The 202,383-nt window shown below is 69.8% G+C and carries 189 protein-coding genes, 1 tRNA gene, 26 pseudogenes and 3 CRISPR repeat arrays (1 of these 219 cut by a window edge); of the genes and pseudogenes, 109 read left to right on the forward strand and 107 right to left on the reverse strand.

From position 1 onward, the window contains the following. Both AC6I72_RS38230 and AC6I72_RS38235 read right to left on the reverse strand, forming a co-directional pair. Positions 1-15 carry the beginning of an ALF repeat-containing protein gene (locus tag AC6I72_RS38230; protein WP_498006567.1) on the reverse strand. 3,492 nt of this gene lie to the left of the window's left edge, so 15 of the gene's 3,507 nt are visible here — the first part of the coding sequence; its start codon is at positions 13-15; its stop codon lies beyond the left edge, outside the window. A gap of 688 nt (positions 16-703) precedes the next feature. Continuing rightward, a complete protein-coding gene (locus AC6I72_RS38235) occupies positions 704-2,059 on the reverse strand; it encodes an IS1380 family transposase (protein WP_498006870.1) in 1,356 nt (451 codons plus the stop codon). Between the two features lie 20 nt (positions 2,060-2,079). Here AC6I72_RS38235 and AC6I72_RS38240 point away from each other — a divergent pair, with 20 nt between their 5' ends. The 3 genes from AC6I72_RS38240 to AC6I72_RS38250 all read left to right on the forward strand — a co-directional run bounded on the left by AC6I72_RS38240 (position 2,080) and on the right by AC6I72_RS38250 (position 4,399). Then, a complete protein-coding gene (locus AC6I72_RS38240; protein ID WP_498006569.1) occupies positions 2,080-2,409 on the forward strand; it encodes a transposase in 330 nt (109 codons plus the stop codon). Continuing rightward, positions 2,397-3,317 carry an IS3 family transposase gene (locus AC6I72_RS38245; RefSeq protein WP_498006571.1) on the forward strand — a complete coding sequence of 307 codons (921 nt, stop codon included), beginning with the start codon at positions 2,397-2,399 and terminating at the stop codon, positions 3,315-3,317. The genes AC6I72_RS38240 and AC6I72_RS38245 overlap by 13 nt, the downstream gene beginning before the upstream one ends. Positions 3,318-3,508: 191 nt before the next feature. Next, positions 3,509-4,399, forward strand: a complete 891-nt coding sequence (locus tag AC6I72_RS38250; protein WP_498006572.1) for a hypothetical protein — start codon at positions 3,509-3,511, stop codon at positions 4,397-4,399. Between the two features lie 323 nt (positions 4,400-4,722). Here the strand turns inward: AC6I72_RS38250 and AC6I72_RS38255 are convergent, their stop codons facing one another. Together AC6I72_RS38255 and AC6I72_RS38260 are read right to left on the reverse strand one after the other, a co-directional pair. After that, positions 4,723-6,108: an AbiJ-related protein gene (locus AC6I72_RS38255; RefSeq protein ID WP_498006574.1), complete on the reverse strand. Its 1,386-nt coding sequence runs from the start codon at positions 6,106-6,108 to the stop codon at positions 4,723-4,725. 163 nt (positions 6,109-6,271) lie between these two features. Further along, positions 6,272-7,009 (reverse strand): hypothetical protein, encoded by a 738-nt coding sequence (locus AC6I72_RS38260; protein ID WP_498006576.1) that lies wholly within the window; start codon positions 7,007-7,009, stop codon positions 6,272-6,274. 22 nt (positions 7,010-7,031) lie between these two features. On the opposite strand from AC6I72_RS38260, the gene AC6I72_RS38265 reads away from it, so the two are divergent. Then, complete coding sequence (locus AC6I72_RS38265; protein WP_498006577.1) at positions 7,032-7,241, forward strand: hypothetical protein; 210 nt, start codon at positions 7,032-7,034, stop codon at positions 7,239-7,241. Positions 7,242-7,899: 658 nt separating this feature from the next. On the opposite strand, the gene AC6I72_RS38270 is transcribed toward AC6I72_RS38265, so the two are convergent. Beyond that, positions 7,900-8,136, reverse strand: a complete 237-nt coding sequence (locus AC6I72_RS38270; protein WP_275884174.1) for a DUF8825 domain-containing protein — start codon at positions 8,134-8,136, stop codon at positions 7,900-7,902. Between the two features lie 300 nt (positions 8,137-8,436). On the opposite strand from AC6I72_RS38270, the gene AC6I72_RS38275 reads away from it, so the two are divergent. Continuing rightward, positions 8,437-9,120 (forward strand): hypothetical protein, encoded by a 684-nt coding sequence (locus tag AC6I72_RS38275; RefSeq protein ID WP_498006579.1) that lies wholly within the window; start codon positions 8,437-8,439, stop codon positions 9,118-9,120. 68 nt (positions 9,121-9,188) lie between these two features. Here the strand turns inward: AC6I72_RS38275 and AC6I72_RS38280 are convergent, their stop codons facing one another. After that, on the reverse strand, positions 9,189-10,439 hold the full coding sequence (locus AC6I72_RS38280) for a replication-relaxation family protein (RefSeq protein WP_498006871.1): 1,251 nt from the start codon (positions 10,437-10,439) through the stop codon (positions 9,189-9,191). Between the two features lie 458 nt (positions 10,440-10,897). Here AC6I72_RS38280 and AC6I72_RS38285 point away from each other — a divergent pair, with 458 nt between their 5' ends. Beyond that, the gene (locus AC6I72_RS38285; protein WP_498006580.1) at positions 10,898-11,359 is read left to right on the forward strand and encodes a hypothetical protein; all 462 of its coding nucleotides are present in this window, start codon (positions 10,898-10,900) and stop codon (positions 11,357-11,359) included. A 464-nt stretch (positions 11,360-11,823) separates the two neighbouring features. On the opposite strand, the gene AC6I72_RS38290 is transcribed toward AC6I72_RS38285, so the two are convergent. Together AC6I72_RS38290 and mobF are read right to left on the reverse strand one after the other, a co-directional pair. Next, positions 11,824-12,171, reverse strand: coding sequence for a hypothetical protein (locus AC6I72_RS38290; protein ID WP_498006582.1), 348 nt, complete (start codon positions 12,169-12,171; stop codon positions 11,824-11,826). Further along, the gene (gene mobF, locus AC6I72_RS38295) at positions 12,059-13,978 is read right to left on the reverse strand and encodes a MobF family relaxase (protein ID WP_498006584.1); all 1,920 of its coding nucleotides are present in this window, start codon (positions 13,976-13,978) and stop codon (positions 12,059-12,061) included. Before mobF ends, AC6I72_RS38290 begins: the two co-directional genes overlap by 113 nt. Positions 13,979-14,135: 157 nt before the next feature. Between mobF and AC6I72_RS38300 the strand changes: the two genes are divergently transcribed. Then, positions 14,136-14,330, forward strand: coding sequence for a hypothetical protein (locus AC6I72_RS38300; RefSeq protein ID WP_498006585.1), 195 nt, complete (start codon positions 14,136-14,138; stop codon positions 14,328-14,330). A 36-nt stretch (positions 14,331-14,366) separates the two neighbouring features. On the opposite strand, the gene AC6I72_RS38305 is transcribed toward AC6I72_RS38300, so the two are convergent. Then, positions 14,367-15,260, reverse strand: a complete 894-nt coding sequence (locus tag AC6I72_RS38305; protein WP_498006587.1) for a PIN domain-containing protein — start codon at positions 15,258-15,260, stop codon at positions 14,367-14,369. Positions 15,261-15,493: 233 nt separating this feature from the next. Here AC6I72_RS38305 and AC6I72_RS38310 point away from each other — a divergent pair, with 233 nt between their 5' ends. Next, positions 15,494-16,543: a ParA family protein gene (locus AC6I72_RS38310; RefSeq protein WP_498006589.1), complete on the forward strand. Its 1,050-nt coding sequence runs from the start codon at positions 15,494-15,496 to the stop codon at positions 16,541-16,543. After that, a complete protein-coding gene (locus AC6I72_RS38315) occupies positions 16,540-17,511 on the forward strand; it encodes a ParB/RepB/Spo0J family partition protein (RefSeq protein WP_498006591.1) in 972 nt (323 codons plus the stop codon). The genes AC6I72_RS38310 and AC6I72_RS38315 overlap by 4 nt, the downstream gene beginning before the upstream one ends. Positions 17,512-17,599: 88 nt before the next feature. Here AC6I72_RS38315 and AC6I72_RS38320 read toward each other — a convergent pair whose 3' ends face one another. The 17 genes from AC6I72_RS38320 to AC6I72_RS38400 form a co-directional block, all read right to left on the reverse strand. Beyond that, complete coding sequence (locus AC6I72_RS38320; RefSeq protein WP_498006592.1) at positions 17,600-18,127, reverse strand: hypothetical protein; 528 nt, start codon at positions 18,125-18,127, stop codon at positions 17,600-17,602. Further along, the gene (locus tag AC6I72_RS38325; protein ID WP_498006594.1) at positions 18,124-18,807 is read right to left on the reverse strand and encodes a hypothetical protein; all 684 of its coding nucleotides are present in this window, start codon (positions 18,805-18,807) and stop codon (positions 18,124-18,126) included. The genes AC6I72_RS38320 and AC6I72_RS38325 overlap by 4 nt, the downstream gene beginning before the upstream one ends. Beyond that, positions 18,804-19,583: an HIT family protein gene (locus AC6I72_RS38330; RefSeq protein WP_498006595.1), complete on the reverse strand. Its 780-nt coding sequence runs from the start codon at positions 19,581-19,583 to the stop codon at positions 18,804-18,806. Before AC6I72_RS38330 ends, AC6I72_RS38325 begins: the two co-directional genes overlap by 4 nt. Before the next feature lie 84 nt (positions 19,584-19,667). Next, entirely contained in the window at positions 19,668-19,850 is a 183-nt protein-coding gene (locus AC6I72_RS38335) for a DUF8839 family protein (protein ID WP_498006596.1), read from the reverse strand. Then, entirely contained in the window at positions 19,847-20,329 is a 483-nt protein-coding gene (locus AC6I72_RS38340) for a hypothetical protein (protein ID WP_498006598.1), read from the reverse strand. The genes AC6I72_RS38335 and AC6I72_RS38340 overlap by 4 nt, the downstream gene beginning before the upstream one ends. Beyond that, positions 20,329-20,523 (reverse strand): hypothetical protein, encoded by a 195-nt coding sequence (locus AC6I72_RS38345; protein ID WP_498006600.1) that lies wholly within the window; start codon positions 20,521-20,523, stop codon positions 20,329-20,331. Before AC6I72_RS38345 ends, AC6I72_RS38340 begins: the two co-directional genes overlap by 1 nt. Before the next feature lie 28 nt (positions 20,524-20,551). After that, complete coding sequence (locus AC6I72_RS38350) at positions 20,552-20,818, reverse strand: hypothetical protein (protein WP_498006602.1); 267 nt, start codon at positions 20,816-20,818, stop codon at positions 20,552-20,554. Beyond that, positions 20,815-21,261 carry an ASCH domain-containing protein gene (locus tag AC6I72_RS38355; protein ID WP_498006604.1) on the reverse strand — a complete coding sequence of 149 codons (447 nt, stop codon included), beginning with the start codon at positions 21,259-21,261 and terminating at the stop codon, positions 20,815-20,817. The genes AC6I72_RS38350 and AC6I72_RS38355 overlap by 4 nt, the downstream gene beginning before the upstream one ends. Then, positions 21,258-21,935: a GGDEF domain-containing protein gene (locus AC6I72_RS38360; RefSeq protein WP_498006605.1), complete on the reverse strand. Its 678-nt coding sequence runs from the start codon at positions 21,933-21,935 to the stop codon at positions 21,258-21,260. The genes AC6I72_RS38355 and AC6I72_RS38360 overlap by 4 nt, the downstream gene beginning before the upstream one ends. Positions 21,936-22,025: 90 nt before the next feature. Continuing rightward, on the reverse strand, positions 22,026-22,268 hold the full coding sequence (locus AC6I72_RS38365) for a hypothetical protein (protein ID WP_498006606.1): 243 nt from the start codon (positions 22,266-22,268) through the stop codon (positions 22,026-22,028). Positions 22,269-22,332: 64 nt separating this feature from the next. Next, complete coding sequence (locus tag AC6I72_RS38370) at positions 22,333-22,638, reverse strand: hypothetical protein (RefSeq protein WP_498006608.1); 306 nt, start codon at positions 22,636-22,638, stop codon at positions 22,333-22,335. Positions 22,639-22,653: 15 nt separating this feature from the next. Beyond that, positions 22,654-22,863: a hypothetical protein gene (locus AC6I72_RS38375; RefSeq protein ID WP_498006610.1), complete on the reverse strand. Its 210-nt coding sequence runs from the start codon at positions 22,861-22,863 to the stop codon at positions 22,654-22,656. Beyond that, a complete protein-coding gene (locus tag AC6I72_RS38380; protein ID WP_498006612.1) occupies positions 22,860-23,819 on the reverse strand; it encodes an AAA family ATPase in 960 nt (319 codons plus the stop codon). The genes AC6I72_RS38375 and AC6I72_RS38380 overlap by 4 nt, the downstream gene beginning before the upstream one ends. Positions 23,820-23,977: 158 nt before the next feature. Further along, the gene (locus AC6I72_RS38385; protein WP_498006613.1) at positions 23,978-24,598 is read right to left on the reverse strand and encodes a hypothetical protein; all 621 of its coding nucleotides are present in this window, start codon (positions 24,596-24,598) and stop codon (positions 23,978-23,980) included. A 123-nt stretch (positions 24,599-24,721) separates the two neighbouring features. Beyond that, the gene (locus tag AC6I72_RS38390) at positions 24,722-25,015 is read right to left on the reverse strand and encodes a hypothetical protein (protein ID WP_498006615.1); all 294 of its coding nucleotides are present in this window, start codon (positions 25,013-25,015) and stop codon (positions 24,722-24,724) included. Next, positions 25,012-25,257 (reverse strand): hypothetical protein, encoded by a 246-nt coding sequence (locus tag AC6I72_RS38395; protein ID WP_498006617.1) that lies wholly within the window; start codon positions 25,255-25,257, stop codon positions 25,012-25,014. The genes AC6I72_RS38390 and AC6I72_RS38395 overlap by 4 nt, the downstream gene beginning before the upstream one ends. 19 nt (positions 25,258-25,276) lie before the next feature. Continuing rightward, positions 25,277-25,705 (reverse strand): RRQRL motif-containing zinc-binding protein, encoded by a 429-nt coding sequence (locus tag AC6I72_RS38400; protein WP_498006618.1) that lies wholly within the window; start codon positions 25,703-25,705, stop codon positions 25,277-25,279. Positions 25,706-26,463: 758 nt separating this feature from the next. Here AC6I72_RS38400 and AC6I72_RS38405 point away from each other — a divergent pair. Next, positions 26,464-27,705, forward strand: a complete 1,242-nt coding sequence (locus AC6I72_RS38405) for an IS110 family RNA-guided transposase (RefSeq protein ID WP_498006873.1) — start codon at positions 26,464-26,466, stop codon at positions 27,703-27,705. Positions 27,706-27,743: 38 nt separating this feature from the next. On the opposite strand, the gene AC6I72_RS38410 is transcribed toward AC6I72_RS38405, so the two are convergent. From AC6I72_RS38410 to AC6I72_RS38420, 3 genes are all read right to left on the reverse strand, one after another. After that, positions 27,744-28,298 (reverse strand): hypothetical protein, encoded by a 555-nt coding sequence (locus AC6I72_RS38410; RefSeq protein WP_498006620.1) that lies wholly within the window; start codon positions 28,296-28,298, stop codon positions 27,744-27,746. Between the two features lie 145 nt (positions 28,299-28,443). Beyond that, positions 28,444-28,686 (reverse strand): hypothetical protein, encoded by a 243-nt coding sequence (locus tag AC6I72_RS38415; protein ID WP_498006622.1) that lies wholly within the window; start codon positions 28,684-28,686, stop codon positions 28,444-28,446. Positions 28,687-28,770: 84 nt separating this feature from the next. Continuing rightward, positions 28,771-29,577, reverse strand: a complete 807-nt coding sequence (locus tag AC6I72_RS38420; protein WP_498006623.1) for a hypothetical protein — start codon at positions 29,575-29,577, stop codon at positions 28,771-28,773. Positions 29,578-29,764: 187 nt separating this feature from the next. Here AC6I72_RS38420 and AC6I72_RS38425 point away from each other — a divergent pair. After that, positions 29,765-30,849 (forward strand): IS630 family transposase gene (locus AC6I72_RS38425; RefSeq protein WP_498006538.1). Its coding sequence is split into 2 segments (ribosomal slippage): positions 29,765-30,290 and positions 30,290-30,849, totalling 1,086 coding nucleotides; the frame shifts between segments, so codons are not numbered across the junction. On the opposite strand, the gene AC6I72_RS38430 is transcribed toward AC6I72_RS38425, so the two are convergent. From AC6I72_RS38430 to AC6I72_RS38505, 16 genes are all read right to left on the reverse strand, one after another. Beyond that, positions 30,843-31,391, reverse strand: coding sequence for a DUF6197 family protein (locus AC6I72_RS38430; protein ID WP_498006624.1), 549 nt, complete (start codon positions 31,389-31,391; stop codon positions 30,843-30,845). The genes AC6I72_RS38425 and AC6I72_RS38430 overlap by 7 nt on opposite strands. Before the next feature lie 69 nt (positions 31,392-31,460). Further along, a complete protein-coding gene (locus tag AC6I72_RS38435; RefSeq protein ID WP_199579408.1) occupies positions 31,461-31,649 on the reverse strand; it encodes a hypothetical protein in 189 nt (62 codons plus the stop codon). 76 nt (positions 31,650-31,725) lie between these two features. Beyond that, positions 31,726-33,843: a chromosome segregation protein ParM gene (locus AC6I72_RS38440; RefSeq protein ID WP_498006626.1), complete on the reverse strand. Its 2,118-nt coding sequence runs from the start codon at positions 33,841-33,843 to the stop codon at positions 31,726-31,728. A gap of 84 nt (positions 33,844-33,927) precedes the next feature. Beyond that, complete coding sequence (locus AC6I72_RS38445; RefSeq protein WP_498006628.1) at positions 33,928-34,341, reverse strand: conjugal transfer protein TraB; 414 nt, start codon at positions 34,339-34,341, stop codon at positions 33,928-33,930. Positions 34,342-34,355: 14 nt separating this feature from the next. After that, on the reverse strand, positions 34,356-36,617 hold the full coding sequence (locus AC6I72_RS38450) for an ATP/GTP-binding protein (RefSeq protein WP_498006630.1): 2,262 nt from the start codon (positions 36,615-36,617) through the stop codon (positions 34,356-34,358). 152 nt (positions 36,618-36,769) lie between these two features. Then, positions 36,770-37,006, reverse strand: coding sequence for a hypothetical protein (locus tag AC6I72_RS38455; protein WP_498006632.1), 237 nt, complete (start codon positions 37,004-37,006; stop codon positions 36,770-36,772). Then, entirely contained in the window at positions 37,003-37,494 is a 492-nt protein-coding gene (locus tag AC6I72_RS38460; protein WP_498006633.1) for a hypothetical protein, read from the reverse strand. Before AC6I72_RS38460 ends, AC6I72_RS38455 begins: the two co-directional genes overlap by 4 nt. Positions 37,495-37,704: 210 nt before the next feature. Further along, positions 37,705-39,753 (reverse strand): coiled-coil domain-containing protein, encoded by a 2,049-nt coding sequence (locus tag AC6I72_RS38465; RefSeq protein ID WP_498006635.1) that lies wholly within the window; start codon positions 39,751-39,753, stop codon positions 37,705-37,707. Positions 39,754-39,832: 79 nt separating this feature from the next. After that, a complete protein-coding gene (locus AC6I72_RS38470) occupies positions 39,833-40,204 on the reverse strand; it encodes a hypothetical protein (protein ID WP_498006637.1) in 372 nt (123 codons plus the stop codon). Positions 40,205-40,311: 107 nt separating this feature from the next. After that, positions 40,312-40,503: a DUF5999 family protein gene (locus tag AC6I72_RS38475; protein WP_498006874.1), complete on the reverse strand. Its 192-nt coding sequence runs from the start codon at positions 40,501-40,503 to the stop codon at positions 40,312-40,314. 218 nt (positions 40,504-40,721) lie between these two features. Then, positions 40,722-41,024, reverse strand: coding sequence for a WhiB family transcriptional regulator (locus AC6I72_RS38480; protein WP_498006638.1), 303 nt, complete (start codon positions 41,022-41,024; stop codon positions 40,722-40,724). A gap of 93 nt (positions 41,025-41,117) precedes the next feature. Continuing rightward, positions 41,118-41,294: a hypothetical protein gene (locus tag AC6I72_RS38485; protein ID WP_498006640.1), complete on the reverse strand. Its 177-nt coding sequence runs from the start codon at positions 41,292-41,294 to the stop codon at positions 41,118-41,120. Next, positions 41,287-41,490, reverse strand: a complete 204-nt coding sequence (locus tag AC6I72_RS38490) for a hypothetical protein (RefSeq protein ID WP_498006642.1) — start codon at positions 41,488-41,490, stop codon at positions 41,287-41,289. The genes AC6I72_RS38485 and AC6I72_RS38490 overlap by 8 nt, the downstream gene beginning before the upstream one ends. Positions 41,491-41,497: 7 nt before the next feature. Then, on the reverse strand, positions 41,498-41,884 hold the full coding sequence (locus AC6I72_RS38495) for a hypothetical protein (RefSeq protein ID WP_498006643.1): 387 nt from the start codon (positions 41,882-41,884) through the stop codon (positions 41,498-41,500). Positions 41,885-42,023: 139 nt separating this feature from the next. Then, on the reverse strand, positions 42,024-42,305 hold the full coding sequence (locus AC6I72_RS38500; RefSeq protein ID WP_498006645.1) for a hypothetical protein: 282 nt from the start codon (positions 42,303-42,305) through the stop codon (positions 42,024-42,026). A 158-nt stretch (positions 42,306-42,463) separates the two neighbouring features. Beyond that, a complete protein-coding gene (locus AC6I72_RS38505; protein ID WP_498006647.1) occupies positions 42,464-43,309 on the reverse strand; it encodes a hypothetical protein in 846 nt (281 codons plus the stop codon). 345 nt (positions 43,310-43,654) lie between these two features. On the opposite strand from AC6I72_RS38505, the gene AC6I72_RS38510 reads away from it, so the two are divergent. From AC6I72_RS38510 to AC6I72_RS38535, 6 genes are all read left to right on the forward strand, one after another. Then, complete coding sequence (locus AC6I72_RS38510; protein WP_498006648.1) at positions 43,655-44,413, forward strand: GntR family transcriptional regulator; 759 nt, start codon at positions 43,655-43,657, stop codon at positions 44,411-44,413. After that, positions 44,410-45,120: a P-loop nucleotide/nucleoside kinase family protein gene (locus AC6I72_RS38515; RefSeq protein WP_498006650.1), complete on the forward strand. Its 711-nt coding sequence runs from the start codon at positions 44,410-44,412 to the stop codon at positions 45,118-45,120. The genes AC6I72_RS38510 and AC6I72_RS38515 overlap by 4 nt, the downstream gene beginning before the upstream one ends. A 236-nt stretch (positions 45,121-45,356) precedes the next feature. Continuing rightward, positions 45,357-46,589, forward strand: coding sequence for an NsdA family TPR-like regulatory protein (locus AC6I72_RS38520; protein WP_498006651.1), 1,233 nt, complete (start codon positions 45,357-45,359; stop codon positions 46,587-46,589). Then, entirely contained in the window at positions 46,586-47,029 is a 444-nt protein-coding gene (locus AC6I72_RS38525; protein WP_498006653.1) for a GIY-YIG nuclease family protein, read from the forward strand. Before AC6I72_RS38520 ends, AC6I72_RS38525 begins: the two co-directional genes overlap by 4 nt. Positions 47,030-48,146: 1,117 nt before the next feature. Next, a complete protein-coding gene (locus AC6I72_RS38530; protein WP_498006654.1) occupies positions 48,147-50,339 on the forward strand; it encodes a hypothetical protein in 2,193 nt (730 codons plus the stop codon). Between the two features lie 669 nt (positions 50,340-51,008). Then, positions 51,009-51,402: a CRISPR direct-repeat array (repeat unit 28 nt; unit sequence GTCGTCCCCGCGCCTGCGGGGGTAGCTC). A gap of 272 nt (positions 51,403-51,674) precedes the next feature. After that, a complete protein-coding gene (locus AC6I72_RS38535) occupies positions 51,675-52,310 on the forward strand; it encodes a hypothetical protein (protein WP_498006656.1) in 636 nt (211 codons plus the stop codon). Between the two features lie 46 nt (positions 52,311-52,356). Here AC6I72_RS38535 and AC6I72_RS38540 read toward each other — a convergent pair whose 3' ends face one another. Together AC6I72_RS38540 and AC6I72_RS38545 are read right to left on the reverse strand one after the other, a co-directional pair. Continuing rightward, positions 52,357-52,509 (reverse strand): hypothetical protein, encoded by a 153-nt coding sequence (locus AC6I72_RS38540; RefSeq protein WP_498006658.1) that lies wholly within the window; start codon positions 52,507-52,509, stop codon positions 52,357-52,359. A gap of 724 nt (positions 52,510-53,233) precedes the next feature. Then, positions 53,234-54,511 carry a helix-turn-helix domain-containing protein gene (locus tag AC6I72_RS38545; RefSeq protein WP_498006659.1) on the reverse strand — a complete coding sequence of 426 codons (1,278 nt, stop codon included), beginning with the start codon at positions 54,509-54,511 and terminating at the stop codon, positions 53,234-53,236. 253 nt (positions 54,512-54,764) lie between these two features. Between AC6I72_RS38545 and AC6I72_RS38550 the strand changes: the two genes are divergently transcribed. Genes AC6I72_RS38550 through AC6I72_RS38560 form a run of 3 tightly spaced genes read left to right on the forward strand, consistent with a single transcriptional unit; the run spans position 54,765 to position 58,187 of the window. Beyond that, entirely contained in the window at positions 54,765-55,787 is a 1,023-nt protein-coding gene (locus AC6I72_RS38550; RefSeq protein WP_498006661.1) for a dTDP-glucose 4,6-dehydratase, read from the forward strand. Further along, positions 55,780-57,009 carry an ATP-grasp domain-containing protein gene (locus AC6I72_RS38555; RefSeq protein ID WP_498006663.1) on the forward strand — a complete coding sequence of 410 codons (1,230 nt, stop codon included), beginning with the start codon at positions 55,780-55,782 and terminating at the stop codon, positions 57,007-57,009. The genes AC6I72_RS38550 and AC6I72_RS38555 overlap by 8 nt, the downstream gene beginning before the upstream one ends. Beyond that, complete coding sequence (locus tag AC6I72_RS38560) at positions 57,006-58,187, forward strand: DegT/DnrJ/EryC1/StrS family aminotransferase (RefSeq protein ID WP_498006664.1); 1,182 nt, start codon at positions 57,006-57,008, stop codon at positions 58,185-58,187. Before AC6I72_RS38555 ends, AC6I72_RS38560 begins: the two co-directional genes overlap by 4 nt. On the opposite strand, the gene AC6I72_RS38565 is transcribed toward AC6I72_RS38560, so the two are convergent. Further along, complete coding sequence (locus AC6I72_RS38565) at positions 58,141-59,352, reverse strand: UDP-N-acetylglucosamine--N-acetylmuramyl-(pentapeptide) pyrophosphoryl-undecaprenol N-acetylglucosamine transferase (RefSeq protein ID WP_498006666.1); 1,212 nt, start codon at positions 59,350-59,352, stop codon at positions 58,141-58,143. The genes AC6I72_RS38560 and AC6I72_RS38565 overlap by 47 nt on opposite strands. A gap of 640 nt (positions 59,353-59,992) precedes the next feature. Further along, positions 59,993-61,485: a CRISPR direct-repeat array (repeat unit 29 nt; unit sequence GTCGTCCCCGCACGCGCGGGGGTAGCTCC). 156 nt (positions 61,486-61,641) lie between these two features. On the opposite strand from AC6I72_RS38565, the gene cas3 reads away from it, so the two are divergent. The 10 genes from cas3 to AC6I72_RS38615 all read left to right on the forward strand — a co-directional run bounded on the left by cas3 (position 61,642) and on the right by AC6I72_RS38615 (position 73,910). Continuing rightward, positions 61,642-64,596 carry a CRISPR-associated helicase Cas3' gene (gene cas3 / locus AC6I72_RS38570; protein WP_498006668.1) on the forward strand — a complete coding sequence of 985 codons (2,955 nt, stop codon included), beginning with the start codon at positions 61,642-61,644 and terminating at the stop codon, positions 64,594-64,596. Between the two features lie 332 nt (positions 64,597-64,928). Beyond that, a complete protein-coding gene (gene casA / locus AC6I72_RS38575) occupies positions 64,929-66,620 on the forward strand; it encodes a type I-E CRISPR-associated protein Cse1/CasA (protein WP_498006670.1) in 1,692 nt (563 codons plus the stop codon). Then, on the forward strand, positions 66,617-67,795 hold the full coding sequence (gene casB, locus AC6I72_RS38580) for a type I-E CRISPR-associated protein Cse2/CasB (protein WP_498006672.1): 1,179 nt from the start codon (positions 66,617-66,619) through the stop codon (positions 67,793-67,795). Before casA ends, casB begins: the two co-directional genes overlap by 4 nt. Positions 67,796-67,917: 122 nt before the next feature. Next, the gene (gene cas7e, locus AC6I72_RS38585; protein WP_498006673.1) at positions 67,918-69,096 is read left to right on the forward strand and encodes a type I-E CRISPR-associated protein Cas7/Cse4/CasC; all 1,179 of its coding nucleotides are present in this window, start codon (positions 67,918-67,920) and stop codon (positions 69,094-69,096) included. Continuing rightward, a complete protein-coding gene (cas5e, locus tag AC6I72_RS38590) occupies positions 69,093-69,893 on the forward strand; it encodes a type I-E CRISPR-associated protein Cas5/CasD (protein ID WP_498006675.1) in 801 nt (266 codons plus the stop codon). Before cas7e ends, cas5e begins: the two co-directional genes overlap by 4 nt. 4 nt (positions 69,894-69,897) lie before the next feature. Next, positions 69,898-70,683, forward strand: a complete 786-nt coding sequence (gene cas6e / locus AC6I72_RS38595) for a type I-E CRISPR-associated protein Cas6/Cse3/CasE (protein WP_498006677.1) — start codon at positions 69,898-69,900, stop codon at positions 70,681-70,683. Then, complete coding sequence (cas1e, locus tag AC6I72_RS38600) at positions 70,676-71,659, forward strand: type I-E CRISPR-associated endonuclease Cas1e (protein WP_498006679.1); 984 nt, start codon at positions 70,676-70,678, stop codon at positions 71,657-71,659. The genes cas6e and cas1e overlap by 8 nt, the downstream gene beginning before the upstream one ends. Beyond that, a complete protein-coding gene (gene cas2e / locus AC6I72_RS38605) occupies positions 71,656-72,000 on the forward strand; it encodes a type I-E CRISPR-associated endoribonuclease Cas2e (RefSeq protein WP_498006681.1) in 345 nt (114 codons plus the stop codon). The genes cas1e and cas2e overlap by 4 nt, the downstream gene beginning before the upstream one ends. 21 nt (positions 72,001-72,021) lie before the next feature. Then, a CRISPR array of direct repeats spans positions 72,022-73,333; the repeat unit is 28 nt; unit sequence GTCGTCCCCGCGCCCGCGGGGGTAGCTC. 94 nt (positions 73,334-73,427) lie between these two features. Then, positions 73,428-73,649 carry a hypothetical protein gene (locus tag AC6I72_RS38610; protein WP_498006683.1) on the forward strand — a complete coding sequence of 74 codons (222 nt, stop codon included), beginning with the start codon at positions 73,428-73,430 and terminating at the stop codon, positions 73,647-73,649. 81 nt (positions 73,650-73,730) lie between these two features. Continuing rightward, positions 73,731-73,910 (forward strand): hypothetical protein, encoded by a 180-nt coding sequence (locus AC6I72_RS38615; RefSeq protein WP_498006685.1) that lies wholly within the window; start codon positions 73,731-73,733, stop codon positions 73,908-73,910. A 29-nt stretch (positions 73,911-73,939) separates the two neighbouring features. Here AC6I72_RS38615 and AC6I72_RS38620 read toward each other — a convergent pair whose 3' ends face one another. Then, the gene (locus AC6I72_RS38620) at positions 73,940-74,908 is read right to left on the reverse strand and encodes a hypothetical protein (RefSeq protein WP_498006687.1); all 969 of its coding nucleotides are present in this window, start codon (positions 74,906-74,908) and stop codon (positions 73,940-73,942) included. Continuing rightward, entirely contained in the window at positions 74,823-75,173 is a 351-nt protein-coding gene (locus AC6I72_RS38625) for a recombinase family protein (protein ID WP_498006875.1), read from the reverse strand. Before AC6I72_RS38625 ends, AC6I72_RS38620 begins: the two co-directional genes overlap by 86 nt. A gap of 572 nt (positions 75,174-75,745) precedes the next feature. Here AC6I72_RS38625 and AC6I72_RS38630 point away from each other — a divergent pair. The 3 genes and pseudogenes from AC6I72_RS38630 to AC6I72_RS38640 all read left to right on the forward strand — a co-directional run. Next, positions 75,746-76,183 (forward strand): annotated as a pseudogene (locus AC6I72_RS38630) (HAD-IC family P-type ATPase); the annotation flags it as partial. Then, positions 76,180-76,583 (forward strand): annotated as a pseudogene (locus AC6I72_RS38635) ((2Fe-2S) ferredoxin domain-containing protein); the annotation flags it as partial. The pseudogenes AC6I72_RS38630 and AC6I72_RS38635, both read left to right, overlap by 4 nt. A gap of 406 nt (positions 76,584-76,989) precedes the next feature. After that, a protein-coding gene (locus AC6I72_RS38640) for an IS630 family transposase (RefSeq protein WP_498006538.1) occupies positions 76,990-78,074 on the forward strand; the annotation gives its coding sequence in 2 pieces (ribosomal slippage) (positions 76,990-77,515 and positions 77,515-78,074; 1,086 coding nt in all). Here AC6I72_RS38640 and AC6I72_RS38645 read toward each other — a convergent pair. Both AC6I72_RS38645 and AC6I72_RS38650 read right to left on the reverse strand, forming a co-directional pair. Beyond that, positions 78,068-78,958 (reverse strand): hypothetical protein, encoded by an 891-nt coding sequence (locus tag AC6I72_RS38645; protein WP_498006689.1) that lies wholly within the window; start codon positions 78,956-78,958, stop codon positions 78,068-78,070. The two genes, AC6I72_RS38640 and AC6I72_RS38645, sit on opposite strands and share 7 nt — an antisense overlap. Further along, positions 78,958-79,524, reverse strand: coding sequence for an RNA polymerase sigma factor (locus AC6I72_RS38650; protein WP_498006691.1), 567 nt, complete (start codon positions 79,522-79,524; stop codon positions 78,958-78,960). Before AC6I72_RS38650 ends, AC6I72_RS38645 begins: the two co-directional genes overlap by 1 nt. Before the next feature lie 579 nt (positions 79,525-80,103). On the opposite strand from AC6I72_RS38650, the gene AC6I72_RS38655 reads away from it, so the two are divergent. The 3 genes from AC6I72_RS38655 (at position 80,104) to AC6I72_RS38665 (ending at position 81,870) form a co-directional block, all read left to right on the forward strand. Further along, on the forward strand, positions 80,104-80,292 hold the full coding sequence (locus AC6I72_RS38655) for a hypothetical protein (RefSeq protein WP_498006693.1): 189 nt from the start codon (positions 80,104-80,106) through the stop codon (positions 80,290-80,292). Between the two features lie 430 nt (positions 80,293-80,722). Beyond that, on the forward strand, positions 80,723-81,364 hold the full coding sequence (locus AC6I72_RS38660) for a Rossmann-fold NAD(P)-binding domain-containing protein (protein ID WP_498006877.1): 642 nt from the start codon (positions 80,723-80,725) through the stop codon (positions 81,362-81,364). After that, positions 81,361-81,870, forward strand: a complete 510-nt coding sequence (locus tag AC6I72_RS38665; RefSeq protein ID WP_498006695.1) for a hypothetical protein — start codon at positions 81,361-81,363, stop codon at positions 81,868-81,870. The genes AC6I72_RS38660 and AC6I72_RS38665 overlap by 4 nt, the downstream gene beginning before the upstream one ends. 6 nt (positions 81,871-81,876) lie before the next feature. On the opposite strand, the gene AC6I72_RS38670 is transcribed toward AC6I72_RS38665, so the two are convergent. Beyond that, the gene (locus AC6I72_RS38670; protein WP_498006697.1) at positions 81,877-82,791 is read right to left on the reverse strand and encodes an FkbM family methyltransferase; all 915 of its coding nucleotides are present in this window, start codon (positions 82,789-82,791) and stop codon (positions 81,877-81,879) included. 104 nt (positions 82,792-82,895) lie between these two features. Between AC6I72_RS38670 and AC6I72_RS38675 the strand changes: the two genes are divergently transcribed. Next, on the forward strand, positions 82,896-83,402 hold the full coding sequence (locus AC6I72_RS38675; RefSeq protein WP_498006699.1) for an ATP-binding protein: 507 nt from the start codon (positions 82,896-82,898) through the stop codon (positions 83,400-83,402). Here the strand turns inward: AC6I72_RS38675 and AC6I72_RS38680 are convergent. The 4 genes from AC6I72_RS38680 to AC6I72_RS38695 are packed head-to-tail and all read right to left on the reverse strand — an operon-like array spanning position 83,360 to position 87,331. Then, positions 83,360-84,259, reverse strand: coding sequence for a glycosyltransferase family protein (locus AC6I72_RS38680; protein WP_498006701.1), 900 nt, complete (start codon positions 84,257-84,259; stop codon positions 83,360-83,362). The two genes, AC6I72_RS38675 and AC6I72_RS38680, sit on opposite strands and share 43 nt — an antisense overlap. Beyond that, on the reverse strand, positions 84,238-85,473 hold the full coding sequence (locus AC6I72_RS38685; RefSeq protein ID WP_498006703.1) for a glycosyltransferase family protein: 1,236 nt from the start codon (positions 85,471-85,473) through the stop codon (positions 84,238-84,240). The genes AC6I72_RS38680 and AC6I72_RS38685 overlap by 22 nt, the downstream gene beginning before the upstream one ends. Next, entirely contained in the window at positions 85,470-86,177 is a 708-nt protein-coding gene (locus AC6I72_RS38690; RefSeq protein WP_498006704.1) for a hypothetical protein, read from the reverse strand. Before AC6I72_RS38690 ends, AC6I72_RS38685 begins: the two co-directional genes overlap by 4 nt. Then, positions 86,174-87,331, reverse strand: coding sequence for a glycosyltransferase family protein (locus tag AC6I72_RS38695; RefSeq protein ID WP_498006705.1), 1,158 nt, complete (start codon positions 87,329-87,331; stop codon positions 86,174-86,176). Before AC6I72_RS38695 ends, AC6I72_RS38690 begins: the two co-directional genes overlap by 4 nt. A 144-nt stretch (positions 87,332-87,475) precedes the next feature. On the opposite strand from AC6I72_RS38695, the pseudogene AC6I72_RS38700 reads away from it, so the two are divergent. Continuing rightward, a pseudogene (locus tag AC6I72_RS38700) lies at positions 87,476-89,013 on the forward strand (peptide deformylase). A 455-nt stretch (positions 89,014-89,468) separates the two neighbouring features. Here the strand turns inward: AC6I72_RS38700 and AC6I72_RS38705 are convergent. From AC6I72_RS38705 to AC6I72_RS38720, 4 genes are all read right to left on the reverse strand, one after another. Further along, a complete protein-coding gene (locus tag AC6I72_RS38705; RefSeq protein WP_498006707.1) occupies positions 89,469-90,026 on the reverse strand; it encodes a hypothetical protein in 558 nt (185 codons plus the stop codon). Continuing rightward, positions 90,023-91,273, reverse strand: a complete 1,251-nt coding sequence (locus AC6I72_RS38710) for a DUF7224 domain-containing protein (RefSeq protein WP_498006709.1) — start codon at positions 91,271-91,273, stop codon at positions 90,023-90,025. The genes AC6I72_RS38705 and AC6I72_RS38710 overlap by 4 nt, the downstream gene beginning before the upstream one ends. Further along, positions 91,270-92,016: an ABC transporter ATP-binding protein gene (locus tag AC6I72_RS38715; protein WP_498006711.1), complete on the reverse strand. Its 747-nt coding sequence runs from the start codon at positions 92,014-92,016 to the stop codon at positions 91,270-91,272. Before AC6I72_RS38715 ends, AC6I72_RS38710 begins: the two co-directional genes overlap by 4 nt. A 255-nt stretch (positions 92,017-92,271) precedes the next feature. Further along, positions 92,272-93,027: a hypothetical protein gene (locus tag AC6I72_RS38720; RefSeq protein WP_498006713.1), complete on the reverse strand. Its 756-nt coding sequence runs from the start codon at positions 93,025-93,027 to the stop codon at positions 92,272-92,274. Positions 93,028-93,677: 650 nt separating this feature from the next. Here AC6I72_RS38720 and AC6I72_RS38725 point away from each other — a divergent pair. The 6 genes from AC6I72_RS38725 (at position 93,678) to AC6I72_RS38750 (ending at position 97,054) form a co-directional block, all read left to right on the forward strand. Further along, positions 93,678-94,616, forward strand: a complete 939-nt coding sequence (locus AC6I72_RS38725) for a trypsin-like serine peptidase (protein ID WP_498006715.1) — start codon at positions 93,678-93,680, stop codon at positions 94,614-94,616. Continuing rightward, positions 94,613-95,344, forward strand: a complete 732-nt coding sequence (locus AC6I72_RS38730) for a hypothetical protein (RefSeq protein WP_498006716.1) — start codon at positions 94,613-94,615, stop codon at positions 95,342-95,344. Before AC6I72_RS38725 ends, AC6I72_RS38730 begins: the two co-directional genes overlap by 4 nt. A 75-nt stretch (positions 95,345-95,419) precedes the next feature. Next, positions 95,420-95,872, forward strand: coding sequence for a hypothetical protein (locus AC6I72_RS38735; RefSeq protein WP_498006718.1), 453 nt, complete (start codon positions 95,420-95,422; stop codon positions 95,870-95,872). 147 nt (positions 95,873-96,019) lie between these two features. Continuing rightward, a complete protein-coding gene (locus AC6I72_RS38740; RefSeq protein WP_498006720.1) occupies positions 96,020-96,277 on the forward strand; it encodes a hypothetical protein in 258 nt (85 codons plus the stop codon). Continuing rightward, entirely contained in the window at positions 96,274-96,654 is a 381-nt protein-coding gene (locus tag AC6I72_RS38745; RefSeq protein WP_498006722.1) for a PIN domain-containing protein, read from the forward strand. Before AC6I72_RS38740 ends, AC6I72_RS38745 begins: the two co-directional genes overlap by 4 nt. 124 nt (positions 96,655-96,778) lie before the next feature. Next, positions 96,779-97,054: a hypothetical protein gene (locus AC6I72_RS38750; protein WP_498006724.1), complete on the forward strand. Its 276-nt coding sequence runs from the start codon at positions 96,779-96,781 to the stop codon at positions 97,052-97,054. Positions 97,055-97,163: 109 nt separating this feature from the next. Here AC6I72_RS38750 and AC6I72_RS38755 read toward each other — a convergent pair whose 3' ends face one another. After that, positions 97,164-97,796: a zeta toxin family protein gene (locus AC6I72_RS38755; RefSeq protein WP_498006726.1), complete on the reverse strand. Its 633-nt coding sequence runs from the start codon at positions 97,794-97,796 to the stop codon at positions 97,164-97,166. 25 nt (positions 97,797-97,821) lie between these two features. On the opposite strand from AC6I72_RS38755, the pseudogene AC6I72_RS38760 reads away from it, so the two are divergent. Continuing rightward, positions 97,822-98,417 (forward strand): annotated as a pseudogene (locus AC6I72_RS38760) (transposase); the annotation flags it as partial. Here AC6I72_RS38760 and AC6I72_RS38765 read toward each other — a convergent pair. From AC6I72_RS38765 to AC6I72_RS38775, 3 genes and pseudogenes are all read right to left on the reverse strand, one after another. Then, positions 98,343-98,549 (reverse strand): annotated as a pseudogene (locus tag AC6I72_RS38765) (zeta toxin family protein); the annotation flags it as partial. The pseudogenes AC6I72_RS38760 and AC6I72_RS38765 sit on opposite strands and share 75 nt — an antisense overlap. Further along, positions 98,543-99,013 (reverse strand): TniQ family protein, encoded by a 471-nt coding sequence (locus AC6I72_RS38770; RefSeq protein ID WP_498006727.1) that lies wholly within the window; start codon positions 99,011-99,013, stop codon positions 98,543-98,545. The gene AC6I72_RS38770 and the pseudogene AC6I72_RS38765, both read right to left, overlap by 7 nt. Then, entirely contained in the window at positions 99,010-99,312 is a 303-nt protein-coding gene (locus AC6I72_RS38775) for a hypothetical protein (RefSeq protein WP_498006728.1), read from the reverse strand. The genes AC6I72_RS38770 and AC6I72_RS38775 overlap by 4 nt, the downstream gene beginning before the upstream one ends. Before the next feature lie 64 nt (positions 99,313-99,376). Here AC6I72_RS38775 and AC6I72_RS38780 point away from each other — a divergent pair. The 10 genes and pseudogenes from AC6I72_RS38780 to AC6I72_RS38825 form a co-directional block, all read left to right on the forward strand. After that, positions 99,377-99,538, forward strand: a pseudogene (locus AC6I72_RS38780) (DNA starvation/stationary phase protection protein); the annotation flags it as partial. A gap of 412 nt (positions 99,539-99,950) precedes the next feature. Further along, on the forward strand, positions 99,951-101,243 hold the full coding sequence (locus AC6I72_RS38785) for an NAD(P)/FAD-dependent oxidoreductase (RefSeq protein WP_498006730.1): 1,293 nt from the start codon (positions 99,951-99,953) through the stop codon (positions 101,241-101,243). After that, a complete protein-coding gene (locus AC6I72_RS38790) occupies positions 101,243-102,004 on the forward strand; it encodes a DUF1365 domain-containing protein (protein WP_498006732.1) in 762 nt (253 codons plus the stop codon). Before AC6I72_RS38785 ends, AC6I72_RS38790 begins: the two co-directional genes overlap by 1 nt. Next, positions 102,001-103,299, forward strand: a complete 1,299-nt coding sequence (locus AC6I72_RS38795; protein WP_498006734.1) for a class I SAM-dependent methyltransferase — start codon at positions 102,001-102,003, stop codon at positions 103,297-103,299. Before AC6I72_RS38790 ends, AC6I72_RS38795 begins: the two co-directional genes overlap by 4 nt. Then, a complete protein-coding gene (locus AC6I72_RS38800; protein ID WP_498006736.1) occupies positions 103,296-104,600 on the forward strand; it encodes a class I SAM-dependent methyltransferase in 1,305 nt (434 codons plus the stop codon). Before AC6I72_RS38795 ends, AC6I72_RS38800 begins: the two co-directional genes overlap by 4 nt. Continuing rightward, positions 104,597-105,403, forward strand: a complete 807-nt coding sequence (locus AC6I72_RS38805) for a DUF1295 domain-containing protein (RefSeq protein ID WP_498006738.1) — start codon at positions 104,597-104,599, stop codon at positions 105,401-105,403. Before AC6I72_RS38800 ends, AC6I72_RS38805 begins: the two co-directional genes overlap by 4 nt. Before the next feature lie 211 nt (positions 105,404-105,614). Beyond that, on the forward strand, positions 105,615-106,025 hold the full coding sequence (locus AC6I72_RS38810; RefSeq protein ID WP_498006740.1) for an ATP-binding protein: 411 nt from the start codon (positions 105,615-105,617) through the stop codon (positions 106,023-106,025). A 330-nt stretch (positions 106,026-106,355) separates the two neighbouring features. Then, on the forward strand, positions 106,356-108,026 hold the full coding sequence (locus AC6I72_RS38815) for a molybdopterin-dependent oxidoreductase (RefSeq protein WP_498006742.1): 1,671 nt from the start codon (positions 106,356-106,358) through the stop codon (positions 108,024-108,026). A 104-nt stretch (positions 108,027-108,130) separates the two neighbouring features. Beyond that, positions 108,131-108,793: a fasciclin domain-containing protein gene (locus tag AC6I72_RS38820; protein ID WP_058084257.1), complete on the forward strand. Its 663-nt coding sequence runs from the start codon at positions 108,131-108,133 to the stop codon at positions 108,791-108,793. 86 nt (positions 108,794-108,879) lie between these two features. Beyond that, on the forward strand, positions 108,880-109,188 hold the full coding sequence (locus AC6I72_RS38825; RefSeq protein ID WP_498006744.1) for a hypothetical protein: 309 nt from the start codon (positions 108,880-108,882) through the stop codon (positions 109,186-109,188). A gap of 19 nt (positions 109,189-109,207) precedes the next feature. On the opposite strand, the gene AC6I72_RS38830 is transcribed toward AC6I72_RS38825, so the two are convergent. Both AC6I72_RS38830 and AC6I72_RS38835 read right to left on the reverse strand, forming a co-directional pair. After that, on the reverse strand, positions 109,208-109,963 hold the full coding sequence (locus AC6I72_RS38830) for an anti-sigma factor (protein WP_498006746.1): 756 nt from the start codon (positions 109,961-109,963) through the stop codon (positions 109,208-109,210). Further along, a complete protein-coding gene (locus AC6I72_RS38835; RefSeq protein WP_498006748.1) occupies positions 109,960-110,544 on the reverse strand; it encodes a sigma-70 family RNA polymerase sigma factor in 585 nt (194 codons plus the stop codon). The genes AC6I72_RS38830 and AC6I72_RS38835 overlap by 4 nt, the downstream gene beginning before the upstream one ends. Before the next feature lie 337 nt (positions 110,545-110,881). Between AC6I72_RS38835 and AC6I72_RS38840 the strand changes: the two genes are divergently transcribed. After that, positions 110,882-111,406, forward strand: coding sequence for a MarR family winged helix-turn-helix transcriptional regulator (locus tag AC6I72_RS38840; RefSeq protein WP_498006749.1), 525 nt, complete (start codon positions 110,882-110,884; stop codon positions 111,404-111,406). Between the two features lie 168 nt (positions 111,407-111,574). Next, entirely contained in the window at positions 111,575-113,716 is a 2,142-nt protein-coding gene (locus AC6I72_RS38845; RefSeq protein ID WP_498006751.1) for an MMPL family transporter, read from the forward strand. 293 nt (positions 113,717-114,009) lie between these two features. Here the strand turns inward: AC6I72_RS38845 and AC6I72_RS38850 are convergent. The 4 genes and pseudogenes from AC6I72_RS38850 to AC6I72_RS38865 form a co-directional block, all read right to left on the reverse strand. Further along, positions 114,010-114,392: pseudogene (locus AC6I72_RS38850) on the reverse strand (recombinase family protein); the annotation flags it as partial. 167 nt (positions 114,393-114,559) lie between these two features. After that, positions 114,560-114,922, reverse strand: coding sequence for a hypothetical protein (locus AC6I72_RS38855; RefSeq protein WP_498006753.1), 363 nt, complete (start codon positions 114,920-114,922; stop codon positions 114,560-114,562). A gap of 64 nt (positions 114,923-114,986) precedes the next feature. Next, positions 114,987-115,364 (reverse strand): annotated as a pseudogene (locus AC6I72_RS38860) (transposase); the annotation flags it as partial. 29 nt (positions 115,365-115,393) lie between these two features. Beyond that, positions 115,394-115,810: pseudogene (locus tag AC6I72_RS38865) on the reverse strand (recombinase family protein); the annotation flags it as partial. A gap of 196 nt (positions 115,811-116,006) precedes the next feature. On the opposite strand from AC6I72_RS38865, the pseudogene AC6I72_RS38870 reads away from it, so the two are divergent. Then, positions 116,007-116,150, forward strand: a pseudogene (locus tag AC6I72_RS38870) (integrase/recombinase); the annotation flags it as partial. Between the two features lie 47 nt (positions 116,151-116,197). Here AC6I72_RS38870 and AC6I72_RS38875 read toward each other — a convergent pair. Beyond that, positions 116,198-116,887 carry a recombinase family protein gene (locus AC6I72_RS38875; RefSeq protein ID WP_498006755.1) on the reverse strand — a complete coding sequence of 230 codons (690 nt, stop codon included), beginning with the start codon at positions 116,885-116,887 and terminating at the stop codon, positions 116,198-116,200. A 228-nt stretch (positions 116,888-117,115) separates the two neighbouring features. On the opposite strand from AC6I72_RS38875, the gene AC6I72_RS38880 reads away from it, so the two are divergent. The 4 genes and pseudogenes from AC6I72_RS38880 to AC6I72_RS38895 form a co-directional block, all read left to right on the forward strand. Further along, on the forward strand, positions 117,116-117,781 hold the full coding sequence (locus tag AC6I72_RS38880; RefSeq protein WP_498006757.1) for an ArsR/SmtB family transcription factor: 666 nt from the start codon (positions 117,116-117,118) through the stop codon (positions 117,779-117,781). Beyond that, positions 117,778-118,386 (forward strand): annotated as a pseudogene (locus AC6I72_RS38885) (MFS transporter); the annotation flags it as partial. The gene AC6I72_RS38880 and the pseudogene AC6I72_RS38885, both read left to right, overlap by 4 nt. A 106-nt stretch (positions 118,387-118,492) precedes the next feature. Then, a complete protein-coding gene (locus AC6I72_RS38890; protein WP_498006759.1) occupies positions 118,493-119,446 on the forward strand; it encodes an IS481 family transposase in 954 nt (317 codons plus the stop codon). Then, positions 119,437-120,189: pseudogene (locus AC6I72_RS38895) on the forward strand (MFS transporter); the annotation flags it as partial. The gene AC6I72_RS38890 and the pseudogene AC6I72_RS38895, both read left to right, overlap by 10 nt. Positions 120,190-120,238: 49 nt before the next feature. Here AC6I72_RS38895 and AC6I72_RS38900 read toward each other — a convergent pair. Both AC6I72_RS38900 and AC6I72_RS38905 read right to left on the reverse strand, forming a co-directional pair. After that, positions 120,239-123,283, reverse strand: a complete 3,045-nt coding sequence (locus tag AC6I72_RS38900) for a Tn3 family transposase (protein ID WP_498006761.1) — start codon at positions 123,281-123,283, stop codon at positions 120,239-120,241. A 97-nt stretch (positions 123,284-123,380) separates the two neighbouring features. Continuing rightward, positions 123,381-124,096: pseudogene (locus AC6I72_RS38905) on the reverse strand (IS630 family transposase); the annotation flags it as partial. Positions 124,097-124,287: 191 nt separating this feature from the next. Between AC6I72_RS38905 and AC6I72_RS38910 the strand changes: the two are divergent. After that, a complete protein-coding gene (locus tag AC6I72_RS38910; protein ID WP_498006763.1) occupies positions 124,288-124,923 on the forward strand; it encodes a hypothetical protein in 636 nt (211 codons plus the stop codon). Between the two features lie 114 nt (positions 124,924-125,037). Here AC6I72_RS38910 and AC6I72_RS38915 read toward each other — a convergent pair whose 3' ends face one another. Further along, complete coding sequence (locus tag AC6I72_RS38915) at positions 125,038-125,256, reverse strand: XF1762 family protein (RefSeq protein WP_498006765.1); 219 nt, start codon at positions 125,254-125,256, stop codon at positions 125,038-125,040. Here AC6I72_RS38915 and AC6I72_RS38920 point away from each other — a divergent pair. Next, complete coding sequence (locus tag AC6I72_RS38920; protein WP_498006878.1) at positions 125,159-126,289, forward strand: IS30 family transposase; 1,131 nt, start codon at positions 125,159-125,161, stop codon at positions 126,287-126,289. The two genes, AC6I72_RS38915 and AC6I72_RS38920, sit on opposite strands and share 98 nt — an antisense overlap. Here the strand turns inward: AC6I72_RS38920 and AC6I72_RS38925 are convergent, their stop codons facing one another. The 3 genes and pseudogenes from AC6I72_RS38925 to AC6I72_RS38935 all read right to left on the reverse strand — a co-directional run bounded on the left by AC6I72_RS38925 (position 126,290) and on the right by AC6I72_RS38935 (position 128,889). Next, entirely contained in the window at positions 126,290-127,339 is a 1,050-nt protein-coding gene (locus AC6I72_RS38925) for an IS701 family transposase (RefSeq protein ID WP_498006880.1), read from the reverse strand. A 143-nt stretch (positions 127,340-127,482) separates the two neighbouring features. Then, positions 127,483-128,414, reverse strand: a pseudogene (locus tag AC6I72_RS38930) (aminoglycoside phosphotransferase family protein). A 106-nt stretch (positions 128,415-128,520) separates the two neighbouring features. Beyond that, a complete protein-coding gene (locus AC6I72_RS38935) occupies positions 128,521-128,889 on the reverse strand; it encodes an immunity protein CdiI family protein (protein ID WP_498006767.1) in 369 nt (122 codons plus the stop codon). A 354-nt stretch (positions 128,890-129,243) separates the two neighbouring features. Between AC6I72_RS38935 and AC6I72_RS38940 the strand changes: the two genes are divergently transcribed. The 6 genes and pseudogenes from AC6I72_RS38940 (at position 129,244) to AC6I72_RS38965 (ending at position 133,538) form a co-directional block, all read left to right on the forward strand. Then, on the forward strand, positions 129,244-129,867 hold the full coding sequence (locus AC6I72_RS38940; RefSeq protein ID WP_498006769.1) for a hypothetical protein: 624 nt from the start codon (positions 129,244-129,246) through the stop codon (positions 129,865-129,867). A 238-nt stretch (positions 129,868-130,105) separates the two neighbouring features. Continuing rightward, a complete protein-coding gene (locus AC6I72_RS38945) occupies positions 130,106-131,059 on the forward strand; it encodes an IS481 family transposase (RefSeq protein ID WP_498006759.1) in 954 nt (317 codons plus the stop codon). Positions 131,060-131,087: 28 nt separating this feature from the next. Then, on the forward strand, positions 131,088-131,666 hold the full coding sequence (locus AC6I72_RS38950; RefSeq protein WP_498006771.1) for a hypothetical protein: 579 nt from the start codon (positions 131,088-131,090) through the stop codon (positions 131,664-131,666). A 24-nt stretch (positions 131,667-131,690) separates the two neighbouring features. Continuing rightward, positions 131,691-132,461, forward strand: a pseudogene (locus AC6I72_RS38955) (AAA family ATPase); the annotation flags it as partial. 32 nt (positions 132,462-132,493) lie between these two features. Then, positions 132,494-133,117: a hypothetical protein gene (locus tag AC6I72_RS38960; RefSeq protein ID WP_498006773.1), complete on the forward strand. Its 624-nt coding sequence runs from the start codon at positions 132,494-132,496 to the stop codon at positions 133,115-133,117. Beyond that, positions 133,092-133,538: a hypothetical protein gene (locus AC6I72_RS38965; protein ID WP_498006775.1), complete on the forward strand. Its 447-nt coding sequence runs from the start codon at positions 133,092-133,094 to the stop codon at positions 133,536-133,538. The genes AC6I72_RS38960 and AC6I72_RS38965 overlap by 26 nt, the downstream gene beginning before the upstream one ends. Before the next feature lie 430 nt (positions 133,539-133,968). Here AC6I72_RS38965 and AC6I72_RS38970 read toward each other — a convergent pair whose 3' ends face one another. The 3 genes from AC6I72_RS38970 to AC6I72_RS38980 all read right to left on the reverse strand — a co-directional run bounded on the left by AC6I72_RS38970 (position 133,969) and on the right by AC6I72_RS38980 (position 137,070). Continuing rightward, positions 133,969-134,421 (reverse strand): hypothetical protein, encoded by a 453-nt coding sequence (locus tag AC6I72_RS38970; RefSeq protein WP_498006777.1) that lies wholly within the window; start codon positions 134,419-134,421, stop codon positions 133,969-133,971. A 1-nt stretch (position 134,422) separates the two neighbouring features. Beyond that, positions 134,423-135,382 carry a GNAT family N-acetyltransferase gene (locus AC6I72_RS38975; RefSeq protein WP_498006779.1) on the reverse strand — a complete coding sequence of 320 codons (960 nt, stop codon included), beginning with the start codon at positions 135,380-135,382 and terminating at the stop codon, positions 134,423-134,425. Between the two features lie 362 nt (positions 135,383-135,744). Further along, positions 135,745-137,070, reverse strand: coding sequence for a HEAT repeat domain-containing protein (locus AC6I72_RS38980; RefSeq protein WP_498006781.1), 1,326 nt, complete (start codon positions 137,068-137,070; stop codon positions 135,745-135,747). Between the two features lie 169 nt (positions 137,071-137,239). On the opposite strand from AC6I72_RS38980, the gene AC6I72_RS38985 reads away from it, so the two are divergent. From AC6I72_RS38985 to AC6I72_RS39015, 7 genes and pseudogenes are all read left to right on the forward strand, one after another. Continuing rightward, positions 137,240-137,677, forward strand: coding sequence for a hypothetical protein (locus tag AC6I72_RS38985; protein ID WP_498006783.1), 438 nt, complete (start codon positions 137,240-137,242; stop codon positions 137,675-137,677). Positions 137,678-137,982: 305 nt separating this feature from the next. Further along, the gene (locus tag AC6I72_RS38990) at positions 137,983-138,516 is read left to right on the forward strand and encodes a hypothetical protein (RefSeq protein WP_498006785.1); all 534 of its coding nucleotides are present in this window, start codon (positions 137,983-137,985) and stop codon (positions 138,514-138,516) included. A 925-nt stretch (positions 138,517-139,441) separates the two neighbouring features. Beyond that, positions 139,442-140,443 (forward strand): bifunctional DNA primase/polymerase, encoded by a 1,002-nt coding sequence (locus AC6I72_RS38995; protein ID WP_498006787.1) that lies wholly within the window; start codon positions 139,442-139,444, stop codon positions 140,441-140,443. After that, positions 140,440-141,984: a DNA primase family protein gene (locus tag AC6I72_RS39000; protein WP_498006789.1), complete on the forward strand. Its 1,545-nt coding sequence runs from the start codon at positions 140,440-140,442 to the stop codon at positions 141,982-141,984. Before AC6I72_RS38995 ends, AC6I72_RS39000 begins: the two co-directional genes overlap by 4 nt. Continuing rightward, positions 141,981-142,382 (forward strand): DUF6009 family protein, encoded by a 402-nt coding sequence (locus AC6I72_RS39005; RefSeq protein ID WP_498006791.1) that lies wholly within the window; start codon positions 141,981-141,983, stop codon positions 142,380-142,382. Before AC6I72_RS39000 ends, AC6I72_RS39005 begins: the two co-directional genes overlap by 4 nt. Before the next feature lie 263 nt (positions 142,383-142,645). Continuing rightward, positions 142,646-142,900 (forward strand): annotated as a pseudogene (locus AC6I72_RS39010) (transcriptional regulator); the annotation flags it as partial. Between the two features lie 115 nt (positions 142,901-143,015). Next, a complete protein-coding gene (locus tag AC6I72_RS39015) occupies positions 143,016-143,288 on the forward strand; it encodes a hypothetical protein (protein ID WP_498006792.1) in 273 nt (90 codons plus the stop codon). A gap of 490 nt (positions 143,289-143,778) precedes the next feature. On the opposite strand, the gene AC6I72_RS39020 is transcribed toward AC6I72_RS39015, so the two are convergent. Next, complete coding sequence (locus AC6I72_RS39020; RefSeq protein WP_498006794.1) at positions 143,779-144,417, reverse strand: transposase domain-containing protein; 639 nt, start codon at positions 144,415-144,417, stop codon at positions 143,779-143,781. Between the two features lie 658 nt (positions 144,418-145,075). On the opposite strand from AC6I72_RS39020, the pseudogene AC6I72_RS39025 reads away from it, so the two are divergent. Next, a pseudogene (locus AC6I72_RS39025) lies at positions 145,076-146,079 on the forward strand (IS5 family transposase). Positions 146,080-146,243: 164 nt separating this feature from the next. On the opposite strand, the gene AC6I72_RS39030 reads toward AC6I72_RS39025, so the two are convergent. Both AC6I72_RS39030 and AC6I72_RS39035 read right to left on the reverse strand, forming a co-directional pair. Further along, positions 146,244-147,524, reverse strand: coding sequence for a ParB/RepB/Spo0J family partition protein (locus AC6I72_RS39030; RefSeq protein ID WP_498006796.1), 1,281 nt, complete (start codon positions 147,522-147,524; stop codon positions 146,244-146,246). After that, a complete protein-coding gene (locus tag AC6I72_RS39035) occupies positions 147,521-148,684 on the reverse strand; it encodes a ParA family protein (protein ID WP_498006797.1) in 1,164 nt (387 codons plus the stop codon). The genes AC6I72_RS39030 and AC6I72_RS39035 overlap by 4 nt, the downstream gene beginning before the upstream one ends. Before the next feature lie 703 nt (positions 148,685-149,387). Between AC6I72_RS39035 and AC6I72_RS39040 the strand changes: the two genes are divergently transcribed. From AC6I72_RS39040 to ku, 4 genes are all read left to right on the forward strand, one after another. Then, complete coding sequence (locus AC6I72_RS39040; RefSeq protein ID WP_498006799.1) at positions 149,388-149,594, forward strand: hypothetical protein; 207 nt, start codon at positions 149,388-149,390, stop codon at positions 149,592-149,594. A gap of 2 nt (positions 149,595-149,596) precedes the next feature. Next, complete coding sequence (locus tag AC6I72_RS39045; RefSeq protein ID WP_498006801.1) at positions 149,597-150,487, forward strand: XRE family transcriptional regulator; 891 nt, start codon at positions 149,597-149,599, stop codon at positions 150,485-150,487. Positions 150,488-150,496: 9 nt separating this feature from the next. Beyond that, positions 150,497-151,516: a hypothetical protein gene (locus AC6I72_RS39050; RefSeq protein ID WP_498006802.1), complete on the forward strand. Its 1,020-nt coding sequence runs from the start codon at positions 150,497-150,499 to the stop codon at positions 151,514-151,516. 352 nt (positions 151,517-151,868) lie between these two features. After that, positions 151,869-152,768 (forward strand): non-homologous end joining protein Ku, encoded by a 900-nt coding sequence (gene ku / locus AC6I72_RS39055; RefSeq protein WP_498006803.1) that lies wholly within the window; start codon positions 151,869-151,871, stop codon positions 152,766-152,768. On the opposite strand, the gene AC6I72_RS39060 is transcribed toward ku, so the two are convergent. After that, entirely contained in the window at positions 152,765-153,115 is a 351-nt protein-coding gene (locus tag AC6I72_RS39060; protein WP_498006805.1) for a DUF6233 domain-containing protein, read from the reverse strand. The two genes, ku and AC6I72_RS39060, sit on opposite strands and share 4 nt — an antisense overlap. A gap of 173 nt (positions 153,116-153,288) precedes the next feature. Between AC6I72_RS39060 and AC6I72_RS39065 the strand changes: the two genes are divergently transcribed. Continuing rightward, on the forward strand, positions 153,289-154,488 hold the full coding sequence (locus tag AC6I72_RS39065; protein WP_498006806.1) for a PP2C family protein-serine/threonine phosphatase: 1,200 nt from the start codon (positions 153,289-153,291) through the stop codon (positions 154,486-154,488). Between the two features lie 296 nt (positions 154,489-154,784). On the opposite strand, the gene AC6I72_RS39070 is transcribed toward AC6I72_RS39065, so the two are convergent. The 5 genes from AC6I72_RS39070 to AC6I72_RS39090 form a co-directional block, all read right to left on the reverse strand. Continuing rightward, on the reverse strand, positions 154,785-155,015 hold the full coding sequence (locus AC6I72_RS39070) for a hypothetical protein (protein ID WP_498006808.1): 231 nt from the start codon (positions 155,013-155,015) through the stop codon (positions 154,785-154,787). Between the two features lie 419 nt (positions 155,016-155,434). Next, complete coding sequence (locus AC6I72_RS39075; protein ID WP_498006809.1) at positions 155,435-155,755, reverse strand: hypothetical protein; 321 nt, start codon at positions 155,753-155,755, stop codon at positions 155,435-155,437. Continuing rightward, on the reverse strand, positions 155,752-156,480 hold the full coding sequence (locus tag AC6I72_RS39080; RefSeq protein ID WP_498006810.1) for an HNH endonuclease family protein: 729 nt from the start codon (positions 156,478-156,480) through the stop codon (positions 155,752-155,754). Before AC6I72_RS39080 ends, AC6I72_RS39075 begins: the two co-directional genes overlap by 4 nt. Before the next feature lie 116 nt (positions 156,481-156,596). Next, complete coding sequence (locus tag AC6I72_RS39085; protein ID WP_498006812.1) at positions 156,597-157,298, reverse strand: HNH endonuclease family protein; 702 nt, start codon at positions 157,296-157,298, stop codon at positions 156,597-156,599. A gap of 326 nt (positions 157,299-157,624) precedes the next feature. Continuing rightward, the gene (locus AC6I72_RS39090) at positions 157,625-157,828 is read right to left on the reverse strand and encodes a DUF6207 family protein (RefSeq protein ID WP_498006814.1); all 204 of its coding nucleotides are present in this window, start codon (positions 157,826-157,828) and stop codon (positions 157,625-157,627) included. An 869-nt stretch (positions 157,829-158,697) separates the two neighbouring features. Between AC6I72_RS39090 and AC6I72_RS39095 the strand changes: the two genes are divergently transcribed. The 3 genes from AC6I72_RS39095 to AC6I72_RS39105 all read left to right on the forward strand — a co-directional run bounded on the left by AC6I72_RS39095 (position 158,698) and on the right by AC6I72_RS39105 (position 161,014). Then, complete coding sequence (locus tag AC6I72_RS39095; RefSeq protein ID WP_498006816.1) at positions 158,698-159,666, forward strand: NucA/NucB deoxyribonuclease domain-containing protein; 969 nt, start codon at positions 158,698-158,700, stop codon at positions 159,664-159,666. An 83-nt stretch (positions 159,667-159,749) separates the two neighbouring features. Further along, complete coding sequence (locus tag AC6I72_RS39100) at positions 159,750-160,622, forward strand: DUF6924 domain-containing protein (RefSeq protein WP_498006818.1); 873 nt, start codon at positions 159,750-159,752, stop codon at positions 160,620-160,622. A gap of 227 nt (positions 160,623-160,849) precedes the next feature. Next, positions 160,850-161,014, forward strand: a complete 165-nt coding sequence (locus tag AC6I72_RS39105; RefSeq protein WP_498006820.1) for a hypothetical protein — start codon at positions 160,850-160,852, stop codon at positions 161,012-161,014. A 76-nt stretch (positions 161,015-161,090) separates the two neighbouring features. Here the strand turns inward: AC6I72_RS39105 and AC6I72_RS39110 are convergent, their stop codons facing one another. Then, on the reverse strand, positions 161,091-164,189 hold the full coding sequence (locus AC6I72_RS39110; RefSeq protein ID WP_498006822.1) for an FG-GAP-like repeat-containing protein: 3,099 nt from the start codon (positions 164,187-164,189) through the stop codon (positions 161,091-161,093). 809 nt (positions 164,190-164,998) lie between these two features. Here AC6I72_RS39110 and AC6I72_RS39115 point away from each other — a divergent pair. Then, positions 164,999-171,136: an RHS repeat-associated core domain-containing protein gene (locus AC6I72_RS39115; protein ID WP_498006882.1), complete on the forward strand. Its 6,138-nt coding sequence runs from the start codon at positions 164,999-165,001 to the stop codon at positions 171,134-171,136. Between the two features lie 759 nt (positions 171,137-171,895). Here AC6I72_RS39115 and AC6I72_RS39120 read toward each other — a convergent pair. Both AC6I72_RS39120 and AC6I72_RS39125 read right to left on the reverse strand, forming a co-directional pair. Further along, the gene (locus AC6I72_RS39120; protein WP_498006824.1) at positions 171,896-173,272 is read right to left on the reverse strand and encodes an IS1380 family transposase; all 1,377 of its coding nucleotides are present in this window, start codon (positions 173,270-173,272) and stop codon (positions 171,896-171,898) included. An 87-nt stretch (positions 173,273-173,359) separates the two neighbouring features. After that, a protein-coding gene (locus AC6I72_RS39125; RefSeq protein WP_498006826.1) for an IS3 family transposase occupies positions 173,360-174,564 on the reverse strand; the annotation gives its coding sequence in 2 pieces (ribosomal slippage) (positions 173,360-174,273 and positions 174,273-174,564; 1,206 coding nt in all). A 287-nt stretch (positions 174,565-174,851) separates the two neighbouring features. On the opposite strand from AC6I72_RS39125, the pseudogene AC6I72_RS39130 reads away from it, so the two are divergent. Then, positions 174,852-174,980, forward strand: a pseudogene (locus tag AC6I72_RS39130) (IS256 family transposase); the annotation flags it as partial. Between the two features lie 169 nt (positions 174,981-175,149). Here AC6I72_RS39130 and AC6I72_RS39135 read toward each other — a convergent pair. Beyond that, a complete protein-coding gene (locus tag AC6I72_RS39135) occupies positions 175,150-175,866 on the reverse strand; it encodes a hypothetical protein (protein ID WP_498006828.1) in 717 nt (238 codons plus the stop codon). Between the two features lie 447 nt (positions 175,867-176,313). Between AC6I72_RS39135 and AC6I72_RS39140 the strand changes: the two genes are divergently transcribed. The 4 genes from AC6I72_RS39140 to AC6I72_RS39155 all read left to right on the forward strand — a co-directional run bounded on the left by AC6I72_RS39140 (position 176,314) and on the right by AC6I72_RS39155 (position 178,601). Next, on the forward strand, positions 176,314-176,625 hold the full coding sequence (locus AC6I72_RS39140; protein WP_498006829.1) for a hypothetical protein: 312 nt from the start codon (positions 176,314-176,316) through the stop codon (positions 176,623-176,625). A gap of 601 nt (positions 176,626-177,226) precedes the next feature. Then, positions 177,227-177,436, forward strand: coding sequence for a hypothetical protein (locus AC6I72_RS39145; protein ID WP_498006831.1), 210 nt, complete (start codon positions 177,227-177,229; stop codon positions 177,434-177,436). 399 nt (positions 177,437-177,835) lie between these two features. Then, on the forward strand, positions 177,836-177,991 hold the full coding sequence (locus tag AC6I72_RS39150; RefSeq protein ID WP_498006833.1) for a hypothetical protein: 156 nt from the start codon (positions 177,836-177,838) through the stop codon (positions 177,989-177,991). 133 nt (positions 177,992-178,124) lie between these two features. Beyond that, entirely contained in the window at positions 178,125-178,601 is a 477-nt protein-coding gene (locus AC6I72_RS39155) for a hypothetical protein (RefSeq protein WP_498006835.1), read from the forward strand. Between the two features lie 110 nt (positions 178,602-178,711). Here the strand turns inward: AC6I72_RS39155 and AC6I72_RS39160 are convergent. Further along, positions 178,712-178,786 (reverse strand) — tRNA-Trp (locus AC6I72_RS39160). A gap of 234 nt (positions 178,787-179,020) precedes the next feature. Here AC6I72_RS39160 and AC6I72_RS39165 point away from each other — a divergent pair. Further along, on the forward strand, positions 179,021-179,404 hold the full coding sequence (locus AC6I72_RS39165; protein WP_498006837.1) for a hypothetical protein: 384 nt from the start codon (positions 179,021-179,023) through the stop codon (positions 179,402-179,404). Positions 179,405-179,426: 22 nt separating this feature from the next. On the opposite strand, the gene AC6I72_RS39170 is transcribed toward AC6I72_RS39165, so the two are convergent. Both AC6I72_RS39170 and AC6I72_RS39175 read right to left on the reverse strand, forming a co-directional pair. After that, the gene (locus AC6I72_RS39170; protein ID WP_498006839.1) at positions 179,427-180,110 is read right to left on the reverse strand and encodes a hypothetical protein; all 684 of its coding nucleotides are present in this window, start codon (positions 180,108-180,110) and stop codon (positions 179,427-179,429) included. 220 nt (positions 180,111-180,330) lie between these two features. Next, positions 180,331-181,581 carry an IS701 family transposase gene (locus AC6I72_RS39175; RefSeq protein WP_498006883.1) on the reverse strand — a complete coding sequence of 417 codons (1,251 nt, stop codon included), beginning with the start codon at positions 181,579-181,581 and terminating at the stop codon, positions 180,331-180,333. Between the two features lie 262 nt (positions 181,582-181,843). Here AC6I72_RS39175 and AC6I72_RS39180 point away from each other — a divergent pair, with 262 nt between their 5' ends. Beyond that, positions 181,844-182,080 (forward strand): DUF8825 domain-containing protein, encoded by a 237-nt coding sequence (locus tag AC6I72_RS39180; protein WP_498006841.1) that lies wholly within the window; start codon positions 181,844-181,846, stop codon positions 182,078-182,080. Between the two features lie 102 nt (positions 182,081-182,182). Beyond that, on the forward strand, positions 182,183-182,617 hold the full coding sequence (locus AC6I72_RS39185; RefSeq protein WP_498006843.1) for a hypothetical protein: 435 nt from the start codon (positions 182,183-182,185) through the stop codon (positions 182,615-182,617). A 360-nt stretch (positions 182,618-182,977) separates the two neighbouring features. Here the strand turns inward: AC6I72_RS39185 and AC6I72_RS39190 are convergent. Continuing rightward, a pseudogene (locus AC6I72_RS39190) lies at positions 182,978-184,323 on the reverse strand (helicase associated domain-containing protein); the annotation flags it as partial. Between the two features lie 136 nt (positions 184,324-184,459). Further along, positions 184,460-184,759, reverse strand: coding sequence for a hypothetical protein (locus tag AC6I72_RS39195; protein ID WP_498006845.1), 300 nt, complete (start codon positions 184,757-184,759; stop codon positions 184,460-184,462). A gap of 130 nt (positions 184,760-184,889) precedes the next feature. Between AC6I72_RS39195 and AC6I72_RS39200 the strand changes: the two genes are divergently transcribed. After that, positions 184,890-186,020: a hypothetical protein gene (locus tag AC6I72_RS39200; protein WP_498006847.1), complete on the forward strand. Its 1,131-nt coding sequence runs from the start codon at positions 184,890-184,892 to the stop codon at positions 186,018-186,020. A 203-nt stretch (positions 186,021-186,223) separates the two neighbouring features. Then, a pseudogene (locus tag AC6I72_RS39205) lies at positions 186,224-186,453 on the forward strand (YbhB/YbcL family Raf kinase inhibitor-like protein); the annotation flags it as partial. On the opposite strand, the pseudogene AC6I72_RS39210 reads toward AC6I72_RS39205, so the two are convergent. Continuing rightward, a pseudogene (locus AC6I72_RS39210) lies at positions 186,424-186,843 on the reverse strand (leucine zipper domain-containing protein); the annotation flags it as partial. The pseudogenes AC6I72_RS39205 and AC6I72_RS39210 sit on opposite strands and share 30 nt — an antisense overlap. Before the next feature lie 77 nt (positions 186,844-186,920). Next, positions 186,921-187,304 (reverse strand): hypothetical protein, encoded by a 384-nt coding sequence (locus AC6I72_RS39215; RefSeq protein WP_498006849.1) that lies wholly within the window; start codon positions 187,302-187,304, stop codon positions 186,921-186,923. A 74-nt stretch (positions 187,305-187,378) separates the two neighbouring features. On the opposite strand from AC6I72_RS39215, the pseudogene AC6I72_RS39220 reads away from it, so the two are divergent. Then, a pseudogene (locus AC6I72_RS39220) lies at positions 187,379-187,714 on the forward strand (helix-turn-helix domain-containing protein); the annotation flags it as partial. Between the two features lie 118 nt (positions 187,715-187,832). Beyond that, positions 187,833-188,627 (forward strand): annotated as a pseudogene (locus AC6I72_RS39225) (IS481 family transposase); the annotation flags it as partial. A 24-nt stretch (positions 188,628-188,651) separates the two neighbouring features. On the opposite strand, the gene AC6I72_RS39230 reads toward AC6I72_RS39225, so the two are convergent. From AC6I72_RS39230 to AC6I72_RS39240, 3 genes and pseudogenes are all read right to left on the reverse strand, one after another. Further along, a protein-coding gene (locus AC6I72_RS39230; RefSeq protein WP_498006826.1) for an IS3 family transposase occupies positions 188,652-189,856 on the reverse strand; the annotation gives its coding sequence in 2 pieces (ribosomal slippage) (positions 188,652-189,565 and positions 189,565-189,856; 1,206 coding nt in all). Between the two features lie 50 nt (positions 189,857-189,906). Further along, positions 189,907-190,872: an IS4 family transposase gene (locus AC6I72_RS39235; protein WP_498006851.1), complete on the reverse strand. Its 966-nt coding sequence runs from the start codon at positions 190,870-190,872 to the stop codon at positions 189,907-189,909. A gap of 346 nt (positions 190,873-191,218) precedes the next feature. Continuing rightward, positions 191,219-191,380: pseudogene (locus AC6I72_RS39240) on the reverse strand (transposase); the annotation flags it as partial. A gap of 81 nt (positions 191,381-191,461) precedes the next feature. On the opposite strand from AC6I72_RS39240, the gene AC6I72_RS39245 reads away from it, so the two are divergent. The 9 genes and pseudogenes from AC6I72_RS39245 to AC6I72_RS39285 all read left to right on the forward strand — a co-directional run bounded on the left by AC6I72_RS39245 (position 191,462) and on the right by AC6I72_RS39285 (position 198,339). Then, a complete protein-coding gene (locus AC6I72_RS39245) occupies positions 191,462-191,713 on the forward strand; it encodes a hypothetical protein (RefSeq protein ID WP_498006853.1) in 252 nt (83 codons plus the stop codon). Then, positions 191,710-192,105: a PIN domain-containing protein gene (locus AC6I72_RS39250; protein WP_498006855.1), complete on the forward strand. Its 396-nt coding sequence runs from the start codon at positions 191,710-191,712 to the stop codon at positions 192,103-192,105. The genes AC6I72_RS39245 and AC6I72_RS39250 overlap by 4 nt, the downstream gene beginning before the upstream one ends. A 314-nt stretch (positions 192,106-192,419) precedes the next feature. After that, positions 192,420-192,839 carry a hypothetical protein gene (locus AC6I72_RS39255; RefSeq protein WP_498006857.1) on the forward strand — a complete coding sequence of 140 codons (420 nt, stop codon included), beginning with the start codon at positions 192,420-192,422 and terminating at the stop codon, positions 192,837-192,839. A gap of 149 nt (positions 192,840-192,988) precedes the next feature. Continuing rightward, positions 192,989-194,365, forward strand: a complete 1,377-nt coding sequence (locus AC6I72_RS39260) for an IS1380 family transposase (RefSeq protein ID WP_498006859.1) — start codon at positions 192,989-192,991, stop codon at positions 194,363-194,365. A 197-nt stretch (positions 194,366-194,562) separates the two neighbouring features. Next, positions 194,563-194,838 carry a hypothetical protein gene (locus tag AC6I72_RS39265; protein ID WP_498006860.1) on the forward strand — a complete coding sequence of 92 codons (276 nt, stop codon included), beginning with the start codon at positions 194,563-194,565 and terminating at the stop codon, positions 194,836-194,838. Positions 194,839-194,878: 40 nt separating this feature from the next. Then, positions 194,879-195,158: pseudogene (locus AC6I72_RS39270) on the forward strand (transcriptional regulator); the annotation flags it as partial. Between the two features lie 279 nt (positions 195,159-195,437). Next, complete coding sequence (locus AC6I72_RS39275) at positions 195,438-195,689, forward strand: hypothetical protein (RefSeq protein WP_498006885.1); 252 nt, start codon at positions 195,438-195,440, stop codon at positions 195,687-195,689. 82 nt (positions 195,690-195,771) lie between these two features. Further along, positions 195,772-196,865 (forward strand): annotated as a pseudogene (locus AC6I72_RS39280) (integrase core domain-containing protein). 1,108 nt (positions 196,866-197,973) lie between these two features. Further along, positions 197,974-198,339, forward strand: a complete 366-nt coding sequence (locus AC6I72_RS39285; RefSeq protein ID WP_498006862.1) for a peptidase inhibitor family I36 protein — start codon at positions 197,974-197,976, stop codon at positions 198,337-198,339. Here AC6I72_RS39285 and AC6I72_RS39290 read toward each other — a convergent pair. Next, positions 198,308-199,518 (reverse strand): IS3 family transposase gene (locus AC6I72_RS39290; protein WP_498005009.1). Its coding sequence is split into 2 segments (ribosomal slippage): positions 198,308-199,272 and positions 199,272-199,518, totalling 1,212 coding nucleotides; the frame shifts between segments, so codons are not numbered across the junction. The genes AC6I72_RS39285 and AC6I72_RS39290 overlap by 32 nt on opposite strands. Positions 199,519-199,558: 40 nt before the next feature. On the opposite strand from AC6I72_RS39290, the gene AC6I72_RS39295 reads away from it, so the two are divergent. Further along, positions 199,559-199,771, forward strand: a complete 213-nt coding sequence (locus tag AC6I72_RS39295; RefSeq protein ID WP_498006863.1) for a DUF6924 domain-containing protein — start codon at positions 199,559-199,561, stop codon at positions 199,769-199,771. Between the two features lie 55 nt (positions 199,772-199,826). Here the strand turns inward: AC6I72_RS39295 and AC6I72_RS39300 are convergent, their stop codons facing one another. Together AC6I72_RS39300 and AC6I72_RS39305 are read right to left on the reverse strand one after the other, a co-directional pair. Continuing rightward, entirely contained in the window at positions 199,827-200,294 is a 468-nt protein-coding gene (locus AC6I72_RS39300) for a hypothetical protein (RefSeq protein ID WP_498006864.1), read from the reverse strand. Between the two features lie 10 nt (positions 200,295-200,304). Further along, positions 200,305-202,383, reverse strand: a 2,079-nt coding sequence (locus AC6I72_RS39305; RefSeq protein WP_498006865.1) for a Hint domain-containing protein, incomplete at its 5' end; no start/stop codon positions are given.

Raw genomic sequence — 202,383 nt, forward strand, 5'->3', positions numbered from 1 at the left:
TCGCCGGTTCTGCATTGGTCTGTTCTTTGATGGCGCCCCTGATGAGCGCGAAGGCCGTTTCACTGGCCTATTCCCCTTAGATGTGAGTGGAATCAGTTAAATGACGGCATGTCCGCGAGTGCAGCGGCCAAGAGCCGCGTCCGTTGACAACCTGCGATGAGCATCGCACCCGGGCCTGATCGTGGCGTCCGCGCCGACCAGGTCACTCTCTGTGTCAGGCTGAATGACTTCTGACTACGTGCCATTTGCATCTTATGCACAGGCCAAGCAGGGGGAGGTTCACAGGAGTTTCACTGCTGTGCCTTCAGCCCAGTCGCGCAGTCGGCGCTGCTCACCAGATCGCGCGCACCGTCAACCGCGCGCAGGCCCCCTCTAAACGTTGTCCCGTAACTCGGGGCGAAGGCTGATGGGCCACCACAGCCGGATCGACTTGCCCGCTTCCGTCCCGACTCACAGCCTCAACGGAATCCCGGCCAAACAGGTCGAACCGGACGCTGGTAAACCGTCTCCAGAGTTGCGGGACAGCCCTTAGCCTCGATCTTGCATGAGGGTTCGTCAGCTTGTTGGCGGGCCCTTTGTGGTGAGTGTTGACGGGGTTTTTCGGAGTCTGGGCAGGCTGATGGCCCGGCTGTCGCGTCGGGTGGGCGCCGGGTTCCACGGCTCCGGTGGGCTTGTGCTGCTCGCAGGGACGGGAAGATGCTGGTCAGCCGGGGTTCGGCAGAGTGTGGAGCCGGTCCAGGGCATCCGTGATCACGTCGGTCCAGGGCCAGTGCCCGGCGAGGCGGAGGTAGCGGCGTCGGCCCGTGGTGACGAGCTGGGCGGCGGTGGAGAACAGCCGAAGCCGCAGGCGGCGGGGCTCCCAGAGCCGGGCGGCGCCGGTCAGGGCGAGCAGGGGCATCCAGGCGAGCAGGTCCAGGGCGATCTGGATGATCTCCAGCCAGATCTGGTTCTGGGCCGCGTCGTGGAGCGGAAGGTTGCGCAGGCCGGTTGTGCGGGCGGCGCGGATGCGGTCCTCGGCCCGGGCCCGCTGCCGGTGGCGCAGTTCGAGGGCAGCGATCGCCTCGCCCGCCGTGTTGGTGGCGAAGCAGGTCAACCGCATGCCATCGGCGTCGGTGAAGCGCAATTGGGCACCGGGGTGCGGCCGTTCCTTGCGCACGATCAGTCGCAGCCCCTTCGGCCAGCCCGTCAGGCAGTCGCCGGCGAGTTCGGCGACCCAGGCGCCGTCGCGGATATCACCGTCGGGTTCGACGGCCGGCGTCCAGGCCGAGGCCGGGACCTTCAAGACGGCCTGGTGGATGGCGTCGGTGATGGTCATCCCGACCGAGTACGACAGCCATCGCCCCCGCTTCGCGAGCCAGGCGACGAACTCGTGGGTGCCGCCGCCGGAGTCGGTGCGGATCAGCGTCTGACGCCCCCGCCGGAGCCGTTTCGGCAGCTGGGCCAGGGCCAGCTTCGTGGCCTCGATGTGGTCGGCGGCGGTGTTGGAGCCCGCGTTGCCGGGCCGCAGCAGACCCACGACCGGCTCGCCGGACCCGCCGCGGCCGTGGTCGACGAACCCCATCAGCGGGTGGTGCCCGAACGTCTTCTTCCAGGTCGCGGCGGCGTCCTGCTTCTCGGAGTGCGCCAGGACGAGGACGCCGTCGATGTCCACGATCAGCTGCCCGCCCCCGTTCGGCGCCGCATCCCCGGCCAACCGCCATACGTGTTCGCGCACTTCGGCGCGGGCAGTGCGGAGCGCGGCCAAGAACGGCTTACCGTCCGACGCCAGCCTGCCGATCAGGCGGGAGACCGTGGGGTCGGAGGCCACCGGCCCGAACACGGCCGGCTCGGCCCGCAGCATGCCCACATCGGCCAGGCAGTCCCCGCCCAGCGCCACGGCGAGCGCGACATCCAGCAGGATCTTGCCCGGATCGTGCACCGCCCGGGCCTTCCGCCACGGCGCCAGCGCCGCCGATATCGCCGCATCCAGACCAATCTTGCGGACCGTCTCGACCAGCAGCACTGCACCAGCCTGCGAAACCACTCCGTGTCCCTCCCCTCGTAGCGTGGAGTCCGCGATTGCAGGGGAAGTTGAGGTTCATGGGGTCCAAGCAACGGACGTACACACCTGAGTTCCGTGAGGGTGCTGTACGCATCGTGATCGAGACGGGCAGGCCGATCCCGGAGGTCGCCGAGGAACTTGGTGTCCACTCCGGGACGCTGCACAGCTGGGTGTCGCGGTGGCGGCGCAACGGCTCGGCGTCCTCCGACCGGCCCGCGCCGGCCGCGCCCGGCAACCGGATCAAGGAGTCGGAGCGGGCCGAGCTGGAGCGGCTGCGGCGGGAGATGTCGGTAAAGAACAAGCGGATCCGCGAGCTGGAGATGGAGCGCGATGTCTTCAAACGCTGCATGGCCTTGTGGGTGAAGTAGCTGCGGCGGACCCGGCCCAGGTAGCCGAGGTGATCAGCGACTGCAAGGCCAAGCAGGACATTCCGCACACCCTGACGTGCCGCGTCCTGGGCGTGAGCGAGTCGTGGTTTTACAAGTGGCGCCACCAGCCCGTCACCGCCCGCGAGGTGCGGCGCGGGAAGCTGGCCGACGCGATCCGGCAGATCTTCGACGAGTCGGGCGGCACGTATGGCTCGCCGAAGATCTGGATCACGCTCGTGCGCCAGGGCTGGAGGGTGTCGGTGAACACCGTCGCCCACCTCATGGCCGAACTCGGCCTGGCCGGACGGAAGATCCGAAGGCGCCGGGGGCTGACCAGGCCGGGCAAGCGGCCTGCGTTCGCGGACTTCGTGTGCCGCGACTTCACCGCCGATGCCCCGGACCAGGTGTGGGCCGGGGATATGACGGAGATCGTCACCGGCGGGGGCAAGCTGTATCTGGCGACCGTGATCGATCTGTTCTCGCGCCGCCTGCTCGGCTATGCGATGGGCGAGCGTCACGACGCGGAGCTGGTCGTCGCCTCCCTGCACATGGCCGCGGCCACCCGCGGCGGCGACGTCAGGGGCGTGATCTTCCACTCGGACCGCGGCAGCGAATATCAGTCCCGGCGCTTCAGACTGGCCTGCCGCCGGCTCGGCGTGACCCAGTCCATGGGCCGCGTCGGCTCGTGCTTCGACAACGCCGTCAGCGAGGCGTTCAACAGCGTGCTCAAGGTCGGATACGTCCACCGGCGCACCTTCACCACCCGCACCGAGGCCCGGCTGAAGATCGCCACCTGGATCACCGGCTTCTACAACACCCGTCGGCTACACAGCGTGTGCGGGTACCGGAGCCCGACCGGCTACGAACGAGACCATCAGGCCGACCCCACCGTGGAGTTGGCCGCTTGAAAGATCTCCACGGCGCGAGGGGATTGACAGGTGGGGGAAGCGGACGGGTCGACCGGGTACTCAACTGCCCAGTGGGTGTGTGCCATGCGGTGGAGACTAGCCGGTGGCCGTGGTCCCGTGGCACCGGCCGACGGTTCAGGCGGACCGACGGTCCGATGCGGTGGACACAGATCTCCGCTTACGGTTCTTAGATGAACCAGGATGAGATCCGTGACGAGCTGGTGAGTTCTGCACAACGATGGGCTCGGACAGCTATCGACGCCTACCTCGAAGAGCCTACTGACCAGGACTTCGCAGTCCACCACATGGCTGTGGCTGTCGAGCACCTGGCCAAGGCGTGTCTGGCATCCGTCACTCTCACGTTGCTGGCTACCCCCAAGCCTTCTGTACAGGACCTGCTGGTACTGGGCGGCCAGGAGAACAAGGTGGAGACGGGGCGCGCCGGGCTGAGGACCATCGGCGGCGCGGAGGCCGTGACGAGACTCGCGCAGGTGGGCAAGGGGCAGGTGCCAGCGCAGCTCGCGGCGTTGAGGGATGCCCGCAACGGCATCACTCACATGGGGTGGGGACGGCCGTCTGACGAGTGCAGGGACCTGCTGGCAGCTGGTGTGGCGTACATCGATTCCCTGCTGCCCAATCTGGCGAAGGAGCCGGATTGGTTCTGGGAGAACCATTACGGCGTGTGCAAGGACCTCGTAGAGAAGACGACGTCCGAGCTGAAATTGCGCTACGCGGCGAAGATCCGGCGGGCGCAGGCGACCTTCGCGAAGAAGACAGAGAGGATGTCCGACAGCGAGAAGACGGCCCTGGTCGCCAGTCTGTCGGCAGCGCCTCTGCCCAGCCGATGGCTTCTCCACATTCCCGCGCAGTGTCCGGCATGCGAAAGTCCTGCCTTCATCAGCGGACGGGACAAGAGCGGCGACTACGGAGACATCTGGTTCTTCCCCCGCTACTTCGGATGTCGGGTCTGCGAGCTCGCGCTGACCGGACCGGAACTCGACCTCGCGAACATGAAAGCCCAGTCGCTACGCGATGACGAAGAGTTGGACCCGGACTGGGAACCCGACCCCGACTTCATGTGACGCACCCGTCGTCCCGCTGCACGGCCAGGACTGCGGCCTTCTTCACCAGGACGACACGGCCCGGCCGGGCGGCTTGTCCGTCCGGCGGCGCGTGTGGCCCCGCCGTCGCGCGAGGAGCACCAGCGGCGCCCCGATCCCCTCGCCCGCCGCCCGGGACCTGTCCCACCCACCCACTTCTCTTCTTCTTCCTGCTGTGGGGCGTGGATTCGGGGGCGTAGAGGGGATGTCGACCTCCCGACCACGACCGAATCAGCGTGGTGCCCAGCGGGTTCGCTGGCACGTGCGGCTTCACGGTGGTGATCCCGCCGGTGGCCCGGCTGACGTCACACCGGCTTCAGCAGCCTGCTGAAGAAGTCAGCGACCAGGGGACGTGCGCTCTCTCTGTCCTCCAATTCGCTATGGCCGAAGCGGTAGACCTGGTAGCCCAGGAACTTCAGCTCACGATCCCCCGCCATAGTGGCGGCGTACTTGCTGGGACTGGGCACCTTGCCCTGGTTGTCTGTGTAGTGCTGGCTTCCGTCGACCTCAAGGACTACGCGTCTGAGGCCCGGCATGAGCAGCAGGAAGTCCATGCGGATGTGCTGCTGGGCGCGTTCACGGCGCTGGTTGATCGTCTGGTGGTCCCAGTGCAGCCATACCTCGGGCAGCAGGGCGGGCAGATCGTCGGGCTCGTGCTGGTAGATGTTGTAGTACAGCCAGTACAGGTTGTCCTGGCCGGTTGATTCCTTGGGCAAGCTGGCCCGCATGCGTTCGAATAGCGACGAGCGGGCCTGCGAGGTGTCCGTGATGCCGCGTTTTTCCTGCCACCAGTTCAGGAGGTCTCGCCAGCGGAGACCGTCGTTGCCGATGACGCGGTCGTAGACGAGGACCTGGTCGGCCCGCTCGACCTGTTCGATGACCTCTAGGTCGCCGTCCAACACGCTGCTGACCCTGATGTCGGGTTTGGTGAGGGTGGCGAAAATGACCTGCCGCGGTCGGCGCGAGGGTGGCTCACCGGCTCTGATCAGTTCGAAGAACGGATAGCCGTCCTCTTCACCGGCTTCTTGCAGTCGAGCGCCGACGCGCTGCAGGTGCACGTTGGCTACCTCGACAAACTGCCGTTGCGCAGGCTCGTCAGGGATTGTTGAGGGTGCTGCCAGCGCCTCCAGGAAGCGGGCGAAGCGCGGATGCGGTGCCTGGAAGCAACCCAGCTGCTCGAAGAGGGACACGGCGTCCCAGTCATCGTTGTTGATCACATACTGGTTGATCTGTGCGCGAAGGGTCTTGGCACCACCGTTCCAAGCGGCCATCGGATCGTTGTCCAAGACCCACAGAGAGTCGAGCATCGTGAGAAACCGATCCGCGTGACGGACGTAGTGCTCGAGGGACAATGAGGCTGCGAGCTCACGTCTGGTCCTGCCGGGAACCTCTACACAGTCACTGCCCTGCCACAGCGCGTCCTGCAGGGCATTGCGCTGATCCGCGGTGACGGGCTGGCTAGCCAGAACCGCACGCGCAATCACCGGCAGCTCTTCATCACGGCATGTGTCCAGGCTGGCAGCCAGGCGCTCGTGCTTGGAGATCTCGCGATGGGTGTGAGGGTCCACCTTGGGCGGAGGCGCGGGCATGCTGAGGCTCGCGCACAGGCCGGGAATGTCCTTGTGCCCGAAGACCTGATAGCGAGCGACGACCGTCTCGTCGATCAGTGCCCGAAGACTCGCCACGTCCATCTACTCTCCCATTCCACGATGATGGGCCGTCCCAACGCCAGCCGAGGGGCGTTGGCGTTGCGGAACGGGCTGTCCGGCACGGCTGGATCCCGGGACCGGTCAGGTCTCGAAAAGCACCGCGGTTCAGTGCCGACGGGTATGGCGCCCTCCCGGTCGCCCCAAGTCACGTCCAAGACGGCGGGACAACCCGTGCGTTGATCTCGGTGATGCGGAGTGCCACGGTGATGACGAACTGGCGGCAGAAGTCGAATTCTTCCTGGCTGGGGGCGTATCCGGGCTCTGCAGAGAAGCTTGGTGTCGTCGAATTGATGTAGCGGACCACCTCCGGGGTGAGTCGGGTGAAGCGCTGGTACTGGTGGAAGTCCACGCCCAACGCCAGAAGGCGCATGCCTTCCTGCAGAGCCCGGGTGACCTCGCGCGTCCTCGTGTACTCCCTGGCGAGCGATTCCGCGCCTCGCGCAGGCACACCTCTCCGCGAGGCATGATCCGGCTGGTAGAGGGTCGCTCGGACCTGGTCTTCTCTGAGCGGATTGCTCGGCATCGGCTCGCCGAAGCTGTAAGCAGACCGTCCCCGGGGCGCGTTCCTGTCTTTGGTCTGGTCGTTCATGAGCTCTTGGAACGCCATCGCCAGGGTGCCCATGGCCTCCAGGAAGCTGCCCTCCGAGTTGAGCTGTGCGGCCGTCTTGAGGTGCGTGCGGGTCTGGTCGTGCTGGACGACTTCGGCCAGGTCGATGTCGTCGAAGGTGAAGCCGAAGACGCGGGGGGTGTTCTCCAGGAAGAAGTGAGCGGTGTCGGCTTTCACGTCCGCGATGGCGTTCGGGCCCGGGAAGCCGGCCGTGTGCTTGAACCCGTTGCGGAGGTCGTTCAGGCGCTTGATCCCGTACTGCCCCTGCAGGTCCACCCCGCCGGAAAAGTTGCTCGGGGTGCAATCCCTCGAAGAACCGTTTGATGAACGGGTCTCGGTCCTTCAGTACGGCACCCAGGTGTTCGGCGGTGACGATGAGGAACAGTTCCACGGCGTCGTGGAAGGTCAGCACCGAGGTGAAGGAAAGCGGCTCGGGAAGGAGCGACTGCTCGATGCCCTGGCGGTGCAGCAACCTGATGAAGGCGAGGTTCTTCATGTTCTGAGGTGAGACCGGCTTGCTGATGTCGGCCCTCCTTGCTGGGAGCGGGCTGGCGTTCCAGAGGGATTGTGGTCCGCAGGGCGGCCTCGGCGCCTCCGGTTTCAGCCGGCGCGGACAAGAAGCCAGCAAGCCCGCTGTTCTTCCTGGCGGCCACGACTGGGCAATTGGTCTGCCCGGCTTCGCGCGCGGCTCCGCCGTCGCGCGCGAGGAGCACCAGCGGCGCCCCGTTCCCCTCGCCCGCCGTCCGGGGCCTGTCCCACCCACCCACTTCTCTTTTCTTCCTGTTGTGGGGCTCGGCACCGGAAGGACAGCACCGGGGCGCCGACGACTTCCGTCCCCGCTCCGCCGCCGGGCTGACGGCGGCGAGGCGCGGCGGCCCCGGCCGACGCGCAACCGGCTGAGCGCGCCCCGATCCCCGGCCGCGGCCGCGCCGCCCATCCCGCCCGTCCCTTCCTCCTTCACTCCAGCCAAGGGACATGGGCAGAGCAGCCGCAACGGGGATGTCAGCAGGCCGACCACGGCAAAACCGCATGGCGACCTGCGCGGACACGGGGACGGTCCTGCGGGCCGCGTAACACCTAGCGCAACCATTGGCGCAACATCCAGCGCAACAGATAGGCGCAACCGCTGGCGCAACCTCGTGCTCCTGGTCGACCGGGGCGATGGGTCACGCGGCCCGGACGGCTCCGTGGGCGCGGGCGAGGTGGCGCAGCTCGGAGCGTGCCGCCGGCACCGAGGGGACGGTCTCCCAGTAGGGGTGCCACCACAGCCGTACGGACAGGAGCAGCAGGCGGCGGCGCAGGGCGGTGGTGTCGCGGGGGCGGGGTGCGGCGAGCGCGTTGTAGGTGGCGTTCCAGGCGGCTTGCGTCTGCACCAGGTCGTCGGGGAAGTCGGTCACGTCCATACCGGCATTAGATCGCTTGTTCGAATTCGGTGTCACTTCGGACACGCCCCATCCGTCGCCGTGGCCGGGGTCATGCCTGGCGTGGTCGGCCTCATGGTCGGGCCTGTGGTCGGGCCCGACCACGGTGGTCCGGTCCGGTGTGGAGCGGCACCCGGGCGGGTGATTTTCCTTCGCATACGCGGGCGCAGTCCTAGCGGTGCGCGTCCAACTTGCCTGCTTTTCAGGGGGTATTGACAGCTTTTCACGTGTTCTGTCATGTTCTGTCCCGCCACATCCGGCGAACGAGCGAGAGGTGATCTCATGCGACGAACCGAGTACGACGCGAGCCAGGCCGCCAAGCGCCTGAAGGTGCCCGCAGCCGCCTTCCGGTGGGCCCGGCACACCGGTCTCATCCCCGACCCGGACGCGTCGTCGTCCCGTTGGACCCGGGCCGCTGTGGAAGCTCTGGACGCCGACGCCATCCGGGCCGCGATGCCCTCACCGCCGATCTCGGGTGGTGCGGCGGCCGACCGGATCGCCGACGCGCTCGGCACCCCAAACGTGATCGGCGAGAAGGCGAACGTAACGGCGTTCGTGGTGCGGCGGTTCGTCGACCGCGGCCTGCTGGTCGACCTGAGCGCGAACCCCGATGGAACGCTGCACCACCCCAGCCAGGTCGCGGAGGTCTGCCAACGCGAGGACCTGGCGGACCTGGTCGCCGCCGACACCCCGCTCGGGCCTGAGCAGGCCGCCGCCCGGCTCGGGGTGCGCAGGGTAGAGTTCGACTGGATGGTGCGGCTCGGCTGGGTCCGCTCCCCGCAGTCGATCGAGGTCCGCTTCGGCACCAGCCGGGCCGGGGCCGTCGACGTCGCGCTCTACACCACGGCGTCCGTCGACGCGGTCGTCCCCGCACACGCGGAGGTCGACTGGGAGCAGCTGCGCGCGGTGGAGAAAGGCCGGCGCTCCCCACTCTCCGCGCTGGCCAAGCAGGCCGCCCCGGCCTGACCCGGGCCGCTGCTCGCCGACGCCGCCTCTCCCGTGTCCGGCGGGAGAGGCGTCGTCGTCGTACGGGGTCAGGCGCGGCGGCGGAAGAGAGAGCGGAGCTTGCCCGGCTCCTGGTCGTGGTCATGCTCCGGCTCTGGGGACGTGGCGGCCTCGAGGCGGGCGGCTTCCTCGCGGGCGAAGTCGTCGGCGTGGCAGGCGCCGCACACAGCCACGTCCCCGGCGCTCCAGGCCGTCCTGTGCGCGGTGATCTCCTCCCAGCGCTGGTCGGTGAACTTCCTTCCGCACCGCTTGCACACGGGGCGCTGCGCCTCCCGCTCAGCCACGCGGCGCCGCTCCTCCTCCGCGTCGGCGCGGGCCTCCTGGTCCCGGAAGAGGGCGTCGCCGTCGGGGTTGTCCAGCGCGGCCGTCAGCGTCTGCTCGCCCGTCCGTCCCAGCCGCCGCCACACTGCCGCGCTGGCACCGTGCTCCTGGAGCTGCTCCAGGGTGGTGACGACGACGGGTACCGCCTGGCTATAGTCCCGGGCCGTGATCCCCCGATGGAGGGTCTGGAACCGGCGCGGTGCCCAGTAGCGGCGGCCGGCCTCCTCCAGCACGGCGACCGTGTTGGCGACCTTCGCCTCCGTGGTGTCCGCGAACACGAACGCCACCGGCACCAGGCCCTCCCGGCCGGTCGGCGGGTAGACCCGGCGCCACAGCCGCTTCTCGTGGTCGACCAGCTGGTCGATCGCGTCCGGCCGGGAGCGGACCAGGTCCACGGTGCGCTTGTCCGCGTCCGGTGCCAGCAGTCGGCCCCACTCCCAGTACCGGCGCAGCTTGGCGACCAGGTCGTGCGCGTCCTCGGTGCGGCGGTCGATCTCCAGCAGCAACACCGGCACCCCGGCCTCCGGCGCCCGCACCACCAAGTCCGCCCGCTGCACGAAGCCGTTGCCGAGCCGGTGCCCGACCTCGGTCTGGAAGCCGAGCCGGTGGCCGATCCCGGCGCGGTGGAGTTCGGCGGCCGTCGAGGTGACCGCTGCGGCGTGGTCGTCGTAGCCGGTGCCGAGCAGTTCCCCGGTGTCCGGGTCGTACTCCTGCTTGCGCAGCGCCGAGACCCGTATGCCCTTCGGCTCCAGCAGATGCTTCGCCTCGCGGTGCCCTTTGGCGGTGAGCACCCAGACCTGTCGCTGGTCTTCCTGCACCGACTCGATCCTCACCAGGTGGTGGTCCTCCAGATCCAGGAGGTTGTCCCGCGTGAGCTTGTCGTGCCGGTTGTCCGGGCGGGTCAGCTTCCACAGCTGGTCGGCAGTCGCCCGCTGGAAAATCCCCAGTGCTTGCAGCAGTTCCCTCCGCCTGGGCTCTGTCGAGTTCTTCCGGTGAGTAGGACGCCTTGAGGCAAGAGGGTTGTCGGACCTGCGGCGCCCCCTTGTCCGCCGGGGCTGACCTGCGAGAACGCCCGGCCTTTGGCGTCGGGGCGCGGAGGGGGTGATGGAGGGGTCCATGGAGGGGGCCTCTCCGGTCCGGTCAAGGGGCTGCTCGGATTCGTCTGCGGTGCTCGCCACAGGGTGCTCCTGGAAGGTGGGCGGGCCTGTCCCGCCATTCACCCCGTACAGGTGTGGCTTTCAGCTCTCGTGTGACGCCGGTCTGGGAAAACCCCTCCGTCGTGACCGCATCGTGATCAGCCCGGAGGGGGGAGAGTTCTCCCCCGTCAACGGCCGGACTCTGTCCACAGGGCCGCGGCTAGAGCATCTGGGTCGAGGCCGCCGCGATCAGCGGGGCGGCCCGTACGTGAGGAGCCGTCATGCCCGAAACCACGCCGCTCGCCCCGATGACCCCGCACGCGGCCATCAGCGCCTTCAACTACCTCCGGGCCGTCCAGGCCGACGACGTCGACGCCGCCCGCAAGTTCGCCGGCGCCGAACCGCGGATGCCCGAGCTGCTCGTCGACGCCGCGACGCGGATCGTCGTCCCGGTCACCGCGCTGCCCGGCCCGGACGCGGGCGAGCCGTGCGCGGACACCTTCGCCCTGGAGGCCCTCGGACGCGTCTTCGTGACCTCGCTGCAGATCTGGGCACAGGCCGGGCCGGACGCCGCGGAGGGCATCGCCCGCGCGGTCATCGACTTCGCCACACAGTTCCTCACCGAAGACCACGAAGACGTCGCCGACACCCTGCGCCAACTGGAGGCCGTCGGCGTGGGCCAGGCCCTCGAAGCGCACCCCGCACCGGCCGGCTCGAACCCGGTGCGCCTGACCATCGTGTAGGGCGCACCGGGACGGCGGTGGTGCGGTGTGCTCCATCGCGATGCGCACCACCGCCGCCGGGCCGCACCGCACCGACCGCGCGGCCGGGCGCACTCCCCTATCACACACCCCCTTGTCCGCGACCTGATCGCCAGCCGAAACCGCCCGTGTCAAGGGAAAAGCCCCTCGGTAGCAGACCTGGACAAGGGGGTGCGGCAGAGCTGGACAAGGGGTCGCGCGCCCCTGGCCGCGCCTGGACAAGGGTGGTGGGCGCGCCGGTGCGGTGCGGGACACCGGGTGCAGCGCACCGGGCGCGCGCGAGAGTGCCGGGCATCGTCGGATGGCGCGGTGTCGTCCATCGCAATGCGCACCACGGTGGCGTCCATCGTCATCCAGCGCACCGGAGTGGAGTCCACTCGATGTCGTGCATCGCCACCGGATGCAGAACATCGCGGGTTCCACTCGATGGACGATGCCCGGCATCGTCACCACAGCCAGGCAGTGGAGTGCCGCACCCGGGACAGGGCACGGGCATCGCGACGCGCGGCCGCGTTGCCGATCCGGTTCTGCCGGGAGCGAGGGCGGCGCGATTGCGCGGCGGCGAGGCGACGCTTCCCGGCGTCCTGGAGTCGCCGCCGCTGCTTGCGCAGCTCCTGCTTCTTCGCTGCCTTCGACTTCGGCTTCCGGGGTCGCTTCCAGATCGGCTGCCACCCCAGAGGCTCATCGGGCTCGGGCTCCAGGTCCTCCTTGAGCGCGGCGGCCATCTTCGCGCGGGCCGCGTGGGCGCGGGCAAGGGCTTCCTCGGGGCTGGGCTGTTCTTCCGGGTTGCTCACGTGACTCCTCCTGTGGTCCGGCCCGGCGTGTGCTGGGTGCCGGGCTGCTGGGTGTGCGCGGTGGGACCGTCGCCGGGGCGGGCTGAGGTCGGGGGCTGCGGGCGGCGGCACGCTCCCGGGCGCCGTCGTGGAGCATGGCGACGGCGGCCTTGAGCGTGCGGCGGGTCTGCTCCACCGTGTCGACGTCGGTCGTCTGCTCCGGGACGCGTCCGGCCTTCCGATCCGAGTGGAACGGCCGCAGGCGCGACCTCGAGGCGGAGGACACGGCGACGGCATGCGGCCGGGTGCGAGAGCCCAGGCGCTCCGCACGGCGCGCGGCGTGGACCCGGGCGGCCAAGGCATCGGCGGCAAGGCGGGCTCGCTCGTACAGGGGCGCGGACCGGTTGCGGGTCAGCGGGCGGAGCAGGGCCTGGTCCTCGGTGTCGCGCGGGTACAGGGCGCGCAGGTCGGCGGTCATCTTCCGGCCGCGCCCGACGGGCCGGGTGTAGTCGTCGACGACCGCCTGCACGATCGTCTCGTCCAGGCCCGGCTGGTGGGGTCGGCCGCGCAGGGCGTAGGCGAGGTGGCGGCGGGCTTCGGCGAGCAGGTGGTGGCGTGCGAAGGCGCCGCGCATCACGTACACCACGGTGACGGTGTCCACGGCCGCCAGGGCCACGTCGACCACCGGCCGCACCCGCGCCCACACCGCCGCGGCCGCCGCCCGCGCCCGCTGCGCGAGCCGGTGGACGGTGCAGGCGCCGAACGCCCGGATCGCTGAGGTGCGCCATCGCGTCCGCAGCTCGGTCAGCGACAGCAGCTCCGTGCGCTTGGGCGGGCGGGTCTGGTCGGCGGCCTGGCAGGCCAGCGCGTAGCCGGCCTTCTCGCCCGGCGCGTGCCCGTGCTTCTCCTCGTACTGGTCCGTGAGGACAGCCAGCGCGTCCTCGATCTGCTGACGGCGGGTCGACTGCCAGCCGATCAGCCGCTGGTCGATCCCGGCGATTTCCATGACGGGCCGGCGGCCCGGCGTCACCTCGCGCGGCTCCCACGCCCACCCGAGCCGCGCGGACACCTCCTCCATGAACAGGAGGGTGTAGAGGGTGTCGGCCGCGACGATGTGGGCCAGCATCGAATCCGCCGACAGGTTGCCCCACTTCCCGTCGTGCGGCCGCCGGGCGCGGATCGACACCACCGCGTGATCGTGGAGCAGCGGCTTCGACTCGGCAGCCCGCGACTCGTAGTGCCGGAACACCGCGACGATCAGCCCGTCCTTCACCTGCCGACGGTGCTTGCCGCCGCTCCCCCACCGGATCTGCGCGACCGACTCCTCAAACCACGCCAGCGTCTTGTCCCGGGCGATGTCCTGGCACAGCTCCAGCACCAGCCGGGTCTCGTCATCCCCGAGCGCCCACGCGATGTGCGCCGTCGACGGCGCCCGGAACACCAAGTCCATCGCCAGCCAGGGGGTGCGCTCCTTGGCCTTCTCGGTCTCCGGCGACTTGTTGTGCTCGATGGGCCTGCCCAGCACGGTCGCCCGCCGGGCACGGGCCGGACTCTCCCCCTGCGCCAGGAGCTCACGCTCGATCCGGTCGGCGTCCGGGTGCCGGCCTTCCCCCAGGAGCAGTTCGGCCTGCCGCTCGGTCACCACGTCCCCGGCCGTCAGGCCGACCGCAGCCAGGCCCCGGCCCTTCCACACTCCGGGCGGGACACCGGCTGCGTCCTGAGCGGCACGCAGCGGCGTCCCCACCGTTCGGTGGCCGTCGCCGACCATCACCCCGCGGAAGAGATAGCACCACCCGCTCCCCGGGCGAATCTCCGATTCACTGATCACCGGCCCATAGAAACCCGGCCCTGACCTGTGGAAAAGCGCGATCCCAGGTACGTCCCGCCGGGCGGGAAGCCATCACCAAGTCTTTGCCTCAGCCGCCCGCCAGGCGGGCCCCGCCAGCCCGAGACGGTAAGCCGCCGGTGTGTGCACTCTCCCGCCTATGAAGATCACCAGGTATGGAGAGTCCTGTCCCCTCTGCCACACGCCGCTGCTCCTGGACGTGCTCCAGGTCCGCTCCGCGCAGTCCGCCTTCCCCACCGCAGAGCGCGTCACCCGACGCCGATGCCCCGGCTGCCAGACCACCCGGCCCGAGCAGTGGGCTGTGTTGATGCGGGACCGCTACGGCGACGCCTGACGATGCCGTGCGAATACTGCGCTCGCGCCGCTCGGCTCACGTTGCGGCAGGTCCTTCTACGTAGGGCAGGCCGACCGCTGCGAGCTTGGTCTGCAGGTTGATGTCACTAGTCGCGGCGTACAGCTTGGAGCCGGGGTGGGCGGACTGCAGGAGCAGCGTGGAGGCGATGAACCGGTCGTCGGGGACGTCCAGGTCCAGCCAGGTGGGGAGTCCGTCCGCGCGGGGCTCGATGTGCTCGAATACCGCGTAGACGTCACCGGCGACGCGGGCACCGTTGCGGACGTCGCCGTTGTCGCGCATCGCCTTGAGTCGTCGGTCGGCCTTCTTTGCCGCTTCCCTGCGCTCGGGGCGGCTGTGGCTGCGCTTGAGGTCGTCGATCTCACGCAGTACGACGGGCAGGAGGTGAACCATGTATCGCGGGCTGTCGACGGTGTCCTGATAGACCGTGACGTCGGGATCGTCCATCAAGGCGTTGGTGTCCACGACGACGCGCACACGCCAGTCGTCGGCCGGCAGCAGTGCCACCAGGTTGCGAAGGGCTGCGGCCGCGTCCTTGAGTCGCGTCACTGCTGCGGGGATGTTCCGGGGCGCGCGGTGCTTCACCCGCCCGTCCCGGACCAGCCAGTCCTCCAGGAGCCCGATCGCATCGTCCATGCTGCGCTGGACTGCAGGTGTGGCGTGTGGGAACAGGAGCCGGAACCTGGGTTCCCAGTCGCGTACCTGCCGCAACAGCTTCATCCTGCGGGCTTCGATGTCCGGCGTGCTCGGTTCCCAGGACCAGGGGTGTCCGATGATCACGAGGCCATCACCGCTCATCTGCCTGGCCCGGACCTGGGAGCTGTCCAGCACCGCGGCGTAGGACGTCTCGATGTCCGCCAGTTCGGACAGCAACTGGTCGACGTAGGTGGGAGGCGGGGGCTTCTTCGGCATCCCCCGATGATCCTCCACGGTGGAAATACGCGGACACCCCTTCAGGAGATCCGTCCGTTCACCCGACGCGAGCTGCATGAGATATACCGCGGGCTGCGGAGCAAGCGGCAGCGTGCCTAGTAATGTTCGGCCGCATGAGCATCCCCAACCCTCGGGGAGAGCGAGAGAAGCTAATTACAGCCCTCACTCCCCAGCTACGCAGGCATCTGAAGATCCGCGCCTTCGAGCACGGAATGGACATCCAGGACGCGACCGAGCACGCGATCAACGCCTGGTACTCGGCGGAGGGCTTGCCCGATGTCAAGACCGACGGTGCGAAGACCTGGGGCACGTTCCTCCCGGTCGGAGAGCCGGACAAGTTCAAGGCGGCCTGCTCGGAGCGCGGTGTCACCTACGTCCAGGGACTGGCACAGGCCCTCACCCTGTGGCTCGACAACCACCCCTCCCCTACAGCTCCGTTGGTGGCTCAGCCGGTGGTGCGGGTGATAGTGGCGAACCAGAAGGGCGGCGTCGGGAAGACATTCCTGTCCTCCGGGATCGCGCAGGCTCTCGCGGAGGCCGGCCATCGTGTCCTGCTGGTCGACTACGACCCGCAGGGGCATCTGACGGCGGAGCTGGGCTTCGAAGACCTCATGTACGAGGACGACGTCGAGACCCTCATGATGCACATGGATGGCAGCGCCAAGGGCGACATCCATGACCTGCTGGTGGCCTTGGACGGCGAGCGGTTCGGGGAGCGCCTTCACCTGCTGCCGGCGTCTGACGACGCGTTCCTGCGTGACGTGGCTCTGTCCAAGGTGAGCTTCAGCGAGGCCGCACTGGAGCGGGCGCTGGAGCCGCTGGAGGCGGACTACGACGTCATCATCATCGACGGACCTCCCAGCCTCGGGCTGAACATGGACACCGCCTTGTACTACGTACGACGTCGCGACGGTGAACTCGCCGACCGCTCCGGCGTCATCACGCCCGTCTGGGCGAACAAGGCGTCGCACCGAGCGTTCCGGCTCCTGAAGTCCCAGATGGACGACCTTTGCCGTAAGGGCCGCATCCAAGTCGACTACCTGGGGCTGATCATCAACGCCTACGACAGCCGCCGCGGCAAGCTCGTCAAGGAGAACAAGGACCAGTGGGAGAAGAGCAGCTCCCCTTCTGTCCTCGCCGTGATCGGTGATCTCAAAGAGGGACGTGAGGCGGCAGACGGTGAGATCCCGCTGCTGGAGTACGCACCTGATAGTGAGCACGCGCAGGTGATGCGCGATCTGGCAAAGGAGCTGGCCGTATGACGCCTCCGACGCAGCGGGTCACCCGTGGGTTCAGCATCGACGAAGACGGCTCGGACTCGAAGCCTGCACCCCGCCGGGTCCGGACTCGACAGCAGATCATGAACGGGGAGGGGAAGCGCCCGCCGGCGGCTGTGCCGCTGTCCTTGCTGGCGCACAATCCCCTCAACCCACGCGATGAGCTGACTGAGATCGAAGAGACCGCGGCCTCCCTGAAGGAGAAGGGCCAGCTTCAGCCCGTCGCGGTCGTCCGGCGAACGGCTTTCTTGACCGCCCACCCAGGCCGGGAAGAGGAGATCGGGGCCGCAGAGTACGTCGTCATCGACGGCAACAGGCGACTGGCGGCCGCGTCTGTCGCGGGGTTGGCAGAACTGCGGATCGACGTCAATGACGATCTTGCCGCCAGCGCGGAAGACATGCTGGAGAGTGCGCTGATCGCCAACGTTCACCGGGTTGATGTCCCGCCGCTGGACCAGGCGAAGGCCATCCAAGAGCTCCTCAGCAAGCATGGCAGCCAGGAGAAGGTGGCCAAGAGGCTCGGGAAGTCGGGGGCCTGGGTGTCGCAGCGCCTGGCGCTGCTCGGATTGAGTGAGGACCTACAGGAGAAGGTGGAGTCCGGCGAGCTGACCGTCAAGGACGGACGCCGCATTGGTCGGCTCCCCGCCGACCAGCAGCGGACCGAGGCCGCCGCAGCCCTTAACCGGGTTAAGGCTCCCCGGAAGCCCCGGTCCAAGGAAGCGAGTGCCCCGCCTACCGAATCCGCTGCATCTTCAATCCCCTCGCAGCAGACGGCAGCCGAGGGGACGGACACCGAAGATCTTAACCCGGTTAAGGGGGAGCAGGAGCAGACGGACGTCAGCAGGCCGGCCCTCCCCTGGAACGACCCGAAGTGGTTCAACGACCAGCTTCGCACCCACATGTCGGCCGAGCACCGCGAGGAACTCGTGCTGCTCCTCATGGCCGACAGTTGACCCTTCGGCTTAACCGGGTTAAGGGCCAGAAACGAAAGAAGGCCCGGCACCTCCGCGATCGATCTGCGGGGTGCCGGGCCTTCGGCTGTCAGGCTGCCCAGGTCGCGGGCGCACCATCGTCGGGGTTGGGAATGCTGGCGGCGGCCACCGCGGCGGCCGGGTGCCGCAGGGCGGTGACCGGCACGGCGCCGGGTTCAGTGCCGGGTGCCCAGACCATGCGCCGGGTGTCATCCCACTCGCACCCGCAGCTGTGGTCTGGATGCGGGTGCCGTAAGAAGACGCCGTAGGTGCAGACAGCGCGCGGGATGCGCGGGATGAGGACCGAGGGGTCGTCGCCGGGATAGAGGTGCAGGTTCCGCCAGCCATGGATCCGGGACATGTACACGGCGGCGGCCTCGATGGTGTCGGCCCACTTCTGGTGCCCGAGCACGAGGAACGCGACCGGGTAGAGGTGATCGTCGGTGGGGTCGTCGAGACCGGTGACGTGAAGCCCGGAGTGGGCGAGGAAGCCGTTCTCCACCGCGTCCTCGCCGGGCGTCCAGAGCTGTTCGACGGGGTGCATGGTGCCGTCGTCGCCCTCGCTGGTCTCGATCTCGTACAGGGCCGTGGTGGTCACGCGCTCACCCCTGCGATGGCATCGGTCAGGAGCGCGGCAACGTCGGCGCCGTGCGGGTCGGTGTAGCTGTCGTGGTCGCTGTCGTGGAATACGGCGTCCTTCGCGGTGACGGTGAAGCCGGGGATGACGAGTGCGGCACGGCCTTCCAGCTCGGTGTTGACGCGGTCGGCGTCGCGGGAGGCCAGCCACGTCTGGGTGTAGGGCCCGAGGCGCAGCAGCACGTAGCCGGTGCCGTCGGCGCGGCGGGCTTCGACGTGGACGCCGTAGTGGGCGGGACCCATGCCGACGTCGTCGGGGAGGGGCAGGTTCGCGGCGGCGTGTGTGAGCATCGCGTAGGCCGGCTGCCAGAGACCGAGGATCGCGGTCGTCTCGCAGCGCAGCCAGCCCCGGTCGGTGTAGCCGAGCTGGCGGCCGTGGAGGTAGGCCGCAGCGTGCGGGGTGTCGGGGTGGACCAGGGCCACGGCGATCATCTCGGTGCCGTGGTCGTCACCGGGCCGGGTGTGCGCGCGCTCGAGGAACGGGCCGACGCGCACGGCGATGTCCTGGGAGCGGCCGGGCGTCCAGGGCTCGGGGTCACGCACGGCGGCGAGCATCGCGCGGAACTGGTCGACGACGGCCCGGTCCTCGGGGGACAGCGCGCCGGGGGCGTGGGCGCAGCGGCGGAAGAAGGGGCGCTTCATCGGGCGGGCTCCTGTTCGCGGGTGGGGTGGGTCCAGGGCAGGGCGAGGCCGTCGCCTGCGGTGCGGGGCACGAGGTGGCCGTGCAGGTGGAACACGGTCTGTGTGGCATCCGGGCCGCAGGAGGTGAGGTAGTTCCACTGGCCGCCCAGCTCCTGGGCGAGTTCGGCGGCGCGCAACTGCACGGTGGCGGAGACGACGGGATCGGTCGTGAAGTCCGCGACGTGGCCGCGAGGCAAGACCAGGAGGTGACCGTCGGTGCAACCGCCGCTGCGGGGCACGATCGCGAGGGCGTCGCTCCACTCACGGACGATCGTGGCCGGGGCCCCGTCGTGAATGATCCGGCAGAACGGACAGTCGGGGCGCGGGTGCTTGCGGGGGACCGGCGGCCGGTCGATGTGGTGGTGGGTGACCTGCACCTGGGCGCCGGCCTCCCGCATCCGGTTCCCGATGGCGTCGGCGATTGCGGGTGCGCGGTGGCGTCCGTACCAACAGTTCACCAAGAGCTGGACGGGACGGCCCTGCGCGGCGGCGCGCAGGGCCGTGAGTTCGTGTACGGCGTCGTTGAGGATGCGGGCCGCGCCGGGGATGTTCAGGACGTAGTCGCGGACGCCCGCGTCCTGTCCGGTCTGGCGGGCGACGATGTCCGCGAGGGCCGGGTCGTCGGGCGGGTTCAGCAGGGCGTTGGTGAGGTTGATGGCGAGGACGGCGGCGCGGTAGCGGAGCGGCGGCGGGTCCTGCCAGCGGGCGCCGAAGGAGTCGATGAACACGTAGGGCACGAGGGCCTCCAGGCTCGAAAGTGGTGGAGTCGCCGGAGCGCCGCCCGGCCGGAAGCGGCGGGCGGCGCTCGGTGACGTCGGGCGCTACTTGGTGGTCTCGGTGATGACCAGGAACTGGTCGGTGGCCAGGTCCATCACGACCCGGGCGTCGGTGGTGCCCTGGGCTCGCTGGGCGGCGGCGTATTCGTCAGCGGGCCAGGAGCCGCGGGGGTGGCCGGCGGGGAATCGCTCCAGGACGGTGCGCTGCGCGGGGAGGGTGGTCGTCATCGGAGGTCGCCTTCCTCGTAGGCGTCGATGAGGTCACCGATCGCGTCGGGGTTGGCGGCCTCGCCGACCCAGCGGCCGGACGCGGTGAATACCGGGACCTGGTCGCGGTCGGCGTCGAAGACGACGACGTAGTTCCCGAACCGCTCCAGTACGAGGTCGTAGAGCACGGCGGCCGGGGCGGCCTCGAGGACTTCCAGGCCGTCGACGGTGACGTGGGCGGGGGCCTTGGGGTCGTCGGGCTGGACCAGGGTGCCAGTGACGCGTACGAGGTCGCCGGGCTGGATCTCGCGCAGCAGGACGTCTGCGATGCGCGGGGCTCCGGTGGTGCAGGCGTACACGGTATCCGGTGCGTCGGGGGCGATCCGGTCCGCGTCGGCGGGGGAGTGGATCAGGTCGAAGCGGGCGGTTCCCCAGCCGGTGCCGGGGGCCGGGATCGCGTCGACGTAGCCGTCTATGGCCAGGTGCGTCTGGGGGTTCATCAGCGGGCCTCCGCCAGGGGCTTGGTGGAGCGGGGTCGGGGGGTGCGCTGCGCAAGGTCGAGGAGCTCGCGGTTGCGGCGCTGCTGGGCGGGGGTGAGCGGCCGGGCCTTCGGGCCGCGGCGGTGCCAGAGCGGCGAGGCCGGCGGCTCGGGATAGGCGAGGGCGCGGTCGACGTCGGGCTGGTTACTGCTCATGGGGGGCCTCCAGGTGGAGGTGAGGGGTTCAGGCGTGGTCGGTCGTCCCGCCGCCCTTGGGCGGGTCGGAGACGAACCGCATCTCGCCGGGGTTCGCCGCGTTCCAGAGCTCCGCGCAGACTTTGTGGACGGGCTCTTTGGCGTGGGACCTCAGCGGGGTGGTGGTGCCGCACAGCACGCACGGTGCGGGCGGGCCGAAGTGCGAGTAGTGGCGCCAGTTCAGGAGCTGGACCGGTGCCACGGGCTGCTCCGGCGGTGTCGGCACCGCGCGCAGATGGCGGCGCCGGGCGGTCACGGCCGCAAGTGCGGGAGCTGCTGGAGGACCTGGTCGACCAGATACTCGGTAGGTCGCCAGGGGCCGAGCTGCCCGCGTGCCGGGATCGGCAGGGCGAGGGCCTGGACGTCGCTGACCTCCAGATGCCACGCCCCGGGCTGCGCCCACTCGGTGCAGGGCGGGGAGCCGTCCGGGTCCTGGTGGCAGCCGGTCAGCCGGGCGACGCCGATCACGGCGCCGGTCGTCAGGTCGCGGCCGCGGATCGTGCGGGCGATCAGCGGCACCCGCAGGGAGGGCCGGTCGGTCTGCTGGCTCGCGTGCAGCAGCAGCCAGCCGCGCCACGACCAGGCCCGGGGCCTGTTCTCGATCGTCTTGGCCCCGGTGAGGAGGCAGGCGGCGTGCGGCTGCTTGACGCTGATGCCGCGGATCCAGTCGGCCGCCGGCGGAAGAGTCGCGCTGCTCATGCTGCCCGCCCCCACACGGCCGTGCCCGGCCTGCCCGGGCGACGCCCGTTGACGGTCGGCATGGCGGCGTGCGCGGCGGTCGCCAGCATCGCCTTCCCAGAGTGCTTCCCGTCGTACAGGGCTGCGTCGGCCGCCCTCTGCAGGCGCGGCAGGTCGCGTGCGCCGATCACGTCCGGGGTCGCGGCGCCGACCGAGGCGGCGACGTCGACCGTGCGACCGTCGTCCAGGGTGACCGGGGTGTGCAGCATTCGGACCAGCTGCTCCAGGCGCTGCTCCCGGCGTTCGGCGGGCAGCTCCAGGACCACGGCGAACTCATCGCCTCCGAGCCGGCCGACCGCCGCGCGCGGACCCGCCCAGGCCGTGAGCCGGGCCGCGATCGATGCGAGGACGGTGTCACCCGCCGCGTGCCCAAGGCCATCGTTGATCTCCTTGAACCTGTCGGCGTCGACCATGACCACGGCCGTTTCGTCGCCGTGGCGGGCCAGGAGTCGACGGGCACGGGCGGTGTAGGCGTCGCGGCGCAGCAGGCCGGTCAGCGGGTCGCGGCGGGTGGCGGCGAGCTGCCTGTGCAGCGAGACCGCGTGGACCGCCCAGCCGGTCAACGGCACGGCGGCGGTCGTCAGTAACAGGGTGCGTTGGCCGATCCGGCCCTGAACGCGCATGAGGGACGACATACTTGGGTTCTCCGTTTCGTCTCGTACGGGATGGATGGGCCCGGGGCAGCCGACGAAGCCGCCAAGCGCAGCGGCTGTCCCGGGGCGGAGCTACAGCTCGAAGTCGCCGTCGTCGGCGCTGGTCCAGCTGTAGGGGTTGTTCCAGCGGCCGGCCGTGGTGGCGGGCCAGTCGAGCTCCCAGCCGGGCCGGTAGCCGCAGGCTCCCCAGCCGTCCGGCTGTCCGTGGGGGATCTTGAGTCCGGCCGTCGCCGCGGCGCGTGCCGTGTCGTAGACCTCGTGTGCGATCCGTACGGCGGCGCTTCGGCTGTCGGCGCGGCCGGTGAAGACGTGCACGCCGCCCCGGTCCGGCGAGTGCGGGTCCGGGGTAGCACAGAGTGCGCGCAACTCAGGCGCGGGTTCAGCTGGCCGTCTCGATGCCGTCGCGCAGGTGGGTGCGCGCCCAGGCGAGCAGCGACGCCTGGTCGCCGTCCACGCTGGTCAGTGCGTCGGTGAGGTAGGCGGCCGCGCGGTCCAGTTCATCGCTGGCGTCCTGCCAGGCGCCGATGCTGGACGAAGCGAGGACGTCGCGGACTTCTTCGACCAGGTCGATGAAGGTGTTCGGGGTGGCGTCGCGCGGCGCCTGGTCGCCGATGAGGGCGGCGAGGTCGGCGGCGAAGCGGTCGTGGAGCGTGGCGAAGGTGTCGGTCTGGGTCTGGACGGCCATGGGTGGGTCTCCTTGTCAGAGGTCGGGCCGGATCGTGATGGGGAGGCGGCGGTCGCCGTAGTCGCGGCGGGGGTTGTGGACGGTGCGGCGGTGGGCGGCGAGGCCTGCGCTTCCGCCCTGGATGGGCAGGTGGCAGTCCGGGCAGCCGTGCCACCACTCAGCTCCGGCCGGGAGTTCGGCCGGGGTGAGCGGGTGCGGGTGCGGCCCGTCGGCGGCGCGGCTCACCCGCGGACCGCGTCCGCGTACTGGCCCTCCAGGTCGGCGCGGCCCTCGGGGTCGTCGTCCTGGTCGTCGCCGTTGTTGCGGCCGTGGACGGTGCAGACGATGTCCTCGTCGTCGTCCAGGTCGCCGTTGAGCGCGCGGTACAGGCAGGTGACGCTGTAGGCGGGCACCCAGGCGCGGCCGGTGCATTCGTCGTCGTGTGGGCACGGGACCAGCACGTCGAACCCGACGTCGCCCTTCCCGTCCACGTCGGTGCGCAGGGCGAGGGTGAGGTACTGCTGACCGAGGCGGATCTCGGCGACGCGGTCGCCGCCGGCCACGTTCGAGCCGGGCTTCCACTGCCACAGCGGCAGGATCTCCTCGCCGAACACCCGGGAGACGAGGTTCAGGTCACCGAGGCCGTCCCCGCCGTCCAGGCCGAGGTCGGCCTGCCGGGCCCCGCTCAGACGCTCCAGGAACGGCAGCAGCCGGCAGAGGCTGTCGGAGAAGACGATCTCGCGGAAGCCTTCGGCCTTGAGGGTGCGGTGCGAAGCGACCATGTCCTGGCGCTGCTTGACGACCACATCGTCCGGCACGGTGCGGTTGGCCGGCCGCGGGCCCTGCCGCTGGATGCAGACGCTGCCGGGGGTGGCGACCATGACCGCGACGGGCAGCATGCCGTGCCGCATGGCGGCGCCGACCAGCGGCTCCCTGGCCGCGCGGCTCACGTTGGTCGCGTCGACGACCGTGAACAGCCGGCGCCGCATCCTCGCCTCCAGGAGCAGGTGGAGGGCGGCGACCGCGTCGCCGGTCGCCGCCTGGTCGCCCGCGTCGTCGCTGACGACCTCGCGCAGCGCGTCCAGGGACAGCACCTGGGAGGCGGGCCACGTGCGCGCGATCGTGGACTTCCCGGCGCCGGACGGGCCGATGAGGACCACCAGGCTGTGCTCGGGCAACTCCGGGTAGATCAGCTCGGTCATGCGGATTCGCTCCTTGGGAGTGAAAGGGGTGCCGGGCAGCGTGGATGGGGCGTTGCCCGGCGGTGGTGGGGGAGCAGGGCGGCGGCTTTCGGGCAGCGCTGTCAGCGGGCGATGCTCCTTCTGGTCGGTCTGGGTGGGGATGCGAGCGAACGCGGGAGTCACCGGCGGCGGTGGCCCTTGCGCAGGGTGATCCAGGTGGTGATGAGGGCGGCGGCCACGCCGATCGCGCGGTGGGCCGCCTGGTCCAGCTCCATCAGTGCGGTGCCGGGACCGGAGACGTCCTGGACGGCCTTGGGGTACTCGCTGCCCTCGCCGCCGGCCTTGCGGACGACCGTGGCGTGCCTGATGTAGCCGGACTTTCCGGCCTTCGCCGCGAGCCAGAGCAGCGGATCGCGCCTGTCCAGGATTCCGTGGGTGACCGCGTTGATCGCCGCGCCGGTGAGCAGGGCATTGGCGGGGACGCGGTACCCGACGGCGCGGGTGACGGCAAGGGTGGAGGCGAGCTGCACGGCGCTGTAGCTGGCGACGTGTCGGCTCACCGAGCGGCGGCCGTACGCGCTGGCGGTGCAGGTGAGGCCCTCCTTGCCGTGCCGCCAGGGGTCCTCTTCCACCGGGGAGCCGTCGTTCTTGTAGACCAGGTGGGAGCCGTGCATGCCCTTGGTCGTCGCGTCGTGCGAGTTCTGCACGAACTGGTCCCCCAGTGCGTGGACCCCGTCGAAGACAGCGATCAGGGCGGCGACCAGGGCCAGGCCCTCAATGGCGCGGAGGCGATCGGTCATGATGGAAGTGCTCCTCATCTCGGATTCGGGGTGGGAATGCGGGGCGACCGACCTCTTGCCGATGCTGCGGACGCCCCGCAGTGCCCTCGTCCCCGGCCGCTGTCCGGCCGGGGACGAGGGCGTTCAGAACGGTGGCTCGTCCGGCCAGGCCGGGACGGGCAGGAGCCGGACGCGCAGCTCACGCCGGTTCGCCCAGCAGCCGCACGCCTCCATCTCCGGGAAGGCGCCACCGGTCCACCAGCCGCCCTCGCCGTGGCAGCGCGGGCAGCCCGGCCGGGGCCGGGCGGTGATCTCGATGCGGTGCCGGTCGGCATGGAGCTTGAGGTGGTCGGCCCTGAGCGCGGCGGCGGCCGTCGCCGCGGCGAGCGGGACGGCGGCGGCCAGCAGCAGGGCGCCGCGCAGGTGACGGGCGGTCACTTCAGCGGGATGGCGCGGCAGGCGGCAGCGTGGGTGTTGGCGTCCGGCCGGATGCAGAACAGGAAGTCCTCCTCGGGCCGGTCGGAGGAGTCTCCGCAGCCGTGGCAGTTCCAGCGGTTCTTGTCGGAGTGCTCGCCAGGGCCGGTGACGTCCACGTACGAGCCGCCGACCGTGATGAACCGGATCAGCAGGTCCCTGGGGCGGTCCGGCTCGGTGAAGGCGGCGAGGGTGGCGGTGCTCATGGGCTGGTGTCCTCTCGGATCAGGCGGCCAGCAGGTGCTTGGCCGGGGGAGCGACGTAGGAGGCGGGGTCGGCGGGCGTGCCGTCGAAGCACTCCAAGCAGGACCCCAAGGTCTTCAGAGGGAGACAGTGGAAATAGCGCCGGCCACAGGGGCCGGGACACGTCTGGCGAGCAGCCATCGCCTTGTCGAGCGCGGCTTCCTTCGCGAGCGTCATCGGGAGTTTCGGCTTCGCCAGGTCGATCCGGTACAGCCACGCCCACCGCTTCCCGCCGCGGCATTCGATCCGTGCGACGGGGTTGTGTCCGCCGGGGCGCAGTCCCATCTCCCGCAGCTGGCGGCGGGTTGCGAGGTTTTCGCGCCCGGCCTGCTTCCAGCGGAAGACCGGTAAGGAGCCGTCGCCGGGGTCGTACGGGTCGACGTCGACCAGGTCCTCGTCCTGGTCGGCCATCACCTGCTCCAGGTACCGGGGAGTCGGCGCTGGGGGAGCGAGTAGCGGGGGCCGGGACGCTGCGGGCGGGGCCGGCCGATCCGGCGGCGCGGGCGGGGGATGAGCACGAGTGATCTCCTCCAGCGGTTGGGTGGGTATCACCGCGCCCCGCTGACGTCGGTGCGTCGGCGGGGCGCGGGAGTTGGTGGCCGGGCGGCCTAATCCGGAATTAAGAGCGGTCCGTTGGGGCGACATCCGCGACGGAGCGTTCGAGCGGTGGCGGCCCCTGCGGTGCCGAGTGGATGCAAGCGGGCGGCTTGGCCCTTGAGGCCTTCGGACAGACGGGGCACGTCTCGGACCGCATCGGCCGCCACCGCGACCGATGGAAGCCACGGAACGCTGGACGTACGCCGAGCCGACGCCCAGCTCACAGCGAGTCCGGATGGTGTTGGCGCCCGCTGGCGCTGGGCGGACGCTTGACGTCCCTCCCGGCCTGCGATGCCTACCGAAAGATCGGCGACGCCCAGCGTCACCGAGCGTCAACACCATTTCGAACATCACTCGTTGGTGTTGGTGGTGCGAGCCCACTCCACGGTGACCTCTCACGACGCCCGAGCACCGAGCTCCCGCGAAGACCGAGGCCCGCGGGGCGAGCTGGTGCCACGAACAGCTACTGAGGTGGCGGACCGGCCTTGATGGGCTGAGTCCTGGGATTAGGTCGCTGCGTGGCCCGCGTGAGCTCGCGAACGATCAGCAAGAGCACGGCGGAGGGGAAAGACTTGATCTACTGCGGTATCGACTGGGCCGAGCGCACGCACGACGTCGCGCTGGTCGACGACAGCGGCCAGCTGCTCGCCAAGCGGCACATCACGGATGACGCGGCTGGCTACAAAATCCTCTTGGACCTGCTTGCCGACTACGGTGACTGTGAGGACAACCCGATCCCAGTCGCGATCGAAACCTCCCGCGGACTGTTGGTGGCCGTGCTCCGAAGCGGTAAGCGGCAGGTGTTCGCCATCAATCCGATGGCGGCTTCGCGCTACCGCGACCGGCACTCCGTTTCCCGCAAGAAGTCCGACCCCGGCGACGCCCTGGTCCTGGCGAACATCTTGCGCACTGACATGCACGCACACCGGCCTCTGCCACAGGACAGTGACCTGGCCCGTGCCGTCGCAGTTCTTGCACGTGCCCAGCAGGATGCCGTCTGGAACCGCCAACAGATCGCCAACCAGCTGCGCTCCCTGCTCCGTGAGTACTACCCGGCTGCCCTGGCAGCCGTGGAGACCTGGAAGAAGGGCCTTTGCCGGCCCGAGGCCCACGAGTTTCTCCGTCTCGCTCCCACGCCGAGGCGAGCCGCACGACTGACCCGTGCGCAACTCCGTTCGGCCCTCAAGCGGGCTGGCCGCCAGCGCGGCATCGAAGCCGAAGCCGACCGCCTCCACGAGGTCCTACGAGGCGACTGGGCTCATCAACCGCCGCTCGTCGAAGACGCTCTCGGTAAGCAGATGCTCGCCCTTCTCATTCAGCTTGAAGCCGCCTCCAAGGCAGCCACCGACCTCGAGGAGGCGGTGAACGAAGCATTCCCTCAGCACCCGGACGCTGACATCATCCTCAGTTTCCCGGGCCTCGGCGTCCAGCTCGGCGCCCGGGTGCTGGCCGAGATCGGCGACGACCGGCAGCGCTTCTCAGACGCTCGTGGGCTCAAGGCGTATGCCGGCGCATCACCCATCACCAGGGCGTCCGGCAAGAAGTCCAGCGTCACCAGGCGCTGGGTGAAGAATGACCGCCTCAACCATGCCGGCTACCTCTGGGCCTTCTCCGCCATCAGCGCCTCTCTTGGCGCCAAGACGCATTACCGCAAGCGCCGTGACGACCACGGCGACTGGCACGCAGCGGCCCAGCGAAACCTCTTCAATCGCATGCTCGGGCAGCTCTATCACTGCCTCCAGCAGAGCCAGCAATATGACGAGGCACTGGCCTTCCCAGCTCCGCCCGACGAGGTGGTCACCGCGGCCGCGTAACCGGAGGCGCTTTCTTACGACAGCGTTCTGGAGCGTGCCTACCTGCGGAGCAGGCGCCCCAGCACGGCACGGAGCCTCTCTCGCCCTGCCGTGACGCTCGCGTCCCACAGACCTGAGATGTCATCGCTCAGCGAGAGGGACTGGAGCCGTTGCTCGTCGGCGAGAAGGCTGGCACCCGCCACATTCCGGTCCAGCATCCCCATCGCGGTGAGCGCCACATGGCCGCAGGACTCCGCGTCATCAGCGTTGCCCGAGCCGTGGGCCAGCAGGGCGTACCGCAGGCAGAGGGCAGCGAAGAACGCGTAGGTGTCGGCGACATCGGTGATCCCCTCCTCGTTCGGCTGAAGCTCTGGGAACCGTTCCAGCAGGCGCACGCGCTCGGCGGCGTGAGCGAGTGGCCGGTCGGCATACCAAAGATCGCGAACGGTCTCCACGTAGAGGTCCAGGTCGGCTTCCCGCCCCGGCATGTTCGCCCGCAGGCCCACGAACAGCGGCGCCATGCGTTCGGCACAGGCAGCGACATACAGGCGGACCGCTTCGTCGTGCCCGTCACGAAGCGCCTCCGCGACGGCTCCCTCCACCAGCGTCTCCACGTCTCACTCTCATCCCGTTCGAACAGATCGACAGGCTACACAGTGATCCGAGGCCCTCAACTTGACGAGTTACATGCCTGAGGTGTCTGTCCGGTCCTCGCCGACCCGGGGGCGGGCGGGCGAGGGCCAGGCAGGGCGTCAGGTCTCAGCGGGTGCGGAGCAGTCGGGCGACCTTCTGCTGCAGTTGGTCGAAGAGGGTCGGGTGGGTGTGCCGCCAGGCGGTGCGGTCCACGCCGTCCTCCATGGCGAAGCTGCGGGAGGCCCCGCAGGTGCACGTCCAGGCGAAGGGCTCGGGGCGGTTGTCGTCGCGGGTGGCGGTGACCGTGATCGGGCGGCCGTCGTGGCGGCCGTGGTAGGTGCCGCCCCAGAGCGTGTTCGTGTTCTGCATGAGGTTTCCGTTCGGGTCCAGGCGCGGGGCCCTGGTCGGCGCGGCGCTAGCAAGAGCAAGAGGGTGGGCGGGCGTGCCTGTGGGTCAGCGCTGGAGCGGGTGGACGTTGTCCGGGTCGCCCAGGTCGTCGTGGACGGGCGCGGGCGGTGCCGGGACGTGGACCTCGGGGCGGATGTCGATGTGGGGCTGGAAGGCGGTGTGGATGACCGGTTGCAGGCTCAGGCCGCGCAGGGCGAAGACGGAGGCGATGGTCCAGGCGAGGACGGCGATTCCGGTGGCGACGGTGCGGCCGTCGGCGGGGGATGCGGACCACACCATGCCGATGCTTGCCGCTCCCCAGAGGGTGTAGGTGATGCGGGCGCCGGTGCTGTGGAAGAAGCCGCCGACCAGGCCGAACAGGCCGACCGCCTGCCAGAAGGCGTAGACGGCGGATCCGCTGACGGCGAGGCCGCCGGTGTGCTGGGCGATGTAGGAGCGGATCGGGGTGTCGATCACTGCCCAGAAGCTGTTGGAGGTCTCGGACGCCAACTGCGTTTCCGGGGGCGCGGTGGCGATCCGGTGGGCCACGGCGGAGACGATGTCGCCGGCGGCGTCCAGCACGATGATGAACGCGCAGACGCTGGCCAGGCTGAGCACCGCCTTGATCCAGTTGGCCATCCCGTGCCAGCCCGCGAACCGCGCGTGCCGGACGTCCTCCCACCGCTCGTACAGGAAGCCGCCCTGTTTCCAGGACGCGTCCCACGCTTCGCGTAGCCCGGCGAATCGCTTCGGAGGGCGGGGCCAGTCCTTCTCGTCGGGCGGCGGGGGCGTCTGGCTGAACAGGTCGAGGAAGCTCGGGTTGTGCTGACCGTTGATGGGGTGGCCGTTGACGGGCTTGTCGTCGGACTGCATGGCGGGGCGACTCCCTGGCTCGGGTTGGTGTGATGGGCGGTGGTGCGCAGGCCGGGCGGCCTGGCCCGCATCCGACCGCGAGGGGTTCGGGTGTGAGGCAGGTGGTCCGGAGCAGGGGGTTACTGAGTTTGTTGGCGTGTTGTCGTTGGGGGCTGACGGGGTGTGATCGTCGCGGTATGCCGGTTGTATGAGGTATCCGCAGGGTGGTGGGCTGACGCCTGAACGGCAGGCGTTTCGTGAGCGGATCCGGATGGAGGCCGCCGAACGGTTCGGCGCCGGCGCCTCCAACGCCGAGGTCGCCAAGGACTTACGGGTGAGCGTGCGCTCCGTTCAGCGGTGGCGCCTGGCCTGGCAGGACGCAGGCGCGGGCGGTCTTCGCTCGATGGGTCCGGTGTCGCTGCCCAAACTGAGCGAGCAGCTGTTCGCGGTACTGGAACAGGAGCTGGCCAGGGGCCCGGTCGCACACGGCTGGCCGGACCAGATCTGGACGCTGACGCGGATCAAGACGCTGATCGGGCGCCGGTTCCACAAGAGCATGTCCCTCTCGGCCATCGCGAAGATGCTGCACCGGCACGGCTTCAGCCACCAGGTCCCCGCCCGCCGCGCTGTGGAGCGCAACGAAGAAGCCGTCACAGGCTGGGTGAAGGAGACCTGGCCCCACGTGGAAACACCGCGGCGGCGCTCGGGGCCTGGCTGTGCTTCGAAGACGAAGCCGGCTTCTCGATGACGCCGCCCACCACGCGAACCTGGGCCCAGCGCGGTCACACACCCCTCATCCGCGTGCGGGGACGCTCCCAGCGCCGCTTCTCCATCGCGGCCCTGGCCTGCTACAAGCCGGGCGAACGCTCACGCCTGATCTACCGGCCCAAGCGGCACGTCGATCACAAGCGGGGCGGCAGACGCAGTTTCACCTGGACCGATTACCGCGACCTGCTCATCGCCGCCCACCAGCAGCTCGGTGCCCCCATCGTGCTCGTCTGGGACAACCTGAACGTCCACAAGGACGCCCGGCTGAGAGCGTTCATCGACGCTCACGACTGGATCACCTGCTACTTCCTGCCGGCCTACGCCCCCGACCTCAACCCGGTCGAGGGCCTCTGGTCACTGCTACGACGCACCAGCCAGGCCAACACCGCCTTCACCGACCCAGACCACCTGATACGCACCCTCCGGCATGGCCTCCGCCAGATCCAGTACCGCAGCAACCTCATCGACGGATGCCTCGCCGAAACCGGCCTCACCCTGACGACACCACGCCAACAAGCTCAGTAGAGGCCGCGTGCGTCGGCGAGGCTGGCGGCCTGGTCGACCATGCGGAGCGGGGTGCGGGCCGATCCGTGCGCGTCGTTGAAGGACGGCACGGAGTCGACGTCGTCGCCGAACTTGCGGCGGATCGCGTCCAGGAGCACGGCGGCCGCGTCGGCTTCCAGGCCGCTGTCGCCGCGGGCCTCGATCCTGATGGCCCCGAGCATGCAGCGGGCGCCGTCCTCGTCGATCAGGGCACCGGAGCACCAGCCGCCGGTGAGTAGCCGGTAGTGGGCGCGCTGCAGAAGGGCCGCGACCGGGGTCGGGTAGGACTCCGGCGGCGGCTGGAGCGTCGGGGTCAGCGGAACAGTGACGACGTCGGCCAGGTCCACGGGCTCGGTCTCGATGTGCGCCGTGTTGACCTCGTAGGCGACCTTCGCTTCGTCCAGCCTCACGCTCATCGCCGCGTTGATGAACGTCAGGCGTTCCTCGAGGGACAGCGCCGTCGGCGGCACAGGCGGTGCGGTGGTCGGGGTGGCCTGGTCTATGGCGGGGTGGGTCTGAGGCATCGGGGCTCCCTGGAGACGTCGAAGGCGCGGGCGGGGTGGCGCCTTCGACGCCGGCGGCCGGGGCGGTTTTCAGATGCTGGAGATCCAGCCGGTGACGGTGCCGATCGCGTCGGTGATGAGCGGTGCGGCGCCGGTGGAGGCGAGGAAGAAACCGAACAGGCCGCAGGCCAGGGCCGGTCCGAGGCGTACGGAGCCGCCCCGGATGAGGACGAAGACGACGATGCCGAGCAGGACGACGGCGGAGATCGAAACGGCCACGGGCGGTGTGTCCTTCCAGGTGTGGGCAGGGCCCGGCCGGTGCGGCCGGGCCCTGCGGGTTGGGGTGCGGGGTGGGTCAGACGCCGGAGAGGTTCTTGATGGCCTCCAGCGCCTGGCGGGGAGAGGTGACCGCGTCGCGGCGCGTGGCGGACCTCCCGCCGCCGCGGCGTGGGCCGCCACCGCCGCCCTTCTTGGGAGCGCCGTCGTCCTCGCCGTCCTCGCCGCCGCCCGGCTCGTCACCGAACTCGCCGGGCCGGGGCGGCTCGGTCCAGTCGAACCACAGGCCCCGCGCTTCGAGCTCGCGGATCTCGTAGTCGGTCAGGGTGGCGACGGTGTCGGGGAAGAACTCGTCGATACCGGCCTTGAAGTCCATGAACAGCGTGCGCAGGACGTCCGGCTGCGTTCCTTCCACGATCCAGCCCGCGCCGCCGGTGTTGGAGTCGGCCGGCGGCTCGGGCTCGCCGCGCATCACGCGCTCGATCCGGCCAGCCTCGGCCGGGGAGAAGGAGCGGGGGAGCGGGTCGGGGACGTGCTCGGGCGGGATGCCCAGGGCCTTGAACATGTCGCCGACCTTCTTCGGCGCGACCTTGAGGACGACCGGGATGCAGTTCTCGCGCAGGTTCTCGCACAGCAGCTGCGTGAAACCGTCCTGGACGTAGATGGACTGGCCGGCCACCTTGATGCCGACCGCGTACTTGCGGCCCTTGACCGACACCAGCTCCGCGAGGTCCATGATCTCTGCGCCGTAGTCGCCGTTGCGGGCGGCGGAGAGGAACTCATCGAGGTAGGCGGACAGCATCCGGTAGGGGCAGCCTGGCCGGGTCGGGTCCCACTCGTGGACCTCGCCGTCTTCCCACGGCATCTCGCCGCGGATCTCCATGAGCGCGTTCAGGACCCGCAGGAGCCGGATCATGTACAGCGCACCGACGCCGTAGTGGGCAGTGTGCTTGCCCAGTGCGGCGGTCTTCTCATCCGGGGCTTCGGTGGCCAACATGACCACGGCGCCGAACAGAGCGTCCGCCGCGACGTGCAGGCCCATCAGCTGGGTCTTGCCGCCGCCGGACGGGGCGACGAACAGGCCGTGGGCGGCGCCCCGGTCGGTGTAGACGCGGTTGCGGGCGGGCTGGCCGTTGCCGAGGTAGCCGGTCACCCATCGGCCGTCCTTGTCGGGGGTGAGCAGTTCCCTGGTGGCGGGGAAGACCTGCGCAAGGGGCGAGCTGTCCCATAGGGAGACCAGGACCTGACTGCCGTCGACGGTGACGAACAGCCGGCCTTCGTCGTACTTGGTCTTCAGCGCGGCCGCTAGGGCGTGCTTGTTGACGCGCGGCTCGCCCATCTCGTCGGGGACCTGGGCGATGTAGTGGGTGACCTTGCGCTCCTTGTCGCGGACTTCCTTGACGAACTCCGAGCCGGGCACCGGGCCGCTTGCGATCCGGTCGGCCCACCACTCGTGGGCGGTGGGGTCCTTGCGGCGCCGGTCGTTCGCATCGGGGGTGACGTGGACCTCCTTCCAGGCGGGGCCGCCCTCGCGCCCGTACTGGCGGACGACTTCCTTGATGGTCACGTCGGTGACGTCGACGCCGAACGCGGCGGCGATGTCGTCTTCCCTGAGACCGGAGATGGCCCGGCCGGCCTCGGAGGCGCGCAGCAGCAGCGACAGGTCGTTGGGCATGCCGTCGTGCGGGGTGGCCTTGATGACGATGGTGCGGCCGGGCATGCCGCGGTTCTCCCACAGCCAGCGGACCTGCCGGGTGAAGGCGTCGGCGCCGTCGTCCGGCTGCGCCGGGGACTGTTCGGGGGTGGGCTGGAGCTGCGGCGCGGGGGCCGGGGCGGCGAGAGCGGGACGGTGACGGCGGCGGGTGTGCCGGGAGAACGGCATCACCAGCAGGCCGGCCGCTGCCCATCCGGCCGCCAGGAGCGCGTCCATGCACCACGGTCCCCAGCCGATCGTGTGCCGGGCGGCGACGTCGATGGCGGCGGCGGCCACGAGCGGGGACCAGCGCAGGATCTTGCGTCCCGCGCCGGACTCGTCGCTCTTGCAGGCGAGGAACCAGCCGCCGACGCCAGCAGCGCCGGCCAGCTGCACGACCGTGTTGACGGGGCTGTCGGGGTAGAAGTTCGGGACCGCGGCGAGGACCGGGGCGGCCAGGGTGTAGAGGGTGCGCTCCAGGGCGACGCTGCGCGGCACGGACACGGGGGATTCTCCTTCGCGAGATGGCGATGGGCGGCCCGCCGTCGGTGGCGGGCCGCCCATCAGGGGCTTTCGGAGAGGTGGGGGTCAGTGGGCGAAGAAACCCGGCTTGGGGGTGCGCTCCTTGCGGCCGGAGCGGACGGTGTCCAGGCCCTCGTACAGCCGCGCGTGCGTACGCCGCGCGTCGTGGGCCAGGCCGGACACCTCGTGAGCCGTCTCGTGGAGCTGCTGCACCGCTACGGCGGCACCGCCCAGGGCGACGGCCACCTGGTTGGTCATCTCGATGAACTTGCGGTCGAGTTCGGCGTTGGCGATGTCGACGGCCAGGCCCTCCGCGCGCTGGGCGTTCATGCGCATCGCGCGCAGCAGCGCCTCGAGCTCGTTGCTGGCCAGGTCCATGGCCTTGCCCAGCGTCTTGAGCTTCTGCTGGACGGCCTTGTAGCGGTTGTCGCCATCAGTTCGGGCGGCAGCGCCGCCGGTGGTGGGTGCGAGGTCGCTCACGGCGGACCTCCTTCCTAGTCGTGGTGAGCGGCGGCTGAGGCATGGGCCAGGCCCGCGTCGTCCATGGCCTGGATGTCCTCGCCGTAGACGCGGCCGACCGACATGGCGGCGATCCGGGCGGCCTCGGAGGCGATCTCGCACTCGGTGGCGCACCGTTCGGCGAGCTGCTTCATGCGGTCCGCGGCGTCTGCCAGGTCTGTGATCTGGTTGACGACCTCGGTGGCGATGTTGTGGTCGCCGACCAGGTCGGCCGCCATGTCCCGCAGGGCGTCGGCGACCTTGCCGAGCGCGATGACCAGGTCCTGGGCGCGGTCCTTGTCGAGCGCGGCGGCGATCGCGATGTTCACCATCTCCATCAGGTATTCGCCGAAGGTGATGTCAGTGCGGTGCTTGGCCGCCATGCCGGTCTGGCCCGAGGTGGGCTTGCTGACCTCCGATGCCACGGGGTCCTCCTGTGCGGTGGGTCGGGTGGTGCCGGGGCGCTGGGTGTGGGGCTCGGGGGCCCGGGGGAGGCTCGCCGTGCTCGAGATGGTGGCTCCGAAGGGGTCGGACGGGTCGTCGACGATGACCGCGTCCGGGATGTCGTCCTCAGCCGCTTCGGTCTTGGTGGACCGGGTCGGGCCGTCGGGGCGGTCCACCGTGACGCCAAGGTCTTCAGGTCGAAGCGTTGAGGGCTCCTCCGCCTCGGGCGGGGTGGTGTCCTCATCGGGCTTGAAGAAGTCCTTGATCTTCTCCTTGAATGTGGAGCGGCCGTCGGCTCTGTTGTCCGGGCCCGGCGGGTCCTTGATGTCGTCGGGCTTGGGGCCGTCGTCCGTCCCGGTGCCTTCCTTCGCGTCCTTGTCGCCGGAGTTGTCAGACGGCTTCTCGCCGCGCTTCTTGCTGTCGTCCGGCTCCTTGGTCGCGGAGCCGTCCTTCGGGCCGTCAGCGGCCGTTTCAGGGCCGTCCTTGGGCATCTTCTTGGTCGTGGCCTCGGAGTCCTTGGCGTCCTTGTCGCCAGTGGAGTCTTTTGCCTTGCCGTCTTTCGCGGTCTTGTCCTTCTCGGCTGCGCGGCGCTTGTCCCAGCGGCGCTGCGCTTCCTCCGCCACAGCCTCACCGAGGGTGGTGCGGCCGTCGGTGGCCTTGGCGGCCTCCCGCTTCGCCTTCCTCGCGGCCTTCCGCTCGGCTTTCGCCGCGCGGCGCTGCTCCCGTTCCGCCTGCCGGTTGGCGCGGTCCTGGTCGCGGTCCTTGCTGCGGTCGGCGAGGTTGGCGGCCTGGTCGGCGCCGCGCCGCTGTTGCCGGGCGGCCTGTCGGGCGGCGGCGCGCTCCTGGCGGCCGCGGGCGCGTTCGGCCCGGGGGCTGGAGGCCGGCGAGGTCTGCGTCCTGCCGCCGTCGCCCTTCGAGCCGCCCTTGCCGGAACCCGAGTTGCCCGAGCCGTTCTTGCCCGAGCCGCCCGAACTTCCCTTACCTGTGCCGGACTTGCCTGCACTGGAGCCTCCAGGGCCGTTCTGGCGGCCTTTCGTGCCCCCGGACGACTCATTGCCCTTCGAGGTGCCCCCACGGCTGCCAGCGGAGCGATCAGAGCCCTTCCCGGCGCCCTTGGGGGAGTTACCGCTCCCGAAACCGCGACCGGTGCCGCCGGACCCGTTCGTTCCCAGGCTCCGGCCGCCGCCGGTGCCGCCCCGGCCCGAACCGCCGGAGGTGCCGCCGCCGCGGGAGCCGCCCCCGCCGCCGGCCTTCGAGCGGCCGCCCTTGTCGGCGCCCATGCCGGAGCTGGAGGACCGCGCCGCGTCGGCCTTGCCGCGCGCCGCTGCCTTGTCTGCCTTCGATTTCATCTGCGCGGCATGGAGCTTGGCGTTCTGCTCCATCATCGCGGTTTCCTGGGCGGTGCGGGCCTCCAAAAGCGCGGCTTTACGCGCTATTTCAGCTTCACGGAACGGCGCTTCGGCAGCGTGCTGCTCCCGCGCCATCTCGATCCGCAGTTCCAGCCAGTCGCCGAGCCGATCGGCCAGAGAACGAGACTGGACGTATTCCCCTTCTTCATATTCTCCGTCTTCGGAATCCGGAACAGCGGGCATTCCTGTTTCCCGCAGAGCAGTTTCCGGGGAAATAGGTCCGCGAATAGGCGGGAGTTCCATTGTCGTCTCCGCCGGGGACTCCGGGGGAACGACGCGGCCCGAGGCGCTGTCGGGTGGTTCGGAATAGAAGAGATCCCCGCCGTCGGGGGCTTCCGGCATTCTGCCGGAATCGCCGCCGCGGGTGGGGAGGCTGATCACGTTGCTGTCGGTGTCGTCGGACACGCGACCCCTCCTCCTGGACTTGACAGTCGGCACCGGCCTCGCGTACACGCGTGCGCGTCACGCGCGGCACGCGTCACGCGCGGTACGCGTTGGGATTGCCGAAGGGCCGCCCCGGGGTCGGAGACGGCCCTTCGTGACGAGATGCGAGGTAGCTAGCCGGCGTGGCGGCCGTAGACGTTGTGCAGGGCGAGCGTCACCTCACGGATGAAGTCCGTGTTCCCTGCGCGATAAGCCTGCGTGCCTCGGATATTCACAATCCGAAGCCAGGCGTAGAAGGTGCCGAGGTCTTCTCCGTGTTGAGCGATCAGTTCTTGCTTGATTTTCCGCTCGTGTTCCGCACGGTTGAACTTCTTCCGCTCTGCTTTCGTGAGCGGGCGACCGGCACTCACGCCGACTCCCTGCGGTCCAGGTTGTAAATCGACGTGGGACCACCATAGCCCATATTCGGGCTCTGTGCATCCTGCTGGGCCGCGTTTCCCGGGGCGGCCTGAAGAGGCGGATTGTTCTTACGCTCCTTGAGCAGCGCCTTTTCCTTTCGGTTCTTCCTAACCTCCTTCACCTTTTCGTCGTGGGCGTGGCGCTTGTGGGCACTCTTTTCCAGTCCGGAACTGATGCTCTTGAGGTTTCTCAGAACATCGTTCAGGGACTTTTCCACCGGGAAACTGCGCAGGAAAGCCTGGCCCAGCTTGTCGCCCTCCACCCGGGTTCCGCGGCAATGCACGCGGGTCTCGCGCTGGAGGATCTCCAGCTTGGCGGCCATGTCCAGCACGACCCGGTGGAAGTCCGCGAGGTAGTGCGCGTAGGCGGCGGGATTCTGCGCGATCTCGCGCAGCGCCGCGTTCGGGTCGTCGAAGAAGGGCTTGTCTTCGGTACTCACGGGGTCCCTCCAGGGGGTCGGATCTGCTGTACTCGGGGGGCTGTTGACTGCTTCCGGCAGTCGCAGTGAGGGCCAGCCCGATTCCCGCGGGCTGGCCCTCACTGGTGTGTGCCGGACATGTGCGGTGCGCCGACCCTTTCGGCGGCCCGCGAAGTGGTGCGGTGGGTCAGGGCGCGAGGCCCGGCGGCGGCCGCTTGATGCTCTGCGATCTCACGAGACGTCGCGAAAGCGGGTCCGTGCGATCTCAAGGCGGCGGCCGGCGGTGGCGCGTGAGACACCGAGGACGTCCTTGGCTTCGTCCACTGAGACGGTCTCCGCGCCCTGGCGCCGGTACATGAGACTGAGCAGCGAGGTGATCTGCCCCTCGATCTCAGCGTCCCGGGCGAGCGCGGGGCGGCCGGTCTCACCGGAGCGCAGCGGAAGCGGACTCGCGCCGTTGCCCGAAGAGGGCGTCTCACCGTCTGACCTGCGCGTCTCACGCGCGTGAGACGCCGTCTCAGGCGTGCTCACCGAGCCGCTCGTCTCAGCGGAACCAGTCTCAAGCTCCCGGCGGGTCTCACCCTCGCCCGTCTCAGCACCGAGTGCCGGGGCGGTGCGCGGGTGGGGAACCGTCTCACCGAAGCCGTTGAGATCGGCGGCCCGGGTGTGCTCGGTCTCACCGGCGGGCGCGGTGGGCGTGGTCTCATCCGGCCTGGCGCCGTCCGTGGTGCCGGTCTCACCGGAGTCCGTCTCACTGGGCTCCTTGGTGATCTGGTGGATGCGCCACATCACCCAGGGGGCGATGGCGGCGACGCCGACGATGAGCCACCACAGCGGGTCGCCCGTCTTGTCGACGCCGACCAGTCCGGCGTCCGCGAGGTGGTAGATCGCGTTCGCGGCGACCATGAGGATCAGCGCGCCCGCGACGTCGCGGTGCCGGCGGAATGCCTGCACGACGTAGACGTCGATCGCCAGCGGCAGCGCCCAGGCGACCTCTGCGGGCCAGCCGCTCAGCTTGGCCAGGGCGAACTCGCCGGAGGCGGTGAGGACGATCGTCGCGCCCAGGGCCACGCGCGGCCCCCAGGTGTTGACGACGTTCTTCCTCTTCTCCTGCTTCGCGATGAGCGCCTGGGCGGCGGTGACCTCCGCGCGGGTGGCCTCCAGCTCCGCCTGTGCGCTCTGTTCCTCGGCACGGGCGCGGTTGCGGACCTGCTCGGCTTCCCGCTTGGCGTCGGCGACCAGGCGGCCCGCTTCCTTCTCAGCCGCCGTGATCCGCTCGGACGCGGCGGCCTCCGCGCTGGAGATGGCGCCGGCCGCCTTGGCCTCCGCAATGGAGCGGACCTTCAGGACGTCCTCTTCCGCGCGGGCCTGCGCGGCCTCGAGGACCTGCTGCGCCTCGCCGCGCGTGTCGTCGGCGTCCTGCTCCGCCTCGCGGAGCACTTCGGCGGCCTGGCCGCGGGCGTGGTCCAGGATCCTCGCCGCGTCCTCTTCGGCCGTGACAACTTCCTCGCGGGCCTGGGTGCGCAGCTGCTCGGAATCCTTCTCCGCCTGCTGGCGCATCTCGGTGGCGGCCTCGCGGCGGACGCGGGCGTCGTCCTCGGCAGCGGCCACCAGGTCAGCGGCCCGCTGCTTGGCTTCCTCCACCAGGTGCGCGGCGTGCGCGGCAGTGGCGTCGGCCTCGGCCTGGACGCGGTCCTTGTCCTGCTCGGCCTCGGTGCGGATCTGCGCCGCGCGGGCGCGGGCGGCCTCCACGATCCGGGCGGCCTCCGCTTCGGCCTCGGCCTGGAGCTTCTCCGCGGCCTGGCGGCGGCGGGCGAGGGTCTGCTCGGCCGCCGCGAGGTCGCCGTCGGCGATCGTGCGGGCCCGCTGCACGGTCTCCTCCGCCGAAGCGATCTGCTCCTCGGTGAGCTTGCGCATCCGGTCGGCCTGGTCCTTGGCGACGGAGAGGATGCTGTCCGCCTCCGCCCGCGCCTTCTGCGCGGCGCCTTCGGCGTCGGCGCTCTGCTGGCGGGCCTGCGCGATCAGGTCCTCCGCTTCGGTGCGCGCGGCGGCCAGCAGCTGGTCAGCCTCCGCGCGGGCGGCGGTCACGATCGCCTCGGTGTCGACCTCCGGGACCGGCACCGGCGCCGGGGCGGAGGCGGGTTCGGCGGCCACCGTCGTGTCGGCGGCCTCGCTCGGGCCAGCCGTCGCGGTGGTCTTGGTGGCCGCCGCGGTGGTCTTGGCCCTAGTCGTCGTCTTCTTGGCGGGAGCCTTGCGGGCGGGCTGGCGTCGGGTGCTCACAGGAGAGGTCCTTTCTGGTGTGCGCCTGCCGGGCCGCCGTCTCGGGGGAGGGACGGCAGCCCGGCAACGGTTGAGGGGGTCAGTGAGGCGGGAGCTCCGGGCGCCGGTTGGCGGTGGCGGCCTGCTGGGCGAGCCAGGCCATCGCGGCCGCGGTCATGCCGTCGGCAGCGTCGTCGCCGTTCAGCGGGGCGGTGTCGATGTCGCGCATCGCGTCGGCCGGCGGCAGCAGCCGCAGGTAGTCGCCCTGCACCTCGCGGACCAGGCCGCCCGTCACCGGCAGCAGGTTGTAGCGGTTCTCGCCGCAGATGAAGCGCACCACGCTGCTGACGCGGCAGACGAACGTGTGGCCCGGCTCGCCGCGCCAGAACTTCTCGGGGTCGCGGTACAGCACGAAGTCGTCGACCTTGAACGCGGTGGCCGTCGTGGTGCGGGCGGGGGTGGAGAAGGGCATCTATAGCTCCTCACGGATCACGCGGTCCGGACTATCCGGCTCCCCGTCACCGCCCGACCCGGCCGCCACTGTTGGTGGGCGGCCGGTGCGGGCGGATCAGGCAGCCGTCAGGCCAGGACCGCGACGGGTCGGTGCGGAGCGACGACGCGTCTGTCGGGGAGCAGCTCGCCGGTGTCCTCGAAGAGCAGGACGCCGTTGCAGAGCAGGCTCCAACCCTGCTCCGGATGGGCCGCCACGACGTGCGCGGCCTCAGCGTCGGGACTGTCTGCCGCAGGGCACTTCGGGGTGTGCGTGCACAGCGAGTTCGGCAGCCGAGTGCCGGCGCCGGTTGTCGTTGTCGTTGTCGTGTCGAACTGGGTGCTGCTACGCATGGGCTCTCCTGTGAGGGAGGAAGGATCCCGGGATTGTTCCGGGCTGGAGACACGCGAGTGGACCGGCTGCCCGTTGAGCGGACAGCCGGACCCCGGGGTGTTGCGGGGCGGGCCAGGACTTGCCCGCTCCTCCCGTGCAGCGGGAGTCAGGCGGCGCGACGGCGGGCAGCGCGGCGCCGGATCCGACGGCGGTCGTCCTCGCTCATCCCGCCCCAGACGCCATGGGCCTCGCCGGTCATCAGCGCCCAGGCGGCGCAGCGCTCCAGCACCGGGCACCTGCGGCACACCGACTTGGCTTCCGCGATCTGCTGGAGCGCCGGCCCGGTGTTGCCGATGGGGAAGAACAGCTCGGGGTCCTCCTTCTGGCAGGCGCTGCGCTGGCGCCAGTTGGTGTTGACCGGCAGGTCGGCGGCGGGGGCGTAGCTGGTGCGTACGATGGAGCGGTTCATCAGGGCCTCCCAGAAGGTCCAGGTACAGAGCGAAGAGACAGCCCCGGGGCGGCCACCCCGGGGCTGTTGCGTGATGCGGCGGGCGGAGCGGGATCAGCCCCGCCGCTTCCTCTGCTGAGCGAGGTAGGCGTCCTGCAACCGGACGAAGCGGTCGTAGACCCGCTGTCCGTCGGAACAGCGGGTGGTGACGGTGCAGGCGGTGCAGGCGTCGGTGTGCGCCCGCTGGGCGCGGTGCGCGGCCATGTAGCGCTGGTAGAGGTCGTCAGACACGAGGAGTTCTTTCGTGGTGCCGGCGGGTGGGGTGGTGGAGGTCGGTCACCCGGTGGCCCGCTTCCCAGGCGGCTGCGGCGGCCAGAGCGGCGGCCGCGAGCAGCAGCCGGGTCAGCGGGTGGGCGGAGCCGATGACGGACGCGGCCCGCGCGGCGCGGTGCTGCGCTGCGCGGGCCACGTGTATGAGGTGCGGCATCCAGGCCCTATCCGCGACCGAGGGCCCTGCAGGCCGTGCACACGCCGCCGTTGAAGTCCTCGAACGTGCCGCCGCACTCGCTGCACTGCCCCGAGGCACCGGCCGGTGCGGGCACGGCCATCTGGGCGGGGGAGGGGGCGGCCGAGGGCGGGCAGTCGGTGCCGTCGCAGGACCACCGCGCGCACAGCGGGCAGGCATCGTCCCGCATCGTGGCCGCCTGCCCGGTGCGCTCGGCGAGGCGAGCGCGCATCTCCGCTGCCGTGCGCGGCACGCGACGGTCGGCGGGGACCCTCGCGTCCTGGGCGCGTACGACGGCCAGGAGGTGCTGCCCGAGACGACGGGCAGCACCTCCGTCTGCCGGGCCGGGGCGGGGGCGTGTCATGCTGTCGATCACAGGGACTCCTCTGCAGTTCCTGTACTGACGGCCCCGGAGGTGGAGCTCCGGGGCCGTCGCCAGTGACCGGCCGGACGGCCGACCACGGCCCGTCTCCACCCCATGCAGGCATCGGAGTGGAGAGGGACCGTGGCGGTCGTCAGACCTCAGCCCTCCAGGACTGACTGCTGCTGCGGCGGGCAGCAGCGACTGCCTCAGCCGTGTCCATCCCGGCCGCCTCGATGGCCTGCCGAGCCGCGTACGCGCTGTCTGTGACGCGCGCGATGTCGTCGTCGGTCATGCCAGCCGGGTCGTGCAGCGCCCCAGCGCGGACGATGTCCGCCTGGAGCTGGCGCACAGCATCAACCGCCTTGCGGTCCAGAGACGTCACGTCGGGTACCACCGCCCACGAGGTCGGCTGCAGTGCGAAGTTGAGGGGCATCAGGTCCTCCAGTCAGGTCCTAGACAACCCCGAGGCCCTACTCCTCGGGGCTGCCGCAAGCACTCCCCAGATGGGAAGCTGACTGCTTGCACGAGCAGCCACGGCCCCGGCCACCCCTCTGCGGGGTGGCCGGGGCCGTGGTCGTTCGTCGTGCAGTCCTACCGGGTGAGCTGCTCTTCCTGAGTCGCCAGGAGAGTGATCGCGCTCATCAGGCCGGCGCGCTCCCAGTCGGTGAGCGACGGAGCGTCGGCCTTGCGCGGGTTGAGGGTCTGGATCAGCGCGGTCAGCGTGTCGCGTACGCGCCGGAGATCAGCGTCGGCAACCGACTCCGAGACGTTCTGCCACTGCTGCTCGTGCAGCCGGCGCAGGCCCCACGCGCGGCGGTCGCTCCAGTCCTCACGGTCCATCTGTGCCTTGCGGCGGGCGGGGGCGAGGCGCTTGGTGTGCGCGGCGAGCTGGGCCAGGCGACGGCCGTCCGTGCACCGGGAGGTGAGGTCGACGGCGCGCAGGATGTTGCCCTTGTCGTCCTTGATGGAGCAGACCGAGCAGCCCCGGACGTGCGCTTCGTCCAGCTTGCGGGCCGTCTTGTCGTCGACGGCGCCGCCCACGATCTGCATGACGGCGGGGGTCGACCCGGTCTTCGGCTTGCGGATCACGCGGGTGGAGCGTCGGCCGGCGGTCTGAGTGAGGCCTTCTTCCAGCCTCCGGAACCACTGGTCGACGGTGAGGTTGATGGTGACCAGGCGGTGGCTGCCGGGGCAGCGGATCGGGTCTTCGGTGCCAGCCTTCTCCGTGTGGTGGGGCACGAGCTTGGGCCGCGCGCTGTGCGGCGCGTTGATCGGCACCCAGGTGCGGCAGGTGGGGCAGACCAGCGTGGAGTACGCGAGGTCGACTTCATGCGGCTTGAGGCTGGAGACGACCAGCGGGGGGAGCGTGCTGATGGCGCGGGACCGGACCCGGCGGGAACGCTTCTGAGCGGTGAGATCACGGGGTCGCGTAGGCATGAAGGCTCCTTTTACGAAGTGGCAGGAGTGCATCGCAGGTGCTCTCTCCGCCCTCCAGGCCGCACGGCGAACCGTGTCCTGAAGGACAGACAACGCATCAGCGCTGCGGGGTGGTACTCGCTGCAGACCATGGGCGGAGGAGTTAGAGGTGCCTCGGGCCCTGGTCACCGAGGTGGCTAGGGCTTTGGACTCCGGCCACCGAGGTGGCGATCTGCTGCTGCGGTGCTCACTCGGTGCTCCCGGAGGATCACCGACGCTTTACATACATCAGGTTGCCTCAGGTACCCTCAGGTGTCAAGCGGTATAGTGAGGCATCCAGAGGGAATTTGAAGGAGGCGAAGGCACATGTCAGGGCCACCCCGAGCCGACAATCGGCCGCCGTACGCGCGCATCGCGGGCCACTACCGCGACCTGATCAGCTCTGGGCAGCTCTTGCCGGGTGACCTCCTGCCCAGCATCAAGGCGCTGGCGACCCAGTGGGAGGTCAGCACAGCCACTGCGGACCGGGCCATGCGCCTGTTGCGCGAGGAGAAGCTCGTGCAGGGCATCCCGGGTGTCGGTACCGAGGTGATGGCGCGCCCCATCTCGCTGTCCTCCGGGGCTGAGCGCCACGACCGCAGTAGCAAGACGCAGTCGTCGTGGGGCGTCGGCGAGAAGTCATCCGGCCACACCGCCGGCATAGTCAAGGCTCCCGAAGACGTCGCTTACGTGCTGGGCATTTCGCCTGGTGACGACGTGATTCGCCGTAGCCGTGTCTACCGAGACGGTCATGGAATCGTCTCCCACTCCACGTCATGGATCCCGGCGGAGTTCGCCCAGGCCGTGCCCGATCTGGCGCGGAGCGAGCGGCTCAATGGCGGGTTGTCGCTCGACTTGATTGCTCGGGCCACCGGGCGGCACGTCGTTAAGCGCGTGGATGAGGAGACGGCTCGCATCGCGACCGACCACGACCTCGAGCTCCTGGAGCTGGAGGCCCATACCGTCGCCGCGATCCTCGTACTGACCGCACGCTTCCTGGACGCCGACGGCGAACTGCTGGAGTACGGCGTGGACCTGGGCGCCCCGGGCCGCACCCGCCGCACGACCTCAGAGGTGCAGCGATGACCACGTCCGACGCCGCTGTACTGGACGACACGCTCGTCTCCTGCCTCGAAGCCCGCCTCGAGCACCTCCTCCGAGCCGAGCGCGCCGACACCCTCATGCCGGAAGGACGATTCGAAATCACGCGCATCACCGCCGCACTGTCCGGCCAGCCGGGCCCCGCGCCTCGCGCGATCCTCATGTCCGGCCTCCAGGGCTCCGGCAAGACCACCCTCGCCCGCGCCCTGGAGGAGGCCGGTTTCCGGCGCCTGTGCCCTGATGAGGAGATGTTCCGCCGCTACGGCCACTACGGCAGGGACTTCCCCCGTGGGCAGTTCAAGGTGCGGGAGGCCCCTGTACTCAAGGACATCGCCCTTGAGCTCCAGGAGCTCCTGGCAGCCGGACACGAGGTCGTGGTCGACCACGGCCTCTGGACTCCGGAAGAGCGAGGCCAGTGGGCAGCGACCGTGATGGAGGCCGGTGGCGAGCCTGTCCTCATCTACTTGCCGGTGCCGCATGAGGTGCGCTGGGACCGTATCCAGAAGCGCAACGCGCAGTCGCTGGTCGACGCGAACAGCATCGAGTTCAGCGAGGCAGACCTGATCAGGCACGCGGGCCGCTTCCACCCGCCGACTGCCGATGAGCCGCACATCGTGTACGACGGTCACCCCGAAAACGTGCTGGCGGCGCTCCGCCGTGCACGTCCCTCCACGGATGGCGGCCCGCATTGATCTCTACCTCCCACGCACATATCCCGGCACTCAATGACCATGACCGTGCTCGGGTACGGCGGCTGCGGAAAGTGACAGCACCCGGTGACATTCGGAATGTCACCACTACTTGTCACCTCCGCGCGATCAAGGGGCCGTGCCATGCTCGGCCGTAGAAGGGCCGGCTTCCGCTCCGCAGGCATCACCCTGTCGGGGCGCAGGCTGCCCCGCTGGACCGTACGGGGAAGGGGATCGCGATGGCTGACGAGCGTCCTGACTGGGCTCGCCGGATGGTGGAGGAGCGCGCTGCTCGGGACTGGTCGCAGACCGACGCGGTGCGCGCGCTGATGGTTCGGCTCCCGGACGACCAAGTCGTGAGCGAGCAGGACTTGCTCCGGCAGTGGAAGCGGTGGGAGGCGGGCGAGGCTCAGCCGACGAAGTACCGGTCGGCGATCGCTCAGACCTTCGGCACGACGACCGGCGCGTTCTTCCCGGAACGGTCTCGCCGTGACGGGCGCTCCGAGATTTTGCAGGTCAGCGGCATGGACACCGTAGACATCATCGCGCGGCTGCGAGCCTCGGACGTGGACGTCGCGACGTTGGATGCCCTGCGGATCACCGCGGACCGACTGTGCTGCGAGTACGCGTACATGCCCGCCGACCAGCTGCTCACGGAGGGCAAGGCATGGTTGGCGCGGGTCGTCGGTCTCCAGCACCAGCGGGTCAACCTGGCACAGCACCGTGAGATCGTCGCCCTCGCCGGGAAGTTGGCCCTCCTGGTGGGCTGTGTCGAGTACGACTCCGGGCGCCCGCGCGACGCGGAGGCAACCCGGCAGGCCGCGCTGATGCTCGGTCAGGAGGCCGGCGATCTGAGCGTGCAGGGCTGGGCGCACGAGATGCGCGCCTGGTTCTCCCTGACCCGGGGCGACTACCGGGGTGTCATCGCGGCCGCGGAGGCCGGCATCGCCGTGGCGCCGAACGAGAGCGTGGCCGCGCAGTTGTACGCGCAGCAGGCCAAGGCGTGGGCGCGGCTGGGGGATCGGTCGCAGACAGAGGTGGCGCTGGACAAGGGCCGTCAGCTCCTGGAGCGCCTGCCGTACCCGGAGAACATCGAGGACCACTTCATCGTCGACCCGGGCAAGTACGACTTCTACAGGATGGACGCGCTGCGCCGGGTGGGGGAGAACCGCCTCGCGGAGCAGCTGGCGAACCAGGTGATCCGGGCCGGGACGGACTTCGACGGCACGGAGCGCTCGCCCATGCGCAACGCGGAGGCCCGGGTCACCCTCGGTGTCGTCGCGGCCCGGGAAGGCGATCTCGACACTGCACTCGCGTACGGGGAGAAGGCCCTCGCCGGCGACCGGAAGTCCCTGCCCTCGCTCGCGATGGTGGCCGCTGACCTCGGGCAGGCTCTCCAGTCCCACTACGCCCACGCCAGCGAGGCCCAGGAGTTCATCGCTCACCTCCGCGAACTGCGAGGTGGCCAGTGACTGGCACAGACCGGGTCTATCTGATCGGCTCGCCCGACTCTCCACTCGTGAAGATCGGCTGGACTGACAACCCGGCGCGGCGCCTCCGTCACCTACAGACGGGTTCACCCGTGCCCCTAGGGTTGCTCGCAGTCTTCGAGGGTGGTGCCATCGTCGAGGCTGAACTTCACCGCCGGTTCGCCGACAAGCGCCGTCACGGCGAGTGGTTCGACCTCGGCCCGGATCCGGTGACGGTCGTGAGCCCGTTTGTGAAGGTCGCGCAGGTGGAGGAAGGCGAGCGCACCGGACGCCGGGAGCCGGTGCACAAGTTGCGCTACGACCACGTCTCCCTTGAGGAGATGTCTCAGTGGATGCCGGACGACCCGCCGAGTGTGTACGAGCGGGTGGAGCGGGAGTGCCCCACCTGGAAGGAAGCCGGGCGGTGTCTATGCGCCAGCTGACATTCCCGTCTAGTGGGTTCGGCATTCCGGGCACGTCGGACGTTGCGCGAATTCGTCTGACAGCTGGGTCGGGTTGTAGGGCTAGGCTGTGGAAGATCGAAAACGACGAAAGCCCCAGGACCGGGCAGGGTTCCAGGGCTCTCGAACGGGGCGAAGCCTCGTTTGGGCGACACCTGATGGGAGGTGATCGCGGGATGAAGAGTACCCGCCTCGGCGGAACTGCACGCGTATCTACGCCGTTCCTCTTCTGCGATCACGCCATCGGACTCGCTTTTGGGTATGCGCCGACTCCGCTCTCGGATTCGAGGGGGTCGGCCATGACCTAGCGGCCATTGGCCGCGCGCGCCGATGGTGGATTGGCATCCACTGGCCTCGCGCGGCCCGTCTTCCGACCAGACGTAGCGTCCAGGTCGGCGCTCAGATCCCGGTTGGCCCCGGTTCTGGGCTCCAGCTCATCGAGCTGGTCTTTCTTTCATCCAGCACCACCCCGCTTTGGCAAGCGGGTTGCTCCACCCGGTCCGCTTTGGCAAGCGGGCCACCTCGGCTCTCCAGGAGCCCCTTTGGCAGGGGGCCTCCGTTGAGTCACCAGCTTCATCCCGGGTTCCGGCAGCTTTGGCAGGCCGTCGGGCTCGGGGCTCCGCATCGGTGTCCACACAGAGCGCTCGGCCGTGGTCGGGTCCCTTGGCAGGGGCCTGGTCGCGGTCGGGGCGATCCATATGAAGGTTGGTGTCCCCGCCATAGTGCACGACCTGGTGTCCCCTTGTCAGCTCGACCATGTCCGATTCACACCGGTTCGAGCCCACCCCGCTTCCCGCGTGACGGGATTCGCACGCCTCGTTTGCCCTGTTCACGGCATTAATCACGAAGATTCTTCGGTGTGGAGTGTCACACGCCCCACGATCCGGCGCACCTATACCGAGAGGGGGACCCCTGTCCTCCTGGCGGCGCCGGCCGCCGCGATGCTCCCGAGCCCCGTCCCGTGGGGCGGGACGCGATCAAAAGTTTCTTCCCGCCGGGCGGGAGGGATCGGGGGTCTCGCCACTTCGCGGACTCTGTCCACAGGCGGCCTGCGTAAGGCTGCCGAGATGATCTCTCTCTCGTCCGTCCGGGTGGGCCGGTGAGCACCGTGGCGGCGTCAGCCGCCGTGCTCCCGCGCCCGCGCATGAAGTTCGCCAGCGGGGCGTCGCGTCGTCGGCTGCGGTCGGTTCCGGCGCAGGCCGGTCCGGTCACGCAGCTGGAGCTGGGCAACCCGCTTCAGCTGTCGAAGACGATGCGGGCCCGGCTGCTCGCCGCGGTGCGCGCGTTGGTGACGTCTCCGGCGCTGATCGGGGCGTCGGACGGCGCGCGGCTGGCGTCGGTGGTGCTGACCGCTAAGGCGGATGTACGCAAGAACTTCGAGACGTCGATCTGGGCGGCGGAGCTCGGGCGGTGGCTGGGGGTGTCGCAGTCGACGGTCGCGCACACGGTGCTGCCCGAGCTGCGCGCTGCCGGGTTTCTCGGCTCGAATGTCGCGACCAACAGCTTGGGGCACGCGACGGGGCTGGAGTGCTGGGTGATCCCGATGTATCGGGCGCAGAAGGCCGGCGATCGGCGGCATCCGCTGGCGTTGTCCCGTGCGGAGCTGGCGGTGCTGCTGAGTCTGTGCGAGGTGTTGTTCGGTCCGGGGTGGGCGCCGAAGGACAAGCCGGTCGTCCCGGCCGGGCTGCTCGCCGGTCGTACGGGCCGGGGTGCGGCGACGGATCGGCTCGGGCTGTTGTTGATGGTGCTGACGACGGGGTCGGCGGGCTGGCTGCAGCTGTGCCCCGGTTCGGTGGACACGTCCCGGGGGCGTCCGGCGGCGACGGTCGCGCGGCTGCTGGGCTGCACGGCGGCGGCCGGGGCGAAGGTACTCAAGCGCCTCGAGGAGCACGGCGTCGCGGAGGTGGTGCGCAAGGAGACCGGGTCGGGCCTGAACGCGCAGTCGCGGGTGCGTCTGGTGCCGGTTGCTAAGGCCCACGGGGTGGCCGTGCGGGAGGCCCGCGGGGCGGCGAAGTCCGTGCTTTCAGACCTCACCGGTACTGCATTCGGAGATCTTGAGACCGGGGAGACGGGCGAGACCGTTGTGGTTACTGGGATCGAGGGTGCCGGACAGGGCGAGTCGGCCGGATTGGCAGACCTCGCCGCAACTGCACAGCACCACGCTCTCCACGCTTCTGTGGTTACTGCCGGTGGTTCTCTTGCGCTCTCTGGTGGCTTTTCCGGCGAAGGCCGTGGTGGGAACCACGGTCTGCCGGACCGCGGGTGCGTGCGCGAGGACGGCGGCCCGCTCCGCGGGGAACAGCGGGAGAAGTCCCCGGTCGTCGAAGGCGAGAACGACGGCCGCGGGCCGGTGGCCGGTGCTCCGATGCGAGTCCTGGGCGGCGAGGGTCAGCGCAGGCAGCAGCGGGGCAGGGCGCCTCTGCCGCCGGAGGACCTGCGGGCCGTCCTGGCTCCGGTCGACTTGGTATGGGCGCGGCTGGAGCGTCCCGCCGCCCGCCGCCTGGTGGAGGCCGCCGCCCGCAGCGAGCTGGCCCGGGTGATCGGGTTCGCCGGCCATGCAGACGCACCGCAGGTCCTCGCCGACCGGCTCGCCCGGCGCCTGGAGGAGCAGATGCGGCTGGCCAGGCCGATCAAGGACCCGGTGGGCTGGCTGATCGGCCGGGGCCTGCCGCAGCGCCAGCTGTGCTCGGAGCCCCGGTGCGACGAGGGCGCTCTGCTCGACTCCGGCCGGGACTGCCCGCGCTGCGAGGACCGGCAGATCGACCGTCGTGCCCAGCGCCGCGCGGTCGCGGCCGCCGTAGACGCCGCGATGCCCGGCGCCTCCGAGAACGAGCGCCGCGTGGCCGTGGCGGAGCAGCTGCACCAGGACGTGACGGCCGAGGCGTGGGCCAAGGCGCGCCGGTGGGAGCAGGTCCGGGAGCAGCAGGCCGCCGTTGCCAAGGCCCGCGCCGAAGCCGCGGCCGCGCAGACAGCCGTCGTCGTCATCGACGAGCCGGTGGCCCCGGTTGTGCTGCCCGCGCCACGCCCGTCCGTCGTCGTCCCGGCTGCACAGCCGGAGCCCGCCGGCGTCGACGACGACCAAGAGTTGGTCCTCGAGGAGCTCACCCGCGAGCAGGTCCTGTATTGGCGCAATAGGGCCGCCACCGACCACCAGCTGGTGTTCGATCACATCGACCGGTACGGCGAGCTGTCGGCGCAGCGCCTGTTCACCCGGGCGTTCGTCGCCCAGGTGCAGCGCCTGGCTGGCCTCGGGCACCTGTGCCTCGGCTACACCACCTGGAGGCAGGCATGAGCGGTGCCGAGACGTCCGGCGTCGATCTGGCCGGGGGTCGCACTGCGGGCCGCGATGGAAGCGGCTCGGAAGAACGGCAACGGCCAGCGGGTAGAGGTTCCCAGCGAGCGAGCCCTTCGAGCCGGGTGTGAGCGGCGGGACCGCGGTGTGCTCGCGAGGATGGCCTGCTTCACGGACGTCAGCCAAAGAAGTCTCACTTGATTGGCGACGAGGCCAGCTCGCCCGTGACGGAAGGTAGGGCCCAAGAAGGGAAGTGAAGCAAAATAGCCTCATCACCTGACTAAGCTGCAGGTCACGAAGTGCGTCCCCGCGCCTGCGGGGGTAGCTTCAATCCCTTCTGGGGGTTGACAGAGGGTCACGTGTCGTCCCCGCGCGCGGGGGTAGCTCCTGGCAGCGGAACAAGACGAGCGTCTGCCGTCGGTCGTCCCCGCACGCGCGGGGTAGCCCCTTCAGCAGTGATGGTGCGATCGCTTCGCCGGCGCCTTGCCCAGGGGGTAGAGCTTCCCAGCGAGCCAGCCCTTCGAGCCGAACATGAACGGCCGGACCGCGCGCGTGCACGCGAGGAGGACGGCCTCCCTTCGCGGACGTCAGCCGCCCGTGACGAGAGGGCTCAAAAGAGAGGTGAAGCAAAATGACCTCATCACCTGACTAAGCTGCAGGTCACGAAGTGTCGTCCCCGCGCCTGCGGGGGTAGCTCGCTCCTCCGCAAGCTCCCGGCCCAGTACGTCATGTCGTCCCCGCGCCTGCGGGGGTAGCTCCACGCACGGCTGGACAAGGCGCACGCCGACCACGTCGTCCCCGCGCCTGCGGGGGTAGCTCGCCCTCGGCGGTCTGGATGTCCTCGGGGGAGAAGTCGTCCCCGCGCCTGCGGGGGTAGCTCGGGCTTCGACGTCCAGATCCGCGCCGACAAGGTGTCGTCCCCGCGCCTGCGGGGGTAGCTCGGCCTGGGAGGCTCGGCGGCTCGACGAGGCGGTGTCGTCCCCGCGCCTGCGGGGGTAGCTCCGGTCGTCCGCGCCGCCCGCGCGATCCTGGCCAGTCGTCCTCGCGCCCGCGGGGGTAGCTCCTCGACGTCGAGGAGCTCGGCGTCCGTGCCGGGGTCGTCCCCGCGTCTGCGGGATAGCTCCCGGTACGTGACCATGCTCGGCGAGCGCCTGGTGTCGTCCCCGCACGAGCGGGGGTAGCTCGCGAGGTCACCTCAACTCGAGCCTGCACACTGCGTTCGTCCCCGCAGGCGCGGGAGCACGTTGCTGTATCACGGTCTGGTGACGCGGTTTCACGTCTCCTTCACAGGTGCTCTAACGTGTTCCGCCTGTACTCGCTTCACCCGGGGGATCCGTGCGTACACGCATCATCAGTGCTGCCCTGCTCTGCGCTGCCGCCAGCCTGACCGTCGCCTGCCAGCCGACCGACACCAACTCCAGCGGAAGCAGCAGCTCGTCGACTGCGCCCAGCAGCGCGCCGCCCAAGGACGACAAACCAGCCAGAGCCGCGTCGAAGACGGTGCAGAACTTCGTCGGCATGGGTTTGCAGTCCGCGCAGGACACCGCGCAGGCCGACGGCTTCTACTCGCTGAAGTCGCATGACGCGCTCGGCCGTGACCGCATGCAGGCTTTCGACCGGAACTGGAAGGTGTGCTCGCAGAACGTGGCCGCCGGGAAGACGGTGCCTACGGACACCACCCTCGACTTCGGTGCGGTGAAACTCGAGGAGCCCTGCCCGGCGAAGGACGAGAAGGAGCCGACGGTCGAGGGCGGTCGGATGCCGGACTTCGAGGGCAAGTCGGTGAAGGCCGCGCGGGCCGCCCTGGACTCGGGGACATCCCTCACCGTGAAGGACGCCTCCGCGGAGGACCGGTTCATCCTGGTGGAGAGCAACTGGCAAGTGTGCAGGCAGGAGCCGGCCGCAGGCGCCTCGCTGAACGGGCAGCCTGTCGCTCTCACCGCGGTCAAGTTCGGGGAAGCCTGCCCGTAGAGCACGAAGCGCCTCGCCGTCTGCCGAAGCAGGGGCGCGGCGCTTGTCATTCCTCGTCGTCGGGTGGCCAGTCCAATTCGAGGAATGTCCGCGGGCTGAGCCAGAGCGGCGTGCCGTCGTCCATGCCGATGTCCGTCAGCGTCGTCCCCGCGCCTGCGGGGTAGCTCCCGCCGATCGTGAACAGGACAACGGAGCGCACCGTCGTTCCCGCGCCCGTGGGGGCAGCTCCTGGCGCTACGATCCGAAGGCACGCGTGAGCAAGTCGTCCCCGCGCCTGCGGGGGTGGTGGTTCGAGGCGCCGGTCCGGCTTGCGGATCTCCAGACTGTCGTCCCTGCACGTGCGGGGGTAGCTCCCTGCAGGAAGAGCGCGACAAGCTGCGCGAGCGGTCGTCCCCGCACGCCGGGGGAAGCTCCCAGGCGCTCGACACGATCTCCGAACCTCGTCGCCCCGCGCCTGCGGGGGTGTCGTCCCCCCGCGGGCGCGGGGGTAGCTCGCTGCGATTCATGTTGTTCTGCCTCACCTGTCTGTCGTTCCCGCACGCGGGGGGTAGCTCGTCCGAGCATGCAGGGCTCTACCGGGAGCTGGTGTCGTCTCCGCACGCGCGGGGGTAGTTCCGACCGGGCCTCCAGGTCGACGTCCCCCGCCCGTGGTCCCCGCCTCGCGGGCAGCTCCGCCCCTCACTCGTCCGCGCGGTCACGCTCTCGGCGAAGACTCGTGGCCAGCCCGTGATCCGGGTGCCGCCGCCTTCCTCGACCAGGCGCTGCATAAGGCGCTCACCGTGGTCGCCAGCGCGGTGAGGGCCACGGCTGGACGCTGACACCGTTGAGGCCTGGGCCGCTTTGTCCTGGCGGCCGGTGCTACACCACGTGCACCGGCGATTCACCGGTGGCTCCCTCAACCATCGGTGGGGGGACCGAGCAGTTCAGACGGTCAAGGCGCCGGTGTGAGCCGCGAACTCACGGACGCCCTCGACCCGAACCGGTCCGTACAGCAGACTGGCGGTCAACGCCCGAAGTGCTGGCCGGCGGGCTTCCTGCGGGGCCTCATGCTCGACCTGACGCAACGCGGCGAAAGTCTGCTTGCCATCCCCGAGGGCGTTCCACATACGGGCGATGTCGGTCCATGCCCGTGCCCGCCGTTCCGCCGTGGGCATGCGGTCCACGTTCAGCCTGGACGCCACCTTGACCGCTTCATCCGGAGTACCGAGTGCGTTCAGCACGCTGATCCGGTACGCGTCCACCTGGGTGCGGGTGGCCTCCACGGTGAACAGTCCCGGCACCGCGGGCCTGCGGCCGGCTTCTTCCTCGGCTTGTTCCAGCAGCGACAGGGCCGACGGGCGGTCCCTCCCGGTGGCAGCCGAGTATGCGCCGGTCAGCAGCAGCGTCGTTCGGACTGCTCCGCTCTGATTGAGGGAGGGGTCCAGGTCGGCGGCTTCCTTCGTCAGCAGGTGCATCGCGGCGGTGGAGCGGCCCGAGCGGCGCATGGCGATCGCCAGTTGACGGGAGGCCTCCCCGACGGCGACGGGGATACCGCTGGACCGTGCGGCCGACAGGGCACGGTCGGCGGCCACCCATGCGGCGTCGCTGTGCTGCTTGTTGGCGAGTTCGGCGGCCAGCACGTACGAGCGGGCCAGCGTCAGGTTCGCCTCGTCACGGGCCCGGCCAGAGGCGTTGTCCCGTGTGGCCGTGGCGGCCGCGATCAGCGTGGGCAGCGCCTGCCCGAGGTTGGCGTACTCGGTGGCGCAGTAGTCCCGGCGCGCGGCAGCGACCTGGGCCACAAGCCAGGGCAGCGGTACCGGGGCGGCCTGCGGCAGCCGGAACAGCGAGAGTTCCAGGCCCTCGGGCGCGGTACTGGCAGAGGCCGGGCCGGTACCCAGGGCGGTCGCCGCTCCCGCTGCCACCGCTCCCGTGAGCAGTTCCCTACGACGCACCTCGTCCTCCTCGTCCGGACGGCAACCTGCCGCCACCGTAACGGCATTGGTGACGTCCGGTGTGGCGGACGCACGCAGGCGCTCGGGTGTGATCCCCAAGAACGCGGCGAACCGTAGGAGAGTCGTGTAGTCCACGCGCAGCTTCCCGCTCTCGATGCGGGAGACCGCGGAGGCCGAGTAGCCGCAAGCCTGTCCGACCTGTGTTTGGGTGAGCCGTGCAGCGCACCGCGCCCCACGTAACAAGGCACCGATCTCAGCATCCGCGCCCATGGCACCTCCTTGGCCCCTGGATGGGGTGCTGGAGAACCTATCGACGCCCGGCCGTCGCCGGGAGGGGTGCGCGGAGGCACACCGTGTGCCAGATTCGCACGCCGGGTGCCGACGCGCACCGAAGCCTCCCGCGCCATCCACGCCCGGCCCCATGGTAAGGACCGAACCCGGCAACAGCCGGGTGTTTCCTCGACCGGCCTCCAAGAAGCGGTCCACTCGTGCCGCCGGCCGGTCATCCTCATCGGAGGCACACATGAAGCTGCTGGTCACCGGCGGAGCCGGTTTCATCGGCTCTCATTTTGTGCGGCGTATGCTCGGCGCCGATGACCTTGAACAGGTCACCGTCCTCGACGCGCTGACGTACGCGGGCAGCACAGGCAATCTCGGACAGGCCTTCCTCAGCCCGAAATTGGACTTCGTCCGCGGCGACATCTGCGATGCCGACCTGGTCGACGACCTTATGACCCGGCACACGGCGGTCGTCCACTTCGCCGCTGAGTCGCACGTCGACCGCTCGTTCGCGACCGCCGGCACGTTCGTCGCCACGAACGTCCACGGCACGCAGATCCTCGCTGACGCCGCTATGCGGCACGGCATCGAGAAGTTCGTGCACGTCTCCACGGATGAGGTGTATGGGCCGCTGCTGGAAGGCGCGGCCACCGAGGGTTACCCGCTGCGACCGAGCGTCCCCTACGCCGCGTCGAAGGCGGCCAGCGACTTGATCGCTCTCAGCTATTGGTACACCTACGGCGCTCCGGTCTGCGTCACCCGGTCCTCGAACAATTACGGGCCCTGCCAGCACCCCGAAAAGGTCATCCCGATGTTCTTCACGAGGCTGCTGCGCGGCGGACGGGTCGCCCTTCACGACCGCGGTCAACACGTGAGGAACTGGCTGCACGTCGAGGACAACTGCGCCGGCGTCGAGATTGTCCTACGCCGGGGCGAGCCCGGTGAGGTCTACAACGTCGGCGGCGGCACTGACATGAGCAGCCGGGATCTGACCGGGGAGCTGTTGCGGATCTGTGGTGCCGACTGGGACTCCGTCACCTACATCCCCGACCGGCTGTCCAACGACCTCCGCTACGCCATGGACTGGTCCAAGCTGGCCGGCCTCGGCTACCAGCCGGCGCACGACTTCCAGGCCGGGCTGGAGGAGACCGCCGACTGGTACCGGCGCAACCCTGACCGGTGGGCGCCGCTCTGCCGCAGTCCTCTGCCCGCCCTGCCCTCCCGGCGCATCACCCTCGACACGGTCGGGGAGCCGCAGCATGTCTGAGCACTGGCCACAGGGCGCGCTGATCGTGCTGGGCGCGTCAGAGGAGCAGATCCCGCTGTACCAGGAGGCGCGGCGCCGTGGGATCCCGACCATCGCGGTGGACATGCGGGCGGACGCTCCCGCGCTCCCGTTCGCCGGCGCTGCCCTACATATCTCCACCCGGGACACCCACGCCATCGCTGCCGCGCTGGGCGACGTGCGCCCTGTCGGGATCGTGGGCGGCGCGAGCGATGCTGCGTTGGCCAGTTGGCACGCCCTGGGCGTGCGCTACGGCACCGGCTACGTGTATCCCAGAAGCGCCCTTGCGGCGGGGGACAAGGCTGTCTTCCACGCGATCGCCGCGTCCTGCGGCGTCACCGGATACGGATGGACGGCGTCGGACGACCCGGAACAGGTCATCGTGAAGGCGGCAGGGATGCACTTTCCCCTCGTGATCAAGCCCGTGGACGGGTCAGGAAGCAAGGGCGTCACCCGCATCACCCGGCCTGACGACCTGCCCGCCGCCGTCGCCCGTGCCCGCTCCTACTCCGCTTCCCAGACCGTGATCGCTGAGGAATGCCTGGAAGGCCGCCCCTTGGCCATTGAGGTCTTCATGCAGGGCGGCAGGGCGCTGATGACCTGCATCAAAGACAAGGAGTTCGTCGACGGGAGTTTCGTCGTCAGGCGGCTACGCACCACCCAGTTGCCCTCGGCGACATACCGTCGGATCGAGGCCACCGTCGAACGGGTCTGCCGTGCACTCGGCATCATCGACGGGCCGGCGAACGTTGATGCCGTCCTCAGCGCGGACGACGGCCGGGAACGCCTGATCGAGGCGAACGCACGTCTCGGCGGTGACGGCGTCCCACGGCTGCTCGCCGCCGCCTACGGCGTGGACGTCGTGCGGGCGCTCATCGCGCTCGCGCTCGGCGAGCCGTTCAGCAGCCACCTGGCGCCGACGCGCACCGGGCATGCGGCGCTGGAACTGATCGGCTCTCCGCTCACCGTGGATGGTGAGCTGGTCACGTGGGAGGGAGTCGCTGAAGCCCGCACCACCCCGGGGATCACCGACGTCGAGCTGTACGCCACGCCGGGCGACCTGGTACGGCCGCATGACCAGTCCGGTCACAAGATCGGCATGCTCGTCGCTGCCGGATCGTCGGTCGCGGACGCGTCCTCGGCCCTGGAGACGGCCAGCGCGCTGATTCGACCCGTCATCCGGCCGGTCAGGGAGGCGAGGTGATCACGGATACCAGCCCGTTGACGCCGGACACACGGCGCAACGCTTCCCCGTACCTGTACGGCGAGGAGGCCGCCGCGGTGGCCCGCGTCTTGGCGGCCGGCCAGTACGGGCACACCGAGGTCACCGAGGAATTCGAGCGTCGGATCGCCGCGTTCCTCGGCGCCCGTGACGCCGTCGCCGTCATGTCCGGCACCGCGGCGCTGCACACGGCGCTGCTCGCCGCCGGCGTCGGCTTTGGCCACGAGGTGGTCGTGCCCTCGTTGACGTTCTGCGCGACCGTCCAGGCGGTCCGGGCCGTCGGTGCCGTCCCCCGCTTCGTGGACATCGACCCGGCGACGCTGTGCGTCACCGACCAGCTCGTCATGGACGCCGTCACCGACCGCACCCGCGTCGTGCTGCCGGTCCTGTTCGGCGGCCGTGCCGTCGACCTCTCCCGGATCCGCAAGGAGCTGGACGCCCGGAACATCTGTCTCGTGGAGGACGCAGCGCACGCTTTCGGTTCCCGCAACGGCGACCGCCGCGTCGGCGCCACCGGCCTCACCTGCTTCAGCTTCGGCCCGATCAAGAACCTGACCTGCGGGCAGGGCGGTATCGTCGTCCCCCGCACCCCCGCCGAGGCCGCCACGATCCGCCGCATTCGGATGCTCGGCGTCGTCCAGCCCCAGGCCGAACGCAGCCGGACGACCACCTATCAGGTGGACGGCTTCGGCCTGCGCTACCAGATGTCCGGCATCAACGCCGCCATCGGCCTGGCCCAGCTCGACCACTTCCAGCAGGCCGAGACGACCCGCCGCAGCCTGTGGCGCGCGTACCGGCGGGCGCTGGCCGGCCTGGACGGCGTGCACCTGGTCGACGTGGACCCCGACCGCTCCGTGCCGCACCTGTGCCAGGTCCTCATCCCGCGCCGGGACGAGGTCCACGCGCAGATGACGGCCAGCGGTATCGGCGTCGGCGTCCACTACCCGCCCAACCACCTCCAGCCGGCCTTTGCCGAGTGGCGGCGCGACTTGCCCGCCACCGAGCGAGTCGGCCGGGAAGTCCTGACGCTGCCGTTCCACCAGCACCTCACCGAGGACGACGTCGACCAGGTCGTCACCGTCCTCGGCCGGGCCCTCAAGACCGTGGGAGCCCTCACCGAGGCAAGGGCGGCTCTCCCCGCCGGCCAGCCCCCACAGTGACCGGCTGACCCGCCGCGGCGGACAGGAGCTCGTCCACGAGCCGGTCCGCCGCGTCCGGACGGCCGTACGCGCGGGCGCGCTCCGCCATGCCCCACCGCAGGTCGGCATCGGCCAGGAGCGGGCCCACCGCTTCCTGCAGCCGGGCCGCCGTCACCTCACCGGTCAGCGCGACCGCCGCTCCGGCCTCCTCCAGATGCCGCGCGTTGTGAACCTGCTCGTTCCCGGCCGACGACGCCAGCGGCACGAACACCGCCGGCTTGCCGAGCGCGGTCAGCTCCGCCAGCGTCCCGGCACCGCTGCGCGACACCACCACGTCCGCCAAGGCCAGGACATCCGGCAACTCACCGCTGACGAACCCGGCCAGGTGGTAGCGGCCCGCCAACTCGGCCGGCAGCCCGGCCGCCCGCGCCCGCAACCCCGCCTCGTTCGCCGGACCGCACTGGTGGATGACGTTCGCCTGTCGCAAGAGCCACGGCAGCGATTGGCTGATCAGATCGTTGATCTGCTGCGAGCCCTGCGCCCCGCCGGTGACGTACACGGTCGGCACCTGACGGTCGAAACCGAACAGGCCCAGCGCCTGGACCGCCCGGTCCGCCTGACCGGACAGCACCTCGGGCCTCACGGGATTGCCGGTCACCACAGCTACCGCCCGCGCCGATTCCGACAGCAGCTCAAGTGTCGACTCCGAGGACACACAGATCCGTGCCGCCGACGCCGCCAGCTTCCGGTTCGCCAATCCGAGGCGCACCGTCTGCTCGTGCAGGACGAGCGGCCGGTGGCACATCCGCGCCGCCAGCCCGGCCGGTACCGCAACGTAACCGCCCGTCGCGAGGACGACATCCGGCTGGAACTGTTCGATGGCCCGCCGCGCCTGAATCACGCCGAGCGGCACCCGGGCCATGTCGCGGACGTTCGCCGGCGACGCCAGCTTGAGCGGGTTCTTGGAGCGGCGGATCTTGCCCGTGGCCACCGTGGTGAAGGCGATGCCCTCCGCCGGGGCGACGCGCGCCTCCAGGCCGTCAGCCGTACCGATCCACACAGTCTCCAGCGCCCGGCCCATACCGGCGAGCCGAACCTGCAAAGTACGCACCGCCGTCAACGCAGGATATGTGTGACCACCAGTCCCGCCACCCGTGACGACGAGACGGAAAGGTGCACCGGGCATGGGAACTGCTCCTCAGACAAACGGAGATCCAGGCGAGCCGCCACAGTAGCGGCTACAACACCCCCGCTCGGCACCCTCTCGTGAATCCCCGCCACGCGCCGCCCTGTGTCCGCGCGCCGTGCTACTTCGGGTACGCCTCCGTGCACTCGGTAGTGATGCGGCCCGCGGCGATGGTGATAGCTTTCGTCCCCGTCCTGCTTGTGCCGCCATTGAGGGCGTTCACGGCGTCGCTGTCCGCACGCATGAAGATCTGCACCTCGGGCTGGCCGAGACCACGGCCGACCCCGTCGTTCCCGAGTAGCCTTGGTGGCATCCGGTTCCCCACGGGATCGGTGGCGGTCGTCCCTGCACTCGCAGGGCAGACCCACGGCGCAGGGCCCTCGAGTGCCGAGGCCTCCCGAGGCGAGCTACGGCTTGGTGGTAGAGCGAGGAAAGCGGATGGCTGCTGGGGCCGGCCCCCTCTCGCGCGGCGCCACGGAACAGAACTGGTCTGCCCACGCTACTGGTCGTGATCGACCGTCCCTCGTCGGCTTCAACTCCGCACCTGTCGTGGCTCATCCGGGCAAGAGCCCCCTGGCAGACCAGAAACGAGGTAAAGCAAAATGACCTGACCACGTCGAAGCACCGCAGGTCACGAAGTGTCGTCCCCGCACGCGCGGGGGTAGCTCCACGAACGGCACGCTGAACACGACGACGAAGAAGTCGTCCCCGCACGCGCGGGGGTAGCTCCGCGATGGCCGGACTCGGCTGGTGGCAGAACCCGTCGTCCCCGCACGCGCGGGGGTAGCTCCGTGGACGACGTCTTGGTGGAGGCGGTGAGCTGGTCGTCCCCGCACGCGCGGGGGTAGCTCCCCGAAGGGGACGACGGTCACCGGGCCCAGCGGGTCGTCCCCGCACGCGCGGGGGTAGCTCCTCACAGTTGAACTTGTAGTTCGCTTACAAGTTGTCGTCCCCGCACGCGCGGGGGTAGCTCTCGGGATCTCAACCCCTCGTACGTCTCGGGCCCGTCGTCCCCGCACGCGCGGGGGTAGCTCCGTGCTCCAGTCCGTCATCGTCGAGGACATCGGGTCGTCCCCGCACGCGCGGGGGTAGCTCCCGGATCGGTCAGGGCTGGGTGCTGGCCACGTAGTCGTCCCCGCACGCGCGGGGGTAGCTCCCAGCGCATGTCCACCTTCGGCGGCCTGCTGCGGTCGTCCCCGCACGCGCGGGGGTAGCTCCCTGATCGCCGACCCCAGTTTCGAGGGCGCCACGTCGTCCCCGCACGCGCGGGGGTAGCTCCTCGTGGTTGTCGTCAGGTAGGAGGCCTGCGTCGTCGTCCCCGCACGCGCGGGGGTAGCTCGCGTGCCGACACCACACAGCGCGGGTCTGCTGCGTCGTCCCCGCACGCGCGGGGGTAGCTCCTCCCGGGCCCGGGTGCGCATGGTGGACGCGTCGTCGTCCCCGCACGCGCGGGGGTAGCTCCTGGTCGGTGCCCGCGAAGGCACCTTCTCCAACGTCGTCCCCGCACGCGCGGGGGTAGCTCGTCGACCGACAACTTCGGTTTCGCCGCGTGGGTGTCGTCCCCGCACGCGCGGGGGTAGCTCCACGACGAGGGGAGAGACGCGCATGTCTCTGATGTCGTCCCCGCACGCGCGGGGGTAGCTCGCGGGCCAAGCGCAAGGTCCCCACCCCGCCCCCGTCGTCCCCGCACGCGCGGGGGTAGCTCCGGTCTGCCGCTCCTGGACGTCGACGGCGGCATGTCGTCCCCGCACGCGCGGGGGTAGCTCCCTGGTCGTCGCCTCGGGGGAGAACACCGAAGCGTCGTCCCCGCACGCGCGGGGGTAGCTCCTCCCACGTCTGCCCGCCGTCGTCGCTGGTCTCGTCGTCCCCGCACGCGCGGGGGTAGCTCCACGGTCGTGGGCTTCCAGCTCACCAACAGCCGGTCGTCCCCGCACGCGCGGGGGTAGCTCCACGGTCGTGGGCTTCCAGCTCACCAACAGCCGGTCGTCCCCGCACGCGCGGGGGTAGCTCCTGCATGGTGCTCACCGAGGGGTTCGACGCCCCGTCGTCCCCGCACGCGCGGGGGTAGCTCCTCGAAGCGCGCGGGCGCCTCGGGCTCCTTGACGTCGTCCCCGCACGCGCGGGGGTAGCTCCCTACCCGCCCCGCACCATCCGCCCACCCGCTCGTCGTCCCACGCCAGGCCCGTCGCTCGGTGGGGAGATTGTCGAGAGCTCCCGAAACTTGCATGTCGGCTTCAGTGTCAGTGGCAGGGCCTATGGTGCCGAGGCACTGGATTTGGGGGTGGTTTCGTGGACGACGAGGCTTCGGTAGTCGAGTTGATGCGGGCGATGGGGTTGTCGCCGGAGGTCGTCGAGCGGGTGTCGCGGCTATGGGGGAAGTCGGCGGCACGCAATGGCGGGCGGACGCATTTGTTGCTGGGGCATCTGCTGGACACGGCTGCTGTGGCGGGGGTGATGTGGGACCGGTACGTGTCGGCGGTGTTCCGACGGCGGCTGGATGAGATCAGCGGTGGCCGGGGGCGATTGTGGTTCATGTGGGTGTGCGGTATCCATGACTGCGGGAAGGCGTGCCCGGCGTTCCAGGCGATGGACGCGGTCGAGGCCGCGCCGGTGCTGGCGGCGGGGCTGTCTTGGGGGCGGCTGTCGGCGGACCGGAACAAGCGGTGGCGTCATGACGTTGCTGGCGCTGTTCTGCTGTTGCCGCGGCTGATCGCCGAGTGGGGCGACGAGGAGGCTGCCGGTTGGGTGTGGCCGCTGGTCGCCGGGCATCACGGGGCGTTTCCGTCGGCTGCTGCTCTGAACCCGCCTCGCGGGGCTCAGGGCCGGGGCGCCGCCTGGGAGGATGTTCAGCGGGCGGTCGTGGATGTCTTCACCCGCGCCGTCGGCTTTGAGGGTCTGTCGGATGCGCGGCCGGTGGGCAGTCTGCGGAAGGCGGAACAGCTGGCCTTGTCGGGCTTGGTCGTCATGGCGGACTGGATCGCCAGCGATAGCAGCCAGTTCCCCGGTCTGGCGGATGCCGGGCTGATCTCTTTCGCTGAGTCGCGGCGCCGTGCGGAAGCGGCTTGGAGTCGGCTTCGTCTGCGGGGCGGCTGGCGGGATCTGCCGCTGCCTGAGGATCCGATGGAGCCGCTGATCGACCGGCTGGGTGTTACGCCGCGGGCGTCGCAGCAGGAGCTGGTGGAGCGGGCATGGTCGATGCCGGTGCCGGGGCTGCTGGTGGCGGAGGCTCCCATGGGGGAGGGGAAGACGAAGGCTGCCCTTGCGGCCGCTGAGGTTTTGGCGGCGCGGTTCGGCCTGGACGGGGTGTTCGTGGCGATGCCGACTCAGGCGACGAGCGACCCGATGTACGAGCAGGTACTGCAGTGGGTACGCACTTTCGACCCGGAGCTGGAGTCTCAGGTCGCTCTTCTGCACGGCCGCCGACGGTTCAACGCCTGGTGGCGGGCTATCTGGGACGGGAAGACTCGCCCGGACGGCGACGGCGACGGCGACGGCGGTGGTTGCGGATGCGAGGGCGGGGTCAGCCACGGCGATGTCGACACGGCCGACGACGACTTCGGTGCGATCGACGAGGACGCCGATTACGGCATGGCGCCCTCACCGTCTGGGGCACAGCCGGGGACCGACGACAGGGTGAACGGTCCGGCCTCCTGGTTCCTGGGTGACAAACGTGGCCTGCTCACCGCGTTCGCGGTCGGCACGGTCGACCACCTTCTGCACGCGGCGACCCGTACCCGGCACGTCATGCTCCGGTTCGCCGGGCTGGCCGGGAAGGTCGTCGTTGTGGACGAGGTGCATGCGGCGGACGTCTATATGCGGCAGTTCCTCGTCGAGGCGCTGCGCTGGCTGGGGCAGGCAGGGGTACCTGTGGTGCTGCTGTCCGCGACGCTGCCGCCCGCTCAGCGGCAGCGGTTCGTCGACGCTTATCTGTCGGGGGTGCTCGGCAGGGCGGACGTGCATCAGGAGGTGCCGGAGCCGGCCGGGTATCCGTGCGTCACGGCGGCCTATGGCGTCGATGGCCGGGCCGTCGCCGATACGTCCCGTCAGGTGGTGCGGTCCTGGCGGGAGCCGATGCCGGTGCGGGTGGCCTGGCTGCCCGATACGGACCTTGGAGGCGCGCGGGTCGCTGCGGCCGTGCGCCAGGCCGTCGCCGGGGGCGGGGTTGCGCTGGTGGTGGTCAACCAGGTCGACCGGGCTCAGGCGATCTACCGTGATCTGCGGGAGGGAGGCTTCGACGGCGATCTGCACCTTTTGCATGCTCGGCTGTGCGCGGCCCACCGTGCGGACCGGACAGCGCAGTGCTTGCGTGTGATGGGGCCACGGGCCGGCGAAGGCCGGCCCGAGCGCATGGTGGTGATCGCCACTCAGCTTGCCGAGCAGTCCTTCGACGTGGACGCCGACGTGCTGTTCACCGACTTGGCGCCCGTCGACTTGTTGCTGCAGCGCATCGGCCGGCTGCACCGCCACAGCGGTACCCGTCGTCCGGCTGCGCACCGGGTGCCCCGTGTGGTGGTCACCGGTGTGGCGCCAGGGCGGAGTGGAGTGCCGCGGTTTCTGCGTGCCTCGGAGCTTATCTATGGCCGGTGGTCGCTGCTGCGGGCGGCTGCCCTGCTTGAGGAAGCTGCGGGCGCTCTCGCTGCGGCGGATGCGGACGAGTGCGCGGGATCGGGGTGGAGTATTCCCGCTGACGTGCCGGAGTTGGTGGCGCGGGCCTACGGGGATGCCGAGGTCTGCCCGGCAGGCTGGAACGAGGCCGGCGCCTGGCAGGAGTGGCAGGCGAAGGAGCGGGTGCGGGAGAAGAACGCGGAGGAGTACCTGCTGTGCCGTCGGCGGGAGTGGGCGTTTCCTACCCTGGAGGGACTCCACTATGCCGGCAGCCGGGCTGCCTCCGAAGAGCAGCTCGACGCCGTTGTCCGTGACGGTGACCCGTCGGTCGAAGTGGTCCTCGTTCGGCGGGCTTCCGGGGGTTACCGGGCCGTTGACGGAACCTGGCTCGGGGTGCATGGCGAGGTGGATGACGACGAGGTGACCGACCGGCTGATGGGCGGCACGCTTCGTCTGCCTCCGCGGCTGACGGATGCTGCCCGGGCTGAGCTGAGCCCGCTTCCCGGGTGGGCCGACAGGCCGTGGCTCCGTTACCGCCTGGCGCTTGTGCTGGAGGAGGACGGTACAAGGCTGCTGGGTGCGGACCGGGTGTCCTATCACGATGTGCTCGGGCTGGTCATCACGCGAGAGGCGGGATGAAGCGGCTGTGGAGCCGGGCCAGGACCGCTTCACCCCGCGCGTGCGGGGACAGCTTCTCGTGCTGAGCGAAACAGCAAGCGGGAACACCCCCGGCGTCGGGGAGGGCTCCGGCTCCACGAGCCGTGCGCAGAGTACCCGTCCGTCGCCGGGATCGCTGTAACCCGGCCGATCTGCGACTGATTTGTCTACTCCGCTTGAAACAGCAAGCGTTGGCTGCAACGCTGTCGGGACCGGTCAGGGGCCAACTCAACGACGTGTCGGCAGAGTTGGCTGTCCGGTCGACGCGTCCTGGGGGGCGCGAGGAGGGTCAGTACATGGAGGGGGGAACCGCCATGACCGACGAGGGAGACCTCGTCCACGGACCGTGGCTCAGGACCGTCACACTGGACGGCGGGCAGCCGTCTGTCGGCCTGCTGGATGCGATGTGTGAAGCTCACACCATCCGTCGTCTCGAGCTGCCGGTGCACACGATGCTGCCGGTGGTGCTCCGGCATCTGCTGCTGCCTGTGGTGATCGACGCCCTCGGCGTGCCGCGTAGCCGGGGTGAGTGGGGTGAGCGGTTCCGCCGCGGCCGCTTCTCACCAGCTGAACGAGACGTTCTCGCGCACTACCTGGGTGACCGCTACGGGGACCGGTTCCGTCTGTTCGACGCCGAGCGCCCGTTTGCCCAGGTTGCCGGTCTGCAGGCGTTGAACGGGGAGACGAAGACGGCTGCTCAGCTGGTGCCGTCTGTGGCGTCCGGGAACAATGTGCCCTTGTTCAGCGCGCTCAGCGAGGCCGACGAGCTGCTGCTGACGCCGGGTGAGGCGGTGTTGTGGCTGCTGCACGCTCACTGCTGGGACACGGCGTCGATCAAGACTGGCGCCGCAGGGGATCCACAGGCGAAGAACGGGAAGACGACGGGCAATCCGACCGGGCCGCTCGGTCAGCTCGGGGTGATCGTGCCCACCGGGAGGACGCTGTACGAGACGCTGCTGCTGAACACGCCGATCATGGACGACGGGCTCGAGCCGGGGGACCGGCCGCAGTGGGCGTGGGACGAGCGCCCGGCCGGTCTGGGCTGCACGTCACCGGCTGGGTCCGCCTGGTCTGAGCGTCCTGCGACCGGGCTGCTGGACCTGCTGACCTTCCAGGCCCGCCGGATCCGTCTGATCTCCCGCGAGACGGAGCAGGGGCTGCGGGTGCACCGGGCGATCGTGTCGGCCGGCGACCGGCTGATGCAGACCCCTGAGTCCGAGCCGCACACGGCGTGGCAGCACACCGCGAAGCCGAAGAAGGGGCAGCCCCACCGGCGGCCCCGCCGGCACATCTCGGGTCGTGCTGCCTGGCAGGGCCTGGGCACGCTCCTGGCAATGACGCTGCCCGTGCAGAGCGACGGTCCCTACACCTCTCTTCTGCTGCGCCAGATCGGAGACCTGCGGGGCAGCGGGGTGTTGTCCGGGCAGTATCCGCTGGGTGTGGAGACGTCGGCGCTCGAGTACGGCACGCAGTCCGCGGTGGTCGAGAATGCCATCGGGGACGAGCTGCCTCTGCCGGTGCAGGCGCTGCTCGCCGAGGACGCTGATCTGCGTGAAATCGTGCTGGAGTGCGTGGGGCAGGCGGATCAGGTCGCCCGCGCTCTGGATGGTCTCAACAACGACCTGCGGCGTGCCGCCGGTGGTGATCCGCTGCCCCGTGACAAGGGGAGCCGGCCGTCCGCGCAGTTCCTGCACTCCCTCGACGGGACGATGCGTCGTCTGCTCGCCGGGCTGCAGAAGGTCGATGTGGACGACGAGGAGCTCCTGGACCGCGCGCAGCTCGCGTGGGAGCAGTCCGTGCAGATCGCTGCCGACCGGGAGGTCGGCTTTCTGCTTGCCGCGGTTCCGCCGCGGGCTGTGGTGGGGCGCACGGTGAAGAAGGGCGACAAGGAGTTCGTGTACCGCAGTGGTAAGGCCATCGGCGTCTTCCGGAAGACGCTTGCCGGCATCCTGCCGCTGGCCGCCGAGGAACGCCGTGTCACGTTCGAGGAGGCGGCAGGAGTATGACGACCAGCAGCGATACCTCCGTCCATTCTGCGGCGGGCCGGGCTCGGCTGTTCTTCTGGGAGGAGGTGGGCAAGGACTGGCAGAGTGGTCGCGAGGAGAAGCGGCGGGCGGGATTTTCGGAGTACATCACGCGGAACCTGCGGGCCTTGCGTGAGGGCGTCGGGCGGGAAGCCGGCACCGTTGCGGCCATGCGCTCTCTTCACCGTGTCCCTCTGCCGGACGACGGCTTCGAGCGTCTGCCGGGCCGCTACATCGCGGAGCACCACACGCTCACCTTGTTCGGGCTGCATCAGCATGCCGCGTCCGAACCCGTCCACCGGCCGGGTGTGGGTCTGGGCACCGCTTGCCTGCTGCTGCGCCGCGGTGAGGCGATGACGCAGAGGGCCGTGGAGCGGCGGCTGGTGGCGGCCGCGACCGCTCAGGACCTCGACGAGTTGGTGCAGCATCTTCAGCGGCTCGTGCCGCTTTTGCGGCAGGCGGGTATCGGCCTGGACTACACGCGCCTGTTCGGCGAGCTGGCCCGGTGGGACGAGGCGGGCAGGGACCGGGTGCTGCGGTCCTGGGGTCTGCAGTACACCGATCCCGGCACGCAGGCTGAGGCAGACGGGGAGAGCGACGCCCCAGAACGGGCACCGTACTGGGTGACGTTCGACCCGGGCGGCCCGGATGCCGGAGCGGAGCTGGCCGCGCTGCGCTCGGGTACCGGCCGTGAGCCGGGCACGGTCGCCGCGATGTGGCCGTTCCACCGCACCCGCATGGCATCCGAGTGGCGAGACAAGGGATCTCTCACCCGGGACCTGGCGGCTGAGCACACCGCGCTCACCCTCTTCGCCCGCCACCAGCAGACGCACAGCCGGCCGATGCACGTGACCGGGAACAGCCCGGGTACGGCAGCCGGTCTCCTCGCCCGGAAGGCTGCCGCTGGCGGCGAAGGCCGGGCCGGCGCTGTGGCGCTGGAGCGACGCTTCGGCGTTCTGCTCACTTCCGCCGACGCCGGTGAACTCGCCATGCACCTGCGGTCCTTCGTTCCGCTGCTGAACCAGGCCGGAGTCGGACTCGATTACGACCTGCTCCGTACCGCTCTGCGGACCTGGGACGATCCCCGCCGCCCGGACGCCGCCACCGGATGGCGCCAGCGGTGGGACCGCGACTTCCACATCGCCGCCACTTCCTGACCTCACCGGACAACCCGGCCGTCCACGGCACCGGGCCCTCGGCCCGGGCCGCCGGCCGCGCCCATACGACTTCGTTCACGCCCCGTTCCCGGGGGCGTCTTATGTCTTCAAGGAGTCCTGCCATGAGCAAGCGCACCCTCTTCGTCGAGGTTCACATCCTGCAGAGCCTTCCGCCGTCCAACGTGAACCGGGACGACTCTGGCACTCCCAAGCAGGCCGTCTATGGCGGCGCCCGACGTGCCCGCGTCTCCTCGCAGGCGTGGAAGCGGGCCGCTCGTACCGAGTACGCCCGGCACACGCCGGAGGCCGACCGGGCCACCCGCACCAAGCGGATCGCCACCTTGCTCGCCGAGCGGCTTGCCCGCCCGGCCGCCGAGGGCGGCGCCGGCCTCACCGGCGAGCAGGCCGGCCGTCTCGCCGCCGCCCTGCTCGAGCCGCTCGGCGTCACCAAGTCCGCCAAGAAGGAGGATCAGTCCGCGTACCTGCTGTTCTTCGGCAAGAAGCAGCTCGACGCCCTGGTCCGGCTTCTGGACGGCCGGGTCGCCGAGCTCGCCGCCCTGTCCGAGGCCGACCTGAAGAACGAGGTGAAGCAGCTCCCCGTCGTCCAGACGCTGTCCACCGGGCACCCGGCCGAGGTCGCCCTGTTCGGCCGTATGGTCGCCGACCTGCCCGCTCTGAACGTCGATGCCGCTGTCCAGGTCGCGCACGCTCTGTCCACCCATGCCGTGCGTACCGAGTTCGACTACTACACCGCTGTCGATGACGAGAACACCGACGACCATGGTGCCGGGATGATCGGCACTGTCGAATTCAATTCATCCACCTTGTACCGCTATGCCGTCCTCGGCGTGCACCAGCTGCGGGACAATCTCACGGACGCCGATGAGGCCCGCAGCACGGCGGTCCGGTTCGTCGACGCGTTCGCCCGGTCCATGCCGACCGGCCACCAGAACTCCTTCGCCCACCGCACCCTTCCCCACCTGGTGCTGCTGACCGTCCGCGCCGACCAGCCGGTGAACCTTGTCTCCGCCTACGAGGAGCCCGTCACCGGCGTCACCGGCCTGGCGACGGAGTCCGTCGTGCGCCTCGCCGACGAACTCAAGGCGGTCGGCGAGACCTGGGGCAACAAACCGCTGCGCACCTTGGCCACCTACACCACCGAAGGCGACAAGATCACCGAGGTGTTCGGTTCCTCCCTTCCTTTCCCGGCCCTGCTCGACTCCGTCGGCGCACTGGTCGGCGAGTGGCTCACCAGCGGCGAGATCACGCCCGCCGAGCAGCCGGAGGCCGACGCCCGATGACCGGCACCAACCAGGCCGTCCTCGTGCTGCGGCTGGCCGCCCCGCTCCAGGCGTGGGGCGGCCCCTCCCGCTACAACCTGCGCGAAACACGTCCCCAGCCCACCAAGTCCGGCGTCCTGGGCCTGCTCGCCGCAGCCGAAGGCCGCGACCGCGAAGCCTCCCTCACCGATCTGCTCGGCCTGCACCTCGGCGTCCGGGCAGACCAGCCCGGCACCCTGCTGCGGGATTACCACACCTCCAGCGACTACCGCGGGCTGCCGCTGCTGTCGGCCAAGACCAACGCCAAAGGGCAGCAGACCAGGACCACCCCGCCCAAGTACACCAGCGTCACCCGGCGTTTCTACTTGCAGGACGCTGTCTTCGTCGCCGCCCTCCGCGGCCCGCAAACCCTCCTGCAGAGCCTGGAAGAAGCTGTCCGCAACCCCGTCTTCCCACTGTCTCTGGGCCGCCGCTCCTGCCCGCCGACGGGACCCGTCAGCCTCGGGCTCCACGCCGACAACGGGCTGGAGGAAGTCCTGAAGGAAGTGCCGTGGCAGGCGAGCAGCCACCGTCGCAGCCAGGCCCAGGGCGCCACCGTGTCGCTGGAGGCCACCGTCGAAGACCCGGCAGGTGACCGGTTCACCACCGACGTCCCCGACACCTACGACCTCAAGACCGGAACCCGGTTCGGCCGCCGCGCCGTCCGTCACCTCTGGATCCCCGTGCCCACCGGCCGCACCCAGCAGACCGGCCCCGCCGCATCCACCAGCATCGCCGGACAGCCCGACCACGACCCGTTCGCCCTCCTGGGCTGGTGACCACATGCCCTACCTGTCGAAAATCGCCCTCAACCCGCGCCGCCGCGCCGCCGCGGCCCTGCTGGCCAGCCCGCACCGCCTGCACGCCGCAATCCTCTCCGGCCTGGCGGTGCAGCCCGTCACCGAACGCGTTCTGTGGCGCCTGGACAGCAACACTCCCCACCGGGCCGAAATCCTCGTCCTCACCACAAGCCGCCCCTCCTGGGCCCACCTCGTCGACGACGCAGGCTGGCCCGGAGCCGACGGAGGCGAACCGCTCATCGCCGACTACGCCCCCCTCCTGGACCGCCTCGCTCGCGGCCGCGAGTTCGGTTTCCGCCTCACCGCCAACCCCGTCCAGAACGCCCCCCGGCTCGACCGGCCGAGCGAACAGCAGACCGCCCGTCTGAAGGAAGGAGCCGACGCCGGCAGCCGGCACCGCGGCTTCCGCGTCGCCCACCGCACCGCCGCCCAGCAGATCGACTGGCTCCTCAAGCGGTGTGAACGCCACGGCTTCAGCATCCCCGACGCGACTGCCGCACCCCCCGCCCCCGGCCTGCAGACCGAGGACCAGTCCCTGTCGGCAGGGCCCGCAGTGACCCTCGTCAGCCGCGACATCCTCCGCTTCCGCAAACGCCACGACGGCCCCCGCATCACCCTGTCCACCGCAACCTTCGAAGGACACCTCCGCATCACCGACCCCGACGCCCTGCGCACCGCCCTCCTTCACGGCATCGGGCCCGCCAAGGGCTACGGCCAGGGCCTGCTCACCCTCGCCCCGCTGCGCACCACCGAGGCGAGCCGTGGCTGAACCCTGGTGGCGGACCGGGCCCCAAGACCTCCACCGGCTCGAGGACCGCATCACCAGCCTCTACGCCGAACGCTGCCACATCGACCGGGACGACAACGCCATCGTCCTGGTCAACAAGACCCGCACCGTCCACGTCCCGGCCGCCTGGCTCGCCGTCCTCCTCATCGGACCCGGCAGCCGCATCACCCACCCCGCTGTCACCCTGCTCGCCGATTCCGGCACCGCCGTGTGCTGGGTCGGTGAGCAGGGCGTACGCCTCTACGCCGCCGGAACCAGCACCACCCGCGGCTCCCAACTCCAGCTCCGCCAAGCCTGGCTGGTCACCCGCCCCAAAGAACGCGTCGCCGTCGCCCGCCGCATGTACGCCATGCGCTTCCCCGGCGAGGACACCACCGGCCTGACCCTCCAGCAGCTCCGCGGCCGCGAGGGCACCCGCATCCGCCGGCTCTACGCCCAGCACGCCGAACGCACAGGAGTGCCCTGGACCAAACGCGACTACAAACCAGGCGACGCCTTCGCCGCCGGCGACGACGTGAACCGCCTCCTGTCCGCCACAAACTCAGCCCTCTACGGCATCTGCCACGCAGCCATCACCGGACTCGGCGCCAGCCCCGCCCTCGGCTTCGTCCACACCGGCAACGCCCTCTCCTTCGTCCTGGACATCGCCGACCTCTACAAAGCCGAATACACCATCCCCCTCGCCTTCGACCTCGCCGCGCAGGGCCTCACCTCAGAACGTGACGCACGTACCGCTCTACGGGACGCCGTTACGCGCGGCAAACTCCTGCCCCGCATTGTCGACGACATCAAACAACTCCTCGTCCCCGACGACAGCGACTTGTCGGACGAGGACCTCGGCGCCCTCTGGGACGACGGCGACACCGTCGTCAGCAGCGGACGCAACTGGAGCGCCACACACCACCTCGACCTCATTCCTGAACCCACCGACCACGCCTCCACGGAGACGGCCCCATGAGCGCCGGGACGACCGTTGTCGTGCTCATCGCAGCGCCACCCGGGCTCCGAGGGCACCTCACCCGCTGGTTCGTCGAAGTAGCCGCCGGCGTCTACGTCGGCAGCCCCAACCCCCGGATCCGCGAGCGACTTTGGAACGTCCTCACCGAGCGCATCCACGACGGCCAAGCCGTCATGATCGAACCATCAACCACAGAACAGGGCTGGTCCGTCCGCACCGCCGGCCGCAACCGGTGGACGCCCGTCGACTTCGACGGCCTAACCCTCATAGCCCGACCCCGCCAGAACGGACAACCCTGGCGACCCACGAACGAGGTAAAGCAAAATGGCCTCCCCACCTGACTAAGCCGCAGGTCACGAAGTGTCGTCCCCGCGCCCGCGGGGGTAGCTCCCGGGCCCGCGTCTCGATGGTCATACCGCGCTGCGTCGTCCCCGCGCCCGCGGGGGTAGCTCCGGTCCAGACCCTGTTCGATGATCTCGCCCAGGGTCGTCCCCGCGCCCGCGGGGGTAGCTCGATCCATGAGCGCCACCCAGCGCTACCTCCCGCGTCGTCCCCGCGCCCGCGGGGGTAGCTCATGGCTGCCAGTCGCCGGGATCTGCTGGACACCGTCGTCCCCGCGCCCGCGGGGGTAGCTCCCCGTAGTTGTCCTGTGCGGCAGCACCCGGTTCAGTCGTCCCCGCGCCCGCGGGGGTAGCTCGCTCCGGCAGTTGGCCGACCTCGGACTGGAGTGGTCGTCCCCGCGCCCGCGGGGGTAGCTCCTCGGCCGACGCCATCCTGAGCAGCTCAAGGCTGTCGTCCCCGCGCCCGCGGGGGTAGCTCCCGCGTCAGGAGATTCGGCGCGATCAGCTTGTGGTCGTCCCCGCGCCCGCGGGGGTAGCTCCCTGATCAGGTCTGCCACCGGATTTACCCGGAAGTCGTCCCCGCGCCCGCGGGGGTAGCTCCGCGTAGGTGTCCTGGGAGTCCCGGCGCAGTTTGTCGTCCCCGCGCCCGCGGGGGTAGCTCCAGCGGGCCGCTGTGGCGCGGAGGCGTCAGCGTGTCGTCCCCGCGCCCGCGGGGGTAGCTCCCGTGCCCTTATTACCGGTCATAGCGCTGGTGAGTCGTCCCCGCGCCCGCGGGGGTAGCTCCTACGAGGACATCGACACCGCCGGCACCGACCTGTCGTCCCCGCGCCCGCGGGGGTAGCTCCGAGATCGCCGGGCCGCATCTCGCCCGGCTTGAGTCGTCCCCGCGCCCGCGGGGGTAGCTCCTTCACCTGGCGCAGGTTGCCCAGGCCCGTCGAGTCGTCCCCGCGCCCGCGGGGGTAGCTCGGTCACCGGGGTCGGGGACGCCACGATCATCGAGTCGTCCCCGCGCCCGCGGGGGTAGCTCATCTGCGAGTGATCCCGTCCGGTTTCCGCGCCCGTCGTCCCCGCGCCCGCGGGGGTAGCTCGTCGGTCAGCAGCCGCGCCATGAGGTCGACCAGGGTCGTCCCCGCGCCCGCGGGGGTAGCTCCGAGGATCTGACCCGCGCGGCGCGGTCCATGGTGTCGTCCCCGCGCCCGCGGGGGTAGCTCCTCCGAGATCGGCTCGTCCTCGACGACCGCCCGGTCGTCCCCGCGCCCGCGGGGGTAGCTCAGCCCTCCGGGGCGTCCGCGGGGCATGGCCTACGTCGTCCCCGCGCCCGCGGGGGTAGCTCCCTCGGCGCGGCCGCCTACTGCCTCCACCTCCAGCACCTGACCAACGGAGAGCTGAGGGAAGCGGACGCCTGGTGGGCGAGGGTCGAAGACGCCTTGGTCGACGCGGAGGGTGACGACCTGAGCATCGGCGAGAGGACGACGCTGATCGAGGTGCTGGAGAACTTCGCCGGGTACCGCGCCCGCACCGGCGCTCACCGGGTGGTCCCCATCGGCGGCCTACGGGAAGAGGTCGACCGCCTGGCCGACGACGACGGCCTGCTGGGCCGGCCCGACCGCCGTCTCGCGGACCGCCTGCGCGAACTCACCAGCCACTGACCGCGACCCACCGCCGAAGGGAGCCTTCCCGGGCACCGCTCTGACCCGGGTGGCTCCCTTCGGCATGTTCCCCAGAAGGGATTGGCTTCCCTGACCACTTCCCCTGCTTCGCCGAACGACCAGCGGCCCCCCTCCCGGCGCCGCCCGTGGACCCGGGCTCAGCGCCGCGCTGCCGCAGGGCACTTCGTGCGCGGTCTCGCCTACGGCACCGGGCTGGCCATCGCCAGCTTGGTCAGCTACTGGATCCAGCAGATGGTGTGACCCCAGGCGTCGGAGCCGCCGGGCACCGGTCAGTCGCCCTCGTGGGGCAGGCCGTCGTCCAGGACAATGCGGATCGTCTCGCCCTGCCCGGCGACACCGGTGAGTTCGGCGGCGATGCGGTTGTAGGTGGTCATGGCCAGTGCCCAGTCGCCCTGCAGCGGGGGGGCGGTGGAGCGGGTGTTCCACAGCTCGATGAGCAGGGCGATGAGGGAGCGTCCGGACAGGACGGTCTGGACGCGCCCTTCCTTGATGTCCTCGACCGAGGGCGGGGTGCGGAAGTGGCTGTGGTCGACGGCCAGGGCGGCGAGCCACTCCCAGGTGTCGCGGTGCGCGATCAGTTCGGAGGAGGCCACACCGGCGGCCTTCAGCAGCAGGACGCCGTGGGCGACCTGTGGATCCACCGCGCCGGCGGATGCCTGCGGAGTGGCGGCAGAGGGCTGACCGGCAGGGGCGCCGGTGCCCTGGTAGGCAGCCTCGATGGCCCTCTTCAGCGCGAGGTCCTGGTCCTCGCCGGACTCGGGCTGCGGCCGGTGCCCGGTGTTCTCCATGGTTCCCCCCTGGGAGTCGGTGTCGGTTGAGACAGGCGGATGACCTTCGGTGTCGGCGTACGTGCCGTAGCCGGCCTCGGGTTCGGGTAGCTGTGCACTCTCCCCGGGATAGGCCTGCGTGCCCTCGCCGGGCGGGCCACCCGCCCCCTCGGACGGAACGAAAGGACGCAGAAAGTCGACAAGGTCCAAGAGCTGCCGGAGCTCGCCTCGCGTCTCGTTCAGGTCGCTGATCATCCGGTCCTGACGGCGACGGACCTCCCGGTTCTCCTCCCGCAATCCGGTGACACCCGCCTGGAGCTGCTCCAGGATCTTCAGGCGGCTCTGCGTGACGTCACCGTGCAGCGCGGTCAGCCCGACCGTCGGGTCATCGAGACGATCGAGACGTGCGAGTTGCTGTCGTATCGCCTCCAGTTCCCTCATGGCCTCGCCGAACGCTTCTTTCCACCCCACGTGACCCCCTGATTACTCGGAGCATGTGACCGCCCATATCTCCCCACCGGGACTTGAGGTGACGCGACGGTTTCCAGCCCTTCCCTGGCCTGCTGTCGTCCGATGTGGCCAAGCCCTCGTTCGTGCCCTGCACCATGAGCCCGCGGATGAACTGGGCGAGGGCTGCAAAGACGGGGAAGATCACCCTTCCGCCCGGTGTCGTGGGGTCGAGCCGTTCGTGCAGCGAGGTGAAGCCGACCCCGCGCACGCGCAGGGCGGCGACCATGTTGCGCACGGGTGGCCGACTGAGTGTTCGGCGGTCAGCACGCTTTTGGCGTGCTGGCACGCGTCCTACCCTCTGGCCATGCCTTGGACAACACTGGCCAGTGCCGTAGTCGGCGCCTGGAACAGGACGACCGCCTCATCAGCGCACGACGTGTCCCGTACGGCGAGTACCTCGCGTGTCTCCCTCAGGCCCGTAACGACTTCCGTAGCCTGGCCCGCAACCAGACCGTGGACCTGGCCGAACGAGAGCGCTCCGCCCGCGACAGCTTCGCTCCGTGCTACGGCGTGCGCTACCAGATGTCGATCACGGCCGCGACGAACGTGTCCGTCGCATCCGAGAACGCTTTTCGCCGGCTCCGTGACATGCGGGATCTCGCCGGGCGGGCACCCTCGCTGGGGACGAGGCGTACTCGCGTGGCCGCGCCGAGTACGAGGCTGCACTTACTCGACTTCGTGACGCCATGCGCCTCGACCTCGGGGCCGACCGGGAACCCACGGTGGCTGGATGACCAAGCACTACTAGTCGTTCGTCACGGTGGTGCCACGCTGTCGCTGTGTGCGGTCGAGGGGCTGCGGGAGGGCCTTCTCCCGCAGGACAAAGTGGCCGCCGTACGGGAGATGGAGCAGGCCGGCCGCAAGGTGCTGGTGGTCGGCGACGGCGTCAACGACGCCCCCGCACTCGCCGCCGCCCACACCGGCATCGCCATGGCCCAGGCCGGCTCCGACCTGGCCCTGGAGACCGCCGACGCCGTCGTCGTCCGCGACGAACTGGCCACCATCCCCACCCTCGTCCGCCTCTCCCGACGGGCCCGCACGCTCGTGGTGCAAAACCTCGTGATCGCCGCAGTGTTCATCACCGGCCTGGCCATCTGGGACCTGGTGGGCACCCTGCCTCTGCCGCTCGGTGTCGCCGGCCACGAAGGCTCCACCGTCATCGTCGGCCTCAACGGCCTGCGCCTGCTCGCCGACGGCGCCTGGCGCCGCGCCCGCGCCGCCGGGGACGCCGAATGAGTCGCCGCGCCCGCAAAACCGCCCCCACCACAGGGGGCGGCCCGCTGCACCGTCCCCGTCTGCCGCGGCTGCTGCTGCGGCACGGTCAAGATCCGGCAGCATTGACCACGCCGCGCAGCTGGCCGGGCTGCGCCGCGCGCTGGAGGGGACCACGCAGATGCGGGTGACCGGCTGTCTGGACGCCTGCGAGCACGCCAACGTCATCGTCATCCAGCCCTGCGCCGCCGGACGGGCCGCCGGCGGGCGCCCGGTCTGGCTGGGCCTGGTCAACGACCCCGACGCCGCCGACGACATTGCCACCTGGATCCCGGCGGGCGGCCCCGGGCTCGCCGACCCGCCCGGCGTGCTCGACCTGTACGCCTTCACCCCCTCCCGCCGTATCCGCCAAGCCGTCGACGACTGGCCCCTGCCCCTGCGGGACCAGTGCTGGCACCGCGTGCCCCGGGCGCTTCGGCGGCGACGGTCAGTGTCCCCTGGGGACGTACATGCTCAGAGCGCCGCGGTTCCCCCGAGCCGACTTCGGTCCGGGACGCCTGTTGTGTGTCGGCCCCGGGGGCTGGTCTAGTCCGTGTGCTCCCTGCGGTGCCAGCGGGTCCAGGCGCGCGCCGCTCCCCAGGCGACTGCGGCCACGATGAGACCAGCGATGACGTTCTCGATGATGTTGTTCATGGGCATGCCTTCTAGGCGTCGGGCGGCACAGTGGCCGTGCCGACGCCGGGTTGTGGGGCGCTGGGTCGGGTTACTGAGTTTGTTGGCGTGTTGTCGTTGGGGCTGACGGGGTGTGATCGTCGCGGTATGCCGGTTGTATGAGGTATCCGCAGGGTGGTGGGCTGACGCCTGAACGGCAGGCGTTTCGTGAGCGGATCCGGATGGAGGCCGCCGAACGGTTCGGCGCCGGCGCCTCCAACGCCGAGGTCGCCAAGGACTTACGGGTGAGCGTGCGCTCCGTTCAGCGGTGGCGCCTGGCCTGGCAGGACGCAGGCGCGGGCGGTCTTCGCTCGATGGGTCCGGTGTCGCTGCCCAAACTGAGCGAGCAGCTGTTCGCGGTACTGGAACAGGAGCTGGCCAGGGGCCCGGTCGCACACGGCTGGCCGGACCAGATCTGGACGCTGACGCGGATCAAGACGCTGATCGGGCGCCGGTTCCACAAGAGCATGTCCCTCTCGGCCATCGCGAAGATGCTGCACCGGCACGGCTTCAGCCACCAGGTCCCCGCCCGCCGCGCTGTGGAGCGCAACGAAGAAGCCGTCACAGGCTGGGTGAAGGAGACCTGGCCCCACGTGGAAACACCGCGGCGGCGCTCGGGGCCTGGCTGTGCTTCGAAGACGAAGCCGGCTTCTCGATGACGCCGCCCACCACGCGAACCTGGGCCCAGCGCGGTCACACACCCCTCATCCGCGTGCGGGGACGCTCCCAGCGCCGCTTCTCCATCGCGGCCCTGGCCTGCTACAAGCCGGGCGAACGCTCACGCCTGATCTACCGGCCCAAGCGGCACGTCGATCACAAGCGGGGCGGCAGACGCAGTTTCACCTGGACCGATTACCGCGACCTGCTCATCGCCGCCCACCAGCAGCTCGGTGCCCCCATCGTGCTCGTCTGGGACAACCTGAACGTCCACAAGGACGCCCGGCTGAGAGCGTTCATCGACGCTCACGACTGGATCACCTGCTACTTCCTGCCGGCCTACGCCCCCGACCTCAACCCGGTCGAGGGCCTCTGGTCACTGCTACGACGCACCAGCCAGGCCAACACCGCCTTCACCGACCCAGACCACCTGATACGCACCCTCCGGCATGGCCTCCGCCAGATCCAGTACCGCAGCAACCTCATCGACGGATGCCTCGCCGAAACCGGCCTCACCCTGACGACACCACGCCAACAAGCTCAGTAGCGGGCCATGAGTCCGGTAGGCAATCGGGGGTGGCGCAGGAAGGCCCGGGCTTCTTGTCGCATGGGGATCTCGCGGGTGAAGTTCGGTGCGAGTTCGGTGCGGTGCCGGACCGGCTGGGGTACGTGCCGGTCCGGCCGGAATCCGAGCAGGCGGGCGAAGGCCCACCATGCGCGGGAGTCGGCGCTGGGGCCGGTCGCCGCGTGGTGGGCGGCGAGAAGGTGCGCGGCGAGTGCGTCGCCGGCGCCGGCGGCGAAGCGCCACCAGTAGGTTGCGGACTCGCGTTTGTCGAGGCTGTAGAGCAGGCATCCGAAGGTCCGGGCGCCGGCCTCGTCGTAGTCGGCTGCGAATGCGGCGAGAGTGTCGATCTCCGTGGAGCACAGGACGGTGTTGCACAGCTCTGTCACGTAGCTGAAGGCAAGGTACTGGCTGGCTTTGAGGTCGACGGGATTGATGGGAGTCGGCCGCCGTCGGCGCGACCGCGGCGGCCGGAGATGGGGGCGCGCCCCAGGCCGGACTGTCCGCGGTGACGGGCCGGGGGTCGGCGGTGCGAGCTGAGTGATCTCCGCGCTCTCCTCCGTGTAGAGGGGATCCGCGTCGGCGGCCGTGCCCGCGGACGCGTACTGGACGCGTGCGGGCCGCCTGGCCTCGGATGCGATCCGCGCTGCGAGACGCTGCATGAAGTCCTCGGTGCTGTGACACAGGACCTGTGCGCGGATCGCCTCGGCCTGGCGGGCCAGCAGTTCCGCCGCGCCCCCCGTTCCCGCTCCGTCCGGGAATTCGTCCGGTCCGGCGGCCCCGGAGGGGCCGTCCTCGGCCCCTCCGGGGTGACGAGCGGCCTTCTCGTGGACAGTTCCGGTCTGCTGGTTCAGGAGGTCTTCCGGCATCAGGAGTCCCCTTTCTCCTCTGGAAGTTCCGTGAGCATGTGCTCCAGCTGTTTCCGCCCGCGGAACGCGTTGGTCTTCGCTGCGCTCTCGGTGATGCCGACGATCTCGGCGACCTGGGCGTAGGGCAGTTCCCCCAGTACGTGCAGCTGCACGCACTGGGCCTGGACGGGCGAGAGGATCTCCAGTGCCTCCATCGCCCTGTCGAGCCGGTCGTAGCGGCCCAGCTCCATCAGGTATGAGCTCATGGGCATCTCGGGTACCAGGTGCTCGCAGTCGGAGCGCCGGACGCTGCGGCGGGAGTAGTCGGTGATCGAGTCCTGCAGCATCTTGATCGCGAGTCCCGTCGGGTTCGCGGCGGCGCGGATGCGTTCGATCCTTCGATGCATGTTCAGTACGGCGTTCATGACGGCGTCTTCGGCATCATGAGGGTTGCGGAGTCGGTAGGTGGCTATGCGCATGAAGAGGTCCATGTGCTCCCGGAAGAAGCGCTCACCCTGGGGGTCGATTCCCGAGGGTTCGGGGTCGGGCCCCACCAGGTCGTGTTCTTTGCCGAACGGATCGTTCATCGGTCCCCCCGCGCTGCCGGGCTGTCGCCGGGGTGCGGCGGCGCGGCCGGACGGCGCCGGGAGAGCCACCGGTCACGCCGACGTTGACCGAGGATGGAGCAAGCCTGGTCGTCGGTGCCGACGGCAGGCTGTTCGATGGCTCCGGAGCACGCAGTGGTCGTCCGATAGGCGCAGGCCGAGCCGTGCGTGTACCGGGTCCGAATGGGCCCCACGAAGCCTCCTTCTTGATCCAGATCGAAGCCCGGCGGCGACGGGGCCGGCCGGACGGAACAGCGTCGCGTTCCGCCCTGATGCCGATCCAGACCCCCGTCCTGGTTACAGCCAGCCCCGACTTCTTCGCACACACCGTCATCGGATCATCACAATTAGTCGCTCTACCAGCAGCGATGCGTATAGAGAGTGATCCACATCACAAGTGCGCCGGGTGGCCGGGTCCGGCGTACGCCCCCGGCGCAGTCCGCTCGGCGTGCCCCGTCCTGGCCTGATCATCGGGTCCGGGGCCGGGTGCCCTCTGTCGCCGGGCGCGGCCGGCGCCCGGCAGGTGGCCGCGCGCGCCAAACGACGGGGCGGGCGCATCTGGTGGCGGGGAAGCGTGAGGAGGACCCGGCGGGGTCGTCGAACAACCTGCGCGGTGACGTGCTGCGCGTGCTCGGGGTGCTGAAGGTCGCCCCGGTCGAACAGATCCCACAGATCACGGAGGCCGCTCCGCACCTCCTGGCCTCCCTCGTCACCGCCCCGTCCCTCGTGCTGCCGGACCAGTGCGGCTAACCGAGCGTCTGGATGCTTTGGACGACGCGGCGCAGCACTTCGCCGCCCGGCGGCGTCCTGCCAACACCCGCCGCGCCTCGGTGCGCTGGGCGGCCAGGCCGGGCATCAGGGCTGCGGGCGGGACCGGGACGGTGTGGGAGATGGCCTTGGGCCACGCGCAGGAGATTGCGGCGTGACGCCGGCACCGGTCGGCGTGATCGGCGCCGGAGCGGTCGGACAGACGGTGGCCGCCACCCTGCCTGGGCGGCTGCCGGTTGCCTCCCGCGTCCTGGACCAAGCGGTGGCGCTCGCTGCCGACCTCGACGACATGCGCCACGCCACGGCCTCCTGGGGTGCGGATCCAAGCCTGCGACGTGGAGGGCCTGGCCGACTCCACGGCCGTCGTCGTCGCCGTGCGCGCCGCCTTCACCAACACCAGCCCGACGTGCGCATGGCCGGCGCCGCGGCGAACGCCCCCGCCGTCCGTGCCCTCGCCACCTGCCTGCGCGGCTACCGGGGCACCGTGCTGATGGTCACCAACCCCGTCGACGTGATTACCCGGCTGTTCGCCGAGACCTCCGGCTGCCCGCGCGTGTACGGCATCGGCTCGAACCTCGACTCCGCCCGCTACCGGCTCACCCTTGCCCGCCTCCTCGACGTGCCGGCCGAGGCCGTGCGCGGGCACGTGATCGGCGAACACGGCGACGGCGCCGTGGTCTGCGCATCGTCGACCACCGTCAACGGCACGCCCGCCACCGTCCCCCTGCCGCGGGTACGCGCGGAACTGCGTACCCGCCCCGGACGGATCAGCGCCGGGGTCGGCCGCACCCGCTCCGGTCCCGCCGGTGCCGTGCTCTCCACCCTGCGCAAGGCCCTGGGCTTGGTCGACGGCACCGAGGAACTGACCTGCCACCACCGCGGTGACGGGCTCGGAATTCCGTTGCGCTTCACCTCCGGCCAGCCCGTAGCGTGCCTGCCTTCCCTGGATGCGGACGAAGACGCGCAACTGGCCGCGACCCTCATCAAACTCCGTGGCGCCTACCAGGCGCTCGGCCTACCTGCCCCATCCCCAACCTTCATGGAGACGACGTGAGTACCCCCACCGCCACCCGGCTGCAGGCCGCGGACGCGAGCGTGACCGTACTCAGCAACACCGCCTTCGTCACCGACTGGGCCCGACGTTACTTCGGACCGTGGTGGAACGCCTTCGAGGTTCCCGCCAGCAGCGTCTGCGCCGGGCCGCTGGTCACGGCCGACCTCGACGAAAAGGCGTACACGGACCTCGCCGCGCTGGTCGACTCGTGCCCCCACGACGAGGTCACCTACGCCAAGGCCCGGCTGCTGCTCGCCCGGGACAGCACCGGCACCGTCACCGGCGTCTCCCCGGACGAGGGCCTCGCCTACCGCTCCGAGCAGCTCGGCGGCCACGTCCACCTCGCCGGCCGCACCGCCGAGCCGCTGGCACTGGCCACCGCGCGGATCGCCCGGGAGATGATCCGCGCGGCCCTGCTGCGTGACGGCTGGACGCTGCTGCACGCCTCCGCCCAGGGGCCCGGCCGGAGGTCCGTCGCGTCCTCCGGCAGGGCCTCTGGAGCGTAGAGGGCTTCAGGAACGGGGCGGCAGGGTGACGGCGTCGGTTCGGGAGAGGACGAGGTCGCTCATCTCGGTGACGGGCCCGTGCCACCGGATCGCGGGTGCGGGCTGTGCGAGGGCGGCCGGGTAGCTGGCCGCGGCGTAGTCGTTGGCGAGCCGGTAGACGTGGAAGCCGTGCTCGCGCAGGGGGCCGAGGACGTCGTCGACGGCCTGGCCCTGTTTGGCGAGCAGCCTGGGAGTGACCTCGATGCCCAGCTCGGCGTCGTCGCGCAGCCGGGGCAGGAGCGGGGCGAGTCCGCGCACGGCCGCCGCCTCGCCCCCTTCGACGTCGAGCTTGATCAGGCGGGCGGCGGCGAGTTCTTCCTTGGTGAGCAGGTGGGGCAGCGGCGCCGCGTCAGCCTCGAACGAGGCTTCCACGGTGCGGGGGCGGACGGCGGTGGTGCCGCCGAGGTTGGTGGAACGCTCCAGGTAGAAGGTCATCCGTCCCACGGCGTCGGAGACGGCGGCGTTGACGGTGCGGACGTTGCCGCACCCGTTGGCCGCGAGGTTCGCCGTCAGCGCCCGGTGGAAGGCGGGGGACGGCTCGATGGCGACGACCCGGCCGGCGGGCCCGACGAGCCGGGAGGCCAGCACCGTGAAGTAGCCGGTGTGCGCGCCCGCGTCCACCACCGTCTCCCCCGGAGTGAGGCGGGCGCGCATCCAGGCGGTCAGGTGCGGCTCCCACGCGCCGAACAGCCACAGATAGCGCTGGATGACGTCGCTGGTCACCGCAGGGAAGACCGCGCCATCCCCGGTGCGGGCGGTCGCCGTGAGCGGGTGCTGCTTGAGGTGGTCGCTCAGCCGGGTGGCCATCTGCGGCTTGCCGAGTCGGCCGGGGGCGTACCGCACATACGCCCGCAGAGCATGCAGCAGGGGCGGAGGGATCACGGGGTGACCTCCTGGGTGAGGGTGCGGCCGATCCGGCCGCACGGCGAGGGGTGAGGGTGGCAGGCTGGGCGCAAGGAGTCCTCACGGGCGAAGGAGGAGCGCGGGTGAAGACGGCAGCGGCCGGGCCGGTGGTGTATCTGCTGGTCGGGCTGACCGGGTCGGGCAAGACCACGTACGCCAGGCGGCGGCTGGAGCCGGCCGGGGCGGTGCGGCTGTCGGTGGACGAGCGGGTGCACGCCCGGCACGGCCGCTACGGCGTGGACTACCCGGAGCGGGACTACTTCGCGCTGGAGGCCCCGGTGGTCGCCGAGGTCCGCGCCGAGCTGGTCGAGCTGGTCGCGGCCGGGCAGGACGTTGTGCTGGACCACGGGCTGTGGACCCGGGCTGCCCGCAACGAGTGGAAGAAGCTCGTCGAGGAGGCGGGCGGGCGCCCGCGGCTGCTGTACTTCCCCGTCCCCCGCGAGGAGCTGCTGCGGCGCCTTGCCGAGCGCAACCAGCGTGAGGACGGCAACGCGTTGACCGTCACCGAGTCTGCGCTGGACGACTTCTACGCCCGCTTCGAGGCCCCTCACGACGAGGGTGAGGAGATCATCGAGCCCGGCTCCTTCTGACCCGTCGCGGCCGTCGGGGGCCGCCATGTGGTGACCAGGCGCGTCGCCTCCGCCTCCCACCAGCCGGGCATCGCCGTCATCGAGACGGGCCGGAGGTTCAGGTGCGGGGAGCCGACGGCGATGCGGCCGCCGTGCCGCTTCAGGTGGTCCAGCATGCGCCGGGCCTCGGCGAGCCGGGCCGGGGAGGCGGTCTTCCAGGTGCCGTCCGCCGAGTGCTCCGCCCGCTGCTCGACGTCCTGTCGTACTCCCTCGCGCCACTTGAAGTGGTGGACCACGACCGGGGGCCGGTTGGCGGGGCGGTGTCCCTCGGCGCGGTGGTTGCCGGACGCCACCGGGACGCTGGAGTGCGCGAGCACGATCTTGCGGGGGTCGCCGCGCAGCAGGTAGTGGGTGAGGAAGCCGCCGAGCGGATAGGCGGCGTCCAGGCCCGCTTGCGGGTCGAAGCCGGTCAGGGCGCCGTCGGCGTCGACGCGGTCGAGTATCAGTCCGCCCACCGTGCCGGTGCCCGACCTCTCCGCCGCGGCCAGGACCTGGTCAAGCGGGGCGGGGTAGGCGTGGAACTCGTCGGAGTCGGCGAGCAGGTGCCACCCGGCGCCGGCACGCTCGCGCAGGGCGTCCCGCAGATGGGGGTTGGTGTGCTCGTGCCACGGCCCGCAGCTCACCGCGGGCGGAACGATCCCGAGCTCGCGGCAGACGGCCTGCACCTGGTGGCGTCGCTCCGGGGCGACGTGCTCGGGGAAGTGGAAGGCCAGGTGGAACCGCTCGATGCCCAGGGTGCGGTAGTGGTGCACCCAGGCGGTCAGCAGGGCGGGCTCGACGGGGCCGACGACGGCGATCAGCGGGGGCAGGGCGGGCACGGTTGCGGCTCCTTCAGCTCGGTGAGGAAGGCGGTCTGCTCGGCGGCCGTGGGCACGTTCAGCGCGGCGGCCGTGTGCGGGGCGGGCCGGGGCAGCGGGGACCAGGCCAGCTCCCGCAGGAGGTCGGCCAGCGCGGTGCCGTCGCCGGTCGGGAAGAGGCGGGCCCAGTCCTGCCCGGCGAGGGCCTTGGTCAGGTGCGGTTCGTGGTCGGAGACGATCAGCGGGACACCCAGGCGGACCGCGTCGATGACCAGCCCGGATTCCTTGCCGACCCCGGGTCGGCGGGCGACGAGGGTGGCGTCTCCGGCGGCGTAGACGGTGCGGATCTGGCCCTCGCTCGCCGGGCCGGGCACCGTGTGCAGCTGCACCTGGGGCAGGGTGCCCCACCGGCGAAGCACCGCGTGGTCGAGCGGGCTGCCGGCGACCAGCAGGTGCACGGGAACGTCGAGCTGGGCCAGGGCGGTGCCGATGACGTCTGTGTCCTTGTACGGCCACCAGCCGCCGACCAGGCACACGACCGCCTCGGCGGCCGGGATGCCGAAGTCCTCCCGGGCCCGGACGCGTTCGGCGTCGGTGAGCCGGTCTCCGGGGTCAGCGACGGCGAAGGGCCGCACCTCGACCGGCAGGCGGGGGAAAGCGGTGGTCAGCTCGTCGCGTACGGCGTCGGTGGGGGTGAGCACCCGTACCCGCCGCTCGCTGCGGCGGGTCAGTCGGCTGGCCAGCCGCAGCGCGGCGTCCTCGGTGGTGACGACCTCGTGGACGAACCGGGTGTGCGGCCCGCTGAGCAGCCCGGTCGCGCCGTGCAGGGCCTCGCTGGCGCTGAGCACCACCACCGTGGCGGCGGGTCCGGCGAAGTGGTGGCCGGTGCGGATACAGGCGGCCTCGGTCAGGCAGCGGGCGACCAGCATGACCTGGTGGGGGAGGCGACGGACGACAGCAGGCCAGCGGCGGGAGGCGAACGCCCGCCGCCCGGCCGCGGCCGCTGCCGCGGCGGCGGTCCCGGCCGCCGTGAGCACGGCGGCCACCGCCCCGGCGGGTCCGGTGACGCGGGCACCGGCCTCGACCAGGGCGGCCCGGGTCTCGGCGGCGACGCCGTACGGGGCGACCACCAGCGTCTTGCCGTGTGCGGTCGCGAGCGCGGTCAGGGTGCGGTGACGGTGCCCGCCGAGGCGGTGGGCGCCCGGCTCGACAAGCACCAGGGTCGGGGCGGTCATCCGGCGATGGCCTGTTCGCCGTGCCCGGCGGTGAACCGGGCGTACAGCCATGCGGGGTCGTTGAGCTTGTCGAACCGGGCGGGGACGCGGGCCGCCTCACGGGCGAAGGCGACGCCTTCGCGAGCCCCGGAGACGGCGAACTGCGCGAACTCGCCCTCGCCCCCGGCCGTCCAGGCGGCGATCCGTTCGGCGGCTTCGGCGTCGTCCATGCCGTACTCGCTGCCGCGCGCGAGCATCGCGCACTCGCGGAAACCGGCCTTCCAGGCGTGGTAGGGGGACTGGTTGATGCGGGTGGTGCCGGCGATGTCCGCCACGAACTCGGTGCGGCCGGGCAGCGCGGCCAGCACGTCGACGGCGTCGCCGAGCTGCCGCAGGGCCGAGCGGCGGATCAGCTTCAGTCCGCCGTAGCCGTAGACGAGGCCGTTGAGGGGGTTGCGGGCCCGCCACACCCGCATCGACACGCCCTCGTCCAAAGGCTCGACGGTGGGCAGGGTGAACTCGGTGGCGATGACGAAGTCGGCGTCGGCGAGCAGGAACTGTTCGGCGTCCACGATCTCGGCGGCCAGCCGGTAGGCCCGGCGCATCCCCTGCACCCCGTGCAGCCGCTTCACCTGCAGGCCCAGGACACGCTGGAGGCGGGCGTGGAGCCGGTCCGCGAGCGGTTCGTCGTAGGACAGCATCACCGCGTCGAACAGCCTGGTCATCGCAGGGCCTCCAGGTAGCGGGCGGCCACGGTGGTGGGGGCGAGGTCGGCGGTGGAGGCGTGGGCGCGCTTGGCGTGCACCCGGTAGAACTCGGCGTCCGTGGCGAGCCGGGCGGCGATGGACAGGGCCTGGTCGGCGGTGTCGAAGAGGAGTTCGGGGTCGATGTGCTCGGCCAGCCATCCGGTGCGCGGGGCGATGACCGGCAGGCCCATCCCCTGGCAGTCGATCACGGACATCGACCACGGGCAGCCGGCGCGGAACGGCGCGATGCCGAAGTGTGCGCCGGCCAGCAGGTTGCGGTAGCGGACGCGGTCGCCGCGGTCGGAGGCGATGGTGACGCGGGGCAGGGCGGCGAGCTGGTCGCGGTGGTGTTCGGGGCTGGCATCGAGCCGGACGCGCTCGGGGCTGCGCTTGCCGAACAGGTCCATCACCGTCAGCTTGACGGGTGCCTCGGCGACCAGGCGGCGGGCCAGGGCGGTGAACTGGGCGGTGCCGTAGTGCGCGTAGAGGCGGTGGTTGTACATCCCCACCGCGCCGTCCCTGTTCGGGGGTTCGACGTCGGCGGGGTCGCGGACCAGGCGCTCGTCACGCGGGGCGGGAACGACGTGCAGCTTGTCGGTGAGATCGACGCCCATGCGGCCGGCCGCCGCCGTGGTCCAGGTCGCGGCGGTGGAGGAGTGGACCAGGACGCGGTCGCAGGCGGCCAGGCCCGCGGCGAATGCCAGGAGCACGCTTTGGCCCAGGCCGCCGTCGTTCAGCGACGCATCGAGCTGGAGGGTCCCGGCGTCGGTGAAGGAGAACGGCAGGTAGTGGCAGTAACCGGCGACGGCTGCGTCCACGCGGGCTTCCAGCAGGGCGGCGCGGATCGCGGGGGCGGCCTCGATCTGGTTGGCGATCACCACCTCCGGCCGGTTCCTGCGCACGAGGTCCACCAGGGCGTCCATGCCGGGGTCGAGGCGGGCCCGGTACTTCGTGGCCGGTGACGGGGTGGGCTCGGAGCGGACCCGGCCGTCACCGGCCGCGGCCGGGGCTGCGACGGTGACCTCGGCTCCGGCATCCGTGAGAGCCGGAGTGAGCAGGTCGGCGAAGGTGAACCCGGAGTCGGCCGCCAGCCGCTGGGGGTTGGAGATGTTGAGCAGGTACAGCACACGCATCCGTGCATCCCTCCCGCCGGACCGGGGGTCGAACCGGGCCGGTGAGGGGAAGGAAACCGGCGGCAGGGACCGTGACGGGATGGTGAACTTAGATCACTCACGGTTCACTCACCTACTCATCCGGCAGCCAGAGCGGGGGCTTTGATGGACGCCCAAGACGACACGGTCACCGTGGAGCAGGCCGCCGAGAACTTCGCGGCGGAGATCGCCTACTGGCGCGAGGTCCGCAGCATGTCCAAGAAGACGCTGGCCGCGGCCATGGGCTTCGACCCCTCCTACGTCAGCCACATGGAATCCGGCAGGCACAAGCCCACCGAGGACTTCGCCCGCCGCGCCGAGGAGACACTGAACGCGGGAAGGGCGATCTGGCGGCGCTGGTGCGAATACGAGACGGCCAAAGCCCGGTCGGTGAAGGCGGTCGTGCCGCCGGCCCCGCGCCGGGCCGAGCAGCCGTACGCGACCGGGACGGCGCTGGTCGTCGAGCACGACGCGGCCCGCCTTGACTACGACGGACACCTCTACCGGCTGTCGATGCGCCGGCTGCTGCGCAACACCGGCCACGAGCCGATCACCCGCTACCTGATCCGCATCAGCGTCGACCGCTACCCCGGCGAGCCGGAACGCTCCAACGCCCACTACCGCACCCACCCGCTGACCTGGGGTGAACTCGCGCTCACGGCGACCTGCCGGGGCGAGAGGATGCGCTGGGAGGCCAAGCACGACCGGGACGCATTCAAGGAGGTCTGGCTGCTGTTCGAAAACGACCAGGGCCGCTTCCCGCTCTACCCCGGCGAGTCGGTGTGGATCGAGTACGCCTACTCGGTCGGGGACGAAAAGTGGGGCCGCTGGTTCCAGCGCGCGGTGCGACTGCCGACCGAGCACCTGGAAGTCACCCTCGCCTTCCCCGCCGCACTCGACCCGGTCGTGTGGGGCACCGAGACGTCCATGACCGCCGAAGCCGCCCCGCTGCGGACCGCGCCCGTCCGCACCGAGGAGGCCGGGATGCGGGTGTTCACCTGGACAACCACCAGCCCGGCCCTGCACGCCCGCTACCGTCTGGAATGGCGCCTGCGCGCCCGATCCGAACAGGACACGAACCAAGAGGAGTTCCGGTGACCGTGGTGCAGCCCAGCCAGCGGATGCGCGAGATCGGCGTCGTGCAGTACGGCGCACCCGTCCTCGCCGAAGTGGCCCGGCCCTTTGGCCTGCCTGCCGAGCGCGAGGCCGCCGAGCACACCATCGAGATGCTGTTCGCCGCGATGGAGCGCATCGGCCGGGTCCACCCCTTCGCCAAGGGTATGGGGCTGGCAGCTCCCCAGATCGGCATCGGCCGGGCCGCCGCCGCCGTCCAGCCCCCGGGCCGCGATACCCGTGCCATCGTGCTGCTCAACCCGCGGATCACCGAACGCTCCGAGGAAGCGGACGAGCAGTACGAGGGGTGCCTGTCCTTCTTCGACGTGCGCGGCATGGTCCCCCGGCCGCTGACGATCACAGTGGAGACCACCGCCCTGGACGGCACCACGGTCACCACCGTCTACGAGCGCGGGCTGGCCCGCCTCGTCCATCACGAGATCGACCACCTCGACGGGCTGCTGTATCTGTCCCGGATGCGGCCCGGTGTGGAGCCGATCGGCGTTGACGAGTACCGGCAGACCGGCCGGGCCTGGTCCTACGACTCCTGACCATGGGCAAGCACTCCCGCCCCGGACCTCCGAACCAGCCGTCCCGCGCAGTCCCGCCCGTCGACGCCGACGATCCGCTCGCGGCGTAAACAAGCGGCGCCGCCCGCCGCTGGACGTCCACCGCCGGCACCGCCCGCTCCACGGCGGCGGCGGTCATCTCCGCCCCGACGAGCCGCGGGCCCTGGAGGAGCGGAACGGATTGGGCGCACAACTCCAAGGCCGACGGGCTGGTGACGGTCAAGGCCCTCATCGGCGACGGCAGCGCGGACAGCAGCCGCGCAGGCGGCCCGCTTTGACTGCGAAGGCGCAGTCGTCGGCACTGGCACCTGATCAGCCAGCGTCTCAACGAACCGCCGCCCGTCGAACGATTCCTGGCCAAGAACCGTGACGACCGCCCCGCCGGTGCTTTCAGGGCATGCCGGCGCTCCGCGAAATCGAGCGGAGGTACTTCGGGACTACGGCTTCCTTGAGGCTTTGACAGAACGGATGCCTGTGGCTGCCAGCAGTATCGCAGTGAGGGACCATGCAGGGACGCTGTTCGACGGATACAGGACCACAGCCCACCAGGCGTGGCTTCCTGCCGGGCCACGTCCTGCGACGATGCTGGCGATCAGCAGCATCATGCCCGTGGCGATACCTGATGCGCTGTTGCCCACCTGGGCGATCAGAAGACCGATGCAGGTCAACAGCATTACGTTGCGGGCGGTGTCGAAGCCTGTCACGAAACCAGCTGCGAGACACAGGAAGAACACGGATGCTACGAATGCCGCATCGATCAGCGCGACAGGCGCTGCAGCGGTCCGCTCTATGTGATCAACTCGTCGGTTGAGGCAGTACAGGACCGTGGAAGACACCAGCAGTGGAGTGAAGTAGGCCAGGGGCGCGACGCCACTGCCATTGAGAGCGGGCAGCTCGATACTGCTCGTTCCCGAGAGCTGGCATATCACTGCCATCAGGATGATTGCTCCAGCTGCGGCCCACCACTTCCGCACGGCTGTCACGTAGAGTCTCACCGCGCATCCTCCGCTTTGCAGGCATGGTTGAGGATCTGCTGCGTGAACCAGTCGGACTGCTGCTTCACCGGCTTGTCGAGGACAGGGCCTACCAGGCCCCACAACTGCGGATCGGTTTGCTTGCGGACCTCGTCCTTGTTGCCTGCAACGGCGGTGGCCCATACGAGTTCTGGGGCGGACGGGCCTCCGCATGACTGCTTTCCATGCTGGGCCGCGGTTCCCTCGACGGCCGATATTGCCATGACATCGGCGGCCGTGTGGTACGCGGCTTGCGGGTGAGCGGCTGGGAGTCCCCAGTGCAGTCGCCATACGCCCGGTGCGAGCTTCACTGACGGCGACAGGATCTCCATACGCTTCGGTTGTGTGACGCCGGCGGCGACCAGAGCGCTGAGCGGACCTTGGGTGCTGTGGCGGATTCGCGGAAGGTAGGAACGGTACTCTGGTGGAACGCAGATCTGCGGGGCGGTTCCGGAACATACGGAATCAACGGCACGGACCGTTGCCGGGTTGCCATAGCCCCATCCGCTCACCGCGGCGTATCCGGCGAGGAGCGCTGCTGCGGCGACACTGGCGCCGGCGGGGAGGAAGATACGGCGGGATTCGGTACGGGTGAGGAGCCATGCGACGGCTATCAGACAGCCGGTGAAGAGCCATGGCACGAAATAGATCTCGGGCCGGTGGACGTCGGTGATGGTTGACGTCCCGTCGATGAACCCGCCGAGGTGCCTCAGCCATGCGTTGTCCATCGCATGTGGCATCGCCAGCCAGGCCCAGCACAGGGCCGCTGCTACTGGTGCGGCAATGCTCCTGGGGAGACGTCCGCCGACGTACCACCCGATCACGGCCCACTCCGCAGGAACGATGATCACGTGGGCCAGTGCGGTCCATCCGGCACCGGAGGGAAATACTCCGGTGTTGACGCGCGCCAGGACGACGGCGAACACGAGAAGCGCAGCTTCCAGTGCGGCGACGGGGGCGCCGATGAACACGAGCAGCGACCATCGTGACCGCGCGGATGTGGTCAGCATGTGGCGTACGGGCCGTATACGCCCCGAGTCCCACGCGGCGCACGCGGCGACGGCCGGGGCGATGGTGGCCAGTGCATATATCGTGCTCTCACCCGACTGGATTCCGTAGTGTGACGGGGCGGTGGATACCGCACTCTGCATGTACAGGTATACGAACAGAGCGGCCGGCAGGAGGACCCAGGGGGCCGCCGAACGCCGCAGCTGATGCCAGATGATCACCTCGATCCTCCTTCGAGGACAGCGGTGTAGGCGTCTTCCGCGGCGCGTTCCGAGTGGATATGGGCGCCCGCATGAGCGAGGAACGCAGGGACGGGTCCGTTGAACAGGACCTCTCCTGCGTTGAACACTACGACATCACTGAAAGCTTCACTGATGTCGGCGATGTCATGGGTGGAGACGATCACATGCGTTTCGTTCCGCAGTGATGCAATGAGGTCGAGGAATGATCGGCGCTGCTTCGGGTCGAGTCCGACGGTGGGTTCGTCGAGGAGGAGGACCTTGGCGCGGTGGACGAGAGCCTGAGCAATTGCGACACGCTGCTGCTGCCCGCCGGACAGCTCGCTGACCTTCCGGTCCGCTTGCTTGCCAAGGCCTACACGTTCCAGTGCCTCGCCGGACGCGCTCGACGCGTCGCGCTGTGTCATGCCCTTCAGCCATCCCGCATAGGTGACGTGCTGACGGCAAGTCATCCCTGAGAGGAACGCGGGCTTCTGCGGGAGCCATGCCACTGCTGCGCGATAGGCCGCAGCCTGCTTGCGGTTCCACGGGCTCAGGCCGTTGAACGTCACGCGTCCGGACCGCGGACGCAGCGCGCTCGCCCCGAGCGACAGCGGTGTGCTCTTGCCTGCTCCATTGGGTCCCAGGAGAACGGTGGCTCCGGGAGCGAAAGCCAGATCGAGGCCCTGGATGACGTCATCACCTCCCCGATAGCGGAAGGTGCACTCGCGGAACGTGAGAGTCATGGCGGGCCTTTCTGCACGCCAGTTCCCCGCGACACAGTGTGCCACGGGGACCCGGCGAACTACCGATCAGTAGTAGACGGTGAGCGAGTCGACCGACACGGGGGCGTGGAGCGCGCCGACAGAAGGCACCGCGCACGTCCACGACTGGTCCACTCTCTTGACGCGGCGCGCTCCGCCCCCCATCGACGGGATCATCTGTGCGTGACGCCGTATGCGGCACGGGGCAGCCGCGGGGGGTGGGCGCTGGCCGGGGCTTCAGGCTGACTTGGCGTGGCGGGAACGGATGAACAGGAGGCACACCGTGGCGGCAATGAGTGCGCCGCCCGCGGTCCAGGCGATCACCGTGACGCGGGATGCCTTGGCGGAGTGTGCTGCCGTCTGCCGGCCGGAGCATGCGTCTCCACGGGCGGCGGGGATGACGCGCAGCCGGGCCCACGGTCTGGCGGGATCTTTCTGGTCCGCGTCGTGCCGGTAGACGACGTGGAGGCCTGGGGCGGCGTCGCACTTGAGGATGGTGGTGGCGGTCAGGACGGCCCTGTCGCCGCGGAGGACGGGGCGGTGGGTGAACACGTCGGAAGTGAGGGTGATGGTGCCGTCGCTGCCCTCGTCGAAGTTGTCGGTGATCGTGATGCGGCTGCCAGCCCGGAACGTTCGTACGTCCCACTCCGACTGGGGCCAGGTGGTGCCCGGAGCCCAGCGTTCCTGCGGGTGGGTGGGGGGCAGTTTCTTCACCTTGTCGGGGCAGGCCCGGCGTGCGGCCTCGTCGACCGGTTCGACTCGGATACGCGCCCAGCGGAAGGGGTGTTCGTCGGGGCCCACGTCTCCTGCGCCGCGCCGCAGCACGGGGTAGGTGCCTGGTTTGGCCTCGCAGGCGATGGTGACGGTGGTGGTCAGCAGCGGATCCATCATGCGCAGTTTGCCTGCCGCGATGAAAACGGCCGAGCGCATGGTGTCGCCGTATCCGGCCTCGCCGTGCTTGGCGTTGACCGTCAGCTGTTCGCCGGGCCTCACCGATGCGACGCCCTGATATGTGACTGAGGGCGTCGGCTGCGACGCCGAGACCGGTCCCGCAGCGAGGAGGGACACCAGGAGCGGGAGGGCCGTCCATGCTGCGGCACGGAGTCTGTCCATCGCTATGCCCATCCTGTCTTTTGACGTCGTGCCAGGTGCGCCGTGTCGGTATCCTGGCGATCTTCAATGGCGAACTGGTGTGCTATTGCGGTGACTTGCAGTCGCTCCCTGTTCGGCTGACTTCAAGACGGAAGGGCACCTCGTTGCGTTCCAGATACAGATGGGTTCCGGTCCTGGCCCTCGCTCTCGGACTGTGTGGGGACATACTCGGTGCCAGTCCGGCGTCCGCCGCGACCGGCCCTCCACTGCCCACGGCTTCGGCCGCTCCCACGACCTCCGGCGCGGGCCGGTATGTGGCGTCGCAGTCGCCCACGTCCTCGGCGTCATCGGCGGCAGCGGGGGCCGCCGATGAGCCGACCGGCCTCCCCACCGTCTCGGCGCCTTCGGCGAAGGCCGCCGAGCCTATGCGTCCGAATCCCTCGACGAAGTTCGCCCCGCCGGTCGGCTCCACCAGTCCCTCGGCCGGTTCCACCACACCCTCGGACGGACCAGTCCTCAGCGAGGAGGAGAAGTACTGGACCGCGGACCGCATGGACAGCGCCGTGCCGATCGATGCCGCACCGGCCGTGGCCGGTGCGGCATCGATCGCCCAGCGGGCCGCCGGCAACCTGGCGGCGCCCTCCGGAACACCCGATTCCGAGCACTTCCTCGGCCACCCGGTGGTGGGAACCTTCTTCTTCGACGGCCAACCCGTGGGCGGCCCGAAAACCTATTGCACAGGCAGCGTCGTCCACACGGCCGCCAAGGACATCGTTCTGACCGCCGGACACTGCGGACTGGGCCTGCAGTCGGCGAATCACCGCATCTTCGTACCGCAGTACCGCGTCGGTAAGTCCGCCGCCGAGCAACCCTACGGCGTCTTCCCGGTCGCCCAGATGTATCTGGACAAGCGCTACACGTCGAACACCAAGACGGCCACGTCCGACCTCGACCTGGCCTTCGCTCAGGTCGATGCCAACAGCCGCGGCAAGGTAGAAGACGTCACCGGGGCTCTCACCTTCACGCCCACCAGCAGTTACAACCACAAGGTCACCGTCATCGGCTATCCGAGCTCCGGCGACGTCAACCCCGATCACGTGCCCGTCCGCTGTCCCGTCACCACATCCCAGCTGCCGGGTTTCCGGCAGATGCGCATGACCTGCAAGGGTTTCCATGGAGGTGTCTCCGGCGGGCCCTGGATCGAGGACTACAACAGCACCACCGGTACCGGCAAGGTCATCGGCAACACGGGTGGATACAACGGCGGCGGCAACGACGCCAACGTCGACTGGGTGACGTACGCGCCGGTCTACGGCGCCGACGCGCAGGATTTGTTCGACCACGCCGCTGCCCATCAGCAGCTGGCCACGAAGCCGCCCTACGTGGGATCGGGGGACCCCCACCTGCCCGGCACAGCATCCACCTGGCAGCACAGCACGCCAAGCTGCTGGCCTCCGGTGACTTCCGGCAGACCGGCCACAGCGACATGATCGTGGTCTGGACCGACGGCGAGGCCACCCTCTACCCCGGCAACGGGCGCGGCGGCTACGACGCAGAACGGCAACTGCTGGCGGCGAACGGGACCTGGCAGAACGCCGAGACCATCACCGCCGGAGACTTCACCGGATCCAACCAGTTCGACCTGCTGGTGCGCTGGGTGGACGGCGAGGTGACGTTGTACGGGGATGTGGGCAGCAAGGGCCTGAACTGGGACGGCACCCAGATGATCAAACCCAACGACACATGGAAGAACGCCACCCAGATCGCCGCGGGCCGCTTCGCGGCCTCGCAGTACGTCACCGACCTGATCGTGCGCTGGACCGACGGGGAACTGAGCCTCTACACCAACGTCAGCGCCGGCACGTTCGGCCAGGAGCACAAGCTCAAGGACCCCAACCGAACCTGGAAGGACGCCACCCTCCTGACCAGCGGCGAGTTCTCCGGCAACCAGAAATGGGACCTCATGGTGCGCTGGACCGACGGTGAACTCGACAACTACGTCGGCACCACTACATCAGGCCTCGGACAGGAACAACGCATCCTGAACCCCAACGGAACCTGGACACACGACACGGCCATGACGACCGGCAACTACACCGCGAACGGCCGCACCGACGACCTCCTCATCCGCTGGTCCGACGGGGAGACCACCATGTACACCGACACTGACGCCACACGGCTGGGAGCCGAGCGCATGCTCGTCGCTCCGACCTCCTGACCCACCGACATCGTACGGGTGTCCACGGACCACCGCACAGGGTGCTCCGTCGGCCTACGAACGGAAGCGCGTGGCATGACCGTCACCTGGCGCAGCGCCCTCACCTATGCGCTGACCGTTGTCATCGGCTCCTGGATGATCGGAGCCGTGGTCGATCTCGCCTGGTCAGCGGCGGCAGGCAGTCTCGAGTCGTGGGTATCGCAGTGGCCGGCAAACTCCCTGTCCTATGTATTCCTGGCCGCCGCCACGCTCACCCTGACCCTGACGCGCCGTTTCACCTCTGCCGCACCGCAGTGGCGCACCCCGCTGGTCGACGGATGTGCCTACCTGCTGATTCTTCTGCTCTGGGCAGGCCTCTCCGCCTGGCGGGACGAAGCCGCCGCGCCGGCTGACGACGCTTTCGTAACGGCAGGTTTCGCTCTGCTCACCCTTCAGTTGCCGTCCGCTTGGCTGCTGAGCACATGGCGAGCTCGGCACCTCGAGGTCGCGGTGCGCCAGCACAGCAACAGCGCGATGGCGCCCAATTAGCCGTCGGGAAGGCCGTCAGGGCAGATCAGGCGATCATGCCCATTACTTGGGCAAGATTCCCTCCGGGTGTCACCCGATGCGGTCTCACCGACCATTCGGGTACGGGTACGTACCCGTATCCTGGTGGGTGTGGAGAGGAGCATGTTGATGTCTGATGCGAACGTTCGTATCCCCGAGGAGGCCAGGGACCGGCTGGCGGCGATCGCGGCCGCCGAGGGCATGTCGCTGCGCGCGTACCTGGCGCGGCTCGCGGAAACCCTGCTGACCCCGGCCGAGCGGGCCGAGCGGGCCGAGAAGGCCCGGGCCGCTTTGAAGGAGTGGACCGGCTACGCCCCGAGTGCCGCTGAGGAGCGGGGCCTGGACAGCGAGCTGGACCGCCGGCTGGCCCAGGCGGCGGCCCGGTGAGCGAGGCGACGCACATCGTCCTGGACGACACCGCCATGGCCGCCGCCGGCCGCGGCAACGTACTCGTGTCCCGGCTGATCCACCGCGCCCACGCGGAGACCGGCTGGTACCTCTACGCCCCGACCTGCGCGCTCGTCGAAGCCGACCGGGCCCGGCCGGGGACAGCGGAGCACCTGGCCGCCCTGCCCGGCATCACCGTCCTGGACCTCGACCTGCCCGCGGCTTTGGCGGTGGCCCGGCAGGACGGCTGGGCCGCAGCCCATGCCCAGCATGCCGCGCAGCCCACGCCCGACCGCCCCGACGGTGCGATCATCGCCACCACCGCCCCCGAGCGGTGGACCGGCGAACCGGTCCGGGTCCTCGATCTCAATCCCTGACCGGTCGTCCCTGTTCCGGCCCGGCTGCGCGGGGAGATCTTCCTAGGCCAGGTGGTGGCGGCGCTCGGTGACGAGGGTCCGCCCCCGGCTGCGTACAGCGTCTTCGCCGTCGAAGGTGGCTCCCGTGTCCGAGATCCCCAGCCCCGACTTCTCCGGCCTGGAAGGCGGCGATGAGCAGCAGGCGGCCGACATCGTCCGGTCCGTGGTGGCCTGGTACAACACCCAGCTCACCGCCGAACACAGGTCCCCGCTCCCCGACGAGGAACGGATCGAGGAGCTGAAGGCCGCCCGTCAGGCCGCTCTGGAGGACCAGCAGCGGCTGGAGAACGCCGGCCCCGCCGAGACCGGGAAGATCCTGTCCCGCTACGCCGCCCGGCTCAAGGAGCTCAAGGAGTCGTAGCCGGCTGCCCGCGGCACGGGCAGGGGCCAGGAAGAAGGGTGGGGCCGGCCGAGCCGGGCCGGCCCCACCCGTGCGGGCATCAGCGGCCGCGCCAGCGCGGCGATCTCGTTCAGCTCCCGCCGGTGCTGCGGCAGCGCCCGGCGCAGCCCTGATGGAGCCGCAGGAACGCCTCGGCTTCCTGGTCGGTGTAGGGCCGCGTCTGTTCCGCGGCGAGCGCCCAGGTGGCCCGCCGGCCCTCGCTCTCCTGCCGGAGCAGGGCCTCGCCATCGCGCCGGATCACCGTGATGGCCGCGATCGCCGGATGCCCCTGCGCGGCCTCTACGACGTCGGCCAGGGCGCGGAAGCACACGTCGTGCCCGGTGCGTGAAGTGAAGCGCGCGTAGCCGCCCCTCTGCAGGGAGCGCGCGTACCGCAGCGCCGTGGACAGCAGACTGTCTGCCTCCCGCACGGCCAGGACCACGAGCTCGATGAGGTAGCCGTCGGCTGCGAACGGCAGTGCGCTGGCGAGGAACTCCTCCACGCTGTCGGGCGCTCCCTCGATCAGGGCATCGCCGCGGCGGCGGCGCACGTACGCTTCGGCCTCGGCGAACCAGGCTCGGTAGTCGGCCCGGATCGCGGCCCCGGCACGGCGGGGTTCTTCCTCGAGCAGGCGCAGGTAGTCCGGGTGGGAGGCTTTGAAGTCGTCGCCGACTAGGGCACGTATCGAGTCGTGATCAATCTGCGGGATGTGCCTTCGTGGCATGGTCTGGTCCGGTAGACCGTCGTACGTGACACGAGTGCAACTGACTGACCCGGAGTGGGAGTTCATCGAGCCGTACCTGCCGATTGGCGAGTACGGCCCGTACCCCGAGCGGCTGCGGCAGCAGTTCGAGGGCGTGATCTGGCGGTTCAAGACGGGCGGCCAGTGGCGGGAGATGCCGACAGAATTCGGTGCATGGTCGACCGTCCACAACCGCTTCCGGCAGTGGCGTGACGCCGGGGTCTTCGAGGCGCTGCTGGAGGGCCTGATCGCGGAAGCCGCGAAGCGCGGTGAGGTGGACCTGTCCTTGGTCAGCATCGACTCCACCACCACCCGTGCCCACCACGACGCGGCCGGGATGCACCTCGGTGAGGACGTTGTCACTGCCCTGGAGAAAGCGGCCGCCGAGGAGGAGAAGGCCAGGTCAAAGGGGGCGGCCTCGAAGAACAAACAGGGCAGGAGACCGAAAGCGGTCCCGCGCGGGAAGAACGACGACGCGTCCGGCGTCGGCACAAACTCCGGCTGAAGGCCGCTGTAGTGGTGATGCGCGCTCTTGTAGAGGTCCCTGCAGATCCGCACCGCACCACCACGGCGGTCCAGCGTTGCCTGGACCAGGTCGGCGATGGCGGTCTTCCCAGCGCCTGGCTGGCCGCTGACGATCACGACGACCGGTCGGTCTTGGGATACAGCGTCCTTCAGCGCAGCCGGAAGGATCACTTGGCGGAGCACGTCCTGGTGCCCTTCCTCGCTCAGCACCGCTCGGGCGACGTGCTGATGACGGGCAGTCTCCAGTCGGTCTTCCAGGGGCCGCCGTGGTCCGTCTGCAGCGGCGTCCCGTCGCCGGCGAGGCAGTCGGGGCAGTAGCGGACTGTTGCGGGGAAGAGCCAGTCCAGTGCGGGGATGCGCTTGCCCGTGCGGACGACGTCGAGGCTGTGGGCGATGGGTGGGTAGCGGGGTGCGAGCGGCAGCAGGGTCAGAGCCGTGGCTTCGGCTGCGGTGAGGCGGGTGGCGGTCTGGAAGTTGTTCATTCGCGGGGCCGGCAGTTCGAGGGAGAGGGCGGTGCGGGTGATGGCCTGGGTGTTGAGCTGGTACTCGGCCAGGCCGGTGCGTCGCAGGACGGTATCCGGGGCGACGTCGAGCCGGTGGGCGAGCCTCATCACATAGTCGGCCAGCAGTTCGCCGGGCAGCGGGTCCAGGCTCCGGGGCAGCGGAGTGATCATCGGGCGCCTTCCTGGGCCGTGCCGAGGGGGCCGCGGTCGTCGAAGACGGTGTTGCGGCCGCGGCGGGGCTTGCGCCGGGCGGGCTTGTCGGGGACGGCGGGGACTTCGCCGGCGCCGGCGTCACGCCGGTCGCTGTCGCGCAGGTCGATGGCGATGCCCTCAAGGAGTTCTTCGTCCAGGCGTTCCCGGCCGGAGTCGATGGCCTCGCGGCAGCCGTCTTCGATCAGCCGTTCCAGGAGGCCGACGACACCGTTGGTGCGGTGGTAGAGGTACTCGGGCATCGTGCCCTCGGTGAGCATGCCGGGGACCGCGTCCAGGAGCCGCAGGCCGCTCTGGACGCCGTGCAGGTGCTGGACCCGGGCGGTCGATCCCGCGACCGAGGACCTTCTCATCGAGCAGCTGCGCGACCTGGAGCAGTTCCAGTGGTTCGTCCGCGCGCATCTGGAGAATGCAGGCGGCACGCTCGCCACGTCGGGGGCCCGCACCGAGCAGGAGGCCGCGCGACGCGGCGAGAGCGCCGGCTGACCCCGCAGGGCCCGGCCCGGCCGCGCACGTCACGACGCGCCGAGGCCGCCACGGGCACATCCGGCGGCCTCGCCGCCGGATGTGCCCGTGCGCCCGCCGTCATGACACGGCGCACCGCGCACCGCACATGGCGTCCCGCCGCGTGACGGGCCGGACGGCCTCGGAAGAGATCGTCCGGCCGCGCTCCCCTCCTCACGGCCACTGCCTTTGCGGCCCAGGCCGGTGCCGCAGGCCGAGAGCCGCCCTCCGTCCTCGCTCCGCCCGCCCCCGACCCCGTCGGGCCCGCCCCGGCCTGCCCGCCGGGGCCGGTGCGAGCCGCCGACCGAAGCCGTTTTCCGGCCCCACCAATCCACCAACCCACCTGCTCCGGATTCCCCTCGCCAGCTCTGATCACGGCATGGGGAGGAACAGGATGACGCAGGGGGCTCCGGGCACGGCCGGGCGCGGCCGTCGTACGGCGGTGGTGGGGTCGGGGATCGCGGGGCTGACCGCCGCGCACATCCTCTCCCGCGCCGGCCGGGTGACGCTGTACGAGGCCGACGACCGGCTCGGCGGCCACGCGCACACGCACGAGCTGACCTCCCCGGCCGACGGCCGCACCCACCGGGTCGACTCCGGCTTCATCGTCCACAACCGCCGCACCTACCCGCACCTGCTGCGCCTGTTCGCCGAACTCGGCGTCGCCACGCAGGAGTCGGAGATGAGCATGTCGGTGCGGTGCGAGGAGTGCGGCCTGGAGTACGCCGGGGCACGCGGCCCGTCCGGCCTGTTCGCCCGCCCCCGCAGCGCCCTCAGCGGCGCCTACCTGAGATTGCTCGCCGAGGTCCCGCTCTTCCACCGCGCGGCCCGCCGGCTGCTCGCCCGCGACGGCGGCACCGGACCGCTCACCCTGGGCGCGTTCCTGGACCGCGAACGCTTCTCGCCGTACTTCCGCTCGCACTTCGTGACCCCGCTGGTGTCCGCCGTGTGGTCCTGCGACGCGGGCACGGCGCTGCGCTATCCCGCCGGGTACCTCTTCCGCTTCCTGGCCCACCACGGGATGCTCTCCGTCGGCGGCTCCCCGGTGTGGCGCACCGTCACCGGCGGCTCGGGGGAGTACGTCGCCCGCGTCGCCAAGAACATCGCCGACGTCCGCACCTCCACCCCGGTGCGCGCCGTGCGCCGCCTCGCCGACGGCGCCGAGGTCACCGCCGCCGACGGAACCAGCGAGCGCTACGACGCGGTCGTCGTCGCCGTCCACCCCGACCAGGCGCTGAGACTGCTCGCCGACGCCACCCCGGCCGAACGCGAGGTGCTCGGCGCCTTCCGCTACTCGCGCAACACCACCCTGCTGCACACCGACACCTCCCTGCTGCCCCGCGCCCCGCGCGCCCGCGCCAGCTGGAACTACCTCATGCCCGCCTGCGCCGCCCCCGCCGACCGGGTCCGCGTCAGCTACGACATGAACCGCCTGCAGCGCCTGGACGCGGCCGAGACCTACGTCGTCACCCTCGGCGGCCAGGACCGGGTGGACGGCTCCCGGGTGCTTGCCCGCATGGTCTACGAACACCCCGTGTACACCCCTGAGTCGGTGGCCGCGCAAGCCCGGCTGCCCGAGCTGGACAGCCCGGTGTGCGCGTTCGCCGGCGCCTACCACGGCTGGGGCTTCCACGAGGACGGCTGCCGCTCCGGAGCACGGGCCGCCGCCGCGCTGGGGGTGCGCTGATGACCGCCGCCGTGCCCGCCCTGTACCCGTGCGAGATCCGCCATGTGCGCACCGGGCCGAGGCGCTACGCGCTGCGGCACCGCACCTACCTGTGGCTGCTCGACCCCGACGCACCGCCCCGGCTGCCGCGCGTCCTGGCGCCGCTCGCCCGCCTGGACCCGCGCGACCACTTCGCCGGCGACACCACCCCGGTACGGGCCGCGCTGGAGGCGTTCTGCGCCGCCCGCGGGGTGCCGCTGGACGGCGGCCGGGTGCTGATGCTCACCCACACACGGGTGCTCGGACACGTCTTCAACCCGCTCACCCTGTACTGGTGCCACGGGCCCGGCGGGGAACTGCGCTGCGTGGTGGCCGAGGTGCACAACACCTACAGCGGGCGCCACTGCTACCTGCTGCGGCCGGACCCCGCGGGCGGCGGCGCGCGCTACCACGCGGACAAGGAGCTGTACGTCTCGCCGTTCTTCCCGGTCGACGGCGCCTACCGCATGTGCCTGCCGGTGCCCGGCGACCGGCTCGATCTGACCGTGCACCTCGACCGCCCCGGCGGCCGGGCGCTGACCGCCACCGTGCGCGGCACCCGCCGCCCGGCGACGGCGGCGGCGCTGCTGCGGCTGGCGCTGCGCCACCCGCTGTCCACCCTCGCCGTGTCGGCGGCCATCCGCTTCCACGGCGTCCGCCTGTATCTCAGGGGGCTGCCCGTGCAGCCCCGGCCGGGCCGCGAGCGCGCGACCCGCGCACCGCACACCGGAGGGGAACGTTGACCACAGCCCATGACCGCCCCGCGCCCGTCCCGGCCGCGGCGCCCGGCCCGCGCCCGCGTGCCGCCGACCCCGCGCGCTGGCCGGATGTGGCCGCCGTACCGCACGCCTCACGCGCCCGCACCGCCGTGACCGCAGCCGTAGTCCGCCGCGCGCTGGCCCGGCTGCCGCTCGCGGTGCGGTTCGCCGGTGACGACCCGGTGGGGCTCGGCGGCCCGCTGGTGCGGGTGCACGACCCGGCCGCCTTCCACGCGCGCGTGGGCCGCTTCGGACTGGTCGGCTTCGGCGAGTCCTACATGGCCGGCGAGTGGGACGCGCCCGACCTGGTGGGCGCGCTCACCGTCCTCGCCGCGCACGCCGCCGACCTCGTCCCCGCACCCGTGCAGCGCCTGCGGGGCCTGTGGGCGCTCAGGCAGCCGCGGGAGCGCCGCAACACCCCCGAGGGCGCCCGCGTCAACATCAGCGCCCACTACGACCTGTCCAACGACCTGTTCGCCCTGTTCCTCGACGAGACCCTGACCTACTCGTCCGCGGTGTTCCGCGGCCTGCCCGCCCACCGGGACCTGCTCGCCGCCGCCCAGCGGCGCAAGATCGACCGGCTGCTCGACCTCGCGGACGTCGGCCAGGGCACCCGGCTGCTGGAGATCGGCACCGGCTGGGGCGAACTCGCCCTGCGCGCCGCCGCCCGCGGCGCCCGCGTCACCAGCCTCACGCTCTCCGCCGAGCAGCAGGCCCTCGCCCGCGAGCGGGTGCGGGCGGCCGGCCTGCAGGAGCGGGTCCGCGTCGAGCTGTGCGACTACCGTCAGGCGCGCGGCACCTACGACGCCGTCGTCAGCGTGGAGATGATCGAGGCGGTCGGAGCGGAGTTCTGGCCGGTGTACTTCCGCGCGATCGACGACCGGCTGGACGTCGGCGGCCGGCTCGCCCTGCAGGCCATCACCATGCCCCACGAGCGGATGCTCGCCACCCGCGACACCTACACCTGGATCCACAAGTACGTCTTCCCCGGCGGCCTGATCCCCTCCACCCGGGCCGTCGAGGAGACCATCCGCGATCACACCGCGCTGCGCCTCGTGCGGCGCGACGCCTTCGGCGCGCACTACGCCGAGACCCTGCGGCTGTGGCGCGAGCGGTTCACCAAACGCGCCGGGGAGGTGGCCGCCCTCGGCTTCGACGACACCTTCCGCCGCCTGTGGACCTTCTACCTCGCCTACTCCGAGGCCGGATTCCGCTCCGGCTACCTCGACGTCCAGCAGTACCTGTTCACCAAGGGAAGCAAGGAGAACACCGGCCGATGACCACCGCACCCGCCCGCACCCGGAGCGGTGCCGCCCACACCCTGACCGCTCTCGCCGCCGACCTGCTCGGCGGGGCGCCACCCGTCCGGCTGCGCGCCTGGGACGGCAGCGAGGCCGGACCCGACGTCTCCGTCGTCCACCTGCGCTCCCGGCGCGCGCTGCGCCGCCTGCTGTGGCAGCCCGGCGAACTGGGCCTCGCCCAGGCTTACGTCACTGGCGAACTCGACATCGACGGCGACCTGACCGAGGGGCTGCGCGCGGTGTGGGCCGCCGCCCGCGAAGGGCGCCTGCGCCCGCCCCGGCTCACCCCCGCCGACCGGGCCCGCGCCCTCGCCACCGCCGTACGCCTCGGCGCCGTCGGCGCGCCCCCGCCCGCCCCCGCCACCCAGGCCCGCCCGCGCGGACGCCTGCACAGCCGCTCGCGCGACCGCGCCGTCATCAGCCACCACTGCGACCCGTCCAACGAGTTCTACGGCCTCCTCCTCGACGAGACCATGGCCTACTCCTGCGGCTGGTTCGGCGGCGAGCGCACCACGCCCGTCCAGGCGCAGCGCGCCAAGCTGGAGCTGATCTGCCGCGAGCTCGCCCTCGTGCCCGGCGCCCGCCTGCTGGACGTCGGCTGCGGCTGGGGCTCCCTCACCCTGCACGCCGCCCGGCACCACCAGGCCCAGGTCACCGCCGTCACCCTGTCCCGCGAGCAGGCCGCGTACGTGCGTGAGCGGGTGCGCGAGCACGGCCTGGAGGACCGCGTGGAGGTGGAGTGCCGGCACTGGCGCGACATCGACGGCGGCGGCTACGAGGCCGTCGCCTGCGTCGAGATGGGCGAACACGTCGGCGAGGACCACTACCCGGCGTTCGCCGCCGCGCTGCACCGGCTGGCGCGGCCCTGCGGCCGGGTGCTGGTGCAGCAGATGTCACGCGGGAGCGGCGCGCCGGGCGGCGGGCCGTTCATCGAGGCGTTCATCGCCCCCGACATGCACATGCGCCCGCTGGGCGAGACCGTGGCCCTGCTGGAGCACGCCGGTCTGGAGGTGCGGCACACCGAGTCGCTGCGCGAGCACTACGCCCGCACCGTCCGCGCCTGGCACGCCACCCTGGAGGAGCGCTGGGACCGGTTCGTGCGGCTCGCGGGGGAGCAGACCGCGCGGGTGTGGCGGCTGTACCTGGCGGGCGGCGCGCTCGCCTTCGAGGAGGGCCGCATGGGCGTGGACCAGATCCTTGCCGTGCGGCCCGGACCGGGCGGCGCGAGCGGCATGACGAAGGGCCCCGCCGCCTGGTACGAGGGCCTGGAGGCGGTGTGAACGGCTATCCCTGGGGCGCGTTCGCGGCCGGCCTCGGCTGGGCCGCGCTCGCGGCCCTCGCCGTGATGCTGGCGACGTTCGCCGTCGCGGTGCGCAAAGGCGTGCACCGGGTCGTGGACGTCGCGTGGGGCATCGCATTCACCGCCGTGGCCGCCGTGTCGTACGCGGTCTCCGCCGGGTACGGCGACGACGTGCGCCGGGCGGTGGTGAGCGCGCTGACCGCCGTGTTGGGGCTCAGACTGGCGGTGCACATCGCCCGGCGCGGGCGCGGCCACGGCGAGGACCCCCGCTACGACGACCTGCTGTCCAGGGCGCGCGGCGACCGGAACCTGTACGCCCTGCGCACCGTCTACCTGCTGCAGGGCGCCCTGGTGTGGCTGGTCTCGCTGCCCGTGCAGGCCGCCCAGTACCTGCCCGGCCCGGCGGGGCCGCTGCTGTGGGCGGGCGCCGCGCTCTGGGCGATCGGTCTGGCGTTCGAAGCGGTGGGGGACGCGCAGCTCGCCCGGTTCAAGGCCGACCCGGCCAACCGGGGGCGGATCATGGACCGTGGCCTGTGGTCCTGGACGCGCCACCCCAACTACTTCGGCGACTTCTGCGTGTGGTGGGGGCTGTACCTGACCGCCTGCGACCGTCCGGCGGTCGCCGCCGTGTGCCTGGTGTCGCCGCTCGTCATGAGCGGGCTGCTGGTGTCCGGCAGCGGCAAACGGCTGCTGGAACGGCGGATGTCCAGCCGCCCGGGATGGGCCGAGTACGCCGCCCGTACCAGCGGGTTCGTGCCGCTGCCGCCCCGGCGCCGCGGCTGACCGGCACAGGGCGCGGGAGGCGGGGCCGGTCGGCGGGACCGCCGGCCCGGACCGGCCCGGTGGCGGGAGGGGTCCTGGCCGCTCCGGTCCCGTGCGGGGCCGGGCCGCGTACCATCTCCCGCGTCCCGGCGGACCCATCCGGCACGGCCCGCCGCTCCGTATTCCCCGTGAGCCCGCTCGGGGCGCACGCAGACCAGGGGATGCGAGGACCATGGGTACGCTTCACGGCCGCAGGCTGCGCGCACCGGCGCACTGCCTGCCCCACCTCAGAGGCGTCGTGCGCGCCCGCCTCGCCGCCTGGGGCGCACAGGCGCTCGCCGACGACACGTGCCTGGTGATGACGGAACTGGTCACCAACGCCGTACGGTACGGCAGCCCGCCCGTCCGGGTCGCCGTCAGCCCGCGCTGCTCGCACGCGGGCGGTCCGGCGGTGCGGGTCGAGGTGTCGGACGCCGGAGGGGGCCTCGACCGCGTGGCCGTACGCGCCCGCTGGCGCCACCCCTCCTTCATCCTGGCCGGGTCCGGCCGGGGCCTGTACCTCGTGGACGCCCTCAGCCGGGGCGCCTGGGGCGACCGGGTCACGGCGCGGGGCCACACGGTGTGGGCGGACCTCGGTGGGTGAGACGCGCCACCGCGTCCGGCGGTCGTGGGGGCCGGCACGCACCGGCTGGTGCGGGCTCCACACGGCTGCGGAGCGGAACGGTGCGTCCTGTGCCGCGCGGTCCGGTGCGCCGTGGAGCGGCCGAAGCGCGCCGGACCTGGCACCGCGCCCGTCCCCGGCTCGTGCCCGCCCGGCGACGTACGGGTGACGCCGTGAGTCCGCGGCCGCACGGCCCAAAGGCTCCCACAGGGAATACGGAGCAGGTCAGGGGCCTGGATGGCTCGGCGCGCAAGATTAATTCTTTCGGGTCACGGGCCAATCCGGCCCCGCCGTCCGCGCCGGATTACCCGCGTGACGGACACCAGGACATCTCCCGCCCCGCCGGGAGCCCGCCCCCGCAAGCGGACCGGGCTCGCCGCACTCGCCGCGCTCAGCGGCCTGCTCGCCGGGGGCGCCGCGCTCGCCGTGGCGGAGCTGGCCGCCGGATGGCTGCGTCCGCAGGCCGGCCCGGTGGTCGCCGTGGGCGGTGCCGTCATCGACCGCACGCCGGCCGCGGTGAAGGACTGGGCGGTGCGCCGCTTCGGCACCGACGACAAGCTGGTCCTCCAGCTCGGCATCTGCGCCGTGCTCGCCCTGGGCGCCGCGCTGCTCGGGCTGCTGTCGCGCGGCCACCGCCGCACCGCCGCGGCCGTAGTGCTGGCCGTCGGCGCTATCGGTGCCGTGGCCGCCGTGGGCCGGCCGGACTCGACGGGCCCCTCGGACGCGCTGCCGTCCCTGCTCGGCGCGGTCGCCGGAGCGCTGCTGCTGTACGGCCTGGCGGGCCGGATGCGGCCCCCGGCGCCCCGCGGCCGAGGGGTGCGGGGCGAGGACGCCGGGGCTGCGGGCCCCGCCGCGGGCGGGGGCGACGACCCCGACGCGAGCCCGCCGCCCGGCTGGGACCGCCGGGGGTTCGTCGTCCTGGCCGGCTCGGCCGCCGTGCTGTCCGCCGCGACCGGGGTACTGGGCCGCCGGCTGGCGGCACTGGGCGGCCGGGACGCCGCCGCCTCCCGTGCCGCCGTCACCCTGCCCGCTCCCGCCTCCCCGGCGCCCCCCGTGCCGCGCGGCGCCGCCCCGCGCATCCCCGGCCTGAGTCCGTTCACCACCCCGAACAGCTCCTTCTACCGCGTGGACACCGCCCTCGTCGTGCCCCGTGTCGACGCCGGGGACTGGCGGCTGCGCGTCCACGGCAAGGGGGTCACCCGGCCGCGCACCCTCACCTTCGCCGACCTGCTCCGGCGGCCGCTCGTGGAGCGGGACATCACCCTCACCTGTGTCTCCAACGAGGTCGGCGGTCCCTACGTCGGCAACGCCCGCTGGCTCGGCGTACGGCTCGCGGACCTGCTCGCCGAGTGCGGGGTGCGCCCGCCCTCGCGCGGCGGACCGGCCGACCAGCTCGTGGCGCGCTCGGTGGACGGCATGACGCTGGGCACCCCGGTGGAGGACGTGATGGACGGACGCGACGCGCTGCTCGCCGTCGGCATGAACGGCGAACCGCTGCCGTTCGCGCACGGCTTCCCCGTCCGCATGGTCGTCCCGGGCCTGTACGGCTACGTCTCCGCCTGCAAGTGGATCACGGACATCGAGCTGACCACGTTCGACGCCTACTACGCCTACTGGGTCCGGCGCGGCTGGGCCCGCAGGGCCCCCGTCAAGCCCCAGGCCCGTATCGACACCCCCCGCCCCTTCGCCCGGCCGCGCAGCGGAACGGTCATGGTGGCCGGCGTCGCCTGGGCCCAGCACCGGGGCATCGACCGCGTCGAGGTCCGCGTGGACGACGGCCCCTGGACCGAGGCCCGCCTCGCCGCCGAGGACAGCCGCGACACCTGGCGGCAGTGGTCCTTCCCGTGGCGGGCCGAGCCGGGCGCCCACACCCTCACGGTGCGCGCCACCGACCGCACCGGAGCCGTCCAGACCGACCGCCGCACGCGCACCGTCCCCGACGGGGCGAGCGGCCGGCACTCCTTGGTGGTGACCGTCGAGTGACCGCCACACCGTCCTGCCCCCTCGATCTCCGCTCCGAGCCGGCCACCGCCGCGCGGACCGGATTCCCACCCCACACCGATACCGACCAGTACAGGAGAACCATCGTGACCCTTCGCTACCGCCGCCTCGCCGTGACCGCGGCCGCCGCCACGCTGCTGCCGCTCGCCTTGGCCGCCTGCTCCGACAGCGGAAGCGACTCGGCGTCCTCGTCGGAGGCGTCGTCCGCCCCCGCCTCCGCGCCCGCCTCGCCGTCCGACGACGACATGGCCGGTGCCGGCGCCACCACGGCCGACCAGCCCTTCGGCGCCGCCTGTTCCGCGGTGCCGAAGGACGGTGCCGGCTCCTTCGATGGCATGGCCAAGGACCCGGTCGCCACCGCGGCCTCCAACAACCCCGTCCTGTCCACGCTCGTCACGGCCGTCAAGAAGGCTGGCCTCGTCGACACCCTGAACAACGCCCAGAACATCACCGTCTTCGCCCCGACCAACGACGCCTTCGCCAAGATCCCGAAGGCCGACCTCGACAAGGTCCTCAACGACAAGGCCCAGCTGACCAAGATCCTCACCTACCACGTCGTCGGCAAGCGCCTGACGCCGCAGGACCTTCGCAACGGCTCCTTCGAGACCCTGGAGAAGGGCAAGCTGACCACGTCCGGCTCGGGCGAGTCGTACACCGTGAACGACTCCGCCAAGGTCGTCTGCGGCAATGTGCAGACCGCCAACGCCACCGTCTACATCATCGACTCCGTGCTGATGCCCAAGAGCTGACGCACGGCACCGGGCCGGGCACGCCGACGGGGACGTGCCCGGCCCCGTCGTGTCCGCACCGGTCCACGGGTGGCGCCCTGGGAGGCGTGGACATCGAACTGCTCTACTTCGCCGGCTGCCCCAACTGGCCCGTCGCCCGCGACCGCCTCGGCCAGGCCCTGGACGCCGCCGGCGTGAGCGGGGCACAGGTCGTCCTGCGCGCCGTGGAGAGCGAGCGGGACGCGGCGGCCACCGGTTTCGCGGGCTCGCCCACCTTCCGTGTCGACGGCCGTGACCTCTTCCCGGTACCCGAGGCCGCCCCCGCGCTCTCCTGCCGGGTGTACGCCACCCCGGAGGGGCTGGCCGGGGTGCCCACGGTGGACCAGCCCGCCGCGCGCAGCGCGGCGGCGAGCTGAGCCGGTCCGGGCGGGCGCCTCAGGCGGGCAGCGCCAGCAGCGCCAGCGGCGCCGACGTGGGCCGGGCCGAGCCGCCGGCCGGCTCCACGGTCACCCCGACCCCGGACGCCCCGTCCACGCCGCCCCGCAGCAGCACGGCCTGCGTGGTGCGGCCGGGGTTCATCAGGCCGGCCGAGCGCATCGAGCCGTGGTCGTCGTACCAGAGCTGGTAGACCCGCCCCTGCGGCGGCGGACGCATCCCGGACGCCACGAACACCGCCCGGTCGCGGCTGCGGGAGACCACCACCGTGCCGGTGGCGCCGCCGTCCAGCCGGGCCGTCGAGGTCCGCGCGTCCGGGGCCGCCAGGACGGCCGCGAGGTCGTCGACGCGCGCCTCGGCCCGGCGGGCCTGCTCCCTTGCCGTGTCCGCCCGCTCGTGCTGCCAGACGGCCACGCCGCCCAGGCCGGCCGCTGCGGCCAGGCAGGCCGCGAGCCCCCAGTGGCTCGCCCCCCGCGCGGCCGCCGCCAGGCGCGCGCGGACCGTCGCACCGGTCACGCGCGGCGACTCCTGGCGCACCTCGGCCACCCGTCGCAGCACCTGATCGCGCAGCGCGGGGCGCGGGGCGTCGGCGGCGGCCAGTCCGAGCCGGGCGGCGGTGGCGGTGAACTCGGCCACCTCCGACGTACACGGGGCGCAGTGCCGCAGATGCCGCTCGAAAGCGGCGCGCTCGTCGTCGCCCAGCGCGTGCAGTGCGTACGCGCCGGTCAGCGTGTGCAGTTCGGCCGGGCCGTTCACGCGCTCACCCCCAGGCAGTCCCGCAGCCGGATCAGGCCGTCGCGCAGCCGTGTCTTCACCGTACCCAGCGGCAGTGCCAGGGCCTCGGCCACCTCGCGGTAGGTCAGACCCCGGTAGTAGGCGAGCGTCACCGACTGCCGCTGCACCTCCGTCAGCGTGCGCAGGCACCGCCTGACCTGCTCGCGCTCCAGCCTGGCCTCCACTTGCTCGGTCACCTCGTCGTACTCGGGCAGCCGGTCCAGGCGGGCGGCGCGCTCCTCGCGGGCGGCCGACGCCTCCACCGAGCGGATCCGGTCCACGGCCCGGCGGTGCGCCAGAGTGAGGATCCAGTTGATGGCGGTGCCGCGCTCGGGCCGATAGCGGGGCGCGGTGCGCCAGACCTCCACCAGCACCTCCTGCGACACCTCCTCCGACTGCGCCCGGTCACGCAGCACGCCCCGCACGACGCCGAGCACCGGCGCCGCGACCAGGTCGTAGACGGCGGCGAACGCCTCCCGGTCGCCGAGGGCCACCTTGCCGACCAGTTGCTCCAGGTCGGGCCCGGCGGCCGGGTTCGGGCCGATATGGACGGTCTGTCTCACGGTGCTCCTTCTGCGTGTATGCCGGTCTCCGGGGAATCCGTTGCCGGCCGCCCGGCGGATTGGTGCTCGACGGTCATCGTCCCGACACGAGGCCGACGGCCGGGTGCGCCCCGGCGTTCCCGGCGCGGCGCGTCCGTCACCGGCGCGGTCGCGCCGGGCGGCGCGGGTCGGCCCGGCGGACGCGTGTCGCCCCCCGCGGCCCGCTCGGCGGCACGGGCGATAGTGCGGGCCGTGCCGCCGGAGACGGCGGGGCGGGCGATGGTGCGGACCATGCCGCCGAGGACGACGGGGTCGGCGCGCACCGCGTGGTCCATGGGTACCCCGGTAGGATGCGCCGGTGGACACCGACACCGGCGCAGCGCGAGCGCGGCACGCGCAGGGCGGCGCCCCCGCGGGCGGCCGGCCCCCCGCTTTCCCCGGTGACCTCGCCGCCTTCGCCGTCCAGCTGCGCCGGATGCACGGGGAGATCGGCCGGGTGGTCCACCAGTACGCGGCCCGGCAGAACCTGCACCCCACCGATGTACAGGCGCTCGCCGCGATCCTCGACGCCGACGAGCCCATGACCCCCGGCCGGCTGCGCGCCGCGCTCGGTCTCACCTCCGGGGCGGTCACCGCCTGCATCGACCGGCTGGAACGCGCCGGCCACGTGCACCGGGTCCGCGAGGACACCGACCGCCGCGTGGTCCACCTGCACTACGCGGCCGACGCCCGCGCCGCGGCCCGCAGTCATTTCCGCCCCCTCGCCGACGCCCTGCGCCGGGCCGGCGCAGGCTTCGACGAGCGGGAACTCGACGTGGCGCTGCGCTTCGTGACGGCGCTCAACGACGCGCTGGCGCGGATACCGGAGCCGGGCGAGGGCTGAGGCGGGCCGCCGCCGGCCGCCCGGCCGTACGCCGCCGGGATGCCTCCGGATTCCCGGGCAGAGGGAAAGAACATCACGACCCCCCATGCTCCGCCCCATCCCCAAGATGATTCAATCATTGAGATTGTTTACCGTCGAGAAAACGGGCCGAGTCACCAGAGGAGCACGATGAAGCCTCCGCACCAGCGAGCCCGCCGACTCGTCCCCCTCGCCCTGATCGCGGTCTGGCTCGTGGCAGGCGCGCTGCTGGGCCCCTTCGCCGGACGGCTGGGCGAGGTCGCCTCCAACGACCAGGCGGCCTTCCTGCCGCGCAGCGCGGAGTCCACCCGGGTCCTGCGCGAGCAGGAAGCCTTCCAGCAGCGCGAGACCCTGCCGGTGATCGTGCTGTGGACCGCCGACGGCGCCGGCGACCTCATGGGCAGCCGGCAGCGGGCCACCGCCGCCGTGGCCGCCCTCGCCGGAGCCGACGGCACCGCCGGAGCCCCGTCGCCCGCCCTGCCCTCCGCCGACCGCGAGGCCCTCCAGGCCGTCGTACCGCTGCGCGCCGACCTCGGCGACCGTCTCGCACCCGTCCTGGAGAAGGTGCGCGCCGCCGCCGAACAGGTCCCCGGCACCCGGGTGGCGCTGGCCGGCCCGGCCGCCACCCAGGCCGACCTCGCCGACGCGTTCGCCGGCATCGACGGCGTCCTCCTCGCCGTGGCGCTGGTGACGGTCCTGGTCATCCTGCTGCTCGTCTACCGCTCGCTGCTGCTGCCGCTCGTGGTCATCACCGGCGCGGTGTTCTCCCTCGGCGTGGCCTGCGCCGTGGTGTACGTGCTGGCCGACCACGGCCTGGTCCGCGTCGACGGGCAGGTGCAGGGCATCCTGTCCATCCTCGTCATCGGCGCCGCCACCGACTACGCGCTGCTGGTCACCGCCCGCTGCCGGGAGGAGCTGGCGGCCGGCCGCGACCGCCGCGCCGCCGCACTGACCGCGCTGCGCCGCTCGGCGCCCGCCGTCCTGGCCAGCGCCGGCACCGTCGCCCTCGGCCTGGTCACCCTGCTGCTGAGCGACCTGACCAACAACCGCGCGCTCGGCCCGGTCGGCGCCGTCGGCATCGCCGCCGCCGTGCTCGGCGCCCTCACCTTCCTGCCCGCCGTCCTCGCCCTCCTCGGCAGGGCCGCCTACTGGCCCGCCCACCCCGAGCGGCACGCCGGCGCCACCGGGCTGTGGCGCCGCGTCGCCGCCCTCGTCGACCGGGCGCCGCGCCGTGTGTGGGCGCTGTGCCTCGCCGGCCTGCTGGTCTGCTCGGCGGGCGCCCTCACCCTCGACGCGCGCGGGGTGCCCCTCGACGAGACGTTCGTACGCGACGTGCCCTCGGTCGCCGCCCAGCGGACCCTCGCCCGGCACTTCCCGGCCGGCTCCGGCACCCCCGTCGTGGTCCTCGCCGACGCCGCCGCGGCCGAGCAGGTGGCCCGCACCGCCCGCGCCACCCCCGGCGTCGCCGCCGTCACCGCCACCGGTGCGCAGGGGCGGCCCGCCGCGAAGCCCCGTGCCGTGGACGGGCGGGTGCGCTTCGAGGCCACCGCGAAGGCCGCCCCGGACACCCAGGAGGCCCGCGACACCGTCGCCCGGCTGCGCACCGCGCTGCACGCCCTGCCCGGAGCCGACGCGCTGGTCGGCGGCTACAGCGCCCAGCAGTACGACACGCTGCGCGCCGCCGAGCGGGACCGCACCGTCATCGTGCCGGTGGTGCTCGCCGTCGTCCTGGTCATCCTGATGCTGCTGCTGCGGGCCCTGGCCGTGCCGCTGCTGCTCGTGCTGACCGTGGCCCTCAACTACACCGCCACCCTCGGCGTCGCCGCGTTCGTCTTCCGCGACCTGTTCGGCTTCAGCGGCTCCGACCCGTCCGTGCCGCTGTACGGGTTCGTCTTCCTGGTCGCCCTCGGCGTCGACTACAACATCTTTCTAATGTCCCGGGTCCGGGAGGAGACGGTGCGCCACGGCACGCGGGCGGGTGTGGGACGGGGACTGGTCGCCACCGGCGGCGTCATCACCTCCGCCGGGGTGGTGCTGGCCGCGACCTTCGCCGCCCTCGGGGTCATCCCGCTGGCGTTCCTGGCACAGATCGCGTTCATCGTCGCCTTCGGTGTGCTCCTGGACACCCTCGTGGTGCGCTCGCTACTGGTGCCCGCGCTGGTGCGGGACGCCGGGGACCGCGTGTGGTGGCCGACCCGGCCGGGTGCCGGAAGGAGCGGCGGCACCGACGGGACACCGGCCGCACCGGCCGGCGCGGCAGCACCCTCGCACGCCGGTGACGAAGGCCGCTGACCGCCCCTCCGGTCGCGTCGGCCGGGCGGTCACGGCCGTGCCGTACCCAGGCCGTGCCGGGACCTGCCCGGTCGCGGCACGCCGACGGGCGCCGGGCACCCGTCGGCGAGTCGCGGCGGCGCGGAACCAGCGGCCGCCCCGGCCCGTCTCACGGTGCCCCACGGGCCCGCTGCCGCTCCTCGCGCAGCACCTCCTCCAGGTCGCCCAGCCGGTCCAGACCGAGCACCGCCCGGCGCATGCGGGCATTGCCGGGGTGCCGTAAGAACCGTGTCACCAGCCGCAAACGGCGGTGATCAGTCCTCAGACCTGGTGGGTTGGGGCAGTTCCGACGTGCTCGTCCACTCAGCGAGTGCGAGGCGACCGCCATTCAACTCAGGTACGTAGTTGTAGCTCGTGTTCCTGGAGACGCCGAGGAGCTTCGCGATCGAGGTGACAGCATTCTCCGGGCGGGCGAGCAGGTCACGGGCGTGGCGTACCTGCTCCTCCGTCATCGCCGGTGGGCGGCCGAGTCGGACGCCGCGGGCGCGAGCGGCGTCCAGGCCCTCGTTGGTGCCCTGCACAATGAGTTCGTGAACTCCGCCAGGGCCGGGAACACATAGAGAACCAGGCGCCCGCCGGGCGTGGTTGTGTCGAGCGCCTCGTGCAGCGAGGTGAAGCCGACACCACGCTTGCGCAGCCGCCGCCGGTGGCCACGTACGGCCCCGTGACGGATGCGTACGGGTTCTTCGCGCGGGTCGTTGACGAGGGGCGTGGCGGTTCGAGTTCCGGCGCTACTGAACTTGAACTCGTGATGTCGGGCGGCTCGTGGTGGCGGCGTCAGGGTCCGAGACCGCTGGCTCGGGTTCAGGACGGTGGCTGTAGCCAGCGCCGCGCCGCGGCGAGATTCACCTCGACGTCATCGCTCCAAGAGCAGACCTCCAGCGATGAGAGATAGCCGCCTTGCGCGAAGACCAGAACTTCGCCGGGGCACTCGCCGGTTTCGGTGACCAACTGTAGGTCGGCAGCCACGATGGTGCCAGGGCCTGTTGGTGCGGGTTCCACCGCATCGGCGTCGAGTTCGAAGTAGGCAGTGCCGCACCCGCAATTACAGCGCGATTGCACCCTGAGTTGGGGCACCTGTCGTCGGAGGGCGACGTGAACGGGCTCGTCCGGGTTCAGGACGAGGTCAAGCACGTCGGCTATATCCTCGGGCAGGCTGGCAGTCATGCCGCCACCGTAGCTGACCAGCAGCTTTGGGCTTCGACCAATTTCGGGTCCGCCGACCCGACGCTCACAGGTCCAGGGCCAGGTCCGTGCCTGCGAGGCAGCCGTCGATGACCTCCGGTCGGTACTGCAGCATCTTCAGTTTGCGCTTCACGGCGCGGGTGATCTGACCGAGGTCGGCCGCGGCGAGGTTGCCGATGTCGCGCTTGACCAGCGACCAGACGCCCTCGGTCGGGTTGAGGTCCGGGGCATAAGTGGGCAGCTGGAACACGGTGAGCCACTCGGCGTTCGCGTCGATGAACGCGCGCATGCCGACCGTCAGGTGCAGGCGGACGTTGTCCCAGACCAGCACGATCGGTCCGCAGAGCTGGATGCGGGCGCGGACGATCAGGTCGCGGAAGTCCCGCCAGCCGAAGCCCTTCGGCTCGTCGGCCCTTGGGGAGTACAGGAACGGAATTTAGCGGTAGCCGTCCATCACTCTGCCGACTGTGCGGGGCGGGGCAGAGCTGGCGTTCTGTCCGGCTCGCCGAGCGCGGCCCGGCCGCCTTTCAGTTCGGGTACATACTTGTAGATCGTGTTGCGGGAGACGCCAAGCAGCCTGGCGATCGAGATGACGGTGTTCTCGGGGCGGGTGAGTAGGTCCCGGGCGTGACGGATCTGTTCCTCGGTCATGGCTGGCGGGCGGCCGAGGCGGGTGCCACGGGCGCGGGCTGCGTCCAGGCCCTCGTTGGTGCCCTGGACGATGAGTTCGCGGATGAACTCCGCGAGTGCTGCGAACACGTGGAAGATCAGACGTCCACCCGGGGTGGTGGTGTCGAGCGCCTCGTGGAGCGAGGTGAAGCCGATGCCGCGCTTTCGTAGGCCGGAGACGATGGCGATGAGGGGGTTGAGGAACATCCGAACGAAAACCGGCGCTAAGGATCAGTCGGCCCAGGTGGGCGGCTGACGGAGCGTCGGCGGACGGACCCGTCTGAAGTCTTCCCGCAGATAACGCCCTATTATCCGTGCTATCGCCGATCGCGGCCTGCGGCGATGTCTGCGGGGCCGTACACGAAGCGACCCTGTTATCTGTGGCAAGGGGGAATCGGTGCCCGCCGTCGTACGACTGCCCGCCGGGAAGGCGCTGACCGTACGGGCCGCGGCGGACGTGTTCCTCGACTCGCTCGATAACCCGAACACCCTCCGCAGCTACAGCACCGGGATCGGCAAGACCGCCGAACGCCTCGGCGAGATCGGGGTGCCGGTAAGAACGCTGTCACCAGCCGCAAACGGCGATGATCAGTCCGCTGACCTGGAGGGTCGGGGCAGTTCTGCCGTGTTGGTCGACTCGGCGAGTGCGAGACGGCCGCCCTTCAGTTCGGGCAGGTAGTTGTAGATGGTGTTGCGGGAGACGCCGAGCAGCTTCGCGATCGAGGTGACGGTGTTCTCCGGGCGGGCGAGCAGGTCGCGGGCGTGACGTACCTGTTCGTCGGTCAAGGCCGGCGGGCGGCCGAGGCGGGCACCTCGGGCGCGGGCTGCGTCCAGGCCCTCGTTGGTGCCCTGGACGATGAGTTCGCGGATGAACTCCGCCAAGGCCGCGAAGACATGGAAGACCAGGCGCCCGCCGGGCGTGGTCGTGTCGAGTGCTTCGTGCAGCGAGGTGAAGCCGATGCCGCGCTTGCGCAGGCCGGACACGATCGCGATGAGGTCCTGGATGGAGCGGCCGAGTCGGTCCAGTGACGGGACCACGAGGGTGTCGCCCTCGCGGAGGTAGTCGAGGGCCTTCCACAGCTCCTCGCGTTCGGCGTTCTTGCCGGACTTCTTGTCGGCGAAGATCCGGATGCACCCGGCTTCGGTGAGCGCGTGGATCTGCCGGTCGAGCAGCTGTCCTTTGGTGGACACGCGTGCGTATCCCACCAGGCTGCCGGTCCGTACGGCCGGAACGGGGGCGAGGAGATCGGCGGTGTCGTCGTCCTGGGGTGGCTGCACCTGCCAGATCGTACAGAAAACGGTGCTCCTCAAGTTCTTGAGCACATCGACTTTCTGACACCGTTTTATGGGCATGATCCGGTGCCGATCCGGCCGCTCATCGCAGCTTACCGATCTTGCTCATCAATCGGTCGATAGATGAGCAGGGGCCCACAAGTGGCCGAAACGCAAAGAGTTCTTCGCGAAGAACCCTTTGCGAAGAACTCTTTGCGGTCTAGAGTGCGCGACATGACTGACACCAGCGCGGGACCGGATGTCCCGCAAGTCGAAGCGGACGCGGTTGTTCTGGACGCCAAGGGGTTGCGCGCCTTGGCGCACCCGGTGCGTGTGCAGTTGGTCGGGCTGCTGCGGAAGTACGGCCCGTCCACGGCCACTCGCCTCGCGGAACGGCTGGGCGTCAACTCCGGGACGGCCAGCTACCACCTGCGCCAGCTCGGCGCTGCCGGTTTCGTAGAGGAGGACGCAGAGCGCGGCAACGCACGGGAGCGCTGGTGGCGTTCGGTGCATCGGATGACGGAGTTCAACGACCGGGACTTGGCTGATCGGGAGCCCGAGGCCGCACTGGCGTACCTGCAGTCTGTCGCTGCCACCTACAACCTGCGCACTCAGCGGATGGTGAACGAACTGCAGACGATGCCCCGTGCGTGGCGGGACACCTTCGACATGAGCGACTGGGCCCTGCGGCTCACGCCCGACGAGGCCGTCGCCTTGCGCCAGGAGCTGAGGGACGTCATCGCCCGTTACCGGAGCGATACGCCGGAGGCGGCGGCGAGTGCCCCCGAGGGGGCCGAGCGGGTCGCCGTGGTTACGCACCTCCTGCCCGAGTTGGATGCTCCCTCACCGTCAGCCATCCCTTCCGGTCCTCAGGAAGCGACAGGAACGGAAACGCCGTGACGGAGAATGCCCCGGACCCTGATGGCATACCTGGCAAGCGGTCCTTACGCCCGCTGGGCGGGGTGCTGGCGGCCATGGCCGTGTCGCTCACCGGCACCCGGATCTCGGCCGTCGCACTGCCCTGGTTCGTTCTCGTCACAACAGGCAGCGCCACCCAGACCGGCCTGGTTGCCTTCTGCGAGATGACCCCCTACGTGGTGGTCAAGGCGTTCACCGGGCCACTGGTGGACCGGATCGGGCCACGCGTCGTGTCCTGGACCACGGATCTGGCCAGCGCAACCGCCGCCGCGGCGGTTCCCCTGCTCCACGCCCTGCACCTCCTGTCCTTCCCCCTCCTGCTGGCCCTGGTCGCGATGATCGGCGCCGTCCGCGGCCCCGGCGACCTGGCCAAAGAGGTCATGGTCCCGGAAGCCGCTGAGCGTGGCAGGGTGCCACTGGAACGGGCAACCGGGCTGTCCGGCGTGACCGAGCGGCTCGCAAGCACCGTAGGCCCGGCAGCCGGCGGCTCCCTGGTGGCGCTGCTGAGTCCCCTGACAGGGCTCGTCGTCAACGCAGGCTGCTTTGCTCTCGGCTCGGTGATCATCGCACTAGCTGTTCTGTCTCGGGAGGTTGTGGACGGGTGAGCCAGGTCTCGGCTGAGGGATCTTGAACAGGTGAGGGCCTTCCGGTTCGGTGTGGATTGCGACGTCTACACCTGACAGAAAGGCCCTCGTGCCCCACCGTAATGCACCCCTGACCGAGACCGGCCGGCTGCGCCTGGCCCGGTGCGTGGTCGTGGACGGCTGGCCGCTGCGCCGGGCCGCCGAGCGCTTCCAGGTCTCGCCGACCACAGCCCAGCGCTGGGCCGACCGCTACCGGGCGTTCGGCGAGGCGGGCATGCGCGACCGCTCCTCCCGCCCGCACACCAGCCCGCGCCGCACCCCGACCCGCACCGAACGCCGGATCATCAAGGTCCGTCTCCTGCGCCGCTGGGGCCCGGCCCGCATCGCGGGCCTGCTGCACCTGGTGCCCTCGACCGTGCACCGCGTACTGACCCGATTCGGCCTGGCCCGGCTCACGCACCTGGACCGGGCCACCGGCCGGGTCATCCGCCGCTACGAACGCGCCAAGCCCGGCGAGCTGGTGCACGTCGACATCAAGAAGCTCGGCAACATCCCCGACGGCGGCGGCCACAAGACCCTGGGCCGGCAAGCGGGCCGCAAGAACCGCTCGAACGCCGGCTACAGCTACCTGCACACCGCCGTCGACGACCACTCCCGCCTCGCCTACAGCGAGATCCTCGGCGACGAGAAGAAGGAGACCGCCACCGCCTTCTGGCAGCGGGCCCACGCCTTCTACAGCCGGGCCGGGATCACCGTCGAGCGCGTACTGACCGACAACGGCGCCTGCTATCGCTCCCGCGACTGGCGCGACACCCTCGCAGCCGCCGGCATCGCCCACAAGCGCACCCGGCCCTACCGCCCGCAGACCAACGGCAAGGTCGAACGCTTCAACCGCACCCTGCTGGACGAGTGGGCCTACGCCCGCCCCTACCGGTCAGAAGCCGAGCGCCGCGAAGCGTTCCCGCAGTGGCTGCACACCTACAATCACCACCGCGGACACACCGCGCTCAAGGGCCAACCACCCGCCAGCCGCGTCCCCAACCTCTCAGGGCAATACAACTAGCGCTGCCTCGCGGCATGGGGCACGCAGTAGAAGAAGCCTCTCCGCAAACTGGTGAGACGGGATCGGGCTACTGGCGACGGTTCGGCGAGGGCTTCACCTTCCTGCGCAGCGAGCCATTGCTGCTCACCGTCATCGTCATGGTGGGGATCACCAATCTGCTGGACGCAGCGTTCGCCACGGTGCTCATGCCCGTCTGGGCCAAAGAGTCCGGCAACGGACCAACCGCAATCGGCCTGACGGGCAGCGTGATGGGAGCCGCGGCGGTCGGCGGCAGCCTGATAGCTGCCATGGCCGCCCACCGGCTGCCACGCAGGGCGGTGTTCTTCACGGGGTTCCTCCTGGCCGGGGCCCCGAGATTCCTGATCCTCGCCTTCGATGCACCGTTGGGGGCAGTACTCGCCGTCTTCGCCATCAGTGGATTCGGCTCGGGCTTCCTTAACCCGGTACTGGGCGCCATCCTCTTCGAACGAGTGCCGCGCCGGATGCTGGGCCGGGTCAACGCGCTCGGCGACTCGCTCGCCTGGGCCGGAATCCCTCTCGGCGGCCTGCTCGCTGGGGCAGCGGTGGCCGCTGTCGGGCTCGTGCCGGTACTGCTCGCCTCCGGGGCCGCATACTTCCTCACCACGAACCTGACTGGACTGCGGCCGGAGTGGCGCGAGATGGACCGTCCGGGCGGGCGAGGCGTCCTGAAGCGGCCACCTGAGGAAGACGCTTCACAGACCAGCGCGACTGCCACGACATGACGTTCATGGGAGGGGACAGCCATCTGCCTGTCCCCTCCCTCCCGCTGCTTCAGACGTCGTCCGGGCTTTCGTCGGCGGCATTCGGGTTGCGCAGCGGACGCAGGCCCGGCGCCGGCGGCCGGGTGAAGGCATAGCGGCCCAGGAAGTTGATGTGGTCGTACTGAAGAGGGGACAACCGGGCGAGCAGCTCGTCGGTGACCGGGAAGCCGTCGGCGGCCAGCTGCTTGACGGCGGCGTCGATGTAAAGGCTGTTGAACAGCACTACAGCGTTCAGGGCCAAGCCGAGCGCGCCGAGCTGGTCCTCCATGCCTTCGCGGTAGTGCTGGCGCAGTTCGCCGCGCTGCCCGAAGAAGATCTTCCGGGCGAGGCGGTGGCGTGCCTCGGTGACGTTGAGCTGGGCGCCGATCATCCGCCGGTATCCCTCGTCTGAGACGAACTGGAGCAGGTGCAGGGTCTTGAAGATCCGCCCGTAGTGGGCGAAGGCGTCGCCGAGCCCAGTCGGTTTGCCGTCTCGGGACAGCATGCGGATCAGGTCGTGGCCCCGGACCTCGCCGAGGGTCAGGGAGCCGGCCACGCGGAGCATGTCGCCCCAGTGGGCGCGTATCCGGTCCAGGCGGATGGTGTGGTTCGAGACAGGCTGGAGCGGCCCGTAGTCGGCGGCGGTGTTCGTGCGCCACAGCCGGGCGTCTGAGATGTCGGCGATCCTCGGCGAGAACTGGTAGCCGCAGATCGCGAACAGGCCGAAGACGATGTCGGAATACGAGGCGGTATCCGTGATGACGGTCTCCGGCTTCGGTCCGCCGTCACGGGCGTGAATGGCGTCCAGGATGAACAGAGAGTCGCGCAGCGTGCCCGGCACGACCACCCCGCCCAGCCCCATCACCTGGTCGTTGACCACGTTCAGCCAGGTGGCGCCCTTGTACCGCAGGCCGAAGTACCGGGGATTCGAACCCGCGTACAGGGTCTGCACGGGGACCGTGAAGCGGACGCCGTCGGCGGAGGCGACGAGGCCGCCGCCCCACGCCCGTACGACGTCGATCTTCGCCTGGGCGTCGATGAACAGGCCGTTCGCCGCCGAGATGTTCTCCGCCCGGAAGTAGCCCTGATCGACCTGGACCAGGCGGCCCCGGGTGAGCGCTGTGACGTCCGGCTTGATGACCGGGGTCATCCCGACGTTGCACGCCTCGCTCAGCAGCACAGCGCACAGGCTGGTGGTGAAGCCCTCCATGTGGGAGTCGGCGCCGGAGATGTGCGTGAACGCGTCCGCCATGCCGGTCAGCTCGGCGACCTCCAGCAGCAGTTCGGGGAAGTCGACCTTCGGAAGCATGCCGTTGACCAGCTGCCTAAACGGTGGCATGAGCTTGGGCTCCTCGGCCTTGCCGAGCTTGGCCAGCTTCAGCTTCCCGCCCACGACCTCCAGCGCGGTGTTGCCCGGCAGCCCGGCGGCGACCTGGACGTACGCGGCGTGCAGGGCGGAGGCGAGTTCGGCCAGATGTCCGGCCGGTTCGCTCTCCAGGCCGAGCGCGGTGAGCAGCTTCGGCTCGGCGGCCGTCCACTTCTCCCCGGCCAGCAGCTTGGCGCGGGGGTCGCCCCAGCGGTCGCCGTGCTTGGCGAACACGTCCCGCCGACGCAGGGAGCGGTGCAGGTGCTCCAGGACGCAGAACGAGTAGGCGGCCTTGTCGACCAGGCCGTGTGGCAGGTTCGGGTTGGCGAACACCAGCCGCCGCCAGGAGCCGGTCACCAGGTCGGAGGCGACTTCCTCGGCACCGACCTTCTTGCGGCCGATCAAGTCCGGCAGTCCCTTGAGCGCTTTCACAATCGAGGCGCCGGCCTCGACCGCGCCGAAGTCGATGACCTCAACCAGGAGGCGGATGAAGCCGCGCACGGTGCCGTAGCGGGCGACCAGCTCGGCCCGCCATTCCGCGTCGTCGTCCCCGTCATCGTCCGGGACCACCGCAGCGATTGTGGCGAGCGCCTCGGCCAGCTGCTCGCGTGGCACGACCTGCTCGATCGCCGACCACGCGTCCACCACGGAGACCATCTCGCCGCTCTCCGTCGCGGGCGGCGTGGTCAGCAGCACGTCGACCGCCGCAGCGACCTTCTTCGCCGCCTTCCGTAGCTGCGGCAGAGCCTTGAGCTTGGCGTCGTTTCCCATCCGCTCTGCCTTCGCCAGCAGCCTGGTGGCCATCAGCGCGTGCAGCAGATCGAGTGCGTCGTCCACCGTCGCGGTCTCCAGACGCCGCACGGTCGCCAGCAAGGTGGCGGTCTGCCGGGTCACCTCCAACCGCTTGAGTGTCGGCGCCTTCGAGGTCAGCCCATACCGGGCCAGTCCGGTCATCCGCGCGGCCGGGATCCGTCCGACGTCAACCGCGCCAGCCCCCAGGCCCCGCACCTCGCGGACGCGATCCAGGGCCAGTTCCATGGCCTTGCCGGACACCCGCATTGGGCCCAGCCGCAGCCGCTCCAGCTCCGACACCCGCTTCTTCTCCGGCACCTCCAGCAGCCGGACCATCTCGGTGCGCAGCTCGTACGGCACCGCCTCGTACAGCGTGACGTGCAGCCGATCGTTCTCCTCCTGGCGGACCGCGGCCACCATCCGGGCCAGCGTCGTGATCCCGGGCAGTAGCACCCGGTTGTTCACCAGCCACACCACCGCCCGGTCGAACAGAGCCCGCGGCCCCTCCAGCGACGACCACACCCGCGCCGCCAAGAACTCCCGCAGCTCCGCCTCGCCCGCGGCGAAGTCCCGGTAGCCGTACTCGTCGCGGATCTCCCACGCGTGCTCGTACGCCGTCTGTGAGCGCGTTCCGTACTCGGCGAAGTGCTCGTCATCGATGCCGAGCTGCTCGGCGACAAACCGCACCACGGAGGCCGGGACCGCCGTGGGGTCCTCGGTCAGGAACGTGCCCAGCATCCGCACCGTGCCCCACTGCACCGCCCACCCCAGTCTTGTGGCCGGACGGCGCTTAGCCCTCGCCAGCCCCAGGGCCTTGGTGTCCAGGCGGAAGAACTGTTCCAGCTCGCCGGGCGACGGCTCCGTGGCGAACAGGCCGTAGCGGGCCTCTTGCTCAGCAGACAGGTACTCAACAGGCATGCCGAGGACCGTAGAGCCCGCTGACCAGGCGAAACGGGCACGTCACCGAACCGGAATCAAGATCGCCCCACTACCGCTAAATTTCGTTCCGATACTCCCCAAGGGCCTCGTCTTTGCGGCCCCGGTATTCACGGATCGCGTAGATCAGCCGGGACCGCCGGCCCGGCTTGTAGCAGGCCATACCCGCCATCGACACGCGTCCCGAACCCCGGCCCCTCACCCTCACGACCGGGGTCTGGCCGATACGGCCCCAGGTCCTGGCACGCGGCGGAGTCATCGACTGCCCGGCCTCGTCTTCGAAGACGATCCAGGCGTTGCGCTCCGCCGCGATGCTCTTACCCGCGGCCAGGTCTCCTTCATCCAGACCTCCACTGCGTCGTCATCACGCTCGATCGCGCGTCTGGTGGGCTGCTGCCAGCTCCAGCCGTGCCGCTTCAACAGCCGCCAGGTGCCCTCGACCGTGTAGGAGACGTGGAAGAGCCGGCCGATCAGCGTCTTGATCCGTGCCAGGGTCCACCGCTGATCCGCCCAGCCGTGGGCCAGTGGACCACGCTCCAACTCCCGCTCCAGCCTGACAAACTGGGCTTCACTGAGTCGAGGTCTTCCCGGCGAACCCTTCGACAGGACTCCCGCTTCTCCGCTCTCGCGCCAGGCCCGGCGCCACCGCTCGACCGACCGCACGCTGATCCGCAGGGCAACGGCAATCTCCGCGTTCTTCTGCCCGCCCTCGAAACGCTCCACAGCCTGGAGCCGCAATCGCTCCCGCGTGGTCCTCTCGGCGTCGGTCAGCCCGCCGCCCTGCGCGTACCTCACACCCCACGGCTACTGGCTCCGACGGCCAGCTGTCAGGCGAACGGCCCCGACATCACCCAATCAAGTTCAGTAGCGTCATGCGGCCCGGCCGAAACAGGTCACCAGTGCCGAGACCATCGCCACTGCGTCGCCAGCGACAAGGGCTGACGAAGAGTTGCTTTTGCCTGCGGTAGTGGCCCGCGGAGTGGACCATGCGATACGACATGGGAAGGCAGTTTGGAAGCGAGGGGGGAAGAGTGAGCGCTGGGGCCAGGATGCCGGTGTGTGTCGACGTTGAGTTCAGGTGGAGGCATCCAAACGGATGGTTACGCGAGTTTCCGCCGCGGACCGGAAACGGCGAACGCGTCATGGTCGTCGAAGTTGCGTTCCGCAACGCACATCGTGAGCTGGCTCATCAACTAGCGAGCTATGCCGAACAAGAGGGCTTGCTAGAAGGTGTCGGGGAGCACCAGTACAGGGCGCCTGCGTCCACTGACTACTCGACACTCATCGGGGCGACAGTCACGCTTCTTGGGGCTGCCGGTGGCATCGGCGGAGTTGCGGCTGTGCTCAAGGTGTTCTTCGAGCGCAACAACGGCAAGAAGGTCACCTTCGGTCAAGACGGGGAAGTCCTGGGCGTCGAAGGACTGAGTTCTGACGAGATCGTCCGCCTCCTTGAAACGCTTCGCGACCAACGCGTGGAAGAGGAGAACGCAGGAAGCAGCGCGCAGGAGGAGAGAGCTCGGGAGCCGGAGGAAAGAGATCCGGAGCCGGAGCAGTCCCTTCGCTCTCCGTCACCACGTCGATCCTTTTTTCAACGCCTTCTTGCTGCTCGTCGAAACCAGTGATGAACCTGGAAGCTGCGCTCTGGGAAGCGCCTCCCAGAGCGTCCGGTCCACCAGATCGTTGCCATTCGACGTGCGCGGCCGACTCGGGCAGCCCCAGCCCCGTCGCGGTGGCCGCTACGCAATGATCTGCCAGCCCGCTCCCAGGGAGTTGGCGTTGCGGACGCCGTCGATGGCGGTGCGGCTGACTTCGAGGGTCCGTCCGTTGTCGTACATGCGGGCCACGGGCCGCCCGACCATCGCGACCGCGCGGAGAACGCCGGCGTCGTCCGCTGCACCGACGCAGAAGGGGCGGCCGGTGGTGCCGGTGCCAGGTGGAGACGAAGGCCTTCGCATCCCGCTGCCGCACAGGTACCAGGTGCAGTGGGACGAGGTCGCTCATCGGCTCCAGCCCGCCCACAGCTGCAGCCCGGCCCACAGCCCCGGGCGGGGACCGCGCCGCGGCGCCGTCTTGTCCGTTTGCGCGAGCATCCGCGCGCGCCGTACGACTCGTACGAGGATGATTGCGGCCGGGGAGAGCAGTGCCGCCCACAGCGTCCAGTTGGCGAGGAAGGGGACCAGGACGAACACGACCAGTGCCTTGTTGCCGTGTCCGGCCAGCGTGAAGGTGCCCCACTGGATCAAGGAGGCCGCCCACTCAAGTCACCTGGACATACGGTGGAGCCCCGAGCAGATCTGCCAGGCTCTGCGGGCCCAGTTCCCCGACCGGCCGGAGATGCACGTGGCCCATGAAACGATCTACCAGGCCCTCTATGTCCAAGGTCGTGGAGAGCTGCGCCGTGAACTCGCCAAGGCCCTGCGCACCGGCCGCAAGCCTCACCGCCAGGCCGCCTGCCGTCAGCCGCGGTTCGCCACCCCGATGGTCATGATCAGTGAGCGCCCGGCCGAGGCCGAAGACCGGGCCGTTCCCGGCCACTGGGAGGGCGACCTCATCATCGGCAAGGACGGCACCTCCGCCATCGGCACCCTCGTCGAGCGCGCCACCCGCTACGTCATGCTCCTGCACCTGCCCCAGGGCCGCACCGCCGAACACGTCCGCGTCGCCCTCGTGGAAACAGTCCAGACACTGCCCTCCCACCTGGTGCGGTCTCTGACCTGGGACCAGGGCTCCGAGATGGCCGCCCACGGCGCCTTCACCGTCGCCACGGACATCCCGGTCTACTTCTGCGACCCGGCCAGCCCCTGGCAACGCGGCTCCAACGAGAACACCAACGGACTGCTACGGCAGTACTTCCCCAAGGGCACCGACCTTTCCGTCCACGACCCCGAACACCTGGCCGCCGTCGCCGACCAGCTCAACCGCCGCCCACGCAAAACGCTCGGCTGGGAAACCCCAGCCGAGCGCCTGCATAAACTACTCGCGGCCTGATCAACACGACCACGTGTTGCGACGCCCCCTAGAAACCGCCGGGGGACGTTGCGGCAGGGGTTTTCGGGCCCCGGCCAAGCCTGGGCGACACAGCCGTGACGAGTGCGTCAGCCCCTTCTCAGTTTGGAAGGTTTCCTCCACCCGCCATCTGGAACCTGCGACCTTGACCAGGGTGGCCAGGGATGTCGGCGTGGTGGAGTGGCAACGGTAGTAGGCGAGTTCACCGGTGGTGCGGTTGCGGCGGATCAGTAGCTGGTGGTGGCCCGGTGCTGCTTCGGCGAGGTCGATGACGGCCCAGTCGTAGAACCGTTGTCCCTTCGCGCCGCGTCCGGCCGAGAGCTTCTGCCAGGCCCGCTTCGGTACCTTCCGCGCCAGGATATCGGCGCGGAACTTGCCTGCGCCGGTGGGTACTTCGGCTGAGCAGGCCACCGCGAGGACATAGCCGATGCCGCGTTCCTCCAGAGCCGTACGAAGTCTTGGGTTGCCGCCGTAGACCTCGTCCCCGGTGACCCAGCCGACGTGGTGTCCGGCGTCCAGGAACCGTTCGATCATCGTGCGGGCCAGGTCGGGCTTGGTCGCGAATGCGGTGTCCGGGCCGAGGCCGGCTGCTTGGCAGCGGTCCGGGTTGCACGTCCAGGAGCGTGGGATGTACAGCTCGCGGTCCACCGCCGCGTGCCCGCGCGTCCCGGCGTAGACGAGGTAGACCGCGACCTGGGAGTTCTCGATTCGTCCAGCCGTTCCGGTGTACTGGCGCTGGACCCCGACCGTGTGGGTGCCCTTCTTCACGTCGCCGGTCTCGTCGACCACCAGGACCGCGGCATCGTCATAGAGGTGCTCGACGACGTATTCGCGCACGTCATCACGGACGCCATCGGCGTCCCAGACGGCTCGACACAGCAGATGCTGCATGCCGTACGGGCTGGACTCCCCGGCCCATTCCGCGATCGTCCAGCAGTTCTTGCGCGGCAGGTCCGACAGCAGGCCCCGCACCAACCGGCCGGCCCGCAGCCGTGGCTCGACCCGGGCGAACCGTCCCGCGATCCGGCCCATGGCCACCTCGAACGCCTCCCGCCAACGGACGGGATCTATGCTGTGACCTGCGGCCACCGTCTCATCGTTACTCCACAGAAGTCACGATGATCAACAGTGGCCGCACCCGTCTCCGCACCGGGCCCGGCCAGCACCATCACGCACTACGAGCGTTCGGTGAGCAACTCCGCCAGGCGGTCGGCAAACTCGGTGAGCCAGTCCAGCCGAGGTCCACTGCGGACGATACGAAACCCGTGACGGCGACCCCAGAACGCAGCCTGGACAGCATGGAACTGGGCCCACCGCTGGACGCGTCCGCGGTCGAGTTCCGCGGCCTCGGCAAAGACGTCCAAGACACGGTCGACAGCCTTGCGCAGGTCATCCGCCTCCAGAAGCGTCAGCGCGCGGGACTTCAGCAATGTGCCGCCGTCGTAAGCCGGATCTCCTGCATACCCCTTGGGGTCGACGGCCAGCCACGGCTCGCGGCTGGCACGCAGGATGTTCCGGGCATGCAGGTCGCCGTGGATGAGGGTGTCCGGCTGGGCCCGACCCAGCTCCCGAACGGTCGCCACGGCAGCATCCAGCACCTGGCGCGCAATGCATGCGGCAGCTCCTCGGCATCCATGCACAACTGCTCCTCCCAGGCATCGGCCTGCTCACGCAGCCGGGGCAGACCGGGCGGTGCAGGGATGGCCAGGCGGCGATTGAGCCGCCCGGCGACTGTCACCACCTCGTCGCCGTCCTCGATCTCCGCCAGGGTCGACGGCTGAACCCGCTCCAGCAGCATCGCGAACCACGCGTCGTCGCGCTCATGCAACAGGACGGCGCCGCACCCGCCCCACGCAACGAACGCATCTGGCTCATGAACGTTGCCAGGATGTGGAAACGACACCTTCAGCACGGCGCTCTCCCCAGCCCGCCGCCGTACCGGAACGACGACGCCGACGCCCCCGTGCATGACCTCTCCATCCGGCACGCACCCCCAGCGCCCCAGCAACTCCTCCACGATCCCGGGCAGCTCGGCGAGCCACGCCGCCCCGGCTTCCCCCTCGCGGTCGACGGTGCTCTGCGCGAACTCCACTGGCATCGCGATCATCCCGGCACCCTACGCGCCAGCCCACCACAGCCACCAAGCCCAAGGCGACCGCTCCCGCCGCCCGGCAGACCCCGCACTACGAAGATCACGATCTACAGCTGGAGTATTAGGTGCGGACAAATCCGGCTGGGTCCGCCAGGTAGCGGTCGAGATCCGGGTCTTCATGGAGTGCGTGGAACTCGTCCTGAATCTGCCATGCCGGGCCGAGTCCGGTGCGAAGGCGACTGAGTGTTTGGCGTACCGCCTCGTTGAAGTCGTGGCACTCCGCTTCACGCCACGGTCCCGGGTCCGGGGGGTAATCCCAGTTCAGCGACGTATCGTAGCGAGCTATCAGCCTGCGCAGGCCGTCGCGGAGGTCGTGACTGATCGTTAGTCGGTCCAGGTCAACCGGATACCCCCACACCGCCCGATCCTCCGGAGCCGCCCACACCACTGCGCCTGATCCCGCGTCGAAGAAGAACCTGGCGGTGGGCATGGCGTCGACCTCTCGATATGTACATCGGTTCAAGCAGCCACCACGGTACTCAACGATGCCAGCTCAGCAGCCCCATAATCTCCGGTTGCGGCTGACGCCTCGCCTTCATCCCGATCGCAGATCGATCGGACGAAGTGAGGACTCTCCGAGAATCAAGGAGGCCGAACAATGTCGCGCACCCCCTGCGGCACTTCAGGAAGTGCCGCAGGGGGTAGACGGACGACGCCAACCGGTGGATCACACCCAGGGAGTGGCAGATCCAGCAGCAGATCGCCCGCGGCATGGCCTACGGGCTCGGCAGCGGCGCCGTCAGCCTGCTCATCCTCTGGGCGCGCACCCGGTAGCCCGCGACGGTTGGGCGGCTCCGGGGGTTCACTCAGCGGGGGCGGGGGCCGCCATGATGGGGGTGCGGACTACAGCCTCGTCATCGCCGCCGCGCACGCCGCCGGGCCCTGCCCGCCCGGTGAGGAACCCGCGTGGGGCCGCCGCGTACACGCCCTGACCGTCGACCTGCACCTGATCGCCCAGCAGGCCGCGCAGGACATCAGCCGCCTGGAGAGCGCCTCGCGGTTCGTCGCCTTCCTGGAGAAGGTCGAGATCGAGGAGTCCAGCAGGCGCGGCCTGCTGACCCTGCGCAACCCGGCCGGCGACACCGAGCACATCCGCACCGAGCAGCAGGAGACCGACCGCGGCCGCGACCTGATCGAGCGGGCCCGCGCCCTGCATGGCCGGTGGGTGCTGGTCTTCCGGTACAACGAGAAGGCCTCCGCCACCAAGCAGGTCCGCATGCTCGCCCACCTCATGGACCTCGGCGACGGTGCCATCGCCGTGAACCTCGCCAAAAAGATCCTCACCGACGACGCCGGCGGCGCCATTCCCCGCGCGCAGGCCGCATGGGCGGAGGCCGGCCTGCCCGACACCGGCGCCATCACGGTGGAGCAGCTGGAGCAGGCCCGCGCCAAGCTGCAGGGCGCGTGAGCCGGGCCGACGCCGCGATGCAGGTCTTCGGAGAGGATGGGAGCGGCTCAGTAGAGGCCGCGGAGTCGAACAGCGCCCCAAGCGTCAGCATGGTTGCTCGCTCGGCGAGCCGGGCTAGTTGTTCTGTCTCGGGAGGTTGTGGACGGGTGAGCCAGGTCTCGGCTGAGGGATCTTGAACAGGTGAGGGCCTTCCGGTTCGGTGTGGATTGCGACGTCTACACCTGACAGAAAGGCCCTCGTGCCCCACCGTAATGCACCCCTGACCGAGACCGGCCGGCTGCGCCTGGCCCGGTGCGTGGTCGTGGACGGCTGGCCGCTGCGCCGGGCCGCCGAGCGCTTCCAGGTCTCGCCGACCACAGCCCAGCGCTGGGCCGACCGCTACCGGGCGTTCGGCGAGGCGGGCATGCGCGACCGCTCCTCCCGCCCGCACACCAGCCCGCGCCGCACCCCGACCCGCACCGAACGCCGGATCATCAAGGTCCGTCTCCTGCGCCGCTGGGGCCCGGCCCGCATCGCGGGCCTGCTGCACCTGGTGCCCTCGACCGTGCACCGCGTGCTGACCCGATTCGGCCTGGCCCGGCTCACGCACCTGGACCGGGCCACCGGCCGGGTCATCCGCCGCTACGAACGCGCCAAGCCCGGCGAGCTGGTGCACGTCGACATCAAGAAGCTCGGCAACATCCCCGACGGCGGCGGCCACAAGACCCTGGGCCGGCAAGCGGGCCGCAAGAACCGCTCGAACGCCGGCTACAGCTACCTGCACACCGCCGTCGACGACCACTCCCGCCTCGCCTACAGCGAGATCCTCGGCGACGAGAAGAAGGAGACCGCCACCGCCTTCTGGCAGCGGGCCCACGCCTTCTACAGCCGGGCCGGGATCACCGTCGAGCGCGTACTGACCGACAACGGCGCCTGCTATCGCTCCCGCGACTGGCGCGACACCCTCGCAGCCGCCGGCATCGCCCACAAGCGCACCCGGCCCTACCGCCCGCAGACCAACGGCAAGGTCGAACGCTTCAACCGCACCCTGCTGGACGAGTGGGCCTACGCCCGCCCCTACCGGTCAGAAGCCGAGCGCCGCGAAGCGTTCCCGCAGTGGCTGCACACCTACAATCACCACCGCGGACACACCGCGCTCAAGGGCCAACCACCCGCCAGCCGCGTCCCCAACCTCTCAGGGCAATACAACTAGGGCCCGGCGGGTGACCGACGGAGACAACGTGTACAGCTGGGCAGAGGGCTGGACCAGGTCCTGGAACGACGGATGGCGTCTGTGGTGGACGGCCCTCGCCTACGCGGCCCTGGACGCCGAGGGCGCCCGGGAGGAGGCGGAAGCCAGGCGCCGGCGGGAGGCGGAGGAGAAGGACGCGGCGCGGCGGCGGGCGGTCGAGGAGAGAGAGAAGGCCAGGAAGAAGGCAGCCAAGGACCGGGCGTATGCCGCGTTCTGGAGCCGCACGGGCTTGAACCAGCAGGAGTGGAAGTACTTCCGGGCCATCGCCGAGCTGTTCTTCGACCTGGACCTGGTCTTCGGCGCTCCGGATTCCCGGTACGGCGACGGCAGGCCGGTCTATGAACGCAGCGGCCCCGACGGCAAGCAGTGGACGCTGGTCGGAGTCGCCTGCCCGGACCCGAGCCGGCTGAGAGCCTGGGCGGAAGAACTGGCCCTGCTGGTCACCTCCCCCAGCGAACTCGCCACCCTCGCCAGCCGGGCGTGGGCCCCGTTCCAGGTCTACGTCCTCAACCCGCACACCGGCGAGATGGAGCAGGAGCGCGTGCTGCCGGCGACCGAGGGGCCGTAGCCCGGCCACCAGCAAGTTCCTTCGAACCGGCATGCCATCAGCGCCCGCCGGTGCCTGATCGTCTCCGGCCCCGCCGGCACCGGGAAGACCATCGCGCTCACCCAGCTCGGCCTGGCGCACGAACTCAACGACCGCCATGTCCACCCCGACGCCCACGGCCGCATCCCGGTCCTCTACATCACCGTCCCGCCCGCGGCGACCGCCCGCATGATCGCTGCGGAGTTCGCGCGCTTCCTGGGCCTGCCGGTCCACCGCCGGCTCAACACCACCGACATCATCGAGGCGGTCGTCGGCGTCTGCACCACCGCCCGCACCGGCCTCGTGATCGTCGACGAGGTCCACAACATCTCCCTGACCACCCGCCAGGGCGCCGAGGTCTCCGACACACTGAAGTACTTCTCCGAGCGCATCCCCGCGACGCTCATCTACGCCGGGATCGACATCGAGCACAGCTCGATCCTCTCGGGCACCCGCGGCGCACAGATCGCCGGCCGCTTCACCCTCATCCCCACCCACCCCTTCCCCTACAACGACGAGTGGAAGGGCCTGGTCAAGACGATGGAGGAGACCCTGCTGCTGCACCGCCACAAGCCGGGGACCCTCGCCGGACTGGACCGCTACCTCCACGATCGCACCGGCGGCATGATCGGCGCCCTCTCCCACCAGATCCGCGGAGCCGCGATCGACGCCATCCTCACCGGCACCGAGAAGATCACCCAAGCGGAACTCGAAGCCATTCCCCTGGACGTCACCGCCAGCACCCAGGCCCCCCAGCCCAGAAGAGCCACCCGGTGAACCCACCGGCGCAAGGACTGGACCGTCCGGTCGTGGCACTGCCGATCCAGGTCTTTCCCCGCCCCTGCGAAGGCGCTGAGACCTTCATCGCACGCCTCGCGCAGGCGAATTACCTCAAGCCCTTCTACCTGCGCGCCTACCTCTGCGCCCCTCCCATGACGGCTGGCGCCCTCAGCTGGTCCCGCCTCGCCGCCGCGACCGGACGGGACCTCTTCGAACTCCAGGACGTCCTCGAACGCACACCACCACCGCCGCCCGACCTCCTGCTCTGCGAGTACTGCGGCCGCCCGCCCCGACCGAACGTCGAGGCCGGCCCGGCTCCCTGGTGGTGCTCGGCCCGATGCCGACGCAGAGACGATCTCCTGAAGAGCGCACCGTCCAGCAACGGCATCCTCCCGGACCAGAAGCAGGTCCTGCCCTGCCCCGGCTGCGGAGCCCAGTTCATCCGGCCCGCGGTCAGCCCCCGCAGTGCCTGTTCACCCCGCTGCCACGGCAGGAACGTTCGTGCGCAACAAGCCGAGCTGGCTCTCTACGAGAATCCGGACGCCATCGAAGACGACGGCACGGAACCAGGTGAGCCGACCGGGTTCGCCCCTACGAGTCAGCATCTGCCTGGCGAGCTGTCGCCCAGTGCTCCTCGAACTCGCTCCGGCTGATCTCTTCTCTCGAGAGCACAGGGTCGAAGAGGTCCACGATCGGTGGGTTGAACGGCCAATCATCAGGGCCACTGCGCACGGCGGTTCCGTCCTCGGGCAGCTCTACTTGGCGAATCCGACGCCCATCGGGCCCCACCTCCATCAGATATACGACCGGTTCATCGCCCTCCTCGTCCCAGCGACGCCGCAGGAATACAACGTCCCTGTCTGCAAGCGCACCGAAGCCTTCACACTCACGCTGGGCGTCACGCTGGGCGCGCAGACCATCCAGTCCAGGAGGCATTCGAGGTCCGTCGATGTCGACTTCCTCCAGGCCCTCATCCCGAGACCGGGCCACAGCGTCCGGGTCGGTGACCACCTCAACCCAGGCGAACGTTTCGAGAACCTCCCGCTTGGAACGCGCTCGGACCCACCACCATGAACCGCCCATCCCGTAGTCGTGCAGAACGAGGAAGGGGCGCTTGGACGCGTCAGCGTTGTCGGTCATGAAGGCTGAGCCTAGCCAGCCCCGCTGCGGAGCTGTTGGCCTGGTCAAACTCACATGGCAAACGGTCAAGATCACCTGTCAGAGGGCAGCCGTGCCCAGATCTGGCGACCCCCTATCGCCCATGTCCCCACGATCGGGTGATCTGCCACGCGCCGGGCGTATGGAGCCCCACCCTCCCGAACTGGCCACCGCGACCCCGAGACGTCGCCGCCTAGCGAAACGGCCCGGCCCAGCCTCCATGCGCCGGTGCCGAGTATCCCAATGCGCCGTTTCGCATCGGTAGCCATCGCCACCAGCCCGACGGCACCGATGCCACCCGAGACGTCATCGGCTCTGCGGAACAGCTCGACGGCTCCATCCCCGGTCACCGGAGGCCGTCTTCCCGCCCGATCTGGACGTCCAGCGCCGCCTCTACGGCCCCGTCCCGGCGGCGTTCCACAAGATCCGCGAGGCGGGCGACCGCAGTGCGCTCGGCCGGGGTGAGTTCGTCCACGGTCGCCTCGATGGCATCACGGACACGCGCCGCGATGTCCTGAGCCGTGACGGACTCGATCTCGACGGGCCCGACCGTGTCAAGATAGCCGAGTTCGACCAGGCGCCGGACCGAGGCCCGGGTCTCCTCCGGGGGCATCCGGAGTTCGGCGATCAGCCAGTCGACGTCCCCGTACGGGGCACAGACCTCTCCCAGCCACCGGCACCGCATGTAGACACCGACGTCGGCCACCGAAAGACGGGAGTCGGTGATCGGCCGGTGGGGCACGGCAAGCACGTACGGCTCACCGGTGTCGCTGCGCAGCTTCAGCGGCTCGTCGGACACGCTACCGCCCCCCCGCCGAAGCCCCGGCACTGCGCGGGGGACCCATAAGCTCGGGCAACGAGTACCCGGACGCCTTACGGAGCCTGGCAGCCAAGAGCGGCTCCAAGTCGTAGCGCAGGGCCTCCGCCATTCCCTCCCGGACTTCCTCCTCCGTGACCGGCGTCCGGTACATCCGCTCCATCATCCCCGCCGTCCGGGCGTCCATGGTCTGCCGCACACCGCCGCCGCTGATCGTCACGCTCCCGTCGTCATGCCGGACCACCTCCGGCGAGCCGGCTGGCGCCACCAACACCTGCGTCAGCAGCTGCAACGGCGTGCCATCCGGCATCTGGCTGCCCACGACCGTCACCTCGGCATGCAGGGCCTTCCACATCTGTACGACGTGCCGATCAGCGGGCCGGTGAAGAACCATGCCCAGCGGGTCGGCCACTGCGATCCTCTCTCCCGGCTCCAGCACGGTGAAACCCGCCTGCCGGTAGTACGGCGCCAGGGACAGGACCGTGGTGGTCCCGAGCATCAGCCGGTAGCCGAGGCCTGCGTAGTACGCGGCGGCCGTCTCGATCAGGCGATGCCCCAGGCGGCACCCGCGGACTTGCGGCGCGATCGACAGGGCTTCCACTTCCACGATGTGGTGGGCAACGTACGACCGGTGTTCCGGGCTCAGCATCTCGATCGAACCGATCCACCCCAGCGGCGGCGCCGCAGTCAGTACACCCACCACCTCGCCACGCCGTCGTTCGACCACCCACGACGCGCGCACACCACAGGCCGGCTCAAGGCGGTGCCGGAACGCGACGGCATGAGCCATCTCCGCCCCGAACCCCGGCCGAGTGAACTCCACCCGCCCCAGCAACTTCGCCAGCGCCGCCTCATCAGCCGGGCGCGGCTCCCGAACCAGCAGCCCACCATTCGCCGCACGCTGCGCCCGGCCCGCCGCCCGCACCGTCGATGCTCGTCCCATGCCCTCCCACCGAGCTGCTCCGCCTTTCGCCCCGCCAGCGGCCCAAGCTCATCCCTTGGAGGGAAGACCGTCACCAAGCAGCGACCCGCCAGCGGGGGCGACACGAGCGTGCACCGAGTGCACCGCGGACAGAGGCCACCCACCCGGCGTCACGCTGTGAGACTGAGAGGCTCACAGGGCGTTTCCCCAGGTGGGCTGGGTGATCTGTGAGGCTGTGAGGTATGAGGTGGAACTCACGGCCGTATCGGTGCGGGTTGTCCTCTGACGGGTGATCTTGACCGTTTGCCAGGTGAGTTTGACCGCTGCTGGGTTCCTGTCACCGGATCGCGGCCAGCGGTCGGCGCTCGGTGAGGGCGGTGGGATCAGTGGTTGCGGAACGGTGCCCAGGGATCGAGGGGAGTACTCGGGTCCTCACCCTCGGTGGACAGTCCGACGTAGGCACGTAGGGCGGGGCGGGTACCAGGCAGGCCGTATTGGGTGAACCGCTCGTGGAGGTCGGAGCCGAACGGCACGGGCTGGAAGTCGGCGGCGGTCAGCAACTCGGCCAGGACCCTCAGCAACTCCCGGCGCCCAGGGGAGAGCTCGGCGAATACCGGTACGGTGTCCGCGGGGTCGAACAGGGCTTCCAGCAGGTTCTCGGCGCGGACCGCCAGCGGGCGGGGCACGACTCCGGTCTTCTCGATACGAGGCAGGGCGCGGACGATCTCCAGAAGGACCCCGTCCGGGTTCTCGGCGGCGCCCATCAGGTGCAACAGGCTGCGGACGGTGTAGCTGTGCGGGTCGCCGGCGTGGTGGGCGGTTACGGACTCTGGGGCCGGCCCGGCGCCGAGGGCCGCCAGCTCGGCGGCGATGCGCTCCGCCGGCGGCAGGCCGGGCGCGGCTGCCGGGTGCGCGACCAGCAGGCGGGTAAGGGCGGTGGCGGCGGCCCAGCGCGGCAAGGGGTGCTCGTGGTCGAGGTGGTGCCGGAGTCGGCCGTCCGGGTCGTGGTCGGCGATCAGCCCGACCGAGATGAGGACCGTGGCGACGCAGACGGGGTCCCGCTCGCCGTCGAGGCAGGCCAGCAGTGGGAGCAGGGTGGCGTCGGCCTCCTCGGGGAACCAGCCGAGGAGGTACGCGGTCTTGGTGCGGATCTCCGGGTCCTGGTCGTCGAGCAGTTCGAGTAGGACGGGAAGCTGGGCGCGGACCGCGTCATAGGAGCGCAGTGCGCCCTCCCGGGCGTCGACGGGGTGCCCCGCCGCACAGTACGCCCGCCCCTCGCACAGGTTCTTCAGCCGCTCCTCGTCGGTCTCGGCGGCGATCTGCTCGTCGTACCAGCGCAGATTCTCTTCGGGGCTGATGGCTGTGGCGCGCCACGCGGCGGTGTCGATGCCGAGCGGGAGGTCGTACTCGTCGTGCCAGTCGATGGCCAGACGGGTCAGCAGCAGCAGCGCGTCGGCTCGGGCGCCGAACGGGCCCGCGACAGCGATCCGGGTGAGGAACGGCACGGCGTACGGAGAGGCCGAGTACCGGGTGCCCTGGTGGAAGATGTTGCCGAACAGGCTGCGGAAGGCGCTTTGCCGGGCCTCCTCGTCCAGCCCGCACACCGTCCGGAGCTGGCCGGGCACGTCCTCGGCGCTGCCGTAGGCGTGCCCCAGGGCTGCCCAGTCAATGTCGTTCAGCCCTGCCAGTAGATCGTCGGATCGTTCCATAATCCGTATGCTCGCAGGGACCGCTGACACCGAACCCGCAGACGAGCTGTCTCCTTGAGCCCAGCGGTCAAACTCACCTGTCAATCGGTCAAGATCGCCTGTCAAAGGACACGGGTAGTTTCGATCGAACGCCGATGTGCGTCGCAGTCGGCGGCCTAGCCTGGGCGCCATGGATGACGAGCTGACCAACGATGACCATCTCCGGGCCCTGGCCGCACTGGAGGCCGTCGTCCAGAACAACGATGGCGCCCTGGAGGTCCTGGCGGGCGGCACGCACGAGCGCCCGCTGGCGGCCCTGCTCGCCGCGTACGGGAAGCACACGCTCCACCGCGTCCTGCTCTCCGCGTTCGGCATCCAGGCCACCATGACCCAGGATGAGACCAGCCAGCGTGTCGCGGAGCTCAACAGCGACCCCATGGCACGCATCGTCTTCCTCCTGACCGACTCCTTGCACCACCAGGCCGCCCTCGCCTGCGACGACCTCGTCACCGCCAAACGAATCGGCGGATCCATCCTGCTCGCGATCCACGCCTTCACCGACGCGGACAACCAGGACGCCCTGGCCCTACTCCAGGCCCTGCGCAACCAGGTCCTCCAAGCCAACTGAACCGCCCCCACGCCCTGGTGACGCCCGCCGGCGCGGAGGACGATGGAGCCGTGGGCGAGCACAACGAGGACTAGGAGCACGGGGTCGAACCGGGGCGGCCGCCGCTGACCGTGGCCCGCGCCCGGGAGATGACGGCCGGGCTGCGCGAGGCGATGGACGAGTCCGGCGCTCCGTGGCGGTCCTCGCCGCCCAGGTCCGCGGCGCGCACGCCGCCCGCGTCTGGCTGCCTCTGGGGCACAGCAGCTGGGAGTCTTACTGCGCCGCGGAGTTCGGCATCAGCCGCGCCCAGGCGTACCGGCTCCTCGATGTCGCCCGCTCGCTCGCCGCGATCCACGGTGCCGTCGCCGCCGGCCCCGGCCTGTCCCACGCGAGACACCGACCCGGCCTCGGCGGCCGCGCTCGACTACGGCCTGTCCCAGCGGGCTCTGATCGCCGTCTCCGGCCGTACGGACGTCGTCGCGGAGCTGATCACCCGCCGACTCACCGCGCTCACCAACAGCGGCCTCCAGGCCCTCGATGAGGCCACCGTGCGCGCCGTGGTCCGCCAGGCCGTCCGCGACGTCCGCACCGCTCCGCCTCCGCCCCCGCCGCCCGCCGAACCGCCGACGGACCCGACCGTCGCCGCGATGCGCCGCGTCGCTGAAGACCTCTTCGCCAGCGCCCACGCGATCGGGGAGCTGATGCTCGAAGTCGCCCCGGCCTACCTCTCCGACACCGAGGCCGCCGACGTCCTGGCGCTGCTGTGCCACCAGATCGGCGAGCCCCTCGAACACGGCCTCGCCACCCGCCGCTACGCCCTGACCGGTGACCGCCGCGCCCTGCACGGCACCGTCCTGTAGACCAAGCAAGGGCTGATGGACGGTGGAGCGCAGCATTTGCATGCCCCATCAGACACCTCTGCAGATGACCTGAGTCAGGACGAGGGGCGTCGGACGGGCAAGTGAATCACCGGCGCAGGCGGTCGGGAACAGCGCGCTGAAGGCACCCGAGAGCAGGTGCACAGTTGGGTCGCGCCGAGGCGCTGTTTCGCCAGCGGGAAGCGGCTGCGGCGGCTATCTACAGCTTCAAGGCCAGTGTGCTCCGTGACGGACCCGCACAGGCGGGACTGGGACGGAGGGCCAGGCCTGCAGATCGCACTGACAACGACACGTTGCCGTGTGGTGCTGGGCTCCACTGCGTGCCGACCGAGTTGAGTCTTCCTGCTCGGTCGGTCGCTGGAAGCAGTCTGCGCTCTGGTGTTCAGCGACTCAAGCAAAGCTACTCAGCGACGGTTCGGTAGCTGTCGCGGGCGCGTACAAACCCCCAGCTCAGGCAGCTTTCGGAGATGAGCCAGCGACTGAAGCGACTCAAGGGTGGGGTATATGAAGTCGTTGGTGTGTGCGCGTGTGCGTCATATATAGGAGACTTCAGTCGCTTCAGTCGCTGTTTCAGGGAGTATAGGGCTGTTGACCTGCTGCTTTGGATTTTCTGCTTGGCAGCTACCGAACGCCTGCCAGTCGCTGCTCGCTGGGCTGAGTCGCTTCTGACACGTACAGGGCCCGTGATCGGACACGGAGGGCACGCGCCTTTCGCCTGTGCTCCGAGCCCCCACGCTCCAGGTTCGCTAGGCTGTGTCCGTCATTGAGTCGCTTCAGTCGCTGATCGGGGGTGTGGATGCCTACTGACCTGCATGTTTCTGGAAGCGACTCAAGACCACCAGCTTCCCGCCCGTCAGTCGCTTCCGGCCTGTCGACCGCAATGTGGTGCGCCCGCCAAGGATGGCCCGTGCATCCTCTCGCAGCCGGACGCAAGACGCCCGCCGCCAACTGCGGCGCCTGCCGGGCCACTCCTCACCGGCCGGCTGAGTGCCCGTGCCTGTCCGCGGGCAGCTGGTGCCACGGCTTCCACGCCGCCACCCTCGACCACCGACGCATCACCAGATGGTGGGGCGACCACCCGCAGTTCGGTGTCGGAATTGCCTGCGGGCCGGCCGGGCTGGTCGTCATCGACATCGACGCCCATGCCGCCCAGCCCCCAGCCCGGGACCGAATCCTGCCCGGCATTCCGATCGGCGACCACGTCGACCTCACCGGACTCGCCAACGGCTTCCACACCTTGGCCGTCCTGGCAGCCCTGCGGGACCAGCGCAGCCCCGCCGAAGACGACACCACCCTCCGGGTACGAACCCCCTCGGGCGGCCTGCACGTCTGGTACCGGGCAGAAGACAACCGCCGCTGGCGCTGCTCCTCCGGCTCCAGCAACGGTGCCGCTCTGGCCTGGCAGGTCGACGTACGCGCCCACGGCGGCTACATCATCGCCCCGGGCACCACCACTCGCGACGGCACCTACCTCCCCGTCGGCAGCACCCGCGAGCCCGCCATCCTGCCGTCCTGGCTCGCGCAGGAACTTGAGCGCACCGGCCACCTGCCCACGCCCAGCACTCCCGCCCCCCGTCCAGTCCCGGCCCGGGCCCGGCAAGCAGTGCTCGCCGCCGGAGGCGGCCGTGACCACACCCAGCGCCTGATCGAAACCATCCTTGCCCCCGTCGAGGCCTGCGGCCAGGCACTACAGGGAGCCGGATTCTCGGACACCCTCAACCGGGCCGCCTACACCCTCGGCGGCCTGGTCGCCGCCGACCGCATCACCCAGGACGAAGCCGAGCACCTCCTCACCCAGGCCGCAGCCGCCGCCCGCCCCGGCCAGGAACGCCGTGCCGCCCAGATCATCCGCAGCGGGATGACCGCAGGACTCAAGCACCCCCTCCACCACGGGGGAGGCCGCCGATGACCAGACCCGGCAATGAGACCGACGCCCTCTTCGAATTCGACGCCCAAGCTGTCGCCGCCCAGATCCGCGACCAAGCCCGTCCCGCGCCGACCACCACGGTCTCCCTGCCCGCCCAGACGGCCGTCCCCCGGCCGGGGGAGGGAGAGGCGACTCCGGCAGGACTGCTGCCCGACACACTCTCCGACCGCGGCAACGCCAAACTGTTCGTCAAGCTCTACGCCAACGACTACCGGCACGTACCCGGCATCGGCTGGTACCGATGGGACACCACCCGCTGGCAGATCGACGAAGACGACACCGTCCTGTGGGCAGCCGGCGACCTCGCCGAGGCCATCGCCACCCACGACCCCCGCGGCCTGTTCACCACCCAGGCCTTGCACTCTCACCGCCGCCGCGCCCTGTCCACCACCGGCATCAACGCCATGCTCACCCAGGCCAAATCCGCCCCGGGCATGGTCCTCAATGCAGCCCTCCTGGACGCCGACCGTTACGCGCTGTGCACCCCGGACGGCATCGTCGATCTGCGCACCGGCCTGCTGAAGACCCCCGACCCGAACAAGGACTTCCACTCCCGGTCCACTACCGTCGGCCCCCAGCCCATGCCCATCCCCCGCTGGGAACGGTTCCTGACCGACACCTTCGGCGCGGACGCCGAAGACCGGCAGATGATCGCCTACCTGCAACTGCTGCTCGGCTACTCCGTCACCGGAGACGTCGGCGGCCAGGTCCTGCCCTTCCTCTTCGGCTCCGGCAAGAACGGCAAGTCCGTGCTGCTGGACGTCTTGATGAAACTCCTGGGCGACTACGCAGACGCCGCCCCGCCCGGCTTCCTGATGGCCCGCCCCTACGAAGGCCATCCCACCGACCTCGCCGAACTCCACGGCCGACGAGTCATCGTCTGCTCCGAGGTCAAACCCGGCGACAAGTTCGACGAAGCTCGCGTCAAGCTCCTCACCGGCGGCGACCGCATCAAGGCCCGCCGCATGCGGCAGGACTTCTTCAGCTTCGAACCCACGCACAAGCTCTGGCTACTGGGCAACCACCGGCCCGAGGTCGGCACCGGCGGCTTCGCGTTCTGGCGCCGCATGCGACTCATCCCCTTCGAACGCGTCGTCCCCGACCACCGCAAGATCGACAACCTGGCCGACATCCTCGTAACCGAGGAAGGCCCCGGCATCCTCACCTGGCTCATCGACGGCGCCCGCCGCTACCTTGCCGGCGACCGCGACCTCACCGGCCCCGAACGCGTCCGCATCGCCACCAACGCCTACGCGGAAACCGAAGACCACACAGGCCGCTTCTACGAAGAATCCTGCGTTCTCGCCCCTGACCTGCGCGCCGAGCAGACCGCCCTCTACGCCACCTACAAGACCTGGTGCCAGAATGAGGGGGTACCGGCCATGTCCTCACGCGCGTTCGCCGCCCGCACCCGAGAACTGGTCGGTCTGTCCTCGCCCAAGGAGATGATCCTGTCCAACCAGCGCAAGCACTACCCCGGCATCGGACTGCTCACCGACCAGGAAAGGGACCCGGCAACATGAGCTCCCTGATCACCGAGGACGAGATCAGCCACGAAGCCGGCCTCGTGTGGCTGGAGGACACCGACCACCTCGACTACGTTCGCCAGAGCCTGGACCGGCTACCCACCCGCAAAGGCAAGCCCGCCTACCACCGCGACGGCCGCCTGGTCGGCTACGCCCTCCTCGACACCACAGCGAAGCCCTCCCGGGCATCAGGCACCTTCCGCCGCCGCGTCTTCTGGCTCCTGCCCCATGACCGCGACAGCCAGCCCGACGGCCTCTACGCCAAGAGCGCACCCGCCGAAGCCGTCGACCCACGCACCCTCAAACCCCGCGTCAAGGGATACAAAACCGAACGCTCCGAAGGCGGCCCACCTTCGACCGCCATGCAGGAACTCGGCATAACGCTCCCTCTTTGACCACATACGGCGGTAGTCGTGGCGTCTCCACCCCCTGAGCCTTCAGGAGCGCTCAATTCCCGCGGTCAACGGCGCTCGACTTTTACCCAGCAGGCCGCGCCTCGGGGCGCTCATGCATGGAAAAGCTCCTGCGCCCCGGCGACAAGCTTCTGGTCAAGGCGTCTCGCGCAGGGATGCTGTGGCAGGTGTGCCAGCGACTCCTCGGTGACGACGTCACCGGCGGGTGACGGGCATCCGCGAACTGAACCGCAACCGTCGGTAACCTGGCCCGCCTCAACCGGGACGGCCGCGGCACCCGCGTGGAGATCCACCCCATCAACCAGTCCCAGGTCGACCGGCCCCGCCAGCGCGTCGTCGAACACCGCACGATGAACGTGCGGAACTGGGACCAGATCGTGCAGGCCTGAGCCGACAACGACGACCAGGCCCTGGACGATGCCTGGGTGGACCACATCGTCGACCTCGGCTCCCAGTGGGGCCAGTACGAATACGTCACCAACGTCGGCTTCGCCGCCTGACCCGTGCCTGAGCTGCTGCGCACCGCCGGCCAGGCCACGCGGCAGCTCAGGCACATCCGGCGCGCCGACTGCCCCGGCCGAGACCGGGGGGTTCTCCCTGGAGACCGCAGTCCGCATGCTGCAGGAAGCCGGATACCCCGTCGAGGAGCTCGCCGAGGAGATTGAGCAGCCCCAGGCCCGGGCTTTCGGCCAGGCCGCCCGCCTCGCGGATGCGGCAGACGGCAACAGCGTGGTGCGCGAGTACCTGGGCCTGCCCGACGCCGACCCGGTGCAGCAGGCGCCGCTCGTGCAGCCAGGCCAACCCGCGCAGGTGCCTGCGGGGAAGCATGCCGAGTCGGGACTCCGACACGGCACGGACAAGTGCGGAGATTCCGTGCCTAAGCTTTGAAGGCCACACCTACCCGTCGGGCACATGTAAGCATCGAGCACATGAAGAAGACACTCGCTGTCGTCTCGCTCGCCTTGGCCACGGCTGTCTCATTAGCCGCACCCGCCGCGGCAGATCCCGGAGACACCACTCCGCCCGGGGACACGCCTGCATTGGGCTGCAATCTGCCTGGTCCGGTACAGGGGCTGAGCTTGGTTGACCTCCCCAGCCCCCCGCTCGGCTACCCCGTCGAACAGGTCAAGGAGGAAGCGAGGAAGCTAGGACTCCCCGGCGTTCCCACTGTGATCGGCGCGGGCTGCAGCACACCCCAGCCCACCAACCTGGTTGATGGCACTCACGAGTACCGCGGCTCGGGTCCGGTTATCCTCCGTATGGGCGGCCAGTCTTCGACCCAGCAGTACTGTCTCAACTCGGTCAGTGTCCTTGAGCAAATGGGACGCGCAGTGATCGGATCGGATTGCCACCTGCAAGCGAATCCGATCGTCGTCCCCTAGTACCAACGCCGTTCAGTTAGGGCGGTCTGGGCCGTTGCCAGCCGGCGGGCGTACTCCAGCTCGCCGGTCGCGGCTGAACCGAATACGGCCCCGGTCACCGAGCGTGTCCCGCAGGCCACCAGCGCGGCCAGACGCAGTTGCGGATAGCCCGAGGTCCCGTTGCCGAGCCGCTGGCGGGCGAACATCGCAAGGCTGGCGGGACAGTCCGGGACCGGCAGCAGGGTGCCGTCGACCGCGACGATTCTCAGACCCCGCCACCGCCCGGCGGCAGCGGTCGTGGCCGCGGGTCCCCTCACCAGGTCAAACAGTGCCTTCATCGGTGCCGGGCCCAGCCGCTGCCGCGCTTGGCGAAGAGCGCTGCCGCTGGGCCGAACCGTTGCCAGGCCCGACAGCCCGGCACGCAACCGGTCGAAGACCTGCCGGTAGCCCAGCCCGCTGAAGAGCGCTCCGGCCAGCAGCAGGTAGACCGTGACCCGCGCCGGCAGCAGACGGATCCTGCGCTGGACCGTTCCGGTCGCCGCCAGCACCTCGTCGACCATCTCGAACGGGATGATCCGGGTCAGCTCACCGATATGCCCCGGCGCGAACACCCCGGCCGCTACCCCGACCGTCCTGGTTATGGCAGCCTGTTCCAACAGCGGAGCTCCGGTGGTGAGGATTTCTTGGAGGACAAACCTCTTCTACAGCAGCTCCGCTGCCTCGTTCACCGGCCTTGACGAACAGCCTCCGCCCTTAACTGAACGGCGTTGCCCCTAGTACTCCAGCAGCACTTTGACGTTTTCCCAGTTCAGGGTCGGTTTGGGTGACTGCAGTGGGCCGGGTTCCGACCCGTGTTCTCTTTCCCGGACCGCCCCTCAATTGTGTGCAGTCGCCGCTGATAGTGACAGGGGGTCTGAGCAACCTCCCGACATGATTGATGAGCGTGCAGTTGATGCGGAGGCGGGCTCGCCCTGGCGGTCGCGCCAGCCCTTTCCTCGCTCCCACAGGAACGCAGGAAGTCCACGCTGACGAGGCGTCGCCTACGCCCCCGCTTCATCACCGATCTCCGCAGCTACCTCTGCGCGTACAGCAGAGTGTTCCGCACCGGCGACGTCGTCTACCTGGTCGGCCGACTGGTTCGCACCGAAGGTCCCGATGCGTACAGCGGCTTCGCTATCGACCTCACTTCGTGGTCGGCAACCGGGTCTCTCCTCACCAACTTGACCTGCTGAGCGAGTTAGGGCACGTATCGAGTCGTGATCAATCTGCGGGATGTGCCTTCGTGGCATGGTCTGGTCCGGTAGACCGTCGTACGTGACACGAGTGCAACTGACTGACCCGGAGTGGGAGTTCATCGAGCCGTACCTGCCGATTGGCGAGTACGGCCCGTACCCCGAGCGGCTGCGGCAGCAGTTCGAGGGCGTGATCTGGCGGTTCAAGACGGGCGGCCAGTGGCGGGAGATGCCGACAGAATTCGGTGCATGGTCGACCGTCCACAACCGCTTCCGGCAGTGGCGTGACGCCGGGGTCTTCGAGGCGCTGCTGGAGGGCCTGATCGCGGAAGCCGCGAAGCGCGGTGAGGTGGACCTGTCCTTGGTCAGCATCGACTCCACCACCACCCGTGCCCACCACGACGCGGCCGGGATGCACCTCGGTGAGGACGTTGTCACTGCCCTGGAGAAAGCGGCCGCCGAGGAGGAGAAGGCCAGGTCAAAGGGGGCGGCCTCGAAGAACAAACAGGGCAGGAGACCGAAAGCGGTCCCGCGCGGGAAGAACGACGACGCGTCCGGCGTCGGCACAGACTCCGGCTGAAGGCCGCCCTCCTCGGACGCTCCAGGGGCGGACAGACCAGCAAGGTCCACCTCGCCGCCGACCGCAAGTGCCGCCCGCTGGCGTTCATCCTGACCGCGGGCCAGGCAGCCGACAGCCCACAGTTCATCCCCGTCCTGAAGAAGGTGCGGGTGCGCGGGCCCGTCGGCCGCCCCCGCACCCGGCCGGACGCAGTCGCCGGAGACAAGGCTTACTCGTCTCGCGGCAACCGCGCCTACCTGCGCAAACGCCGTATCAAGGCAGTCATCCCGGAAAAGAAGGACCAGGCCGCCAACCGGAAGAAGAAGGGCAGTGGAGGCGGTAGGCCCGCCAGTCACGACACCGGGCTCGACAAGGAACGGAACACCGTCGAGCGGGCGATCAACAGGATGAAAGCATGGCGAGGCATCGCCACCCGCTACGACAAGACCCCGGTGAGCTACCTCGCCGGACTCCACCTCCGGGCCTCCGTGATCTGGATCAAGGACCTCACACGAGCAGCCCCTTGATCACAACCGAATACGCTCCCTAGCCGTCGCCCAGACGAGGGATCACCCGGTGATCGACCTGTTCGTGCTTGATCCGAAGGCCACTGGATGGGACAGCGAAGGCTCGTGCTCCCTGCGCCAGGAGCACGAGCCTATGGGCTTTCGGCGTTGAGTCAGCAGTCTGCTCAGGCCGACTGCTCCTGTTCCCGAGTGACGAGCTGACGGACCAGCATGCCGTAGGCATCAGCATGCTGCTCACGGAGGATGTCGAGCATGAGCCGAGCAGACTCGGTGAAGACAGACAGGTCCATCTTGCGATGCAAATGGTTCGCGACGAATGCGGCGTTGTCGTACGGAAGCTGACGAGGTCCGGGCGCCTTTCCGTCCGTTGCCGACGCGGCAGCCTGGTCCGGCGCGCCGGTGGAAGCTTCGGCCGTGGCGGGCGGCCTGGGGCGAGCGGGCTGACGTTGGGCCGGGGGCTTCGCTGTAGCGGACACTGGTTTGTTGTCCGCGGACAACAAACCAGCGTCGGCCTGCTCCTGCGCCGACAGGGTGCTGCTGTTGTTGTCCGCGGACAACAAGCGCTGGTCGTCTTCCGCACGCAGGGGAGTGGCCGACGCGGCGGCCTGGGGCGTCTCGGTGTTGTTGTCCGCGGACAACAAAGCACCATCGTCCTGGGCGCGCAGGGCCTCAAGGCGGCTGCGTTCCTCGGCCTTCGCCCGTACCGCGGCGTCCTTTGACGCCTGCAAGTGATCAAGCAAGGCAGACGGGGAGATCCCGGGATTGTCCTTGGCGTACCGGGCCAGCATCCGGCCGTCTCGTTCAGCGAGCGTCCCTGCGCTCAGCATGATCTGCAGCTCCTCGGGCAGCTCCAGCAGGACCAGCTGGTTGGTCACCCAGGAGCGGTCCCTGCCGAGCTGTTCGGCGGCGCGGGTGCGTGCGCCGCGCTCCGAGGTTTCCGCGCACACGGCGACCAGTTCCTGGACACCGCGGGCTCGTTCGATGACGTCGAAGTCCTCCCGCTCGAGGTTCTCCTTCAGCAGGTGGTTTATGAACGTCTCGCGGCTGGAGGCGAGATCGTCGCGGATGACGAAGTCCAGGGCTTCCAGGCCGACGTGGACGGCGCTGCGGAAGCGGCGTTCGCCGTTGACGAGTACGTGGGCGGCTTCGCCGATCTGTTGCTCGTGGTCGGGCCACAGTGCCAGGTAGGCGGTGCGGGACACGGCGACGCACGCGGCCAGCTGGGCTTGGCGCAGTTCTTCACCGAAGCGGGTTTTGTCCTCGTCGGTGCCGAAGTTGCGTCGGGGGTTGAGGGGGGTGGGGGAGACCTCGTCCAGGTGGAGCCGGACCAGTTCGTAGGCGGGTACGTCTCCCTGGGTGACGGCCTTGGCGCGGCCGCGGGCGCTGCGGCCGCGGCGTGCGCTGTTGAACGAGGAGCCGGTTCCCAGCCGGTCGGCGACGCTCATCCGCTGATCCTCCGTGCGATGGTCCGCATTGCTTCTGCCTGCTCGCAGTAGGGGGCGTGGGCGAGCAAGGGTGCCTTCAGGCGCACCGCTTCACGCTGGTCCTTCAGTTCGGGGACGATGGCCAGGACTGGGGGCTCGCCGATCTTTTTCCATTCCTCGAGGGAGGAGGTCGCCACGTAGCCTTTGCGGCTGTCGTACATGTTGACGACGAAGCCGAGCTGGCCGATGGTCACGTCCATGTCCTCGGTCAGGTCCTCGATCTGCTCTTCGAGCATGTCGTAGGCGTCGGCTGAGGAGTCTTCGGAGAGGACGGGGATGACGATGCCGGAGGTGCCGTCTTCTTCGCCGTCGCGGGTGCGGCAGTAGTAGATGGCGGTGTCCATGCTGTAGCCGAGGCTGGGCGGGCAGTCGACGACGATGAAGTCGAAGTCGTGCTCCAGTGGCTCTAGGGCCTTCTCAAGCGCTGTCTCCTTGATTCGCACGAAGCGGCTCGTTGCCAGCTTGGCGTCCAGGAGGAAGGCGTCCTTGCAGGCGGGCAGCAGCCAGAGGTGGTCCTCGAAGTCCCCGCCCTTTATCGGGACCAGCAGGTCTGCGAGTTCGCCATCCTTGACCTCGCCGAGCATGTGCTTGGCGAGACTGGGAGCGTCGATCTCAATGAGCGGGTGGCCGAGCTGCTTGGTCAGGTGCCCCTGGGGGTCAAAGTCGATCAGCAGCGTACGGTGCCCGGACTCGGCGAGAGCCTGGGCGACGCCGGCCGATACGGAGGTCTTGCCGACGCCTCCCTTCTGGTTGCCGAAGATGACGCGGCGAGCTCCGGTGACGCGCTGCGGCTTGGGGCGTGGGGAAGGGTGCTCGTCCAGCCACATGCGGATCGACTGGGCGATGCCCTGGTTGTAGGTGATGCCGCGGGCCTTGCAGTCCTGCTTCAGCTTGTCGTAGAGGCCGGTCGGCAGATACGTCGCGAAGGATGTGCCTCCAGATGTGTCCACGGCAGGCCGGCTTGCGGACTTGGACTTACGCCAAGCAGTGACGCCTTGGGTCACGGCGTCCTGGATATCGGTGTCGACTTCAGCGGCACGGATCTTGAGTTCTTTGCGTAGCTCGGCAGGCAGCTTTGCTACTACCTTTTCCCGGTCTCCGGGATCATACGGGGCGGTCATGGCGCTACCTTACTAACCGTCATGGTGGACAGGGCAACAACAGGGGGTCTCGTGTCGCTTGTTGTCCGCGGACAACAAGTCACCACGTCAGGGAAGGCAGCGCTGGTCTCGCGGCCTCGTCGAGCAGGGGATCCCCCTCGCCTGCGGCTGTCTTGAACTGCCGAACGGTCGACGAGGAGTCCCGAGTATCGATGAAGGCCGCGTAAGCAGGAGCGTGTTCGACGGAACGATGCCACCGCACCGTGGGCTGAACGCCGGGTGAGCTCGACGCCGGCGCCGCTTGGACGGGGGTCGGTTGGTCCGCTTCCGCCCAGCGCGTGGGTGGCTGGACGGAAGCGGGGCGGGTCCCCTTCGGTGGTTCTTCAGCACAAGGGGCCCGCGCGGCCTCCCAGACCGGAAGGTGCGACGCCGGGGGGCGTCACTTCCATAGTGCGCTCTCCGGCTCGTCCCGCACTGTGAAGGACGGGTTCACCGTCGAAAGTGTTCACTGGCCCGTCATTTGGGGCCGGTGAAGGCCGACATTGACGTGTTGCGGCACTTGCGACGGGGCGGAGACGTGGGGCCATTGTTCCGCAACTTCATGATCACGTTGAGTGATGCGAGGTGGGCACACCATGCTGTGGTCCAGCTTCCCCGGCGGCGCTTCAGCACCGCCGCCGGGGAAGCGCCCCAGACCCCCTACCTCCGGCGCACGGAAGGTGCCATGAACAGTAAGCAGGTGATGACCGTGACTGTGCTGGCGACGGTCCTCGCGTGGAGCACGGTGATGACCGTGCTCGGGCATCTGGCGGCTGTGGCCGCGCTGCTGCCCGCCCTCGGACTCCTCATCCAGCAGATCGTCTCCGCGTGCAACGGCGGCGGCGATGCCCGGCGCGGCGTGACGGCCGGGAGTGAGGAGCTGTCGCGGTGAACATGCCCCAGATATCCGACCAGTCCGACGGCGAGCCTCCCAGCCGTAAAGGACGCCCGCCCGAGCCCATCTGCGACACCGTCGGAGTGACCCACCGAACCTGGCTGGAGCAGGTCCGCCGACGGCTCGCCGCCAGCGGGCTGACCCTCGACGATCTCGTCAGCCGCTCCGGCTACTCCAAGACCAGGCTGTCCGAACTGCTGCGGGGCAAGGGCTACTACCCGGGATGGCCGATGACCTACAGCGTGGTCAAGGTCCTGGACATCCCTCCCTGGCCGTTACGGCGCCTGTGGACGGCAGCCGCCCGGGAGGCCGAGAAGAAGGACACCTGGATCGAGGACGGTATCCACGCCGTGCAGCCCCTGGGGCCGGAGGACCCGCCGATCGCCCACCTCGCCTTCAAACAGGCCATGGGCCGCCCCTACACCGCCTACGCCCAGGCGTTCCTGCAGACCGAACCGCGTGCCCGCCGGGTCGTCGCGGAGACCTTCGACATCCTGTGGCTGAACTGGCCCGAGGCGACCAGCAGCAGCAACACACCACGACACGCATGGAACCTGTTGCGAGCCAAGGTCATGGCGCGGGCCGAGACCCATGACGGCCACCCCGACCTGCGAGCCGCGGCCCTGCGGACCACCGCCGTGGCCCAGGCCGCCGGCCCCGACGAGTGCTTGGCCCAGACCGCCCGGATGGTGGCCTTCTTCGAGGCCGTCTCGCGCCTTCCCGACGACCAGATGGACGTCACCGTCCTGCGCTCTTTGTGCGGCGTCGACGAGGACGCCGTGCCCGGCATCATCGGCCTTCCCCCGGCCATCACGCACAGCCTCGCACGCCATGCCAGGGGTGCGCTGCACGGTCTCCACCCCGGCACCCACCCCGACACCCTGGAGTGATCAGCCCCCATGAGCGCCATCGACGATCTCCTCGCCCAGTCCCGCCTGCTGGACACCTACGTCCCGGCTGACGTCGTCCCCTACGACGACTCGGCCTACTACCCAGCCGACGACATCGGCCAGGCCGGCAAGAATCCCAGCCCCGACCCGGCCGACGAAGACGCAGCCAAAGAGCTCGCAGCCCTGTGCGAGACGGCCGTCGCCCACTGCAGCGCCGCACAGCTCGTCGACTTCCTCACCGACCAGGTCCCCCAGCCGCGCGCCGCGTGGATCCTCGGCTGCGTACTGAACATCGCGGGCGATGGCGACGGCGCCCGGTCCTGGTGGCAGTACGCCGCCGGCGCGGATGACGCGCCCGCCTCCTACTGCCTCTACCTGCACCACCTCGCCCGCGGCGACGCCCATGCCGCTGCACTGTGGCAGACCCAGATCAGCGCCTACGCACGGGGAGAAGGCACCGCGTCCTTCTACGACCAGGACTCGCCCGCCTCCAACGTGGTCAACGCCGACACCAGTCTGCCCACCCTGCTGCGGATCCTCAGCCGCCTCACCCCGGCAGGCCCTCGCCGGCACACTGAGACCGCCACCGCGGTCATCCAGTTCGTCTCCCGCGCCGTCACCATCGGCTACGACCGCCACCCCGACCTCGAAATCCCGGCACCGGGCACGCACTTCGCCGAACAGCTCCAAGTCATCCTCGCCGCGGCCCCCTCAACTCCGGGCGCACCCGCCGTTCACGGACCCGGGTCTCGTACTGACGGGACGGGGCGTGCCGAGGAACTGCCCAACAGGGCGGCAGCAGAGACTGCTGACGAACGGCCCCCCGCCCACCAGAGCCCTGAACCGCGACGGCTGCTGGTGGAAGTTACCGCCGGCGATCGCGACTCCGCTCCGCAGTTCTTCAAGGAGGCGAGTGCTGTGTGCTGGAAAGACGCCACCGACGCCCGGCCCGGTGGACGCGGCAGCACCCTCGCCTACTACCTGCACCGGTTCCTGGGCCCGCGCGTTCGTACCGCACCAGCCCACTGAAAGCGCAGGCCGCACCCGTCGGTCCGGCCCTCACCGTGCGGTATGTCCTCGGCCGCGCCCACGCGGCCCGCGCGAGGACGGCTGCCGCGCTGGACGAGGACCAGGAGCGCGAGCCTGCTCGGGATGCCCCAGGACCGGGTCGGCAGGCAGCACGACCCGCACCGGCACGGGGCCGGGCGCAGCAGGGTCAGAGGGCGTCGTCACGTTCACCACCGTACGCAGCCCTTCTCGGGCGGCCGTGTGAGCTGCTTACGCTGGCGACCCTTTCGCGAGGGAGAGGTGTCTGGGTGCCGTGGGGCGGGCGGGCTCGTAGCCTGGAGGTGCTCGGGGCTGAGGAGAGAGGGCTGCCTGTATGCCTCGAACCATCTGGTCCGGCGCCATCTCGTTCGGCCTGGTCACGGTCCCCATCCATGTCCAGTCGGCGACCGAGGACCACTCGGTCCATTTCCACCAGTACCACCTGGAGGACGGCGGCCGGGTCCGCAACCGCAAGGTGTGTGAGCTGGAGGACCGCGAGGTCGCGCAGTCAGAGATCGGCAAGGGCTACGAGTGGTCCAAGGACCAGATCGTCCCGATCAGCGACGCCGAACTCGGCGCTCTGCCCTTGCCGACCGCGAAAGCGGTCGAGATCGACGCCTTCGTGCCGCTCGATACGATCGACCCGGTGCGCTTGGGGGAGGGCTACTACCTCGCCCCGGCCGGGCAGGTCGCAGCGAAGCCGTACAAGCTGCTCGTGCAGGCCCTGGGCCGCTCGTCGCGGGTGGCGGTGGCGAAGTGGGCGTGGCACGGGCGCGAGCGCCTGGGCATCCTGCGGGTCAAGGACGACGTCCTGGTGCTCCAGCTGATGCGCTGGCCCGATGAAATCCGGGACCCGGCTGCCGTGGCGCCGCCGGCCGTGGAGGTGTCGGGGCAGGAGATCGACGGCGCGCTGGCCCTGATGGAGACCATGGCGCGCGAGGACCTGGAGGGCGAGGAGTTCCTGGACACGTACACGCAAGCCCTGGAGCAGATCATCGAGGCGAAACGCGAGCACAGGGAACCGGCCGAGGCACCCGTGCCGGAGGCCGAGCCGGGCCGGGTCCTGGACCTGATGGCGGCGCTGAACGAGTCCGTGGCCCGCGCCAAGGCGTCCCGCAGCGATACGGGCGAGGCTGACGTCCACCAGATGCCCACCCCGAAGAAGGCCACCAAGAAGCAGACCACCTCGAAGAAGACGGCGAAGAAACCCGCCCGCCGGCCGCGCAGCGCCTAGCCGTCGACGAAGCCCAGGGCGCTGTCCGGGCGGCAGTGTCCGCACGCCTCCACGCCCTCGGCCAGGGCCCGGAGCGCAGCGTCCCGCGATACCGGCTTTCGCCGCTTGCCCGCCATGTGACAGCCGCCGACATGCACGGCGAGCGGCGGACTGTCCCGGTTGAGACTGCCCTCAAGGATCCAGTCCGGCACCGGCGGCCGCGCCCGCTCACCGCGCTGCCGCTCCTGCTCACGCCGTTCCGTCGCTGCGATCTGTGTCCGGACACGGTCCAGGGTCAGGACGAGCCACGTCTCCAGAGTGCGCAGGCGCGGCAGGTCGGGCGGCAGGTCGGAGAGCGAATCGTTCACATATTCGATTTTAGAGAGCGGGTGAGGGTCTGCGGTGCGCAGGGCAGGTGCCTTGTGCCAGCAAAGTTGATCAGTGCCGTCAAAGTCTGAGTGGCTCAGGCAGAGGCGACTGCTGTGACTGTGATGACCAGGGCGTGGGCGGGAAGGAGGGTCCGTAACTTAAGGAGGCTGCAGTGGAGCGTGATCGGGTCGGGCTGGCCGAGGTACTGGCAGCAGCGGAGGATGCCGCGCCGGTACGCTCCCTCGATGTCGTCGCGCGCAACCTGCGCGAGCGGTTCGGCGCGCGGTACGTGTCGTTCCTGTTCGTCGACGTCGTCGGCCGGCGCCTGCTACGGGTCAATGACGAGGCGGCGGCGCCACAGGAGCACGGCGCCGATCAGATTCCCCTGGCCGGCAGTGTCTACGACGAGGTCCTGCGCACCCAGAAAGTGATGCGCGTGCCGGAGGGCGCTCAGGGACTGCGAGTGCTCGCCCCGGTCACCAACCGCGGCGACGCCATCGGGGTCCTGGAGCTGCACCTCACCCGCGTCACGCAGGACGTCCTGGAGCAGGTCGAGGAGGTTGCGCACGCGCTGGCGTACATCATCGTCACCGACAGGCGCTTCACCGACCTCTACCACTGGGGCAACCGCACCGCCACGGTCACCCTCGCCGCGGAGATCCAGCGTCAGCTCCTGCCGTCGGCTCCCTCGTGCGAGGCTCCCGAGTTCACCCTCGCCGGCGCCCTGGTACCGGCCTCCGACATCGCCGGTGACACCTACGACTACAGCCTCGACCACGACACTCTGCACCTGTCCATCACCGACGCCATGGGACACAACGTCGACGCCTCCCTCATGGCCACCCTGCTGGTCAACGCCTCCCGCGGCGCCCGCCGCGCCGGCACCGGCCTCGCCGAACAGGCCCGCCAGACCCACCAGGCCCTCATCGACCACGGCAGACGGACCTTCGCCACGGGACAACTGATGCGCATCGCCCTGGACGGGAGCAGCGCCCGGCTCGTCAACGCGGGCCACCCGTGGCCCCTGCGGCTGCGCGACGGCACCGTTGATGAGATCAAGCTGCACATCAACCTCCCCTTCGGCGTCCCCGTACAGGGCGCCTACCAGGTACAGGACATCGACCTGCGCCCGGGTGACCGCCTCGTCTTCTACACCGACGGCATGCAGGAGCGCGAAGCAGAAGCCGTCGACCTACCGCGCCTTGTCCGTGACACCGCAACCGAGCATCCCCGCGAGGCCGTACGCGCCATGGTCACCGCAGTCACCGACGCCAGCCGCGGCCACGTGAGAGACGACGCCACCGTCCTGTGCCTGGACTGGCACGGCCCTGCCCTCGCAGACCGAAGGGCGAAGCACCGGCGCTTGACCTAGCACGCAATACAGTCACTCAACCTTCAATGGCAGGCACTCAAGGTTGGCTGTCACCGGTCAGCAGGTTTGACCGTTGGTGATCTTGACGGTTTGCCATAGGGATTCGACTGGCATGGGCCGGGCCGTGCCTACACGCCGACGCCTACCTGGTGTGCGCGCGCCCACTGGTTCTCGAACTCCCGCTGGCTGATCTCCTGGCCGGCCAGCGCGGGATCGAAAAGGTCCACGACCGGCGGGTTGAACGGCCAGTCGTCAGGACCGCTGCGCAGGGCGGTTCCGTCCTGGGCAAGCTCGATCTAGCGTACGCGGCGCCTGTCGGGCCCGATTTCCATCAGATAGACGACCGGATCGTCGCCCTCCTCCTTCCAGGGGCGCCCCAGGTAGACGACGTCGCGGTCGGCAAGCGCGCCGAACCCCTCATGTCCGCGCTGAGCGTTCCGCTCGGCCCGCAGGCTGTCCAGGCCGGAAGGCATCTCAGGAGCGTCGATACCGACCTCCTCCAGGCCGACCGCCTCGTACCGTGCCACCGTCTCAGGGTCGGTGACGACCTCGACCCAGGCGAACGTCTCGAGGATCTGCTACGCGCAGCGCGCGCGAACCCACCACCACGAACCACCCCTGCCGTAGTCGTGCAGAACGAGGAAGCGCTGCTCGCATGCGCCGGTGCTGGTCATCATGGGGATTGAGCCTAACGAGGGTGGCGGGTCGGCTTGGCCACAATCACCTGGCAATCGGTCGAGCCACTGGTCAACGGTCAATGCCCGACCGCCGGTTTCACCTTGACCTGGCCGTCGTGGGCCGTCTGGCCGTGGCACACGTCATCCCTGCCCAGCCCGCGAGCGCGCCCTGCGGCAGATCACGCGCCGGCACCGCAATCGACATCTCGCCTGGTCTCTCTCGGGGGCCGTACGTGGGGAGCCGGCGAGCGGATGTCTGAGCGGCTGGGTCAGCGCGGGGCCTGGGCGCCGTGGCCGTGGCGGATGCGGTCGAGGACGTCCTGGTGGAGGGCCTGGAGTCCGTCGGGTGGGATGGGGGTGGGGCTGCCGGTGAGGGTGTACCACTCGTCGGCTTCCGCGTACTGGATCGCGATGTGGGCCTGGCCGTCGGCCTGGGGGGTGGTGGCGAGGGTGAGGTCGCCGGTGATGACGCCGACCTCGTCGGTCATCGCGCCGCCCGGCCCCGCCGCCACATCATCGACCAGCCGCCCGACCTCCGGAGCCGGGCCTGCCTCGTCGCTCCCGCTGCTGTTGTGGTTGTCGTGGGTCATGAGCAGGTGTCCAGCATCTCGGTGAGTTTCGCCCGCTCCGCCGTGGTGACGGTCAGGCGGTAGGTGGACTTCACGGATACCCAGGAGCGGGCGTAGGTGCACCAGTACGACCGCAACGGCGGAGCCCACTGATCCGGCGACTGGTCACCCTTTTGCCGGTTGGAGGACGCCGAGACGGCCAGCAGCTGCGGGTGGGTGAGATCGTTCGCAAAAGCCTTGCGCTGTTCTTGGGTCCAGGTGGCGGCACCGGAGCGCCAGGCGTTGGCGAGGGGGACGGTGTGGTCGATGTCGAGCTGGGAGGCCGTGGTGGCGGTCTTGCCGTCGTAGACGGAGACCCAGCTGCCGGATATGGCCCGGCACTGGGCGTCACGTTTCACGTGGGTGCCGTCGCGGTCGAGGATGGTCTCGCGGGTGTCGCAGTGCTCGCCCTGCTCGGCCCAGTGCGGGAACTTCGCCCGCGAGTAGCCCCGCATTGACGCCGGCGCCGCCGTCTTCAGCCCGGCCAGTTCCTTCCGCGCGACCGTCGTGGTGGGCAGTCCGGGCAGTGTCGATTTCTCAGCCTGCCGCCCCCCGCTGGCCGGGCGGCTGGCGGCCGCGGACGGTTTGCTGTCCCCAGCACCTGCCGATGCACCGCTGCCGGTGCTGGTCTCCGAGCATCCGGTCACCGCGACCAGGAGAACACCGGCCGCCACTGCCCGACCCCACCACAGCTGCTGACGATCCATGACCTGTCCCAACCCCTGCCCGCTCATCACATGATCAACAACCCAGGCAGCGTAGCTGCTTCGACGCGTTGGGAGAGGTGCCGTACACAGCCCGCCACGGGCTGGAGGGTGGGTTTCTACCGGGCGAGGGTGACGGTGATCGGGGTGTCGGGGCACTGTTCGAGGGCCTCGGCCAGGGCGGTCTGTTCGGGGGTGTCGATGGTCAGGTTCCAGCGGGTTTTGTCGGTGATCCAGTCGGTGGCGTAGGTGCAGTGGTAGCCGGCGGCCGGGGGGAGCCAGGTGGAGGGGTCCTGGTCGGCTTTGGACCGGTTGGAGGCGGCGGAGACGGCGATGAGGTCGCGGGGGTCTCCGAGGTCGTTGGCGTAGGCCTCGCGCTCCGCTGGGGTCCAGGTGCTGGCGCCGGAGTCCCAGGCTTCGGCGAGGGGGACGAGGTGGTCGATGTCCAGGCCGCTGGGCCCTTCGATGTAGCGGTCGTCGTAGGGGGAGTACCAGACGCCTCCGGTGAGGCGGCAGTTCGGGCCCTGCTCGGGGGCGGTGACGGCTTCGGCTTTGAGGACTTCGGCGCGGGTGTTGCAGCCGTCGTGGTCGGCGTCGATCCAGTGCTTGAACTTCGAGCGCTCATACCCGGTCCGGTTCTCCTCGCGCACGGGCAATTGGGCCAGGGCGTCGCGGACGGGCAGGGTCACCGTCTGTCCTGGCACCCGCACCTGGTGGTGCGGCACCGCAGTGGTGCCGGGGCTGGTGGCAGCGGTGGCGGGCGCGGCCAGGAGGAGGCCGGTGAGCGAGGCGAGCAGGGCTGTGGTGCGGGCAAGACGCATGAGGAACTTCCCCCTTTGAGGGTCACGGACAGGCCGTGATCTTCGTAGCGGCGCCTGGGCGCGGCACGCCCGGGAACCGGTCTCCTGTCACCCCTGGGGCGGGTAAATCGCACCGGCCGGCCTGCACGCTCCTCCCCCCCAAAAAAAAGGCCCGCCCCCCGACGTGGGGGAGCGGAGTGCGGGGCCTGCCGGTTGCCCGCGGCCCGAGGGGGCGGCGGGCAGCGGCGGCGGTCGAGGAGCGGGCTCCGGCGCGGGGCGCCCGGTCTCCTGAAGCAGGAGAGCGCCGGTCGGCGGCCCGGGTAGATGCGGGCCTGGTGCTCGGGGGGTTATGGCTGTTGGCGCATGTCGAGGTAGCAGCGCAGTCGTACGCCGGGCTGTCCGGGGTCGCGTGTGGTGCGTTCGACCAGGGTGGTGGCCCACATCGATGCGAGTGCGCTCTGGAAGGCGAAGGCTGTCTGGTCGTCGGCGGCTGCCACGTCCACGACGACGAGGCCGGGTTCTGACACGTGTACTTCGTTGATCACGTCCACGCGTCACACGACGTGCTCCTGGCGGGCAGGAGTTCTGTGGGCGCTGGTGATTCACCCGACCGGGGTCCCCGGCCTGTCCCCGGTTCACGTCGAGCGTCAGGTTGCTGTCTGAGGAGTCGGCCGCGACTTGAAGAAAGTCACCTCTGGCTGGGACGATCAGGGTGGTGGAGGTGACCGTCGGCTCGATTCGTCTGGCACAGTGCCGGCGATGCCCGGTCCGCTCGTGTGCGGGGGACGGGAATCGGTGTGTGGGGGTGTCGGCTGGGGACTTCACCGCAGCGTCAAGACGGCCCTTTCGGACGTATTTTCCGGATCATCTGATCCGGGGGGATTGGGCGAGCCGGCCGTTGAGTCTCGTTCTTCGGCGCAGTAGCCGCGCGGGGGAGTGCTCGCGGAGGCCGTCGTTCCACTCGGGACGGTGATCGTCCGCGAGCAGTCTGGCCAGTCGATGGCCGGGCGCCTTTCCGCACGCCGCGAGCCCGTGCGGTGGTGTGGCCTTCGGCTCCGCTGCTCGGGGTGCGCGTGCCGCGGGGGTCGAGCCGGAGCCGTGCGTGAGGCCGTGACCGCGCGCGCCGGGGTGCGCCGGGGATGCACTCGGTGGTGTCTGCCGGGCCCGAGTGACCGTCCTCTTCGGACTGGTGCGCGAAGCGGTCCTTTACCGCCATATGCGGAGGCAGAGCCTCAGCCTGTCCAAATACGCACACTTCCCCAACAAAGCGTGAACATGGGGGCGTTGGTGCGCTTAGTGTGTCCGCCGCATGGACGGCTGCCCTGACCCGGTGCCGTTCTTCCATCAACGAGGGGACATGCTCATGCGGACCAGCGCGCCACGGAAAGTGGCCCTCGGAACAGCTCTCACCGCGCTCCTTGTGACCGGTGCCGGTATCAGTGCGACCGGCGCGCAGGCGGCGCCCGCGAAGTACAGCATCACGGTCACCCAGACCAAGCCTGTGAAGACTGCCTTCGTCTCCACCGCGGCGGCGGCGAGCTGCCACCTGAACACGATCACGATCACCCGCACGAGTATGTGTATGGACATCGGCGCCCGGGTCAACCTGCTGCAGAACGGCAAGCCGGTCGGCTCCGCGACGTTCGACATCAAGCACTCCATGACCTTGCAGACCAGCAAGCTCAAGTGGGGTGAGAGCTTCACCGTCGGCAAGGCGACCCTCGTCAACGCCGCAGGCGTGCGCATGAGCGTCTCGGTCGGGGGCGGCAAGGGCGTCAAGACCGCGGTCAAGTTCCCCCAGGGCTCCGCCCTCGGCCCCGCCCACAAGGGCACGGTCGGCTACGCCGCGAGCGTGGCGAAGAAGAAGCAGCTCACGAGCCCGGCCTCGTACCGGTTCTCGTTCACCAAGCCCGGCTACACGCCCGGCGGGTTCACCTACAACTCCGCCAAGTACCGGTGCGACGACACGTTCTGGGGCCCGACCAAGCGCACCAAGAATCCCGGTTGCGTCTTCCCGTCCTTCGCCCCGACCTTCACCCTCTCCCGCACCGACGCGCAGGTGAAGCAGTCCGCGAACCACATCTACGACGCCCAGCGCAAGATCGCCGGGCACCCGGGCGCGTCCACTCCGCTGCACCGCATCACCGACGCGAAGACCATCGCGGCCCACCGCAAGGCGATGTGCGCCAAGGTCCACAACCCCAACCCCACCAAGTACGACTGCGACGAGTACCCCTTCGCCGCCAGCAAGGAAGGCGGCAACCCCCGCCGCGGCAGCACCCGCATCATCTCCGCCGGCGACAACCGCAGCGCCGGCGCACGCCTCGGCGGCTTCTACAAGAGCCAGCGCGTCCTGAACGGCGACGCCTACTACGTCCACATCAAGTAACACCACCCGCCGGCCCGTGCCTGCCACACTGACCCCAGGCACCACCCGACCGGCAGGCACCACACACACGACGGGGGATCTCCATGCCACGCCCGACCTGGCCCCTCCTCCAGGGCCGCACCCGCCCCTTGAAAATGAAGGAGTGGGGCGACCTCACCGTCATGGACCCCGACACCGGCGGCCCCAAGCCGCACGGCCGAGGACTCCTGACCGCGGGGAAGGACTGGCTGCACATCGACGCCGGCAGCACCCTGGAGAACCCCGTCGTCACCCTCTACGCCGGAGAAGACCCCGGAGCCGAGGACGGCTGGGACGAGGTCGAAGAGACCACCGTGATCTCCACGACCGGCTTCCTCGCCCTGTGCGACAGCGGATACACACCCGTGCGCAAGGAGAACCTCGCCACCGCCGGACCCGGCCCGTATCTGGTCCGCGTCCACGCCGCCGACCGCTCCACGGACGGCAAAAAGCCCCGCTTCCATATCCAGGTCATCCCCGGCGCCCGCACCGGCACCGAACCCCACCCGGCCGCCCCCACGATCGAGGAGACCGCCGGCCCACTCCTGATCCGCACCTCCTACGACCAGCCGGGTGCGTGGGCACGCCTGCTCCAGGCCCTCGAAGGCGGTTCGGAGCACTACGAGTCGCTCACCGTCATCGACAACCCCCTCTACACGGGCTTCACAGCCGGTCGGCTGCAGGACCGGGTCGGCCGTGATGACGAGGGCTGGCCCGCCAGCCCCTTCCTCCTCATCGCCGACGAGCAGGCCCTGGCTTCGGCGGAGTTTGCGCTGCTGGCGGTGAACAACCTGCCAGACGAGGACGACGCCCCGTTCAGGATCACCCTCGCCGCAGCGGGCTCCTTCGTTGTCAACCTGGAGCTGGGGAACACGAGCTTCGGCGACTGGAGCCGCGGCGCCGGCACCGACGGCGTCTACCGAGGGCAGCACTACTGACAGGTGCCGTTCCTCGCCCGGGTTCCACTGTGGGTGTGGGCATTGCTCGCGGTCATGCTGTCTCGCCGTCGGTCCTGCCCCGGCAGCCCAGCGTCGGTACGACGAAGGGCCCAGCCGGCAGGCCGGGCCCTTCTGTCTGTTCGCCGCCAGAAAGCTGTGTAACCGGCCGATCCGAGCACACCGGCCGCGCCCCGGCCTCCGGGGCCGGGGGAGTGGGAGGTACCCCCGTGTGCCGCTGTAGTACGAACGGGCCGTCCTCGCCGGCGCTGAGTTCCACCGTCGCCACGCACGGCCGGGCGTACGACGCCGCCCGGCACCAGCAGGCGGCGATGCTCGAGCAGCTGCTCGAGCCCGAGGCGGCCGACATCGAGCGCGACGACCAGGAGCCGTAGCCCGGCCGCCAGGAGGCAGTCGACCTGACGGCGCTGCGGCCCGGGTGTGTGGCTCCGGAGCAGCGGCGGGTGTTGGTCAGCTCAGTGTCTGGAAGCTGTCCCAGCCGGTGGTGCCGACCGCGGTGGGTGTGCCGTGGGTGGTTGCGGTGACGGCGGGGTAGAAGTAGAGGCCCTTGCCGGTGTCGGGGCTGGTTGCCCACAGGTCGGGTTTGCCGTCGTTGTCGGCGTCTCCGCCCGAGGTGATCAGAGGCCGGTTGGTGGGAGTCCAACTGGTGCCGATCTGGACGCGGGTGCCGAGTCCTGCGCCGGTGGGTCCTGTGCCGGGGTAGAAGTACAGGGCGCCGGTGGACTTCTCGCGGGCCAGGATGTCGGCGTTTCCGTCGTGGTCAACGTCTCCGGGGGCGATGAGGTCGTAGCCGGACCATCCGCCGTTGCCCACGAGGACCGGTTCGCTGGTCTCGTCGAGGGAGTTGCTGATGGAGCCGTAGTAGAGCCAGAGAAGGTTGCCTTCCTTGACGAGCAGGTCGGGGAAGCTGGGGATGTCGGTGACGCCGTCGTCGTCGACGTCCAGGGGGCCGTCGACGTCGCCGATGGCGAGGATCTGGTCGGCGTTTTGCCAGTGGTTGTCGGCGGGGTCGTAGACGGTCAGTTGCTGGCGACCGGTGGTGCAGGCGCCGCTGTCAGCCTCTTCGCCCGGGGTGGTGCAGGCGTAGCCGTATCCGTTGTTGGGGTACAGCTGGAGTGTTTTGCTGCCGGCGGTGCCGTTGAGGGCGATGAGGTCTTCGTAGCCGTCGCCGGTCCAGTCGCCGCGGTGGGTGATAGAGGCGTCTTTGAAGTTGGTGGTGCTGGCGGTGGAGTAGACGCTCAGGGAGCCGTTGCCGGAACCGGAGTACTGTCGGAGCGTTCCGTCGGTGCGCACGCCGTACAGGTCGCTGTTGCCGTCGCCGTTGAGGTCGCCCGGTTTGTCCGTGACGTTGAGGCTTTTGACGTAGAAGAGGTATGCGGTGCGGTCGGAGGTGTTGTTGCCGCGGTCGACGCTGCGGGCGTAGAGGAAGTGGGCTCCGGCCGACACCGGGGTGAATTTGATGTCCTTGGACCCGCCGGCGCTCGCGGGGGTCGCGGTGCGGACGGTGGGGTCCCAGTCGGTCCAGTACTCGTACTTGGCGACGTCGCTGACGCCGCCGTTGCCCAGGGTGAAGGTGCCTTCGGTGCGGACAGGGCTGGTGTTCTCGGGCCAGCCGTCGGTGCCGTCGGGGAACTGGGCGGAGGTGACGGTCGGCGGGTGGCTGGGGCGGGTGCCGTCGAACTGGAAGTGGCACTGGGCGCTGAAGTCGCTGCTTGCGGTGGCGTCCTCGGCGCGGGCGTACCAGGTGAACGTGCCGGTCCCGGTGACACCGGCGTCCTTGAGCAGGGCGGCCAGCTTTGCCTTGGAGACGACGAGTTTGCTGACGGTCCCGGAAGTCGTGGAGACGGTGCTGTTGACCTCGTTGCTCGCCCCGCCGTGTCCGGTGGGCCACAGGATGAAGTGCGCCTTGATGGTCCCGCCGTCGGAGTCGGTGAACTTGCCGCCCAGGGTGATGTCGGTATTGCCGATCACTGTGTAGGGGGTGGTGGTCCCGCAGTTCTTGCCGGTGTCCGGGGACGTGTACAGACCGGTGGGCGGGCTGGGCACGGTGTTGTAGTCCGTGGAGAGGACCGCGCTGTGGGCGTCGAACTTCTTCCACGCGTAGACGTCGCTCTCATTGGCGGCGCGCATGCCCAGCGTGATGTTGGGCCACTTCTTGGCTGCGGCGTCCTTGGCCGCTGAGGTCACGTCGTAGGCGAGGTTGCCGGCCGGGCATGCGCTACCCCAGCCCAGGGACTTGGTGGAGGAGGAGAGGGTCCGGGCCCAGCTGGGGCGGTTGTTCCATGTGGTGGATGGGCTGATGGAGCCGGTGAGGCCGACCTCGACGGTGCGGTCGCTGCAGGACCAGGACCACGTGTTCTTGATTCGGAACGTGGACTTGGTGATCTGCTTGTTGGTGTTCCACAGCTTGTTGGAGTCCATGCGGAAGTAGGACTCCGCCAGACCGTTCGTCTCGTTCTCGTAACCCACGCGTGCGGTGGTCGTGGAGGAGCCGGAGCCTCCCCAGCCGACGCCGTTGTAGAAGGAGGAGTTGGGGTACTTCTTGTAGGCGATCGTCCATGCCTCGCGGGCACCGGACACATAGGGGTCGATGTAGACCGGGTAGTGGGTGTCAGGGGCCGTCAGAAGGTCTTGGTCCGGAGTGATCGACAGGTGTGTGTCGGTCACCTTCACGTCCATCGCGGCCTGCTTGGCACCGTATCCCGGCTCGAACTCACCGGTCGGTACGCCGGGTTCTTCGCCGTTACTTTCCGTGCCCTGCACGGCCTTGCGGGACATGCCCTGGGGTGGGGCGGTGGTGCTGCTGTCCCACATGCGGGGAGTCGGGCTGGTGAAGACCTCCTGGCCCGCGGGGTTCACCGCCGTGAGGTTGCCGTTCGTGTCGGCGTTCACGTCGACGCCCTCGGCCGACATGCCGTACTGGAGGTCCTTCAACTGCGGATTCGCCGCAGCCTGGGGCGTTTTCACCACGAGGAGCTGGGCGAAGCCGCTGGCTCCGGCCTGAAGTTTCAGGTCGACGTCGGGCAGCACGTCGGGGTAGGTCACGCTGTCCGTCGCTACGACCGGCTTCGGCAGAGCACTCGGCCAGTTCAGAGAGATACTGCGTCCGTCACGTGTGACGGTGGCCATCGGGCCGGTGCCGCCGCCGGAGAACGTCACATCGACGGTGGTCGCCTTGGTCGACAGGCTTCCGTCCGGGTTGGGTTGCAGTGTGGCGTCGATGGGCACCAGCCTGTGCCCCTTGCGGACCCTTTCGGGCAGAGCGTGCTGGTCCTCGGTGAAACTACCGTCCGGGTTCGCGTAGACCTCGGTGTCCTCGGTGCGCTTGGCCGTCACCTCGACACGCTCTCCGCTCTCCGCCGCCTTCCGGGAGGCTGCGGCCATCGGGTCGTCCGGCTGCGCTTGGGCAGACGTGCCCGCGGTGGCGGCCGACGCCGGTGACGACACGGCGAGCGGCAGCACCAGGGAGCCCAGGGCGAGAGCGACAGCACCGGTCAGCGTTCTGCGGCGGTGCCGACTGTGCCACGGCCGGCGTCTGGATGTTCTCATCACGGATCCTTCTGTGAGTACGTCGTACGGGTTCGCATCCGCCCGAAGCTGGCGAGGAGGGCGATCCGCTGCTCCCGCGGGCGTGAAACAGCACACCGCAGGGCTGAGCGGGTTCCGTTGCTGGGGAGAGTGACCTGGGCCGCCGTCGCCTGCCACTGGCAAGTGGTGCTGCCGGACGGCTCTGCGCAGACGGCAGAGGAGTGGACCGCAGTGGAGCACCGGTGAGGAGCTCTGGAGGCCTATGCGGACTGACAGAGCGCTCAGCTACGGGCGCTCGCCCTTTGCACGCAGGCGGACCTCGGCAGGCGGGGCACCGGCCCAGCCGTATGAGAAATCCGCAGTCCGCACGCCGCCTCGGCAGTGCAGCTCTCCCTTTTCCCATTTTCGAATTTCATTACACCCCCCTACAGGATCTTCACAGACGCGAGTGTGCACCGCAACCCACGCGGTAGCAGAAAGACGCCCGCCATTGCCTGTGTGCAAGCGAGGAAAGCTGTCGAAATTGTAGTGCTCATGACCATCGCTTGAGGCGCTCTCGAATGTCCCCACCTGCGCCAACGCTGACCGTTTCATGGTGAATGTAACTCATTTGGTAAGTTGGCTATTTTATTTGCGATTTTTTCAGGTGTATTTTCGGTCGGCCGGGCGAATGAGTCTTTGCTTCCTCTTGGGCTTTCCTGGATTCGATGTTAGGTTCCGGATGATCTACACGTTTGTGAACTTCCTATGGGGGGAAAGTGTCCGGTTTGCGGATAAGATCCGTGCGTTCAGGCAGGCCCGCCGGTAGGCGGGCGCGGGCCGTGAGGTGGATAGCTGCCTCGCTCGTGGCCTACCTCGTGGCGAGCCTGCTGGGCGGGCCGGTGGCCGCGGCGGCCGAGCTGTCGCTGGCCAAGCTGAAAAAGCCGAATCCTGTACCGACGTCCCGGGTCACGTCCAAGGACTTGCGCAAGCCCGACGAGGCAGGTCAGCACGCCTGGAAGGCGTCGCCCAAGGCGTCCTGGCCGCGCCCGGGCAAGGCGACCGTTCAGCTTGACCAGGGTGGCAAGGTCGCTGCGGGAAGCCTGGCGCTGCGGATCGGCAGAGCCGGCGCGAAGGCCGCCAGAGCGACGGCCGGGCCGGGCAAGGCACAGGTGGAAGTCCTCGACCAGCAGGCCGCGCGCAAGCTCGGCCTCGACGGTGTGCTGCTGGCTGTTCGCCCCACAGAAGGCGCCCGGGGCAATGTCGACATCGATGTCGACTATTCCGCCTACCAGTATATGTTCGGCGGTGACTGGGCCTCCCGTCTGACGTTGCGCCGGCTTCCCGAGTGCGCGCTGACCACCCCGGGCGACAAGCGCTGCCGTACCGGCCAGGACCTCCCCACAGACAACGACACCAACACCAGGACGCTCTCGGCGACGGTCGCCCTGCCTGCGGCGCAGCAGGCGTCCGGTGGACCTGCTTCGAAGGCGGCCACGTCCGGGGCAGCCGGCGGCGGTACGGTGCTGCTGGCCGTCACGGCCGCCGTATCAGGCTCTTCGGGCAATTTCGGGGCCACTTCGCTGGCACCGTCGGCGTCCTGGTCCGCGGGCGGTTCCAACGGTGCCTTCACCTGGTCGTATGGCATCGACACCCCTGAGGTCCCCGGTGGGGTCCAGCCAGACCTGAGCCTGTCCTACTCCTCGCAGGCGGTCGACGGCCGTACCGCGGCGACGAACAACCAGGCGAACTGGGTCGGTGACGGCTGGTCGCTGGAGCCCGGCTTCATCGAGCGCCGCTACGTGTCCTGCTCCGACGATGCCAAGGACGGCAACGGCACCGACAAGAGCGGAGACCTGTGCTGGAAGAAGGACAACGCAGTCCTCAACCTCAACGGTCAGTCCAACGTCCTGATCAAGGATGACACCACGGGCGTGTGGCATCTGGAGAGCGACGACGGCACCAAGGTCGAACACCTCACTGATACGTCCCTGGGCAACGGGGACAACGACGGTGAGTACTGGCGCGTCACCACCCCGGACGGCACCCGTTACTACTTCGGGCGTAACAAGATGAGCGGCTGGTCTGCGGGCAAGGACGAGACCAACTCTGTCTGGTCCGTGCCGGTGTTCGGCAACCAGAGCGGCGAGCCGTGCCACGCGACGGCGTTCAAGGACTCCTGGTGCCGGCAGGCATGGCGGTGGAACCTCGACGCTGTCCTCGACCGTCATGGCGATGCCATGACGTACTACTGGGCCAAGGACGATCCCAACTACTACGGGCTCAACGTCAACCCGGACACCGGTGCCTCCACCGCCACCGCCTACGACCGGGGCGGCTACCTCAAGCGCATCGAATACGGCCTGCGTGAAAACGCCTACTACGCCAAGCCCGCCGCCAAGGTGAACTTCACCGTCGCAGAGCGGTGCCTGACCGACTGCGGCACCTTCGACGCGAGTCACGCCAAGAACTGGCCCGACGTCCCCTTCGACCGGTACTGCGCGGCGAACACCGAGTGCAAGGACCGGTACTCGCCGTCGTTCTGGACCCGCAAGCGACTGACCAAGATCGACACCTCGGTCCTGACCGGCGGCGCCTACAAGCCCGTCGACAGCTGGGAACTGACCCACCAGTTCCCCGCCACCGGCGACGGCTCTGCCCCAGCCCTGTGGCTGGCGTCCATCACCCACACCGGCCACACCGGCACCGGTGACGTCCGTCTGCCCTCGGTCACCTTCAAGGGCCAGCAACTGGCCAACCGCGTCGAAGGTGCTACCACCGGCGGCACGCCCGACCCCGTACCCCCGCTGGTCCGCTACCGCGTCTACGGCATCAACACCGAAAGCGGCGCCACCATCGGCGTCACCTACTCCCAGCCCGACTGCAAACCCGGCGACATGCCGACCCCCGCGTCCAACACCCGCCGCTGCTACCCGGTGATGTGGTCCCCGCCGGACGCGCCGGCCGCGAACTACGAGCCGTACCTGGACTGGTTCCACACCTACGTCGTCACCCAGGTCCTGGAGTCGGACAACACCGGCGGCGCGCCGGTGAAGGAAACCGACTACAGCTACCTTGACGGAATGGCCTGGGGCAAGGACGACGACGAGTTCACCAAGGCCAAGTACCTCACCTACGGCGACCGCAAGGGATACGGCCGCGTCCAGGTCCGCGGCGGCAGCCCCGCATCCACGAAGCAGACGCTGAAGGAGTACCGCTACTTCCGCGGCATCGACGGCGCCGCCGTCAAGGACCACGAAGGCACCACGGTCACCGACCACCCCGCCTTCGCCGGCATGACCCGCGAAGAGGCCACCTTCAACGGCGACGGCGGCAAACTGGAAACCACCACCAGCTACACCCCCTGGCACAGCAACGCCACCGCCACCCAGGCCCGCCCCGGCCTGCCGGCCCTGAACGCCTACGTCACCGCCGGCCAGGAGGAGAAGACCCGCACCGCCGTCGGCGACTCCTGGCGCACCACACGGACCACGCGCACCTTCGACGACTACGGCCTGGTCCTGACCGAGTCCGACCTCGGCGACACTGCCGTCACGGGCGACGAGACCTGCACCACCACCAGCTACGCCCGCAACACGGCCGCGAACATCCTCACGCTGACCAAGGAACAGCGCACCGTCGCGGTCGCCTGCGACAAGACGCCCCAGCTGCCCACCGACCTCGTCTCCGTCGAACGGCACTACTACGACGGCGCCACCAGCCTGGACACGGCACCCACCAAGGGTGACGTGACCCGCCTCGAGGAGCAGGACGACACGGGCACCGGCTACCTCACCACCGCCCGTCACACCTACGACCAGCACGGCCGCGAACTGACCGACACGGACGCCAAGGGCAACACCACGACCACGGCCTACACCCCGGCCACGATCGAGGCACCCACCTCCGAGACCAAGACCAACGCGCTCGGCCACACCACCACGACCACCTACGACCCGGCCCGCGCCGTGGCCACGGCCATCACCGACGCCAACGGCAAGCGGACGGAGGCCACCTACGACGGCCTGGGCCGCACCCTGCAGGTCTGGAACCCCGGCTGGTCCAAGGCCGACCACCCCACCCAGCCCTCGGCCGAGTACGCCTACACCATCTCCAGGACCGCGGCCAACGCGGTGGCGACCAAGACACTCCAGTACGACGGCTCCTACGACACCACCTACCAGCTCTACGACGGCCTGCTGCGTCCGCGTGAGACCCAGGTCCGCGCGATCGGCACGGTCAACAGGATCGTGACCGAGACGCTGTACGACACCCGCGGCAACCCCTACAAGTCGTACGCCGCCTACTACGCTGACGGAGCTCCGTCAGCGATCCTGACGAAGGCAGCCGACAACACGGTCCCCGCGATGACGCAGAACGTGTACGACGGCCTGGGTCGCGTCACCGACATCATCGCTTCCACCTACGGCGACGAGAAGTACCGCACCAAGACGGTCTACGACGGTGACCGCACCACGGTCATCCCGCCCAAGGGGGGCACTGCCACCACCGTCATCACCGATGCCCGCGGACGTACCACCGACCGCCTGGAATACACCGACGCGGCCCGCAGCGCCTCGCAGAAGACGCACTACACCTACGGCAAGTTCGACGAACCGCTGACCGTGACCGACCCCGCCGGCAACGTGTGGACGTACACCTTCGACGCCCGGGGGCAGAAGACCGACGTCGACGACCCCGACAAGGGCAAGAGCCACACCGCCTACGACGAACTCGGCAACCCCCTCACCGTCACCGACGCCCGCGGCATCACCCTGACCAGCGGGTACGACGCCCTGGGACGCAAGACCAGCGAGAAGAAGGGCAGCACCCTGCTCGCTGAGTGGACCTACGACACCGTCTCCAAGGGCCAGCCGGCCAGCAGCACCCGCTACCTCGACGGCAAGAAGTACGTCTCGGCCGTCGATTCCTACAACGACGCCTACCAGCCCACCTCGACCACCGTCACCGTCCCCGCCGAGGCGGGCGCGAGCGCGGGCACCTATAACTGGACCTACGGCTACAACGACTACACAGGCCAGCAGACCTGGATCAACCACCCGGCGGTCGGCAACCTGCCCAGCGAACGCCAGGTCACTGTCTACGGCCAGGGCAACCTCCCGGAGAAGACCACCGCCGGCGCCGTCGCCCTCGTCAACGCCACCAGCCACGATGTCTTCTCACGCCCCGTACGCACCGAGTACGGCACCCTCGGCAAGAAGCTCTACAAGACCCAGACTTACGACGAGTTCACCGGCCGCCTGACCCGGCAGACCACCGACCGCGACCTCGCCCCCCAGCGCATCGACGACGTCACCTACGCCTACGACGACGCGGGGAACATCACCGGCATCACCACCGCCAGCGGCCAGGACACCGCCAAGACGGTCGACACCCAGTGCTTCACCAACGACGCCCTGGGCCGGCTGACCGAGGCGTGGACGGCGAAGACCGACTGCACCACCCAGCCCTCGGCCACTGCCGTCGGCGGCCCGGACGCCTACTGGCAGACCTTCAAGTACGACACGGTCGGCAACCGCATCGCGCAGACCGACCACGGCACCGGAGCCCTGACAGGCGCCGACGCCACCACCACCTACACCCACAACAACCCCAAGGCCGGCCTGCCCCACGCCGTCCAGACCGCCACCGTCAAGGGCGGCTCCGACGACGGCCGCACCAGCGCCTTCGCCTACGACGCCGCGGGCAACACCACCAAACGCACCATCGGCGCCACCACCCAGAACCTCACCTGGGACGACGAAGGACACCTCGCCACCCTCACCCAGAGCGGCAAGACCACCAGCTACCAGTACGACGCCGACGGCAACCGCGTGATCACCAAGGACGCCGACGGCACCACCACCCTCACCCTGCCCGGCGGCAACGAACTCAAGATCAAGCCGGACGGGACCAAGGAAGGCATCCGCTACTACACCCACGAAGGCCAGACCGTCGCCGTCCGCACCAGCAGCGGCTTCTCCTTCCTCATCCCCGACCAGCAGGGCACGTCGATGGCAGCCGTTGCCATGACCACCCTCGCCATCACCCGCCGCAAGCAACTCCCCTTCGGCGAGACCCGTTCCACCCAGAGCGGCACCATCCCCGGCACCCGAGGCTTCGTCGGCGGCACCACCGACCCCACCGGCCTCGTCCACCTCGGAGCCCGCGAATACGACCCCACACTCGGACGCTTCCTCTCGGTCGACCCCGTCATCGACCTCGACGACCCGGCCCAGATGAACGCCTACTCCTACGCCCACAACAACCCCATCACCAAATCCGACCCCGACGGCCTCCGCCCCGACGGCCCCGCCGGCGGAGCCTCCTACAACGACGACCGCTGGGGCCAGGACCGCGGCATGTCCGTCGGCTACACCTACAAAAACGGCAAATGGACCTGGCACCAGACCCCACTCAAGGACCCGGAATCCCAAACGAAGTACAAGAACTACCGCGCCGACCCCGCCAACTACAAGGTCTACCACTACAACGAAAAAGAAGCGGCAGCCGCCAGCGCCAAGGCCACCAAGCTAGCCAATGAACGGGCAGCCAAAGCCGACAGGGAACGCCGTGAGAAAGACCATATCTTCAATAAGATCAAGGGAGGCTTGGGTAGGGTCTGGCAGAATCACAAAGAATGGATCGTCCACAGAGCCGTCAGTACAGGAGTGGGTTTCGCGGCCGGAATTGCTGCGGTTGCCATATGTGCAGGCACCGCTGGAGTGGGGTGCGTCATAATTGCGGGCGCGGCTACCGGGGCTCTTATTGGCACGCCAGCGCACCTGATCGCTGACAAGGCCATGGGGCACGAAACCACCGGGCGAGAGGCGATCAAGTATGCTGCAGGGTCTGCCATGGCTGGTGGATTCCAGGGTTGGTACAGGCAGAGATACGGCGGTGGCCCGGCGACTGTCATCGGCGGAGCTATCGTCCGCGGACTGGCAACCGCTGGGCGAGTAGTAATCAGAGGACGCGATCGTCGTTGAGGCGGTGTGCGGGATGCGTCGTTACGGGGCATCCCGCACTCTCGTCTACTTGAGGCGTGAAAGGTAACGCCAGTGAATTTCGCGAGAACTGTTAAACTCAGTAAATGGAGAGACCCTGCTGAGCAAGAAGCCGTCTATGGACAAGCGTCCACGCCCCTAGGAGAGGTTTTCCTGGTTCGGTCTCCAGGCGCGCGTACCGACCCTGTCTCGGCTGCAGAGCGACACGAGCGCTGGACGCTCAAGACGTCTGTCGGTCACATTATGGAGATCCCTGATTTCGGAGCGCCGGGCGTGGTCTCTCGGAGGATTCTCCAACGGGGCACATCCGGATCCTTGAATGGCAGTCACTTCGAGATCGACGTATCCTCCGCTCTGCTCCGCTCGAGCAGGAACGTGACAATGCAAGGGTTGGGTATCGTCTTCACTCCGGGGGGATTGAGTGTGGAACTCCGTGAGAGCGGAAGCCGGGTGGCGTTGAGGCGGTCGGGAAACTGGGAACTGGAAGGTGCTTCCGTAGGCGCCACTCTCAGCGTTTGCCTTTTTGAATGGGCGGAGATGGAATATTTTTTGCGTACCCCATTCTTTCGAACGCTTTAGCCTCGAAGTTTCGTGACGGGCCGCCGACGGAGTCGGTGGCCCGTGTTCGTGCCGTGAGCTGAGGGTGGGCAGGCCGAGGGCCCGAGTGTCGTCTCGGGGTGACGCCGGGTTCCACTGCTCCGGGTGGTGAAGGGCTGTCGTAAGGACGGGTGAGTCCGCTGGTCAGCCGGGATTCGGCAGGAGTGCGAGCCGTTCGAGTGCGGCGGTGATGTGGCCGGTCCAGGGCCAGTGCCGGGCCAGGCGGAGGATCCGCCGACGGCCGGTGGTGACGAGTTGTCCGGCCGCGGTGAACAGGCGGAAGCGCAGGCGGCGGGGTTCCCAGAGGCGGGCCGTGCCGGTAAGGGCGAGCATGGGCATCCAGGCCAGCAGGTCGAGAGCGATCTGGACGATCTCGAGCCAGACCTTGTTCTGGGCTGTGGTGTGGAGGGGCAGGTTGCGCAGGCCGGTGGCCCGGGCGGCCCGGATCCTGTCCTCCGCCCGGGCCCGTAGCCGGTGACGGAGCTCAAGTTCAGCGATCGGCCGACCGGCTGTGCTGGTCGCGAAGCACGTGATCCGCATGCCGTCCGCGTCCGTGATCCTCAACTGGGCGCCGGGGTGGGGCCGTTCCTTCCGGACGATCAGCCGCATGCCCTTGGGCCAGTCGTCCAGCAGCTTGCCGGTGAGCTCGGCGACCCAGGCCCCGTCACGGACCTCACCATTGGTCTCGACGGCCGCCGTCCAGGCCGATGCGGGGACCTTCAGCACGTGCTCGTGGATCGCCTCTGTGACCGTCATTCCGACCGAGTAGGACAGCCATCGTCCTTGCCGGGCGAGCCAGGACACGAAGGCGTGGGTGCCGCCGGCGGAGTCCGTGCGGATCAGCGTCTGCCGCCCTCGCCGGTAGCGCTTGGGCAACTGGGCCAGGGCGAGCTGGGCGGTGGTGATGTGGTCGGCCGCTGTGTTCGAGCCCGCGTTGCCGGGCCTGAGGAGGGCGGCGACCGGCTCGCCGGTTCCGCCCGGGCCGTGGTCGACGAAGGCCGTCAGCGGATGGTGGCCGTAGGTCTTCTTCCAGCTCGCGGCCGCGTCCTCCTTGTCGGAGTGCGCGATCACGAGGACGCCGTCAAGATCGACGACGACCTGCCCGCCGGTGTCCGGGGCGTTTTCACCGGCCAACGACCAGACACTGTCGCGGACTTCGGAGCGTGCGGACCGGATCGCGCGCAACGCTTTCTCGCCGGAGGCGGCGAGGGCGTCGATCAGGCGGGAGACGGTCGGGTCGGAGGCGACCGGACCGAAGACGGCTGGCTCGGCCCGCAGCACGGCGACATCCGCGAGGCAGTCCCCGCCCAGTGCGACCGCCAGGGCGACATCCAGGAGGACCTTGCCGGGATCGTGGACGGCCCGCGGCTTGCGCCACGGCGCCAGCGCTGTCGATATGACCCGCTCAAGACCGGTCTTGCGGACCGTTTCGACGAGCAGGACCGCCCCAGCCTGGGAGACGACCTGGCGACCGTCGTCCTGGACGCGGACACGAGGATAGGACCCGATAGAGTACTTCACCTGGAAAGTGCCTCCGGCGGTGGCAGGAACAAGGACCTCGACAATCCTCATTCTTGCTGGGCCTTGACCCCGAATCCTGAACACGGGTTATGCGGCTGGTGTGAGCGTAGTTGGTGTGGGGTGGAAGGTGTTCTCGAAGGCGATGGGTGATCGTTGTCCGAGGTGGGAGTGTCGGCGCCGGGTGTTGTAGCGGTGGAGCCATCTGAACGCGTCGAGTCGGGCTTCGCGCTTGCCCGGCCAGCTCTTGCGGCCCTGCAGGGTCTCGCGTTTGAAGGTCGCGTTGAAGGACTCGGCGAGTGCGTTGTCCGCGCTGGACCCGACCGCGCTCATGCTCTGTCGGACCCCTGCTGACCTGCAGGCTTCAGCGAAGGCCCTGCTGGTGTACTGGGCTCCGTGGTCGGTGTGCATGATCGATCCGGCGAGACTGCCGCGGGTGCGGACGGCGGCGGCCAGGGCGTCAATCACGAGGTCCGTGCGCATGTGGTCGGCGATCGCCCAGCCGGCCAGGCGGCGCGAGGCGAGGTCGATGACGGTGGCCAGGTAGCAGAACTTCCCGCCGTCGAGGGGCAGATAGGTGATGTCACCGACGTACTTCGTGTTCGGCGTGATGGCGGTGAAGTCGCGGCGGATCAGGTCCGGGGCCTTGGCTGCGGCCGGATCGGGGACGGTGGTGCGGTGCCGGCGGCGCAACCGGACCCCTTCGATCCCGGACTCTCGCATGATGCGGGCGACTCGCTTGTGGTTGACCGCCTCACCGCTGGTCTCGCGGAGTTCGGCGGTGATCCGCGGGACTCCGTAGGTGCCGTCCGATTCCCGGTGCACCGCCCGTATCCGGGCCGCCAGTTGGGCGTCGGCCGCCTGCCGGGCGGCCCGGTCGGCGGCTGTCCGGCGCCAGTAGTAGAAGCTCGAGCGGCTGACGCCGAGGACGTGACAGAGCCGCTTCACGCCGTAGCGGCGCTGCAGGTCGGCGACGCACTGGAAGCGGTTCACCAGCGCGTCTCCCCGGCGAAATATTTGGCCGCCTTCCGCAGGATCTCGCGTTCCTCCTCCAGCTCGCGGATCTTCTTCCGCAAAGCCGCGTTCTCCGCCTCCAGCGGTTGCGGCGGCTGGGCCGTCTCCGGTGCCCGGCGTCCTCGCGGACGGCTTGCTCCGGCAGCCCTCACCCAGTTCCGCAGGGTCTCCGGATTGATGCCCAGATCGGCGGCGACCGACCTGATCGTCGCCTCCGGCCGCGACTCGTAGAGCGCGACCGCGTCCGCCTTGAACTCCGGCGGGTAGTTCTTCATGACCACGAGATGTCCGTTCTCAGATCCTCAGGATCCAGTGTCTCGTGTGTCCAACATCAGGGGTCAAGGCCCGCTGGCCAGAGGCACTTTCTGCTTTCCTGCCCGCCTGCCGGACAACCCGCTACATGAAAGCGCGAGGCTAAGGGCTGTCCGGCAACTCTGGAGACGGTTTACCAGCGTCCGGTTCGACCTGTTTGGCCGGGATCCCGTTGAGGCTGTGAGTCGGGACGGAAGCGGGCAAGTCGATCCGGCTGTGGTGGCCCATCAGCCTTCGCCCCGAGTTACGGGACAACGTTTACATGGCGATCATGTCCCTCGACCCCACCGGCAAGGGACAGGCCCGCTGGACCATGCGCTGGAAGACCGCACTGAACGCCTTCGACATCACCTTCGACGGCCGCCTGTCGGCAGCACGCCAGTAACCCCAACTACGCCAGTTACACCGCTCGTTTGACAGACCCCGTGCGTGCAGTTCTTCCGGTGTCCTGTGGGGGCGCGTCCGGTGTGTGGTCGTGCCTGGCGGCGGTCACGTGCCGTACTTGGGTTTCCGCGCGGGGTGCAGCGAGAACCTCTGGCCTGACTGGGCACCGCTCAGAACGGCGGGTCCTCGGCGCACCCGTCCCCCCAGGAGTCTGCAGCCGTGTCCGTAGGCCGGTAGAAGGGTGAGGTGTCCTCGTCCCAGGAGGCGAGTGCCTCCACGGCACGCAACCGGTACGGGTTGTCGCCGGCCGCGAGTGCGCGGACGTCCTCGCGCAGACTGTCGGTGTGGTGGGCCGCTTCGGGCAGGTCCAGCAGGGGCAGGACGGCGGCCAGGGCGGAGGTGCTCACGGCCGGGTCGGGATCGGTGAGGAAGGGCCGGATGGCTTCATACAGGGCGGGGCGCAGGGCGCGGAATGCCTCGATGTCCTTGTCCTCGCCGCCGGGCCGTTCCTGGCCGGCGTCCCAGAGGGTGTCCCCCAGCCAGTCCAGCAGGCCGGTGCGCAGAGGGAAGAGGTTCGTGTCGTCGGTGGGTGATTCCTGCCTACGAATCTGGTCGGTCACGGGGGCGAGAGTGCAGGGGTGGTCCAGGACGGCCGCGACGAAGGAGGCAGCGGGGGCCGTCGCGGGATAGAAGGTGTTCTGGTGCGTAACCGCATGCCGCAGATCACGCAGAGCGGCCCCCTGGACATGCGGGTCGTCGTCGAGCAGTGCGCGCAGAATCACCGGCGTGCCCGGAGCCGCATGCGGGCAGCAGTGCTCCACCTCCGACCAGTTCGTCCGCAGCAACAGAGCCTCTATGTCGACGGCGTCACGGCCGTTCATGTTCATGGACGAAGTCTGGCACTCACACAGCGACGGCCTGGTTGATCACCAATCTGGATTCACCCCACTGTCACGAGCGTGGGTAGCAGCGTCAGCAGCCCGGTAGCGCAACCGCTGCAGGAAACACGCCTGCGTCGCCCGGACACCGGCCGGTGATGAGGTGGACTCCTACCCGGCCGCACGGTCTGCGGTCGTTGTCAGTGGCTTGCGCTACGGTCGTCTCCCCCTGTGCGGGGCTCGCTGTGCGGTCCGGTGCACGGTGATCTCCTCCCAGCGTTCGTTCGTGAACTTCCGCCCGCAGCGCTTACGTTTCCCCTCGACATCGCCCGTTCCAGGCTCGCGATCAGGTCGCGGTCAAGGGGGTGTGTGATACCCGTCGTGTACCGGGTCAGGTCCGTCGGCGGAACCATCCGCGGACCCGGTCCGGCTCGGGGCCGTCCTGCGGTTCCGGTGGTGCGGCGGCCTGGAGGCGGGCGGCTTCGGCGGCGGCTTCCTCGCGGGCGACGTCGTCGGCGCGACACGGGCCGCACACGGACTTGTCCCCGGCTGTACGTCGCGGCGGAGAAGGACACCCTGCGCCAGCAGCTGACCGGCTGGCTGGCCGACGGGGATATCCCGGTCCTGGTGGTCCGCGGCTTCGGCTCGCAGTCGTACGCCGACGTCGTCCACGACCGCGTCACCGCCGACCCGCGCCCCGCCGTGCTCCTGGTGGTCGTTCTCCCGGGCGCTCCGACGTGTGGCAGGACGCTGCGTCTGATCGTGTGAGCTGGGGGTTGCGACACGTTGCAGATGGAGGGGAGGAAGCTTTGCGGGCGTTTCGTGTGCAGTTGCCCTCGGGTGCCGGGTACTGGACGGTGCTGGACGAGGACTTGGCGGTGGTGCCGGCGGCGGACTCGTTCTTGCGGTACGTGCGGTTCGGCAGGGATCCGGCGAAGTTGACGACTCGTACGCACGCTGGGCACGTCGCGCTGTACCTGCGCTGGTGTAACCGGACCGGCCGCGACTGGCGTACCGCCGCGCAGGACCTCGGGCTGTTCACCGTATGGCTGAAGTACGGTACGCCGGAGGCCACCGGCATCGAGCGGCCGATCGCGGGCCGCGGGGTGGTGATGGCGGGGCCGGGGACGGAGCCCCACCGGCAGCCGGCCCGGATCGGGAACGTGCTGACCGGGGTTCGGCAGTTCCTCTTGCACGGCATCACCGCGAAGACCGTGCCGTCAGAGGTGCTGGTCCAGCTCTACGAGGTGGCCGAGGACTGGAACCTGCCCGAGGAAGCCCGTGGCGAGGGGATGAGCTACCGGCTCAAGGCCCGCCACCGGGTGCAGGCCCACGCAAGCGCCGGGACCGGGCCACGGACGTTGAAGCGGTGGCCCTGTTCATGGCCTGCCGCAACGCCCGGGACCGCTTCATGGTGCTGCTGCTCGCCCGCGCCGGACTGCGCCGCGGCACCGCGGCGGGACTGCGGCGCGAGGATATGCACTTCATGCCGGACTCGACCGCGCTCGGCTGCCGGGTGGCCGGCTCTCACCTGCATCCTCTCCGCCACCGCGACCTGCTTGGCCAGATCCACGCCTAGGCCGCCGAGCCGCCGCCCACGATCCCCGGCGGCCGGGGACCGGCCGTCAGCCGGGCCTCGCTCCAAGCCGACCTGGTGGCCGCCGACGTCCGCACCCCCGCCTCGCCGCACATATCCGCCGCCTCGAAGGCCGCCTCAGCGAGTTCCTGGGCGAGCAGGTCTGCCGCGCTTCCGGCATCGGCGGCCCCGACGACACCGAACAGCTCCAGGCCCGCATCACCACCCTCGAACAGCAGGTCGTCGACCTCGAACTCAGGCGCTAGGACCGTGACGACGACCTCGCCGCCAACCGCGAGCTGATGGCCCAGCTCAACCGCGGACGCGACACACCCCCTCCCGACTGAAACAGTAGGTCACAGGCCCCTTGAGTAGGCGGACGAGAAGGGCCGACCGTACCCGGTGCAGGTAGAGCTGGACGCCGTGGACCCCGAAGAGCTGCGCCGCCTGTACCAGCGGGTGATCGACCGGTACTGGGACGCCGCCGCCTTCCGGGCGGCGCTGGCGTCGGAGAAGCAGCACCGGGCGGTTCTACGGCGCCTCGCCGCGGACCTTTGACCAGCGGACTCATCAGTGAACGGCACGTTTCTGCCGCATTCCGGCTGACCCCCTATCTCGGTCACACTCCTGAGGGGAGACTGATCTGAATATGGGCATGAAGAAGTCACTGTCATCTCACACAAGGAAGAGAATGCGCATGGGCTCCCGGTCCGCGTTAGTTGCTGTTGGCGTTGCCGTGACCTTGGCGGTTCTTCCTGGCTGCAACGACAGCCACTCGTCACAGCCAGCCCAGTCGGCACAGCCGACCCACAAGCTCGTGAAGCACACTTTTTACGGCTATGACCCTGAGGACCCCGACCTGCACATGCGTGAGGTTCTCAGCTGGACGTCCCAGGATGACACCGGACCCATCGACGGGACGTACGCGATCCAGGAACAGGCGAACGGCAAGAGTCCTTGGACGCCAATGGGCGAAACGAAGTCCTTCCAGGGGACTCAGCGCGGCAACGAGATCGATGTGCCGGGAGGGCAGCTGGGCGACGCGATACCCGTGCATGGCACCCTGCAGCAGAACGGCCATCGGCTGCACCTCGATGGCGATTTGGGAATCGAGACGTACGACCTGTACGACTCTCCATCGGTCGCAGCAGCCGCCGGGAGGCAATGATCTGACCTCGTTCCTGCTTGCGTGGATGCTGCGCGAGTACGACGAGCAGGTCGCTATCGCGGCGATGAGTGAGCGGCCGGGTCCCACGGGGACCTGGCCGCTCTGCTGCGCAGGGGCGGCAGGATTCGAACCTGCGGCGTGCGGGTTTGGAGTCCGCTGCTCTGGCCGGGCTGAGCTACGCCCCTTCGGTGGCTGGAGCCTGGCACGGCGCTGGATCCCTCCGCCACCGGATATCGGGCGGCACCCGGGCCACCCCGGCGCCCGTGAGCGCCTGAGCCAGCGCCCTGACCTCGGACGGCCTCCCGTCGAGTGAAACTTGAGCCAGGCTCCGTGCACCACACCTGTTGCACACGTTATGGTCGTCCTGACCGCTTCTGAGCTGCGCGAACCTCAACCGCACGCTCGCGGCGCCCCGGAGAATGGTCGGCGACTTCGACTGCTCCGGCGAGGACATCGAGCGGGACTGGGTGGCGCGCACGGGCTGTTGGAGCCACACCGAGCGGGTGCTGCTGACCTACGAGCAGGTGCGCCCCTACGAGCTGCCCGCGACCGAGGGCAAGCGCGGCGATCCGAGGTGGCCGGCTTTCGCCCGCCGCTACGGCTTCGACCCCCGCCGCCCAGTGCAGTGGGAGGTGGAGGCGCTGGAGCCGGCCGAACTCCGGCGCCTGATCCTCGCCGCCGTCGACCCGTACATCGACCGCGACGTCCTCGCCCGGCAAATCGCCCGCGAAGAAGAACAACGCCGCACCCTAGCCGCCTTCCTGGACGGCTGGGACGCGGCGGGCGGAGGAACACCGACGTAGCCCTGTACCGGCGCCCGCAAACTCAGGCAGGCGCGGGTGCCGGGCGCAGGGAGGCGAGCGGCGAGCGCCGGCCCTTCTCCACCGCCCGCAGCTGCTCCCAGTCGACCTCGGGGTGGGCAGGGACGACCGCGTCGACGGACGCCGTGGTGTAGAGCGCGACGTCGACGGCCCCGGCCCGGCTCGTGCCGAAGCGCACCTCGATCGACTGCGGGGAACGGACCCAACCGAGCCGGACCATGTGATCCCAATCGGCGCGTCGGACCCGGAGGCGGGCGGCAGCCTGCTCGGGACCGAGCGGGGTGTCGGCGGCGACCAGGTCCGCCAGGTCCTCGCGGCGGCAGACCTCCGCGACCTGGTCGGGGTGGTGCAGCGTCCCGTCGGGGTTCGCGCTCAGGTCGACCAGGAGGCTGCGGTCGACGAACCGCCGTACCACAAAGGCCGTGACGTTCGCCTTCTCGCCGATCAGGTTCGGGGCGCCGAGCGCCTCGGCGATCCGGTCGGCCGCCGCGCCGCCGGAGATCGCAGGGGCGGGCATCGCGGCCCGGATGGCGACGGCGTCCAGAGTCTCCACGGCAGCTCGGGACCACCGGGACGACGACAGGTCGGGGGCGGGGATGAGGCCGGCGTGGCGGGCCCACCGGAAGGCCGCGGCGGGCACCTTCAGGCGCTTGGCGGCCTGGCCCGCGTCGTACTCGGTTCGTCGCATGAGATCACCTCTCGCTCGTCCGCCGGAAACGGCGGAACAAAACATGACAGAACACACAAAAACGTGTCAATACCCCTTGGGAATAGGCGAGTTGGACGCGCACCCCTAGTAGGGCTTGGTCAGGTCCGTATCAGTGTGGGTATGTCGCGGTGGCAGGTGGGGCAGGCGCCGGCCCAGGCGGCGAGAAGGGTTTGGAGTTCTCGGACGACTTGGTAGAGGCTCAGACCTGCGCCGCGTCTTTTGGGTCTCGTGCCAGTCGTTGCAGCGTGCAAAAGGCATGGGCGGCCGATACGAGGGTGACGTGGTGATGCCAGCCACCCCAGGTGCGGCCTTCGAAATGGGCCAGGCCCAGAGCCTGTTTCATCTCCCGGTAGTCGTGTTCGATGCGCCAGCGCAGCTTGACCAGCCGGACCAGGGTCGCCAGCGGCATGCCGGAGGGCAGGCTGGAGAGCCAGAACTGCACGGGTTCGGCTTCAGTGGCCGGCCATTCGGCCAGCAGCCAGCGTTCGGGCAGCTCAGGACCGTCGGTGGCCTGGCGGACACCGCGTCCGGCCGGGCGGATGCGCAGAGCCACGAACCGCGAGCAGATGCGTTTGAAGCCGCTGATTCCTTTGCCAGGGCGGGAGCCTTCTCGCCAGGACACCGGTCTCGCGGCCGTCCTGCCGGCCGCGATGACCAGGTCTTTGACGGTCTGTGCAGGCTCGGGATACTGCAACTGCGGTGGCCGGCCGGTGCCGGCGTAGGCGGGCTGGACGGGCCGGGCGTCGGCCGGGTGGGCGGTGTGACGGCAGGAAATGCCCACCGCGTAGGGCAGGTTGCGTTCTTCCAGGCCGTGGCGGAAGGCGGCGGCATCGCCGTATCCGGCGTCCGCGACGACCAGGGGAATGTCGATGCCCCACGACCTGCTCTCGTCGATCATGTCCAGGGCCAGCTGCCACTTCTCCACGTGCCCCACCTGGTCGGGGATGCCGCAGCGACTGCGGCGGGCGACCTTGACCGCATCGGCCTCCGGCGAGTCGGGATCCCACGAAGCGGGCAGGAACAGTCGCCAGTTCACCGCGGCCGAGGCGTGATCCCGGGCCAGGTGCAGCGACACCCCGACCTGGCATTTGGTGACCTTGCCCGCGGTGCCGGTGTACTGCCGCGACACACACGCCGAGGCGTCCCCGTCCTTCAAGAAGCCGGTGTCGTCGACGATCAATGCCTCCGGACCGATCGCCTCGGTCATCCGCCAGGCCAGCCGGGCCCGGACATGGGCCGGGTCCCACGGGCTGGAGGTGATGAAGTGCGCCAGCGCCTGACGGTTGCCGTCCTCACCCAGACGTGCCGCCATCGGCTCCACCGACTTACGCCGGCCGTCCAACAGCAGTCCCCGCACATACGCCTGCCCCCACCGCCGCTGATCCGCACGGAAGAACCCGTCGAACAACTCCGCCGCGAACGCCTCCAGATCCTCCCGGACCCCGGCCATCTCCTCAGGTGTCACACCATTCCAACGACGCTCGCGAGCAGTAGACACGCATGCACGAGTGAAGATGACCAAGCCCTACTAGGACTGCGCCCGCGTACGCGAAGGAACATCACCCGCCCGGGTGCTGCTCCAGACCGTCGCGGTGGATCCGGCCACAGGCCCGACCATGAGGCCGACCATGCCCGGCACGACCCCGACCACGGCCCCCGATCGAGGCGTGTCCGATGTGACACCGAAATCGAACAAGCGATCTAATGCGGGTATGGACGCGATCGACTTCCCCGACGACCTGGTGCAGACGCAAGCCGCCTGGAACGCCACCTACGACGCGCTCGCCGCGCCCCGCCCCCGCGACACCACCGCGCTGCGCCGCCGCCTGCTGCTCCTGTCCGTACGGTTGCGGTGGCACCCGTACTGGGAAGCCGCCCCCTCGGCGCCTGTTGCGCGCTGTGAGCTGCGCCAGCTGGCCCGCGCCCGGGAAGCTGTCCGGGCCGCGTGACTCGGCGCGCCTCGTCCGACCAGGACGATCGAAGCAACGGGCAAGATGGGTGGTGCCAGCCGCGGCCGGGACCGGGGCCGCGCGACATGGAAGGGAACGCGTGTGAGTAGCAGTCTGGAGTCTGGTCAGCCCACTCAGGGTTGGGTCTTAAAAGCGGGTAAGTGGGTCACCGCCGAGGACCCAGTGGCGAACCAGACGGGAGATGACGTCACGGAAAACATCAAGGCCGCCGGGTATCGCACCTGGACGCAGGTAGGCGAGGCGTACGGGACACCGTTGATGCTCAACGTCTGGGCGCGGTCCGAGGAGCCCTCGTATCTATTCGAGATCGATGGGCCGGACCACTTCGAGTGGGTCTACGCCGCGACACTGCCGGACGCGCTGTCACTGCTGAATCAGCTGGCCCCGACGTTGCAGGCGCTCACCCTCACCGACCAGATCGCGCGGGCGGAGCCCAAGTCCATGTCCGTCCTCGCTGACGTACTCGACAAGCTGCATGACCGCAGGCGTGACCAGGGCGGCCACCTCATCCGGTGAGGCAGGCGAGCCGGGGAGCCGGGGTCTGTCAGCAACCGTCCACAGTCGGATACGTGTTCAGTGCTGAGGCGGCGGCCGGGGCCGTTGTGCCGACCCGTCGTCGCCCGGCGGCTGGGACAGAAGCCGTCGGCGCCTGGTGCGCCGAGCAGCGGCCGAGGCGGGGAGCCGAGGCCGCTCAGCAGACCTCAGCAGGAGCGGAGTCGTCACTGTTCGAGGTAGGTGCCGCCCTTGTAAAACTCACTCGTCGTGGTGGTCCCGCTCAAGCAGCGGCTTCGCCGGAGCAGGCCGCGAATTGACTGCGGCGGGCCGAGCCGGGTCAGTCTGGTCGGCAGCACCGGACGGGGTCGGCACCGCTGCCTTTGCCCAGTCCATGCCCAGTGTGGCGAGGGCGGCGAGCTGGTCGGCGTCCAGCCGGTCCCTCCTCGATTTGGTGTTGGAGATCCATACCCCGAGTTTCACCGGCACCGGCTCTGCCTCGCCGTCGACCGTGATCTCGACGACCGTGCTGCGCGGAACGGGACGCTGCCCCTCCTTCTCCACCCACTGCTTCAGGGCTGCCAGGCCCCGCTGAAACGCCGCCTCAGCCTTGCTCCCAGCCTTCCTCGGGCCCTTGGCCGCGTCGGCTGGCGCCGGAGGGAGCCCCGCCGGGGCGGCGGCCATCAGGGGGAGGGAGGCGCCCCGCACGCCCAGCGCGGCCAGCCGCTCCCGCTGCTCGGGAAGGAGCTGCGCCCACGTGCCCGGCTCCTGCTGCCGCCACCTCCAGGTGCCGATGTCATCACCCTCGAACGTGACGCCCGGCGCGATGTAGGGCAGGACGCCGTCGGCGTCGACCAGATCGGCGAGCACCTGGTAGTGCCGCTGCCAGTTCAGCGGCCACGGGCAGTTCCAGTCCGGGTCGATCTCCGCCAGCTGCTTCGCCCGCTCCGCCGCGCGCTTCGGGTCCTTCCCAAGCCCGCCCTGCCGGCGCAGGTTGGCCATGTGCTGCCCAACGGGCACCATCGCCTCACCCTCGCCCCACACCGCGTCCTGACGTGGTGCGAGGTGCCCCGTGGCTCGCCGGTAGGACCGGAGCGCGGCGAGCTTGGCCTCCCACGCCTCCTGGCCTGGCTCCCAGACCATCCCGGCCTCCGGCGCGTCCAGCAGCGTCTTGCGCCGCTCCTCCAGCTCCCCGGCCCGCAACGCCTTCCTCTGCTGGTGGACCCATCGGCCAAGCGGAAACGCCTTCGTCGCCCCGACCTCGACCTCTACGTCATAGGGCACGGCGTAGACGTCGGTGATGCCGTTCTCCGCCCGCCACCGCAGCAGGGCCTGGTAGCCCTCCAGCCACACCAGAGACTCCGGCCGGTACACCCGGGTGCGCGGGAAGGCCGCGATGGTCGCCGTGTCGCGCGGGCTGGAGAAGTGGAGCAGCGTGGACTCGGCAGCGGCGACGGTGTCGTCGTCCTCCTGGTCCTCGCCGTCGCCCTCCCCGCCGGCCCCGACGATCCGCCCCTCCTCGTCACGCCGGATGTGCACCTTGCGCTTCCCGCTCGTGTAGCCCGGGAAGCGAGCTGCTCGACCAGGCGCTTATCGTGGCTGCGCAGGCCCTGGAGCACGGCCACGAGCGGCTTGAAGCTCGCGGACGCGACCATGTCGGTGGGGTCCTCGTTCGGCTCCAGGAACACCGGCACGATGATCCTGGCCACCTTCGTGCTGCCGTCCTTTGAAGGACTGCCTCACGCTGGCCAAGCTCTTGGCTCAGTGACCAGGGGCGAACTGGAGGGCAGCGCGGTGGGCGGGGCTGTCCAGCTCTTCCGCTGCCACCTGCGGACCGCCGATCCTTCGAGCAGCGCGCTGCAGGGATCAGGTGTCGCTGATCCACTCGAAGGTGATGGCTTCCTGCCAGGAGGTGATCATCTGCTGGAGGACGGTGTCTGTCTCCTGGGCGGCAGCGCCCCGTGCGGTTGTGGCCGTGGTTCCCTGAGCCGGCCCCTGCGCGGCGAACTGGGCGCGCATCTCCTCCAGCACTGCCGGGACTTTGTCGTCCCCGTGGCCCAGGCCGCGGACCTTGCGCGCGATGTCGGCGCCCACCACGTAGGCGCCCAGCCGGGCCTTGTCGCTCACCGGCATGGCGTCCTGGGGCCGCAAGGTGGCCTCGGCCACCTCGTACTCAAGGTGCGCCCGGCCCTCCCACAGTTCCAGGAGCTGGCCGGGCGTCGCATTCGGGGCTTGCCGAGCACGGAATATTGCGATTGGGCTTCTGCCGACTTGAGCTACAGGTCCGCATGGAAGCATGAGCGTGACTGTTGCCGTCTCCGGGGGTATATCAGTGAGCGCGTTTGACGGTCTTGCCTCGGCCGTAGTCCAGATGATGGCAGCAGCAGGCACAGCGGCTGCTACCGGCGCTGGCAGCGCCGCCGCCTCGCTGGTCGGCGATCTGGTTCGCACCCGGCTCACGGGCGCCGGGCAGAATGCCGCCGTGGCCACGTTCGACGCGGCACCGCAGGAACCTGCGGCCCAGGCCGTCCTCCACAGTGCCCTGGTGACCGTGATGGCCGCCGACCAGTCCTTCGTCGTCCAGCTCACCAGTGTCATACCCGCCCCGGAAGAGGCACCCGCCGCAGCTCAGCCCTCCAACGTCGCTTCCGGTGGCGGTGTCACCCTCCAGGGAGCAAGGAACAAGGTCCGGGGTAACTTCGCTGGTCGCGACCAGATCATCAACAACATTCGCAATGGTGACGCCCGGACGCTCGCGGTGCTCACCCTGGTCATCCTCATTCTGGTTCTTGCCGGTTACGGTGGCGCCCAGCTTCTGCAGGATGACGACGCACCGCCGATCAGCACGCCGTCCGCGTCCCGCGCGACGGGTGCTGTCGGCCCGACGAGTACCGCTCTGCCGCCAACCACGGCGACGGTCCGTCGGATCCTCCCCGATCGGAACTCTGTGGACAGCCGTGTCTTTCCGCAGGCCGACGCCCCGTACGTCGCCACGTCGGCAGCCAAACTATTCCTCTGCCGTGCCGCACCCGAGTGCCAGAAGAATGCCACCGCTGTCGGCGGTGTGAAGTACGGCCCGAAGGTGACGGCAGATAGCAATCCAGGCAACTACGCAGAATTTATCGTACTGGCGTTTCCCGACGCCACGACAGCTCACCTCGCGTACGTGGATCTCGTGGAGGGCGGCATCGAGGAGCGCAAAATTGCTGGTCTGGGCAACTACGGCGAGGAGAGCCAGGGCTTCTCGCCGGACAGCGGGCCGACGTCGTCGAGGTCCAACGGAATGCTGGTGTTCCGCTACGGGGCATTCATCGGCCTAGCACACCAGCTGGACGATGGGAGCCCGGGGCACGCCGGACGTCTCCAGCAACTCGCCACGATCCTTGCCGGCCGAATGGCGAAGGCCAACGCAGGTCAGATCCCATAACCGCCATCGCCGGCCCGCGGCGACGCCTCCAAGCTCATCCCCCAGCAGGCCCGCTGCGGCAGGTCGGGCGCCACCCGCAGATTGCCCTCACTACGAACAACTAGCTGCCCTCGACGGTGCCTTCCGTGAGACCTGCACCAAGGTGCTGCGTGACTACGCCGACCACGGTCTGCTCCGCCTGGCCTGCGGTCGGCCAGGCCGAGCCCAGCGGGTCCGGGTTCTGGCACTGGGCGGTCGCCGACATCCCCGTCACGGTCACTGAGCTGCCCGAGGGCGCCGGCGACGACACCGGCTCACATCTGCCCGAGGGCGCCTACCAGTTGCCCAGCGACGCCCGTGTGGCCCGCTACATCGGCGCTGCCCCGCCGCCGGACACGGCTCGCACCATGCGGCCGAGCTTCTAGACGTCGACGTGGATCAGTTCGCCCTGCCGGTCGCTCGTAGCGGCGGATGATCTGTCCGGTCGGCCGGTCCAGGAAGGCCAGGCGGTTCAGGCCGTGCCGGGCCAGGACCCGGTGCACGGTCGAGGCGGGCAGTCCCAGGATCGGACCGATCCGGGCCGGACCCGGCTTGCGGTCTGGTCACAGGCGGCAGACCTGGGCCTCGACCGCAGTGGGAGTGCGGTGCGGCGTCCTGTGGCGCCGGCTGGAGCGGTCGTACAGACGGCTTCTCCCTCCTGCCTCCAGCGGCGCAGCCACTTGTGGGCAGTGGGCCGCGAGATGCCAGTCTCAGCGGCCACATGCGCGAGGGGACGGCCGGAGCGGACACGCTCGATCAGCAGTCGCCTGCCGTGAACGGTCAGCCGGGCATGACGGTGGGACACGAAGACCTCCGTGCGGTGCAGTCCTAAGCGTTGTCCCGTAAGCGCTGATCGTCTCCGACGGGAGGCTGCCTGCGCGGTCAGCCGAAGATGAGCTCGACGTCCTTGTCCAAGCAGTACTTCAAGACGGTGACCAGTTGGCGAGTGTCATCAATGCGTCGTTGGAGCGCGGGAGCGCTGCGATCGCGTTGCCGTTGGTCCATGATGGCTTCCAGTCGTGGCAGCATCGCCCCACACTGAGCAGGCGTGAGGCTGGGGCCGTCGTCGTCCGGGTGTTCGAGGAGCGGCGTCAGCGTGGTGGAGACACTGCTCCACGTACGCTCTCCACCGAATCCGTTCATCTCGGCAAGGGTGAATCCCTCTGCCTGAGCCAGCCACTCCCTGAACATGTTGAAGCCCGTGTAGGACCAGGAGACGTCCGGGCTGGTCACGTCGCCGTCTCCGGGGAAGAGCATGAGCCCCATCCTGTCCTCCTTGCTGGCCCGGTGCCCAGGATCAGTCGCGGGGGAGGGTGTCGGCAACTGAAATGATCTGTCGCATGGCTGGTGTGATCACGGCGTCGGAGTCGTCCTGGATAGCCCCGTTCACCGGACTGAGCCCGCGGCAGTTCGGCAAGCTGATCACCGCGCTGCGGCGCGAGGGTGCCGGCCCGGTCCGCAAGGGCCGGCCCTGGAGCCTGCCGCTGGAGGACCGGGTGCTGCTGGTCGCCGCGTACTGGCGGACCAACCTCACCCTGCGCCAGCTGGCTCCGCTGTTCGGGGTGTCGAAGTCCGCGGCCGACCGGATCATCGACCACCTCGGCCCGGCGCTCGCCCTGCAGCAGCGCAGACGCTTTCGCAGGGACACGGTTCTGATCGTGGACGGCAGCCTAGTTGTTCTGTCTCGGGAGGTTGTGGACGGGTGAGCCAGGTCTCGGCTGAGGGATCTTGAACAGGTGAGGGCCTTCCGGTTCGGTGTGGATTGCGACGTCTACACCTGACAGAAAGGCCCTCGTGCCCCACCGTAATGCACCCCTGACCGAGACCGGCCGTCTGCGTCTGGCCCGGTGCGTGGTCGTGGACGGCTGGCCGCTGCGCCGGGCCGCCGAGCGCTTCCAGGTCTCGCCGACCACAGCCCAGCGCTGGGCCGACCGCTACCGGGCGTTCGGCGAGGCGGGCATGCGCGACCGCTCCTCCCGCCCGCACACCAGCCCGCGCCGCACCCCGACCCGCACCGAACGCCGGATCATCAAGGTCCGTCTCCTGCGCCGCTGGGGCCCGGCCCGCATCGCGGGCCTGCTGCACCTGGTGCCCTCGACCGTGCACCGCGTGCTGACCCGATTCGGCCTGGCCCGGCTCACGCACCTGGACCGGGCCACCGGCCGGGTCATCCGCCGCTACGAACGCGCCAAGCCCGGCGAGCTGGTGCACGTCGACATCAAGAAGCTCGGCAACATCCCCGACGGCGGCGGCCACAAGACCCTGGGCCGGCAAGCGGGCCGCAAGAACCGCTCGAACGCCGGCTACAGCTACCTGCACACCGCCGTCGACGACCACTCCCGCCTCGCCTACAGCGAGATCCTCGGCGACGAGAAGAAGGAGACCGCCACCGGTTTCTGGCAGCGGGCCCACGCCTTCTACAGCCGGGCCGGGATCACCGTCGAGCGCGTACTGACCGACAACGGCGCCTGCTATCGCTCCCGCGACTGGCGCGACACCCTCGCAGCCGCCGGCATCGCCCACAGGCGCACCCGGCCCTACCGCCCGCAGACCAACGGCAAGGTCGAACGCTTCAACCGCACCCGGGCCTTGACCCCGAATCCTGAACACGGGTTATGCGGCTGGTGTGAGCGTAGTTGGTGTGGGGTGGAAGGTGTTCTCGAAGGCGATGGGTGATCGTTGTCCGAGGTGGGAGTGTCGGCGCCGGGTGTTGTAGCGGTGGAGCCATCTGAACGCGTCGAGTCGGGCTTCGCGCTTGCCCGGCCAGCTCTTGCGGCCCTGCAGGGTCTCGCGTTTGAAGGTCGCGTTGAAGGACTCGGCGAGTGCGTTGTCCGCGCTGGACCCGACCGCGCTCATGCTCTGTCGGACCCCTGCTGACCTGCAGGCTTCAGCGAAGGCCCTGCTGGTGTACTGGGCTCCGTGGTCGGTGTGCATGATCGATCCGGCGAGACTGCCGCGGGTGCGGACGGCGGCGGCCAGGGCGTCAATCACGAGGTCCGTGCGCATGTGGTCGGCGATCGCCCAGCCGGCCAGGCGGCGCGAGGCGAGGTCGATGACGGTGGCCAGGTAGCAGAACTTCCCGCCGTCGAGGGGCAGATAGGTGATGTCACCGACGTACTTCGTGTTCGGCGTGATGGCGGTGAAGTCGCGGCGGATCAGGTCCGGGGCCTTGGCTGCGGCCGGATCGGGGACGGTGGTGCGGTGCCGGCGGCGCAACCGGACCCCTTCGATCCCGGACTCTCGCATGATGCGGGCGACTCGCTTGTGGTTGACCGCCTCACCGCTGGTCTCGCGGAGTTCGGCGGTGATCCGCGGGACTCCGTAGGTGCCGTCCGATTCCCGGTGCACCGCCCGTATCCGGGCCGCCAGTTGGGCGTCGGCCGCCTGCCGGGCGGCCCGGTCGGCGGCTGTCCGGCGCCAGTAGTAGAAGCTCGAGCGGCTGACGCCGAGGACGTGACAGAGCCGCTTCACGCCGTAGCGGCGCTGCAGGTCGGCGACGCACTGGAAGCGGTTCACCAGCGCGTCTCCCCGGCGAAATATTTGGCCGCCTTCCGCAGGATCTCGCGTTCCTCCTCCAGCTCGCGGATCTTCTTCCGCAAAGCCGCGTTCTCCGCCTCCAGCGGTTGCGGCGGCTGGGCCGTCTCCGGTGCCCGGCGTCCTCGCGGACGGCTTGCTCCGGCAGCCCTCACCCAGTTCCGCAGGGTCTCCGGATTGATGCCCAGATCGGCGGCGACCGACCTGATCGTCGCCTCCGGCCGCGACTCGTAGAGCGCGACCGCGTCCGCCTTGAACTCCGGCGGGTAGTTCTTCATGACCACGAGATGTCCGTTCTCAGATCCTCAGGATCCAGTGTCTCGTGTGTCCAACATCAGGGGTCAAGGCCCGACTTCAGCTCCGCGTAGGCCGTCTCGATCTCCCAGCGCTCGTGGTAGAGCCGGACGAGTTCGCCGGCCGGGTGGGTGGCGGGGTCGGTGAGGGTGGTCAGGAGCCGGTAGTGGCCGGTGCGTGTGCCCTGAGCGGTGCGGATGGTGATCTCGGCGTTGATGACACGCATGGTCAGTGTTCCGATGCGGGTCAGTGTCGAGCCGTCGCGGCAGCGGGCCACCGTTGGCAGGCGCCGGTTGGCCTTGCAGCGCACGAGCAGATCGGCGCCGGTGGCGGCCATCTGGTTCAGCAGTGCGGCGGCGGCGAAGTTCCGGTCACCCAGCAGCAGCATCCCGGCCCGAAGGTCCACTGCCAGCCGGCGGGCGTACTCCAGCTCGCCGGTCGCGGCTGAACCGAATACGGCCCCGGTCACCGAGCGTGTCCCGCAGGCCACCAGCGCGGCCAGACGCAGTTGCGGATAGCCCGAGGTCCCGTTGCCGAGCCGCTGGCGGGCGAACACCGCAAGGCTGGCGGGACAGTCCGGGACCGGCAGCAGGGTGCCGTCGACCGCGACGATTCTCAGACCCCGCCACCGCCCGGCGGCAGCGGTCGTGGCCGCGGGTCCCCTCACCAGGTCAAACAGTGCCTTCATCGGTGCCGGGCCCAGCCGCTGCCGCGCTTGGCGAAGAGCGCTGCCGCTGGGCCGAACCGTTGCCAGGCCCGACAGCCCGGCACGCAACCGGTCGAAGACCTGCCGGTAGCCCAGCCCGCTGAAGAGCGCTCCGGCCAGCAGCAGGTAGACCGTGACCCGCGCCGGCAGCAGACGGATCCTGCGCTGGACCGTTCCGGTCGCCGCCAGCACCTCGTCGACCATCTCGAACGGGATGATCCGGGTCAGCTCACCGATATGCCCCGGCGCGAACACCCCGGCCGCTACCCCGACCGTCCTGGTTATGGCAGCCTGTTCCAACAGCGGAGCTCCTGTGGTGAGGATGTCTTGGAGGACAAACCTCTTCTACAGCAGCTCCGCTGCCTCGTTCACCGGCCTTGACGAACAGCCTCCGCCCTTAACTGAACGGCGTTGGAGCTAGTACTCCAGCCGGACTTCTGTACTTCTGCTGGTCAGCGGCTTGGCGGTGGGGAGTGCAGCGGGGGTCGGGCATACGAGGGACGGTTTTGGGCAGGTCATCCACCAACGTGTGTCCGCGCCGCATGCAGTGACAGCGCGACGAGCGGTCCGTTCTCGTGATCCACGACGTACCAACGAATGCCTGGGACCTCACCCTCCACGGAATAACGTGATCAAACCGGACGAACGTGGTTCTCCCCGGGGCCCTGCCGGTGGGGTGGAGGGACATGATCGCCAGGTAGAGGCCCTTCGGCGCGGCCTGCTCATTCGGGAAGTGGCCGCGGGCGTTGACCGCCTGCCGGATGCGTGCGTTCACCGATTCGATCGCGTTCGTCGTGCAGACGATGCGGCCGGGTGACCTCTGTGGCCGATTCCGGCCGGCGGCGCTACTCACCTTCCCGATCGGTATACCTGATGTATTCTGGCCTCCATGGCACACACGACGATCAAGGTCGAGGACACCGTCCGGGACAGACTCGCCGCCCTCGCCGCCGAGAAGGGCACCAGCATCGCGCAGCTGGTCAGCGACTTCGCCGCGCACACCCTGACGGCGAGCGAGCGCGCCGAGCGCACTGCCCGTACCCTGGCGGTGCTGCGGGAGATGTCGGGCTACACCCCGACCCCCGAGCAGGACTCGGCGGCAGACGCCGAACTGGCCCGCCGACTCGGCGACACGGCATGATCCCTACCCCCGACCGGGCGGTGGACGTGGTACTGGACGAGAGCGCCCTCCTGGCCCTGGGGGCGGGCAATGTTCTGGTCTCGCGGATCTTGCACCAGTCCGCTGCCACGGATTCCTGGCGCGTCCACGTCGCTCTGGCCGCGCTCGCGGACGCCGACCGGGCCCGTGCAGGAGTGGCCGGCCACGTTGCCATGCTTGATCAGATCGCTTTCCACCCCCTGGACCTGGCTGCCGTCCTCGCGGCATCCGGACAGTCCCGCTCCCTGGGCTGGTCCCATACCAGGCATGTGGCACAGCCGGACCCGGAGCGTCCCGAGGGTGCCCGGGTGGTCACCGCCACACCCAAGGACTGGGATGGGGCAGGCGTCCGGATCCTCGACGTCTCCCCCTGAACGAACCACCTCGCCCTGTAGCCCTCTCCCGACCCTCGCTCGTCGCGGGGGTGTGTCGGACGCTCTTGTCCAGGCGCTGGGGGTGTTGTCGGAGGGGCTGGAGACGACCGAACGCACCCGCGGGCACACCGGGCGGTGGCGCTGCTGCGGGAGGCCGGCCATGACAGGTGGGCGGCGCGGGTGGAGCGGGAGATCCTAGGGGCGCACCGGGGGCATTGGACGTTCCAGATCATCGCGTCGTACGACGCCACCTGCTACGGGCCGTTCAAGACCGGCGTTTCGGAACTCGGTCGTTTAACTGGGTGCGAGATTGTGTGCGTGATGCCAAGCTGACCCACAAGCGCACCGGCCTCAAGGACCTGTTCTACGCCCTGGTCAAGGCCCGTACCCCCAACCCCGCAGCGCTGCCCGACTCGGCACGGGCCCGCGCGGCCAAACAGCACCAGGACCTGGCCCGCGTGCGCGCTGAACGCGACGACCTGCGCGGACAGGCACAGCTCCTGGCCCGGATCGTCCATGTCTTGGAGATCGAGAACAGCCAGCTCAAAGAGACCAACGCGGCCCTGGCACAGCAGATGGCCGCACAAACCGGCGTACCGGACGTCACTCGATGGCGCCGGTCCTGTGACCTCCGGGCCATTGGGGGGCGGGGGGCTCGCCCCACGTGGAGTTCTGCAGCGGAAGGCACCGCTCTTGATGGGGACGAAAAGGTCAATTCCGATCAGGGTGGGTGACGTGCAGCAGGACGTGGCGCACGTTAGCCTCGCGCTTTCATGAAGCGGGCCGTCCGGCAGGCGGTCAGGAAAGCAGAAAGTGCCTCTGACCAGCAAGAATGAGGATTGTCGAGGTCCTTGTTCCTGCCATCGCCGGAGGCACTTCCCAGGTGAAGCACTCTATCGGGTCCTATCCCCGTGTCCGCGTCCAGGACGACGGCCGCCAGGTCGTCTCCCAGGCCGGGTCGGTCCTGCTGGTCGAAACGGTCCGCAAGAGCGGTCTTGACCAGGTCGTATCGGCATCTCTGGCGCCGTGGCGCAAGCCGCGGGCCGTCCACGATCCCGGCAAGGTCCTCCTGGATGTCGCCCTGGCGGTCGCACTGGGCGGGGACTGCCTCGCGGACGTCGCGATGCTGCGGGCCGTGCCGGCCGTCTTCGGTCCGGTCGCCTCCGGCCCGACCGTCTCCCGCCTGATCGACGCCCTCGCCGCCTCCGGCGAGAAAGCTCTGCAGGCGATCCGGTCCGCACGCTCCGAAGTCCGTGACCGTGTCTGGTCGTTGGCCGGTGAGAATGCCCCGGACGCCGACGGTCAGATCACCGTCGACCTCGACGGTGTCCTCGTGATCGCGCACTCCGACAAACAGGACGCGGCCGCGACCTGGAAGAAGACCTACGGCCACCATCCGCTGACGGCCTTCGTCGACCACGGCCCGGGCGGAACCGGTGAGCCCGTCGCGGCCCTCCTCAGACCGGGAAACGCGGGCTCCAACACGGCCGCCGACCACATCACCACCACCCAGCTCGCCCTGGCCCAGCTGCCGAAGAAGTACCGGCAAGGGCGGCAGACGCTGATCCGCACGGACTCCGCCGGCGGCACCCACGACTTCGTGTCCTGGCTCGTGAAGCGAGGACGCTGGCTGTCCTACTCGGTCGGCATGGTGATCACCGAGACCATTCACCAGCACCTCCTGAGGATCCCGACCTCGGCTTGGACACCGGCCGTCGAGGCTGATGGCACGGTCCGTGACGGGGCCTGGGTCGCCGAGCTCACCGGCAGCCTGCTGGACGGCTGGCCGAAGGGAATGCGGCTGATCGTCCGCAAGGAACGGCCCCACCCGGGTGCTCAGTTGAGGATCACGGACGCGGACGGCATGCGGATCACGTGCTTCGCGACCAATACCCCTGACCGGCCGATCGCCGAGCTCGAGCTCCGCCACCGGCTGCGGGCCCGCGCCGAGGACCGGATCCGGGCCGCCCGCGCGACTGGACTGCGCAACCTGCCCCTGCACCACACCGCGCAGAACAAGGTCTGGCTGGAGATCGTCCAGATCGCGCTTGACCTGCTGGCCTGGCTGCCCATGCTCGCTCTGACCGGCCAGGCCCGTCTCTGGGAACCCCGCCGTCTGCGGTTCCGCCTGTTCTCCGCAGCCGCCCAGCTCGTCACCACCGGCCGACGCCGCATCCTCCGCCTCGCCCGCCACTGGCCCTGGACCGGCGAGATATCCGCCGCCCTTGAACGACTTGCGCTCCTGCCGAACCCCGGCTGACCAGCGGATTCGCCTGTCCCTACAAGAAGAGGAACCAGCCCGGAGCAGTGGGACCCGGCGTCCATCCGAGGCGACACTCGGGCCCTCGGAATGCCCGCCATCAGCCACCGAAAGCGAAACGATCCACCGACTCCGTCAGCGGACCGTCATGCAAGATCGAGGTTAAGGGTGCGCTCACGGCGCCCGACGAGCAGCTGATGCAGCACGTCGGAAGGCTTCGCGGCGAGTTGCGTGTGGCGTTCGATCCTTTGATGCGGGGCATTCGCCTCGCGATCCTGGAGGGGCCCACGCAGGTGGCTGAGGCCGCAGAGGCGCTCGGCAAGTCGGTGATCACAGCCAACAGGGCACTGCACCCTTTGGAGGAATCAGGTGAGGGTGCACAGGCCGTGTACGAGTCAGCAGAGGCCGAGTTCCACCGTCGGCTAGACAAGTTCACTCTCTCGGCTCGCGAGGCGCTGTCGAGCATCCAGTAGCTTCGTCAAGCCGCGGCGCTCTTTGTACGGAGCCCGCGGCATCAAGGGCCACGAGGCCGTCGCCCGCCGCCTGGACCAGCTCGCCGGATTCATCAGGTCTGACCGTCACCGACCGCACCCTCAAAGTCTGGCTCGACGGCCGACGCGCCCCCTCCCGCAAGAACCCGGACCGCATCGAGCGGGTCTATCGGACTGTGCGGCGGGAGAACGTCGCCCGCTACCTCCTGGCCCGCCTCAACCGGGGCGGCCGCGGTACCCGCGTGGAGGTCCAGCCGCTCAACCAGTCCCAGGTCGACCGGCCCCGCCAGCGCGTCGTGGAGCGCGACGAGCCGGGCCCCGCGGACCCCGTCCGAGCGCCCCTCAGTGTCCAGGAGCTGCGCGGTCTGGAGTTGCGTGTCGGGGATGTCCACACACCACCTGGTACCGCGCGCAGACCCCCCGGTCGATCGCCTCGGACAGCGGCAGCGTGTAGCAGCGAGTGCCGAACGGTCCGTCCCAGCACGCGGGTCGAAGGATACGCCACTGCTCGCCTCCAGCCATACGGCTATCGTTCTGCATGCACGGACGCCGTGTCCGGTTATAGAGGGAGGGGAGCAGGCATGAAATGGCTGCAGAAGTGGGGCCGCAAGCGCATGACCGAGGGCGCGATCGCGGCACGAGAACGGGGTGACTCCACGTACGTGTTTCGTCTGGCGTCCTCCGCTCAGCAGATACAGAGCCGGTACATCGAGGCCATCGAATCCGAGGGATGGAAGTTCGTCAGTGCTGACGAGGACCAGGCGAATCCGCGTCAGCGTTGGGTGCTCACGTTCAGTCGTAAGGAACAAGCAGAGGAACTCGCCCAAAGGTAACGCATAAGCTTACAGACGGACCTGTGGAGTGCCAGAAGTAACGCATAGCCATTGAACAGGTATTTTGCAGTCCCGGTCGATCATGGCAGGCTCGGGCTGCAGGGCGTTGCGCGTGCTGTACCTGGTCTTCCTGAAGCTTCTCGGGCTGCTCCTGCTGTTGTCGCGATCGGAGGAGGCCAAGAACGTCGAGCTGCTTGCGCTGCGCCACGAGGTCGCGGTGCTGCGCCGCCAGCTCGGCGCCCGGCCGCGCCTCGCCTGGCCGGACCGCGCCGTGCTCGCAGCTCTCGTCCGACACCTACCAGGCAGGCTGCGCCGGCACCGTCGGTCACCCCCGGCACCCTCCTGGCCTGGCATCGACGTCTGCTGCGCTGGAAGTGGAAGCAGAAACCCGCGCGCACCGGCCGACCGCCGATCCCTGAGGAGCTCACCGCCCTGATCCTGCGCCTGGCCCACGAGAACCCCACGTGGGGCTCGACCCGCGTCCAGGGCGAGCTGCGGCGCCTCGGCCGCCGAGTAGGCGCCTCAACCATCCGGCGTACCCTTCGCAGCGCCGGCCTCGGTCCCGCACCCCGACGTGGCTCCGGCGTGGGACCCACGTGGCGCGAGTTCCTCCGCGTCCAAGCCTCTGGGCTCCTGGCTGCGGACTTCTTTCACGTCGACACCGTGACCTTGAGGCGGCTGTACGTGTTCGCGGTCATGGAGGTCGGCATGCGTGCCGTGTACATCCTCGGCGTCACGGTTCACCCCACCGCGGCCTGGGCCACCCAGCTCGCGAGAAACCTCATGGCCGATCTCGGCGACCGGGCCTCCGGCTTCCGCTACCTGCTGCGCGACCGCGACAGCCGCTACACCCAGGCCTTCGACGCCGTCTTCACCGCCGACGGCATCGAGATCTTGAAGAGTGCGCCGCAGACGGCTCGGATGAACGCCCACGCGGAGAGGATCACACGCACCGTACGAGCCGAATGCACTGACCGGCTGCTGATCTACAACGAGCAGCACCTGCGGCATGTGCTCGCCGAGTACGCCCGCCCACACCACTGCGGACGGCCGCACCGCGCGCTGCAACTTCGCGCCCCTGCCGACGATCCCGACGTCATCCCGTTCCCCGCGCAGCGGATCCAGCGCCACGACATCCTCGGCGGGCTCATCCACGAGTACCGCAATGTGGCCTGACGAAGGTCACGATAGCTGACGAACACGCAAGTCAGCACATGTGCGGGGCTTTGGAACCCGGCAGGGGTCTGGACCGGGGCGCGCCGTCACAGCCATACCAGCCGCGCCCCATCTCCGCCCCCTCGTCCGTCTCGCGGTCCTGGCCCCCGCCCTCCGGCTGGCCGCGGATGCCGCCGCACGCGCCTGCTGCGCGCTGCGCGGCGCCGGCGCGCCGACACTGTGACCACGGCGCGGGGAGGCCTCCGTCGCAGCCGACGGGCACCTGAGCGCCCAGACCGGGCACCTGCTGAGACTCTGACCCCCAACGCCACGACGAAGGGGCGGCCCCGGCCACCTCGCGGCGCCCCCGGGCCGCCCCTTCGGCATGTCCGCCCCCACCCGAATCCGCCCAGGGCAGGGCGTATTGAGATATGGCCTGACACACTGTTGGTTTTGTGCCGTTCTTGCCGGACGGGCAGGGTCCGGCGCGCGAGAGGGGAGCTGTTCCATGCCGGAATCGCCGCGCGCCCGGGCTGAGGCCGCCAGGTACCGCCGGGATGCGGCCGGGGAAGTGGACGCACGGCTCGGCGGGCACGGCGCGCTGACGTCCGTGCGGTGGTACCCGGCGCGGGTCGGCGACCGCCTGGTGGTCACCTGTGAGGCCACCGACCGTGACTGCCGTGGGCCGACACGTACGAGGTGCTGGACGGCGCCGGCGGCCGGGTGCTGCGCATGGTCGGCCGTACCGCCCCGGACGCCTCGTTGGCCGGAGGGTTCGCTGGCGCCCGCCCGGCCTGTACGCCGGCGACCCGTTCGCCGCGCCCTGGGCGGAGGCCGGTCCGGACCGTCTCGCTGTCCTGTGTGGCGGTCGACTCGTTCATCAGGGCCGTCACGCCCTGGCCTGTCCGGATTCCGCGGGGGCCAGGTGCTGGCGCCAGCTGGCAGGGAGCGTCATTCCAATCGCGCGATATTCGAAGCTGGGGTCGCGCCCGGTCGCCGGCTGGCGGGCGGCGCGGCCACAAAGCCGGTGATCACCGCCGAATCGCTTGATCAACTGACCGTGGACTGCGATATCTTTCTGGCGCGGCACGTCGAGACTTTTCTCCGTGCCGCGTGAGGGAGGGAATCCATGCGCAACACTCTGCTTCGGCGCGCGGCCGCGTTGGCCATGACGTGGGGGATCACATCGCTGGGGCTGCTCGGGGCCGGTGCGGCGTCCGCGGAGGCGGCGACCAGCGACTGCCCCCAGGGCTACTTCTGCGGCTGGGCAAACGACGACGGCACGGGCTCGATGTTCAAGACGAGGACGAGCGTGCCCACGCTGGGGAGCTGGGACAACAAGATCCGGATGCGGTACAACCGCACGGGCTTGAACGTCTGCATGTACGACCAGCAGAACTACGGGCTCGCGGGCGGGTACTCATGGGATACTGAGGTTGATCCTCGGGAGTGGACACCGGGTTTCATGCGACGCGTGACAGCGTACGTGACGTGATCAGTTGCTGTTCGAACTCGGCTGGTGTGAGGTAGCCGAGCGCGGAGTGCCGACGGCGTCGGTTGTAGTACGACAGCCAGCGGAACAACTCCAGCCGAGTCTGTGCCTTCGAGGTCCAGCGGCGGCCATGGAGCAATTCGCGCTTGAGGCCCTGGAAGAACGACTCGGCGAGGGCATTGTCATAGCTTGAGCCGACCCGGCCCATGCTGCGGCAGATGCCGTGCCGGCCGCAGACCTCGGCGAAGGCGGCCGCGCTGTATTGGGCGCCCCTGTCGGTGTGGAAAACGACGCCGTGGACCCGGCCGCCGCGGGTGGCCACAGCCATTTCGATCGCGTCGGTGACCAGGGAGGTGCGCATGTGGTCGGCGATCGACCAGCCCACCACCTTTCTCGAGCAGATGTCGATCACCGTGGCGAGGTAGAGCCACGTCGTACCGACGGCTATGTACGTGATGTCGCCGCACCACCTGGTGTTCAGCGTGTCCGCGGTGAAGTCGCGCATCACCAGGTCGGGCGCGGGTGGCGCGGTCCTGTCCGCGATCGTCGTCCGCTTCTTCTTGCGTAGGTGTCGGCCGACGATGTGGTTGATCCGCATCAGCCGGGTGACGCGCTTGCGGTTGATCCTGCGTCCTCTCGCACGCAGTTCAGCATGGACGCGCGGGGCGCCGTAGGCACCCTGGTGTTCGGCGTGGATGGCGCGGATCTCGCTCACGGTCCGCTTCTCCTCGGCCTGGCGTTCGGTGCGGGCCTGCTCAGTGGCCAGGTGCTGGTAGTAGCCAGCGCGGGACGCTCCAAGCACCCGGCAGATCCGCTTGACGCCGAAGTCGGCGCGGTTGTCGGAGATGAAGTCCCAGCGGCGGGGTCTCACTTCACCTCCCGGGCGAAATAGGCCGCTGCCCGGCGCAGGATCTCGCGCTCCAGCTGCCACTCCTTCTCCGCCTTCAGTAGCCGGGCGTTCTCCGCTCGCAACCGGGCCAGCTCCTCGGCCGCGCTCACGCTGCCGTCGCGGCCCTCGGGCACGGCCTGGGCGTCGTCCTTGCGCACCCACGTCCGAAGCGACTCCGCTGTGATGCCGAGATCCGCGGCCACCGCCGCGTACGTCCGCTTGCCGGCCGCGGCGCGGTAGAGCGCGACAGCGTCCTTCCTGAACTCCTCCGGATACGGAGACTTGCGTCCCACCCGGGCATCCCTCCCTGGATCATCAAGATCCATTGTCAGGGTGTCCACTCCAAAGGATCAGCCTCACCTGGTATCGGCGGAGTTTTCGCTGCTGGCCGTGAGCAACCTGCCCGACGAGGAAGACGACCCGTTCAGGATCACCCTCGCCGCGGCAGGCTCCTTCGTCGCCAACATGGAGCTGGGCAATACGAGCTTCGGCGACTGGGCCCGCGGCGTCGGCGCCGACGGCGTCTACCGAGGGCAGCACTACTGAAGATCGACACGAGGGATCGGGGCTCAAGCCCCGATCCCTCTGGCAACAGCCGGTTTTAGGCAGTGGGCGGTTGCCCCACGGTCTGCCTCAGCCATGTGTTGTGGCGGAGTTCCGGGTGTGCGGTGGTGATCAATCGCACCGCTTCGCCCTTTGCTCTTTCGGTCAGCTCCTGCAACTCTGACCAGGTCAGCTGCGCGACTGATCCCGGCGGCCATGTTGTCGTCAGGGTGACACTCTGTTCTTTCCGAACGAACGAGTACAGGTGCTGGGTCAAGCTGGCTTCGACCGAGACGCTGTTTTGGTGCATGAGTTCCCGGGTGGCGTAGTCCAGCATCAGTGCCAAGTCGACCACGGGCTCGCCCAGTAGGCGCACGCTGAGGTCTACACCATGGATGATGAGTTGCATGTCTGCCTTGAAGTATGCGAGGCAGAAGTCCGAACTGTTCAGGTCCGGGCGATCCGGGAGCCAGTCGGGGGACCACGAGTCGTCGTCTGCACGCGGCTCGAAGGCGAAAACGATCATCTGTTCCTCGCTACCAGACGTTTGCGGGCATGGCGGTCTTGAGGTTGCCGAACTCGTCGACGGCCAGGCGGATTCCGTTTTGCCCGAGCGCGCCGGTTGTGATGTCGTCCCAGGCGTAGTCGATGAAGTTGCCGCCTCGAGGGTCGCTCTTGGGCCTGGCTACCTCTTTACCGTACTGGGCCGCTTCCCGAATGAGTTGTTCCAGCTTGGTGCCGTCGATTCCCTCGGCGAACACGTTGCGCATGTCGCCCTTCAGGTGGTAGGCGCCGCCCCACAGGTGCTCATCGCGGATGTGTTTGAGCACACCGGTGGTGATCGTGCGGCAGCTGATGTTGTGCACCAGCAGGGGGGCGTTGCCGGCCATCACGAAGTAGGTGTGGAGGCCGGCGATTGTGAGGTCGTAGGTGACCTGTGGCTTGGTGTACGAGGTGGTGCCCAGAACCGTGACGGTTCCGTGGTACGCGGTTTGCAGGCGGTCTCCGGCTCGGAGCTGTCCTGCGTCCGTCCATGATCTTGTCGTCAGGTCATAGAACGGGTGGTTGGATGTGCCGGTGAGGGTGTGCCGGCCACTGGTGGTGGCGACGGTCAGGTCGGTGAACTGGGTGTCTGTCGTCGTGCGATGCGTCCGCTCGACGCTGTGCCGTTCGGCAGTGGTGCTGCCCGGCTGAGCGTTGAGGACCAGGTCTCCGGTGGTCACGTCTTCGATGTTGCGGAGAGTGCCGTCGGCCATCTTGACCTTGGTGCCCGCCACGAAGCTGTGCTTCATGCAGAACGTGACGCCTTTGGCGAGGCGGGCGTCGATAATGAGCCGCAGGGCTTTGAGGGTCTTACGGGCGGCGGTGGTGGCCTCGAAGAACTTCCAGATCCCGGAACTGACGCGTATGACGGCCTTGGCGAACTGGGGGGCCTTGGCGAACACTGTGGCCAGGCTCAGCGCATTGAAGGCGGTCCACAGGCAGCTCTCGATGTCGGGGTCCGAGAAGCACTTCTTGGCATCATTCACACCGATCAGGTCGAGGAGGATCTGACCGCCGTTGGCTTTGACCCAGTCGATGACGTCCTGGTCGGCGTCCTGCATGGCCTGGCGGTACTGGTCCACGCAGGCCTGTCCGCACTCTGCGAGCAAGATGGCTTCATCGTCCGTGGTCAGCACGTATTCGGCAGTAGAGCCGCCGGACGACACAACCTCCTCGCGTTCTTCCTTGGCGCGCTGCCGTTCTTCGGCTTCCGCGCTGTCGGCTGCCTGGTCCGCTTGAGTGGCGTAGTCCTGGGCGTGGGCTGCGGCCTGCTCCGCACTGGTGGCGTTCTGCTCTGCTGTCGTGGCTGTCTGGGCGGCAGCCGCTGCGTCGTTCTCGGCGGAGGTGGCCGCAGAGTTGGCGCTCGTGGCGTCTTGCTCGGCGTCGGTGGCGTCCCGGTCGGCCTGGGCTGCGGCTGAGTCCGCGTCGTTTGCTGCGAAACTGGCGTAGACGGCGTCGACGCCGGCCTGCTCGTCGTACTTCTGTGCGCTGGCGTCGGCCTTCTTGGCGGCAGCCGCGTCTGCGGACGCTGCTGCCGCGGAGGCGCGGGCTGCGTCTGCGGACTTCTGTGCCTGCGCTGCGTAGGCGGCGGCGTCGGCTGCGGCCTGCAGGGCGATTTTGGCGTCGCCGGCGGCCTTGTCGGCCAGCGTTTTGGCCTGGGCGGCCGCCTTGTCGGCCTCGTCCGACTTGGCCTTGGCCGCGGCGGCCTGCTGTTCGGCGAGAGTTTTGGAGATCTGGCCGATCAGAACGGCGAAGGCTGCCGAGGAGTCCGTCTCGCGGTAGGGGGAGCCGAGGCTGATCGCCTCATCGGCCGCCTTCGTGACCGCGATCGCGGCATCCCGGGACGCTCCGGCGTACTGGGCTGTCGCGTAGGCGTAGCCGGCTGTCTTTGCGGACCAGGCCGCGGTTTTCGCGGCCTCGGCCACAGCTGCGGTGGCTTCCTTGCGGGCGTTGGCTGCTGCTTCCTGGGCTTTCTTGGCCTCAGCCTGGGCCGCCTTGGCATTCTGCTGTGCAGCTGCGGCCGCGTCGATCGCCTTCGCGGCTGCAGCGTGTGCTTTGGCCGCTGCCGCGTT

Source organism: Streptomyces sp. Xyl84, assembly GCF_059731885.1.

Bases quoted from the DNA above. Each gene is read 5' to 3' on its own strand.
- AC6I72_RS38470 (WP_498006637.1), bottom strand. From the start codon at position 40,204: ATGCCCTTCTCCACCCCCGCCCGCACCACGACGGCCACCGCGTTCAAG.
- AC6I72_RS39200 (WP_498006847.1), top strand. From the start codon at position 184,890: ATGAGCGTGACTGTTGCCGTCTCCGGGGGTATATCAGTGAGCGCGTTT.
- AC6I72_RS39245 (WP_498006853.1), top strand. From the start codon at position 191,462: ATGGCACACACGACGATCAAGGTCGAGGACACCGTCCGGGACAGACTC.
- AC6I72_RS38285 (WP_498006580.1), top strand. From the start codon at position 10,898: ATGCCCGAAACCACGCCGCTCGCCCCGATGACCCCGCACGCGGCCATC.
- AC6I72_RS39110 (WP_498006822.1), bottom strand. From the start codon at position 164,189: ATGAGAACATCCAGACGCCGGCCGTGGCACAGTCGGCACCGCCGCAGA.
- AC6I72_RS39275 (WP_498006885.1), top strand. From the start codon at position 195,438: ATGAAATGGCTGCAGAAGTGGGGCCGCAAGCGCATGACCGAGGGCGCG.
- AC6I72_RS38900 (WP_498006761.1), bottom strand. From the start codon at position 123,283: ATGCCTGTTGAGTACCTGTCTGCTGAGCAAGAGGCCCGCTACGGCCTG.
- ku (WP_498006803.1), top strand. From the start codon at position 151,869: ATGCCTCGAACCATCTGGTCCGGCGCCATCTCGTTCGGCCTGGTCACG.
- AC6I72_RS38755 (WP_498006726.1), bottom strand. From the start codon at position 97,796: ATGCCACGAAGGCACATCCCGCAGATTGATCACGACTCGATACGTGCC.
- AC6I72_RS39300 (WP_498006864.1), bottom strand. From the start codon at position 200,294: ATGATCGTTTTCGCCTTCGAGCCGCGTGCAGACGACGACTCGTGGTCC.
- AC6I72_RS38340 (WP_498006598.1), bottom strand. From the start codon at position 20,329: ATGAACCCCCAGACGCACCTGGCCATAGACGGCTACGTCGACGCGATC.
- AC6I72_RS39180 (WP_498006841.1), top strand. From the start codon at position 181,844: ATGGACGCGATCGACTTCCCCGACGACCTGGTGCAGACGCAAGCCGCC.
- AC6I72_RS39005 (WP_498006791.1), top strand. From the start codon at position 141,981: ATGAGCTCCCTGATCACCGAGGACGAGATCAGCCACGAAGCCGGCCTC.
- AC6I72_RS38360 (WP_498006605.1), bottom strand. From the start codon at position 21,935: ATGTCGTCCCTCATGCGCGTTCAGGGCCGGATCGGCCAACGCACCCTG.
- AC6I72_RS38775 (WP_498006728.1), bottom strand. From the start codon at position 99,312: ATGCTCACCGAGGGCACGATGCCCGAGTACCTCTACCACCGCACCAAC.
- AC6I72_RS38915 (WP_498006765.1), bottom strand. From the start codon at position 125,256: ATGCGAAGGCCTTCGTCTCCACCTGGCACCGGCACCACCGGCCGCCCC.
- AC6I72_RS38335 (WP_498006596.1), bottom strand. From the start codon at position 19,850: ATGACGACCACCCTCCCCGCGCAGCGCACCGTCCTGGAGCGATTCCCC.
- AC6I72_RS39045 (WP_498006801.1), top strand. From the start codon at position 149,597: ATGCCCCAGATATCCGACCAGTCCGACGGCGAGCCTCCCAGCCGTAAA.
- AC6I72_RS39040 (WP_498006799.1), top strand. From the start codon at position 149,388: ATGAACAGTAAGCAGGTGATGACCGTGACTGTGCTGGCGACGGTCCTC.
- AC6I72_RS38800 (WP_498006736.1), top strand. From the start codon at position 103,296: ATGACCACCGCACCCGCCCGCACCCGGAGCGGTGCCGCCCACACCCTG.
- AC6I72_RS38520 (WP_498006651.1), top strand. From the start codon at position 45,357: ATGGCTGACGAGCGTCCTGACTGGGCTCGCCGGATGGTGGAGGAGCGC.
- AC6I72_RS38715 (WP_498006711.1), bottom strand. From the start codon at position 92,016: ATGACTCTCACGTTCCGCGAGTGCACCTTCCGCTATCGGGGAGGTGAT.
- AC6I72_RS38785 (WP_498006730.1), top strand. From the start codon at position 99,951: ATGACGCAGGGGGCTCCGGGCACGGCCGGGCGCGGCCGTCGTACGGCG.
- AC6I72_RS38385 (WP_498006613.1), bottom strand. From the start codon at position 24,598: ATGACCGATCGCCTCCGCGCCATTGAGGGCCTGGCCCTGGTCGCCGCC.
- AC6I72_RS38395 (WP_498006617.1), bottom strand. From the start codon at position 25,257: ATGAGCACCGCCACCCTCGCCGCCTTCACCGAGCCGGACCGCCCCAGG.
- AC6I72_RS39170 (WP_498006839.1), bottom strand. From the start codon at position 180,110: ATGCGACGAACCGAGTACGACGCGGGCCAGGCCGCCAAGCGCCTGAAG.
- AC6I72_RS39175 (WP_498006883.1), bottom strand. From the start codon at position 181,581: ATGGCCGGGGTCCGGGAGGATCTGGAGGCGTTCGCGGCGGAGTTGTTC.
- cas2e (WP_498006681.1), top strand. From the start codon at position 71,656: ATGAGCGCCGGGACGACCGTTGTCGTGCTCATCGCAGCGCCACCCGGG.
- AC6I72_RS38990 (WP_498006785.1), top strand. From the start codon at position 137,983: ATGTCGCCCGCTCGCTCGCCGCGATCCACGGTGCCGTCGCCGCCGGCC.
- AC6I72_RS38255 (WP_498006574.1), bottom strand. From the start codon at position 6,108: ATGGACGTGGCGAGTCTTCGGGCACTGATCGACGAGACGGTCGTCGCT.
- AC6I72_RS38695 (WP_498006705.1), bottom strand. From the start codon at position 87,331: ATGCGTGTGCTGTACCTGCTCAACATCTCCAACCCCCAGCGGCTGGCG.
- AC6I72_RS38935 (WP_498006767.1), bottom strand. From the start codon at position 128,889: ATGCCCACCGCCAGGTTCTTCTTCGACGCGGGATCAGGCGCAGTGGTG.
- AC6I72_RS38880 (WP_498006757.1), top strand. From the start codon at position 117,116: ATGACTGACACCAGCGCGGGACCGGATGTCCCGCAAGTCGAAGCGGAC.
- AC6I72_RS38240 (WP_498006569.1), top strand. From the start codon at position 2,080: ATGGGGTCCAAGCAACGGACGTACACACCTGAGTTCCGTGAGGGTGCT.
- AC6I72_RS38910 (WP_498006763.1), top strand. From the start codon at position 124,288: ATGCGATACGACATGGGAAGGCAGTTTGGAAGCGAGGGGGGAAGAGTG.
- AC6I72_RS38980 (WP_498006781.1), bottom strand. From the start codon at position 137,070: ATGGAACGATCCGACGATCTACTGGCAGGGCTGAACGACATTGACTGG.
- AC6I72_RS38420 (WP_498006623.1), bottom strand. From the start codon at position 29,577: ATGCAGTCCGACGACAAGCCCGTCAACGGCCACCCCATCAACGGTCAG.
- AC6I72_RS39265 (WP_498006860.1), top strand. From the start codon at position 194,563: ATGCAGCACGTCGGAAGGCTTCGCGGCGAGTTGCGTGTGGCGTTCGAT.
- AC6I72_RS39100 (WP_498006818.1), top strand. From the start codon at position 159,750: ATGCCACGCCCGACCTGGCCCCTCCTCCAGGGCCGCACCCGCCCCTTG.
- AC6I72_RS38555 (WP_498006663.1), top strand. From the start codon at position 55,780: ATGTCTGAGCACTGGCCACAGGGCGCGCTGATCGTGCTGGGCGCGTCA.
- AC6I72_RS38725 (WP_498006715.1), top strand. From the start codon at position 93,678: ATGGACAGCGCCGTGCCGATCGATGCCGCACCGGCCGTGGCCGGTGCG.
- AC6I72_RS38565 (WP_498006666.1), bottom strand. From the start codon at position 59,352: ATGCCCGGTGCACCTTTCCGTCTCGTCGTCACGGGTGGCGGGACTGGT.
- cas5e (WP_498006675.1), top strand. From the start codon at position 69,093: ATGACCGGCACCAACCAGGCCGTCCTCGTGCTGCGGCTGGCCGCCCCG.
- AC6I72_RS39075 (WP_498006809.1), bottom strand. From the start codon at position 155,755: ATGACCCACGACAACCACAACAGCAGCGGGAGCGACGAGGCAGGCCCG.
- AC6I72_RS38650 (WP_498006691.1), bottom strand. From the start codon at position 79,524: ATGAACGATCCGTTCGGCAAAGAACACGACCTGGTGGGGCCCGACCCC.
- AC6I72_RS39030 (WP_498006796.1), bottom strand. From the start codon at position 147,524: ATGAGCGTCGCCGACCGGCTGGGAACCGGCTCCTCGTTCAACAGCGCA.
- casA (WP_498006670.1), top strand. From the start codon at position 64,929: ATGACCGACGAGGGAGACCTCGTCCACGGACCGTGGCTCAGGACCGTC.
- AC6I72_RS38355 (WP_498006604.1), bottom strand. From the start codon at position 21,261: ATGAGCAGCGCGACTCTTCCGCCGGCGGCCGACTGGATCCGCGGCATC.
- AC6I72_RS38505 (WP_498006647.1), bottom strand. From the start codon at position 43,309: ATGCCTACGCGACCCCGTGATCTCACCGCTCAGAAGCGTTCCCGCCGG.
- AC6I72_RS38400 (WP_498006618.1), bottom strand. From the start codon at position 25,705: ATGGCCGACCAGGACGAGGACCTGGTCGACGTCGACCCGTACGACCCC.
- AC6I72_RS38740 (WP_498006720.1), top strand. From the start codon at position 96,020: ATGTCTGATGCGAACGTTCGTATCCCCGAGGAGGCCAGGGACCGGCTG.
- AC6I72_RS38370 (WP_498006608.1), bottom strand. From the start codon at position 22,638: ATGGCCGTCCAGACCCAGACCGACACCTTCGCCACGCTCCACGACCGC.
- AC6I72_RS38925 (WP_498006880.1), bottom strand. From the start codon at position 127,339: ATGGGCCGGATCGCGGGACGGTTCGCCCGGGTCGAGCCACGGCTGCGG.
- AC6I72_RS38275 (WP_498006579.1), top strand. From the start codon at position 8,437: ATGCGACGAACCGAGTACGACGCGAGCCAGGCCGCCAAGCGCCTGAAG.
- AC6I72_RS38685 (WP_498006703.1), bottom strand. From the start codon at position 85,473: ATGACCGCCCCGACCCTGGTGCTTGTCGAGCCGGGCGCCCACCGCCTC.
- AC6I72_RS38300 (WP_498006585.1), top strand. From the start codon at position 14,136: ATGAAGATCACCAGGTATGGAGAGTCCTGTCCCCTCTGCCACACGCCG.
- AC6I72_RS38550 (WP_498006661.1), top strand. From the start codon at position 54,765: ATGAAGCTGCTGGTCACCGGCGGAGCCGGTTTCATCGGCTCTCATTTT.
- AC6I72_RS38270 (WP_275884174.1), bottom strand. From the start codon at position 8,136: ATGGACGTGACCGACTTCCCCGACGACCTGGTGCAGACGCAAGCCGCC.
- AC6I72_RS38310 (WP_498006589.1), top strand. From the start codon at position 15,494: ATGGACATCCAGGACGCGACCGAGCACGCGATCAACGCCTGGTACTCG.
- AC6I72_RS38770 (WP_498006727.1), bottom strand. From the start codon at position 99,013: ATGATCACTCCGCTGCCCCGGAGCCTGGACCCGCTGCCCGGCGAACTG.
- AC6I72_RS38810 (WP_498006740.1), top strand. From the start codon at position 105,615: ATGGGTACGCTTCACGGCCGCAGGCTGCGCGCACCGGCGCACTGCCTG.
- AC6I72_RS38500 (WP_498006645.1), bottom strand. From the start codon at position 42,305: ATGCCCCTCAACTTCGCACTGCAGCCGACCTCGTGGGCGGTGGTACCC.
- AC6I72_RS39085 (WP_498006812.1), bottom strand. From the start codon at position 157,298: ATGCGTCTTGCCCGCACCACAGCCCTGCTCGCCTCGCTCACCGGCCTC.
- AC6I72_RS38645 (WP_498006689.1), bottom strand. From the start codon at position 78,958: ATGCCGGAAGACCTCCTGAACCAGCAGACCGGAACTGTCCACGAGAAG.
- AC6I72_RS38345 (WP_498006600.1), bottom strand. From the start codon at position 20,523: ATGAGCAGTAACCAGCCCGACGTCGACCGCGCCCTCGCCTATCCCGAG.
- AC6I72_RS39035 (WP_498006797.1), bottom strand. From the start codon at position 148,684: ATGACCGCCCCGTATGATCCCGGAGACCGGGAAAAGGTAGTAGCAAAG.
- AC6I72_RS38690 (WP_498006704.1), bottom strand. From the start codon at position 86,177: ATGACCAGGCTGTTCGACGCGGTGATGCTGTCCTACGACGAACCGCTC.
- AC6I72_RS38985 (WP_498006783.1), top strand. From the start codon at position 137,240: ATGGATGACGAGCTGACCAACGATGACCATCTCCGGGCCCTGGCCGCA.
- AC6I72_RS38510 (WP_498006648.1), top strand. From the start codon at position 43,655: ATGTCAGGGCCACCCCGAGCCGACAATCGGCCGCCGTACGCGCGCATC.
- AC6I72_RS39000 (WP_498006789.1), top strand. From the start codon at position 140,440: ATGACCAGACCCGGCAATGAGACCGACGCCCTCTTCGAATTCGACGCC.
- cas7e (WP_498006673.1), top strand. From the start codon at position 67,918: ATGAGCAAGCGCACCCTCTTCGTCGAGGTTCACATCCTGCAGAGCCTT.
- AC6I72_RS38380 (WP_498006612.1), bottom strand. From the start codon at position 23,819: ATGACCGAGCTGATCTACCCGGAGTTGCCCGAGCACAGCCTGGTGGTC.
- AC6I72_RS39015 (WP_498006792.1), top strand. From the start codon at position 143,016: ATGCTGCAGGAAGCCGGATACCCCGTCGAGGAGCTCGCCGAGGAGATT.
- AC6I72_RS38735 (WP_498006718.1), top strand. From the start codon at position 95,420: ATGACCGTCACCTGGCGCAGCGCCCTCACCTATGCGCTGACCGTTGTC.
- AC6I72_RS38515 (WP_498006650.1), top strand. From the start codon at position 44,410: ATGACCACGTCCGACGCCGCTGTACTGGACGACACGCTCGTCTCCTGC.
- AC6I72_RS39285 (WP_498006862.1), top strand. From the start codon at position 197,974: ATGCGCAACACTCTGCTTCGGCGCGCGGCCGCGTTGGCCATGACGTGG.
- AC6I72_RS38480 (WP_498006638.1), bottom strand. From the start codon at position 41,024: ATGAACCGCTCCATCGTACGCACCAGCTACGCCCCCGCCGCCGACCTG.
- AC6I72_RS39155 (WP_498006835.1), top strand. From the start codon at position 178,125: ATGCGCATGGGCTCCCGGTCCGCGTTAGTTGCTGTTGGCGTTGCCGTG.
- AC6I72_RS38730 (WP_498006716.1), top strand. From the start codon at position 94,613: ATGATCGTGGTCTGGACCGACGGCGAGGCCACCCTCTACCCCGGCAAC.
- AC6I72_RS38430 (WP_498006624.1), bottom strand. From the start codon at position 31,391: ATGCCTCAGACCCACCCCGCCATAGACCAGGCCACCCCGACCACCGCA.
- AC6I72_RS38660 (WP_498006877.1), top strand. From the start codon at position 80,723: ATGGCCGGCGCCGCGGCGAACGCCCCCGCCGTCCGTGCCCTCGCCACC.
- AC6I72_RS38325 (WP_498006594.1), bottom strand. From the start codon at position 18,807: ATGAAGCGCCCCTTCTTCCGCCGCTGCGCCCACGCCCCCGGCGCGCTG.
- AC6I72_RS38545 (WP_498006659.1), bottom strand. From the start codon at position 54,511: ATGGGCGCGGATGCTGAGATCGGTGCCTTGTTACGTGGGGCGCGGTGC.
- AC6I72_RS39050 (WP_498006802.1), top strand. From the start codon at position 150,497: ATGAGCGCCATCGACGATCTCCTCGCCCAGTCCCGCCTGCTGGACACC.
- AC6I72_RS38490 (WP_498006642.1), bottom strand. From the start codon at position 41,490: ATGCCGCACCTCATACACGTGGCCCGCGCAGCGCAGCACCGCGCCGCG.
- AC6I72_RS38855 (WP_498006753.1), bottom strand. From the start codon at position 114,922: ATGACTGCCAGCCTGCCCGAGGATATAGCCGACGTGCTTGACCTCGTC.
- cas6e (WP_498006677.1), top strand. From the start codon at position 69,898: ATGCCCTACCTGTCGAAAATCGCCCTCAACCCGCGCCGCCGCGCCGCC.
- AC6I72_RS38790 (WP_498006732.1), top strand. From the start codon at position 101,243: ATGACCGCCGCCGTGCCCGCCCTGTACCCGTGCGAGATCCGCCATGTG.
- casB (WP_498006672.1), top strand. From the start codon at position 66,617: ATGACGACCAGCAGCGATACCTCCGTCCATTCTGCGGCGGGCCGGGCT.
- AC6I72_RS38250 (WP_498006572.1), top strand. From the start codon at position 3,509: ATGAACCAGGATGAGATCCGTGACGAGCTGGTGAGTTCTGCACAACGA.
- AC6I72_RS38975 (WP_498006779.1), bottom strand. From the start codon at position 135,382: ATGGGACGAGCATCGACGGTGCGGGCGGCGGGCCGGGCGCAGCGTGCG.
- AC6I72_RS39250 (WP_498006855.1), top strand. From the start codon at position 191,710: ATGATCCCTACCCCCGACCGGGCGGTGGACGTGGTACTGGACGAGAGC.
- AC6I72_RS39135 (WP_498006828.1), bottom strand. From the start codon at position 175,866: ATGAACATGAACGGCCGTGACGCCGTCGACATAGAGGCTCTGTTGCTG.
- AC6I72_RS38625 (WP_498006875.1), bottom strand. From the start codon at position 75,173: ATGGTCGCCGCCCTGCGCGTGCGCGGGGTCGGCTTCACCTCGCTGCAC.
- AC6I72_RS39215 (WP_498006849.1), bottom strand. From the start codon at position 187,304: ATGGGGCTCATGCTCTTCCCCGGAGACGGCGACGTGACCAGCCCGGAC.
- AC6I72_RS38415 (WP_498006622.1), bottom strand. From the start codon at position 28,686: ATGCAGAACACGAACACGCTCTGGGGCGGCACCTACCACGGCCGCCAC.
- AC6I72_RS38845 (WP_498006751.1), top strand. From the start codon at position 111,575: ATGAAGCCTCCGCACCAGCGAGCCCGCCGACTCGTCCCCCTCGCCCTG.
- AC6I72_RS38315 (WP_498006591.1), top strand. From the start codon at position 16,540: ATGACGCCTCCGACGCAGCGGGTCACCCGTGGGTTCAGCATCGACGAA.
- AC6I72_RS39165 (WP_498006837.1), top strand. From the start codon at position 179,021: ATGGTCGGCGACTTCGACTGCTCCGGCGAGGACATCGAGCGGGACTGG.
- AC6I72_RS38305 (WP_498006587.1), bottom strand. From the start codon at position 15,260: ATGCCGAAGAAGCCCCCGCCTCCCACCTACGTCGACCAGTTGCTGTCC.
- AC6I72_RS39080 (WP_498006810.1), bottom strand. From the start codon at position 156,480: ATGGATCGTCAGCAGCTGTGGTGGGGTCGGGCAGTGGCGGCCGGTGTT.